The sequence below is a fragment of the Agrobacterium sp. 22-214-1 genome (assembly GCF_053522465.1).
On sequence record NZ_JBNWCK010000003.1, the window covers coordinates 1 to 227,843 of the forward strand.

Genomic DNA, 227,843 nt, shown 5'->3' on the forward strand with positions numbered 1-227,843 from the left:
CGTGATCGCTGCCGTCAGCGACGTCTTGCCATGGTCAACGTGACCGATCGTGCCAATGTTGACGTGCGGCTTATTGCGCTCAAACTTGCTCTTTGCCATGTGAATTGCTTCCTGTGAACGTGAAGTAGTTTCCCCGGCGTACCGGTTTGGTGTCGCCGTTTAAGGCTTTGTAAGCGAATGCGCAAGACTTAATTGTGAAAGCGTCTTCGCGCGCGCCCTAAGCGTGCCTTGAGGCCCGTATATGGCATCTGATTTGCGACATTCAAACCCTCGCGAGGGCGAAGCGGGCATCCGCTCAATGGCCCCCTCCTCCGGAATGGCCAATCACTAAATAAGATATTTCTATCACAACTTCTTTACCTGCACCGGCATGATGGCTTAAGGACATTTCATCGCCGGGGGGAGACGGGCGACTGGAATCCGGCGCAGGCGCGCCATCCCAAGCCATATCTCGATCCGTCGCTTCCCTCGCGACCTCTCTATCCGTTTCAGGACCATCCCATGGAAATCTTCACAGCCGCCGGTTTCACGGCATTCTTACAGGTCATCGCAATCGACCTCGTGCTGGCGGGCGACAACGCCATCGTCATCGGCCTTGCCGCCGCCGGTCTGCCCGCTCACCTTCGCCGCAAGGCGATCCTGGTCGGCATCATCGCCGCCACGGTTCTGCGCATCGGCTTTGCCGCCGTCACCGTGCAGCTTCTCGCCATTGTCGGCCTGCAATTGTTCGGCGGCCTGCTGCTCGCCTGGGTGTGCTGGAAGATGTGGACGGAACTGCGTGAGGCCGCAGGCTCCATCGAAGACGAGGTGACGGATGAAGAGGCCGACCTGACCAAGGGGCACAAGACCTTCTTCCAGGCCGCGACCCAGATCGTCATCGCCGATGTTTCCATGTCGCTGGATAACGTCCTTGCCGTCGCCGGCGCCGCACAGGAACATGTGACGGTGCTGATCATCGGCCTCGTCGTTTCGATTGCGCTCATGGGTCTTGCCGCCAACTTCGTCGCCAAGCTGCTGCACCGCTATCGCTGGATTTCCTATCTCGGCCTGATGGTCATCATCTATGTCGCCCTCAACATGCTGTATCACGGCACGCTCGAGGTCCTGCCCTATCTCCAGCCCTATCTGAGCTGAAACGACCAGCAGAAACGCTTCTCCAGAAGGCCCGGAACACCAGTTTCCGGGCCTTTTTTCTTGGCCTGTACCATCAGGCCGCCTCACCCTCTTTGCCGTCGCAGGACAGGAAGAATCAATCGCCGCGCTTGCTGCAACATCGGGAGAAGACAGGGAAATCGTGAATTTTCGCCGATGGATTCTGACAATTGAGGTCAGCCACGGGCAAGCCTAGGGAGCTAGTCAATAAGTCATAATAATAAAAAGAAAGGTAAAGCTGCCAATGGCTTATGACTGGAGCGGCGGTCGTACCCGCCGCCTTCGCAGGGTGAGGCTCGGTGTTGTCGCCAGCTCTCTTATCCTGCTGGCGCTTCTTGCGTCGCTCGTTCTTGGCTGAACGCGCCGCGCGCGCACTCCCACGCTGACCGGCGGCATGGCAAGGTTTTCAAAAAACCGCCCTGCCGCCGCTCCTTTGAGGCAAAGCGCCCGACGATCAGGATTTCTTCGCCTCCACGCAATGAACCGGCTTTTTCATCTCCGGATCCGCCATCAAATCGTAAAGATCCGCCTCCTCGCCCTTCGACCACCAGACATAAATACCGCCCTGATATTTGGCGCCTGACCCGGAAATGACATTTGCGGCAACGGTGACACCATCCTTCAGCCCCAGCCGCACGAGGCTGATCTCACCGGCATTGAAATAGACGGCCTCCACCTTGTCGGCGGCGCATTGATAGACGGTCTCCACCTTTTCGACCGTCGTGTCTTTCGGGAGCGGAATCACCAGCTCTTCAGCCAGGGCGCTGGTAGCAACCGACATGGAGAAAGCTGCAAGGCATGTCGCGGCAACGGATTTTTTCATGATGACCCTTTCCTGATTTCACCGAACCATAAGGTCACGCCAGCAAAGCCGAAATGGGGCGGCCGCCTCTCACCATATCAAATTTTCGGGAATATCGGCCTTGCAGCCATCTGACGGTTTTATCGTCGCACAGGCCTTGCGGCACTTTCATTCAGACCGGCAAGCTGTGATAAAACCTATCGAAAAAGCCAATAAACAACACCAAGGATCACCGTCCACATCAGCAGCGATATGGCCAGCACGGTGAGATAGTTTCGAAATCGTCTGGTCATCCGCCCACATTGCCGGCGAGCCGTCATCGGACAGCCGCAGCCGTTGAATTGCTGGATGCGGATCGAGCCGCAGGGTCAAGTCTTTCTATCAAGAGACTGAATCGCAAGCCATTCGCAGATTTTACCCGCCCGAAAACGGGGTTGCCCCATACCGCGCGTTTCCATCCACCAATGAACGGACTCATCCGCGATCAAATCCTGATCGCGGACAAGAAGCGATATCCGCATCTGCCAGCGAATGGCGGCAAGGGGAAAAGAGGCCAGGGGCAAACGATCACGGCCGAATCGGTTCACGCGTTATCCGAACCATGTCGGATAACGCGCCAGTGCCGGAGGTAATCCGCCCCCCGCCTGTCTCAGCTCTTCAGGGCCGTGTTGCACAGGCTCCAGTAGCCGCCGCCCTTCTGGATCCATTTCAGATCGCCGAGCGTGCCGTCATTCTTGTTCTTGTGATAGGAGTCGACACAGGTTTTCAGGCGAGCCTTTGCGGGCGTCTCGCTTGAATATTTCTTATCGACAGCACTCGGGAAAGCGACGCCCTTCGGGGCCTTTGTCGTCGCTTTTGCGGGTTCTTTTTCGGTGGTGGCCGCGACCTGCTTGTCGTCGGCCGCATCCTCGGCTGCCGCCTCGCTGCCGCAGAACTTGGCGCGATAGTCGTTCCACTTGACGTCCTTGGCCGACCCGTCGGCTTTCGCCGCCTGATATTTCACGCTGCACTCCTTCATGGTGAGTGCGGCTGCGGGGGAGACAAACGCCGCCGATGCCAGCAGCGCAAAGGATGAGAGAATGACAACCCTGTTAAACATTGAAGACTCCCGTTTGCATGATTGCCGGCCGACTATCTGACCGGATTTTCCGCTTGTCAACGAGCAGTGCGAAAGGACGGGAAGCGAAGCAGGCGGGAATGGAACTTGCTTGCCGGACACACCGTCTTCCCGGTGAAGGCAGCATCGCACCGTCATCATGAAAGCCGCCGCAGGACCGGGAGCACCCCGATATTGCCGCTTCAACCGCCTCCTGCGCCCAGCCCGGAGAATCACGTGTTCGTGTGGCGTCAACCCTTCACCGGAACGAATTTCCTAAGTTTTCGTTAGCATACCGAACGAATAACGAGGATTTATCGATGTTGAGGATGCCGAAGACCATCTCCGCGCTCGCTCTTGGCGTCGCGATATCTGCCGCTGCTGTCGTGCCCGCCCATGCGTTGAGCCTCATACAGCCGGCCTACGAAATACAGGCGCAGGCGCAGAATTCAGATCAGCGAGGCTACCCCGCGTCTGCCTTTGCGGCAGGGAAAGGCGAAGAGGCCACGCCCAACGGCTACGCCCTGTCTCAAGCCGAGATCAACCATATAAAATGGTGTGCAGCGCGTTACACATCCTACCACCCCACCGACAACAGCTATATGGCCCCTGCCGGCACGCGGACGCAGTGCCGCTCACCCTATTGATTCGGTGAGGCCCGGGGGAGCATCTCCAGCCCGGGCCGTTGCCGACAAGATAAAATTTACCTTAAATTCTACTGATCTGAACCTTTTGCCCGGCCAGCCGTTTGAACGCGTGCCAACGGGGAAAACGCGATGTTTTGGAATCTGGAAAAGCTTGAACAGGAGCGACTTGATCTGATCGAGGTCATCACGGCCCTGCGTCGCGTGGAGCGCCTGTCGAAAACGGACCGCACCTCGATCTTTGAGGAAATAACGGCGCATATGGGAAGGCTGAGCGAACTGGACGCGGAAAAACTGCGAATCCAGTCGGCGCTGGAGCCATCCTGAAGACGCGTTCTGCATGGTGTGACCCCCACAGACGCAGTCAGACCTCATAACAAAGAACTCAGGAAGAACGCCCTTCCTACAGGTGGAAAAATGCCAGAAGACGGCCGCATGTTTCCGCCGAGGCAAAAGGCGGCAAAACAGCGCTAAAGAAACTTAATTGATGATATTGGGGAGAAGCTGGAGCGGGTAGCGGGAATCGAACCCGCGTATTCAGCTTGGAAGGCTGCTGCTCTACCATTGAGCTATACCCGCGGTGGTGATTTCGATCCGTGCAGAATGGTGGAGGGAGTTGGATTTGAACCAACGTAGGCGTAGCCAACGGATTTACAGTCCGTCCCCTTTAACCACTCGGGCATCCCTCCAGCTTTCTGCTAGGATCGAGCGACCAAGCTCTTCAGATTTCGCTGCGGCGAAGCGCCGTTGCGTCGTCTGTGGCGCGTATATGACGGCCTCGTTCGTTTCTGTCAACACGCCCTTTCACGAATTTTCGGGAAAAAATTCAAACCTCTTTACGGCCCTGTGGATTATCGCGGGGGCTGGTGCGCGCCTCCCGGCGGAGATATAAGGCGCCATGAGCAAAGACGATCCCAAGAACAAATCCACCCGCGACACGCACTATGCCAACCTGCGCCGCGCCGTGCGCGACGCCAAGCGCGAGCGTGGCGAAATTCCGACCCCGCAGCAGCCGAAGCGCAAGAACCGCGGCGCAGACGACTGGAAGCCGCCGCAGCTTGCGCCCGATCAGGTGCATCTTTACGGCCTGCATACCGTGCGTGCGGCACTCGCCAATCCCGAACGGCAGATCGTCAGGCTCTCCGTCACCCAGAACGCCTTTGCGCGGCTGGATATCGGTGAGGCGGATGCCCAGCCCTTCCCCGTCGAGATGGTTTCGCCGCAGGATATCGACAGGGTCCTCGGCCCCGAGGCCATCCACCAGGGCGTGATGCTGGAAACCCGGCCGCTGCCGGTCAAGCGTCTCGGGGCGCTGAAGGACAGCCCGCTCATCCTCGTGCTCGATCAGGTCACCGATCCGCACAATGTCGGCGCCATCATGCGCTCGGCGGTCGCCTTCAACGCCGGCGCCGTCATCACCACCATGCGCCACAGCCCGACCGAGTCAGGCGTACTGGCGAAATCGGCTTCCGGTGCGCTGGAACTCATTCCCTATATCCAGATCACCAATCTGGCCGATGCGCTGGGCGAGCTGCACAAGCTCGGCTTCTTCTCCGTCGGTCTGGATTCGGAAGGCCCCGCCCCCATCGAACAGACCTTCAGCGGTGAAAAAATCGCGCTGGTGCTGGGCGCCGAAGGCAAGGGCCTGCGCCAGAAAACGCGCGAAACCGTCTCGGCGCTCGCCCGTCTCGATATGCCGGGCGAGATCAAATCGCTCAACGTTTCGAATGCGGCAGCCATCGCCCTTTATGCAACGCAGCAATTTCTGGGCAAAGCGTCGTCCTGACGCCTTGCCTTCCTTGCGAAATGACAAAGCGCAACGCATGCTGCGCCTTTGTCATTCGCACGGAGCAAATCTCAACATGACCAACCCGACCATCAAACCGACCGGCGAGCTGACGCTGAGAACGCTCGCCATGCCGGCCGACGCCAATCCGGCCGGCGATATTTTCGGCGGCTGGGTCATGTCGCAGATGGACTTGGCGAGCGGTATCCGTGCAGCGGAGCGTTCCCGCTGTCGCGTCGTCACCGCGGCGGTCAAGGAAATGGCCTTCGAGTTGCCGGTGAAGATCGGCGACACGCTGTCCATCTATACCGACATCGCCCGCGTTGGCCGCACCTCCATCACCCTGACGGTGGAAGCCTGGGCGCAGCGGTCGCGTTATGACAAGCTGGAAAAAGTCACCGCCGGAACCTTCATCATGGTGGCGATGGACGAAACTGGACAACCCACGCCCATTCCGGCAGCGGAATAAGCGCGCTGCGGCGCTGGGCTCCAGCGCCGCTCTCCATCTAAGCGGCATATATAACAAGCAGCATCGGCATCCCACGCCTTGCCCGGGATCGTTATTGCCCTTCCCAGCCCGTCATTGTGTCGCGGTGACATTTCGCTGCAAATATGACATTCCGATTGCATGGGATTCATTCGCAGGATCATGCAGGACAGAAGTTCGGCTGGCGCCATCGCCATGCTGGCGGTTCTGCTTTTCCTTTTGCAGGGTCTCGCCAACGGCCTGACCAGCGGCAATATGGCGATGGCCGCGCTGGCGGCGGATGAGATCATCTGTTCCAGCCATATGCCGGAAGGCGGCTCCGGCAAACAGAACCCGGCCGGCAAGATCGCCGGTGACTGTTGCGGCACGCTCTGCCGTCTGGCTTCGGCAACGGCCGCCGCTCTTCCGGTTATCCCCATCGAGCGCACGGACAATATTCTCCCCACGGTCGAAGTCGCCTTCCTGAACGTCGACGCGGTATTGCCGCCATCGCCGCCCAATCTGGAATCGCGCCCACGCGCACCTCCCTCCGCTCCGCAACGCTAGAACACTCTCCGGCCTGCCGGAAAATCAATTCTCTCGCGGAGACATTCATGTCCGTTACGACCTCTTTCGAGGGCGAGCGTGCGCCTGCGCATTCCTCGTCCGCAAATCTTTACCGCGCCGTATGGCGCTGGCATTTCTATGCCGGTCTGCTCGTCCTGCCCTTCATGATATCGCTCGCCGTCACCGGTGCGCTTTATCTCTTCCGGGACGAGTTCGACAATCTCATCCATTCAGACCTGAAGCGGATCGAAGTGGTGCAAAATGCGCCGAAAGCGCTGCCTTCCGAGATCGTGAGTGCAGCACTTGCGGCCTTTCCCGGCACAGCCATCAAATATACCACCCCCGCCGGTCCGGGCGCATCGACGGAAATCACCGTCAATACGGCGGATGGAAAGCGGGCCGTCTACGTCAATCCCTACACTGCGGAGGTTGCGGGCTCCCTGCCGGATCGCGGTACCGTCATGTGGACGATCCGTTATCTCCACAGCCTGAAATATTTCGGCACCTATGCCCGCTATCTGATCGAGATCGCCGCCGGCTGGTCCATCCTTCTTGTCGCCACCGGCATCTATCTCTGGTGGCCGCGAAAGCAGACCGGCGGTGTCGTGACCGTGCGCGGCACGCCGAAAAAGCGGGTGTTCTGGCGCGATACCCATGCCGTTACCGGCATTTTCGTCGGTTTTTTCATCGTTTTCCTTGCCGTCACCGGCATGCCCTGGTCGGGCGTGTGGGGCGCCAAGGTCAATGAATGGGCGAATGGCAGCAACTTCGGATATCCGGCGGGCATTCGCACCGATGTACCGATGTCGGGCGAGCATCTCGATCACGTGGCGAAAACAAGCTGGTCGCTGGAGCAGGCGAAAATCCCGAAATCCACCCATTCCGCCGAAGGCCAGCCAATCGGGATCGACGAGGCGATAGCACGTTTCGACGCGCTCGGTCTTGCCGCCGGTTACGCTGTCGCCCTGCCGGGAAAACCAACGGGCGTCTATAGCGGCTCCGTCTATCCCGACGATCTGGCGCAGCAACGTGTCGTCCATCTCGATCAATATAGCGGCAAACCGCTGATCGATATGAGCTACGCCGATTACGGCCCGCTCGGCAAGGCGCTTGAATGGGGCATCAATGTGCATCTGGGCCAGCAATATGGCCTCGCCAACCAGATCGTGCTTCTGGCGGCCTGTATCGGCATTGTGCTGCTTGCCGTATCCGCCGGCATCATGTGGTGGAAACGCCGCCCCAAGGGTTCGCTCGGCGTGCCGCCTTTGCCGCAGGAAAAACGCGCCCTGTACGGTCTGCTCGCCATACTCGCCATCGGCGGCATCATTTTCCCGCTGGTGGGCGCGAGCCTGCTGGCCATGCTGGCGCTGGATCTGATCGTACAGTCGCGCCAGAAACGACGCGCGATCTGAAAATGAAAACAGCCGGGCGAAAATCCCGGCTGTTCCCCCGTTATCGGCAATGCGACGGCGACGGCCCTCAGAACATCGTATTGGTGTTCGCCGCCTTTTCCGGCACCTCCTGGATCACGTCCCAGTGCTCGGTGATCTTGCCGTCGGTGACCCGGAAGATATCGACGATGGCCCTGCCGCGATCACCTTCATTTTCCGTCGAATGGATGTGCAGATAGACCAGATCGCCATCCGTGGCGCTGCGAACGATCCGCGCTTTCGACTGCGGATTCTCCTTGAAGAAGCCGGTAAAATAATTGACGAACGGCGCCTTGCCGTCCGGCACCATCGGGTTGTGCTGCTTGTAGCTGTCGACGAGGACGGTGGCGCCCTTCGCCACATCATGCTTGTTGAAGACCGTATCGTAAAACTCGATCACCAGTTTGCGGTTGGCTTCTTCCTGCGCGAAGTCCCGTGCTGCGGTTTGCGCCAGAACGGGTGCCGCCATCAAGGCGGGCACGAGGGCGAAAGCGGCGATGGCGAGACGGCGTGTTACGAAATTCATGGGTGATACCTCTCAATAACCGACGGTGAAACGCTGGCGGGAATGCTGCGGCTTCTCGATTTCATCGACAAGCGCGATGGCATAATCTTCGAAGGAAATGCGGCTGCCCTCATCGTTGCTGAGGAGATTATCCTTGCCGATGCGGAATTTGCCCGTTCTTTCGCCCGGCACGAACTCGGCGGACGGCGACAGGAAGGTCCAGTCGAGCTGTTTTTCCTGTTTCAGAATATCCAGAAACTCCGCACCCTTGGTCGCTTCGGCCTTGTAGGCGGCCGGGAAATCCGGCAGGTCGACCACACGCTGGCCCGGCGCGATTTCAAGGCTGCCGGCGCCGCCGACGACGAGATAGCGCTGAACACCGGAGGCGCGCACGGCCTCGATCAGCGTTGCCGGATCGCTGGCGGTGAAATGCACAGAACTGATCACGGCATCGTGACCCTTCAGCAGTTCCGAAAGCCCTGCCTGATCGAAAACATCGCCCTTCTTTGCCACCACATTCGGCAGGCTGGCGATCTTTTCGGGATTGCGGGCGATTGCCGTCACCTGATGTCCCCGGTCGGAAAGTTCCTTCAGAATACGGGACCCGGCATTGCCGGAAGCGCCGATGAGCGCGATTTTAGCCATGGCTTCTTTCCTCTTGTCACTATCGTTACCGGTCTAGATTATAGACCGCGAGGAAGAGCTATGGTATCGCAGCCATAGCCGCAAGAAGTCAGCGGCGGCTGATCTGGTCACATGGCGATGACCTGCAGGGTAAAAGGGCAAGGGGTAAGGACATGGCGGATACGCAGACGAAAGAGGTTTTTGCCTTCGACCAGCCCTGCCCCATCCGCGATGTGCTGGACCGTATCGGCGATCAATGGAGCCTTTTGGTTCTGGAAGCCCTGCAGGGCGGCGTGCTGCGCTTCAACGAGTTGAACCGCAGGATCGACGATATTTCCAAGCAGATGTTGTCCCGCACCCTGAAGCGGCTGGAAGAAGATGGCTTCATCCGCCGCACGCTTTATGCCGAGGTGCCGCCGCGCGTGGAATATGAGCTGACCAATCTCGGCCGCTCGTTTCTGGTGCCGATGCAATTGCTGGTGCAATGGGCTGACGAGAACCACGTTCGCATCTGCAAGGCCCGCCTGCAATATTCCGAAAACGACAGTCGCGGCTGACCGGAAGCAGGTCACTTCTAGCCCAGCCGGTAAACCTTGCAGACCAGCCCCGCCGGCTGGCGATAGGTCGTAAATCCCATGGCGTCGTAATAGCTTTGTCCGAGCATGTTGTCCGCGCCGATGCTGGCATCGATATTTTTAAGGCCACGCGCCTCCGCCGCCCTGTGCGTTGCCGCGAAGAGGGCGGATCCCACACCTCTTCGCGCCGCCTGCGGGCTGACGTGGGTGCCAATGATGCCCCAGCCTTCCGCCACGCCATAGGGATTGTCCGTCCGCGCATAACGTAGCGACTGGAAGCCCAGGATACGCCCGTCGTCGTCCTCGGCGACCGAGCATTCGATACGGTCGGCATGCTGGATGTAATTCTCCAGCACCGCCGTAATGTCCGTCGGCGCTTTTCGGAGGCCGGCCGAGAATATCTCGTTCTGAACCGCCGCCATTCCGGTTGCATCGTCAACTGTCGCAGGCCGTATTTTCATCGATACATCACCTCATATCCGTTGCGACTGGTTCCGGGCCGGCAAGCGCCGGGTATTTATTCCTTTTCAGGAGCGGAAAATGAAGGACGCACCGAAAGCGATCAGCGCGAAACCGATCACGTGATTGATGGTGATGCTTTCCTTCAGCCAGAAGATCGAAAACAGCGCGAAGACCGCGAGCGTGATGACTTCCTGAATGGTCTTGAGCTGCGCGGTCGAATAGACCTCCGAACCGATGCGGTTCGCGGGAACGGCAAGTACATATTCGAAGAAGGCGATGCCCCAGCTGGCGACAATCGCCAGGAAGAGCGCGCTGCCCTTGTGCTTGAGGTGGCCGTACCAGGCGAAGGTCATGAAAACATTGGAGGCGATGAGCATCAGGACAGGCCAGATATGGGCAGGGCTGATTGAGAACGGCATGATGGGTCCTGGAAAAAAGGGAGGGATGTCATGAAATGCGGCAGGAGAAGGCAGTCAGAAGGGAACCCTCATTCCACCCGTATGGATTTGCTCTAGCGCATCCGCCCGAAAACCGGAATCGATTTTCTACGGATTTGAACAAAGCTGTCTTCAGCCGCTACGCAACGCATCCGGCCGAATTTTGTTCCGCACGCTTCGTTTCCTTTTTGTACTCATTTTTTCACCACATCCCCTTCCCTTTATGCGTGACTCCCTCCATATTTCGCCCATGGCCAGATCACCGAAAAACTCCACCTCCTCGCCCTCGGGCTTCGAGGAAGCTCCGCAATCGTCCTTCGAAGGCGCGCCGCTCAGCGGCAGCGTCGCCGATTGGGTGAAGCAGCTCGAGGCGGAAGCGGAGGCGTCCTCCGTGGAAACCCAGCGCGAAATCGCCTCGAAGGCCGGCAAGCACCGCAAGAAGATCGAGATCGAAGCGCGCAAGGAGGCCCAGAAAGCCCCCCCGAAGACGGCCAAGAACACCACGGCCTCCAAGACCGCGCGCGGCGTTTCCATCGGCGCATCGAGCGATCCGAAAACCCGCGCCGCCGCCGGTCTCAATCCGGTCGCCGGCATGGACGTATCGCTGGAGGATGCCGCCAACCTCGCGCCGGGCGCCGTCACCGCCACGGTGGATGCGCTGTCGAAACTGATCGAGAGCGGCAATCCGCTGTTCAAGGACGGCAAGCTGTGGACGCCGCACCGCCCGGCCCGCCCGCCGAAATCGGAAGGCGGCGTCGTCATCCGCATGGCCTCGGACTACCAGCCCGCCGGCGACCAGCCGACGGCCATCAACGACCTCGTGGAAGGCATCAATTCCGGCGAACGCAGCCAGGTGCTGCTCGGCGTCACCGGCTCGGGCAAGACCTTCACCATGGCCAAGGTGATCGAGGCAACGCAGCGCCCGGCCGTCATCCTCGCCCCCAACAAGACGCTGGCCGCGCAGCTCTATTCGGAGTTCAAGAACTTCTTCCCCGATAATGCGGTGGAATATTTCGTCTCCTACTACGATTATTATCAGCCGGAAGCCTATGTGCCGCGCTCCGACACCTTCATCGAGAAGGAATCCTCGATCAACGAACAGATCGACCGGATGCGCCACTCCGCCACCCGCTCGTTGCTGGAGCGCGACGACTGCATCATCGTCGCTTCAGTGTCGTGCATCTACGGTATCGGTTCGGTCGAGACCTATACGGCCATGACCTTCCAGATGCAGGTCGGCGACCGGCTGGACCAGCGCCAGCTTCTCGCCGACCTCGTGGCCCAGCAATACAAACGCCGCGACATGGATTTCCAGCGCGGCTCGTTCCGCGTGCGCGGCGATACCATCGAAATCTTCCCGGCCCACCTTGAGGATGCCGCCTGGCGCATCTCGATGTTCGGCGACGAGATCGATTCCATCACCGAATTCGATCCACTGACGGGCCAGAAGACCGGCGACCTGCAATCGGTCAAGATTTACGCCAACTCGCACTATGTCACCCCGCGCCCGACGCTGAACGGCGCGATCAAGTCGATCAAGGAAGAGTTGAAGGTCCGTCTCGCCGAACTTGAGAAAGCAGGACGCCTGCTGGAAGCCCAGCGACTGGAACAGCGTACCCGCTACGATATCGAGATGCTGGAAGCGACCGGCTCCTGCGCCGGTATCGAAAACTATTCGCGTTATCTCACCGGCCGCAATCCCGGCGAACCGCCGCCGACCCTGTTCGAATATATTCCTGATAATGCCCTGCTGTTCATCGACGAAAGCCACGTCTCCGTCAGCCAGATCGGCGGCATGTATCGCGGCGACTTCAGGCGCAAGGCAACGCTGGCCGAATATGGCTTCCGCCTGCCTTCCTGCATGGACAACCGGCCGCTGCGCTTCGAGGAATGGGATGCGATGCGCCCGCTCACCGTGGCGGTTTCGGCCACCCCCGGTTCCTGGGAGATGGAACAGTCCGGCGGCGTCTTCGCCGAACAGGTCATCCGCCCGACCGGTCTCATCGATCCGCCGGTGGAAGTACGTTCCGCCCGCAGCCAGGTGGACGACGTTCTCGGCGAAATCCGCGAGACCGCCGCCAAGGGTTACCGCACGCTCTGCACCGTGCTGACCAAGCGCATGGCCGAGGACCTCACCGAATATCTGCATGAACAGGGCGTCCGCGTCCGTTACATGCACTCTGACATCGACACGCTGGAGCGCATCGAGATCATCCGCGACCTGCGCCTCGGCGCTTTCGACGTGCTTGTCGGTATCAACCTGCTGCGCGAGGGCCTCGATATTCCCGAATGCGGTTTCGTCGCCATCCTCGATGCCGACAAGGAAGGCTTCCTGCGTTCGGAAACCTCGCTGATCCAGACCATCGGCCGCGCCGCCCGTAACGTCGACGGCAAGGTCATCCTCTATGCCGATAACATCACCGGCTCGATGAAGAGGGCCATGGAGGAAACCTCCCGCCGTCGCGAAAAGCAGATGGCCTATAATGCCGAACACGGCATCACGCCGGAATCGGTCAAGGCGAAGATTTCCGACATTCTTGATTCTGTTTATGAGCGCGATCACGTAAGGGCCGATATTTCTGGCGTTTCCGGCAAGGGCTTCGCCGATGGCGGCCACCTCGTCGGCAACAATCTGCAGGCCCATCTCAACGCGCTGGAAAAATCCATGCGCGACGCCGCCGCCGATCTCGACTTCGAAAAGGCCGCCCGCCTGCGCGACGAAATCAAACGCCTCAAGGCCGCCGAACTGGCGACCATGGACGACCCGATGGCCAAGGAGGAGGCCCGCGCCATCGAAGGCGGCGGAAAAAACAACAGACGCAGCCACTTGTCGATCTCCCCGCCGGAGGGTGAGACATCCGGCAGGACAGAGGCAGGTGCCGCAGCGAACGAAAGCGGCAAATCCCTCTTCGCCAAACCCTCGCTGGATGAAATGGGTCCCGGCTCGGATGCGGGAAAACCGCTGTTCCGCAGGAACACACTGGACGAGATGACGGTGGGCAGGACCGAAAAACCCGTGCGCGGCGCGGTGCCCGACAAGCCCGAGACCGAGCCCGGCAAACGGTTCTCACCGTTGCTGGAGGGCCAGCCGGAGCGCGCCACGGACGATCCACGACCGCTGGTGCGCGGCAAGATCGGCGCGGGTTCCTATGAGGATGCCGGCGAGCAGAAGCGCAAGAGCCGAACCAAGGGCAAGACGGGCCGGCCGGGGCGCTGACGCCCGCGTCCGCGGTATTCGACGCCAGGCATGTCTATTGCGAAAAACATGACCGGAGCACCCGCGCGCTCCAGCAACGGCGATCAGCTTTCGCACTGCCTGATCCGCGCTGCGATCTGGCCCGCCAAACGCGACGTATGAAGAAGCAATAAAATGCTACTCTTTAGGCAAAGAAGTCTTGCATTGCGTCAGCAACTCATTGAATCGCTAGCTCTAGTCTTGACCTAAAACTTTCAATTAGACGCTCTGCGTCATATTCAACGCCACCGCCGCCCGGATCAGCGCCGCCAGCGCCTCCTCATCCACGATATCCCCCTCGTGAAAATCAATCGCCCGCCGCATATTGCCCTCAAGGCTCGAATTGAACAGCCCCGCCGGGTCCTCCAGCGAGGCGCCCTTCGCAAATGTCATCTTCACCGCGCTTTTGTAGGTTTCGCCGGTGCAGAGGATACCCGCATGCGACCAGACCGGCACGCCGCGCCATTTCACCTCTTCCACCACCTCCGGATCGGCCTTCCTGATCACCGCGCGAATATGCGCGAGCGTCTCGCCGCGCCAGTCGCCGAGCTCCGCGATCTTGCGGTCGATGAAGTCCGATGGTGCGGTCTCCTCCGCATCTTTCGTCATCGTGTTTTTCGCCATGGCATCCTCCCGATTTCGACGCACGCCTGTTTCCTTTTCAGCATAGATGAAATTTTCCTGCCCTCCCATGAGGAACCAAATCCGCCTCCCGTCGTTTCCTCCCCGAACGCAACGTTCAGCATACAAAGGGAAGAAACATCATGAAAATCAAGGTCATCGCTCTCGCTGCGGCAGCAGCGCTCTCCTCTTCCGTGGCTTTTGCCCAGACGGCCACCACGGCTCCTGCTGCCGGCGCGGACGCCACTTTGTCCGGCCCCGGCATTACCATGGGAACGAAGGCCAGCAGCCCGCTGAAGTTCGTTAATGTCCAGAACACCGACCTCACCGCCTCCCAGCTCGATGGCATGGACATCTATAACGCCAAGAACGAAAACATCGGTGAAATCGAAGATGTCGTCATCGGCGACGGCAAGTCGGTGATCGGCCTTGTGGCCAGCGTCGGCGGCTTCCTCGGCATCGATAAGAGCTATGTGGTGCTCGACCCGGCTTCCGTCGCGGTCCACAACGACAACGGCACCCCGAAGGCCTATGTCGACACCACCAAGGAAGCGCTTCAGAATGCTCCGAAGCTCGATTACGACAAGCTGGACGACTGATTACCCCTGCAGTCCACAAGCTTGTCCCCCCGCGCCCTGTCGCGGGGGTTTTCATGTGTGGCACCCTATCGGAAAACCCGGCACTCGCAGCCGGAGGGCCCTTGCCTGACGGCGCGCCTCTCGCCTATCTTCGGCGCGCAAATCACCAAGGATCGCTGCGTGCCCGCCAATAGCCTCTTTTCCTTTGCCATCAGCACCGCCATCGCGCTCAGCGCCCTGCCGCTGTCAGCGCAGGCGGCCGACTGGAAACCGGCCGAGCAGATAAAAACCTATGCTATCAGCGGCAATACGGGCGGTGCGCTTTATCAATCGATCGGCGAGCGCGGTCCAACCGCCGGCGTGCAGGCCATTGCCCACACCACCTTCAAGCTAACATGGCGGCGGGATTACCGTCCGCAGCCGGATGGCGCCTGCGTACTGGCCACCGCAAGGCCCAATCTCACCATCATCTACACCTGGCCGAAAGCGCCCGCCAATCTGCCGCCCGCAGTCGCCGCCAGCTGGAGGACCTTCATTTCCGGCGTGGAAACCCATGAACGCGTCCATGGTGACCATATTCTCGACATGGTGAAAAAGATCGAAGCCTTCAGCATCGGGCTGAGGGCGGAAAACGATACCAAATGCCAGAAGGTGCGCGCCGTTCTGCAACAGCGTCTGGGTGAGCTTTCCAACGAGCAGCGCCAGCGCGGCCGCGATTTCGACCGGGACGAGCTTTCCCCCGGCGGGCGGGTGCATCAGCTCATCCTCGCCCTCGTCAACGGCCCCTGAACAGCCGCCTATTCCGCCGCCTCGCCTTTCAGCAAGGGCTCGGCCAGCGTCACGCTTTCCAGCTCGTAGGAATAACCTTCGAGCATCGTATAGGCCTGTTCGATTGCCTCGATCTGGGCTTCGGCATTACGGATGGCTTCGGCGATGGACTGGCTGCGGGCGCGCAGCATCGAACTCAGCACATCGGTTTCCGGCTTGCGACCGAGACGGTCCATATGTTTGCGAACCCGCGTGCGGTGCCGTTCCAGCTCGAGAATATGGAAACGGCTTTTCAGAATATCGTCGGTCAGCTTGCGGCGCATGGCGGCCACGGGGTCGAAACTGCCGGGTTCGCGTTCGTCCAGAATGAATTCATTCACCAGCGTTTCCAGCATCAGCAGGCCCTTGAGGTCCTTGGCGTCGGCAAGCTGCGGATCGTAGCCCGTATCGTCGAATACCTTGCGGCGCACCGGATCCTTCAGCAGCTCATAGGCCGTCTGCAGGCGCGCGAATTGCTCGGCATCGCCGCCGCTATCGGGATGCGCGGCCTTGGCCACCTTGCGGTAGGCCGACTTGATCGCCGCCTCGTCGGCATCGCGCTCCACGCCAAGCAAAACATAGGGATCAATCACAAAAACACCTTCAAACGCAAACTGTTACCCGCATGCCCAACACCGCTCCCGTCTGGCACGCGGGCGGATCATAGGCCAATTCCGCCCGGCGCGGCACCCCGCCCCGGCGGTTAAACCGGCAAAGCCCACACAAAGCCTCGCGGCGCGCCGCATCGTAACGGGCGGAAAAGCCCTTGATGCCGAAATTTGTCGGACCCAAGGCGACTATAATGACAGGCGGGACAAAATTGTGGAAAGCGGCGGCAAAACATGCCGCACGGTTTCGCACCTGCCGCAGCCGGCGGGAAAACACCGCAGGAAGAAGCGTAACCGGCGCGTTTTCAGGGGGTTATGGTGGAAAGACGCCAACGGGTGTAAGCTTGGCCTTTGGATTAGAAGGGAGGATGATCCGATGCCGCAAACGATTACCCAGACCGTCACGGACTATGTCCATGCCATGGCCTATGCGGATGAGAGCCTGATGCGTGACGTTTTCGACCCGCGCGCCAGCATCGTCGGAACCTTCGAAGGCGAAATCGAATGGCTGTCCCTGGAGGACTTTGTCGACCAGATGCGTAAAAGCGAACGCGGCCTCCCCGATCACGATCCCGCTTTTGAAATCATGGGCATCGACAAGGAAGGCGACAGCGCTTCGGTGAAGCTGACGACCCGTTTCGACGGTATGGATTTTTACGAATATCTGTCCCTGCTGGAACGCGACGGCAACTGGTCCATCGTGCACAAGCTCTATCACATAAAGCCGTAGGCGATCATCGAAACCGCCACCCCGCATTGTGCGCTTGCGCGTTCCACTCGCAGCCACGGCTCGCGATCCGGTTATTTTGCCGCTGAAAGAACTAGAACAGGTCGCTGTAGATCGCCGTTATCCAGAGCGCGTTAAAGAAGAGCCAGACAACACCGAGCCACATGATTTTGCGGCTGTTATCGGTTCTCATCGCCACAATCGCAATAAGCAGACCGCCGACTATCCTTGCCAGATACCATGGCCCGAGCTGTTCGAAGTGTTCCCTGCCCTTGATGTAGGTGTCCACCAGATCGAAGACAAACGAGGCCGCAAACAGGGCAAAGAACGCATGTCGCCTGCGCACGAAAAAACTTTCCCGTTCAGACAATTCCTGAATATGATCGGGATAAAGCAGCGTCGACATCAAAAAGAACAGCGACGTGTAGACCAGAACGAAAATGTAAATCCAGAAATTCCAGTTGTGGATCAGCCGCAGGGCAAACTCCCACCACCAGAAATGGACAGCTCCAAGAAGCAGGACAATCGACCAGACGATCTGCGCGTGCATGCGGTCGGTCTTCTGCGGCTCCTGCAGCCTTCTGGAAAGACCGGACAACACTCTGGTAATGGCCAGGCCGAGGATGAGGCTTACCAATATCCGCAAATGACCATATGCATCCATTGAAAACGCCCGCTGTTGCTCAACTTATCTGCCGAACAATATGCTTAAACCTTGGGGCTTTACAACTCTGGCGGATGCCCCGCCCTTCCCGATCTCGCCTTCTAGTGGGCTGAACCGGCTTCCCGATGCGAAAGTCTCCCCGGCTGGCAGGCCGAGGCCGGTCACTCCAGTTTCATCAGGGCTCAACCAACGGCAGCGGCAGACGCAAAGCGTCACCCGGTGCATTCAACCGAATAGATTTCAAGATTAAGCGATTGATTTTACTGGTGCCCCCGGCAGGGTTCGAACCCGCGACCCCCTGATTACAAATCAGGTGCTCTACCAACTGAGCTACAAGGGCAAGCCAGTGCCTTGCCAACTATCAGATTCTGACTTGGTGTAAAGCAAAAACTAACGCTGTGGCATCGACAGACCGCTTTTCCACACCGTGGCCGGCTGGGCTGTCCGCATGATCGCAATTGTAGCAAAAGGCCCGGAAAATAAGCGAAGTATTTACGCAGCGCCACTAGAATGGCGATGAAACATAACCATTCCAGTGAGAACAACGCATCATATGCGCGCGAGCATACAGAAAATCCAGCTGACAGGCACGATCATCATCGCCGTAAGCTCCATCCTGCTGGCAACCCTTGCCGCGCTGCCCAGCGTCTATAATTATCTGCGTTATCGCACCAATGCCGCGCAGCTCACCCGCTTTGAAACCGCTCTCCAGTCCGCATGGCTGGTGTCGGCCGAGCGAGGCCCCGCCAATAACCTGATGGGCGCATCCGTGCAGGATGCAGGGCTGACCGAAGGGCTTGCCGCCGCGCGCAAGGCAACGGACGACAAGCTGTCAGAGCTGGAGAAATCCTTCGCCAACGATATCAGAACACAGCCTGAACTGGCGAAGTCGCTTGCTGAAACCCGCCAGAAGCTCGAGCAATCGCGAGAGCTGGTCGATCAGGTTGCCGCGCTCCCTCCTGAGGCGCGTAACCACGGCGCGATGTCCAACGCGATTTCATCGATGTTCAAGGCGGCGGACAGCGTCAATCTGCTGCGCGGCAGGGCTGCACGCGCCATCATCAAGGTGACGCCCGACGTGGCGATCGACATCGCCATGACCGGCACGGCGGGCGTGATGCGCGACCGTATCGGCCGCCTCGGTTCCTATGTGATCATGAGTCTCAAGGCGAACAGGCAGGAAAAGCTCGGTTATCGCGCCAAGTTCGATACCGAGATGCAGAGCCTCCTGTCGCTGAAAGCATCGCTGACCAATTATACCGCCGCCTATCTCTCGACGCCGCGACTGGACGGCGCATTGCGCGATCTTGAAACCCAATATTTCGGTCAGGCCTTGCGTTACGCGCAGAACACGATCGTGATGGCGGTGCCATCCGCCCAGCCAAGCGCACTTGAATTCTCCAGAAACTATATTGCCGGCATGCGGTCGTCCGACACCCTGCGCGACCTTATTCTGTCCGAAACGCGCGCGCGGATCGAAAAGAAAAAGCAGGAGGCCCTGATCTATGGCGGAACCTCGCTCTTTCTCGCCGGCATCGCGGTTCTGGTGCTGTTGCGGCTGACATCCGTTTACAAAACCGCGCTGTTCCGGCCCATGCAATCCGTCCAGGCGCAGATCGCCGCCATCGCCGGCGGTGATCTTTCCGAGGGTAATCATGAGGACAGGGTTGCTCCGGAAGTGAAGAAGATGTTCGAGGAACTGGATTTCCTGCGCGAACAGCTGCGCCAGAAGGGCGAAATGGAAAACCAGCAGCGTGCGCTGGCCGAACAGCTGCGCACCCTTTCCGAAACCGATGCACTGACGGGCGTCTTCAACCGCCGCGCACTCGAAAAGGCTGTTCGCTCCATATTGACGGGCGAGGAGCAATGTCAGTCGCTCGGCGTGATGATTGTCGATATCGACCATTTCAAATCGATCAACGACCGTTACGGCCATGCCATGGGTGACATTGCGCTTCAGAAGACCGCGGGCCTGTTGCGCAGCGCATTGCGCAAGGACGACATTCTTGCCCGATATGGCGGTGAGGAATTCGTCGTCGTGCTGCAGGATGTCAGCCACGCCACGGCGACGGCCACGGCCGACCGCCTTCGCCGCCTGATCGAAGCCCAGACCATCGACGAGCAAAGCAGCCTGTCGCTGACGGCAAGTTTCGGCGTGGTCTGGCAGGAAGCGCGTGCAATCAACAGCTGGGACGAGTTGATCGCCATCGCCGACGACCGGCTTTACGAAGCCAAGCGTGCGGGCCGCAACCGGGTCTGGGCAACCTATTTCCCAAAGGTCGCGAACGGCTAGGAACATCGTCGGCGGCGGACTTCGCCTCGACTAGATCAAATCCAGCGTCATGACCACGGGGCAATGATCGGAAGCCTTGGGGCGATCCCAGCCGGTGCGGGGATAACGTTCGACCACCTGCCCCGGCGGGAATATCGTCCGGAAAGGCTGTCCATTGCGAATGATTTCGGGAACATGCGTGGCGTTCGTCTCCGCCAGACGCGGGGACAGCCAGATATAGTCGAGCTGGCACAGATGCTGCTCCTGCGGCCCGCGTGAGTGGTAAAGCGTCCAGCGATCCATGACGTCACGGCGCATCATCGGATTGACCACGAAACCATCGGCCGAAAGGATATCGAGCGCGCTGCGCTCCTCCTCGACCGGCGTGAAGCTGTAGCCGCTGCGCCTGTCGCCGGAAATCGCGACACGCTCCTGATAATCGTTCAGATCGCCGCAGATCGCGAAATTCTTGTTGCGGGTATTGCCCACACCCCAGCGGTTTTCAATGATACGGCGCACGGCCATGGCCTCCGCCTCGCGGATCGGCATGGTGGCGATGCGAGCGTCGACCGCATCACGGGCATTGGTCATGGATTTGAAATGCGTGACATAAAGCGTCAGCGGCTTGCCGCCGATCCTCAGATCGATTTCCAGGCAATCCCGTTTGAAAATCTTGTCGTCTATCTGGTTTGTGGCGGCAAGCGCGGGATTGAAGAGATCGAGATTGCGATAGGTCAGCGCCGCATGGCTCTTTATGTCGACCACCTCGATCCTGTCGCCGTCCCGCGTCTCCTCACGCATGACGACGGCGACATCGATGCCGCGGCTGTCATTGCCTTCGACCAGATATTTCTGCAGATAGCCATTGCCGACCATGCGATAGAGATAGCCATATTCGAAGGCCTGCAGCGCGGCCATGTTGTCCACTTCCTGCAGGCAGAGAATATCGGCATCCGCATCGGCGATGGCGAGTGCCGAAAGCTGGCGCGTGTCGTCGGTTGAAGAGACCATCCGCGCGCTTTCCAGCGCCTGATAGGTCGCCTCATCGCGAATGTCGAAAAGCTGGATCGCCCTGTCGCGCCGCGTCTGGTTGCGAAAGCCGGTGAAATCGAAACGGGTGAGGAGATTTTCGATATTGAAGGTGGCAAGCCGAAGCGACATGAATCAATCCTATTGCTACAGGGGAAGCTTAGCTGGTGTCGCGCCGCCTCGCCAGTAGCGAGGGCCACGTCCTTTACCCTCCCTCATTCCTGTGCTTGTCACAGGAATCCAGTCAGCCCAAGTCCTTGGGCTAAAAGGATTCTTTTCGCCGCGCAGACGCGCGTCGGCTGGATCCCTGTGACAAGCACAGGGATGAGGGAAGTACACTTATCGCACTAAAGCCGCCACGCCGCGCGGATGGCCACTGGCAGACGGTCCCCGACTGCAACCGCTTCCCGCGAATACGCCCTCAGCGCCTGCCCGTCCGGCATGTCGAGACGCAGGGCATAACGCTCGCCCTCGTAAAGAACCGACGTCACAGTGCAGGTAATACCCTCTGCATCCCGCACCACATCCTGCGGCCGCACGAGAATATCCGCCTGCGGCAATTGCCTGCCGCTCTCCATCGCTGCCCGAAGCACCGACCAGTCGAGATCGCGCGAAGTCCCTTCCGGCACCGGCAATGTCACGATCGCCCCCTGCCCCACCAGCGAGCCGACCAGCCTGCCTTCGGGCCGCGCATAAAGCGCCGCCGGTGGCGCGACCTGCAACAGCTTGCCCTGCGACATGACGGCAACATCGGTTGCCAGCGCCATGGCTTCCGCCTGATCGTGGGTGACATAGATCATCGTCGCGCCGGAGCGGATGTGGAATTCGCGGAATGTCTCCTCCATCTCCTGCCTGAGATGCCGGTCGAGATTGGCGAGCGGCTCATCGAGCAGCACCACGTCAGGCTCGGTAACGAGGCAGCGGGCAAGCGCCACCCGCTGCCGCTGGCCACCGGACAATTCAGCGGGGCGGCGATCGGCGAAGCTCTCGAGGCGGACGGCGGCCAGCGCCTGGCGCACCTTCTCGCGATATTTCTCGCCCGAAATGCCGCGCACCTTCAAGGGATAACCGGTATTGTCGGCAACCGACATATGCGGCCACAGCGCATAGGACTGGAACACCATCGCCATGTTGCGCCGCTCCGGCGGCACCATGCTGCCGGCATCGGCCAGCACCCGCTCGCCGAGCAGGATGGAACCGTCGGTCGGCTGTTCGAAACCGGCGATCATGCGCAGCACCGTCGTCTTACCGCAGCCGGAAGGCCCGAGCAGAGCGAGAAAACCGCCATCGCGCACGGTGAGCGACACATCGTCCACGGCTGGTTTCGAACCGGCACCGAAACTCTTCGACAGGCGGTTGAGGATCAGTTTCGCCAAGGGACCACTCCTTTCGGCAGATAGCGCCCCAGAATTTCCAGCAGAGCCATGAGGGAAATCACCATGATGACGACAAGCACCGAAAGTGCCGAGGCAAGATCGAAGCTGCCGCTGTCATCGAGATTGTAGATGAGCACACCGAGTGTCTGTGTGCCGGCGGACCACAGCAGCGCCGAGACCGTCAGCTCGTTGCAGGCGATGAGGAAAACAAGAATGACCGATGCCCCCGCCGCAGGCCCGACCAGCGGCAGGATGATATCCTTCAGCCGCCGCCAGAAACCGGCGCCGGAGAGCCTTGCTGCCTCTTCCAGCGACGGATCGAATTGCAGGAAGGCGCTGACCATGGGTTTCAGGCTGACGGCGAAGAAGGAGGAGAAATAGGCGAGCAGAATGATCCAGATCGTGCCGTAAAGCGTGATGCCGACAAGCGGAATGGGAGCCGCGAAAAGCAGCACGAAGGAGACGGAAATCACCACCCCCGGCAGCGCATAGGGAATATCGACCAGCGCCGAGAGCAGGAACATGAAGCGGCTCTTGCCGCGCACCAGGAAATAGGCCGTCAGCACCGTCACCGCCAGCAGGCAAAGCGAGGTGGCGGTCGCCAGAAACAACGAGTTGCGGAAGGCGGTACGCGTCACGCTCTGGCGGTAAAGCAATTCCTCATAGGCATGCAGCGTCGCTGTCTTGAGGCTGAGCGGCACGCCATAGGCAGGCGCAAGCGAGCTTGCCACCAGCGCCGTCAGCGGAGCCACCAGCATGAAGAACAGCACGAGCCACAGGGCAAGCTCCGCCGCCACCCGCCACAGCCCAAGCTGGAAGGTCGCCGCCTTGCCGGAAAGGCCGATGATGCGATAATCCCTGCCCTTCATCGCCCGTTCCTGAAGCGCAAGCCCGGCGACCGAGATGATGGCGATCATGGTGGAGAGAATGGCGATATCGCCGAAGGTGCTGGTGCCGAAACTGGCAAAACGGCTGTAGATGAGCGTCGGCAGGGTAAAGATCGAGGCGGGGATGCCGAGGATCGCCGGAATGCCGAAATTGCCGACACTGGACACGAAGGAAATTGCCGCCCCGGCGATCAGTCCCGGCGTCGACAGCGACAGGATGATATCGAACAGCACCCGGCGCGGCGAAGCGCCGGAGAGTTTGGCGGCCTCGATGCCGTCCTGCGGCAAGGCCAGCAGACCGGCCCGCAGCGACAGATAGACGAGCGGCGCATGCTGCACGCCGAGTAGCAGCGCAATGCCCGCAATCGAATAAAGCGGCTGCGGCGATCCCATCGCCGGCGCAAGGCCGATGGCCTTCAACAGCGTGCTCGAGGGACCGGTCATGCCGATCCACGACAGCGCCGTCACCTGCGGCGGGATCATCATCGGCAGCATGAACAGGAAGCTCAGGATCGACTTGCCGCGGACGTCGCAAAGCGTCAGCGTAAGTGCGAAAGCGCCGCCGATGCCGAGCGAAATCAGCATGCCGAAAAACGATGTGGAGAGCGTGTTCAGCGCCGCATCCCAAAGGGCCGGATCGGCGAGAAGCCGCCATATGTCACCGTTAAGTGACGAGATGAGACCGGTATAGGCGAGCCGCCCGAGCGGCAGGGCGCTGAGCGCAAAAACAACGCTGACCACAAAAGGAAACAGCCAGCGCGGCTGGCTGTTTCCGTAGGCATTGGAACGGGACATGCCGCTATATCAGCCCTTGGAGCCGAAGATGTCGGAGAAAGTCTTCAGGTCCTGTTCGGAATTCTTCAGCGCATCGGCAGCGTTGAGCGGCAGAACCTTGATCTTGTCGCGGGCCGGGAAACCTTCCGGCATGCCGGCATCGGCACGAACCGGGATGTAACCGAGCTTGACGAAGCCCTGCTGGCCTTTTTCGGACAGCACGTAATCGACGAACTTCTTCGCCGCTTCCTCGTGCTTGGTGCCTTTGATAATCGCAACCGGCTCAGTGACGGCCGAAACGCCCTCTTCCGGGAAGACGAACTCGACCGGTGCACCCTTGGCCTTTTCGCGGATCGGCATGTAGTCGACGACCACGCCATAGGCCTTTTCGCCCGAAGCGACAGACTTCAGAACCGCGCCGTTGCCACCGCCGGCAATGGCTTCATTGGCCTTCAGCTGCTTGTAATAATCCCAGCCGAGGCCGTTTGCGGCGGCAAGCGTCTGCGCATGGATCAGCGCCGCACCCGAGGTCAGCGGGCTTGGCATGGTGACGAGACCCTTGGCTTCCGCCTTGGCCAGATCCTTCCAGCTCGTCGGCTTCATCGCGGCGGCTGTGTTGTACATGATGCCGGTGGTGATGAGCTTGGTGGAATAATAGAAGCCGTCCACATCATAAAGCGAGGCGTCGATATTCTTGGCTTCCGCGGACTTGTGGGCGAGAAGCTGGCCAGCCTGCTTCATGCGCTCCAGCGTCACGGTGTCGGCGATCAGCAGCACGTCGGCAACCGGATTGCCGGCATTGATCTCGGCCATCAGCTTGGCCATGATCTTCGGCGTTCCGTCACGCACCCATTCAACCTCGAGACCGGGATTGGCGGCCTTGAAACCATCAACGGTCGCCTGCGCGTCCTCGTTGGGCTGGCTGGTGTAAAGCACCAGATCGGCGGCATTGGCGGCGGTGGCGATGAAGCCGAGCGACACGATGGCGGTGAAAGCGGAGAGCAGCGTTTTCATGGGTCCAGTCCCTGTTGTTTGGTGGGACCGCTAAAACATGATTGCATAACATGTATGTGACAGGCAGGATTTTTGGGGTGGGATCTTTTGGGGCCATCGCGGTTAGGAGTAACAATGCCCCTTGGCGCTTGCGGCTCACCCCCTCTGCCCTGCCGGACATCTCCCCCTCAAGGGGGGAGATCGGCAAGAGGCGCTGACACCACTTCATTTTCAACTGTTGCGATAGGCGATACCTTAACCGCGGGTCGATCTCCCCCCTTGAGGGGGAGATGTCCGGCAGGACAGAGGTGGGTGAAGCCACAACCTCCGTCACTGCCGAGAACCGCCGCCCTCAAATCGCCGGCAGCGCCTCGCCCGTTTCCGCCTGCGCCGTCGCGATCAACCGGCCAAGCCGCTTCATGCCCTCCTCGATCATCGCCTCGTTGGCGCAGGAGAAGCTGATGCGCAACGTATTCGTGCCGGAGCCATCCGCGAAGAAAGCGCGACCAGGAACGAAGGCGACCTTTTCCGTGGCGATAGATTTCGCCAGCAGAGCCGCACCGTCCATACCCTCAGGCAACGTCACCCAGATGAACATGCCGCCTTCCGGCTTCGTCCAGCGCGTGCCCTTCGGCATGTATCTATCGAGCGCGGCCAGCATCGCGTCGCGGCGGGCGCTGTAAGCGGCCTTGATCTTGGCGACCTGCTTGTCGAAGCCGCGCGAGGCGACACGTTCGATGGCGATCTGGTTGATGGTGGAGGAATGCAGGTCGGCGGCCTGCTTCATCAGCACCAGCTTGCGGATGACCGGCGCAGAGGCAACGATGTAACCGACACGAAGGCCGGGTGCGAGCGTCTTCGAAAAGCTGCCGCAATAGATGGTGCGGGTGTTCTCGATGCCGCCCGAGCGGGCGATGTCGAGCGCCATGATCGGCGGAACAGCCTCGCCATCGTAACGCAGCGACTGGTAAGCGGCGTCTTCGATGACGGCGATATCCAGCTCATCGGCCAGCGCCAGAACCTTTTCGCGGCCGGCCAAATCGACGGTTTCGCCGGTCGGATTGGAGAAATCGGCCGAAAGATAAGCGAACTTCACTGCACCGCCGAGCTTGGCGGCATTCTCACGGTAGGTCTCGGGCGTGCGGTTGCCGCCGGGGTTCAACTGGTCGTAATTCGGCTCATAGGCGTTGAAGGCGGAAAGTGCGCCGAGATAGGTCGGCCACGTCACCAGCGCCGTATCCTTCGGCGACAGGAACAGCTTGCCGAGATAATCGAGACCCTGCTGCGAACCGGAAACGATGAAGACATTGTCGGCGGTGCAGTCGATGCCGATCTCTGCCATTTCGCCCGCCAGCCATTCGCGCAGAGGCTTGTAACCTTCGCTCACCGAATATTGCAGCGCCGAGTTGACCTGCGAACCCGAAAAAATTTCCGCATAAGCCTGCTGGAACTCCTCTGCGGGAAAAAGAGCCGGGTCCGGAATACCGCCGGCAAAGGAGATGATATCGGGCTGCTCGAGCAGCTTCAGCAACTCACGGATTTCGGACGCTTTCATGCGCGAAGAGCGCGTGGCGAAAATTTGTTCCCAATTGAGCATGGGTACGTTTCCTCTTGTGTCGTTTTTATGCGTGCATCTTTACAGAAATGTCGATACGTCAGCAATACTGACTTATCAGTTTTTCGAATTATTTCTGCCTCCCTGCACCTTGCCCGCAACCGACCTGCCTTGAGGCCCGATTTTGCGGACAAAGCCAAATACACCCTTGCGCAAAGCTTCACAATCACACCTTTGCGATTGACGCAGCATGGTTTTCCGGCTGGATTGCGCGCGCGCCGCAACACGGCGAAAGCATCACGGGAGTTTGACGACATGCTGAAAAATATCGACCCGGCGCTGAATGCCGATGTCCTGCACGCGCTGCGCGCCATGGGGCATGGCGATACGCTGGTGATCTCCGACACCAACTTCCCTTCCGATTCGGTTGCCCGCCACACGACTGTCGGCAAGGTGCTGCATATCGACAACGTCTCCGCAGCCCGCGCCATGAAGGCGATCCTCTCCGTTCTGCCGCTCGACACGCCGCTGCAGCCTTCCGTCGGCCGCATGGAAGTGATGGGCGCGCCGGATCAACTGGAGCCTGTACAGGTGGAAGTGCAGAAGGAAATCGACGCGGCGGAAGGAAAATCCGCTCCCATGTATGGCATTGAGCGCTTCGCCTTCTACGAACAGGCAAAAAAAGCCTATTGCGTCATCACCACGGGCGAAACCCGGTTTTATGGCTGCTTCCTTCTGACGAAGGGTGTCATTCCGCCGGCGAAGTAAGGCCAAAAAAACGGGAGAATTGCACCGGCCGCCCACCTTCATGACAATTTCAAGTTGTTGTGGCAAAAACTTCCACTAGGCTTGAAAAAACCAACCGGAGGTGTGCGGATCATGACCCAATATGTCCTGGCGTTCTGGAATGTCGAAAACCTGTTTGCGCCGGAGGGTTATCCGGCGCGAGAACCGTGGATTGCCGAGCGGCTGAAGAACGATCTGAAAGGCTGGACCGAGGACCTGTTCAAAACCAAGGTCAAACAGCTCGGCCTGATCATAAGCCAGATCGGCGGCGCGGGACCGGATCTGCTCGGTGTCTGCGAAGTCGAGAACCGTTTCGTTCTGGAGACGCTGGCGGAGCATCTGAACGACCTCATGCCCGCACGTTCTTATCGTGTCGTGCACGCCGACTCCAGCAAGGACCAGCGCGGCATCGATACCGCCTTCATCTATGACAGCAAAAAGCTGCTGATCAACGAAAACGAGATTTTCAGCCATTTCGTGATGCGCCGCACCGGCACGCGCGACATTACCCAATGCACCTTCATCACCAAAGGCGGCCGCCAGCTTATCGCGCTCTCCAATCACTGGCCGTCACGCTCTGGCGGCGCGGTGGAAAGCGCCGGTTTTCGCATGACCGCCGGTGAGACGCTGGGCTACTGGCACCAGCGCATCAGGGAAGAAAAAGGCAACGACATCGCCGTCATCGCCTTCGGTGACTTCAATGACGATCCTTCCGATGCATCGCTGCGCTACCACGCCAATTCCACCCGCGAGCGCGACGATGTCGAAAACTCGCAATCGGCCATGTTCTACAATCTAACCTGGAATTACCTGCGCCAGCCGGTGGTCGATTCCGTCGGCACTGCAAGAACGATCTACGGCACGCTCTATTTCAACGGAGACGCCAATATCTTCGATCAGATCCTCGTTTCCCGATCGCTTCTGACCGGTAGCAGCGGCTTCAAGGTGCACGAGGAAACCGCGAAAATCGAAGCGATTGCCGCCATGGTCAGCCATAGCAAGAACGAGGGACCGATCCGCTTCGGTCTTTCGAAAGGCGATGCGGTCAAAAACGTCAATCTCGGTGGCTTTTCCGATCACTTCCCCGTTTCGGTGGTTGTCGAGGAAGACGACACCATCGTTTGACAGCACATCGAAAACAAAAAGGCCGGAGCTTTCGCTCCGGCCTCCATATTTTCCCAACAAGCAATGAAGCTTAGTTGACGGCCTTGTCGACCAGCTTGTTCTTGCCGATCCAGGGCATCATGCCGCGCAGCTTGGCGCCGACTTCTTCGATCTGGTGGGCGTCGTTGTTGCGACGGATACCCTTGAAGCGGGCAGCGCCGGCCTTCCATTCCTGCATCCACTCGGAGGTGAACTTGCCGGTCTGGATGTCGTGCAGAACGCGCTTCATTTCAGCCTTGGTGTCGGCGGTGATGATGCGCGGACCGGTGACGTATTCGCCCCACTCAGCCGTGTTGGAGATCGAGTAGTTCATGTTGGCGATGCCGCCTTCATAAATCAGGTCGACGATCAGCTTTACTTCGTGCAGGCACTCGAAATAGGCCATTTCCGGTGCGTAACCGGCTTCGACCAGGGTTTCGAAACCGGCGCGGATGAGCTCGACGAGACCGCCGCACAGAACGACCTGTTCGCCGAAGAGGTCGGTTTCGCACTCTTCCTTGAAGTTGGTTTCGATGATACCCGAACGGCCGCCGCCAACGCCGCAGGCGTAGGAGAGAGCGAGTTCAAGCGCGTTGCCCGAAGCGTTCTGGTGAACGGCAACGAGGCAGGGAACGCCGCCGCCCTTCTGGTATTCGCCGCGAACCGTGTGGCCGGGGCCCTTCGGTGCGATCATGACGACGTCGAGCGATGCCTTCGGCTCGATGAGGCCGAAGTGAACGTTGAGGCCGTGTGCGAAAGCGATTGCTGCGCCATCACGGATGTTGCCGGCGATGTCGGCCTTGTAGATGTCGGCCTGGAGTTCGTCCGGCGTCGCCATCATCAGAAGGTCGCCCCACTTGGCGGCTTCGGCAACGGTCATGACCTTGAAGCCGTCGGCTTCGGCCTTCTTGACGGTCGGCGAACCGGCCTTCAGGGCGATGACGACGTTCTTGGCGCCGGAATCCTTGAGGTTCAGCGCATGGGCGCGGCCCTGGGAGCCGTAACCAACGATGACGACATTCTTGGACTTGATGAGATTGAGATCGGCATCACGATCATAATAAACGCGCATTTTATGGTCCTTCCCTAATGCTTGTCTCTCAGTTGTCTGAACCGGAATCTCAGGCGGGTTTGCCGCTGAGTTCCGAATGTACCTTTTCCGTGCCGTAGAGGGTCAGAAAGGCGACGACCGCCTTCTTCGCCCTGGCGGAAAAATCCTTGTCCGGCGCCTCGCCCAAAAGCATGCGCACATGCAGATCCGAAACGATAAGGCCGTAAAAACTGCGATATGCCTCCTCGGCATCATCGAAACGCAGATAGCCGGAACGGCGACCCGCCTCGATCAGTCCGCGAGCGCGGCGGTCGATCTGGCGACGGCCGCGTTCCAGCAGCAGATCACCGAGCTTCGAACCGTCACGGCTCGCCTGCCCTATCGCCAGACGGTTAAGCGCCAGTGACACGTCACCCGCCAGCACATCCAGCAGATCATGCGCGAAAACCTCGAGGTGATCGGCAAGCTGCGGTGCGGAAACGCGGTCGCCCGCCTTCTCGAAGGTGCGGACCTTGCTTTGCTGAAAGGTGATCATCGCCGCCAGCAGGCCGTCCCGGTCGCCGAACCACTTGTAGAGGCTTTCCTTGGAACAGTTGGCCGCACGCGCCAGACCGGATGTGGTAAGCGCTTTCTCGCCGCCCTCGACCAATAGACGCAATGCCTGATCCAGAACGGCGTTCTGGCGCGGCGAAAATTCCTGCGCTGTGATCGGGTCGGAAGCCAAGTCTTTTCCACTCCAGGGGCTCGATTAATGTACCGTACGGTACGGTTCGAGCGCCATTTAAGCGGAGGCAGCGTTGGGGTCAAGCGGATTCTTCGGGGGAGGACGAGAATTGACGCGGTGCGGTGCAGCGTGAATGCCGGCTTGGGGAGCTTTATCAGGAGGTTTTGTGTTGGCGGCGGATTGATGGTGGGTGGGGCTTACCCCCCCTCTGCCCTGCCGGGCATCTCCCCCTCAAGGGGGGGAGATCGGCAGGAAGCTCTACCGCCGCTTCATTCGCAAACGTTGAGATGGGCGAGACCCAACCACGAGTCGATCTCCCCCCTTGAGGGGGAGATGCCCGGCAGGGCAGAGGGGGGTAAAGCCACACCCGCCACGATCCACCAACCGACGCACAACCTTCCCAACTACCCAGCCGCGCTGATCTCCCGCGATGCATCAATATCCCGCGACGGAGATAATCCGTAGAAACGGCTATATTCGCGGCTGAACTGCGACGGGCTCTGATAACCGACGCGATGGCCGGCGGTGCCCGCATCCAGCCGCTCCAGCAGCATCAACCGCCGCGCCTCATGCAGCCGCAGTTGTTTCTGGTACTGAACCGGCGTCATGGCCGTGATCGTCTTGAAATGATGATGGAAGGACGAGACGCTCATGCCGATATGATCGGCGAGATCCTCGATACGCAGCTGGCGTGCGAAATTCTCGCGCAGCCAGGCAATGGCGCGGGCGATGCGGTTGCCATGGCTGCCGGCCGCGATGATGTTCATCAGCTGCCCGCCGGCCGGTCCGGTCAGGATACGGTAGAGGATTTCCTGTTCGATCAGCGGCGCCATGGCCGCGATGTCCGCCGGACGGTCGAGCAGGCGCAACAGGCGGATAGCCGCATCGAGAAGTTCCGGCGTGGCCGTATTGACGACGATGCCGCGCTGCGCATTCGCCTGCTCGGCAGGCGGATCGATGGGCACGCGGCGCATGAGATCGAGCAGCTTTTCGCTGTCGATGGCAAGCGCGATGCAGAAATGCGGCACCTCCCTGCTCGCCTCCACCACCCGCCATGCAACCGGCAGGTCAAGCGAGGTCAGGAGATAATCCCCTGCGCCATAATTGATGGTGTCCGTCCCCAATTGAACGCTTTTCGAGCCCTGGATAACCATGGCGAGACAGGGGCGATAGCTGCCGTGGCAAGGCGCACTCGGCGTCGTGCGCCTGCTGATGCCGAGGGAGTCGATTGCCGTCTGCACCTCGCCGTCCTGGGTAGCATGCCGCGCGGCAATGGAGGCGATCTCCTGATAGACATTGAACGGCAAGGACATAGGGGAAATCCCTTAACTGAAGGAAGAGATGCGTCGGATGCCTTTTATCTAGAAAGCCGCGCGGCCCGCGCAAAGAGTGTGCCACCATATTTTTGCAGGATCGTGCAAAAAGCTCGGAGGATCGCTCTAACGCCGCCTCGCACTTCCATCGCATATTCCGTCGTCCCCAACCCCTCGATAAGGATATTCAGATGGCTATTGCTAGAGGTTACGCTGCGACCGATGCGTCGAAGCCGCTTACCCCGTTCACCTTCGAACGCCGCGAGCCGAACGATGACGACGTCGTCATCGATATCAAATATGCCGGCATCTGCCACTCGGACATCCACACCGTCCGCAACGAATGGAAGAACGCCGTCTACCCGATCGTTCCCGGCCATGAAATCGCCGGCGTCGTGAAAGCCGTCGGCTCCAAGGTCACGAAGTTCAAGGTCGGCGACCATGTCGGCGTCGGCTGCTTCGTCGATTCCTGCGTCGGCTGCGCCACCCGCGATCTGGACAACGAGCACTACATGCCCGGCCTCGTCCAGACCTATAACGACGTCGATCCCTTCACGAAGACCGCGACCCATGGCGGTTACTCCGACTCGATCGTCGTCAAGGAAGGTTATGTCCTGTCGATCCCGGACAACCTGCCGCTCGACGCTTCCGCACCGCTTCTCTGCGCCGGTATCACGCTCTATTCGCCGCTGCGCCGCTGGAACGCCGGTCCCGGCCAGAAGGTCGCGATTGTCGGCATGGGCGGCCTCGGTCATATGGGCGTCAAGCTCGGTGCCGCCATGGGCGCGGATATCACCGTTCTCTCGCAGACGCTGTCGAAGAAGGAAGACGGCCTGAAGCTCGGTGCGAAGGACTATTACGCCACCAGCGACGCCTCGACCTTCGAGAGGCTGGCCGGCACCTTCGACCTGATCATCTGCACGGCCGGCGTCGCCATCGACTGGAACGCCTATCTCGGCCTCCTGAAGCCCAAGGGCAGCATGGTCGTCGTCGGTGCGCCGGAACATGCAATCCCGGTGCACGCCTTCTCGCTCATCATCGGCGCGAAAAGCCTGTCCGGCTCGATGATCGGTTCGATCAAGGAAACCCAGGACATGCTGGATTTCTGCGGCGAGCACAACATCGTCTCGGAAATCGAGACGATCAACATTCAGGATGTCAACGAAGCCTATGAGCGCGTGCTGAAGAGCGATGTGCGGTATCGCTTCGTCATCGATATGGCGTCGCTCGACGCTTGAGCCTTGGATTGGGCACACACGCCACATCCACACGCCGTCACCCCGGACCAGATCCGGGGTCCAGCCAGCCCAAGTCCTTGGGCTGAAAAAACTCTTCTCGCCGCGCAGATGCGCGTCGACTGGATGCCGGATCGGGTCCGGCATGACGAAGGAGTAGTTTGGCGCAGCTGTCATAACACAAGGGCGGGAAGCCATGCTTCCCGCCCTTTTCCTTTGCCCGCCCGGCCTTCAGGCCTCGTCCTTCAGCGTCTCTTTCTGGGTAATCAGCCGCGCGCTGTGCTGGCCGCTCAGGTAAATCCACAGCCAGCTCCACGCCACGGCAAGTCGCGACCGGGTTCCGATCAGGAAGTAGATATGGGCAAGCCCCCATATCCACCACGCCAGCACGCCCTTGAGCTTGAACCTGCCGAAATCGATTACCGCCGCGCGTTTGCCGATGGTCGCCAGATTGCCCTGATGGCTGTAGCGGAAGGGCGATGGTGACGGCTGGCCGGCCAGTCGCGCCTTGATGACTTTCGCGACATAGGCGCCCTGCTGCTTTGCCGCGGGTGCGATGCCCGGCACCGGCTTGCCGTTTTCCTGATTGACGGCGGCCGTATCGCCGATGACGAAGATATTCGGATCGTCTTCCAGATGAAGATGCGGCCCGACAACGGCACGTCCCGCCCGGTCGGCGGCGGCGTTGAGCCATTTCGCGGCGGGCGACGCCTGCACGCCGGCGGCCCAGACAACGGTGCGGCAGGGGTAATAGGTCTCGCCCACCGTCACGCCCTCATCGCTGCACGCCGTCACCGGCGTGCCGAGCAGAACCTCGACGCCAAGTTTTTCGAGCGCTTCCTTCGCATAGGCCGAAAGGTCTTCCGTGAAGACCGGTAGAACGCGAGGGCCGGCCTCGACGAGCAGCACCCGGGTCTTTCTGGTATCCACATTACGGAATTCCGCCGGCAGCGCTTTGTGGGCCAGTTCGGCAATCATGCCCGCCATTTCCACGCCCGTCGGGCCTGCGCCGATGATGACGAAGGTCAGCAGCGCCTGCCGTTCCTCTTCGCTGGTGGCGAGTTCGGCCCGCTCGAAAGCCAGAAGCAGGCGGCGGCGGATTGTCGTTGCATCTTCGAGCGTCTTGAGGCCGGGGGCGGAGCGCTCCCACTCGTCGCGGCCGAAATAGGCGTGGCGGGCGCCGGTTGCCAGCACCAGCGTATCGAAACCGATCACCTGACCCGAACTTAAATGCACGGTCCGCGCCGCCCGGTCTATGCCGGTCACCTCCGCAAGCAGGGTCGTGACCTCCTTGCGGTCGCGGTAGAGATGGCGGATCGGCCAGGCGATCTCGGATGTCGCCAGAGCCGTCGTCGCAACCTGATAAAGCAATGGCTGAAACAGGTGGTGATTGCGACGATCTATCAATGTGATGCGGACAGGGGCCCCCTCCAGCCCGTGTACCAGTTGCAAACCGCCGAAGCCTCCACCCACGACGACAACATGATGTTCTTGCATATGTCTCTGCCTTCAAAAGCTCGCGCACGGAGCATGCGCAGCCAAAGCATAGGCGAAAAAATTGACTTTGGTTATGAAATAGGCTGACCGCAGGCGTGACAAAAACGCCGGACTGTTTCAGCCATGCCATATTCCAGCGCATCCGCCGTCAGCCCGTGACCGATGGAAACCTCAGCCAGATAAGGGATACGTTTCATCAGCCTGGGCAGGTTTGCGACGGTGAGGTCATGGCCGCCATTGACGGCAAGCCCGAGCGCTCTGGCATGATCCGCCGTCTGCCCGAGCTTTTCGAGAAGCGCATCGCCCTTTTGCGGATCGTCAAAACAGCCGCCATAGGGGCCGGTGTAAAGTTCGATGCGCGCCGCACCCGTCTCGGCGGCCAGTTCCACCGGCTCGCGCTCGCCATCGCCATCGGCAAAAAGCGAGACGCGCATGCCGCCGGCTTTCAGGCGTCCCACCACGTCTTTCAGGAAAACGCCGTGTTTGCGGAAATCCCAGCCGTGGTCGGAGGTTGCCTGCGACGGGTCGTCGGGCACCAGCGTCACCTGCTCCGGTTGGGTCTTTTCGCAAAGAACGAGGAAATCCTCGGTCGGATAACCTTCGATGTTGAATTCCGCGCCGGGAAAACTGTCGTCGATCAGGGCGCGCAGCACCGGCAGATCGGAAAAGCGGATATGGCGCTGATCCGGCCGCGGGTGTACAGTCAGCCCGCTTGCCCCCGCCGCCAGTGCAATATGCCCGAAATGCGCGACATCCGGCCATGGAAGATCGCGGCGGTTGCGTAACATGGCAATTGCGTTCAGATTGACAGAAAGTTTTGCGGGCATGGCATCGGGGCTCCGGTTCGGAATTGACATCCTGTTTCACGCAGGTTGAGGCCAATCGCAAGAAGGCCGGCGAATTTTTTATTATTGCGGGAACGAAAACAGGCAATACACGTTACGGTTCTGATGTAGCGTTTGGCATGAGGTCTTGATCGGAAAACATGTCCGTCTTGGGGGAACAAGCAACGGACACCTTTAAAAAGGCAGGCACACTGTCAAAGAGCGCGAAGGGGGAGACAATGCAGGATGGCCGTATGCCGTTCGAAAGTCACGGCGACGAGGACAAACCCAATCTAAGGATCAGCAGCTTTCTACCGGATATAAGCCTGCCCTCCTCCCTGCCCGCAGAACCCGTGCCCATCGCCGACATGGCCAATATCTTCGGGGTGACCCATCGGACACTGCATTTTTACGAGGAAAAGGCGCTGCTGACCTCGAAGCGCATCGGCCAGATGCGGGTCTATACCCATCGCAATGTCCAGCGCATGGCCGTCATCAACGTCTGCCGCGAAGTGGGCATTTCCGTCGCCGCCATTACCGAGATCATGGAGAAATTCGTCCGTTCGCTCTCGCAGGACGAGGCGGACGACATATTCCACGCCGCGCTGCGGCAGCGGAAGCGGGAATTGACGGCCGAGCTTTCCACCCTTCAGCGCCAGGCCCAGCAGATCGAGGAATTACTGGTCACCGACACGGATGCGGACGGCATGGATGGCGCGGAACGGGCCCCGGCAAAGGACATCGCCCTCACCGACACCGAACGAAAATGTCTGGAACTGATGGCGGAGGGTTACGCCCCGGTGAGGCTCGCCCGCGCCCTTGGTCTTTCGGGCAGCGATCTCAATGTTCTCGAGGCGAAGATCATCGGCAAGTTCAATGCCAGCAACCGCTTTCAGGCGGTCGCCAAGGCGGTTCTGCTCGGCGTCATCCGTGCATAGTCACGATCAACGAACGATGGTCAGTGTCTCTGCCGCACGGGTAATGGCGGTGTAAAGCCACCTCTCGCGCGAGTCCCGGAAAGCATAGCTCTCGTCGAAGAGAACCACGTTGTTCCATTGCGAACCCTGCGCCTTGTGCACGGTCAGCGCATAGCCGAAATCGAACTCGTCATAACGCTTGCGCGTGGACCACGGAATTTCCGTCTCCACATCCTCGAAAGCCGCCTTCAGCAATTTGATCTTGGCAGCACCACGATCCATATCGTCGTCTTCGGGCCGGATCATCAGGTTGATGCCGGGCTTCACCGTCTCGCGCGATGAACTCATCACCTGCCAGAGCGAGCCGTTCAGCAGGCCCTTGGCCGGATCGTTCCGGAGGCAGACCAGCTTGTCACCGGATTGCGGGTAATCGGCGGTAAAGCCCTTCAGCTCGCGAAGCCGCTGATTATAGCGGCGGCGGGTACGGTTGGTGCCGACGAGTACCTGATCGGCATCGAGCACCAGCGACTGCGTCACCTCGGATTTGGAAATCACCTGCGCGGTCCCGTAATCGCCGCGCATGATCTCCCGGCCTTCCCGCACATCCATGGCGAGATGGATGATGGGATTGTCCTTGGCCTGCCGATGAATTTCCGACAGCAGATAGTCCGGCTCCTGCTCGGTGAAGAAGCCGCCGCCAGAAACCGGCGGCAACTGCCCCGGATCGCCGAGCACGAGGATGGGCGTGCCGAAGCTCATCAGGTCCCTGCCAAGCTGCTCATCCACCATCGAACATTCATCGATGATGATCAGCGCCGCCTTGGCGAGCGGGCTCTGGCGGTTGATGGAGAACATCGGCGCAATCGAGGTCTTGCCGGTTTCCTCGTCTTCAACGGTTTCCTCGCCACGCGGGCGGTAGATCAGCGAATGGATGGTGCGGGCATTGGTCGCCCCGCGCGAACGCAGCACCTGCGCCGCCTTGCCGGTGAAGGCCGCAAACAGCACCTCGCCATCGACATTTTCCGCAAAATGTTTGGCAAGCGTCGTCTTGCCCGTTCCGGCATAACCGAACAGCCGGAAAACCGGGGTGCGGCCTTCTTTCAGCCAGCGGGAAACCGCCTTGAGCGCTTCGTCCTGTTGCGGTGAAAATAACATGCGCCCTCATCGCAGGATTCGAGCCTGATGCGCAACAGAAAAAGAACGAAAGATGAATCGCGGGATGAGAATGACGGCTTCAATGCGCCGCCTGCTTCTCGACAAGTTGCGCCAGTTGCTCCGCAACCGTGTTCCAGCCGTCGAAGAAACCCATCTCCGCATGCCTATCGCGGTCGGCAAGGTTGTTGTGCATGGCATAAGCGACATATTCCATGCCATCAGGGTGATCGCGAAATGTCATCACGGCGGTGAGGAACGGCTGGGCGGAGGGGCGAAAACCTGCGGTCAGCGCATCGGTGAAGATGAGACGCTCCTCATGATCCACCGCTAGGAAACAGCCGCTGACATGCTGGCCGAATTCCTTGCCGTCTTCGCTGTAGCGCGTCTCGAAAGCGCCGCCGGGGTGAAGCTCCATTCTGTCCACCCGGCATTGGCCCGGATGCGGCACCCACCATTGTTCGAGGCTGGCCTTGTCGGTCCATGCATTCCAGACCAGCCGGCGTGGCGCCCTTATGACGCGTGAAATCTTCAGGTCGAGATCGGGATTGAAAGTCTCGGTCATTGGTCATTTTCCCTTTTGCTGGACATCCTGTCCTGTTGCGCCATGACGAATTGTTCGAGCCGGTCGGTGCGGCCTTCCCAGATGGCGCGCTGTTGCGAAAGCCAGCCATCGAGCATGCAAAACCTTTGTTTCTCCAGCACGCAGAAGCGGACCCGCCCCTCCTTGCGCGTCACGATCAGCCCCGCCTCCTCTAGCTGACGGATATGTTTCATGAAGGACGGCAACGCCATATCGAAGGGTTCGGCCAGCATGCCGATGCTCGCCTCCCCGCCGCCCAGCCGCAGGATAACGGCCCTGCGGGTCGGATCGGCAAGAGACTGGAAGATGTCGTCGAGCGCGTCAGAATAGTTTTCCATAAGGCTAACTATCATGGCAAAACACTTAGCTCAATGGATAAGTTTAAAAATATCGCGAAACGGGGAATAAATCGGCGGGCGGCGGTGTCTCTTGATGTGCTGGCGGCTTGAGCCCGCCCGAACCAAGGAGGATATGTCCATGAAGATCCGCTTTATCGTTCCCGCCCTCGTTCTGGCTTTTGCCGGCACGGCCTATGCCGCACCTGCGGTCGAAACGGTCAAGACCGACAAAGGCAATGTGCTTGCCGGCGAAAAAGGCATGACGCTCTACACTTTCAAGAATGACAAGAAGGGCGTATCCAATTGTTACGACAAATGCGCGGTAAACTGGCCGCCGTTTTTCGCGGCCGCCAGTGACAAGGCCGATGGTGCTTACTCGCTCGTGAAGCGCAAGGACGGCAAGATGCAGTGGGCAAAGGACGGCATGCCGCTTTATTACTGGGTCAAGGATACCAAAAAGGGCGATGCCACCGGCGACGGTATGAACGGTGTATGGGATGCCGCAAAACCCTGATGGCATGACGGGAAAAATGCGGGGGAGCCACTCCCCCGCGGCCGGCAGCTTCGAGACGGAGATGCTGGCGCTGATACCCATGCTGCGCCGTTATTCCCGCAGCCTTTCCCGCTCCGACGCCGATGGCGAGGACCTCTTGCAGGACTGCGTGGAAAAGGCGCTGGCCAACAAAAGGCAATGGCGCGGAACGGGTTTGAAAACATGGGCTTACACGATAATGACGAATCTTTATCGCAACCGCCACCGCGCCGAGAAACGTCACCCGTCGGAAAGCCTCGACGGCCATGAGAGCATCGCTGGCGCGGAAACGCTCTCCGACACGCTGGAGAACGACCGGCTGCATGGCGCGCTTGCGCTTCTCTCGCCGGATATGCGCGCCGTGCTGATGCTGGTGACCGTTGAAGGCTACAGCTATCAGGAGGCGGCAGAGACCCTGGCGATCCCGCTTGGCACCGTCATGTCGAGACTGTCCCGTGCCCGCGAAACCCTTCGCCAGCACCTGGCGGCGGATAATATCATTCCCCTGCGGAGACCAAGATGAAACGGCTCGACGCCATAACCGAAGACGATCTGCACGCCTATGTCGACGGACTTCTTTCCGACGATGATCGCGCGGCTGTCGAGGCCTGGCTGGCGGAAAGGCCGAAAGAGCAGACCCGTGTGGAGCAGTGGAGAAAACAGGCAGACATTCTGCGCAATGCCTTCGCCTCCTATGCCGCCGCACATCCGCATGACGCATCGCTGCTCAGCCCGCAAAAGACGGACCGCGCATGGCGGGCAAAACCGGTTCTGCTGCAAATAGCGGCCGCCCTTTTGATCTTCGTGGCGGGTGCTGCGGCGGGCAGGCTTCTACCACCGTCTTTTTCCACACCGCAGGACGTGACGCTGGCATCGCTGACGACGGATATTCCGGCGCAGGCGAAATCCGCCTATCTCATCTATGCAAGCGAGGTGCGCCATCCCGTCGAAGTCGGCGCCGGCGAACAGCAGCATCTTGCGACATGGCTCGGCAAGCGGCTCGGTTACCCCTTCGCCATCCCCGATCTCTCGAAGATCGGATACGACCTCGTCGGCGGGCGTCTTATTCCCGTCAGCGGCAAGCCGGGCGCGATGCTGATGTATCAGGACAAGACCGGCCGGCGGGTGACGGTGCTGATCGGCCACAACGAGGAAAATCGCACCACCAGCTTCCGTATGGCCAGCGCAGACGGCATCGAGACCTTCTACTGGATCGACAATGAGTTGGGTTACGCCGTGTCCGCCGAACTGACGCGCGACGAGGTGCAGGCGATCGCCGAGGAATGTTACCGGCAGTTTCCGACGTGAAGACCGTTATTTCAGCATCGGCCAGAGGCTGATGACGAGAAGGACGGCCATGGTGATATTGAACCATTTGAGCCGGACCGGCACAGCCAGCCATTCCCGCAAGGCAGAGCCGAAACCCGCCCAGGTGGAAACGCTGGGAAGATTGACCGCGGCGAAGGCCACGCCAACGAGAAGCACGGTGAGGAAATATTGCCGCTCATCCGTATAGGTCGCCATTGCCGTCACCGCCATCACCCACGCCTTGGGATTGACCCACTGAAAGGCGGCCGCGGCAAGGAAACTCATCGGCTCCGATGCGGCCGAACCTTCGCTCAGGCTGCGGGAGGTGCCGATCTTCCACGCGATCCAGACGAGATAGAGCCCGCCTGCGAATTTCAGCCCGGTGTAAAGCACGGGCACCGAATGCAACAACGCGCCGAGACCGAAGCCGACCCCGATCAGCAGCGACAGGAACCCCGCCCCGATGCCCAGCATATGCGGGATGGTGCGGCGGAATCCGAAATTCACGCCGGAGGCAAAAAGCATCATATTGTTCGGGCCGGGTGTGATGGATGTGGTGAAGGCAAACAGCACCAGCGCGACAAGAGTTTCGACAGTCATGAATTCTCCTTGAGCCGAAATCCTATCCGTCGAGCCAACATCAGGCCACCCCGCCGGATCGATGGCCGTGGTCAATTTTTTTGATGGATCGATCCTCTTCATGCCGGCTTTGAGAAGTTGGAACAAAGTTCTATTGTCCGATCACCAACCGCTGGAGCGAACCCATGTATGACGATATTCCTTCCGTCACCCTGCCCTCCGGAAAAGAGGTTCCGGCCCTTGGCCTCGGCACCTGGAACATGGGGGAGACGAGATCATCCGCGCCGCAGGAGGTCGAAAGCATCCGCAAGGCAATCGATCTCGGCATGACGCTGATCGACACGGCGGAAATGTATGCGGACGGCAGATCGGAAGAGGTGGTCGGCGCGGCCATCGCCGGCCGTCGACAGGACGTGTTTCTGGTCAGCAAGGTCTACCCCTGGAACGCCAGCGAAAGAGGCACGGCGGAGGCCTGCGAACGCAGCCTTGCAAGGCTCGGCACCGACCATATCGACCTCTATCTGCTGCACTGGCGCGGCGAGCACCCGCTTGCAGAAACCGTGGCGGCTTTCGAAAGGCTGAAGAGAGACGGCAAGATCGGCGACTGGGGCGTCTCCAATTTCGACACCGACGACATGGAGGAGCTTTTCGCGGTTGCCGGCGGCAAGAACTGCGCGGCCAATCAGGTGCTCTACAATCTGTCCCGGCGTGGGCCGGAGTTTTCGCTGCTGCCCTGGTGCCAGGAGCGCGGCGTGCCGCTGATGGCCTATTCCCCCATCGAGCAGGGCCGCATCTTGAAGAACCACGAACTCATCCGCATCGCCAAGGCCTATCAGGCGACACCGGCGCAACTGGCTCTGGCCTTTCTTCTGGAAAGAGACGGCGTCATCGCCATCCCGAAATCCGCGAGCGTTTCCCGTGTCGAGGAAAATCGCGGCGCGACCGATCTTGAAATAACCGAGGAAGACTGGGCGGCGCTGGATGCCGTCTTCCCGCCGCCCATGCGCAAGACCTCGCTGGAAATGCTGTGAGGTAACAGAGGGTTACGAAACACTTCGGAATCAATCGCTCAAGCGGTTGAATCGGAATGTGAACGCCACGCCGAAAAGCAGGCCTGTTGTTCGGGGATGCGTCATCAATCCCGGACCAGACGAAACGGCGCGACAAGCCGCGCCGTCAGACCATGAGAACGCACCGCGCTTCATTACGGTATGCGCTGCTCGTATTCCTCTTTCAGCCCCAGCCAGGTATCCCAGAAGGGTCCCGGTTCCTCTTCCTGAAGCCGGGCAGCGAGAATGTCGAGGTGCACGTGCCAGCCGGCGCTGACATTGAGCTTGGTCGTGCGATCCGCAAGCCGGCGATGGACCAGCGTCAGAAGCACGTCCTTGCCCAGAGCCTGAAGCTCGATGGACACCTCCGCGCCCTCGCCCCAACTGAAGACAAGGCGGTGCGGCGGAACGACGGTGATGATGCGGGACGCCATTCTGTGCTCTTCGGAAAAGCCTTCCGGGCGACGGCCCGGCGGATCGGAAAGCTCATCGTTACGCCAGACGAGTTCGAACGGCGCATCGGGCGCAAGCCGCATTTCGCCGGAAGCCAGCCAGCGACGGCGAAGCTCGCTTTGTGTCAGATAGGCCCATACCCGCTCGATCGGCCCCGGCAGCAGCCGTTCGATCTTCAGGGTCGTCGGTTCGACAAGACGGCCATAGGCGTCAGGCATTGCAATATCAGCCATTGTCATTTCCTCCATCTGCAGGGATTTTTCCCTGATCATCCTCCCTGAGCATCTGCTCAAGAATATCGAGGCGGCTGCCCCAGAACTGTCGGTAGAAATCGAGCCATTCATGCGCCTCTGCCAAGGGTTCCGGCGCAAGGCGGCAGACATGGATGCGCCCCCTCACCTCGCGGCGGATAAGCCCCGCATTTTCCAGCGCCTTGATATGTTTCGAGGCGGCGGCGAGCGATATGTCGAACGGCCGGGCCAACTGGCTCACCGTTCGCTCACCAAGGGAAAGATCGCGTAGCATCGTGCGCCGCGTGGCGTCGCCAAGGGCATGAAAGACGGTATCGAGATGTGAAGCGGATAATTCAACCATGTTGTTGAATATAGACTGCCGACCCAAAAAGTCAACCATATGGTTGAATATCTGCCGATCCGGGCGAAGCCATAAAAAAACCCGCGGCGAACCGCGGGCTTATATTCCAACATATGCTCCGGATATGGAGGTTACATCCCCTGCGGGCCGCGATTCATCGCCGCGATACCGGTGCGGCAAATCTCGATCAGGCCGAGCGGCTTGATGATCGCCACGAACTGGTCGATCTTCGACGACTTGCCGGTGATCTCGAAGATGAAATGCTCCACCGTCGCATCCACCACCTTGGCCTGAAACGCATCGGCAAGGCGCAGCGTCTCAGCACGGTCCTCGCCGGAACCGGCGACCTTGATGAGCGCCACTTCGCGCTCGATAGGCCGCTCCTGCCCCAGTTCGCGGGCGCGAACGGTGAGATCGAGAACCCGGTGCACCGGCACGATGCGCTCAAGCTGCGCCTTGATCTGCTCCAGCACGATGGGCGTGCCGCGCGTGACGATGGTGATACGCGACAGATGCGCCTCATGTTCCGTTTCCGAAACCGTCAGGCTTTCGATGTTGTAGCCGCGGCCGGAAAACAGGCCGATGACCCGGGCGAGAACGCCCGGCTCGTTGCTGACGAGAACCGACAGCGTGTGATTTTCAACGGCAGCCGTTTCCTTCTGGATGAAATAGGCGGAACCGGTGGGTTGTAGGTGTGCGTTCATGTCCTTTTCCTCTCCCGGCTCAGACTAGCTGACGGCCCTTGGCGTCAATGGCGTTGGCAACAGCTTCATCCGTCGCCTCATCCGGCAACAGCATCTCGTTATGGGCTTTACCAGACGGGATCATCGGGAAGCAATTGGCAAGATTGGCGACGCGGCAATCGAAAATGACCGGCTTCTTGACCGCGATCATTTCTGCAATCTTGTCGTCCAGTTCCTTCGGATCGTCGCAATACATGCCGACCGCGCCATAGGCTTCCGCCAGCTTGACGAAATCGGGCATGGCTTCCGTATAGGAGTTGGACAGGCGGTTGCCATGCAGCAGCTGCTGCCATTGGCGCACCATGCCCATATACTGGTTGTTGAGGATGAAGATCTTCACCGGCAGACCGTACTGGATGGCGCAGGACATTTCCTGAATGCACATCTGGATCGAGGCATCGCCGGCAATATCGATGACCAGCGCGTCCGGATGCGCGACCTGAACGCCGATGGCCGCCGGCAGGCCGTAACCCATGGTGCCGAGACCGCCCGAGGTCATCCAGTGGTTCGGCTCCTCGAAGCCGAAGAACTGCGCCGCCCACATCTGATGCTGGCCGACTTCAGTGGTGATATAGGTGTCGCGGCCCTTCGACGCCTCATAAAGCCGCTGCAAGGCATATTGCGGCATGATGACGTCGTTGGAATTCTTGTAGGCGAAGGAATTGCGGGCGCGCCAGCGCTCGATCTGCGCCCACCAGTCGGCCGTCTGCGCCTTCTCAACCTTCTTCGGCAGAGCGCGCCACAGACGAACCATATCTTCCAGAACATGGCTGACATCGCCGATGATCGGCACGTCGACGCGAACCGTCTTGTTGATCGAGGACGGGTCGATATCGATATGGATCTTCTTGGAATTCGGCGAAAACGCATTGATGCGGCCGGTAATTCGGTCGTCGAAACGCGCGCCGACGCAGACCAGAACGTCGCAATCATGCATCGTCATATTGGCTTCGTAGGAACCGTGCATGCCAAGCATGCCGAGCCAGTTCTTGCCGGAAGCCGGATAGGCGCCGAGACCCATCAGCGTCGAGGTGATCGGGAAGCCGGTCAGCTCGACCAGTTCGCGCAGCAGCCGGGTTGCCTCCGGGCCGGAATTGATGACGCCGCCGCCGGTATAGAAAACCGGCTTCTTCGCCTTCGACATCAGGTCGATGGCGGCATGAATGGCGTTCAGATCGCCCTGAACCTTCGGCTTGTAGCTCTCGTGCTGGGTGGCAGCGGAGGGCGGCGTGTAAGTGCCGGTGGCGAACTGGATGTCCTTCGGAATATCGACGACGACAGGACCGGGACGACCCGTCTGCGCGATACGGAAGGCTTCATGGATGATGCCCGCCAGCTCGTTGACGTCCTTGACCAGCCAGTTGTGCTTGGTGCAGGGGCGCGTGATACCGACGGTATCGCATTCCTGGAACGCGTCGGAACCGATGAGCGTGGTGGGAACCTGACCGGACAGGCAGACGAGCGGAATGGAATCCATCAGCGCATCCTGCAGCGGAGTGACCGCATTCGTCGCGCCGGGGCCGGAGGTGACGAGCATGACGCCGACCTTGCCGGTGGAACGGGCATAACCTTCGGCGGCATGGCCAGCGCCCTGCTCGTGGCGCACGAGGATATGCTGGATGTCTTCCTGCTGGAAAATCTCGTCATAGATCGGAAGCACGGCACCGCCCGGATAACCGAAGATGTGCTCGACGCCATTGTCCTTCAGCGCCTGCAGAACGATCTCCGCACCTGTCATGCGATTGCTGTTTTCCGTATTGTCCTTATCCGTCATTGCCTGTTTCCATCCCGCTTTGGCTTTGGATATCGAGGAGCCCGAGGGCCTGTTTGAAGACATAAAAAAAGGCCCCTAGAGGAGCCTCGTTCAGCGCATGGGTGCTTTCGCCGGATGGTTACACCATCCTGCCCATGCGCCGTCCCACCACGATAAGTACGTTAAGATTTTTCATGGGCCGGAGTGTTAGCCACAAAAGCGCCAGCCGTCAACGCATATTGCAGGAAAAAATCGCCGCCGCCTTCTTTTATTACCCGAAAGGCTGCTTGCGCGAAATTTTCGAACGCAGCCGGTACACATGTTGTTAAGCATAATCTTTTAATATCGAGAACGCAGATACTGCCCGAACCACCGCGATCATCCGCATGTACCGGGAAAAAATGTGAGTAACGACACGTTTCATAGTGCGTCCCGCATGGACGAAAACGAACGGCGATCCGGCCAGCAGCCGGCGAACCGCATGCTGGGCCGCGTCATCGCCTGTAACGGTGCGCATGCCACCATCGCCGCCGAAACGGAACCCGGCACCACCGATGTCTCGCAGCTCTGGTCCGTCGGACGCCTGATCTCCATCGAAATGGGTACGAGCCGTGTGGCGGCGCTGGTTTTTTCCATGCGAACCGGCGAGGACTACTGGGCGGCGGACAGGCCGAACAGGCTGCTGATCGAGGTTGAACTGGTTGGCGAAGTCTATCGCACCGAGGACGGCAGCGAGCGCTTTTCCACCGGCATTTCCCGTTACCCCTATCTGGGTGCAGTGGCGCATCGCATCCGCACCAGCGATCTTGCCAAGATTTACGACAGCGGCAAGCGCGACGCCTGCACGATCGGCAGGCTGACGCAGGACGATACGATCAACGCCACCATCAGCATTCCCCAGATGCTCGCCAAACATTTCGCCGTCGTCGGCTCGACGGGTGTGGGCAAGACCACCGCCGTCTCGCTGCTTCTGAACAAAGCGATCGAGACCGACCCGAAGCTGCGTGTCCTCATTCTCGATCCGCATAATGAATTCGCGGCCGCCTTTCCCGATCATTCGGTCGTCATCGACACCGATACGCTGGATCTTCCCTTCTGGCTGATGCGCCTTGAGGAATTTGCGGAAGTGATTTTCCGCGGCCGCAAGCCCGTGCCGGAAGAAATGGATGTCCTTCGCGACCTCGTTCCGGAAGCGAAAAAGGCATTTCGCGGCACCGAGGGTTCCGCCGTGCGCCGCACCTCCGACAAGAGCGCGATCACGCCGGATACGCCGGTGCCCTATCGCATGGCCGATCTTCTCGCCCTCATCGACGAGCGTATCGGCCGGCTGGAAGGGCGTGGCGAAAAACCCGCGCTGCGCTCGCTGAAAGGCCGCATCCTCTCGGCCATCAACGACACGCGCTACAATTTCATGTTCTCCAGCAATACGATCAGCGACACCATTCTGGAGACGGTCGCGCATATTTTCCGCATTCCCGGGGAAGGCAAGCCGATTTCGGTGTTCCAGCTTTCCGGCATCCCCTCCGAAGTGGTGAATTCGGTGGTCTCCGTCCTCTGCCGCATGTCCTTCGAACTGGCGGTGCTGGCGCGCGGCTCGCTGCATATGCTTGTCGTCTGCGAGGAAGCGCATCGTTATGTGCCCGCCGATCCAGAGCGCGGCTTTTTCCCCACCCGGCAATCCATTGCCCAGATCGCCAAGGAAGGCCGCAAATACGGCATTTCGCTCGGCGTCATCAGCCAGCGGCCAAGCGAGCTGGACCAGACCATCCTGTCGCAATGCTCGACCGTTTTTGCCATGCGGCTGTCGAACGAGATCGACCAGAAGATCATTCTCTCCGCCGTACCGAACGCATCGACCTCGACCACCAGCTTTCTGTCTTCCATCGGCAATGGCGAGGCCATCGCCTTCGGCGAGGCCGTCAATGTACCGATGCGCATGCGTTTCGACCGCGTGGCCACGGCAAAATTGCCGAAAGCAAGCGGCACCATCAGCCATACGAACCATGAAACCCCTGACACGGTCGATCTGAACAATATCGTCACCCGCATGCGCGCCACGGCCAAGCCTGTTATCACCGGCTTCCAGCAAAGCGTCGAAGCAGCCTTTTCCGATCTGCCGGAGCCGGCAGCCGCACCACGGGAGACGGACGACATCGACCGCTGGAAGCGGGAACTGGGAACGGCCGCACCGGAGGGATACGAGCCCTACCGCCCGGACATGCTGCCGGGCCGCACGCTCTCCCCATCGCCAAATCCGGCAGCAACCGATGCCGCCTCCGGCGCCGTCAACGAATTGCGCAAGGCGAGTTTCCAGATGCAGGCACAGAATGGCCCACCGCCCGGCGATGCACGTCCTTCGCTCCGCGAAAGCCTGCTGAAGAAGCCGCTCGGCAGTCTCTACCGGAAAGACTGATGGGCGCTCACGGCTGGATACGTGTCCAGTCGTCCCCCATCTGGTTGCGGAACCAGGTCATCTGCCGTTTGGCATATTGACGGGTCGCGGCCGCCGATTTTTCGATCACCTCCGCCTCGCCGATCCGCCCGGCCAGCATATCGGCAATCTGGGCAACGCCGATCGCCTTCATTGCGGTGGCATCGGATGCGAGGTTGAGCGCGAGAAGCGCCTGCACCTCCTTCACCGCCCCGCTATCCATCATCATCTCGAAACGCCGGTTGATGCGGTTATGCAGCACCGGCCTTTCCGGCAGGACGACGAATTTTTGCGCCCGGCCGGGATCGACGATCATCGGGCCGCTGGCGCGCTGAAAATCCCGGATCGACTTTCCGGTCGCCTTGAGCACCTCCAGCGCCCGGACGATACGCTGGCCGTCTCCCGGCTGCAGCATATCCGCCATGGCCGGATCGTGCAGTGCGAGTTCGGCATGGAGCGCAGCCGCCCCCTCCCCGATCAGCCGGGCACGCAGCCCATCGCGGATGTCATCGGGAATGACGGGTATGTCGGAAAGCCCACCCGTCAACGCCTTGAAATAAAGCCCCGTACCGCCGACGATGACGGGCAAACGCCCCTGCCCGCGCAAATCCGCAAGCAGGGCGGAAATCTCCCGCAGCCATTCGCCGGTTGAATAGAGGCTGCTCGCCGGCACATGGCCGTAGAGAAGATGCGGCACGCCCTCCATCTCGTCTTCGGACGGCCGCGCGGTCAGCACCCGCAGCGTGTCGTAAACCTGCATGCTGTCGGCATTGATGACGACGCCGTCCCGCTCCCGCGCCAGACGAAGCGCAAGCGCGGACTTGCCGCTTGCCGTCGGGCCGGTTATCAGGATCGCATCAAAATTCTCATCAAGGTTTTTCATCATGGCTCTCGTTGCCACGCTTATCGCCAATCCGTCAAATCCTGTTCTGACACCGGCCCTCGGCGAGGCGGCCGCAAAGGCCGTCAACGCATCGGGCCTTTATTGGCTGGCCGATGGCATCGCCTGCGATATTGCCCTGCCTTCCGGCACCGCAGCCGAACAGGCTCGCAGTGCCATTGCAGCCGAGCTTGTCGGAAAACCGATCGATATCGTCATCCAGGAACAGGATCAGCGCCGCAAGAAACTGCTGATCGCCGATATGGATTCGACCATGATCGGCCAGGAATGCATTGACGAGCTGGCCGCCGAAGTCGGACTGAAGGAAAAAGTTTCCGCTATTACCGCCCGCGCCATGAATGGCGAGATCGCCTTCGAACCCGCACTGAGGGAACGTGTGGCGCTGCTGAAGGGTCTGCCTGTCTCGGTTATCGACGATGTCATCGAAAAGCGCATCACGCTTACCCCCGGCGGCAGGGAGCTGATCGCCACCATGAAGGCCAAGGGCTATTACACCGCCCTCGTTTCCGGCGGCTTCACCGTCTTCACCGGCCGCGTCGCCGCCATGCTGGGTTTCAATGAGAACCGCGCCAATCTGCTCGGCGAAGCCAATGGCGAGCTTGACGGCACCGTTGCCGAACCGATCCTCGGCAAACAGGCCAAGGTGGATGCGCTGAACGATATTGCCGCAAGGCTCGGCATCTCGCCGGAAGAGGCGATGGCGGTCGGCGATGGCGCCAACGATCTGGGCATGCTGCATCTGGCCGGTGCAGGCGTTGCCCTGCACGCCAAGCCGGCCGTGGCCGCCGAGGCGCAGATGCGCATCGACCATGGCGACCTGACCGCGCTTCTTTACATTCAGGGCTATCGCAAGACGGATTTTGTCACTCCATGATCATCCGAGAGGCGCCACGACTCATTCTGCGCGAGTGGAAGGAGAGCGACCGTGACCTGTTCCGCGAAATCAACGCCGACGAAAAGGTCATGGAGTTTTTCCCCTTCCGCCGCAGCCATGCGGAAGCGGACGCCGTGCTGGAAACCATCAACGGAATGATCCGCGGCAGCGGTTACGGCTTCTACGCAATGGAATTGCGCGAGACCGGCGAAGTCATGGGCTTCTGCGGTATCTCCCCCGTCATGAACCTCGATCCGCCCTTCCCGGTCGGCACCATGGAGATCGGCTGGCGGCTCGCCACCCGATTCTGGGGGCACGGCTATGTCACGGAAGCGGCGCAGTCGCTGCTCGTCATGGCCTTCGATGAAAAGGAAACGCCCGAAATCGTCTCCTTCGCCGTGCACGACAACCATCGTTCGACGGCGGTGATGGAACGCATCGGCCTGAAGCGCGATCCTTCCCGCGACTTCGACCATCCGCGCGTGCCGGAAGACACACATCCGCATCTGCGGCCGCACGTCACCTATGCGCTGACGCTGGAGGAATGGCGGGCGCGATAAGACACCTGCCCGCCAGTTCCCAAGGTCATTTCACCGCGGCATTGCCGCCATCGGCGAACAGAGCGGCACCGGCGACGAAGCTCGCCATGGGGCTCGCGAGGAAAAGCGCTACCCGCGCAATTTCCGGCGGCTCAGCGATACGTTTCATCGCATGCAGGCCGGCGGCCCATTCCTTTTGCGCGTCGTCTCCTGCGGCAGGTGTATCGACCCCGCCGGGCAGCAACGCATTGGCGCGAATGCCCTTCACGGCATAATCGGCGGTGATGCCTTTCACCAGCCCCATCAACCCCGCCTTGGCCGCGCCATAAGCCGCCATGCCCGGTATGCCTGCACTGGTGCCGACAAAGCTCGAGGTAAAGACGATGGAGCCGCCACCCCGCATCAACATCGGCGGTATTTGGTAACGCGCGCCCAGAAAGGCGGAGGTGAGATTGACGTTGAGCGCATGATCCCATTCCGCAGGCGAAATCTCCGCCAGCGGCTTCATGGCTCCCACCGCACCGGCATTGTTGACGGCGATATCGAGGCCACCGAAGACACTTATAGCCTCATCCGCTAACCGGGAATGGGTTTCGGCAACACCGGCATCGCCGGCAACCGTGTGAACACGACCGCCGGCCTCACGAATGTCTGCGGCAACCTCATGCAGGGCCTTTTCGCCGCGCGCATTGATGACAACGGCCGCACCTTCGGCGGCAAACAGCATCGCCGTCGCCCGGCCGATGCCGGATGACGCGCCGGTGATGATGGCAACCTTGTTTTCAAGTAATTTCATATCCTTGGCCTCCGTTCGATGGAGACCAAGAATTAGAGAGCGGCCGGGATCACAACCACCCGATTCCTGCCTGACCGGGCGGAAAGCGCCTTATTCCAGCGGCAGTGCCACGACGCGCAAATTACCCTGCGCATCGGCCACCATCATATGCGCATTCTTGCGGCCTTCGGATTTAAGGCCGTTGACGCGCACCAGCACGTCGCCCGGAACCTCCATGAAATCCTGCCCGACCTCGACGATGATATCGCCGGCCTTCATGCCCTTCTGCTCGGCGGGCGAACCCGGATCGATGCTCGCCACCAGCACGCCTTCAACGCTTTCGGCAATGCCCTTTTCGGTGCGCAACTCATTGCTCAGCACCACGAGATTCATGCCGAGCACGCTCTGCGGCGCCTCGCGCACTTCCGGCGTCTGGTCCTGCGCCTGATCGTCGGCGCCGCCATCATCTTCCGGTGCAACCACACCGCTATCGCCGTCTTCACTCTGCTGATCTTCGACCGAGGCCTTTTCATCGGTCGTATCCTGCAATTGCCCGAGCTTGACCTTGACGGTTTCCTCCTTGCCGTCACGCAGGATCACCACATCGACCTCCTTGCCGACCGGGCTTTCCGCCACGATCCGCAAGAGGTCGCGCATTTCATGAATATCCTTGCCGTCGAATTTCAGCACGACATCGCCGGCCTGGATCGGGCCGTTCTCCACCGGTCCGCCCTTGGCGACGCCGGAGATCAGCGCACCCTTGGCGCTGTCCATGCCGAGGCTTGCCGCCACATCGTCGGTGACCGGCTGGACACGAACGCCGAGCCAGCCGCGGCGCGTCTCCCCGAACTCGATGAGCTGCTGGACGATATTCTGGGCAAGCTCCGTCGGCACGGCGAAACCGATGCCGATCGAACCGCCGCTCGGGGAAATGATCGCGGTATTGATGCCGATAACCTCACCCTTCATGTTGAAGAGCGGACCGCCGGAATTGCCCTTGTTGATGGCCGCATCCGTCTGGATGAAATTGTCATAGGGACCGGCATTGATGTTGCGGCCCCGCGCGGAAATGACACCCACCGTCAGCGAGCCGCCAAGCCCGAATGGGTTGCCGATGGCCATCACCCAGTCGCCGATGCGCATGCTGCGAGAATCGCCGAACTTGACGGCCTTCAGCGGCGTTTTCGGCTCCACCTTCAAGACGGAAAGGTCGGTTTTGGTATCGGTGCCGACCAGCGTCGCCTTGAGCTTCGAGCCGTTCGGGAAAATCACCTCGATGGCGTCAGCGCCCTCGATGACATGGTTGTTGGTGACAACGTAGCCGGCCGGATCGATGACGAAACCCGAGCCCAGAGAACTCACCTTTTCGCCACCTTCGGGCTTCTGGCTGTCGAAATAATCCTTGAAGAATTCCTGAAAGGGCGAGCCCTCCGGCAGGCGCGGCGGAACCGGGCCCTTGCCCTCGGTCTTGACGTTCTGCGACGTGGAAATATTCACCACCGCATCGAGAAGCGGCTCGGCGAGATCGGCCACCGATTCCGGCCCATGGCTCTGCGCTCTCGCAGCAACCGGTGCCGTCAGGCTACCTGCCACAAGCGCGATGCCCGCGACTGCGGCGATGCTGCTGCGAAAAGGCGAAAGAAGGGTCACGGCCATAAGCGTCCTCGCGTTTCAAATAGTCTTGCCCTGCATATATCGGCAAAGCATAAGGCGGAATGATGAAGTGTAAAAATACCTTTTCGTGAACAGGCGGGGGACGCCTTGCCCTTAGCCACAGCATTGGCACGAAAACGGACCAAAAAGAAAGGGCCGGTAAAACCGGCCCCTCCAAAATCATCTTTTCCGCTATCAGTTCGCCGGCGCTGGCGCAGGGGCAGCCGGAGCGGCAGGAGCCGCACCGTCGATATTGTTGAAATAACGGAAGAAGGTCGAGTCCGGGGACAGAACCAGCGTCGTGCCGTTGCCGTTCAGCGCATTGGCATAAGCGGACATGGAGCGATAGAACTCGAAGAAGTTCGGATCGCGCTGGAAAGCCTCACCGAACACCCTGTTGCGTTCGGCATCGCCTTCACCGCGCAGCACTTCGGACTGACGGCGCGCATCGGATTCGAACTCGACAACCTGACGGTCGGCGATGGCGCGGCGGCGCTGCGCCTCTTCGTTGCCGCGGGCGCGGATCAGTTCGGCCTCGGCCAGACGTTCCGACTTCATGCGCTCGAAGGTCTGCTGCGAGACTTCCTGCGTCAGGTCGGTACGGCGGATGCGGACATCGACGATGCTGATGCCGAGCGATTCCGCATCGGGACGCAGATCGTCACGCACTTCCTGCATCATCGATGCACGGGCGTCCGAGAGCGCCGATTCGAAGCCGCGCAGACCGTAGACCCGGCGCAGCGATGCGTCGAGACGGGTACGCAGGCGCGATTCCGCCGACATCTGGTCACCCGAGACAGTCTGCCGGAAGCGGCGCGCATCCGTGATGCGATAGACCACGAAGGCATCGACCTCGTAGAACTTGCCGCCGGAAACCTGAACACGAATATTGTCGTGATCGAAGCGCAGCGCCCGGTTCTCGATATATTGCACCCGGTCGGCATCCATGAAGGCGAAGGGCAGCTTGAAATAGAGGCCCGGCGCGGTTTTCACATCCTGGATTTCACCGAAGCGGACGACGATGGCCTGCTGGCGCTCGTTGACGACGAAGATCGACGAGTAACCGAGGAAAAGCACGACGGCGAGGCCGACGAGAATGGCAGAAAGACGGTTACCCATATCAGTTGCCTCCCTGCTGTGCTGCGCCCGGATTGTTGCGCATGATCTCGTTCAGAGGCAGATAAGGCACCACGCCCTGTTTCTCATCGATGATGATCTTGTTGGAACCCTTCAGGACCTGCTCCATCGTTTCCAGGAACATGCGCTGGCGGGTCACGTCCGGCGCGGTGCGATACTGGTCATAGATGGAGACGAAGCGCTGCGCCTCACCCTGCGCCTCGTTGACGACGCGCGACTTGTACGCGTTCGCTTCTTCGAGGATCTGCGCGGCCTGACCGCGAGCCGCGCCGAGCTTCTGGTTGGCGTACTGGTTGGCTTCCTGAACGAAGCGGTCTTCGTCCTGTTCGGCACGCTGCACTTCGTCGAAGGCATCGGCCACTTCGCGCGGCGGCGCCGCATCTTCGATGGCCACGGCATTGATGGAAATGCCCGCGCCATAACCGTCCATGGTGGACTGGATGATGGTGCGCACATCCGCCGCAATCGCCTGACGGTTATCGCGGAAAATGTCCTGTGCCGGACGACGGCCGACGACTTCGCGCATGGCGCTTTCGGAAACCTGCTGCAGGGTTTCGGCCGGGCTGTCGACGTTGAAGAGATAGGATTTCGGATCCGAAACCGTATAGAGCACCGAGAACTGCACGTTGACGATGTTCTGGTCGCCCGTCAGCATCACGCCGCTCGACGAAGACGACGAGGCGCGCGAACCGATATTCTGCTGCTGCTCGGTAACCTTGACGATTTCAACCGTCTCGATCGGCCACAGATGGAAATGCAGACCGGGCATCGAGATTTCGTCCTTCGGACGTCCGAAACGCAGCTCCACGCCGCGCTCGTCCGGCTGAACGGTATAGATGGACTGGATGCCGAGGAAAACCAGCACGACGAGAACCGCGATGGCAACCGCGCCGCCGTTGAAGCCGCCGGGCAGCACATTCTTGAAACGGTCCTGGCTGCGCCGGATGATCTCTTCGAGATCGGGGGGGCCGCCATTGCCGCCGCCACCACCGCGAGGCCGGTTAGGCCCCTGCCCCCATGGGCCGCCACCGCCGCCCTGGTTGTTTCCTCCACCGCCGCCGCCCCAAGGGCCGCCGCCGCCATTCTGATTGCTCCAGGGCATCAATACCTCTTTATAAAAGCCTCTCCCGGTTCCGTTCGAAAGCGATTGCTCGCGTGCGGCGGGAATATCGACCCGTTATAGGAAGGAGAAGCGTCCGTTTCAACGCAGAGGTGGTAACTAAATACCCAATCAGGGTAAATAGTTCACTTTGACGCGGCTCTTCGCACATAAGTGGTAAACAGAACCGGATAATTGTCCTTTTCCCCTGCGGGAGCGGGGATTTCCTCGGTTTTCTCAAAAACGGCAGGATCGATTTCCGGAAAAAAAGTGTCGCCATCGAGCTTTACCGCGACATGGGTGACGGAAAGTTGATCGGCGAAGGGCATGGCCTGACGGTAAATCTCACCGCCACCGGCCACGAAGACCTCATCCACACCCAGCTCCGCAGCCTTGCTTTTGGCAAGCTTCAAAGCCTCCTCCAGCGAGGAGACGACATCCACGCCTTGCGGCCGGTAATCGGCATTGCGGCTGACGATGATATGCGGGCGGCCCGGCAAGGGACGCTCGCCGACGGATAAAAATGTCTTGCGGCCCATGATGAGCGGCTTGCCCATCGTCATCGCCTTGAAGCGCTTGAGGTCGGTGGAAAGCTTCCACGGCATGTCGAGATCGCGGCCGATGACGCCGTTTTCGGACACCGCAACGATGATGGTGACGCGCGGCTCGCTCATACCGCGATCGGCGCCTTGATGCTTGAATCGGCCTCGTAGTTTTCCAGCGTAAAGTCTTCGAACTTAAAGCTGAAAAGATCCTTCACATCCGGGTTGAGGCGCATCGTCGGCAGGGCCTTGGGCGTACGCGTCATCTGCAGCTTCGCCTGCTCGAAATGATTTGCATAGATATGCGCATCGCCGAGCGTATGGACAAAGTCGCCCGGCTTCAGGCCGGTGACCTGCGCCACCATCAGCGTCAGAAGCGCATAGGAGGCGATGTTGAACGGCACGCCGAGGAAAATGTCGGCCGAGCGCTGATAGAGCTGGCAGGAGAGCTTTCCATCGGAAACATAGAACTGGAACAGGCAATGGCAGGGCGGCAGCGCCATTTCGTCAACCAGCGCCGGGTTCCAGGCCGAAACGATGTGACGGCGGGAGTTCGGATTGGTTTTCAGGCCCTCGATCAAAAGCGCGATCTGATCGACATGGCGACCGTCCGGTGCCGGCCACGAGCGCCACTGCGCACCATAGACCGGACCGAGATCGCCGTTCTCGTCGGCCCACTCATCCCAGATGGAAACGCCGTTTTCCTTGAGATAGGCGATATTGGTATCGCCCTTCAGGAACCACAGGAGTTCGTGAATGATGGAGCGCAGATGCAGCTTCTTGGTGGTGAGAACCGGAAAGCCTTCGGAAAGGTCGAAACGCATCTGGTAACCGAACACCGAGCGCGTACCCGTGCCGGTGCGGTCTCCGCGGTCGGAGCCGGTTTCCATCACATGCCGGAGAAGATCGAGATATTGTTTCATGCGTTCTGCCGCCGATTCCCTGATATCAGGGGAATATAATAGCACAGGGCGGCAGAACCAATCACCGGGGAAACGCTTATCCCCGCCTTTCAGGAAAAATCAGAGAGATTGCAGTTTCCCGAGTTCCTTGGCGACCAGATAATAAAAGGTCACGCGCGATTTGGAGCGGTCCGCCGCCATGGCCTTGGCAACGGCATCGATTGCCTGATCGGCCGTACCGTCGGTCACGCCGAGCTTCTTGCCGCACCAGCTCGCCTTCACACGTGCAAGCTCTTCCGGATCGGAAGCGGACACCAGCGAGGAATCCCGGTTGCGCAGGGCGATGCCGAGATGCTTGACGATCTTGCCGACCACGGCTTCGTCGGCTGCTGCGTCGTATTTCTTCACATCTGCGAGATAGTCAGTCATGTCCACTCCTTCGTGTGTCCCCGGCCCGGTGTTGCTTCTGGTGACCGGTTGCATGGACAATGGGACAGCAATCCCTCGTCGTCAAGAATTGTCTAAAGTGCGGGCCGCAATCACGAAACCTTTTCATGGAATTGTCATCACCCCCCTTTTCTCAGGCGGTCGAAACGCCTATATGAGCCTTGCCGGGGCAACCCGGCTATGGCGATAAACGGTCGGTGTAATAAACCTATTGGACCCGGGGGCGGTACCCGGCGCCTCCACCAAAAACCGGCGGACTTTCATGAAACGAAGGCCGGCTTTTGATGGGGGCGAAATAGGATCGACAAGGGCGTAAAGATCGAACTTTTGCTCGGCATGATACCGCCGTTATCGGGTCACAAGTGTAGTTGCAAACGACAACAACGCTAAGGAATATGCTCTCGCTGCCTAATGGCGGTGCGGGAATTCCGCTCTAAAGTCCTCACGGTTAGCCCCGTGAGGCGGGGTTCGGAGGTACCTGGCAACAGAAACCTCCACCTTCTCCATTTTGCCTGAATTGGTTATATGATAGCTGACTCGCAATCGGCATCGGCTTTTCCGTTGCTGCCGTTCAGGACATTGCGTATACTTGGCCGACGCGTGAGCGTCAGGATCGGAAATGATCCCGGCTCAAGGATTACGCGAAGATTCAAAGTGTTACAGCGTCCTTGGCGCGCAAGCCGCGCCGTGCATGAAAAGACGTTCGAATAAGGGAAAGACAGGACCGCATGGGGCAGGATCATATCCGTTACGACATTCTCGCACAGGATGCCCTTCGCGGCGTTATTCGTAAGGTTTTGGGTGAAGTGGCCGCAACCGGCCGTCTGCCCGGCGACCACCACTTCTTCATCACCTTCCTGACCGGCGCGCCGGGCGTGCGGATTTCCCAGCACCTGAAGGCGAAATATGCCGAACAGATGACGATCGTTATCCAGCATCAGTTCTGGGACCTGAAAGTAACCGAAACCGGCTTCGAAATCGGCCTGTCCTTCTCGGATACGCCGGAAAAGCTGGTTATTCCCTATAACGCCATTCGCGGTTTCTACGATCCTTCCGTCAATTTCGAGCTCGAATTCGACGTGCCTCTGGCCGAAGAAGAAGAATTGGAAGAAGCCGAAATCACCGCTTATCCCGTTTCCCACGAGGCAAAGCCGGCTACTGCTTCCGAAACGCCCAAATCCAGCGAGGAAAAGAAGGAAGGCTCGGTCGTTTCGCTGGATGCCTTCCGCAAGAAGCAATAACGGCTTTTACGCCGAGCTTACGAAACCCGAGGAGACATATCCCCATGGCGGCCGATATCGTCAATCTGCGTCAGTTTCGCAAACAGAAAGCCCGTAGCGAAAAAGAAAAGCAGGCGGAGCAGAACCGCCTGTCCTTCGGCCGCACCAAGACCGAAAAAAATCTTACCTCGGCCCTGAACGAAAAGGCCGAAAAGGCGCTCGATCAGGGGCGGCTCGAAAAAAACGATGACGGGACCGGCAAAGACTGACAGGCCGGCCGGCCGTCGCAGATTTCGGGACTATCGGAAAAGAATCGCAAAACAGGGACTTGCCGGGGAGACATGATTCAGACCTCCAACCGGTTTCACCGGAGACCGATCTGATGATCCGCAAGCACTCCGCGACGTTGCACGGCCACCGCACCAGCATTTCACTCGAGGATGCCTTCTGGGACGAGCTGAAAACCATTGCGGAAAGACGCAAGATCAGTTTCGCGGCCCTGCTTGCCGAAATAGACGACAACCGCTCCGCCGACAGCAATCTGTCCTCGTCGCTGCGGGTTTATGTGCTGAACTGGCTGAAAACCCGCTGAGGTTTTCCGGCGTGAGTAAAGATACGCAATCGATCACGACCTGTGGATGCCTCTATCCGGATTTGTCCCCCCGGACTACAAAAATTACTGCCAAAAACTCGTAACGCCGTGAAAGCATTCATTAAACATTGGCGGCCTAGTCTGCGCTGCAAGGCATTTCCCGTATTGCGTAGCCTTGCTTTCAAATACTGTTTCCAGACCTTTCCCATCCACCACGAAGCGTTCCCGGGTTTCCGCCGTCAGGGAACGAGTTTACCGTGAGATTCTCGACTCATGCTCGAGGATGATGCAACGTTCCGGGACAGGTTTCCCACTTTCGCAATATGAAGGCCGATCAGCCCTCCCCTGCCCGCAAGCTTACGGCGTGGCGGGAGCATTTTCCGGCGCCAGTTGCCGGATGGCATTTTCCGTCGGAGGCACCACCAGAACCGGCGCGGATTGCCGCTCGGGCGTCGGCTGTTGCCCCTGTTCCTGCTGTTGTTGTTGCTGTTGTTGCAACCGCTCCTGCTGTTCCTTTTCCTGGCGCAGACGTTCTTCGGCTGCCGCCTTCAGACGCGCCTCTTCTTCGGCCTTGGCCTTGGCTTCCGCCTCCGCCCGTTCCTTCTCGGCCTGCCGCTCGGCCGCCTGCGAGCGATAAAGCGCCACTTCGCGGCGCAGACGCTGCTTTTCGAGAACGCTGGCCTGCATGGCCTCCACCCGGCGACGCTCCTTTTCGAAAGCCCGGAGCGACAGGTAATTGCTGAGCGCCGAAACGTCGGTCGTCAAAGCCGGCGCGGCAAGCGGGCCGTTATAATTCAGGCGCACCGAAGGCTCGGCCCCCGCAACCGTTTCGGTGCCGGGATTGAGCAGGAGATCGAGGTCGCCGTTCACCGTCGAAGCCGCAAGATCGACCGTTGCATCGGCCGTCAGCGTTACCGGATCGATCCCCGCGCGCAAATTCTTGAAATGAAGCGCGCCGCCATTCAGCGAGAACGGCAAGGCCACATCGCCTAGACCGATTTCACCCTGCCACAGGCTCTGGTCCACCAGCGGCCGCACCTTGGGCGCGTCGATCGGTTGCTGCAAACCGTCCGCCGCCTGCAGGATCGGCGGCAGGGTGCCCGGATTGAGCCCCTTCAGCACCAGCCCACCGACCCGGATTTCACCCGAGCCGCCTGCCGATTTCAGCATTTCACCGACGCTTTTGCCGGTCGATTCGGCCGTCAGGTCGATGGCGACCCGGCCTGCCGCGACCGGCCCGTTGGCATTCGCCCACAGGATCGGCTCGGGATTGGCGTCGGTGACCGCAATCTTGGTGCGGAAAATGCCCGCCCCCTCGCCCGTGGACATGGCGAGCCGTCCCGTCAGCTTGCCGCCCATGAAGGTGCCGGCAACATCGTCGAGCGAGAGGCTGCCAGCATCATGCGTGACCTTGGCCGAAACACCCGTGACCGTGCCGAAGGGGCCGGCCTCGAAGCTCTCCGCTTTCAAGGCAAGCGAAGCCTTGAGCTGCGGGAACGCGGCCATGGCCAGCGGCTTGGCGTTGAGCGCCCCGGTTTCCGGATCGATCACCGGCCCATAGATCGCGTCACCCAGCCAGGCGAGATCGGCCGTTCTGACCGCAAGATCGCCGGTGACGGGATAGGGCGCGGCGCGCTGGAAGGTCAGATTGCCCGAGAACGGATTTCCGCCCGCCTGCCCGCCTATCGAGGAAAGCGCGATCTTCTGCCCATCCACCGCCACTTTCGCGTTGGCCTTCAACGCCATGCCGCCGCCAAGCTGCGGCAGACCGACGGCGTTCATGATGAGATAGGGCTCGATGTCGGCGCTTTCGAGCGCCACGTCGGCGCTGCCCTCACCGAAATTGGCCGACGAAACGGCAAAGGAACCGTTCATCGAAAAATGCGTGCGCTCCGTCGAGAAGCGTAGTTCCGTCTGGGCGGGCGAGCCGAGCGTGCCGTTGAGCTTGATGGACAAAAGCCCCTCGCCATCCGCATCGAAGGGCAGCGGATCGAGCCCCGCCTGCCCGAACAGGATGGCCGTCGACTGGTTTTTCAGAACCGCTTCCAGCGACATGGCGGTATCATCGGTGATCGACAGGAAATCCGGCATCTTGGCCACGGCCGACAGCCGGCTGCCATTGACAGTGCCGGAAACGGCGACATTGGCGCCGCCATTTTCGCTATTGACCGAAACATCCATGGAGAGATCGGAATTGGCGTACCACGGCGCACTCGCCGCCAGACGGCTGAGGAATGGGTGGTTCGGCAATTTCTGCTGCAGCATGGTGAAGAACGGCTGCATATCCGCCGCATGCAGGTTCACCGTGCCCTTGCCCGCATATTTCAGCAGCGAACCCTGCAGCTCACCCCTTGCCCTGACCTCCGCACCGGCGATGTCTCCGGCCGTCATGTTTTCCAGCGAGAGAACGCCCCCCGCCATGGTGAAGGCGGTCTCGACATGATTGGCGGTCACACCGGCCATGTTGAACCGGTCGGCCTTGAATTTTGCGGTAATGCGGTGGTCGAGGACGGAACTGCCGACCTGATCGCCAAGCGCCAGACTGCCGAGCGCCTTCAGCGCATCGAGATCGATTTCGTTACCGGCAAGATCGATGGAAAGATTGGAGGTCTTGCCGTCGGAGCGCCGCTCCAGCTCACCCTTCAGCGACGCATCGCCGACTGCAAGCTCCAGATTGTCGAAACGCTGGTTGAGCGTCGTCAACGAGACATCGGCGGAAAAACCGGCGGCATTGAGCTGGCGGATCGCCGGATCGACGGAACCGGAAAGCCAGTTCGCCAGACCCGAGGGCTGATTGGAAGCGAGAAGCAGATTGCCGTTGAAGGCAGGGCCGCCGAGAAGCGTCAACGACCCCTTAGCTTCGAGCTGCGTCCGGCCCGGCAGGGTCGCCACGGCATTCACCACCTGCCAGCCGCTGCCTTCAGGGCGCACATCCAGCCTGATGTCGCGAATGGTCGTATCATCGGAAACGAGCGCCGGAAGGCTGATGCTGGCCTTGCCCGGCACCGGCGGCACCGGAATGCGGGCCACCATGGCCGCAAAGGCCTCGATACGCTGGCGAACCGAGGCGGTGGGCTGGCGCGAGGTCTTGCCCGCCTGCACGACGGGCGGCGCAAAGCGGGCGACATCGATCTGCTGGCCATCGGCCGTCAGCAGGAATTCCGGCTTGGCGCCGGTATCGAGCGTCGCTTCCCCGGTCACGACATAGGGATTTTCACTGCCGCCGAGTTCCATGCGGTAGCTCGGGATACGCACGCTTTCATTGGTGAGTTCAAAGCTGCCGCGAGTGCGCGGCGAGGAAAACAGCGATTGTCCTGCCTGCTGCTTCTGCTTTTCGTCTTCGCGGAAACTGAAGGAGAAAGAACCGCTATAGGCCGGCTTTCCCGCCGTTGCGGCAATCGCACCATCGAGATCGACCTCGACCGGATGTTCGTCCGGCACCAGCCGCACCCTCAGCCCCATGCGGCCGGCGGCATAATCCGGCTCGCTGCTGGAGAGCGAGAAGGAGCCCGGATGCCCGTCGACGGCGGCGCGTCCCTCCGCCTTCCACGGCCCGGCCAGCGAATTGGCGGACATGTCGGCATTGAGACCGGTCACGACACGGTTGCGGCCGGATTGCTCGTCGATGAATTCGATCTGCCCGCCTTCGATCTGCACGCTTTCCAGAACCACGGTGCGGGCGGGAATTTCCGCGCGGCTGCCGCGCATCCAGTCCAGCGTGCCGTCCTTCAGCAGCCTTATCTTGGCCTTGGGTTCCTCGATGCGCATGTCGAAGATACGCGCCTCGCCGGAGAGGAAAGGCGCAAGCTCGGCATCCATGGAAAAACGGGCGACCTGAATGAGCGGCGATCCATCCGCATCCGTTCCGGCACGCACATCATGCAATGTTACCGAAGGGAAAGGCAGGATACGGGCTTCGACGCGGCCATGCACCACCACCTTCTTACCGAGAATACGGCTTGCCTGATCCTCGAAATCGCGGCGGAAATCCGTCCAGTCGACGAAATAGGGAATAAGCAGCGCCGAAAACAGCACCACGGCCAGCAGTCCGCCCAGAAAAACCAGAATACGTCCGAGCACTGACCTGCATCTCCCTTCGCGAACGCTGCAAACCTATTCTTTTCTGCCTTAACGGCAAGCAGCCTTTTGTACCAATCAAATATGAGAATGATCAGACAAGACGGAACAACTTGCCCGGATTGAAGATGTTATCGGGATCGAGCGACGTTTTGATGGCGCGCATCAGATCCAGTGCATTGCCCGCCTCTTCAGCGAGGAAACTCATCTTGCCCTGGCCGATGCCGTGTTCACCGGTGCAGGTGCCGTCCATGGCGATGGCGCGGCGGTTGAGACGGGCGACGAAGGCTTCGGTTTTCGCCACGCTTTCCGCGTCCTTGCCATCGAACAGAATAAGGACGTGGAAGTTCCCGTCGCCCGCATGGCCGACGATGGGTGCCAGAAATCCATTTTCCTGAATATCCCGCTGCGTTTCCACCACGCAATCCGCGAGCCGCGAAATCGGCACGCAGACATCGGTGGAAAGCCCGTCGAGATGCGGCGCGAGCGCGCGGGAAGCCCAGTAGGCATCGTGCCGCGCCTTCCAGAGCTTGTTGCGCTCGGCCGCGTCGCTCGTCCAGCGGAAATCCACGCCACCGCATTCGGCGGCGATCTCCGCAAATTGCTGCGATTGCAGCGCCGCCGTTTCTTCGGTGCCGTGGAACTCCACGAAGAGCGTCGGCTTCTCCGCGTAGTTCAGGCCGGAATAGGCGTTGCAGGCCCGCACCTGCACCTCGTCCAGCAATTCGATGCGGGCGACCGGAACCCCCATCTGGATCGTCATGATGACGGCATCGCAGGCCGCCTTGACGCTGTCAAAAGTGCAGACCCCGCCGGCGATTTTTTCCGGAATACCCTGAAGCCGCAAGGTCACGGAAGTGATGACACCGAGCGTGCCTTCAGCACCGACGAAAAGCCGCGTCAGATCGTAACCGGCGGACGACTTGCGGGCACGGCGGGCGGTGCGGATTTCCTCGCCATTGGCGACGACGGCGGTGACGGCCAGCACATTGTCTTTCATCGTGCCGTAACGCACGGCATTGGTGCCGGAGGCCCGCGTCGAGGCCATGCCGCCGATGGAGGCATTGGCGCCGGGATCGATGGGGAAGAACAGGCCGGTATCGCGCAGATAGACATTGAGGTCCTCGCGCGTCACGCCCGGCTCCACCGTCACGTCAAGATCTTCGGCATTCACCTCAATGATGCGATTCATCCGGCTGAAATCGATGCAGATTCCGCCGTTCGGCGCATTCACCTGCCCTTCCAGCGAAGACCCCGTTCCGAAAGGAATGACCGGCACCTTATATTGCGCGCAGACCTTTACCACCGCCTTCACATCGTCCGCACTCTCGGCAAAAACGACGCCGTCAGGGGCCTGTAGCGTCAGGTAGGTGGTGGTGTGGCCGTGCTGCTCGCGAAACGCCTGTCCGGTCTGGAGCCTGTCGCCGAGCTGCTGCTTCAGCACCGCGAGTGCAGACGCGATGCCCTCTTCGTTCCGCTTTCCCGCCACCACATCTTTCAGCGCCATCGTCCGTCTCCACCGCAACATCTGCCCGTAAAGGATTCGATCCGTTACGAAATTCCGTCAGGTGGTATGGGATAAGGTTAACGCTTTGTCCAGCATCGCGATTGCGCCAAACACTGTTTGGCGGCAACCGTTTTTCACTCTGCCGCCAGCAGCGGCTTGTCCTCCTCCAGCGCCTTGCGGCGGGCGGCAAGTTCAAGCTCGCGGTGAAGACGGATTTCCTCATCCGCCTGCGGTTTGGCGAAGCGGGCAATCAGCAGGTAGGAGACCGGCGTGATGTAAAGCGTCACCAGCGTCGCAAAACCTAGGCCGCCGACGATAACCCAGCCGAGCGCGATGCGCGCTTCCGCGCCGGCACCCTGCGCCAGCACCAGCGGAACACCGCCGAGAATGGTCGCAATCATCGTCATCATGACAGGACGCAGGCGAATGCTCGTCGCCTTTTCAATGGCTTCCCGCACGGTTGCGCCCTGATCGCGCAGATGATTGGCGAATTCGACGATGAGAATACCGTTTTTCGCCATCACCCCGACGAGCAGCACGAGCCCGATCTGGCTATAGACGTTGAGGCTTGAACCGGTAACGAGCAGCGCGATGACCGCGCAGGCAAGGCCGAGCGGCACCGTCGTCATGATGATGACCGAACTCAGCACGCTTTCGAACTGCGCAGCAAGCACGAGGAAGATGATGGCGATGGCAAAACCGAAGGTCAGCAACATGCCGCTCGAATTTTCCTCCAGCGTCGCGGCCTCGCCGAGCGGCAGCAGACGAGCGCCGGCCGGCATGACGGATTGCGAAAGCTCATTTACCTTTTGCAGCGCCTCGCCCAGCGAAACGCCGTCCTTCAGATTGGCAGTAAAGCCGACGGAGGGAAGCTGCTGCTCGCGGTTGAGCTGCGGCGCAACCGCATTTTCCTTCAGCGTGGCGATGACCGACATCGGCACGATCTTGCCGTCGCCCGTCTTCAGGAAGACGTTTTCCAGATCTGTCGGATCGTTGATCGGCCGGGTGGAAGACAAAAGCCGTACGGGAATCGCATCGCCATCCACGAAGACGTCGACAATCGAGCGCCCTTCCAGCAGCGACTGCATGGCGCGCGACAGGCCGGTGATATCGATGCCGAGATCCGACGCACGCTCGCGGTCGATGGAGACGGAAATCTGCGCCTGATTGGGTTCGTTGTCGAAACGCGGCGTATCGAACAGGCCGCTTTCCTCCATGGAAAGCAGCAATTTCTGCGTCGCCTCGGTCAGCGCCGCATAGTTGCTGCCAACCATCGCCATCTGCAGGCCGTTGCCGGCACCGCGAATTCTGAGGCTGTTCGGCTGCATTGCATTGCCGCGCAGCGCCGGCACCCTGTTGGCGGCGGAAGTGACATCGGCGGCAATCTGGTTCTGCGTGCGTTCACGATCTGCCCAGGGCGCCAGCGTCAGCACCATGAAACCGGTATTGGACGAGCCGTTCATGCCGGTGATGGAGTAAATATTGCGGATTTCACCGCTGTCGCGCAGCGGCTGCAAGTTTTCTTCAATCCGCTGCAATTGGTCGCGGGTATATTCGAGGCTGACGCCCTGCGGCGCGGTGACTCGCATCATGATCGAGGCGCGGTCCTCGCGCGGCGTCAACTCGTTCTGGATCATGCCGAAGGCGATCCACGACAGGCCGGAAAAGATCAGCGCCACGACGATAACGATCAGCGGATTGTTGAGGCAGGCGGAAAGCGTCGTTTTGTAGGTGGAGGCAAAGACATTACCGAACCATGCGAGCGGCCCCGTCGGCTCCTTCAGCCCCTCCTTCAACATACGCGAGGCGAGCATCGGGCAGAGCGTCAGCGCCACGATGGAGGACAAGCCCACCGCGAAGGCCAGCACGAAACCGAATTCGCGGAACAGGCCGCCAAGCTGGCCCGGCAGGAAGGAGAGCGGAATGAACACGGCGGCAAGCGTCGCCGTCGTCGCGATGACCGCGAAGAAAACTTCCTGCGTGCCGAGAACGGCGGCGGCGCGCGGCCCCATGCCTTCCGCCCGGCGGCGCACGATATTTTCCAGCACCACGATGGCGTCATCGACCACGAGACCGGTCGCCAGAACAATGGCAAGCAGCGTCAGAATATTGACCGAGAAGCCGACCATATAGATGGCGACAATGGTGCCGATCAACGCCACCGGCATGGTGATTGCCGGAATGAGGGTGGCGCGCCAGTCGCGCAGGAAGAGATAGAGCACGACGACGACGATGATCGCCGAGAGACCGAGCGCCAGCTCGACCTCGTGCAGCGCGCCTTCGATGAAGACGGCATCGTCACTGGTTACGACGATGCGCGTACCTTCGGGCAGATTGGCCGACATGGCGTCGACGGCCGCCTTCACGCCGGTCGAGATACTGAGCGTGTTCGACTGCGCCTGACGGATGACACCGAGACCGACGCCCTGCACGCCATTGGAGCGCAGCGAGGTGGATTCATCATCCGCCCCCAGCATGACGGTCGCCACATCCCGCAGGCGGATATTGTTCTTGATGAGAAGATTGGAGAAATCCTCAGGCTTCGTCAGGCTGGCGGTGGCGCGCACGACGATGTCCTGCGTCGTGCTTTTCAGCGACCCCGCCGGCACGTCGAGGGCTGCGCTGGCAAGCGCGTTTGAAACATCGGTCACCGTCAAACCGCGGCTGGCGAGCGCCGCCTGATTGAGATCGACCCGAAAAACCTTTTCCTGATCACCGTAAAGCTCCACATCGGCCACGCCGTCGACGGCGGCCAGACGGTCGATGATCTCGTCATCCACCAACTTGGTCAGGTCTTCCATGCTGAGCGTGGAGGAAGTGACGGCAAGGCGCATGATCGGCTGGCTGTCGGAATCCGCCTTGATGATCTGCGGCTCGTCGGCATCGTCCGGCAACTGGTTGGTAACGCGGCCGATGGCGTCGCGCACATCGTTGGCGGCAACCGCCAGATCGACATTGTCGCCGAATTCCAGCGTCACGCGGCTGGTGCCGAACTGCGAGTTGGACGAGATGGATTTGACGCCGCTGACCCGCGCCACCGCACCTTCGATGGTCTGCGTCACTTCCTGATCGATGGTTTCGGGTGCGGCCCCCTCATAGGTGGTCCTGACGCTGATCGTCGGCCGGTCGACATCAGGCAGTTCACGCACTTCAACGCCCACCAGCGCCGCAAGGCCGGCAACGACCAGAAGCGTATTGAGAACCGCCGCCAGAATCGGCCGGCGGACGAACAATGCCGTAAAGGCGAGCTTGGAATCCTGCCCGGAGGGTGGCTGCGTCGTCATTGGCTGGCAACCTCTTCAGGCTTCGGCTGATTGCCAACGCGGACCGCGCCGCCTTCCCTGACACGCTGAAGGCCCTCGATCACGACAGGTTCGCCATCCGCCAGCTCCGCCTTGACGAGAACGGCATCGGGATTGCGCTGCACGATCTGCACCCGCACTTTGTTCGATTTATTGTCGGCCACACGCCAGACGTAAGAGCCTTCCGCATCCCACTGCACGGCCAGCGGATCGACCGAGGCATAGGTCTCCCCGGCAAAACGCATGGTCACGCCGAAGGACATGCCCGCCCTCAACTCGTCCTTCTCATTGCCGAACTTCGCCCGGATGCGGATCGTGCGGCTCGCCTCATCGACGCGGTTGTCGACGGCCTCGATCTCGCCCTTGAAGGTCTCACCCGGCCGGGAAATGGACGTCGCCTCCACCGGCATGCCGACCTTGATCGCGGTTGCGAACCGCTCGGGAGCCCAGAAATTGACGAGAATTTCCGAACGGTCATCGATGCTGACGATGGTTGACTGCGTGGTGACGTTATCGCCGATATTCGCGGCGACGATACCCGCCACACCCTCTATCGGCGCAACGATGTCGCGGCGCTTGAGATTGAGTTCGGCGGTGCTCAGCGCAAGCTTGGCGGCTTCCTCGGCAATCTGCGCATCCAGCACATCGAGGCGGGAAACGGATTTCAGGTTCTTGTAGGAATTGGATTTTTCAACGGCGCTGCGCAGCGCCACCTGCGCCTTGTCGCGCTCGATCACCTGCTCTTCATCGTCGAGCCGCGCCAGCACCTGGCCCTTCACGACACGTGCGCCGGACGACGTGCGAATTTCGGAAAGCGTGCCGGAAGCCTGCGGCATGACGACAACCGACTGGATCGCCTCGCCATTACCGATGGCGTTCAGCCGGTCATTAACCGTGCCTTTCTTCACCGGGGCCGTCACCACCAGTGTGGCGTTGCCGTTGCGGCGCGCACCGCCGGCATTCTGGCCTGTGGACGCACCGGCTGCCGGGCCGCCGGATGCGGCGACTTCAATCGCCCCGGCAGGCGTTTTGCCAAGCCCTATCGCGGCGAGCACATTGCGGGCTTCGGGCGAATAGAAGCCCCAGAGACAGAGCCCGGCTCCCACCACGGCAACACTGACACCCACCTGTTTCCAGACCCGCATATATTTCTCCGGTTGATCCGCGCAGCACGACATGTTCCCAAAAACGACACGTTCCGGGACAGATGCAGTATTCCTGCTTGGCCAAGGCAAGGCAACGCACAAATCCGTTCCTTACGTAATTGTAATTTGGGCGCAAATGCCGCCCAGCGCAGTAAATCCGCAATCCATCTGTGCATTCCTGTCGCAAATATCCGCCATTGGGCTAATCTGCCCCCGAGACGTCATAACCGGAGGAAGCGATGAGCACCGTGACGAAGACCGAAAACCCGGAAACCGATCCGCGCGTCAAGGCGGTGTTCGATGATATCCGCGCCACCCGCAAATCGGATTTCATCAACAATATGTGGCTCTACCTCGCCTTCGATGCCGATCTGCTTGAAAAGACATGGAGTGAGGTGAAGGCGGTGATGGCGACACCTTCCGCGCTCGATCCCGTGGTGAAGGAAATGCTCTATATCGCCGTTTCCGTCACCAATGGCTGCTCCTATTGCGCCCATTCCCACACGGCAGCCGCCAAAGCCAAAGGCATGACCACCGAACAACATGCCGATTTGCTGCGCGTCATCGCGCTTGCCGCCAAGACCAACCAGCTTGCGGTGGCGCTGCAAGTGCCCGTTGACGCCGCTTTCGACGCCGACAGGCAGACATGAAAAGAAAAAATGCCTTTGAATGGGCGTTTTGACGGTTGATACCGGAATAAAAGCAGAACACGGTTCTGGCCTTTATATCCCGAATCACTACATTGGGCCGCATGAGCAACAGTTTTGACGATATGCCGTTCTTCGATGAGGAACCCGCCGCACCGCGCAGGGCAACGAACAATGCCGGTGCGGAAAGCGGCGGCGGGCTTGGCATTGCCGCCCGCGCCATGGCGGCGCGCGATCAGACGCGTGCTGCGCCCGATTATCTTTCCGGCCTCAACCCGGAACAGCGCGATGCCGTGGAAACGCTTGACGGACCCGTTCTCGTCCTTGCCGGCGCCGGCACCGGCAAGACCCGCGTTCTGACGACCCGCATCGCCCATATTCTGGCCACCGGCCGCGCCTATCCAAGCCAGATTCTTGCCGTGACCTTTACCAACAAGGCTGCCCGCGAGATGAAGGAACGTATCGGCGTTCTCGTCGGCGGCGCTGTCGAGGGCATGCCCTGGCTCGGCACCTTCCACTCCATCGGCGTCAAGCTTTTGCGCCGCCATGCGGAACTCGTCGGCCTGAAATCGGACTTCACCATTCTCGATACCGATGATGTCGTGCGACTGATCAAGCAGCTCATTCAGGCCGAAGGTCTGGACGACAAACGCTGGCCGGCAAAGCAGTTCGCCGGCATGATCGACGGCTGGAAAAACAAGGGCCTGACGCCGCCGGATATTCCGGAGGGCGACAGCCGCGCCTTCGCCAACGGCAAGGGCCGCGAACTTTACACCGCCTATCAGAACCGCCTGAAAACGCTGAACGCCTGCGATTTCGGCGACCTTCTGATGCATCCGATCAGCATCTTCCGCCGCCACACAGATATTCTGAAGGAGTATCACCAGAAGTTCCGTTACATTCTGGTGGACGAATATCAGGACACCAATACGGCGCAATATATGTGGCTGAGGCTGCTTGCCCAGCGCGCCAAGGGTGAACCGCAGAATGTCTGTTGCGTCGGCGACGACGACCAGTCGATCTATGGCTGGCGCGGCGCGGAAGTGGACAATATCCTCCGCTTCGACAAGGATTTCCCGGGCGCCAAGGTCATCAAGCTCGAACGAAACTACCGCTCCACCGAGCATATTCTCGGCGCGGCCGGCCATCTGATCGCCCATAATGAGGGCCGTCTCGGCAAGACGCTGTTCACCGAACGCAGCAGCCCGGATGATGAAAAGGTCGTGGTGCATGCTGCCTGGGATTCCGAGGAGGAAGCCCGTGCGGTCGGCGAGGAGATCGAACAGCTCCAGCGCAAGAACCATAATCTGAACGACATGGCGATCCTCGTCCGCGCCTCATTCCAGATGCGCGAGTTCGAAGACCGTTTCGTCACGCTTGGCCTCAATTACCGCGTCATCGGTGGCCCGCGCTTTTATGAGCGCCTCGAAATCCGCGACGCCATGGCCTATTTCCGCCTTGTCTGCCAGCCGGCCGACGATCTCGCCTTTGAGCGGATCGTCAATACGCCGAAGCGCGGTCTTGGCGATACGACGATTCGTAACCTGCACGACTATGCCCGCGCCCGCGATATTCCGATGCTGGCAGCGGCCGCCGACATCATCGAGACCGACGAGCTGAAACCGAAGGCGCGCAAGGCGCTGTTCGATGTGGTGCAGGATTTCCGCCGCTGGCAGGGTCTGCTGGAAAACACCGAGCACACCACGCTTGCCGAGCAGATTCTCGACGAAAGCGGCTATACCGCCATGTGGCAGGCCGACAAGACGGCCGAAGCGCCCGGACGGCTTGAGAACCTCAAGGAACTCATCCGCTCGATGGAGGCCTTCGAGAGCATGCGCGGCTTCCTTGAGCACGTAGCCCTCGTCATGGATGCCGAACAGAACGAAAATCTCGATGCCGTCTCCATCATGACGCTGCACTCCGCCAAGGGCCTGGAATTCGACACCGTCTTCCTGCCCGGCTGGGAAGAAGGCCTGTTCCCGCACCAGCGGGCGCTGGACGAAGGTGGGCGCTCCGGTCTGGAGGAAGAACGTCGTCTCGCTTACGTTGGCATCACCCGCGCCAAGAAGCTCTGCCATATCTGGTTCGTGTCGAACCGGCGCATTCACGGGCTGTGGCAATCCACCCTGCCCTCGCGTTTCCTCGATGAATTGCCGCCCGCCCATGTGGATGTCGCGGCATCCGACAGCAGTTACGGCGGTTATGGCGGACGCGGCGGCTACGGCCAGTCGCGTTTCGACAAGGCCGATCCTTTCACCAACAACTATTCCACCCCCGGCTGGAAGCGCGCGCAGCAGAACCGCAGCGACGCCACCCGTGACAATTGGGGCAGCCGCTCCGGCCATGCGGTGGAACGCATCGGTTATGGCGAAAGCGGCCCGCGCACCCGCACGATCGACGGCGAACTGGTGGCGAAATCCGTTGCCGACACGCCATCGAAATTTTTTGTCGGCGACCGCGTCTTCCACCTCAAATTCGGCAATGGCAACATTTCCGCCATCGAAGGAAACAAGCTGACGATCGACTTCGACCGCGCCGGCCAGAAGCGTGTGCTGGACGGATTTGTGGAAAAGGTCTGATTCGACAACCATGAGTGCCCGAAGGCTGCTTTTTCCATAGCCCGCGTCATGCCGTTGCAATAAAGGAGTTGCAATGGGGAAGTGGAACTGGCGAGGACAGCTTTGCATATATTACCGAAAAGCCAGCGCAGGCTCGCCGTTTTCCTGATCAATATGGACAGCGCCACCAAACGCCTCGCGGATATGACCGCGCGCCTCGACGCCATGGGGCTCAAGGCGGAGCGTGTCCCCGGCGTCAATGGCAGGGAACTGAATTACCCCATCCCGGAATTCAGCGAGATTTCCTACATGCTCATGCATGGCCGCCGTACCTCGCCGCCGGAAATCGGCTGCTATCTCAGCCATGTCGCCTGCGCCAATAAATTCATGGCGGGCGATGCCGATATCGCGCTCATCCTTGAGGATGACGTGATCTTCGACGATGATTTTCTCAACGCCATCGACGAGGCGGTGCTGAACGGCGGCCACTGGGATTTGCTGCGGCTCACGACCGTCAGCAATGGCCGCAAATTCCCGTTCCGCCAGCTTTCCAACGGTCGCTCACTCGCCATTGCCATCACGCGGGAAAAAGGGTCGGGGGCCTATCTCGTCAACCGCCGCGCCGGAAAATGGATATCGAAGCTGATCCCCATGCGGCTCGCTTATGACATCGCATTCGATCTCGAATATCTCGCAGGGCTGAAGGCGGCCTTCCTCTACCCGCTCTGCGCCACGCAGGATGCGGATGGGGAAAGCCAGATCCAGAACAATCTGCGCATCTACCGCCTGCCGCGCTGGCGCTATTTCACCGTTCTGCCCTATCGCGCCTATCTGGAAACCAGCCGGTTCCTGCTGCGCGGCATTCGCTTCGCCGTCGCCAAAGTGTGCGTTGCGATGGAGCGCGGCAAGGGCAAGACCGCCCAGGCCGGTCATTGATCGATCCGTCTTACACTTCGCCGGGCGTGAAGCCGACGAGATAGACCGCCGCGACCAAGGCTGCGAGAATGAAAATAGAAATGACGAAAATCGCCATCCGGTTCAATGGTTTGCGCGTCGTTTTCTTCATGGTGGAATAATGCGTGGCCGCATCGCTTGTTCCGCAACGCACAGGATAATGTCGTCTAAAACCGTGAGCCGGCGCAATTCGATTCCGCTTCAGGCACATATGGGCTAAAGCTCGTCTCCATCTTCAGCTTTCCGGCCCGCCATGACAGACACGACGCATCCACGCCTCAACCCGCTGCATCTTGCCGCCGCCTTCGCCAGTGGCTGCCTTTTGACATTGATGGTGCATTTCAACGGTCAGCTTGCCCATTACGGCAATGCGCTGTTTTCCTCCTGGACGGCGCATGGCACCGGCACGGTGGCGGCGCTGATCTATCTCGCCATCATGCGTCCGAAGAAAGATGAAGGCGCGGCAGAAAAACCGAAAGCGCCGCTCTGGGCCTATTGCGGCGGGGTCGTAGGTGCGGCCATCGTCATCCTTACCTCCACCGCCGTCAATTCGCCGCTGGCGCTTTCCGGCACCATTGCGCTCGGACTTGGCGGACAGGTCATCTTCAGCCTCCTCGCGGATCTTTTCGGCCTCTTCGGCCTGCCCAGAAGAAAGCCGGACCTGCGGGACATGGCGGCTGTGGCGCTGATCCTGTGCGGTAGTGCGCTCATCATCCTTGTCGGGAGAACGGCATGATTGTCTGGATCGCCATGGCCTTTACCGGCGGCGTCTTCGTGGCGCTGAGCCGCCAGATCAACGGCCGCCTCAGCCTGTCCAACTCGCCGCTCATCGCATCGTTCTGGAACCACATTGTCGGTTTTGCCGTGCTGACGGTCATCGGCCTCACCGTCGGCGGCCTCATTCCGCCGGGCGCGGCCGATGCGCCTTGGCTTGCCTTTATCGGCGGGCCGATCGGCGTCGTCTTCATCGCTTCGGGAAGCTGGCTCATTCCGCGCATCGGTGCGGTCAATACCGCCCTTCTGGTCATCAGCGGGCAGATGGTCTCAGGCGTGGTTCTCGATCTTTTCGGCGATCATCCGCCGAAACTCTGGGCGAGCGCACTCGGCATCCTGCTCATCTTCGCCGGCATGGTGCTCACACAGCGGCGCGGTCGCTAGAGCATTTCCAGTAAAAATGCGCAGCGGTTTTACATCAGGAAAATGCGGAAAGCTCAGGAATCGCTGCCGCGCGAAAACATGCCGAGCAGGGTCTTGCTGCCGCTTTTACCGCCGCTGCTCGCAAGTGTCGGCCGGTTGCCGTTCAACTTCGGCACCACCACCATGCGCTTGACTTCGCCGCGCTTGAAGGCCGCAAGGAAGCGCGGGTAATCGCGGAACACCACGCAGCCATTCGATTCGCCGCGTTTCGCCAGCATGTAGGTATGCGCCAGAAGACCGTCGCGACCATGCGGGTTGACGCCGTTTTCCGGCGTCAGGCGAATGGCCTCGACGCCGTGGAACCGCGCCTCGCGCATCGTCAGACGATAGCTGGAAGGCGGCGTCGAACCGCGCATTCTCACATGCACGTAATCGGGGTTGTCGCGCATCTTGCCGATGCCGGAATGCGCTTCGAGTTTCTCGCCATTCGGCATGTGCACCACGCCGGAGGAAATATCGTAGATCGCCGTGCCATTACCGCGATCCGGCCATGGAACCGCATCCATCTTGCTCGGCTCGCGCATCGGATTGTCAGGCTTTGCAAAGGCGAGCATGGCGCCGGTGCTCTGCTTCGGCGGCGCAGGGGCGCGAAGGGGAACCGGCGCATCGAAAGCCGGCGCCGAAGCGACGGCCGGAACATGTTCCTCGGTCTTGGACGATGTCGCGGGACGCGGTGACGGCTCAACCGTCTGAGCCGTTGCAACCTCGGGGCGGAAGCTCGGCAGCGGCACATCATCGGGCTGCAGGCTGCTTGCCTCTTCCTCGATCCGCGGCCGCGCCAGCGCCACTTCAAATGCCGGGTGCTGCGGAACGGCGCTCTGATAGGCAACCTCGGAGGTGCGACCCAGCGCCGAATCGACGATCGCCGACGGCTTGAGCGCGGCAAGCTGCTTCACCGTCGCCTGCCCTTTTGCGTTGGCAGCCGCGCCGAAGCGCTCGCCGAATTCCTTTGCACCGATCTCGGGCATGATGCCAGCGAGGCGAACCGCCTTCTGCTGGCCATGGCTGTGGTCGCTCAGACGGGAAAACTTGCGGACGTGAATATCCCGCGCGGCCGCGTGGGCAATTGCCGTCTCAGTGGAAGCGAATCGCGTCACCAGCGTCTTTTCAAACTGCCCGACACCATGCGAAGCGGCGGCCATGCCGTGCAGCAAGGCAAAGGCGGCGAAGGCGAAAAGGCCGGCAAAGGCGCCGCCGCCGAGAAGGGCGGACATTCGGCCGAACGCAAAGGATTTGCCTCTCTTGACGGAAGACGAACCGGCAAGACCGGCGCCATTATAGGCCGCAGCAGAAAACGCCATGATACTCGTTACTCGAACCGTTCACGCACACCCGGCCGACGCCGGAGGGATTTTGGGACATCCGAAGGGCGGGCAAACACCACGCCGGTTTCGGAACTGACTGGTTCGAAGCATGACGAATTATGGTAACCAAAGTGTTTACGAGTCCCTGCAAAAATAATTCGTTAAGGTCTGCGCATTGTAAGGCGAAGGCAAAACAATGACTTGCGCCGAGACTGCGTGCATCCGCACTGCATCCTCCCGGGAAATACCCCTTAAAGGGTCGTCATCGGCCTAAAAAATTTCCGTCGCCGCATTGTCAGGTAAATTCCGACTTGGCCGGAAATTTGCTGCAAATGCGGCAGGACTGCGACAGGGCAAGCCCCTGCCCGAAACATCCGTGCCTGCCGGATAGGTCGAAAGGGGCTTGATCCGTTAAAGCCGGCTTGGCATCCTGCCCTAAAAAGGGAGGCACATCATGAAGGCGCTGCTGCTCATCGATATCCAGAACGGTTTTTGCCCTGGCGGCAATCTGGCCGTTGCCGATGGCGACAGGGTCGTGCCCATCGCCAATGCCCTGATCGACAATGGCGGCTACGATCTCATCGTCGCCTCGCAGGACTGGCACCCGGAAAATCACGGCAGCTTCGCCTCGCAGCATCCCGGCAAGAAGCCCTTCGACATGGGCGAACTCTCCGGCAAACCGCAGATGATGTGGCCGGACCATTGCGTGCAGGGCACGCCGGATGCGGAATTCCATCCCGACCTCAAGACGGACGCCTTCGACTATATTCAGCAGAAGGGCGAGAATCCCGCCGTCGACAGCTATTCCGCCTTTCGCGACAATGATCAGGGGGCGACGACGGGACTGGCCGACTATCTGAGCCGTCAGGGTGTCACGCAACTCGACGTCTGCGGCCTTGCCACCGATTATTGCGTCAGTTTTTCGGTGATCGATGCCCTCGACATGCTGCCCGGTGTGAATGTCCGTTTCATCGAAGATGCCAGCCGCGGCATCGATCCGCAGGGCATCAAGGCCGCGATTTCGACGATGCGGGAAAAAGGCGCGGCCATTCTCAAAAGCCGCGACATTTTGCGGGACTAGTTTAGCGCGGCTTCGGCTTCTCCAGCACGTCGATATCGCCTGCTGCATCCTCAAGGCGTCTCAGGATCGCGGCATGCGCATCCCTGAGCCCCTCATTATAAAAAACATGCCCCAGCTCCTCGGCCAGAAAATCCACGAAGATTTCCGCCTGCAAATGGCCGATCTCGGCTTCGGTCTCCCGGGCAAGATAATCCCGGATACGTGCGGCCAGGGCGGCCTTTTCCTGCTTTTCCAGCATCGATCTTCCATCGTCTGACTATTGAGGGATACGGGAGGAAGGCGGTGAAACCGTCCGTCCGGCACCGGCCTTATGGGGCGTTACCGTAACGGAAGCTTCAAGGGAATCAATCGATCCATTCATGCAATTCGTTTGCCAGCCGGGCGGGACGGCGATAGAGCGGCGGGCAAGGAGTTTCCAGAAATGTTCAATGCAGATTTTCGCGAGGGATTGAAGAGCGGTTTCCCGATCGCCCTCTCCGCCGCCCCCTTCGGTGCGCTGTTCGGCGCGGTCGCAGTCGATAACGGGCTCAGCGTCACCGAAGCCACGATCATGAGCGGCACCGTCTATGCGGGCGCGAGCCAGCTCGTGGGTATCGAATTGTTCGGCCAGAAGGTTGCCCCCTGGCTGATCGTTCTTTCCGTCTTCGCCGTCAATTTCCGCCACATCCTCTATTCAGCCGCCATTGCCCGGATGATCTCGAACTGGTCTTTCCTGCAAAAGGCCGCGGGCTTCTTCGTGCTGGTCGATCCGCAATTCGCCGAATCGGTCAGAAAATACGAAAATACCGGCACGGTCGGCTTTTCCTGGTACATGGGCTTTGCAGCGCCGGTCTATGTGCTGTGGCTGGCCATGACCATTCTCGGCGCGTCGCTCGGCAATATGGTCGGCGATCCCAAAGCCATCGGTCTCGATGTGCTGCTGCCGATCTATTTCATGGGCATGGTCTTGAGCTTCCGCCAGCGGGAGAATTTCTACCCTGTCATGCTGGCAAGCGCGGTGGGCGCAACGGTTGCCTATCACATCGTCGGTTCGCCATGGCATGTGAGCCTCGGCGCCGTCACCGGAATTCTCGTCGCGGTCCTCTATCCGCCGAAACCGAACGGCGCGGCGAATTCTGAAAGCGGGGTGGAAACGCCATGAGCGACATGCTGCATGCCGATACGCTGATCCTGATCGCGCTCGCCGCCATCGCCACCTATCTCACCCGCATCGGCGGTTATGTGCTGATGACGCGGATGAAATCCATCCCGCCGCGCATGGAGGCGGGACTGAACGCCGTTCCCGTAGCGGTTTTGACCACGCTCGTCGCACCCGCCTTTTTCGAAGGCGGATACGAGGTGAAGATCGGCATGGCGGCAGCGCTTCTGGTCTGCCTGCGCTTTCCCGGCCTGACGATGCTGGCCGTCGGCTGGGCCATCGTCATCGCCATCAGGCATTTCGGGCTGCTCTAAGCGACCCGCTCCAATGGCTTCGTGGCGGCAACGAGCCACGCCTTAACCTCCCCGTCGGTGATCAAGGGAGAAAGCTTCTCCAGAACCCCGGCGTGATACGCGTTCAGCCAGTCCAGTTCTTCATCGGTCAGGAGAGCGGCGACGACCAGCCTGCGGTCGATGGGGCACCAGGTCAGCGTCTCGAAGGAGAACATCGGCTGGTCGCCGCCGGCCACCTCCTCCGCCTCGCATACATAGATGAGGTTCTCGATGCGGATGCCGAAAGCGCCGGGCCGGTAATAACCCGGCTCGTTGGACAGGATCATGCCGGGCAGAAGCTCCTGCGTCGAAAGCCGCGAAATACGCTGCGGCCCCTCATGCACCGAAAGATAGGAGCCGACGCCGTGGCCGGTGCCATGGGCATAATCCGCTCCCGCCTTCCAGAGCGCGATGCGCGCCAGCGGATCGAGATCGCAACCGCGCGTTCCCTTCGGAAACCTTGCGGTGCTGATGCCGATCATGCCCTTCAGCACCAGTGTGAAGAAACGCTTCTGCTCTTCCGGCACCGTGCCGATTGCAACGGTACGGGTGATATCCGTGGTGCCATTGACATATTGCGCGCCGGAATCGACGAGGAACATCTCGCCGTCCGCAAGTGTGCGGTCGGTATCGGTGGTGACGCGGTAATGGATGATGGCGGCATGTTCGCCGGCGCCTGAAATCGTATCGAAAGACACGTCCTTGAGCGGGTTTTGCAGCCCCTGCCCCACCTTGACCCGAACGGCCTCCAGCGCCTTGACGGCGGCGATTTCGGTGACGCTGCCCGGCTGCTGGCGGTCCAGCCAGCAGAGATATTCGACCATGGCCGCGCCATCCTGCACATGGGCGGCTGCCGAGCCGGCCAGTTCCGCCTTGTTCTTGCGCGCGCGCGGCAGGCGGACAGGATCGGCCTCCTCGATAAGCGAGCCGCCCGCCGCCGTGATTGCGCCGGTCAGCGCCACAGGGGTCAGATCCGCATCCACCATGACGCGGCCCTTGGCGCTGGCAATGGCATGCAGACGGTCAGCGATCTTCGACGGCGGCAATTGTGTCGCGAGCTGCGCCAGATAGGCCTCGGTCTCGATGCCGGTCTTGCGTTTGTCGAGAAAAATATCCGCCCTGCCATCGGCATAGATAATGGCGCGGGCGAGCGGGTGCGGCGTATGCGGCACGTCATTGCCGCGAACATTGAAAATCCAGGCGATGGAGGATGGATCGGTAACCAGCAGGGCATCCGCGCCCTTTGCCGAGACCGTCTCCGCCAGCGAGGCGATCTTTTCCTTCGCCAGCTTGCCGGTAAAGGCCTCGGGCTGGATAACGACGGGCTCCAGCGGCTCGGAGGGACGGTCCTGCCACAGGGCATCGAGCGGGTTCTTTTCCAGGAGAACGACCGAACCGCCCTTGCCGGCAAGCACCTTTTCCAGCCGCTTCAACTCCGCGCCGGTGTGCAGCCACGGATCGATGCCGAGCCGGAAACCCTGTGGAGCATGTTCGGCCAGCCAGACGGAGGGCGGCGCGCCAACCAGATCGCCGCCGCTGAAGACCGATTGATCGACCTGCGACTTGAGCTGCGTCGTATAACGGCCATCGACAAAAACCACCGCCTCCGTGCGCGTTACCAGCGCAATGCCGGCGGAACCGGTAAAGCCGGTCAGCCAGGACAGGCGTTCGGCGCATTCCGGCACATATTCCCCCTGATATTCATCGGCGCGCGGCACCATAAAACCGTCGATACCAAGGGCATCGAAACCGGCGCGCAGCGCCTCGACACGGGCCTTGCCGAATTGCGGCGCGGATTTGTTTTCGAAGGTCTGGAACATGGGCGTCTTTCGGGAACTGTCATGAGAAAAGCTGCAAGGTTGCGCCGTCAAATCATTGGCGCGCAACGACAATGCCACGCGGACAAAGCCGGTTTCAAGCCATATATGACAGACCGGATTGCGGCGATAAATTGTGCAGCTTTTGCGAAATAAGTAATACTCAAGGCAAAGTGACATGCATTAAATGCATATCTACCCTGAGATATCCCCTCTAACTAAACAAAAACACATCGCTTATCTTCAGATCAACACAGCGAGAGAGACACTCTCCTGGCAAACAAGGATTTGAAGCAATGGCAAAATCTTTCCTCCGCACCGCCTTCGATCGCGTCGTTGAAGCACGCGAGCGTCAGGTCAGCCGCCATGTCAACGCCGCCCTTCTGAACCTCGACGACAAGTCGCTCGAAGCGCTCGGCATGAACCGCGCCGATCTTCGTCGCAAGGCAAAGTCCAGCTACGTATTCTGATGACGTCCGGCGCGGCGATCCTCCCTCCACCGCGCCGAACAGGAATACGTCGACTCGCTTGAGCAAGCTCCTCCCATGCTCGCGGGTTCCCAGGCGGCGCGAAAGCGCCGCCTTTTCTTTTGCCCGAAAGGGATGTTGCCGCTGGTTCAGTCTTTACGCAGATGCAGCGTGACCCAGCCATTGCGCCAGATGGTGCGGATATGGGAAAGCCGGGCGCCATTATAGGCGGAAAGCACCTTCCAGCGCTGTGATGCAAGAATGCCGGACAGGATGACGGTGCCGCCGGGCGCCAGATGCGTGACGAGCTGCGGCGCCATCTTGATGAGCGGCCGAGCCAGAATATTGGCGATGATGAGATCGAACGGGCCGTGCTTGCGGAAGGCGTCCGAGTGGAAGCCCGGCGCGGTCTCCAGCGCCATCCCGGAGACGATGCCGTTCAGCCGCACATTCTCCTTCGCCACCTTCACGGCGATAGGGTCGATATCCGTCGCCAGCACGGGAATGGGGCGCATCTTGCGCACCGCTATTGCCAGAACACCGCTGCCGGTGCCAAGATCGAGCGCGTTGCGCACTGTGCGCGCCTGCAGAACCTCCTCGATCATCTCAAGGCATCCGGCCGTCGTGCCGTGATGGCCGGTGCCGAAAGCCTGTCCCGCCTCGATCTCGATTGCCAGATCGTTCGCCCGCACCTTGTCCCGATCATGCGCCCCATGAACGATGAAACGCCCTGCCCGGACCGGCTTCAGCCCCTCGAGCGACTTTGCGATCCAGTCGACATCCGGAACGGTCTCCTTCTCGATGACGAGATCGGGAAAGGCCGGAGCAAGCAGGGCGCTGACACGCTCGCGGAACTCTTCCTCCTGTTCGGCCATAAGGTAGATGGAGGCTTCCCAGATATCACGCTTCTCATCCACCTCGGTCGTGGCAATCGCAACATCCTCCTCGCCGAAATAGTCCGACATGAGATCGAGGATTTCACCCGCCTGGATTTCGGTCGTGGTGACGTAAAGTCGGATTTCGCTCACGGCGGGCTGCTTTCTCTGGATGAGGTTATTGTTCTTGCCTTTGCCACAAAACCTCGGCCAGTCCAATAAGCCCCGCGCAATTATGCCGCCTCTATCAGCCCTTCAGAAGATTCTGAAGCTTTTGCTCGGCGACTTCCGGGTTTTCACCATAAGCAATGGTGCCGGAAAAACGGCCATTGGCATCGAGCAGGATGACGGACGCCGTGTGATCCATGGTGTAGTCACCATTCGGATCCTTCTCGTCCACCGGCACCTTCTTGGCATAGATGCGGTAGCCCTTCAGCGTCTCGGCGATCTTGTCGGCCGGGCCGGTGATGCCGGTGATGCGCTTCGAGACGTTGGAGACATATTGCTGCATGATTTCAGGCGTATCGCGCTCGGGATCGACGGAGACGAAATAGGCCTGCAGCTTGTCGCCGGCCGGGTCCACCTTTTCCATCCAGCCATTCAGCTCGAAAAGGGTCGTCGGGCAGACTTCCGGGCAATGGGTGAAACCGAAGAACAGCGCTGTCGGCTTGCCCTGAAAGGCCTTTTCGGTGATCGGCTGGCCGTTTTGCGCCGTGAGTTGGAAGGGCACGCCATAGGCCGTCTCCACCATTTCATTACGCGTCTTCGTCATTTCGATCGTTAACCAGCTGACAACGCCGGCGAGAACGAGCACGACGGCCCACAATACGATGCGAATATTTCTCATTGTCCAATCCTACCCCGAAAGCCGGCGGCATATCGCAGGCCCTGGCAGAGAGATAACGAAAGGCGACGGGGACGGCAAATCAACTGGACGTATTTACGGGAACCGCGCTGATTTGTCACAAATCCGCAGCCGGAAAACGCGTCACAGGCACCAGGCGATGCCGCTCTGTACCGTGGACAGGAAAATATCCGTGCCGTGCCGCACCCAGCCGTCAAAGGCAAGAAGCACGATGGCAAGCGAGGCCACAGCGGCAAGACTAGCCAGAATAAACTTCAGCGGATGGGAAACGAGCGCGTTCATATGCCCATCATAACCTGTTTGTGTGAGCGCGAAAACCGCCAAAATACTGGGTTTTGCCGGCGAGACCGGCGCAAATGTTAGGGAAAGTTTAAAATCTTGCTGTGCATTATGCCATAGCGGTTTTTAAGCCTCGACATGATGTCTCCCGGTCCATTCTCCGGCCACCGCATAAAGCTCAATCCTGCGTGGGCCTGTTAGAGAGCCATCAGAGGAAACCTGCCGTCATGTCCAACGCCATCAAGCAATCCGGCGCATATCTCGAAATCGTTTCCTTCCATCTGGGCGATCAGGAATTCTGCATCGACATCATGGCGATCCGCGAAATCCGCGGTTGGGCGCCGGTTACCCCGATGCCGCACACTCCGCCTTATGTTCTCGGCCTCATCAACCTGCGCGGCGCCGTCATTCCCGTCATCGACATGGCCGGCCGCCTCGGCATGAAGATGACCGAGCCGTCCGAACGCTCCGCCATCATCGTTACCGATATCGGCGGCAAGCTGGTCGGCCTTCTGGTGGAACAGGTCTCCGACATGATGACCATCCGCTCCGAAGACCTGCAGCCCGCACCCGATATCATTCCGGAAGAACAGCGCAGCTTCTGCCGCGGCATCGTGGCGCTGGAAAAGAGCATGGTCTGCTTCCTCAACCTCGACACCGTGATTGCGGACGAGCTGGCACGCGAAGCAGCCTGATCCAGGCATCTATAACGCAATTGAGAGGGGCAGGCCTTACGGCTTGCCCTTTTGCCATGTGACCTGCTGGTTATAAAGCGGCACCGTGGAGATCGCCATCTTGGCCGAACCGTCGGTCAGCTCCCGCGCATGCACCAGATAGATCAGCGTGTCATTGGCCTTGTCATAAACGCGGCTGACGACGAGCTTCTTCCAGACCAGCGACATGCCCTGCCGGAACACTTCTTCCCCGCCCTTGGAGAGATCGATATCGCCGATCTCCACCGGCCCCGTCTGGCTGCAGGAAATGGCGTTGTTGGAAGGGTCTTCGAACCAGTTGCCGTTCTTCAGCCGGTCGATGACGCCGCGCTCGAAATAGGTCACATGGCAGGTCACGCCCTTGATCTTCGGATCGGCGATCGCCTCGATGACGATATCGTTGCCGATCCAGTCGACGCCGACCTCGCCCACCACCTGCGAATGCGCCGCTGTCACCGGAAGCAACGCCAGAAAGCCCGCAAACAAACCCGACAGAGTTTTCATCCTCATCGCATCTTCTCCGTTACGCTGCTTCAAACATAGGTGGAAGCCACCGTTACGCAACCCGGGAGACGGCGCGTTTTTTCATGCTGCAGGGCTGGTAACCGGTGGAGGTGAGACGCCCCGCGACCATGCCGATCTTTTCCGGCAACTCGCGAATATGGGCGACACGCAAAGCCTTGGCCGCCGCAATCGAAGCGGCCGCGCAGACGACGGCGTCTTCGGCGGCATTGTGATGCACGAAACGCAGCTGCAGGTGATGGGCGATGACATTCAGCTTGTGCGACGCCAGATTGGGCCAGACATGCCGGGCGATCTTGACGCTGCACAGATAGGAAAGATCGGGATAGGACTGCCGGTATTTATCGAAAGACGCCCGCATGACGCTGAAATCGAAGGCGGCATTATGGGCGATCATGGTGGCGCCGTGGAAGTCGTCGATGAACTCCTCCATCACATCAGGAAATTCCGGTGCATCTTCGACATCGGCCGGGCGGATGCCATGCACCGCGATGTTAAAGGGCGAAAACCGCATGTCCTTCGGCCGGATCAGCCGTTCCTCGACGCGAACGATCTCGCCGCCCTCTATCCATGCAAGCCCGACGGAGCAGGCGCTGCCCCGTTCCTCATTGGCGGTTTCGAAATCGATGGCGATGGTTTTCAAAAGTGATTCCCGTTGTTTCATTCCGGCATAGACTGGATTGACGTCAAAGAGAACCGGCCTCGGCAGAGCCCGCTTCCGAAAGCATCCAGTCGATGAGTGTCACCAGATCGGGATTATCAAGCATACGCCGCGGATAAACGAGAAAATAGGCGAGCGTGCTGGCCATGTCCTTGCCGAAGGGCGCAATCAATGCGCCTTCCGCAAGCTCGCGGGAAACCAGCGAACGCCGGGTCAGCGCAATGCCGTGCCCGGCCTTGGCCGCATCCAGCGCGCCGTTGCTGTCGATGAAGACGGTGCCGCCGGAGGCATCCACGTCCGATGCTCCCGCCGCCTCCAGCCAGCGCCGCCATTCATTGCGGTTTTCATCGTGCAGAAGCGGAATGGATTTCAGGTCCCCCGCCTCCTGAAGCGGCCCATATTTTTCCAGAAGCTGAGGCGAACAGACCGGCAGGGTGCTGTCATCGATGAAACGGATACTCTCCAGCCCTTCATAACGACCAAAACCATGCCGCACCGCCAGATCGACATCATCCCTCGAAAAATCCACCAGCCGGTTCGTCACGCTGATGCGGACATCCACCTGCGGGTGTTGCTGCTGGAAGGCAGGCAATCGCGGCATCAGCCATTGCACGGCGAAGGTCGGCGTGCAGCTCAACGTCAGAACCGTGATCTCGGAGCGCGCCGTCAGTTCCGCCGTCGCCTCCCGCATCATCCGGAAGGCGGCGCGAAGCGCGCCGTAATAACGCTCCCCTTCGCGCGTCAGCTGGATGCTGCGCGGCTTGCGGAAAAACAATTGCACACCAAGGCGCGCCTCCAGTTCCCGGATTTGCAGGCTGACGGCACCGGGCGTGACATTCAACTCATTGGAAGCAAGCGTGACGCTGCGATACCGTGCTGCGGCCTCGAAGGCCTGCAACCCTTTCAGAGACGGAAGTTCGGCTGCCATGGTTTAGCTCATCTCAATTATCGAACGAGAAACAATCGTTTGAAAACATCATAAAACATGGAGTAAATAGACGCAACAAGACCTGAAACGCAGTGAAAACCACCCATCTCCAGTTTGAGCAAAACTCAACCGATATCGGGTGGATGGCGGCGAGCCCGCCTGCGATCATGTCGATACTCATGCTTTTGGGAGATGACGATGGCAATACAGAAACAGATGGATGCCGGTGAATGGGCGATGCTTGTCGCGCTTTCGCTTCTGTGGGGCGGATCGTTCTTTTTCATCGGTGTCGCAGTCAAGGAACTGCCGCCCGTCACCATCGTCACGCTGCGCGTCAGCCTGGCGGCAATCGCGCTTCTCATCGTCTGCCGCATCATGGGCCTTCGCCTGCCGCGTGAATGGGCGGTGTGGCGCGCCTTTTTCGGCATGGGCCTGCTCAACAACATCATCCCCTTCTGCCTGATCGTCTGGGGCCAGACCCATATTGCCAGCGGACTAGCCTCGATCCTCAATGCCACCACGCCCCTCTTCACCGTCATCGTCGCCCATTTTCTCACCGCCGACGAGAAGATGACCGGCAACAAGCTCACCGGCGTGCTGATCGGCTTTGCCGGCGTGGCGACCATGATCGGCCCGGCCGCATTCACCGGCTCATCCGGCCTCTGGGGCCAGATCGCCATTCTCGGCGCGGCCATCTCCTATTCCTTCGCGGGCATATTCGGCCGCCGTTTCAAGGCCATGGGCGTGCCGCCGCTGATGACCGCCACCGGCCAGATCTCCTCTTCGACACTGATGCTCATCCCGGCCGCCCTTCTTATCGATAAACCATGGACGCTCGCCATGCCGGGCCTCGGAACCTGGGGCGCCCTTGTCGGCATCGCCCTCTTGTCGACAGCGCTCGCCTATCTCATCTTCTTCCGCATCCTCGCCAGCGCCGGCGCCACCAACCTCGCCCTCGTCACCTTCCTCATTCCCGTCAGCGCCATCCTGCTCGGTTCGCTGCTCCTCGGAGAGCAACTGGAGATGAAACACTTCGCCGGGATGGCGATGATCGCCGCCGGTCTTGCGGCGATCGACGGCAGGCTGCCGGCAAAACTCAGAAGCCTGCTGCGCAACGCACCCGCTTGACAGGGCCATGCGGCAAAAGCATTCTGCGCGCATGATCGCAACGAAACAGAACACCACCCGTCGCCATACCATCACCGGCCACCCGGCAGGCAGAGGTATGTCGTCGCGTTAAGCGACCATTTCCACCCTGCCACCAGAGCAGGGTTCGCAAACCTGCTCCCATACGCCCAAGGAGACAGGCATGCAGAACATGAAATTTGCCGATAATGAAGATTCGCAATTCAGCTTGAACGAAGTCGTCCTGCGTGCGGCGCGTCTGGACGATGCCGAAGCCCTGACCGAAATGTTCAACCTGCCCGGCGTCCGTCACGGCACGCTCCGACAGCCGTTTCAGTCCGTTGAAAAAACGCGAAAATCGATGGAAAACCGCGGCCCGAACGATATCGCCATCGTTGGCGAATGGCGTGGAAAGATCGTTGCCAATGCAGGACTGTTTCGCAGGGCGGGAAGGCAGTCCCACATCGCCGATCTGGTGATCAGTGTTCACGACGATTTTGCGGGCAAGGGCGTCGGATCATATATCCTCGCGGCGTTGATCGACACGGCCGACAATTGGCACGATATACGCCGCATCGAGCTGAACGTCTTCACCGATAATCTCCCGGCAATCCGGCTTTACGAGAAATTCGGTTTCGAACGCGAGGGCACTCTGCGCAACGACGCCTATCGTGACGGAAAATACGTCGATGCCCACGTGATAGCGCGTCTTCGATAGTTCCGGTCAGTTGTCCAGGTGATCCGCAAACACTTCCCGAATGGTCCGGCGCGACCATTCGGCCATTTTGTCGTTACGTCCGCGCTCCGCATCCAGCACGATTAAAGCCTTCCACAGCGCCCAGCCGCGCCCGCGCTGCCATGTCGCCTCATCCAGATCCAGCGCCTGGCGAAAAACGGCGCGGCTTTCCACATCGAGCACATTCCAGGCGAGGATGAGATCGGAAGACGGATCGCCGACGCCGGAACTGCCGAAATCGATGACGGCCGAAAGCCGGCCGTCCTTCACCAGCAGATTGCCCTCGGCAATGTCTCCATGCACCCACACCCCCTGCTTCCGCCAATGGCTTGAAAGCGCAAGTTGCCATATCTCCATGGCCAGCGCCTGATGCACCTCATCGGCAAGCCGCGCCGCCGAAGCCTTCGCCTCCCCGTCATAGACCGAAAGCGAGCCGCCGCGATGGAAATTATGTGCGCCTGCGGGTGGGCCGTCCGAAGCATCCACCCCGTGCAATGCCCTTAAGAACGCGGCAACATCGATGGCGATGGTTGAAAGATCAACGCGATCCAGATCCCGGGCGAGCGGTTCGCCCTCAAGCCAGCGATAGACGGACCAGCGGAACGGAAAACCCTGTCCCGGCTGCCCGAGCGCCAATGGCGCAGGAATCGGAAAAGGCAGGAGCGGCGCAAGCGCCGGCAGCCACCGATGCTCCTTCTCCACCTGCGCAACATACCGGGCGGCACTTGGCATGCGGATCAGCATCTCATCGCCAAGACGAAAGCTGCGATTGTCCCAGCCGCTCAGTTCCACCGGTCGGATATTTAACGCCGCCCATTGCGGAAACTGGCTGCCTACCAGCGCACGGACCTGCTCTGTGCTGACGTCAATGCGGTCATCCATGCTGTGCTCTCCGTTTCAGGCGCAAAGCTCTAGCGGCAGAGAACAACATTGCCATGACGGTGTATCAGCCGCCGATCAAGGCCAGCCACTCGTCCTCGTCCATGGTCTGCACACCCAGTTCCGTCGCCTTGGCAAGCTTGGAGCCGGCTCCTGGCCCCGCCACCAGAATATCGGTCTTTTTGGAAACCGAGCCGGCCACTTTCGCGCCGAGGCTTTCGGCGCGCGCCTTGGCCTCGTCTCGGGTAAATTTCTCCAGTGAGCCGGTAAATACCACCGTCTTACCCGCCACCGGACTGCCATCGGTCGAGGGCTTTTCGGCCTCCTTCGGGCGAAGCTCCCGTATCAGCCGGTCGATGACATCGAGATTGCGCGGCTCCTTGTAGAATTCGATGATGGCGCGGGCCACCACCTCGCCGATGCCGTCGATGCTGTTGAGTTCGGCCCAGGCATCGCTCGCCGGGTCGGCTGCCGCCTTCATGCTCTCTTCGAAATGGTCGTAAGTGCCATAGGAGCGCGCCAGAAGCTTCGCCGTGGTCTCACCCACATGGCGGATGCCGAGCGCGAAGATCAACCGGTGCAGATCGATCTCGCGGCGGGCATCGATGGCGTCGAACAGCTTTCTGACGCTGACCTTGCCGAAGCCGTCGATATTCTCAAGCTTGGTCAGCTGCGAGGCCTCCTGCCGCGCCTTCAGGGTGAAAATCTCGGGCGCAGTCTTGATCGAGAGCGCCGGATCGTCGCTTTCGAAGAAGAAATCGATCTGCTTCGTGCCGAGCCCCTCGATGTCGAAGGCATTGCGCGAAACGAAATGTTTGAGATGTTCAACCGCCTGCGCGCGGCAAACGAACCCGCCCGTGCAGCGCGTGACCGAATCGAGCTTGCCGGTCTTCTCATTACGCTCCCGCACCGCATGGCTGCCGCAGACCGGACATTTTTCCGGGAACGCATATTTCACCGCATCAGTCGGGCGCTTTTCCAGAAGCACGTCCAGCACCTGCGGAATGACATCGCCGGCGCGCTGCACGATGACCGTATCGCCGATACGGATATCGTGGTCCTCCGGGCGGATGCGCTCGCCGCTATTGCCGATGCCTTCGATATAATCGGCATTGTGCAGCGTCGCATTGGTGACGACGACACCGCCAACGGTGATCGGGGTAAGACGCGCCACCGGCGTCAGGGCACCGGTGCGCCCCACCTGGATTTCGATATTTTCGACGGTGGTAAACGCCTGCTCGGCCGGAAATTTATGGGCGGTGGCCCAGCGCGGGCTGCGCGAGCGGAAGCCCAGCCGTTCCTGCAGATCGAGCCGGTCGACCTTATAGACCACGCCATCGATATCGTAATCGAGATCGGGCCGTGCTACGCCGATTTCATTATAGTGCTCAAGCAATTGCTCGGCGGAGGTGAATCGCTTCATCAGCGGATTGACCGGAAATCCCCACTCCCGGAATTTTTCGACGATGCCATATTGCGTATCGGCAATCCGCGCCGGCTGGCCGCCATTCGAAACCTCGCCCAGCGCGTAGGCGAAGAACCGCAGTTTGCGTTTCGCCGTCACATTGGCGTCGAGCTGGCGCAGGGAACCGGATGCCGTGTTGCGCGGGTTCACATAGGTCTGCTTGCCTTCGGCCTCCATCTGGGCGTTGAGCGCCAGAAAATCGCTCTTGGCCATATAGACCTCGCCGCGCACCTCCACCACATCGGGCGCATCGGCGGGCAGCTCGTTCGGAATTTCGTTGATGGTCCTGATATTGGCGGTGACATTCTCGCCCGTCGTGCCGTCTCCGCGCGTCGCCGCCGTCTTCAGCCTGCGGTTCTCATAGCGGATCGACATGGAAAGCCCGTCGATCTTCGGCTCGGCGGTGAAGGCGATGGAATCGTCCGGCAGATGCCCGAGGAAGCGATAGACGGAACTCACGAAATCCCGCAAATCCTCTTCCGAAAACGTATTGTCGAGCGACAGCATCGGCCGCGCATGCACGATGGGCGCAAAGGTCGGAAGCGGTGCGAAGCCGACTTTTTTCGACGGGCTGTCGGCCCGCACCAGCGCCGGGAAAGCCGCTTCGATGGCATCGTTGCGCCGCTTCAGCGCGTCATAGTCCGCGTCCGAAATCTCAGGCGCGTCCTTGCCGTGGTAAAGCGCATCGTGGCGGGCAAGCTCGGCCGCCAGAAACGCAAGCTCGGAAGAGGCTTCAAGCTCGGTGAGGTTTTCGACGGATTTCTGGTCTTTCGACATGACGGCCTCTTTTCGGAATTACCGAACGCTTTTAGCCGAAATAACAAACATTAAAAACAGTTTTGCCGTTGGACTCACAAGCCGAATCCGCTCGCGCAACGCTATCGGCAGCCGTCAGTCCTTGGCCGCCAGCAGGCGAGCCGCCGCAGCCCTCGCCTCGTCCGTCACCGACGCGCCGGCGAGCATGCGGGCAATTTCTTCGGTGCGGTGCTTCGGCTCCATGGTGGCCACGCGCGTGGCGATACGCTCGCTGCCGTCGCCGGATGGGCCCTTGGAGATGAGAAGATGGGTCGCCGCCCGTGCCGCCACCTGCGGCGCATGGGTAACGGACAGAACCTGCACGGTTTTGGACAGGCGGCGCAGCCGCTGGCCGATGGCATCCGCCACCGCGCCGCCGACACCCGTATCGATTTCGTCGAACACCAGCGTCGGTGCCGAACCGCGATCCGCCAGCGCCACTTTCAGCGCCAGCAGGAAGCGGGACAATTCACCACCCGAGGCCACTTTCATGATCGGGCCGGGACGTGTGCCCGGATTGGTCTGGACGTGGAATTCCACCGTGTCGATGCCGTCGGCCGTCGCCTGTTCGGCATCGGAGGTCACCTCGACGGTAAACCGCGCCCGCTCCAGCTTCAGCGCCGGCAGTTCTGCCATCACCGCGTTAGAAAGCGCATCCGCCGCATGGCGGCGTTTGTCGGAAAGCGATTGCGCGGCACGGTCGAAATCGGCCTTCACCACGCCGAGATTGGCCTCGAGCTTGCCGAGCTTTTCTTCGCCGGCATCGAGATCGGCGAGATCGGCCACCATTTTTTCGGCGAGAGCCGGCAGATCGGGCACGGCAACGTTATATTTGCGCCCGGCAGCACGCAGCGCAAACAGCCGCTCCTCCACCCGCTCCAGCTCACGCGGATCGAATTCGGTGCGGCGCAGCGCCGCCTCCACTTCCATCTGCGCATTGGAAAGGCTGTCGAGCGCAGCATCCAGCAATTGCACCGTGTCTTCCAGCAAGCCGGGAGCCTCGTGGCTCTTGCGCTCCAGACGCCGCATCATCGAGGCGATGACAGGCACGGGCGACGCATTGCCGTTCAGAAATTCGCTTGCCTCGGCGATATCGCCGGCAATGCGTTCGGATTTCTGCATCACCGCCCGGCGCTCGGCCAGCTCATCCTCTTCACCGTCGCGCGGCGAGAGCGTCTCCAGTTCCTCGACGGAGGAGCGAAGGTAATCCGCCTCGCGGGCCGCCGCTTCCACCTTGGCGCGGTGCGTCTTCAGCGCACGCTCGGCATCCTTCCAGGTGCGGTAGAGGCCCTGAACGGCGCGAGCCTCATCGCTCAGCCCGGCAAAGGCATCCAGCAGCGTGCGGTGTGCATCGGTATCGACAAGCGCGCGATCATCATGCTGACCATGGATTTCGACCAGCAATTGCCCGAGCTGGCGCATCATCTGCACGCTGATGGCCTGATCGTTGATATAGGCCTTGGTGCGACCGTCAGAGGATTGCACCCGGCGGAAAATCAGGTCGCCATCGTCGTCGAGACCGTTTTCACGCAGGAGAAGCCGTGTCGGGTGATTGTTCGGGACCTCGAAGGTGGCGGTCACCTGCCCCTTCTCTTCCCCGTGCCGCACAAGGCCGCCATCGCCGCGGCCGCCAAGCGCCAGCGAAAGACTATCGAGAAGAATGGATTTGCCCGCACCCGTTTCGCCCGTCAACACGGAAAGGCCCGCCTCGAAACCGAGGTCGAGCCTTTCGATGAGAACGATATCGCGAATCGAGAGCTGGACCAGCATGGCCTATGCCCCGTCTCAGGCGCCGATGAGCTTCTTGCCGGCGCGCGAAATCCAGGACCCCTTGTTTTCCCGCGGCTCCAGCCCGCTGCCCTTCAGCAGCTTGTAGGAATCCGAATACCATTGGCTGTCAGGATAGTTGTTGCCGAGAACGGCGGCCGCGGTTTGCGCTTCGTCCACCAGGCCCATCGCATAATAGGCTTCCGTCAGACGCGCCAGCGCTTCCTCGATCTGGTTGGTGTTCTGGTACTGCTCGACGACGATGCGGAAACGCGAAACGGCAGCGAGATATTCCTTGCGCTCAAGATAATAACGACCGACCTGCATTTCGCGGCCGGCGAGCTGGTCGCGGGCGAAACGGATTTTGGCCTGTGCATCGGCGACATATTCCGAATCGGGATAGTCGTTGACGACCTTGTTCATCGCCTCAACGGTGCGCTGTGCGGCGCGCTGGTCCTGCGTGACGTCGGAAATCTGCTTCGAATAGGCAAGACCGATCATGTACTGAACGTAAGCGGCATCCTTGGAGCGCGGATATTGGCGAAGGAACCGGCTGCCATTGGTAATGGCCACATCGTTCTTGTTGGTGCGCGTGGCAATGAAGGTCTGCATCACCAGCGCCTTCTGGCCCCATTCGGTGAAGGGATACTGCTTGTCGATCGCCTCGAACTTGCGTGAGGCTTCCGTCATGTTACCGGCGTTCATGTTGGCAAGCCCCTGCTTGTACAGAACATCCGGCGGATCGGTCTCGACGCCGAGCTTGGTGATGTCGATATCCGGATCGGACTGGCAGGCCGTGACGGCGACACTCGCGCCGACCAACATCAACGAGACGGCGATCCCCCGCATCGTACCCTTCATTGCACCAGACCCTACATGCTTCATTCGACAGTTCCCACTTCCCGCGCAAATACATAAGCATCGGCTTTGCACTGGCGTTCTAGCCATAAAAGCATCCGCAGGGCAACGCAATGATGACGCATTAACGCATTTTTATGGCATCGACCCGTGCAATCGCATGAATATCAGGCGATATTATGCAACTTCTTGTTCTCATCGCGAAAAAGCCGCCCCAAAGGGAGCGGCTTTTTCTGTCAATTGATAGCCTGCGAAGGAATTCACGCAGACCAGGGTGCGAATTCCGGCATGTTGACCGCAACGAATTCGCGGGCGCGCACCATCTGGTTGCGAGCGGCCGGCGCTTCGACGATCTCATAGGCGGTGCGGTCGCTCAAAAGCGCCTTCAGCGCATTCGCATTGACCTTGTGGCCGCCGCGATAGGAGCGGTAGCAACCGATGAACTGCGCGCCGGCAAGCGCCAGGTCGCCCACGGCGTCCAGCGTCTTGTGACGGACGAATTCGTCCTTGGCGTAACGCAGGCCTTCCATGTTGATGACGCTGTTGTCGTCGGAGATGACGACCGAGTTCTCGAGCGAGGAGCCAAGCGCATAACCGGCGGCCCACAGGCGCTCCACATCCCGCATGAAGCCGAAGGTGCGGGCGCGCGACAGTTCGTTCTTGAAGCTCTCCGCCGTCAGGTCGCCCTTCCAGGACTGCTTGCCGATCAGCGGCGTATCGAAATCGATGTCGACCTCGAAGCGCGTACCGTCATAGGGACGGAACTCCGCCCAGGAGGCGCCCGAATCGATGCGCACCGGCTTGGTGACGCGAATATAACGGCGCTTCACGCCGAGGCTCTTGATGCCGACCGATTCGATCGCTTCGATGAAAGGTGCGGAGCTGCCATCCATGATCGGCGCTTCCGGACCGTCGACTTCAACGATGAGGTTATCGAGGCCCATGGCGTAGATGGCAGCCATGACGTGCTCGATCGTCGCAACCGACTGGGAAAGCGAACGGCCGAGCACGGTGCACAGGTCGGTATTGCCGACATTGGCCGAAACCGCCTTCAACTCGGTAACGCTGCCATTGTCATGAAGGCGATGGAAGACGATGCCCGTTCCGGCTTCTGCGGGCTGGAAGGTCATCGAAACCGGATTGCCGGAATGCACGCCAATGCCTTTGAGCTGAACAGCATTTGCGATAGTTGTCTGAAATCCGAGCAGTCCGATAGTCATGCGAATATGCCTTGTTTTGCAAACCGCGCCGCTTGAGCGCCGTTCAAGTTTTCGAGCCAGTCTGGCAACCGGCCAAGTCCGTGTTTTCCTTTACCCAGCCTCATACATACGCACATGTAGGTGCCACGACAAATCACTGTTCGTTTCGGATTGTTACACGCGTAAACCTTTGAAAAAACGAATTAATTTAGTGTTAATAACGTAAAATAAACAAAACGCCCGGATCGTGAAACCCGGGCGTTCGAAGAGGCGGATGGAATCGCCCTTAGTTGGACTGGCGGCGCAGGAAGGCCGGGATTTCCAGCTGGTCGTCGTCGTGATGGCTGGCCGAAGAAGGCGTTGCGCGGCCGTGGTCGTCAAGCTGGCCACGACGCGGTGCGTAGAGGCTGGCTTCCGGCGAAAGCGGGGCGCGGCGCTGCTGCGGCGCCATGCTCGGCGCATCCATCATGTCGGACGGAACTTCTTCTTCTTCGCGGCGGCCAAGCGAGTTGGTGATGCGCTTCAGAAGACCCATCGGGCCACGCTCTTCCTGGGCGGCAGGAGCGGCATGGGTGCGATGTTCCATCTCGGCCTTCACGACCGGCGGGAAGTCTTCGACCTTCGGCATGCGTACCGGCTCGGGCTGGCGGGCAACCGGTGCGGGTTCCTGATAAACAGGAGCCTGCGGCTGCTGCATGCGCGGCGCCGGAGCGGCAACCTGTTCCGGAGCATGGTAGACGGGCGCCGGAGCGACCGGTGCCGGAGCAGCCTGCTGAACCGGCTGGGCCGGACGGAGAGCCGCCGGCGCTTCAGCCGGAGAAGATGCGAACAGCTTGCTCTGCGGACGGAAATCCTGAGCCGGCTGCTGGTGTGCGGCGAAACCGAGTTCGCGTTCCATTTCGGCTTCCGCCGAACGGATGGTCTGGGCGATCGGGTCTACGGCCTTCTGTGCCTGCGATACTGCTGGAGCAGGCTGAACTGCGGCCGGAGCGGAAGCAACGGCCGCGGAAGGACGGATAAGCGGCTTGGCAACGGCTGCTGCGGCACGCATATCGGCAACGTTCTGCTCGCCGATGCCAGCAACGCGGTCGATGCCGGTTGCGACGACGGAGACGCGGATGAGACCTTCCAGAGCTTCGTCGAAGGTTGCGCCGAGGATGATGTTGGCATCCGGATCGACTTCTTCGCGAATGCGGGTGGCCGCTTCGTCGACTTCGAACAGGGTAAGGTCGCGACCGCCGGTGATGGAGATCAGCAGGCCCTGTGCGCCCTTCATCGAGGTTTCGTCGAGCAGCGGGTTGGCGATTGCCGCTTCCGCAGCCTGCATCGCACGGCCCGGACCGGAAGCCTCGCCCGTGCCCATCATCGCGCGGCCCATTTCGCGCATGACCGAGCGAACGTCGGCGAAGTCGAGGTTGATGAGACCTTCCTTCACCATCAGGTCGGTGATGCAGGCAACGCCGGAGTAGAGAACCTGGTCAGCCATGGCGAAGGCGTCGGCAAAGGTCGTCTTGTCGTTGGCAATACGGAAGAGGTTCTGGTTCGGAATGACGATCAGCGTATCGACGGACTTCTGCAGTTCCTCGATGCCCTGTTCGGCAAGACGCATGCGGCGGCCGCCTTCGAAGTGGAAAGGCTTGGTGACGACGCCGACCGTCAGGATACCCTTGTTGCGGGCAGCCTGTGCAACGACTGGGGCAGCTCCGGTGCCGGTGCCGCCGCCCATGCCGGCGGTGACGAAGCACATGTGGGTGCCGTTCAGGTGATCGATGATCTCGTCGATGCATTCTTCAGCGGCCGCGCGGCCGACTTCCGGCTGGGAACCGGCGCCGAGGCCTTCGGTGACGTTGACGCCGAGCTGGATGACCCGGTCTGCCTTCGTCATGGTCAGCGCCTGCGCATCCGTGTTGGCGACGACGAAGTCGACGCCCTGGAGGCCGGCCGTGATCATGTTGTTGACAGCGTTACCACCACCACCGCCGACACCGAAAACAGTGATGCGTGGCTTCAGCTCGGTGATATCAGGCTTTTGCAGCTGTATCGTCATTTTAGCATTCCTTCTTTCTCTGGCCGCATCGCCCCGCTGGCCGATTCTTGAAAACTCAACTCTGAAACCTCCGGCTTACGCCACGAGGCCACTCAAAAACTCTCTTTCAGCCATTGCCCCACCCGGGCTATCCGGCCGCTACCCGTACCAAACGGCGAGAACATTCCGCCTTGCGCCGCATGAATTTCTATGTCCGCCACCTGCGGATAGATCATCAGTCCGCAGGCGGTTGAAAATGCCGGTCCCTTCGCCGCGACCGGAAGACCGGCAACACCCATGGGGCGGCCGATACGAACGTTGCGGGCGAGAATGCGCCGTGCCGTTTCCGGCAGCCCCGTCAGCTGGCTTGCGCCGCCGGTCAGGACCACGCGCTTGCCGACAATGGGGCTGAAGCCGGACTTCTGGATACGATCACGGATCAATTCCAGCGTCTCTTCGATACGCGCCCGCACGATGCGGGTTACAAGGGCTCTTGAAACTTGCGATGGTTGATCGCGATCGTCTTCGCCAATCGGCGGGATCGAAATCATGTCGCGCTCATCCGCGCCATTCAGCAAAGCCGAACCATGCACCACCTTCAGTCTCTCCGCATCTTCGATTCGTGTCGAGAGGCCACGTGCAAGATCTGTCGTAACGTGATGGCCGCCAAGGCCGATCGCGTCGGTGTGGATGAGCCGCCCTTCGGCGAAAACCGAGATCGTCGTGGTGCCGCCGCCCATGTCGATGGCCGCACAGCCGAGTTCGACTTCATCGTCCACCAGCGCTGCAAGACCGCTGGCATAGGGCGTCGCCACCATGCCTTCGACCGAAAGATGGGCGCGGTTGACGCAAAGCTCGAGGTTCTTCAGCGCCGTGCGCTCCACGGTCACCACATGCATGTCGACGCCAAGGAGGTCGCCATACATGGAGAGCGGATCACGAATGCCGCGCTCACCATCCAGCGAATAACCTGTCGGCAGCGAATGCAGGATCGCCCGGTCCTGACGCATGGACTGCTGGCTTGCCGCCACCAGAACCTTGCGCAGGTCGCTTGCTTCCACTTCCTGGCCGCCGAGATCGATGCTCGCGGTATAGATATCGCTCGCCAGCCGTCCGGCGGAAACATTGACGATCAGGCTGTCGACGGTAAGGCCCGCCATGCGCTCGGCCGCATCGACAGACAGACGGATCACGCCTTCCAGCGCGTCAAGATCGGCGATCACGCCTGACTTCACGCCACGCGAGCGCTGGTGGCCAATGCCGATGATTTCCACCTTGTGGGTGCGGCCCGGAAGGATTTCACTTTCCTGACGCGGCGTCAGACGGCCGATCATGCACACGACCTTGGTCGAGCCGATGTCCAGCACCGAAACGATATGGCTGCGCTTGGAGGAAAGCGGCTTCAGCCGAGGCAGACCGAAATGGGAAGAACCGAATAAGCTCATGTGTTCTTCTCCGCCTTCTTGAGAGCCTTGGTGCGCGCATCGACAGCGGCCTGGCGGCGTTCCGTGGCGCCCTCGGTCAGCTGGATCGTGGTGCGGTCCGCGAGCCTCAGATCAACCGCTGCGACATCGCGCGACAGAACCTTTTCCTCGAGATCGAGCCGCGCCAGCAATTGCAGCGCCTGCGGCAGGTTTTCTTCCGGCAGCTTGACCACGATGCCGTTATCGAGATGCAAGTCCCAGCGACGGCCGGCAATGCGGACATAGGCGCGGACACGGTTGCGGATTTCCGGCCAGTCGGCCAGCTGCTCGACGAAACCGGCGGCACCCGTTTCCGCGTCGCGGCCGACGAAGAGCGGCAGGGCGGCGAACTTATTGTCCCGCAGCGGCGCAATCACGCTGCCGCTTTTTTCGATCAGCGACAGTTCCGTTCCATGCTGCCAGATACCGAAGGCCTGACGCTCCTTTAGCCGGACTTCCACGGTCTTGGGGTACACCTTGCGGATATCGACATCTTCCACCCAGGGAAGCTGCACCAGCTTGCGGCGCGCCGCATCGATATCGAGCGCGATCAGCGAGGTGCTGCCATCGAGGCCGAGAAGCTGGAACACTTCGATTTCGGAGGTTTGCAGATTGCCGGAGACCTTCACGTCCTCGACCGCAAAGCCTGCGGCCGATGTCGTGGTCTGGGTAACGATATTGGTGTGCCCGCCGAGCGACATGCCGTAAAGCCCGGTCACCGCGTAAAAGGCGACGGCCGAAATCGTACCGGTATGGGCAGGAATGTGAATGCGTCCGGTCGCAAGGCTGACACCGAAACGCACGAAGCGACGCAGAGGACGCGGCAATACCATGCGGTCGTCGGCGCTGGCCGCCGCCGCGAATTGTTCGCGCTTTTTTGCCGTCGACTTTTTGCCGATCACCGCAAACACGAAGCGTCCTCCACCATCCAGCTGACAAGGTTACCAAAGGAGCGGCCAGCATGAGCCGCCATTTCCGGCACCAGGGAGGTCGGCGTCATGCCCGGCTGCGTATTCACTTCAAGCCAGATAACTTCGCCATCTTCTGAGAAACGGTCGTCGTAACGAAAGTCTGAACGGCTTACGCCACGGCATCCGATCGCCCGATGCGCCATAACCGCCAGTGTTTGAATTTTTTGGTAAATTTTCGGTGAAATTTCTGCGGGAATGACATGTTTCGAGCCACCAGCCGCATATTTCGCATCATAATCATAGAAATTGTGACCGAGCGGCACCACTTCGGTGACGCCCAGCGCCTCGCCGTCGAGTACACCGCAGGTCAGTTCGCGGCCGTGAATATAGCGCTCGACCATCACCTGATCGCCGTAGCGCCATTCCGACGAGGTGAGGATCTGCGGCGGATGCGACTGGTCTTCCTTGACGATCACGACACCGAAGCTCGAACCTTCACGCACCGGCTTCACGACATAAGGGGGTGCGAGCGGATGCTCGCTGGTGAAATCGAAGCGGTTCATGACGCGCTCGGCAGCCACCGGAATGCCGGCAGCAGCGGCAACCTTCTTGGCCTGCGCCTTGTCCATGGCGAGCGCGGAAGCGAGCACGCCGGAATGCGTATAGGGAATGGCGAGATATTCGAGGATGCCCTGAATGGTGCCGTCTTCGCCAAAGGGACCGTGCAGCGCGTTGAAGGCGACATCCGGGCGTAGCTCGGCTAGCACGGCGGCGACATCGCGCCCCACATCGACCCGGGTGACCTTGTAGCCCTCGTCTTCCAGAGCCTGCGCGCAAGCGTTGCCCGACGACAGGCTGACCGGCCGCTCCGACGAAAATCCACCCAAAAGAACAGCTACGTGCTTGCCGCTCATCGATACCTCTGACACCAACTCTCCGTTACGAACCACGCTCCGAACCGACCGAATTTGACGAACGGTGATTCTGGCACATGACCCTTGGGATCAGTTAAACGCCATTAAGGTTAATGAATCGTTTACTTTCGTTAACCGCCGCGTCCAACGTGCCGAGTTTCGTTAAAGAATCAGCACCGATCCGGATTCCCTCCTTGGAATCAGAGAGTTGCATGGATTGCAACATGCAGGTTTTCAATGATCGGAAATAAAACCGTGCTCGTGCGTCTGCTGGCCCGCGATAAAGGCAAGGCCGAAACGTTAACAGACGGGATTATTCCCCAGGGAAAATTATCTGGCGTTTCAGCGTTTTAAAACCGCGGCCTGAATCAGTCTCTCAATCGCCAAAGCATCCCCGAGAGGCATAACCACACGTGTCGCACTGATGGATCACATTATCTGCATTATTTCTTTTTTAGCATTCCATAAGAACAAAAATTGCGTTAACGCAGTCGTCGCCTCCCAAGGCATGACATTGCAATCATCCAAAATGGAACCAATACCATGACCGACGCGATATCTCCGGTATCGCCGACCGCTGACACTTCGAACGTTGTAAAGACAAATTCGCCTGCACGAGTTCTCACTGCCAGCCTGGTCGGCACGACCATCGAGTTTTTCGATTTCTATGTTTACGCCACGGCCGCAGTGCTCGTGTTCCCCACTTTGTTCTTCCCGAACAATGACCCGATGACGGCGCTTCTGGCGTCCTTCGCCACCTTCTCCATCGCCTTTTTCGCCCGCCCGCTGGGCGCTGTGGTCTTCGGCCACTATGGCGACCGCGTCGGCCGCAAGACTACCCTTGTCGCCGCCCTGCTCACGATGGGCGTCTCGACGGTCGTGATCGGCCTCCTGCCCTCCTATGAGACCGCCGGCGTTCTGGCCCCGCTGCTGCTCGCGCTTTGCCGCTTCGGTCAGGGTTTCGGCCTCGGTGGCGAATGGGGCGGCGCCGTCCTGCTCGCCACGGAAAACGCACCTCCGGGCAAGCGCAGCTGGTACGGCATGTTCCCGCAGCTCGGCGCACCCGTTGGCCTGTTCCTTTCGTCCGGCGTCTTCTGGATCCTGCTGCACTTCATGTCTCAGGAAGCGCTTTTGAGCTGGGGCTGGCGCATTCCCTTCGTCGCGTCGATCATCCTGATCGCGGTCGGCATGTGGGTTCGCCTGTCGATCACCGAAACGCCCGACTTCCAGAAGGCAATCGAAAAGGAAGAGCGTGTGGCCGTGCCGGTCGCGGAACTGTTCCGCAACCACAAGCGCAGCCTCGTGCTCGGCACCTTCGTGGCGCTGGCCACCTTCGTGCTCTTCTACATCGGCACCGCCTATCTTCTGTCCTACAACGTCAAGGTCCTGAAAATCCCGTTCCTCGACGCGCTGGAAGTGCAGATCCTCGGCTCCATCGTTTTCGGCATCTTCATTCCGATCGCCGGCAAGCTCGCCGAAAAATTCGGTCGCCGTGAAATCCTGATCCTGACGACGGTGCTGATTGGCCTGTTCTCCTTCCTGCTGCCCGGCCTGATGTCCGGTGGCGAAGGCTCGATCTTCGTCTTCGCGGCTCTTGCCATGATGCTGATGGGCATGACCTACGGCCTGATCGGAACGGCGCTCGCCGCCCCCTTCCCGACCCGCGTGCGCTACACCGGCTCGTCCATCACCTTCAACATGGCCGGCATTTTCGGCGCATCGCTGGCGCCTTACATCGCCACATGGCTGCAGGTGAACTACGGCATGGGTTATGTCGGTTATTATCTCTGCGTATCGGCGCTCATCACGCTCGCCTGCATCCTTCTGTCCCGCAAGGACGAAGTCTGAGCCACGCAGGGTTCAAAACACAAAAAGGTCCGCGGAACTTGAGGTTTCGCGGGCCTTTTCATATCTGCGCCCGACAGCGCAACAGCGCATCTCTTCCCGGCTTTGTTGGAAATACGCTAGGCGACGGATTGGCGGATGTCGCGCTGGCCTGACACGCAGATGCGGTTACGCCCCGTTCCCTTTGCCTGATAGAGCGCCAGATCGGCATTGTGCAGGACTTTTTCGAAGACTTCGGCATCCTTCCGGACGGCCACGCCAATCGATATAGTGACACCGATCCGCATCTCCTGATAATCGACCGGCACCGCCTCGATACTCGCACGCAGCCTTTCGCAAACGTCCAGGAACGATTGCAGCCCGGTTTCCTGCACGACAACGAATTCCTCGCCACCCATTCTGGCAACGCTGGCAGAAGCAGCGAAGGCAGCGCGTATCCGCTGTGCGACACTGGAAATCACCGCATCGCCTGCCAGATGGCTGAACCTGTCGTTCACGGACTTGAAATGATCGATATCGAGGAAGGCGACGCAATAATGCGGGCCGAGATCGATACACCCGGCATAGAGCCCAAGGCGATTGCTAAGGCCCGTCAAGGCGTCCGTATGGCTCAGATACAGAAATCGCTCATGCGATTGCGCCAGAAGCTTCACTTCCCTGGCATTCAACCAGCAAACCAGCAGCGTTATCGTAAACGAGATTGCGGCGGACAGGGTGATGCCAAGGATAAGCCCGTTGACGAGATCCGTTACCAGCCCGAACTCCGCCAGCAGAAGCAGACCGAAGAAACAGATAAGAACAGCTATAACCGTGACGACACAGGCGACCCGGATCGCAAACTCCAGCGGTTCAAGCCGCCGGCGGCGCTCCGACGTCGCAATCGAAAAACTCATCATCTCGATCAGTTTTTTCCAGAGACCCAATACCATCCCCAGCAGCGCCCAATCATCTAACGTCGTCGAAAACTCTAATATAAATCGTCTAAAATATTGGAGAGGGCCGACACCCTCTCCACTTTCCTGTTGCTATAGAGCATAACCATTGATCGACCGTTACGATAAACGTCAACGGCCGCATCAACGCAAGGTTTTGTCGCCAACCATACCGGCCTGCACCGGATTTCAGCTTCCGAGGAAAGGCTCCACCTCACGGCCCGGCATGAAAAGGCCAAGCCGCTTGATTTCCCATTCCAGCCGGATGCCCGACTTCTCGAACACCCGCTTGCGGATGGTCTCACCCAGATATTCAAGATCGTAACCGGTCGCATGGCCGGTATTGATCATGAAATTGCAGTGCAGCGACGACATCTGCGCCCCGCCGATGACCAGACCGCGACCACCCGCCTCATCGATCAGCTCCCAGGCGGAATGACCTTCGGGATTCTTGAAGGTGGAACCGCCCGTCTGCTCACGGATCGGCTGCACGGTTTCGCGGTGGTGGCGCACGGCATCCATATCGGCACGGATTTTCGCCTTGTCTTCGGGATAACCCTCAAACAGCGCGCCGGTAAAGATCAGACCTGCATCAGCGCCGGAATGGCGATAGCTGTAGCCCATATCGGCATTGGAAAGCACATGCTGGTTGCCCTGACGGTCGACCGCATAGACCTCCACGACACGCTCGCGCGTTTCGCCGCCATTGGCGCCCGCATTCATGCGCAGCGCACCGCCGATGGAGCCGGGAATGCCGTAATAGAAATGGAAACCGCCGATGCCATTATCCATGGCCATAGCGGCAATATGCTTGTCCGGGCAGATCGCGCCCGCCTTGATGCGGTTTTCGCCGGCAAGCTCCACCTGGCCGAAGCCCTTGGCCGACAGACGGACGACAACGCCCGGAATGCCGCCATCGCGCACCAGAAGGTTCGAGCCGACGCCAACCACGGTCAATGGCACGTCTTCCGGCAGAATTTTCAGAAAGGCAATCAGATCGTCGGTATCGTGCGGCTGGAACATGACTTCCGCAAGACCGCCGGCTCTGAACCACGTCACGCGGTCCATGGGCGCATCCGGTGTCAGACGTCCCCGCAATTCATTTACCCCGTCGCCGAGCCTCCCCAGCAATTTAACCCCATCGACCTGTCTCATTCAGACTTTCCTGATATGCTCTTCAATTCCGAAGGCAGTACTGCTGCCCATTGCGTGATATTTCCAGCCCCCAAGAGAACCACGAAATCACCCGGATTCGCAATGCCTGCAACCACTGAGGCGAGATCTTCCCGTTTCTCGAGAAAACGGGCGTCCCGGTGGCCGGCGGCCTTGATGGCCGAAACCAGCGCTTCCGAGCTTGCGCCCTCGATCGGATCTTCGCCCGCGGCATAGACCGGAGCAAGGATAATCGTGTCGGCATCGTTAAAACAATGCGCGAAATCGTCGAACAGGCTGGAAAGGCGGCTATAGCGGTGCGGCTGGTGCACGGCGACGATGCGGCCCTTGCAGGCCTCCCGCGCCGCCTTCAGCACGGCCTTGATCTCCACCGGATGGTGACCGTAATCGTCGAAAACCTGCACCCCGTTGGCTTCGCCCGTCAGCGTGAAGCGCCGCTTGACGCCGCCGAAGGAGGCAAGGCCCTTTTTGATGTCGGCTTCCGAAATACCGAGACGATTGGCAACCGCAATCGCCGCCGTCGCATTCGACACATTGTGGCGGCCGGGCATCGGCAGGACGAGGTCCTTGAAGGAAAATATCTTGCCGGTGCGGCGACGGCGGATTTCAACGTCGAACACCGAGCGCGTGCCGTCGATGCGTACATTCGAAAAACGCACGTCGGCCTGCGGGTTCTCGCCATAGGTGATGACCTTGCGGTCCTCGATGCGGCCGACCAGCGCCTGCACTTCCGGGTGATCGAGGCACATGACGCCGAAACCGTAGAAAGGCACGTTCTCGACGAACTGACGGAAGGCAGCACGCACGGCATCGAAATTGCCGTAATGGTCCAGATGCTCCGGATCGATATTGGTGATGACGGCCACATCGGCTGGCAGCTTCAGGAAGGTGCCGTCGGACTCGTCGGCCTCCACCACCATCCATTCGCCCTCGCCCATGCGGGCGTTGGTGCCGTAAGCATTGATGATGCCGCCATTGATGACGGTCGGGTCGAGATTGCCGGCTTCCAGCAGGGTCGCGACCATGGAGGTGGTCGTGGTCTTGCCGTGGGTGCCGCCAATGGCGATGGCATTACGGAAACGCATCAGCTCGGCCAGCATTTCGGCCCGGCGAACGATCGGCAGGTGCTTTTCACGCGCCGCGATGAGTTCGGGATTGTTCTTCTTGATGGCGGTGGAAACGACCACGACCTCGGCATCGCCGATATTATCCGCCGTATGACCGACGAAAACCTCGATGCCCTTGTCGCGCAGGCGCTGCACATTGGCGCTGTCGGCCTGATCCGACCCCTGAACGCGGTGGCCGAGATTGTGAAGCACTTCGGCGATGCCGCTCATGCCGATCCCGCCTATGCCGATGAAATGCACAAGGCCTATGGCTTTCGGCATCTTCATGCCCCAACTCCTTCATTCTTTTTCTTGAATTCCTGTACGGACCGGCCGGAAGCAATCGCCTCCACCAGATCGGCCAGCACATCCGCCGCATGCGGTTTGCCCGTCGCCTTTGCCGCCGCTGCCGTTGCCGAAAGACGGTCCGGCTCCGAAAGCGCTGAGGACAGCAGGCCGGAAAGCTTCTGCGGCGACAGTTCCGCCTGCTTGATGACGCTTGCCCCGCCAGCCGCCGAAAGCGCTGCCGCATTGGCGGCCTGATCGTGATCGAGCGCATGCGGATAGGGAACGAGGATCGACGGGCGGCCGATCACCGAAAGCTCCGATACGGTCGAAGCGCCCGAGCGGCTGATGACCAGATCTGCCTCGCCGATACGCGACGCCATATCGCCGAAGAAGGGCGAAACATCCGCTTTCACGCCGAGCTTCTGATAGGAGGCGATCACGCTGTCCTTGTCTTCCGGCCGCGCCTGCTGGGTGACGACGATGCGCTTGCGCTGCTCATCCTTCAGCAGGCAGATCGCCGCAGGCACCGCGCTCGAGAAGAACTGCGCACCCTGGCTGCCGCCGAAAACGACGAGCTGGAATGCCTCACCCGTCTGCGAGGGCGTATAGGGTATCTCCGACGCCGCCAGCACCGCCGGGCGTACGGGATTGCCGGTCGCCACCGTCTTGTCGGAATATTGACCGTTGGCGGGCGGCAGGAAGCCGCCGGCAATCGCTTTCACGCGGGCAGCCAGCGCCTTGTTGGCGCGGCCCATCACCGCATTCTGCTCATGAATGATGGAGGGAACGCCAAGCCCGGTCGATGCCAGGAGCGGCGGCACGGTGGGATAACCGCCGAAACCGACAACTGCGACAGGCTTCAGCTTCGCCACCAGCCGGCGCGCGGCCCGCAGGCCAACCCAGAGCTTCCAGAGCGAACGCGCCACGGAAATCGGGTTTTTCGAGCCGATGGTGGCGGACGGCACCACATGGATTTCATCCGCCGGGAACTTGCCCGCATAACGCTCGGCGCGGCTGTCGGTGACGAGGTGCACCTGATAACCGCGCGCTTTCAGCGTATGCGCGAGCGCCTCGGCTGGAAAGACATGACCGCCGGTTCCCCCGGCGGCAAGAAGAACAATACCCTTGCTCATGATCGTTTACTCCGCGGGAACGCCGGAACCGACGCGGAAGAAACTCCGCTCCTGCGCGCGCTTTTCGGGTCTGTGGCGTGTCAACGCCAGAAGGAAGCCGGCGGTCACGCAGATCGCCATCATCGACGAACCGCCATAGGAAATCAGCGGCAGCGTCATGCCCTTGGCGGGCATCAACTCCAGATTGACGCCGATATTGATCATCGACTGCATGCCGATCTGCAGCACAAGGCCGGCCACGGCAAAGCGGCAGAAATCGTCCTTTTCCTTGAAGGCGTGCGAGAGGCCGCGCAGCACGATGAAGGCGAAGATCGCCACCAGGAACATGCAGAAGACGATGCCGAATTCTTCCGCCGCCACCGAGAAGATGAAGTCGGTATGGCTGTCGGGAATGATGCGCTTGACGATGCCTTCGCCCGGTCCGCGCCCGAACCAGTCGCCGCGAATGATAGCCTCACGCGCCGTGTCCACCTGGAACGTATCGCCTTCGCCGGTCCAGAAACGGTCGATACGACCGGCCACGTGCGGCAGCATCAGATAAGCGGAGATGATGCCGCCGACGCCGACGCCGCCGAGCATGATGATCCAGAACCACGGCACGCCGGCCATGAAGAACATGCCGCCCCAGACCACGGAGGTCAGGATCGTCTGGCCGAAGTCGGGCTGGGCGATCAGGAGCGCCGCGACGATGCCGAAGGTGATGATGGCGAAGAGATTGCCCGGAATTTCAGGATGGCGCGCCCGTTCGGCAAACAGCCAGGCGCAGACGATGACGAAGGCCGGCTTCATGAATTCCGATGGCTGGATCGAGAAGGTGCCGATGGAAATCCAGCGCCGCGCACCCTTGACCTCGATGCCGAAGAACAGCGCGAAGATCATCATCAGCAGCGAAGCGATGAGCATGATGACCGCCACGCGCCGCACCTGACGCGGCGACAGGAAGGACAGGCCGACCATGATCGCCAGTGACGGCACCATGAACATCGCCTGACGCTCGACGAAGAAGAAACTGTTGAGGCCGATGCGCTCGGCAACCGCAGGCGAGGCCGCAAAGGACAGCATCAGACCGATGCCCATCAGCGCGATGAACGCCGCCAGAAAGAAACGGTCGATGGTCCAGAACCACTCCGCGACCGGACCACGATCAACTCGGCTTACCATGGCCTTCAGCCCCCTTTTCCAGAGTCAACCAGCATCGTCATGCCATCGAGCGCAGCAACCTGCGCGACGAACGAATCGCCTCTAATCTCAAAGTTCTTATACTGATCGAAGCTTGCGCAAGCCGGGGATAACATCACGATATTGCCGGCCGTCGCATCTTTTTCCGCATCCGCCGCCGCATGTTGCACGGCCTTGTCCAGCGTGCCGGATATTTCATAAGGCACAGCTTCGCCAAGCGTCGCCGCAAATTCCGCAGCCGCCTCGCCGATCAGATAAGCCTTGGCGATGCGCGGGAAAAGCGGCGAAAGGCTGGTGATGCCGCCTGCCTTGGGCAGACCGCCGGCGATCCAGTAGATACGGTCGAAACTTGAAAGCGCGGGTGCCGCAGCATCGGCATTGGTCGCCTTGCTGTCATTAACGAAGGTGACATTGCCACGTCGGCCAACCGGCTGCATACGGTGCTTGAGGCCGGGAAAAGACTTCAGGCCTGCGCGAACTTCCTCTTCGGAAACCCCGACCGCAAGGCAGGCGGCGATTGCCGCCGCAGCATTCTGCGCATTGTGGCTGCCGCGCAGGGTCTGGATACCGTCGAGATCGGTGAGCAGCGAAGAAGTGCCGCCATGTGCACGGAAAATGCGGCTGCCTTCGGCATAGAGACCTTCGGAAACGACATTGCGCTTGGAAATGCGCTCGACCTTTACCCCGGCGCGTTCGATACGGTCGGCGATCAGCGTCGAATGGCTGTCATCCACACCAACGATGGCCGTTTGACCTCCGGCGACCAGCCGCTCCTTGACGTCGGCATAATGCTGCATCGTGCCGTGCCGGTCGAGATGATCGGGCGTCAGATTGAGCAGAATGCCGGCGGTCGGATTGATCGTCGGTGCGAGATCGATCTGGTAGGACGAGCATTCGACAACGTAGAAGCGCTGCGCCTTCGGCGGATCGAGGCTTAGTACCGCCGTACCGATATTGCCGCCGAGCTGCGTATCGCGGCCGGACGCCTTGAGAATATGCGCGATCAGCGCCGTCGTTGTCGACTTACCGTTGGTGCCGGTAATCGCGATGAAAGGGCAATCCGGCGCGTGCGCACGGCGCTCGCGGATGAAAAGCTCGATATCGCCGATGATCTCGACGCCTGCAGCCTTCGCAAGGTCGACCGACCAATGCGGTTTCGGATGCGTCAGCGGCACGCCGGGCGCCAGAACGAAGGAAGAGAAGCTCGGCCAGTCAATCGTCCGAAGATCCGCCGTCTTGATGCCTTCGGCCTCAGCCTTCGCGACACTGTCGGGATTGTCGTCGAAAGCAACGACATCCGCCCCGCCGGCAACCAGTGCGCGGGCCGTGACGAGACCCGAACCGCCAAGCCCGAAAAGCGCGACCTTCTTACCTTTGAACGACGTGACCGGGATCATCGCTCACCTCAGCTTCAGGGTGGCAAGGCCAAGCAGCGCGAGACCCACGGAGATGATCCAGAAACGGATAACCACCTGGCTTTCCGTCCAGCCCTTTTTCTCGAAATGGTGATGGATCGGCGCCATCAGGAAGACGCGCCTGCCGGTGCGCTTGAACCAGAAGACCTGGATGATGACCGACAGCGTTTCCATGACGAACAGACCGCCGACGATGACCATGACGATCTCGTGCTTGGTGGCAACCGCGATAGAGCCGATCAGGCCGCCGAGCGCCAGCGAACCCGTATCGCCCATGAAGATGGCGGCGGGCGGCGCGTTGAACCAGAGGAAGCCGAGGCCCGCGCCGATGACGGCGCCGACGATGACGGCGAGTTCACCCGTGCCGGGCACGAAGTTGATCTGCAGGTAATTGGCGAAAACCGCGTTGCCGGCGAGATAGGCGATCACGCCAAAGGTGGCGGCCGCGATCATGACCGGCACGATGGCGAGACCGTCGAGACCATCCGTCAGGTTCACGGCATTGCCCGCGCCGACGATGACGAAAGCACCGAACAGCACGAAGAAATAACCGAGATTGATCACGAATTCCTTGAAGAAGGGAAACGCGATGGAGCTGCCGAGCGTGCCGCCATGCGGGGCGGAAGCGAGCGCCATCTTCATCATGAAGAACACGGCAATCGCCGCAATCAGGAATTCGATGCCGAGACGGGCCTTGCCGGAAAAGCCCTTGTCGCTCTGCTTCGTCACTTTCAGATAATCGTCGTAGAAGCCGATGGCACCGAAACCGAGCGTCACCATCAAAACGGCGACGACATAGACATTCGAAAGATCGCCCCAGAGCAGCGAACCGCCGAGAATGCCGGCAAGGATCATCAGCCCGCCCATGGTTGGCGTGCCGGCCTTCTTGAAATGCGTCTGCGGCCCATCCGCGCGGATCGGCTGGCCCTTGCCCTGGCGCACGCGCAGCGAATTGATGATCGCCGGTCCGAACAGGAAGACGATCAACGCAGAGGTGAACATCGCGGCACCCGCCCGGAAGGTGATGTACCGGAACAGGTTGAAGATTTGAATTTTATCCGACAGTTCGACGAGCCAGATCAGCATAATTGCCCTTTCAAAAGGCTATTTCAGACTTGGCGTTCCGTCTCGGGGAATGCCGGATACTTGTCAAGCAGGGCGGCGACAATCTTGCCGAAACCGAGGCCAAGTGACGATTTTACCATCAGCGCGTCTCCCGGTTGCACCCATTGCAGGGCGAAATCGGTCAGTTCCGCCGTCGTCGGGAACCAGATCACGGTCACGCTGTCCGGCAGTGCATCGCGCAATGCGGCCATCGCCTCCCCCGCCAGCCAGACATGTTCGATACCGGCCGCGAGCAGTGGGCCCGCCAACTCTTCATGCAACTGCGCGGAAAACTCACCCATCTCCAGCATGTCGCCGAGAACGGCGACGCGCCGACCGTGACCCTGCGTTTCCGTTTCCGCCAGCACGGCAATCGCGGCGCGCATGGAGGCCGGATTGGCATTGTAGCTTTCATCGATCAGCAGGAAGGTGCCGCCATTGATTGCCAGCTGATGGCGCTGGCCGCGCCCCTTTACCGCCTCGAGCGTTCCCAGCGCCTCGAAGGCGCGGTCGAGATTGGCGCCGGTGACGGCAACGGCGCCCAGCACGGCCATGGCGTTATCAGCAATGTGCCGGCCGGGAATATTGATGTGCAATTCGCTGGTTTCGCCGTTCAGGATCGCCCAGATCGTCGAGCCCGTCGTCGTGCTCTCGAAATCCGCGAGGCGGAAATCCGCCTTGGCATGCTGCCCGAAGGTGAGGATATGCTCGATACCCTGTTCCTGCGCCGCTTCTTCAAGCTGTTCGAACTGGGCGTTATCGCGGTTGAGAATGACGGAACCGCCCTCCTCCAGACCCTCGAAAATCTCCGCCTTGGCGCTAGCGATCTCTTCGATGTTCTTGAAATTGCCGAGATGGGCCGGCGCGATGGTCGTGATGATCGCCACATGCGGACGCACCATCTTCACCAGCGGCCGGATTTCGCCGGAATGGTTCATGCCGATTTCGAACACGCCGAATTCCGTGTCCGCCGGCATGCGCGCCAAGGTCAGCGGCACACCCCAATGGTTGTTGAAGGAAGCCACCGCCGCATGCACCCGGCCCGAAGGGGCGAGCGCCTGCCGCAGCATTTCCTTGGTCGTCGTCTTGCCGACCGAACCGGTCACCGCAATGATGCGCGCCGACGTTCTTTCACGCGCCGCGATGGCGAGCTTGCCGAGTGCGGCAAGCACGTCTTCCACCACGATCATCGGCACGGTCAGGCGGCCGAGCGCCGGCAGCTTGGCCTCGGCAACGACCAGAAGTCCCGCCCCGTTTGCAACGGCGAAGCTGGTGTAATCATGACCGTCCACCCGGTCGCCCTTGATGGCGAAGAACGCTTCGCCCGGCTTGACCGTCCGGCTGTCGATGGAAATGCCGGTGATTCCGGTCGGCAGGTTGCCCACGGGGCGTCCTGCCGTGATGGCGATCATGTCGGCGACTGTCCATAACCAGCTCAAATCTTCGATCCTTCCAGCCCTGCCAGTGCAGCGCGCACCTGTTCATGATCGGAAAACGGCAGCGTTACCGAACCGACGATCTGCCCCTCTTCATGCCCCTTGCCCGCGACGATCAGCGTATCGCCATGCGAAAGCAGCGACACCGCATGGCGGATAGCCTCCGCCCTGTCGCCGATTTCCAATGCGCCGGGTGCCGCCGCCATGACTTCGGAACGGATCGTTGCAGCATCTTCCGAACGCGGATTGTCGTCGGTGACGATGACGATGTCGGAAAGCCGCGTCGCAACCTCGCCCATGATCGGGCGCTTGCCCTTGTCGCGGTCGCCGCCGCAGCCGAAGACGGTGATGATGCGGCCCGAGGTGAAGGGCCGGACCGAGGTGAGCACATTTTCCAGCGCATCCGGCTTGTGGGCGTAATCCACATAGGCAAGCGCACCGTTCTTCGTCTGGCCAACGAGTTCCAGACGGCCGGCGGCGCCGATCAGCTTTTCGAGCGCCTTCAGCGCGGTTGCAGCGGGAACGCCGGTGGACATGGCAAGACCGGCTGCGACGAGAGCGTTCGCAACCTGAAAATCGCCCGCCAATGGGATGTCGACTTCATAAATCTCGCCGTCATGATGCACTTCGATCATCTGCTTGTGACGGAAGTGCTCCACCCGCTTCAGGGCCAGATATTCGCCCTTGCGACCGACCGTGCGCACATCGAGACCGGCTTCGCGCGCCGCGCGGATCGCCTGTTGCGACCATGGATCGTCGGCGAAGATCACGGCGGGAGCGCCCTTTTCCATCAGCGTATCGAAGAGCCGCATCTTCGCGGCCATATAGTCCTCGACGGTCGGATGATAATCCATGTGGTCGCGGCCGAGATTGGTGAAACCGGCGGCTGCCAGCCTCACTCCATCGAGACGGCGCTGGTCGAGACCATGGCTGGACGCCTCCATCGCCGCATGCGTCACGCCTTCGGCGGCAAGTTCGGCCAGAAGCGCATGCAGCGTCACCGGATCGGGCGTGGTGAGCGCGCCGTAATCCTCGCGGCCGGGTGCAATCACACCTGTCGTGCCGATCTGCGCTGCGGCATGGCCGGCGAAAGCCCAGATCTGCCGCACGAAGGATGCAACGGACGTCTTTCCCGCAGTGCCGGTGACGGCGACCATGGTTTCCGGCTGTTTTCCGTAAAAACGGGAAGCGGCAAGGGAGAGATAAAGGCGTGGATCGGTGACCGAAAGCACCGGCACATCGGCATCCAGCGCGTGTCCGGAAACGACAGCGACCGCGCCCTTGGCAACCGCGTCCTTCACATAGGCGGCGCCATCCGCCCTGGTGCCCGCAACCGCCACGAACAGGCTGCCGGGCGCAGCCTTGCGGCTGTCTGCGGTGATCCCCCCGATTTCGATCGCCCCGATCTCAGACAGGAGCAATTCTTTCAATTCCGGAAACGCATTTCCGGATATATCTCGCAAATTCATCGACTGTGTCCGTCTTGTCCCCCCGGCGCGAATCGCCGGAACATCATAAGCTAACAATCAATAAGACACGAGCAAGGCCGAGCCATCCTTGCCGAACTTCGGCTTCACGCCCAGCACGGCCGCCGTACGGGTGATGATATCGCGCACCATCGGCGCTGCGGATGTGCCGGCGAGTGCCGCACCATTGCCCTTGTCCGTCTTCGGCTCGTCGATGAAGGACAGCACGACATATTGCGGATCGTCCATTGGAAAGGCCGAGAGGAAGGCGTTGAAGTTCTTGTCGTGCACGTAACGTCCGTTGACGACCTTGTCGGCCGTACCGGTCTTGCCGCCGACGTTGAAACCATCGACGCGCGCGTTGCGGCCCGAACCGTTGACCCCGTTCCATTCGAACAGGAAACGCATGTCCTTGCTGGCGCCCGGCTTCAGAACCTGCTTGGCCACCTGATCGGCCTGTTCGCGGGTACGCGGCAGGAAAGTCGGCTCGATCAGTTTGCCGCCATTGACGAGTGCAGCGCCGGCAACCGCCGTCTGCAACGGTGTCGTGGAAACGCCGTGGCCGAAGGAAATGGTAATCGAGTTGATCTTCTTCCATTCGCGCGGCTGCGACGGCAGAGCCACTTCCGGCAGTTCGGTCTGCATGCGGGTCAAAAGGCCAAGCCGGGTGAGGAATTCCTTGTGGCCTTCCGTTCCCACCGTGTCGGCAATCTTGGCCGTACCGATGTTGGAGGAATACTGGAAGATTTCCGGCACCGAAAGCATCCGGCCCTTGCCGTGGAAGTCCTTGATGGTGAAACCGCCGATGCGGATCGGATAACGCGCATCGAAGGTATCGCCGAGACGAACGCGGCCCGAATCGAGACCCATGGCAATCGTGAAGGATTTGAATGTAGACCCCATTTCGAACGTGCCGTTCGACATGCGGTTGAGCCAGCCTTCCTTGGCGCCTTCGGCCGGGTTGTTCGGATCGTAATCCGGCACGGAAGCCATGGCGAGGACTTCGCCGGTATGCACGTCCAGAACCACCGCGCCGGCGCCGATCGCCTGGAACTTGGTGATGGCCGAGGTCACGACTTCGCGGACAATGGACTGCACGCGCAAATCGATGGAAAGCTTCACCGGCTCCAGCGGCTGGTCGCTGGTCATGCCGAGCGCGGTCAGATCGGCAAGGCCCTGGCTGTCGACGTAACGTTCCATGCCGGCAACGCCGCGATTGTCGATATTGACGTGACCGACGACATGCGCAGCGGTCGGCCCGCCGGGATAAAAGCGGCGCTTTTCCGGGCGGAAGCCGACGCCTGGAATGCCGAGCGCCAGAATCTGGCTCTGCTGCTTCGGCGTCAGCTGGCGGCGCAGCCACTGGAAGCGCGAATTGGAGGAAAGCTTCTGATAGGTGCTGCGCTGGTCGAGATCCGGCAGAACCGTCCGCAGCTTCTCGATAGCCTCATCGATATCGACGATGCGGTGCGGTTCGGCGAAAAGCGAGACGGTGCGAATATCGGTGGCCAGAACCTCGCCATTGCGGTCGAGAAGATCGGGGCGCGACGCCATCAAGCGGTCGGCGGGTGCGATGCTCGACACCGTTTCCTGCTCCGCCATGCCATACTGCACGAGACGCCCGCCAACGACGGCGTAAAAGGCCACGAAACCGAAAATGATCAGGCCGACGCGGCTTTTCGCCTGGGCGGCGCGCTTCTTGCGCGCGCCTTCAAAGGCCGCATGATCGGTGTAGACGCCGGTGGTGCTGGCGGAAAAATGAGCCTTGCTCTTCAAAACCATGACGCGGGAGAGAAAAGACATCAGCGGTTCACCGATCCTGTTATCGTGTCATCCATGTCGTCGGTTTCATCGCCCGCGACGGCGGAGACGGCCGGAGCCGCTGTGGGACGGGAAACACGCGCCCGGGGTGTCGGAACCGGAGTGCCGTTGACGGCAATCTGGCCCGCTGGCGGTGATTTCTTTTTGGTGGCCGCACCAAGCGTCGCACCCGGCTTGGAACCGTTGACAGCAGCGGCAATGACATCCTCGACGCTCATGCCTTCCGGCTCGGGCGGCTGCGGCAGTTGCGAGCGCAGCATCGGCAGCTCGCGCGGCTGCGCCAGTTGCGTCGGCAGCGTCGGCGAAAGACCAAGCTCGTCCTGATAGGCATTCACGAGCCGGTGCAAACGGTTCGGCTGCGTCAAGAGCGCCCAGTCGGCCCTCAAAAGATCGATCGTATCCTTCTCAAGCTTGATCTCGGCCTCCAGCTTGCGGACCTCCTCAAGCTTCAGATCGGCCTTGTGCTTGATCGAATAGGTCACGACGGCCGCGGCGACCATCACACCCATCAAGATGACATCGAAAGTGCGCAGCATATCAGCCTCCCATCTTTTCAAGGCTGGCGAGATCGGGAAGCTCGAAGATCGAATAATCCGCCGCGCGCGCCGGTGCGGTCGTGCGCAGACCGGCCCGCAGTTTGGCGGATCGGGCACGCGGATTGAGTTCCGCCTCCGCGTCGCTGGCGGCGATCATCGGCTTGCCGATATTGTCGAAAATGGCGGGCTTGTCCTCCACCATCGGCAGGTGCCGGGAACCGGCAGCCTTGCCCGAACGGTCGGAGAAGAATTTCTTGACGATACGGTCTTCCAGCGAATGGAAGGTGACGACGACCAGTCGGCCACCGGGCTTCAAAACCTGCTCGGCGGCAAAAAGCGCCTGTGCAAGCTCGCCCAGCTCGTCATTGACGAAAACGCGCAGCGCCTGAAACACCCGCGTTGCGGGATGAATCTTGTCTTTGGCCTTACGCGGCGTGACGATCTCGATGAGGCCCGCCAGATCGCGGGTGGTGCGGAACGGCTCTTCCGCCCTCTTCTTCTCTATGGCGCGGGCGATGCGGCCCGGCTGCTTTTCTTCACCGAGAAAACCGAAGATACGGATCAGATCGCTGACCTTCGCACGATTGACGACATCGGCCGCCGAAACGCCGGAACCCGACATGCGCATATCGAGGGGGCCGTTTTTCTGGAAGGAAAAACCGCGCTCGGCCTCGTCGATCTGCATGGAGGAAACGCCGATATCCAGAACGACGCCATCGAGCCCGCCTTGCGGGGCATGCTTTGCGAGATCGGAGAATTGCGACTGGATGAGGCTCAACCGGCCGCCATTGGCGGCAACCATCGCCTGACCGCCGGCGATAGCGGTCGGATCGCGGTCGAGCGCGATGACGTCAGCGCCCTGATCGAGAATGGCCTGGGTGTAGCCGCCGGCGCCGAACGTGCCGTCGAGAATGATCTTGCCGGATGATGGCTCCAGCGCGGCAATGACTTCGCGAAGCAGGACCGGGATGTGACGCTGAGGTCCGCCATCGGCATCAGAAGATCGTCCGCCAGAATTCGCCGCCATTCCGTGTCCCCGTCCTAGGCGGGGCGAGCAGCCGAAAAACCGCGCCCCGCTCTTGCTTCCGTCTGCGCCGCCAAAAACGCATTCGGTTGCCAAAGCTGAAAATGATCCGCCCGTCCGACGAAGGTGACTTCGGTGGATATGCCGGTGAATTCCCGCACGAAATCCGTCACCATCAATCGACCTTCCTGGTCGAGCTTCATGAAAACGCCGCCGCCGTGAACCAGCAGCGACATCGCGTTCGCCTCGGGCGAGAAGGCATCCATCGACGCAATCTGCCGCTCGTAGCGCTCCAGCAAATCCGGACCGCCGACACTGATGGCCGGAAAGGCGAAATCCTGAAGACAATAAAGCTCCTGAATGCCGCGCCTGACCAGCACCGAACGAAACGGAGACGGAACCGAAACGCGCCCCTTGGCGTCGATCCTGTTCGTCACGTTCGATAAAAAGCGGTCCATTACTCAACTCGCCAAAACCGCATTCCGCAAAGCGAACCATCCACTTCACAGACGACACCGGTACGCACGACACATCGCCAAGCGCCAGGGCGACGTGCCCTGCAGCAGCCCCTCGCAGGCTCCTCACTCGTTTCAGCGATTGTGGGTCAAAAACACGACCCAATGTGGTGTGCATTTGGGATATCATGGGACACTATGGGCGTCAATGGGAGAAGCCGGCACGATACCGACTTCGCATCGGAAATTCATAAGCCGTTAAGTTTAACGAATGGTTTACTTTGCGCGCGGCGATGCGCTTTCGCTGCGCGGAAATTCGCCGCAAAACAACCATTTCTCTTTTATGAAGCAACGGGATAACCAAATCCCACATGAGACCCGCAATTCAGGGTCGGAAAGGAAAATTCGCCAGTTGGCCTGTAAGCCGGGTTCTGTATGGCCCCGGTTTGACCCGGAACGTGGCAGCCATTCATCTGGGACGGCATTTGCATGCCGCCTCGCGCAACCCACCCGGATGACGGGCCTGGAAACCGGCTGTGAACGGGCTTTCGCCCGCCCCGTGTCATCCCTATTCGGTCTTGCTCCCGGTGGGGTTTACCTTGCCGCCGCTGTTACCAGAAGCGCGGTGGGCTCTTACCCCACCCTTTCACCCTTACCATGCGATGCATGGCGGTTTGCTCTCTGTGGCACTTTCCCTGGGGTCACCCCCGCCGGACGTTATCCGGCACCGTATTTCCGTGGAGCCCGGACTTTCCTCACCTTACCGTCTTTCGACATTGGTAAAGCGCGGCTGCCCGGCCAACTGGCATGGGCTGCATAACCATGTTCCGAGGCGAAAGCCACCGAAAAGCGCAGGCAAGGATCAAAGAAATGCCGGTTTGAAATCCGTCGCAAAGGCGCTGTCGGCGATCTTTCCATCCCGCAACAGCAGAGCACCGAGCCGTCCGATCTCATCGGAACTCTTGGCCGCCGTACCGTTGCCGCCGGTCAGAACCGCAATCTTCGGCGAGGCGGTGAAGCCGATGGCCGGATAACCGCTTTGCGTTTTGGAGACGACACAGGCGGCCATCGAGACACGCGAGAGATCGATGGAAGGCACCAGCGATCCGACGATTTCGGAGAGATGATCACGCACGCTTTCGCGTCCGCCGGAGCGGAACCATTCCCGGATTTCCGGGTCGCTGCCGAGCCTCTTGTCGTCAGGATCGCCGCCGATCTTCAGATAGAATTTGCCATCCGGATAGCGCACCGGCGGCAGAAGATAGATATGTTTCGTCGTGTCGCGCGGCTCATAGATCAGCGACGGCATGTCCGTATATTGATCCAGATCGCCCTCATCTACCTCGAAGAAAGCGACGGTGCGTGCATAGACATCGAGGGCCACCGGCTGCGGCAGCAGATCTTTCGTGATCGAGAAGCCGCCGGCCGCCACCAGCACCCGGTCTGCGGTATAAACCGCGCCCGAGGCCGTCTCCACCCGTGCGCGACCATCCTCTTCCCGAGTCGAGACGACGATATCGTCGATAAGCGTCACGCCTGCCTTTTCAGCGAGAACAGCCTGCGCCTTCACCAGCCCACGCGGATTGACGTATCCGGCATTGTTTCTCTCGAATACCCCCTCGCAAGCCGGCTCGAAGGAGAAATAGGGAAAGCGGCTTTCGAGGCCTTCCCCGTCCAGCAGTTCCGTGGACACGCCGAGCCGCGCCGCCGCCTTGCGGACATCGTCGACAAAAGGATTATCGCCGCCCCGTTCGGGCCCCACCATCAGGCAGCCAACCGGCGCATAAAATTCAACGCCGCTTCTTGCGGCAATATCGGCGTAACGCGCTATCGAGCGGTTGGCGAGCAGCGCCCACTCGGCATCGCCGTCGATGGTGCGGGTAATCCGCGCCTCGTCATAGTGACTGGCGAAGACACCCCGATGCGATTTGATGTCGGCAGGTTCGCCGGGGCCGATCAGCGCGACGCCATCCACCGTTTCGGCCAGATGGCGGGCGGCGGCCGCACCCATCATGCCGCGACCCACGACGATGTATCTGAAATGTCCCGACATGCCGCCCTCTTCATCCGCTCATTTCCGTCGCAACCTTGTAGCTGCTTCGTCCCTGAATGTCAGACGAAAACCGGCGACATTTCGGCGGCGAATTCATCCTCGGTCAACTGGCCGTTCAAAAGCAGCATGGCGCCCAGCCGGCCGATTTCGTCCGAAGACTTGGCGGAGACGAAATTGCCGCCGGTCAGAACCGCGATATTGGAGGATTGCGTATAGCCGATATAGGGATAGCCGCTGCGGGTAATGGAGGCGACACAGGAGCCTGAGGTGACCGGGCAGCCCGCAAGCTCCGGCATCAAGGAGAGCGCCCGCTTTTTCAGAAACTCCACCTCACCCGGCGTGCCGTCCGAATGGAACCAGTCAACCGCGTCAGTGAGCGTTTCAAGCCTGCCCTTTTCGCTCTCGCCGCCGATCTTCAGATAGACCTTGCCATCGGGATAACGCACCGGCGGCAGGATATAGACGATGTCGTCCTCGGTTTCCGCCAGTACGATGGTGGAGGGCATCGCACCGAACAGCGTCTGCCGCGCCTCATCCAGCTCAAAAAAGACGATGGTGCGGCCCGTGGCCGCCATATCGACCGGAGAAGGCAGAAGCTCGGCCATGTTGGTGAAACCCCCGGCCGCTACGATAACCTTTTCAGCCGTATGAACCGCCCCTTCCCGAGTCGAAACCTCGACGCCATGGGAAGTATCGCGAATATGCGCCGCCGTCTGGCGCACAAGCCGCGCGCCCTGTGCGACGGCAATCGTGCATTGCGCCTTCACCAAGGCGCGCGGATTGACGTGGCCGGCATATTGCGCCTCGAAATAACCGCTGTGATCGGCCGGCAGGGAGAACATCGGAAACCGGCCAGCCAGCGCATCAGTGCCGAGTGTCTCGACACCGAGACCGAGACGGTCGGCCGAGGCAAGCGCGCGCGAGACATAGTCCCCCGCAAGCCCCTTGCCGTTTCCGGTAAACAGGCAGCCCGCTTCCGTGAAAAAGCGGATGCCGCTTTTGGCCTCGATCTCCGCATAACGGCGGATGGAGCGCTGCGCGAGTTCCGCCCAGACCGGATCGCCATCAAAACCGCGGGTAATGCGCGCTTCGTCGTAATGGCTCGAAAACACACCCTGATGGGTCTTGCGATCGGCGGGTTCATCCGGGCCGATCAGCGCCACGCCATCCGTTTGCACTGAGAGATGCCGCGCCGCAGCCGCTCCCATCATTCCGGCCCCGACGACGATATACTTGAAATCCGGCATGTCATGCTCCGTATCAGATTTGCTTCTGACTACAGCATGCCGGGCCGAACCGGAATCGCTTTTCGCAATTCCGCAGACGATCGATGACGGCCTCAGCCGGCCAGCAGCGCCTGCACCTTGCCGCAATAGCGCTTGGATACCGGGTTCATCCGGGTGGCGCCATGGCCTGCATTGTAACGCAGGATCGTGCTGCACACCTGGCCGCCGCCAAGCTGATGCGCCGTCGCCAGATATTGCATGCCCCAGCGAATATTGGTCTCGGGATCGTAGAGCGCCTTGGTGGTGCCGCGATAACCCATCATCCGCGCCGTTGCCGGCTTGATCTGCATCAGCCCGACCTCGCCTGCGCTGCCGCGGGCCTTCGGATTGAACTTGCTTTCCACCGAAACCACGGCATGCGCCAGATTGGTGGGAACGCCGTAACGCTTGGCATATTTGACGATCAGATCGGAATAATCGTTCCTGAGCGAGGAAGGCAGGCTCTTTTCGGGGATGGGATAACCGGGCTTGCGGAAGAAGGTCTCCAGCGTCACGGTTTTGGTCTTGACGTCCTCGTCTTTGGCAAAAGCAATCCCCGCCTGCGAAGCGAGCATAACAACGCCCGCCACGACAGCAACAACAACCCTGTTCATATGTAGAAAAAGTCTCCAGATCGGATGACAGAAACAATGAAGCGACACAAATAATCTGCGCCCGGAAAGTCGATCACGACCTTCCGCTGTCCGGTCTCCTTGATTGATATTGACGGCAGGTTCCCCTGAAGAACGACACCGCATGCAGTGACGTTCTTAAACTTCCTCAATGCGGATTAACTGTGGCACGGTAAAAAAAGCGACTTGAAAGGCAAGAAAACCGGGAACGATTTTCCTGAATCCGCGTTCAGGCGGCCGAAAATCTCGGCAGGCTGGCGATCAGCCGATGCAGCGTGTCGATGGTGGAGAAATCCGCGATGCCATCCACCAGAGCGGGACGGAAATGCCGCTGGAAGGCAGCCACGGCGCCTTCGGTTTTCTCGCAATAAGCGCCTGTAATTTCAACGCCGTAACCATAGATGGACAGCATCGACTGCAGCGCTTCGACCGGCTGGCCATGGTCGCCGCGCTGGAAAAAACGCCCGCCACGGATCGGCGCAGGCTCCACCCAATGGCCGACACCGTGCTGCGACAGGATGTCCCACGGGAATTTTTCACCCGGATCGACCTTGCGGATCGGCGCGACATCCGAGTGCGCCAGCACCCTTTCAGGGGCGATAGACCAGCGCTGGCCGCAATCGCGACACAATTCGATGACGGCTTCCACCTGTTTTTCCGGAAATTCCGGCAGGCCGCCGGGATGGCCCTGATTGGCGATCTCGATGCCGATGGAGCGGGAATTGATGTCTTGATCCCCCGCCCAGATGCTTTTGCCCGCGTGCCATGCACGGCGGGTTTCCGGCACGAGCTGAATGACACGCCCGTCTTCGAAGACGAAATAATGGCTGGAAACCTGACTTTCCGGATTGCAGAGCCACGACAGCGCGCCGTCGGCCGTCGTCATGCCGGTATAATGCAGCAGGATAATATCGGGGCTGGCCACACCCAGCCTTTCGCCATGGTTAGGCGAAGGCGCAACGGCTGCGCCCCCGAAATCCGGGGTAAAATCCGGCAGACATTCACTCATGCGACGCGGCGTTCTTTCTCGATGGCCGCATAGGCGGCGTTGAGAGCCGCCATACGCTCATTCGCGGCCGCATGCAATTCCATGGGAACGCCGCGTGCAATGAGCTTGTCGGGATGGTGTTCGGCAACCAGCGAACGATAACGCCGGCGAATATCGGAAAAATCGTCGGAAGGCGAAACGCCGAGCACGCGATAGGGGTCGCGCCCGTCCATATGGACATGCCGCGCCATGATCGTTTCGAAGTGATCTTCGGTGATACGGAAGATTTCCGCGATCCGGCCGAGGAAGGCCAGTTCCCGCTCATGGATCAGCCCATCGGCCTTGGCGATGTGGAACAGGCCGTCGATGACGCTTTCCAGCATCTCGCAATTGGCATGTCCGGAACCGCACAGACCGGCAAGCCGCTCGGCATAGGCCTCGTAACCGGCAACATCCTGACGGGCGAGATTATAAAGACGGGCGACGTTCTTGGCTTCTTCTTCCGGAAAATCGAAGATTTGCCGGAAGGCGCGCACTTCGGCATCGTTGACGACACCGTCGGCCTTCGCCATCTTGGCGGAGAGCGCGATGATGGCCACGGAAAAGGAAACCTTGCGGCGTGTCTCCGGATCGCCCTCGAAAAGGGTGCGGATGGCTTCCACCACGCGCCCGAGCGCACCGCCTGCCGCGTCGCCGATTGCGCCGAGCAGCCGTTCCCACAGGGATGAAATTTGCAGACAGGCGAAATCGAACATCATGCGACAAGCATGACGGGATATTGCCGCGAATGCAATATGTCCAGCGGGCCGGCGGCATTAACTTTTATTCATCTTTGCGACAGTTTTGCTTCAGGAACAAGAGAGCCGCAGACGATGGGGCCATGGTTTTCCACAGACGACGGGGAGCCGGCCACCGGCTATGCCGATTGAAACGATTATATTCCGCCACTTTGCTCAAGCCGCTGAAAAACCGCGAGAAATCGGCGTTTTTCTTTATAAATTCACTTTACACCTACACGCGGCTGTCGCATCCATTTGCCAGACATGTCTTTGGGTATATGTGAAAAGGAGAGCCATGATGGCCAAACAGAAAGTCGCAATGCTGACCGCGGGTGGCCTTGCGCCCTGTCTCTCTTCGGCCGTGGGCGGCCTGATCGAGCGCTATAGCGACATTGCGCCTGATATCGACATCGTGGCCTATCGCTCCGGTTATCAGGGCGTGCTTCTGGGTGACCGTATCGAGATCACCAGGGATATGCGGGAGAAGGCGCATCTGCTGCACCGTTACGGCGGCTCGCCGATCGGCAACAGCCGCGTCAAGCTCACCAATGCAGCCGATTGCGCCAAGCGCGGTCTGGTCAAGGAAGGCGACAATCCGCTTCGCGTCGCGGCTGACCGGCTGGCGGCTGACGGCATCACCATTCTCCACACTATCGGCGGTGACGACACCAACACGACGGCTGCCGACCTTGCCGCCTATCTCGGCGCCAACGGCTACAATCTCACCGTTGTCGGCCTGCCGAAGACGGTGGATAACGACGTTGTGCCGATCAAGCAGTCGCTCGGCGCCTGGACGGCCGCCGAAGTCGGCGCCTCCTTCTTCGACAATGTCAGCAACGAGCAGAGCGCTGCACCGAAAACCTTCGTCATCCACGAAGTCATGGGCCGCCATTGCGGCTGGCTGACCGCCGCCACCGCCCGCGCCTATATCCAGAAGACCAGCGGCAATGAATATGTCGAAGGCCTGATGATGAACACGCAGATGAAGAACATCGACGGCATCTACCTGCCGGAAATGGCCTTCGACATCGAGGCGGAGGCCGAGCGACTGAAGGAAATCATGGACAGGAACGGCTATGTCACGCTGTTTGTTTCCGAAGGTGCGGGCCTCGATTCCATCGTCGCCGAACGCGAAGCCTCCGGCGAGGCCGTCAAGCGCGACGCTTTCGGCCATGTGAAGATCGACACCATCAATGTCGGCGGCTGGTTCCAGAAGCAGTTCGCCAGCCTCATCGGTGCGGAACGCTCCATGGTGCAGAAATCGGGCTATTTCGCCCGCTCCGCCGCCGCCAATGGCGACGACCTGCGCCTCATTCAGGGCATGGTCGATCTCGCCGTCGAAAGCGCGCTCAACAAGGTCTCCGGCGTCACCGGCCATGACGAAGACCAGAATGGCAAATTGCGGACCATCGAGTTTCCGCGTATCAAGGGCGGAAAGCATTTCGACCTCTCTGCAAAATGGTTTACCGAAGTGATGGAACACGTCGGTCAGCCGTTCACAGCGGCCTGATTTTACGATAGGCTAAAATAATACGGCGACAGGGAGGGCAAGGAGGAAGAGAATGTCTGGACAGGCCTGGCTGATTTTTTGTGCAGCATGTGCCGTTGTGTTCGCACTCCCCTCTCCCCTTGTATTCTCTGTCGCCTCCTATGCCGCCATTCGGGGCAAAAAGACGGTCTTTGCCTCCGTCAGCGGCGGCGCGCTCGGCATCGTCACGGCCATGACGATTTCCGCCATTCCGGTGGCCGGTCTCGCCTGGCTGCCGCAATCCTTCGTGGAAATCGTGCAATGGGCCGGCATCGGCTGGCTGATGCTGTTCCTCCTGTGGACCTTCGCCACGCCTGCCGCACAGGCGGCCAATGCCGATAATGACAACCTGCCGGGTAAATCCTGGAGCGGCATTTTCCGCGATTGTTACGCCATTGCCGCCCTGCGCCCGCGCTACTTCGCTTTCTTTCTGGCGTTGCTGCCGCAATTCGTGTCCACATCCGGCAATGCAATTGAAACGCTTGCCATGGCGCAGGCCGCCATCCTGCTTCTGGCGCTGGTGATTCTGACCGCGCAGGCGCTGTTTGCCGGGCCTACTCTGGCGATGGTGCGCCGCATGTCGGGCGATAAAAAAATCCGGCCGAAATACCGCACCCACTTCATTTCCGGCCGCGCCGTCAGCGCCGGATACAGGCGCATCGCGGCCTGAAAAACCGCCCGAAAGCCGGCGAGAAACGTCCCGGCTTGCCGCTATCCTTACAATAGGTTAATGAAGGCGCGACGGGACACTGCCTGCTTCGCTCGACGCGGGGGTATCGAAAGACAGGCATAACGAAGGCGGCAACATGCGAAATTCGGGAAAATTCCGCGGAAGAAGTGCACTTCTTCTGTCTTCCACCGTGGGTCTGGCACTGGCATTGAGCGCATGCACCAGCGTCGAATATACCGCCAAGGAAGGGCCGAACGGCCCGAAGATCGCAACAGTCAATCCCGCAACCACTCCTGCGCAAACATCGGCGCAGCCGGCAACGGCCGAATCAGCAGTGGGCGCGACCCCGGCAGCAGCAACAACGGTGCAGACCGCCGAAACCGCAACCTCTTCCCAGCCTGCAGCACTTCCCACCGCCGTCGCCGTCAAGGGCGGACGCGTGGCGCTACCGCCAGCTTCTGAAATTGCTGCAGCCGCAGCCATCGCCGCCCAGATGCAACCGCAGCAGAACGAAGTCGCCCAAGCGAGTGTGACGACATCTGCGCCGACCACGGCCACGGCACTGGCACCGACAAGCGCCACTCCGGCGGCCGCAGCCATCGAAACGGCTGACGTGGCGGCCAAGCCGGCTGCCCATAATGCCGCCGCCGATCTGCCGCAGGTGGTTGCCGTCAAGGGCAGCTTCCCGCCTGCACCGCCGCCGCCCGGCTCGCCCTCCATCGGCACCGAACTGACGGCGGAACGCAAAGTCATTCCGCTGCCGAAGCCGGACAGCACGGTTCTGGCCTATGCCGCCGGCCCCACCAATGCCGCGCTGGCCGCCATTCGCCAGAACGAATCGATGACGGCGCCGCTCAATTCCGCGCCGGTCGGACGCGAAAAGCTGAGCGGCCTTATTACCAAATACGCCACCATGTATGATGTGCCGGAAGATCTGGTTCACCGCGTCGTGCAGCGCGAGAGCCGATATAATCCCGGCGCCTATAGCAGCGGCAATTTCGGCCTGATGCAGATCCGGCACGCCACGGCCCGCTCCATGGGCTTCGATGGCCCCGCCTCCGGCCTTTTCGATGCCGAAACCAACCTCAAATACGCCGTCAAATATCTGCGCGGCGCATGGGTTGTGGCCGGCAACGACCGCGACAACGCCGTCCGGCTTTATGCGCGCGGTTATTATTACGACGCCAAGCGCAAGGGCATGCTGCACGTTCTGCGCAAGTGATTGCCTCCGGCTCCGTTATGCGAATGCAACCGCGCGGCTTTTCTCAAGCCGCCGGGTGTTTTCATTTCGTCATCCTGATTGGGCGGCGCGGGCTGGTTTTCCACCGACACCCCTATTCCCCGGCTTTGCCCACAGCCCCTGTCATCAAATTGTAGTGTCACGGCTGTAGACGCCTCTCAATCGACTGAGAGGTGAACATATGACGAGTGCGGCACCCAAGACCGGCTTCAGCAAGAACACGAAACTGAAGTCCGCATTGCTCCAGCACAAGGCACTCTCCAAAAGCGGTCTGTCCGAGCGCTTCTTCGGCGTCCTCTTTTCCGGCCTCGTCTATCCGCAGATATGGGAAGACCCGGAAATCGACATGGAAGCGATGGAGCTTGGCGAAGGTCATCGCATCGTCACCATCGGCTCGGGCGGCTGCAACATGCTGGCCTATCTCTCCCGCAATCCGGCCAGCATCGATGTCGTGGACCTCAACCCGCACCACATCGCGCTGAACAAGCTGAAGCTCGCCGCCTTCCGCCATCTGCCCGCCCATCAGGACGTGGTGCGCCACTTCGGCCGCGCCAATACGCGCAGCAACAGCCACGGTTACGACCGCTTCATCGCCGAGCATCTCGACGCCACGACCAAGGCTTACTGGTCGAAGCGCACCCTTTCCGGCCGCCGCCGCATCTCTGTCTTCGACAGGAATATCTATCGCACCGGCCTGCTCGGCCGCTTCATCGGCGCCGGCCATCTCATGGCCCGGCTGCACGGCGTGAAGCTCACCGAAATGGCCAAAACCCGCACGCTGGACGAACAGCGCCAGTTTTTCGACAGCAAGGTGGCGCCGCTGTTCGACAAGCCGGTGGTGCGCTGGCTGACGAAGCGCAAAAGCTCGCTGTTCGGCCTCGGCATTCCGCCCCGGCAATATGACGAGCTGGCCAGCCTTTCCGCCAATGGCACGGTCGCATCCGTGCTCAAGGAGCGGCTGGAAAAGCTCGCCTGCAACTTCCCGCTCAGCGACAATTATTTCGCCTGGCAGGCCTTTGCGCGCCGTTATCCCGAACCGCATGAGGGCGCGCTGCCCGCCTATCTCAAGCCGGAATATTACGAGATGATCCGCAACAACACGGCCCGCGTCGCGGTTCACCACGCCACCTATACCGAGCTTCTCTCCAGAAAGCCGGCAAGCGCCGTCGACCGTTATATCCTCCTCGATGCGCAGGACTGGATGACGGACACGCAGCTCAACGAATTGTGGTCGCAGATCAGCCGCACCGCCGCGCCCAGTGCGCGCGTCATCTTCCGCACCGCGGCCGAAAAGAGCGTCATCGAAGGCCGGCTTTCGCCCGATATCCGCAACCAGTGGGTCTATCTCGAAGAGCGCTCCAACGAGCTCAACGCCATGGACCGCTCGGCCATCTACGGCGGCTTCCATATCTATCAGAGGGCTATGGCATGAAAACCATCGGCGAGAATGTGGGCCTTGCAGATAGCGCGCATGCGAGCCTGATGGACCGCATGTATCGCCACCAGCGGCATATCTACGATATCACCCGCAAATATTACCTTCTCGGCCGTGACCGGACGATTTCCGGCCTCGATGTGCCGAAAGGCGGCACGCTGTTGGAAGTCGGCTGCGGCACCGGCCGCAACCTGCTGCTGGCCAGCCGCAAGTTTCCGCAGGCAAGACTGTTCGGCCTCGACATTTCCGCCGAAATGCTGCTGACCGCAGCCGAGAATTTCGCCGGCAAGGCGGAACGCCCCATTCTGCGCGTGGCCGATGCCACCGCTTTTCGCGCCTCCGAATTCGGCCAGCCCGACGGCTTCGACCGCGTCATGATCCCCTATGCCCTGTCGATGATACCGGACTGGGAAAAGGCGATCGAACAGGCGCTCACGGCGCTGAAACCCGGCGGTTCGCTGCATATCGTCGATTTCGGCCAGCAGGAACAATTGCCGAAGTGGTTCCGCACCCTTCTGCAAGCCTGGCTCACCCGTTTCCACGTCACGCCCCGCGCCAATCTCCGCTATGTTCTGGCCAATATGGCCGGCCGTTTTGACGGTAATCTCGAATTCGAGGAAATCGCCCGGGGTTATGCCTGGCGGGCTGTCATCACGCTTCCGGTTGCCGAAGCGCAGCAGCCGAAAATCCACCGCATCCTGGCCGACGCCTGATTCCCGACGGATTGCGAAACCCGCCTGCGCGCCTGTGGCGTTGCCTTCAAGGCTCCGCCCGGCGAGATTTCAGCAGTAAAAATCGCAAATCGCTTCAAATCCAGCAGCTTGCGAGATGCAAAAAGCACCTTGCCCCTTGCCATAACCGCTTCTTTACCATGTTATGCGTAAATCGGGAGATACGGCGCGCCGTTTTGCGGCCGCGGGATGGGCAACACTTTCATCAGGGTTTCAATGCGGCTGCGTTTATCGGCACTATTGTCGGCTTTGCTGTTAATCGGCGGCTGCACCTCCACCAGCTATGACCTGCTGGAAACCGCATCCGTTTCCAGGCCGAAATTTTCCGATACCGATCCGCAGGATTTCGGCACGAACAACCCGCACCGCCATGAGGTGCACGGCATCGACGTGTCCAAATGGAATGGCGATGTCGACTGGCCGACCGTGCGCAAATCAGGCGTGTCCTTCGTCTTCATCAAGGCGACGGAGGGATCGGACCGCATCGATCCGAAATTCGGCGACCATTGGCGCAGCGCGGCGGCGGCAGATGTTCTGCACGCGCCCTACCACTTCTATTATTTCTGTTCGACAGCAGACGCCCAGGCCGACTGGTTCATTCGCAACGTGCCGAAGGAGGCCGTCACCCTCCCGCCGGTTCTCGACGTGGAATGGAACCCGGCCTCGCCCACCTGCAAGACGCGCCCGGCGCCCGGCATCGTTCGCGCCGAGATGCAGCGTTTCCTCGACCGCATCGAAGCCCACTATGGCAAGCGTCCGATCATCTATACCTCGGTCGACTTCCACCGCGACAATCTCGTCGGCCAGTTCAAGGATTACCATTTCTGGGTCCGCTCCGTCGCCGCCCATCCGGCCAAGATCTACGAAGATCGCAAATGGGCCTTCTGGCAATATACTGCAACCGGCGTCGTGCCCGGCGTGAACGGTCCGACCGACATCAATGTCTTTGCCGGCACGGAGAAAAACTGGCGGAAATGGATTGCTTCCGCCAAATAACACGGCCAAGAAGCAACACTTTTGAAAAATCGGCGTTGTTCTGCAGCGTCAGATCATTCGGTCCGTTTTTTTGTCGCAAACATATGGGTAAAGCGGGCTAACAACCTATCGAGGAAATTCCCATGCCCACGTTCCGGTCGCGCAGCATCGTTTTTGCCGCCGCTTTGTCGCTTCTTTCCACCGGCTCCGCCCTCGCCACACCGCCAGTGGCCGCGCCCGATGATCCCAAGCAGGTTGCCTGCGGCGGCGATCTCGGTGCATTCCTCGAAGGCGTGAAAGCCGATGCGCTTGCCAAGGGCATTCCGGCCGACGCGATCCAGAAGGCGCTTGCCGGCGCGCAGATCGACCCGAAGGTGCTTTCGCGTGACCGTGCACAGGGCGTCTTCCGCCAGACCTTCCTGGAATTCTCCCAGCGCACCGTCAGCCAGGCCCGTCTGGATATCGGCCGCAGGAAACTTCAGGAACTCTCCTCCACCTTCGCCCGCGCCGAAAACGAATTCGGTGTTCCGGCCGGCGTCATCGCCGCCTTCTGGGCCATGGAGACGGATTTCGGCGCCGTTCAGGGCGATTTCAACACCCGCAACGCGCTGGTGACCCTCTCGCATGATTGCCGCCGCCCGGAACTCTTCCGCCCGCAACTGCTGGCGCTGATCGAAATGGTCCAGCACGGCGATCTCGATCCCGCCGCCAATACCGGCGCATGGGCCGGTGAAATCGGTCAGGTGCAGATGCTGCCCAAGGACATCATCGCCTTCGGCGTCGACGGCGATGGCGACGGCCACATCAACGTCAAGAGCAGCGCCCCGGATGCGATCCTGACGGCTGCGAAGTTCATCCAGCATCTCGGTTTCAAGAAGGGCGAACCCTGGATTCAGGAAGTCTCGCTGCCGGAAAACCTGCCCTGGGAAAAATCCGGCCTCGGCGGCCCGTTGACCGCCGGTGACTGGTTCGCGCTGGGCGTGACCCCGCGCGACGGCAACAGAAACTTCGCCACCCTGCCCGCTGCCCTCATCATGCCGCAGGGACGCAAGGGACCGACCTTCATCACCTATCCGAACTTCAACATCTATCTGGAATGGAACCAGTCGTTCATCTACACGACCTCGGCCGCCTATTTCGCCACCCGCCTCATGGGCTCTCCCGTCTACAACAAGGGCAACCCGGAGCCCGGTTTCGACGATGCGACCATGAAGGAGCTTCAGACCAAGCTCGAAGCGCGCGGACACAATGTCGGCAAGGTGGATGGCATTCTCGGTTCCGGCACCCGCGTCGCCATCCAGAAGGAGCAGCAGCGTCTCGGACTGCCCGCCGATGGCTGGCCTTCGACCGCACTTCTGCAGGCGCTTTAAGCAATCTTAACGGCGCCTTCCGGCCCTTAATCTGTCGGACGGAATCAAGGCATAAAGTGTTAATCTCGACCTGATGACTGGGGATAACACCCCGGTCATTTACTTTTTTTAAACATATGAAGCACTGCGTGATAAGAAAATAATCTTTTATTTTCAAATAATTACAGAAATTTCCTTTTTATGCCGTCTGGAGACGTGCTGCACTGCATCACAAAAACCGCTTTTCAACTGCCACAAAACGGTCATATTATCGAACCTGTCAACAAGAGGAGGCACCCATGGGACTTACAAAATCTCTCAATGCCTTGGCAGTCGGTTTGGCGTTTTTGTTCGTAGCGATGATGCTTTTCATCTGACGAGACGTGAAGACCAAACGCAGATAAGAACCGTAGATGACACGAGTTTAAAAAGCGCAGGCCCTGAGGGACCTGCGCTTTTTTCATGTCGGTAATCCGCTGTGGTAAAATCAGGCGGCGCTGCGGCGCAAACGCTCCAGACCGAGATTTTCAAGCACCGCGTCAACCAGCGGCGCGCGGTTCATGGTGTAGAGATGGAACTCATTGACGCCACGCCGCTGCAGATCGGCGATCTGCTCGGCGGCAACCTCCGCGGCCACGCGGGCGCGACCTTCCAGATCGTCGTCATAACCTTCGAAACGCTCATCCAGAAAACCGGGAATGCTGGTGCCGCAGCGGCCAGCGAAGCGCTTGAGCTGGGTGAGGTTCTGGATCGGCATAATGCCCGGAACCACCGGAATGGTGATGCCCGCCGCCGTAACCATCTCCATATAGCGCTCGAACACGTCATTATCGAAGAAGAACTGCGTCAGTGCCCGCGTCGCGCCATTATCCGCCTTGCGCTTCAGCATATCGATATCGACCGCTTCGCTTGCGCTTTCCGGGTGCTTTTCCGGATAGGCCGAAACGGAAATCTCGAAATCGGCAATTTCACGCAACCCCTTCACCAGAGCGGCGGCGTTCTCATACCCTTCCGGATGCGGCTTGTAGGCCGTGCCGATGCCCGTGGAGGGATCGCCGCGCAGCGCCACGAAATGACGAACGCCGGCATTACGAAACTCTTCGATGACCTGATGCACGTCCTCACGGCTGGCATCCACGCAGGTCAGATGCGCAGCGGTCGCCAGATGGCTGTCGCCGATCATGCGGCGCACCGCATCCAGCGTCGGCGCCTTGGTGGATCCACCGGCGCCATAGGTGACGGACACGAAATCCGGGTTCCATTTCTTCAGCTCGGCAACCGTTTCCCAGAGCTGGGTTTCCATCTCGGGATTCTTGGGCGGGAAAAACTCGAAAGACAACCGGATATCGCCATCACGGCGCGCGGTTTCCGACCTCAACATATCATGCCCTCCCGGCAGCAAGTAAAACGGCCTCTTGCACCACATCGTCTGCCATCAGCAGCCGCTGGTCACGGGCAACCCAAATCGTAACATCCAGAGCTTCGTCGGACGCTTTTTCAGAATGAAGATCGACGGCACGCTCCAGAGAAAGTCCGGCCTTCTTCAGCCACTCTTCCATCAGCGGATGCGAGAAACCGAGCCGCACATGCGCATGCTCGTCGCGCAGATATTCGAAGGAATGCGGCGCAAGATCGATAACGATCAGCCGCCCGCCGGGGCGCAGCATGCGCGCGGCCTCGGACAGCGCAATCTCCGGCTGGTCGAGAAAATGCAGAACCTGATGGATGACGATCAGATCGAAATCCTGGCCTTCCAGCGGCAGGTTGAGAATATCGCCATGGCGCACGGATGCATTGACCACGCCCGCCTTGTCGAGATTGGCACGCGCCACCGAGAGCATGTCACGGCTGGCATCCACACCGATCGCGCGGCGATAGATACCGCTCAGCAGCTGCAGGATGCGGCCGGTGCCCGTGCCGAGGTCAAGCAGCGAATCGACCGGCGTGGTGCCCACCAGCTTCAGGAGCGCGCCTTCCACGGCCTCGTCGCTGACATGCAGGCGGCGCAGCTCGTCCCAGGCGGAAGCGTTGCGGCTGAAATAATCCTGCGCCCGCTCCGCCCGCACCCGCTTGACGGTGGCAAGCCGCTCGCTGTCGCGCTGGAGAACGGCGTCGGAGGGCGATGCGGCGCCAAGCAGCTGCCGGACGACGCCCGCAGGCTCACCATCCTGCCGCAAGCGGAAATAGGCCCAGGCGCCTTCCTGATAACGCTCGATCAGCCCCTCTTCCGTCAAAAGCTTGAGGTGACGGGAGATGCGCGGCTGCGACTGGCCGAGAATTTCGGTAAGATCGGTAACCGTCAGATCGCCGGCCGAAAGCAGCGCCAGCAAACGGAAGCGCGTCGGCTCACCCGCCGCCTTCAGAAGATCCACCAATTTGTCCAGACCGAACGCCACTCTGCCGCGCCTCGCAAGCTAATCAAGATATAAAGATATCTTTATGTCGATGTGGCGTCCGATGCAAGCGCAAAGTGTCGTGAGACACGATCATGTCCGCTTATTACACGGAAAAAGGCCCGCTTTGCGGCGGGCCTTTCTGAAGGGATCCGGAAAGGGATCAGCGTGTCAGGCGCTTGTAGCTCACGCGGCCGGGCTTGATGCTTTCCGGGCCGAGGCGGCGAACCTTGTCCTTTTCATAGTCTTCGAAGTTGCCTTCGAACCATTCCACATGGCTGTCACCCTCGAAAGCGAGGATGTGGGTGGCCAGGCGGTCGAGGAACATGCGGTCGTGGCTGATGATAACGGCGCAACCGGCGAAGGCTTCCAGCGCTTCTTCAAGTGCTGCCAGCGTTTCCGTATCAAGGTCGTTGGTCGGTTCGTCGAGCAGCAGAACGTTGCCGCCGGCCTTCAGCATCTTGGCAAGGTGAACGCGGTTACGCTGACCGCCGGAGAGATTGCCGACCTTCTGCTGCTGATCGCCGCCCTTGAAGTTGAAAGCGCCGCAATAGGCGCGCGAATTCACTTCGAACTTGCCGAGCTTGATGATGTCGTTGCCGCCGGAGATTTCCTCCCAGACGGTCTTGTCACCCGCCAGCGTATCGCGGCTCTGGTCGACATAACCGAGCTGCACCGTCTCACCGACAGTCACAGAACCGCTATCCGGCTTTTCCTGACCGGTGATCATCTTGAACAGCGTGGACTTACCCGCACCGTTCGGACCGATGACGCCGACGATGCCGCCGGGCGGCAGCTTGAAGGACAGGTTTTCGATCAGCACGCGGTCGCCGAAGGACTTCGTCAGGTTGTCGGCTTCAATGACGACGCGACCGAGACGCTCTGCAACCGGAATGACGATCTGCGCATCGCCGGGACGGCGGTTTTCCGCTGCTTCCACCAGCTCGTCATAGGCCTTGATACGTGCCTTGGATTTCGTCTGGCGTGCCTTGGGGCTGGAGGCGATCCACTCGCTTTCGCGGCTGATGGCCTTCTGGCGTGAGGCATCTTCGCGGGCTTCCTGCTGCATGCGCTTGGCTTTCGCCTGCAGGTAAGCGGAGTAGTTGCCTTCGTAAGGAATGCCGCGGCCACGGTCGAGCTCGAGAATCCAGCCCGTGACATTGTCGAGGAAGTAGCGGTCGTGGGTGATCATCATCACGGCGCCGGGATAATCGCGCAGGTGCTTTTCGAGCCAAGCGATGGTTTCAGCATCCAGATGGTTGGTCGGTTCGTCGAGCAGCAGCAGGTCCGGCTGCGACAGCAGCAGACGGCAGAGCGCCACACGGCGGCGTTCACCACCCGAAAGACCGGTTACGGCCGAGTCGCCGGGCGGGCAACGCAGCGCGTCCATGGCCATCTCGACCTGATTTTCGAGGTCCCAGAGATTCTGGCTGTCAATGATGTCCTGGAGCTTTGCGCCCTCATCCGCCGTTTCGTCGGAATAGTTCATCATCAATTCGTTGTAGCGGTCGACGATGGCCGTCTTGCTCGCCACGCCTTCCATGACGTTTTCCATCACGGTCTTGTTTTCGTCGAGCTTCGGCTCCTGCTCGAGATAACCGAGCGTCGCACCTTCGGCCAGCCAGGCCTCGCCGGTATATTCCTTGTCGAGGCCGGCCATGATTTTCAGAACAGTCGACTTACCGGCGCCGTTCGGGCCGAGGATACCGATCTTGGCGTCGGGGTAGAAGGAGAGATGAACGTTCTCCAGAACCTTCTTCGCACCGTAGGCCTTGTTCAGCCCGGCCATGTGATAGATGAATTGACGTGCCATTGTAGCGAATGCTCCACATCGGATTTTTAAGAGTACGTATCGGGAAATTTGCCGCTATGTAGGGTAAATAGGACCTTGGGGCAACCTCTGGCACGATTATGACCCCATGATTATGACAAGGGATGTTATGGCAGGGACAGGCGCGATCATGAATGAAACGACCGACGACTTGGCCTTCAGCCGTATTCAGAGGCTGGAGGCCCCCTCCGGCGCTTCCATCGCCTTTCGCCACCAGCCCTCCGCTCTTACCCCGGCGCGCGGCGTGCTGATGATCTGCCACGGGCTGGTTGACCACGCGGGCCGTTATCGCCGGCTCGCGGATGTGATGTCGAAGCAGGGTTTCGAAGTCTATGCCCACGACCATCGCGGCCATGGTCGCACGAGAGCGGCGGACGCGCCTCTCGGCCGTTTTGGCTGGAAGGACGGTGCGGAAAAGGTCGTTGCCGATGTCATGGCGATGCGCCGGATGGTCGGCGAAAGGCATCCCGGCCTGCCGGTAATCCTGTTCGGCCATTCCATGGGCGGCCTCGTGGCGCTGAACACCGCCGTCAGCCATCCGGATGCCTTCGACGGCCTCTCCATCTGGAATTCCAACCTCAATCCCGGCCTCATGGGCCGTGTCGCACAGGTTCTTCTGCGGCTGGAAAAAATGTTGAAAGGCTCGGATGTGCCGAGCGCCATTCTGCCGAAGGCAACCTTCCGCGTGTGGAATGCCCGAATGCCGGAAAGGCGCACCCATGCCGACTGGCTGAGCCACGACAGGGCGGCGGTGGACGCCTATGTGGAAGACCCGCTCTGCCAGTTCGAAGCGAGCGTTTCCCTGTGGCAGGATGTCTTCGAACTCTCCTATCGCGCACCGAAACTCATCGAGCGCCTGCCCAAGAATTTGCCGCTTCTCCTCGTCAGCGGCGATCAGGACAAAGCCACCAATGACGGCAAGGAGATCGTCTGGCTGGCGGAACGTTTCCGCGAGGCAGGCTTCAGCCATGTCGAGCACACGATCTACAAGGGCATGCGGCACGAGACCTTGAACGAAATCGGCTGGCAGCCCGTCGCGGCGGATTTCGCCGCCTGGTGCGGCCGCGTCGTCGGCGATTGAGGGGCCTTTGCCGAAACGGAATAAGTCCATGAGATAAAATCACATGCGACGCGGCAAGCAGCGGTCTATAAACCGGCAGACACAAAATACCGGGGGACCGATGACCGACATGCCGAACAGGAAACCGCCGCTATCAGGCATTCGCGTCATCGAGCTGGCGCGTGTTCTGGCCGGTCCCTGGGCTGGGCAGATGCTGGCCGACATGGGTGCCGACGTCATCAAGGTGGAAAACCCCGAGGGCGGCGACGATACCCGCGCATGGGGACCGCCTTTCGTCGAAAGCGATGATGGAGAAAACCTCTCCGCCGCCTATTATCACGCCACCAATCGCGGCAAACGCTCCATCGTCGCCGATCTGAAGACACCGGAAGGCTGCGAGCTGGTGCGCCGGCTGGTGCGCACCGCCGATGTCGTCATCGAGAATTTCAAGCGCGGCGGGCTTGCCAAATATGGCCTCGACTACGAGAGCCTGAGAGTGCTCAATCCGAAACTGATCTATTGCTCCATCACCGGCTTCGGCCAGACCGGGCCTTATGCCGATCTCGCCGGATACGATTATATAGTGCAGGGCATGTCCGGCTTCATGTCGATAACAGGTGAAGCGGACGGCCAGCCGATGAAGGCGGGCGTGGCGGTTGCGGATATCTTCACCGGCATCTATTCCGTGTCAGCCATTCAGGCGGCCCTGATCCACGCCATCCGCACCGGCGAGGGCCAGCATATCGACATGGCGCTTCTCGATGTGCAATCGGCCGTGCTTGCCAACCAGAACATGAATTACCTGATTTCCGGCAAGCCGCCCGTGCGGCTCGGCAACGCCCATCCGAATATTTCCCCCTATGAGGTGGTGCCGACGGCCGATGGCTTCCTGATCCTTGCGGTCGGCAATGACGGCCAGTTCCGCCGCCTCTGCACCATTCTCGGCATCGGCGCGATTGCCGACGACGAACGTTACGCGACGAACAAGGCCCGCGTGGCCCACAAAGCGGAAGTCCGGCAGATCGTTTCCACCGAAACGCTGAAATGGCAGAAGCGCGATCTTCTGACCGCCTGCGAAAAGAACGCCGTTCCGGCCGGACCGATCAATTCCATCGAGGAAATGTTCGCCGACCCGCAGGTGAAGGCGCGGGGCCTTCGCGTCGATCTGGAGGCGGAAGACGGCACCGCCATCCCCGGTGTCCGCACACCCATTATCATGTCGCAAACGCCGCTGCGCTATGAACGCCCGAGCCCCAAGCTCGGCGAACATCAGGCGCAGGTGCTGGCCGAACTGGAAAATATCGAAAGGACCACGACGCCATGAAGAGAACAGGCGGACAGTTGATCGTCGAAGCGCTGAAGGCCAATGGCGTCTCCCGCGTTTCCTGCGTTCCGGGCGAAAGCTATCTCGCCGTGCTGGATGCGCTTTATGAAAGCGGCATCGAAACCGTGGTCTGCCGCCAGGAAGGCGGCGCCGCCATGATGGCCGACACCTGGGGCCGGCTGACCGGCGAACCCGGCATCTGCATGGTAACCCGCGGACCGGGCGCAACCAACGCTTCGGCCGGCCTGCACATCGCAAGGCAGGATTCCATTCCGATGATCCTCTTCATCGGTCAGGTGCAGCGCGAAGCGCGTGAGCGCGAGGCGTTTCAGGAAGTGGAATACCGCCGCGCCTTCACCGAATTCGCCAAATGGGTGGGTGAGATCGACGATGCGCGCCGCATCCCCGAATTCGTCACCCGCGCCTTTGCCGTCGCCACCTCCGGCCGCCCCGGCCCGGTGGTGCTGACACTACCCGAAGACATGCTGGTGGAAGAGGTCGAAGCGCCCGAAGCAAAGCCCTATACTCCGGTCGAAGCGCATCCCGGCCCGTCACAGATCGCCGCTTTCGCAAAAATGCTGGGCGAAGCGAAGCGCCCGGTCTTCATCATCGGCGGCACACGCTGGTCCGAGGAAAGCGTCGCAGGCTTCAAGGCATTTGCGGAAAACAACAAGCTGCCCGTCGGCTGTTCCTTCCGCCGCCAGATGCTGTTCGATCACCTGAGCCCCTCCTATGCGGGCGATGTCGGCATCGGCATCAACCCGGCGCTGGCCAAGGAGATCAAGGAGGCAGATCTCGTGGTGCTGCTCGGCGGCCGCCTCTCCGAAATGCCCTCTTCCGGCTATACGCTGCTCGACATCCCCTACCCGTCGCAGAAACTCGTCCATATCTATCCGGAAGCCGAAGAGCTTGGCCGCGTTTACCGTCCCGATCTGGCAATCTGCGCCGCACCGGACGATTTTATCGCCGCCCTCTCCTCCATCACAATCTCCGGCAGTGCCGCATGGGCCGATCGCACCGCCGCCATGCATGCGGCCTATCTCACCTGGTCCACCCCACCGAAAACCGGCCCCGGCGCGGTGCAGATGGGTCCGATCATGGACTGGATCGAGGCCAATGTGCCCGAGGACGCGATCCTCACCAATGGCGCCGGCAACTATGCCACCTGGGTCCATCGCTTCCACCGTTTCCGTCGCTACAATACACAATCGGCCCCGACATCAGGCTCGATGGGTTACGGCCTGCCGGCGGCCGTCGCGGCCAAGCATCTGTTCCCCGAGCGTGAGGTGATCTGCTTTGCCGGCGACGGCTGTTTCATGATGCACGGACAGGAATTCATCACCGCCGTGCGTTACGGCCTGCCGATCATCACGGTACTGGTCAATAACGGCACCTACGGCACGATCCGCATGCATCAGGAGCGGGAATATCCCGGCCGTGTCAGCGGCACCGATCTTGTCAATCCGGATTTCAACGCCTTTGCCAAAGCCTATGGCGGCCACGGCGAAACGGTGGAAAGAACGCAAGACTTCGCCGCCGCCTTCGAACGGGCGCGGGCCAGCGGCAAGCCGGCCATTATCGAGGTGAAGCTGGATGCCGAAGCGATCACGCCGACGCGTACCCTGACACAGATCAGGACAAAAAGCTGACATGACGCATGGACACGGCTCCGGCATGGTGTAAATCCTGACGCTAGCAAGACGTCATCCTCGGGCCTGTCCCGAGGATCCAATCACGTATCGTAAAGTTCATCGGTTGCAGTTGCTCGGGACAGGCCCGAGCATGACGAAGGAGGGGTCTCACACTTCTTCCAGCAGCCCTTTGGATCAGGAAACGACATGCCGGATGCAGCCTCTCCCGTCATCACCCCGCGCGGCGCAAAAATCGAGCCCTCGGCCGGTGCGCCTTTCGAGGCCGTGCGCGTGGCCCGGGATGTCTTGCACACTTCCCGCACGGCAGCGCTTGCGACCCTCGATCCCGTCAGCGGATATCCCTATACCACCGCCACCAATATCGGCATCGAACCGGACGGCACGCCGTTCTTCTTCGCGGCGGGGTTGACGCTACATGCCCGCAACATGGAGGCGGACGCGCGCATCTCGCTGACACTCGCCCCCTTCGGCAAGGGAGATGCGCTGACGCTGCCGCGGCTGACTCTGGTGGGCAAGGCGGAACAAATCGGCCCGGATGAAGTGCCGCTCGCCATCGCGCGCTACATTGCCCGCTACCCCAAAGCGAAACTTTATCTCTCCCTTCCCGATACGCGGCTTTACCGGTTGCGGACAGAAGGTGTGCAGATCAATGGCGGCCCGGCCCGCAATGCCAGCAACATCACCCCGGCCGATCTGCTCACCGATCTGTCAGGCGCAGACGAACTGATGGCGGCCGCGGAAAGCGAAGCGATCCGCCTCAATGCCATCAAGGGCGAAGCATCCCGGCTCGCCGTTCTCGCCGGCGCAAAGACTGGCCGCTGGACGATCACCTCCATCGACCCGGATGGCATCGATCTCGCATCGGCCAGCGATCTGGCACGGCTGTGGTTTGCGGAGCGGGTGACGACGTTGAAGCAATTTGAGAAGGCGCTTGCCTAGCTTTTGAAGTGAAGTTTCCAAGCGATTCACAAACCTGGGACAATCCCCTCTCCTCCGTCATACTCGGGCCTGTCCCAAGGATGACGAAACGAACGTTTCGAATTTTCTCATCAAAAAAGGCCGGGCCGCTTTCCGCGACCCGGCCTTTTCTTAAAAACTCAGACGGATGCTCAGAGGGCAGCGGTCACGATGAACTCGACCTTGTAGTCCGGCGTCGCCAATGGTGCGCCGCTGGTGGCGCGGGCCGGCGGGTTTGCCGGGTCGATCCAGCCTTCCCAGACGGCGTTCATTTCGCCGAAGGTGGACATGTCGGAGAGGTAGATGATGGTCTGCAGGATCTTCGACTTGTCCGAACCCGCAGCGGCCAGCAGGCGATCGACTTCAGCGAGAGCGGACTTGCTCTGTTCCGTAACGCTCGTGCCTTCGCCAACCTGGCCGGCCAGATAAACGGTGTTGCCGTGAACGACGGCGCCGCTCATGCGCTTGCCCGGCTCGATACGCTTGATGGTCATGGAAAACTCCTGTTGATTGGCATTTAAAATAGAAAGATGCGCGGAAAATCAGCCGCGCAGGTGATGGGTCTTTTCGTAGATCGCCGTCGAGCGCGCACCGGAACGGCAATAGCCGAGCATCGGGCGCTGCAATTCGTCCAGCGCATCCACCATGCCGGCAACGGCATCCGCATCGACGCCGTAACGGCCGACCGGCACATGCATGATGGTGAGGCCAAGCTGTTCGGCACGCTCGGCAATATCGGCGAAAAGCGGCTGGCCGTCTTCTTCGCCGTCAGGGCGGTGGCAGACGATCGACTTGAAGCCGAGCGCCTTGATCTCGTCGAGATCGGCGACGCTGATCTGTCCCGTTACCGAATATTCGTCGTCTATGCGCCTGATATCCATCTTATGCCTCCGCTGAAACCGGCGTCCGCGCCGCTGGCTGTCATCCTTGAAATCCGCATCCGATGTAAGCGGTCAAAACCCCTGCGTCAATGACGGGGCATCTTCATTCGGTACGGCTCAGAGGATGGAAAAGCGCAGGCCGAAGGAACGGCTTTCGCCCGGCTGGAGAATATTGAACTCGCCGGCCGCCTCAAGCTCGCTCCGCCCCACCCAGCGATGCGAAACCGGCTCGATGCCGAGCACATTGGCGGGCGCCTGCTGGTTGCGCCACATCTGCAGATAGGGCAGCGTTTCCGTGCGAAAACGCACGGTCAGCGTCTTCCCGCCGATGGCCGCAATCGGTCCGAGCGCGAGCGAAGCCCACTCGTCATCACCGGCGGGAACGCAGAAAACGGTGCCCGGCTCTTCGCCGAAACGCCAGCCGTGGCCGCCACCATCCAACATCGCGCCTTCAAGCCGCACGGCGTCGTCGAAGAGGCGCGCGCCGACATTCATATGATACATCAGGAACACCGGGATGGGCCGCTCGGACGTGTTGACGATCTTATCATCGAGGCTGACCTCGCCGCTTTCCCCGTCGATACGCCATGTCCGTTCGAGAAGGGCCGTGCCGCCATCGGCAAGCTTCACGGGAACCTCGACGCGCGCCAATGCATTGGACTCGTGAACATCGAACGCAATGACCGTCGCGGGATGCGAGGAAAAGGACCCATGCAGCGGATATCGACGTCCCTCACCGTCGCCATCGATCGGTTCGGGATGGCGGATATGGTCGGGGCCGCAGGTGAACAGAAAGCCTTCCAGAGAGTGGTCGATGCGCGCATCGCCATCGTCGGGAATGGCGCGGCCGGGCGCGATGTCGATGCCATCGACAACGCAGGCGCCGATATCGAAAACGGAGGTTTCATCGAGGAAAATGCGCGGCGATCTGCCAGCCTGAAACGAACGCAAGATAACCTCCCTGTGACCCTAAAAACGCATGCTTCACGGAAACGCTACTAACCGTGACGGAAATTAAGATTGCATTAACCGCGAATTCACCTTTTTCACAATAGGGTCAAGATTGCGGTGTGTTTATCGGTGAACAAGCAAGGGATAGCAGAATCGTGAAACAGTTTCTTAACGCAGCTCTGGGTCTGACAGTCGCGCTGGCGGCAGCTATCGCCCCGCTACAGGCTGGCGCGCAGCAGCGTTATGGCGATCAGCGGACAATGCTGGTGACCCCTGATGGTCGTGTGCTCGACTTCATGCCGGAGCGCGGCGATATCGTCATCAGCCGCGATTCCATGGGACGCACGGTGTTTTACGACCAGTACGGCAATCTCCTCGCCACCGAAATGCCCTCCGGCTACCAGCAGCGGCAACAGGCACGCCAGCGCGACACCACCTATTATCCGCCCGCCCCCGGCGGCCAGTATCGTGAACCGCAACGCGACTACGGCTATCAGGACAATGGCAGCGTGCGCGATTACCGCGAATATCGCGGCGATGGTTCCGACGAAAATTTCTATACCGGCTCCGTTCCCGCACCCGGTGCGGTGGAAAGCGGCCCGCTCGGCCAGCCGATGCCGGGCGAAAGCACCACGGCCGCCGTTCCGCAGCCGGACCACCTGATCGAGCGCCATACGCCGGTAACAACGCCGGTCAATCGCTCGCGCCAGGAAATCGTCGCGCTCCAGACATTCCTCGACCGTGAAGGCATCTCGCCCGGCGTGATCGACGGCAAGATGGGCGACAACGTCAACAAGGCGATTGCCGCCTGGCAGGACATGACCGGCGAAAAGCTCGACCCCAACAATTCCGATGACATTCTGGAGCGTCTGCGCGCTTCCGGCGGCATGCCGATCGTCGATTACACCATTACCGCCGCCGACGCCGCCGGCCCCTATGTCGCCTCCATCCCGGACGACTATGCCGAGAAGTCGCAGCTGCCTGCCCTCTCCTTCACCTCGACTTCGGAAGCGCTCGCCGAACGCTTCCACATGGATGAGAACTATCTGAAGGAACTGAACCCCGGCATCGATTTTTCCGTTCCCGGCACCATCATCAAGGTCGTCAATCCGGGCGAGACGAAAAAGGGACAGGTGGCCCGCATCGTCGCGCATAAGGGCATCAAGCAGGTCTTCGCCTATGGTCAGGACGGCAATCTGATCGCCGCCTATCCCGCCACCATCGGTTCCACGGATACGCCCTCGCCAAGCGGCACGCACACGGTGGAGCGCATCGCGCTCAATCCCGGCTACACCTATAATCCGAAGATCAACTTCAAGCAGGGCCAGAACGACAAGATCCTGCAGATTCCCCCGGGTCCGAACGGCCCGGTCGGCACGGTCTGGATTGCCCTGTCGAAGCCGACCTATGGCATTCACGGCACGCCGGAACCCTCGAAGATCGGCAAGACCAACAGCCACGGCTGTATTCGCCTGACCAACTGGGATGCGACCGAACTGGCAAAAATGGTCCGCCCCGGCGTGGTGGTCGAATTCGCGGAATAGGATCGACCGAAAGAAAAAAGAAAAAGCCCGGCGGTTTGGTTCGCCGGGCTTTTTTTCATTTAATGGCGTTTCAGTCCCGTTTTTCCGTGAGGAAATAAAGCAGGGCTGCCACCGGCAAGGCGAAGCCGATCCACGAGGCGGCTTGCCATTCGCCGACGGCATAGGCCCAGCCGCCGACGGCGGAACCGATTGCACCGCCCATGAAGAATGTCGCCATATAGATGCCGTTCAGGCGGCTGCGGAATTCCGCTCCGAGCGTGAAGATGGCACGCTGGCCAAGCACCAGATTGGTGGTGACGCCGAAATCCAGAACGATGGCGGCGACGACCAGAATGGCGAGCGCCAGATGCGAGCCTTCGGGCGCAAGATGCGTGACGGCGAAGGAGAGCGCCACAGCCACCAGGGCAAAGAAGGTGGCCGCACGCGTCCAGCCACGATCCGCCATCCGCCCGGCAATCGGCGCAGCCACGGTGCCCGCCGCACCGGCCAGCGCGAAAAGCGCGATCTCACCCTGGCTCAGATTGAAATGCGGCCCGCTCAGATAAAGCGGCGTGGTGGTCCAGAACAGGCTGAAGGCCGCAAACAGGAAGGCGTGATAGATCGCCCGCCGCCGCAGGATCGGCGTGTGCAGCGCCAGCCGGCCCATCGAGGCCATCAATGCGCCGTAGCTCAGCCGGGCATCGGGCATACGGGCAGGCAGAAGCCGGAAAAGCACCACGGCAAGAAGCGCCATGACGGCCGCCGAGGTCAGAAACACACCGCGCCAGGACACCACTTCCGACAGAAGGCTGGAAACCGGCCGCGCCAGCATGATGCCGGCCATCAGCCCGCTCATGACATTGCCGACCACCCGCCCGCGAATGGCGTGCGGCGCCATATGGGCGGCATAGGGAACGATGACCTGCACCGCCACGGAACTGACGCCGACCAGAAAGGCCGCAATCAGAAACGGGGCCGCATGCGGCGCGAATGCCGCCGCCACAAGGGAAAGCACCGCCATCGCAACGGCGCTGACCACCAGCTTGCGGTTTTCAACGAGATCGCCGAGCGGCACGACAAACAGCAGACCGATACCATAACCGATCTGGGTCAGGGTCACGATCAGCCCCGTCGCACCGGCAGAAAGACCAAGCTCCGCCCCGATGATGCCGGCCAGCGGCTGGCCATAATAAAGATTGGCGGCAATCAGTCCGCAGGCTGTCGCCAAGAGGAACGTCAAAGCCGGGGAAATGGATGTTGCCTCGACATCATCCCCTTCAATTACACGCGTCGTCATCATTTTCTCCAATATGGAAACAATCGTTTCCTAAATAGTCACAAAATCAATCGGCAAGCTTCATGGCGATATCCACCACGGCCACCATGTCTTTAAGGCTGCGCCCCGTCTTTCCCACCACGCGCATGCCGTACATCATGCACAGCATCGCCCGGGCGAGATCGTCAGGATCGGCCTTCGAACGCACGGAACCATCCTTCTTCCCTTCGGCAACGAGGCGGGCGACAATTCGCTCCCTCGCCTTCACGGCCCGCTCGACCACGATTGCAATATCGTCATCCAGCGCCGCCAGATCGGCAGCAGCACCAACCACCAGACATCCATCGGAACCGACACCGCCATGCGACCGTTCCGCATAGAACATCAGGCCTGCCCTAACGCGCTCATAACCGGTATCGAAACCGGCCACCGCCGCTTCGAAACGCTCGGTCTGCACGATCCTGTAGCGTTCCATCGTGGCGATGAAGATGGCCTTCTTGTCCTTGAAAGCCTTGTAAAGACTGCCCTGCGCCAGTTCCATCGCATCGGTGAGATCACCGACGGAGGTGGCGTGATAACCGCGTCGCGAAAAAACGCGGATCGCCCCATCGAGCGCACGGTCGACGTCAAACTCGCGCGGCCTGCCGCGATGGCGCTGTTCCGGTGAATTGGTGTGGTTGATATTGCTCATGGTCGGAATATAGGAAACGATCATTTCCAAATCAAGCGAATAATTTTATCCTCTGTACGAACTAGCGCGATGAAGCCGGGCGCCTGGCTATTTCCCGATACAACGCCTCGGGAGAAACGCCTATTTCAGCAGCGAGGCTCTTCCATTGCCCCTTGGGCGGAAGCAGACCTTCATTGACGGTGATCCAGGCATCGAGCCGCGCGCCAACCGAGCGCAGCGCCAATATTTCCGCCCGCGTCCTGACCTTTTTTAGCTCGCCGGAGATATGATTTATCCATTCGAGTGCGAATGCAGGTTCGCGTTCCAGCAATTGCCGCAGCGTGCCGATAGGCACAAACAAGGCACGTCCGGCTGTCATGGCGATGGCGTCGCAGTGATATTTCTCCGAAAACACCGAGGCTTCGGCAAGAACCGTCATCGGCCCTGCCCGTTGCAACACGGCACTATGTCCATCCTCCTGAAACCGCATCAGATGGATATAGCCCTCGACCACCAGCGCCAGCACATGAATGGAATCGCCTTGATGAAAAAGGTATTCGCCTTTTTCAAAGGATCTGGACACGGACGCCTTCGGGCGAAGCTGGTCAAAAATCGAACTCGACATGATTTCTATCATGTCCGGCAAACGGGCCGGCTGACAAGCTCAGGGGATCGCAACAATCCGAGTAGCCCCATGAAATCCACGGTTCTTGTCTTCCTCACCGCTCTTCTCCCCCTCTCCGCCGCCGGGGAAGAGCAGCATCTCCACCAATCTCCCTATGCGGGCCAGCAGAGCCGAACCATCAAGAGCCTGTCGGCTGAAGATATTGCCGAACTGGAACAGGGAGGCGGATGGGGCTTTGCGAAAGCCGCCGATCTCAACGGTATGCCGGGTCCCTCACATGTCAGCAAGATGGCGACCGAACTGGCGCTGACGACCGAGCAGGCCGCCGCCGTCCAACAGCTGTTTCAAACCATGCGGAAAGATGCTGCGACAGAAGGCAGGCAAATGATCGCCGGCGAAGCGGCACTGGATGCAGGCTTCCGTAATGGCTCAATCGATGCGGATCAATTGCGAGCGCAACTCGACCGTATTGAAGAAAGCCGCGCCAGACTGAGATACATCCACCTTGCCGCTCATCTCGAAACGGTAAAGCTGCTGACCAAGGAGCAGGTCGCACGTTACAACAGGCTGCGCGGCTATGCGCCTTAACGAGCACGCGGACGGAGCCGGTTCCTGCCCTGGCGGCAGCTCCGGCTCTCAGGCGGCCTTGCGGGTGAAAAGACGCGCGGGTTGCGTGCCGAGCCGCAAAAGACGTTTCGGTAGCAGGCCGACGACTTCAATGGCGAAGGCTTTCGCATTCTCCACCGCCTTGTCGATATTGCTGACCTTGTCCTTGTCGAGACAGAGGAGCGTACCGCCATAGTCGAAAATGTCGCGATAGGCCGCTCTCTCGACAATCGGCGTATTGAGCACCGAGACGTTCTTTTCCGCCAGCAGCATTTTGACGAGCAGCAGGGAGCGCGTCGCCACCATGGCGTTGACCCGTGTCAGTACGATGGAATGGGCGATAGCCTTGCCCATCTTGCGGTTCAGGAATTCGATGTGATCCAGAACCTCGGCAGCGCCGCGCGCATCCATGGCTGAGCCCTGCACCGGGATCAGCACGTGATCGGAAATGCCGAGCGCCACGGTCAGAAGCGGGCTTTTCGCGCCCGGCAGGTCGATGATGAAACAGTCGGTATTGGTTTTATTCTCGCGAATATGGCCTTCAAGCGAAGCCATTGTCACATGCGAAATCACCGAGAGGTTTTCGATCTCGCCGGACAAGTCGTGCCAGCGGGAAATCCACAATTGCGGATCGGCATCCAGAACCGTCACGCGGTGACCGCTGCGGGCGAGCTCGGTTGCCAGAAGCAGCACGGCAGTGGTTTTTCCGGCGCCGCCCTTGGTGTTGGCAAAAGTAATGACAGGCATGATATCCCCGATTGATCAGAGCCATTTCATGCTCATTCACGCACCGAGCCGATCACGGTGCTTTCCATAACCTTAACGAACATGGTTAAGAAAAGACTAAGATCGTTTTTAGGGACAACAAAAAGCCCGCGATAAGTCGCGGGCTTCTGCCATCTGATTGATCACGCCAGCTTTCGGCAGGCCCCCACATCGTCCGCGCGCAGGCGGCCGGCTTTGAGATCTTCGTACTTTGGCAAATTCAGGGAATTGCCCAGGCTTTTCTCAACTGTTGCACGATCAAGCGTGATCATGCGTCCGGCGCTGGTGAAGGATACCATGCCATTCTTTCCGGAATACGCCATGGTCGCGCGCATTTCACAAAAATAGCGGTCGGAGCCCTTGGACAAGTTCCATCCCCGGATTCCCGCCTTGTTGCTCGATAGGGTTCCGACTTTGTAACCCTGACCGGAAAGCTCCTTAAAAGAAGCGGCCTGCGCCGCAAAAGGCAGACTTAAGAACGCCACTGCCAGCAATGGCGAAAATGCTGAAAATCTCATGGTTGCCACAACGATCCTTTAAAAGCAGTCCTCGAACAACTTCTTCGTATTCTCCAGCGTCATCGGCACCGGATTACCACCACAGCTCGGATCCTTGATCGCTTCAGCCGCCAGCTCGTCGATACGATCCGGCTTGATGCCCATGGCGGTCAGGTTTTCCGGCACGCCGAGTTCCCTGCGAAGCTCCAGCACATAGTCATAAAAGCCGTCGAAGCCGCCGGAAATGCCGAGATAGGCGGCCGCGCGGGCAATCTTGTCTTCGATGGCGGGGCGATTGAAGCGCAGCACCGCCGGCATGACGACGGCGTTGGTCATGCCGTGATGGGTGTTGTAGACCGCACCGATCGGGTGAGAGAGCGAGTGAATGGCGCCGAGACCCTTCTGGAAGGCGACCGCCCCCATCGCCGCCGCCGCCATCATATTGGTGCGCGCCTCGATATCCGTACCGTCCCTATAGGCGCGCGGCAGGAATTCCTTGACGAGACGCAGGCCCTCCAGCGCCACACCGGCGCTCATCGGATGGAAGAACGGCGACGAATAGGCCTCGAGGCAATGGGCAAAGGCATCCATGCCCGTGCCCGCCGTGATGACCTTCGGCATGCCAACCGTCAGTTCCGGATCGCAGATGACGACGCCGGGCAAAAGCTTCGGATGGAAGATGATCTTCTTCACATGGGTCTGCGAATTGGTGATGACGCTGGCGCGGCCGACTTCCGAACCGGTGCCCGCCGTCGTGGGCACGGCGACGATGGGGGCGATCTTGGCGGCATCCGCCCGTGTCCACCAGTCGCCGATATCCTCGAAATCCCAGACCGGGCGCGTCTGCCCGGCCATGAAGGCGATGGTCTTGCCGAGATCGAGGCCCGAGCCGCCGCCGAAGGCGACGACGCCGTCATGGCCGCCATCGCGATAGGCTTTCACGCCGGCTTCCATGTTGATCTCGTTGGGATTGGGATCGACCTCGGCAAAGATCGCCCGGCCGAGACCCGCCTCTTCCAGCACATCGAGCGCATGCGCGGTGATCGCCATATTGGCAAGGCCGCGATCCGTAACGAGCAGCGGCTTCTTGATGCCGAGCGTCTTGCAGGCTTCCGCCAGTTCCTTGATCCGGCCACGGCCAAGCTTGACGGCGGTGGGGTAGCTCCAGTTGGCGACGATATTCATTTCGTGACTTTCTTCAGATGGTAGGATTTCGGTCGGGTCAGGTTCTGGAAACCGAGGACGGAGAGCGAGCCGCCACGGCCGGTTTCCTTGACGCCGGTCCAGCAAAGGGCGGGGTCGAGATAATCCGCGCGGTTCATGAACACGGTGCCGGTTTCGATTTCGCGGCCGACGCGCCCGGCGCGGGCGGCATCCTGCGTCCACAGCGAGGCGGTGAGACCATATTTGCTGTCATTCATCAGCGCGATGGCTTCGTCGTCATTCTTCACTTTCATGATGCCGACGGCCGGGCCGAAGGTTTCTTCGGTCATGAACTCCATCGAATGATCGACATTGACGAGCACTTGCGGCGCGACATAAGCGCTCTCGCCGTCATCGGCGGGGAAAAGCTTCGGATCGACCAGCGCCTTGGCGCCCTTGGCAACGGCGTCGGCAATCTGCGCCCGCACCACCTTGGCAAACCGCTTGTTGGCCATCGGCCCGAGCGTCGTTTCCTGCTCCAGCGGGTTACCGAGCTTGTAGTTGGACACCCACGCCACCGATTTCTCGACGAAGGCGTCATAGAGGTTTTCATTGACGTAGATGCGCTCGATGCCGCAGCAGCATTGCCCGGAATTATAGGTGGCGCCATCCATCAGCGTATCGACGGCGGCGTCGAGATCGGCGTCCTCCATCACGTAGCCGGGGTCCTTGCCGCCGAGTTCAAGCCCGAGGCCGGTGAAGGTGCCGGCCGCGGCGCGCTCGATGGCGCGGCCGCCTTCCACCGAACCGGTGAAATTGACAAAATTGAATAGGCCCTCGGAGATCAGCGCCGAGGTCGTGCCATGGTCGAGGAAGACATTGATGAAGACATCGTCAGGTACGCCAGCCTCTACGAAGGCCCGCACCATGCGCTCGCCCACCAGCAGCGTCTGCGCCGCATGTTTGATGACGACCGTATTGCCGGCCATCAAGGCGGGTGCGACGGTGTTGATCGCCGTCATGTAAGGATAATTCCAAGGCGCAATGACGAAGACCACGCCATGCGCCTCGCGCTCGATGCGACGTTCGAAATTGCCGCTTTCCTCGATGACGAGCGGCGCCAGCGCATCGGCGGCGATGGAGGCGACATAGTTGGAGCGTTCGTTGAATCCCTTGAATTCGCCGCCATAACGCACCGGACGGCCCATCATATGCGCCAGTTCGGGCACCACCTCCGCCACCATTTCATTGAGGCGGGCGACACCCTTCAGAACCAGCTGAACGCGGTCCTCAAGCGGACGCCGCGCCCAGTCCTTTTGCGCCTTGCGCGCTTTCGAAACGGCGGCGCGCGCCGCCTCCAGCGACATCGCCTCCCGCTCGGCATAAACCGAGCCATCGATGGGCGAGATATTCTGGATCATGGTCATGATGTTTTCCCGTAATGATTAGGCTCGTTCGAAACCGCGCGCCACTTCCCAGTCGGTCACGCGGCGGTCGTATTCTTCCTGCTCCCATCGTCCGGCATGGACGTAATGATCGATCACATCGTCGCCAAAGGCGTTGCGCAGCATTTTCGATCCGTCCAGAAAGGCAGTGGCGTCACGCAGGGTCTTGGGTATCTCGCGCACATCCTTGCCGCCATAGGCGTCACCGACAAAAGCGGGTTCAAGTTCAAGTTTATTTTCGATGCCGTCAATGCCCGCCGCAAGAAGAGCAGCCATCGCGAGATAGGGATTGAGATCGGAGCCGCCGACGCGGCATTCGATACGGATACCCTTGGTGCCTTCGCCGCAGAGGCGATATCCCGCCGTGCGGTTGTCGAGGCTCCAGATCGCCTTGGTGGGCGCAAAGGTGCCCGCCATGAACCGCTTGTAGGAATTGATATAGGGGGCCAGAAAATACGTGATCTCGCTGGCATGGGCGAGAAGCCCGGCAACATAGTGCCGCATCAGTTCCGACATGCCGTGCTTGGCGTCTTTGTCGAGGAAAGCGGGCGTCTTGCCGTCGACGCTCCACAGCGACTGGTGAATATGCGAGGAGCTGCCGGCGGCGTTGTAGTTCCACTTGGCGAGGAACGTCACCGCCTTGCCCTTGGACCACGCGATTTCCTTGGTGGCGTTCTTGATGATGGCGTGCCTGTCGGCCATGGTCAGCGCATCGGCATAACGCACGTTGATTTCCGCCTGACCTGCGGACGCTTCGCCCTTGGAGTTTTCGACCGGAATGCCGGCGCCCTGCAGGCCTTTGCGCAGCGCCCGCATGACATCCTCTTCCTTGGTCGTCTGGAAGATATGGTAATCCTCATTATAGCCGCTGGCGAGGTTCAGACCCTTGTAGCCGTTGGCGCGCGCCGCATCGAAGGTCTGGTCGAACAGGAAGAATTCCAGTTCGGTCGCCATATAGGCCTTCAGCCCCATGGCCTCCAGCCGCGCCACCTGCTTTTTCAAGAGCGCGCGCGGCGAATGCGGCACTTCTTCATGGGTGTGATGATCGAGCACATCGCACAACACCAGCGCCGTGCCTTCCAGCCACGGCACGCGCCGCAGCGTCGAAAGATCGGGTTTCAGCACATAGTCGCCATAACCCTTTTCCCAGCTGGAGGATTTGTAGCCGGGAACGGTTTCCATCTCCATGTCGGTGGCAAGCACGTAATTGCAGCTATGGGTTTCCTCAAAGGCGCTTTCAACGAAGAACTCCGCCTGGAACCGTTTGCCCATCAGACGCCCCTGCATGTCGACAAGGCAGGCCAGAACCGTGTCGATGCGCCCCTCGGCGACATCCATTTTAAGCGCGTCGAATGTGTAGCTCGTCATTTTGTCCGTTCCCTTTATTGTCGTGGCCGGGCGGCCGGGATGCGGCCGCCCGTTTGTTTGAGCATCAGGCCTTTGCAGCCGCTGCGGCAACCGCAGCCTGCTTGTGCTCCAGCGCGAATTCCTCTTCCGGCGACAGGATGAGGCGGTGGCGTCCGACAAAGGCGAAGTAGGCGATTGCCACGGCGAACCAGACGGCAACCCAGAGCACGCCCTTGGTGAAGTTCGGATCCTGGATCTGGTAAAGCAGCGTGACGATGGCGATGATGACCGTCAGCACCGCGCCCGGAATGCCGAAGGGCGAACGGAACGGCCGCTCGATATGCGGCAGGTTCTTCCTGAGCAGAATGAAGGAAATCGCCTGCATGATGTAGGAGAACATCGCACCGAACACGGCCATGTTCAAAAGCACGCTGCCGATGATGCTGCCGCCCTGTTCCGCACCCAGCGCGAACCAGATGACGAGCATGACCGCCAAGCCGACAATCGCGCCGGTGATGTTGGCAACGTATGGCGTGCGATACTTGGAATGGGTGATCGACAGCACGGTCGGGAAGTAACCCGCACGCGACAGCGAATAGATCTGCCGGCCCTGCGCGTAGAGGATCGTATGGAAGCTGGCGATCAGGCCGGTAAGCGCAACGAGACCGAGCACCACCACGCCGCCATCGCCATAGATCGCCTTGAAACCATCGAGCAGCGGCTCAAGCGAGGAGCTGAGATGGAAGGCGCCGACGCCCGGCAGGGACGGGTTGAGCAGCACGATCATGAAGGCCGAAACCATCAGCGTCACCATGCCGAGGATGATGCCCTTCGGCATGTCACGCTTGGGATCGACCGATTCTTCCGCCGCCAGCGGTAGTTGCTCGATGGCGAGGAACAGCCAGACCGCGAAAGGCAGCGTGGCGAGAACGCCCGAGAACCCGAAGGGGAAGAAGGAACCGCCGCCCTCCGGCAGCTCCACCGCCTTGCCGTCAGGTCCGACACCGATATTGAGCGCGAAACGCGAAAAATCGATGTTGGGAATGGCGCTGATCCAGAAAAACACCAGAACGGCAAGCGAAATCAGCGTGATGACCAGCGTCACCTTGAAGGAAAGCTCAAGCCCGAAGACATTGAGCGCAAGGAATATCGCGTAAAACGCTATCCATACGAAGGGTGAATAGGCGGGATCGAGGCCGAGAATGGAGTTCACATAGGCCGTGATGAAGGTGACGACGACCGCCGGCGTCAACACATATTCAACATTCTCGCAAAGCCCGGTGATGAAGCCGCCCCATGGCCCCATGGCCGTGCGGGCAAAGGAATAGGCCGCACCGGTATGCGGCAATGCCGGGCTCATTTCCGCGATCGAAAATGTCAGCCCGAGATACATGATGGCGATGATGATGCCCGCCACCAGCATGCCGCCCCAGCCGCCGGTGGAAAAGCCGAAATTCCATCCGGAAAAATGCCCGGAAATGACCGCGCCGACGCCGAGCGACCAGAGCGACCACACGCCCGCATAACGGGATAGTCCGCGTTTTTCGAAATAGGATGCATCAGCCTTCTTGTAGCTGACGCCTGACGATGAACTGTCCATGCCCTTCTCTCCTGAATAAGAAAAAAACAAGCCAGTCAGCCGTTATTGGCCGATTGTGCCCCAGTTTTCAGCACCTGCGGAAGGTTTCCGCGTTGTGCCGCACGCACTTGCTGTTCCCTTGCCGCCTCATGCCTTTCCGGCTTTCCTTGAATGTCGGCAGTCTCATCTGGCAGCCGACCCCGGTGTTTTCACCATCGGCCGGCCATAGCTCCCTCACTCATCGATCGATGAGAGCGCCTTCCCCATAAGCTCGTAAAGAAAACCGGCGATTGCCGCCTGCTCTCCTTCATTGGTGATGAGATCGTTGCGGATCTCGATCATGACGTTCAAAAGCCCATCCGGCAGCGCATGCAGCCGCAGCGTATGCGTCACGCCGTCTTCCGGGCCATAGGGATCGTTGCGATTGACCGTGAGCGCGGACCCTTCGGCGCCCGCCAGCATCGCATCCGCGAGGCGGCTGTCGGTATCGTGCAGGATGCCGATCTCAACCTTTCGGAACCGGCCGTGATAGACCGGCGTGAAACTGTGGATGGTCACCACCACCACGTTACGGCCATCCGCCTGCCGCGCGGCGATGATCTCGCTCACCCGGTCATGAAACGGCACATAAAGTGCTGAGGTGCGGGCGAACCGTTCCGCTTCGCTGAGATCGAAATTGCCGGGAATATCGTAAATCTCGCTTTTCACCGGCATGGCGGAAGGCGATTCGGGCGGTCGGTTGCAATCATAGACGAGACGCGAAAACCGCTGATAAACGAGCGTGGCGTCAAGCTTTTCCGAAAGCAGCCGGGCAACGGCCAGAGCGCCCGGATCCCAGGCCGCATGGCTCGAAAGCACCTCCGGCGAAAGACCCAGTGTGCCGAATTTCTGCGGAATGGTGGCGGAGGCATGTTCGCAGACGAGAAGGACGTCGCCCTTCGCCGCAGCATTCTCGATGCCGACGGCCTGCCCTTCCGCTTCTGTGAAAAACCGTGACCGCACCGTCATGCACGAACCCCGCCCGGAAACCCCGTCGCTCCGTCAACGCCGAAAAGAATTCTTCACATTATTGCGAGTGTCAAATGGAATTTTGAAATTTTCTCTTCATTTTCCCATTGACTCAATAGCTGGCACAGATGTTTATTTTAGCCATGCACCGGCAGAAGACCGGAAGGGGAAAAATTTGCGCAGCACGACGGCGACCGTGTCGGATGTCATTCATGCCCATTACGACGCACTGACCCGTTCGGAAAAACGGCTGGCGGAGAGCCTGCTCGGCAACTACCCCGTCTCCGGCCTCGGCAGCATCACCACCATTGCGGAAAATGCCGGCGTTTCGACGCCGACGGTGGCGCGCATGGTGCAGAAGCTCGGCTACAAGGGCTACCCGGAATTTCAGGCGCATCTGCACCAGGAACTGGAAGCGACGATCTCCGGCCCCATCGCCAAACATGACCGCTGGGCAACCAATGCGCCCGGCTTGCACATCCTCAACCGCTTTGCCGATGCCATCACCGGCAATCTGCGCGATACGCTGAGCGATCTCGACACCGCCGTCTTCGACAATGCCGCAGCGCTGCTTTCCGACCGCAAGCGCAGCATCTATTTCGTCGGCGGACGCATCACCGGCGCGATTGCCGAATATTTCTTCACCCATATGCAGGTGATCCGGCCGAAGACGACGCTGATGTCGTCGAATTCCAGCGCCTGGCCGCAATATATGTTGAACATGAGCGCCGGCGACATACTGGTTATCTTCGACATCCGCCGTTACGAGCACGACATGACGACGCTGGCCGAAGTGGCCAAGGCAAACGGCGTGCAGATCATTCTCTTCACCGATCAATGGACATCGCCGGTGGCGCGCCATGCGCTGCACACTTTCCGCGTCAGGATCGAAGCTCCCTCGGCATGGGACTCCTCGGTCGTCACGCTGTTCGTGGTCGAAGCGTTGATCGAAGCGGTGCAGAACGGCACCTGGGATGAGACCAGGGAACGCATGAATGCACTGGAAGGCCTGTTCGAACAGACGCGGCTGTTCCGCAGGCCGGACAGGACATGAAACTACATAGCCGGGCAACTTGCTTGACGCGGATGCCGCACGCTGATTGGATACCTGTCATCGCTACCAGCACGATAAAACAGGATAAGAAACCAAGCTGGGGAACATATCTGGCCACCACGGATCATGAGGGGAATCTCCCGCAATTGCAGGCAAAAAGCCGGGTGATGGCGGAAAACGGGCGTAAAGTGACGGAATCCGGATAAATAAATTGCAATCCAGCCGTCACATTAGCTTCATCGAGAATCCGTATCAGCGTCCGCAATATGAGAACACGAAGAGGAGAAAAAAGTGATCTCTCACTGCCGCCGACTGCTCGCTACGACCACTGCACTGGTCATCGCCTCCACCGCAATTGCCGCCGCTGAACCGAGCGCCGAGCTGATCGCCGCCGCCAAGAAGGAAGGCATGCTGACCACCGTCGCGCTGCCGCACGACTGGTGCGGTTACGGCGACGTGATTGCCGCCTTCAAGGCGAAATATCCGGAAATCACCGTCAACGAACTGAACCCCGACGCCGGCTCCGCCGACGAAGTCGAAGCGGTAAAGGCCAACAAGGACAATAAGGGCCCGCAGGCGCCTGACGTCGTCGACGTCGGTCTCGCCTTCGGCCCGCAGATGAAGGCCGAAGGCCTGCTGCAGCCCTACAAGGTTTCCACCTGGTCCGAGATTCCTGACAACGTCAAGGATGCCGACGGTTACTGGTACGGCGACTATTACGGCGTCATGTCGATGTTCGTGAACAAGGACCTCGTCAAGAACACGCCGAAGGACTGGGCCGACCTGCTGAAGCCGGAATATTCCGGTCAGGTAGCGCTCGCCGGTGACCCGCGCGCCTCCAACCAGGCTATCCTCGGCGTTCTCGCCGCCGGTCTTGCCACGGGCGCGAAGTCCGGCAAGGAAGCCGGTGAGGCCGGCCTGAAATATTTCGCCGATCTCAACAAGGCCGGCAACTTCCTGCCGGTTATCGGCAAGGCCGGCACGCTGGCACAGGGCGCAACCCCGATCATCGTCGCCTGGGACTATAACGCCCTTTCCTGGAAGAAGACGCTGAACGACAACCCGCCGACAGAAGTTGTCGTCCCTGAGAAGGGCGTTCTGGCCGGCGTCTACGTTCAGGGCATTTCCGCTTACGCGCCGCATCCGAACGCTGCCAAGCTGTGGATGGAGCACCTCTACTCCGACGACGGTCAGCTCGGCTGGCTGAAGGGCTATTGCCACCCGATCCGCTTCAACGCCATGGTCAAGGCCGGCAAGGTTCCGCAGGAACTGATCGACAGCCTGCCGCCGGCAGCAGCCTATGAAAAGGCAATCTTCCCGACACTCGAGGAAGTCGATGCCAACAAGGCTGCCGTCACCGGTGGCTGGGACAGCGTTGTCGGCGCAAACGTGAAGTAAACTGTTGAAAATGCACCCCGGCCGATCAAAAGCCGGGGTGCTTCTTTTATGATGTAGACCTTTATATACAGACCGTTTGAAAACGGCGTTTGGGGACAAGGATGCCATCAACCAACACCGGCGGACCATCCGACGCGGGCAGGAAACTGCCGCTGCACTGGATTGGTGTCGTACCTTTTGCCGTTTTTGTTCTGCTGTTTCTGATTATGCCGACGATGAAGATCGTCATCGGCGCATTCCAGCACGCCGATGGCAGCTTCACGCTGGAAAATATCGCCGGGCTTTTCACCTCTTCCATTCTCGCGGCCTACTGGATTTCGATCAAGATCAGCCTCGCCTCGGCAGCTCTCGGCTGCCTGATCGGCTTTGCCGTCGCCGCCGCCGTGGTGCTGGGCGGATTGCCGCAGCGCATTCGCGGGCCGCTTCTGACCTTTTCCGGCGTCGCTTCGCAATTCGCCGGCGTGCCGCTCGCCTTCGCCTTCATCGCCACGCTTGGCCCGGTCGGCCTTCTCACCGTCTTCCTGAAGACGCAGATCGGCATCGATCTGAGGCTGCTCGGCTTCAACATCCTGTCCTTCTGGGGCCTGACCGTCACCTATCTGTTCTTCCAGATACCGCTGATGATCCTCATCATCACGCCGGCGCTGGACGGGCTGAAGCGCGAATGGCGCGAGGCGGCGGAAATCCTTGGCGCAACCGGCCTGCAATATTGGCGCATGGTGGCCTTCCCCATCCTGCTGCCGTCGCTGCTCGGCACCATGTCGCTGCTGTTTGCCAATGCCTTCGGCGCAGTGGCGACCGCAATTGCGCTGACCGGCTCCTCGCTCAACATCGTGCCGATCCTGCTTTTTGCGCAGATTCGCGGCGACGTTCTCGGTAATCCGCATCTCGGTTACGCGCTTGCCTTCGGCATGATCGTCGTCACCGGCCTTGCCAATGCACTTTACATCTGGCTGCGCGCCCGCAGCGAAAGGTGGCTGAAATGAAGCGTTTCTTCGCCTGGGGTGCGCTGGTCTTCGGCCTGCTCTATTTCGCCCTGCCGCTGATCGGCATGACCAACTTCTCGCTGAAAATGCGGCGCGGAGAATATTCCTTCGACGCCTATGGCAAGGTGCTCACCGACCCGCGCTTTCAGGAAACCTTCAGCTATTCGGTGGTGATGGCGCTGTTCACCATCGTCTTCGGGGTTCTGCTGGTGGTGCCGACCGCCTATTGGGTGCGCCTGAAACTGCCGGGCCTGCGCCCCTATATCGAATTCATCACGCTTTTGCCGCTGGTCATCCCGGCCATCGTCATCGTCTTCGGTTATATCCGACTTTACAACACCTCGAGCTGGCTGCCACTGACCGGCACGAGCTTCGGCACCAACCTGCTTTTGATGTTCGGTTATGCCACACTGGCCTTGCCCTATATGTACCGCGCCGTCGATACCGGCCTCCGAACCATCGATGTCGCAACACTGACAGAAGCGGCGCAGAGCCTCGGCGCGGGCTGGACGACCATCCTTTCGCGCATCATCCTGCCCAATGTTCTGGTCGCCGTGCTGTCAGGTGCGTTTTTGACCTTCGCCATCGTCATCGGTGAATTCACCATGGCGGCCCTTTTGAACCGCCCGGCCTTCGGCCCCTACATGCAGCTGCTCGGCGCCAACCGCGCCTATGAACCGGCCGCACTTGCCGTGATTTCCTTCGGCATCACCTGGGGTTGCCTGGGTCTGATCCAACTCGTTTCACGCTACCAGAAGGGCGCGCCTCCCAAGGCCTGAGGACAATATTTTCATGAGCTTTTTGACACTTAGCAACATCAAGAAATCCTTCGGCTCCGTGCAGGTCGTGCATGATTTCAACATGGCCATCGAAAAGGGCGAGTTCGTCTCTTTCCTTGGGCCGTCGGGCTGCGGCAAGACCACCGTGCTGCGCATGATCGCCGGCTTTGAAATCCCCACCGGCGGATCGATCGTCATCAACGGCAAGGACCAGACGGCGCTCAGGCCGAACCAGCGCAATATCGGCATGGTGTTTCAGGCCTATGCGCTGTTCCCCAACATGAATGTCTATGAAAACGTCGCCTTCGGCCTGAAAGTCGCCGGCAAGCCGAAAGCCGAGATCGACGCCCGCGTGAAGGAAATGCTCCAGCTCATCCATCTGGAGCATCTGGCGGACCGTTACCCCTACCAGATGTCGGGCGGCCAGCAGCAGCGCGTGGCGCTCGCCCGCGCGCTCGCACCGAAGCCGGAAGTGCTTCTGCTGGACGAGCCGCTCTCCGCGCTTGATGCCAAGATCCGCGTGTCGCTGCGTGAGGAAATCCGCCAGATTCAGCAGAAACTCGGCATCACCACCATTTTCGTGACCCACGATCAGGAAGAGGCCCTGTCGATTTCCGACCGCATCGTCGTCATGAATGGCGGCCGCGCCGACCAGATCGGCTCCCCCTTCGATATCTACAACAAGCCCGCGACCCGCTTCGTCGCCTCCTTCGTCGGCACGCTGAACCTGATCGACGCCACCGTGGTCGATTCCTCATCCAACACCATCCGTGTCGGAGAGCAGCAGATCACCCTGCACAAGCCGGTCGATGCGGCGAACGGCGAAAAAATCACCCTTGCCCTGCGACCGGAAGCAGGCTCGCTCGGCGGCGATGCGAAAGGCGATGTCGCCATTTCCGGCCTCGTCACCTCCAGCCAGTTCCTCGGCTCCGTCATCCGCACCCGCCTCGATCTCGGCGGCTCGACCCTGTCTTTCGACATGTTCAACGATCCCGGCACAGCACCGCCCGCCGTCGGTGAGCAGGTGACGCTGAAATTCGCTGCCGGCGACCTGATGGTCATCAAGGACTGAAGCGCTTTTCCAGACGCAAAACCGCTTCGCCCATTTGCCGGACATGGTAGAGCAGGTATGACTTCGAACCTGCATACCAACCATGTGAGGCCATGATGCGCGCGCTTTTTTACGAACTGTTCGGCGAAACCCCGGTTGTTGCGTCCCTGCCCGACCCGGAACCGACCGATGGCGGCGTGGTCATCGAGGTAAAGGCGACCGGCCTCTGCCGCAGCGACTGGCACGGCTGGATGGGGCATGACCCGGATATCCGCCTGCCGCACGTTCCCGGCCACGAATTCGCAGGCGTGGTCGCCGCCGTCGGCAAAAACGTCACCCACTTCAAGACCGGCGACCGCGTCACCGTGCCCTTTGTCTCCGGCTGCGGTCATTGCCATGAATGCCGCTCCGGCAACCAGCAGGTCTGCGAGGCGCAGTTCCAGCCCGGCTTCACCCATTGGGGCTCCTTCGCCGAATATGTCACCATCGATTATGCCGATCAGAACCTCGTGCATCTGCCTGAGACGATGAGCTACGCCACCGCTGCCGGCCTCGGCTGCCGTTTCGCCACCTCCTTCCGGGCCGTGACCGATCAGGGACGCCTGAAGGGCGGCGAATGGCTGGCGGTCCACGGCTGCGGCGGCGTCGGCCTCTCCGCCATCATGATCGGCGCTGGCCTCGGCGCGCAGGTCGTCGCCATCGACATTGCCGAAGACAAGCTCGAACTTGCGCGGCAGCTCGGCGCGACCGCCACCATCAACAGCCGCGCGGTTGCCGATGTTGCCGAGGCGGTTCGCGAGGTAACGGGTGGCGGCGCGCATGTCTCGATCGATGCGCTCGGTCACCCGCAGACCTGCTGCAACTCCATCAGCAACCTTCGCCGGCGCGGCCGCCATGTGCAGGTTGGGCTGATGCTGGCAGACCACGCCATGCCCGCCATTCCCATGGCCCGTGTGATCGCACATGAACTGGAGATTTACGGCAGCCACGGCATGCAGGCCTGGCGTTACCAGGACATGCTGGCGATGATCGAAAGCGGCAAGCTTGCGCCCGAAAAACTGATCGGCCGTCACATTTCCTTGACCGAGGCCGCAACCGCCCTGCCCGCCATGGACAGTTTCAAGGAAAGCGGCATCAGCATCATCGACCGGTTCGAATGATCGACGGTCGCAGCCATTAATCTTCGCCTCAGGCGTTCCTGCGTCCGAAAGACCGGGCCGGGCCGCCTGTCCGGGGAGATGCCTGCACCGTCGATGGTGCCGGGCTGCGCGCGGTATGATCCGTCTGGCTGTCGCTCCACTGGCGTTTCACCAATTGCTTCTTGCGAACCTCCAGCGGATCGAAAACCTCGTCCGCCGAGCCATTGTCAGCAGCAGCAGCGGCAGGCGTCGTCAAGGATCGCGCGAGCCACCGGATGAGATGCAGCCCCTTGTGGATGAACACAAAAAAACCGACCACCAGCACGGCGATGAAAACCACAAAGCCCCAGCGACTGCTCTCCTCCTTCCAGGCCGCCCGTTCCATGCGGTGTTTGGTCGTCGGATCGAAACCAAGCGTCGCCTTCAGCCTCGCAATATCCGCATCGCTGAGCTTGGTATAACGGTCGCCTTGATAAAGAACATAGCCGCTGCCATTGTCGCTGTTCAGATAACCGAGATCGAGCGCCTTTCCCTCGCGAAGGAAAGCTGCGGTGTTCGGCAGATCGTAGACGAGATCGATCGTCTCCCCGCCGCCAAATCCGGGAATGGCAAAGACTCGAACCTTCCGCGCCTCCGCCTCACCCGCGAATATCGCGGAAAACAGAGCAGCGGCAGAAAATAGCGCAATATAATTCATTCATTCCCCACAACAGCAACGAGAATGAACGACGATTGACATGACTGCATTAATGTGAAGTTTATACTCAAAATAATCTTTTAATTACATGATGACCAACCGGATAAACAGTAATTTAAATGACTATACAATCAATAATTCTGAATTATTATTTTATAATGCACTAAATTATTACAAAGATCAGCGCTGAAGATTTGATACTGCCATAAGCCCACGCCATTGGCGCAGACCACGCACCGCGTTAAACTCGAAGCACAATCACACACCTCAATGCCGAGCCCGGACGATGCGCCAGGGCGCAGCGCCTCCGAACAGGATGGATTTACTGGCAAGGACCGCGACATGCTGTTTCTCGACAGCGTAACCATGAAGGAAAGCCCGGACGGAAGAGACGACTATCCCTTCTCCGTTCCGGCGCTGCGCCATCTGGAACGCCTCGAATTCAAGACGCCGATCACCTTTTTTGCCGGCAATAACGGCTCCGGCAAATCGACGCTGCTGGAAGGGCTGGCGGCGGGAATGACGGCCTATGCCATCGGCAATCATGGTCAGGTTGCCGGCGACCTCTACCTTCAGCATGCCGAGACCGTGGCGAAGTCCTTCTATTTCGCCCGCAAGAAATATCCGAAAATCCGCATGTTCATGCGCGCGGAAGACGTGCTTGGTTATATCCGCCGGCAGAACGAGGACGCGCTGGACGATTTTCGCTGGGAGCGGGAAAAGGCGCTCAAGAAGGGCGAAGACTTTCCGGAAGAAACCCCGGATACGTTTCGCAGGATCGTCAGGAACAATGTCATCGACCGGCGTTCGCATGGCGAAGGATTTCTCGATATCATGCAACAGCGGCTGCATGGCGCCGGCCTCTATTTTCTCGACGAACCGGAAAGCCCGCTTTCGCCGCAAAAGCAGCTCGAACTGGCGGCCCTTATCCGTGACGCCGCCGATGGCGGCGGGCAATTGATCATCGCCACCCATTCGCCGGTGCTTTTGGCCATTCCCGAAGCCACGATCTATCATTTCGACGCGGACGGCATCACCGAGCGCCTTTATGACGAGCTGGAAAACATCAGCTTCCTGCGCCGCTTTCTTGATCGTCCCTCGAAATACCTGAGCGATTGAGCGTCGATAAGGCTTGAAATCGCGCCGCGCTTGCCGCATGCCCGTAAGTACTACGTAATTTAGAAAAGAAGCAGGCTCATGTCTCCCACCACCACACCGGCGGCAGCCCGGCCCCTCAACAGCCAGGATTTCAGGACACTCGGACTTTCGGCCCTGGGCGGCGCGCTCGAATTTTACGACTTCATCATTTTCGTGTTTTTCGCCACCGTCATCGGCCATCTGTTCTTTCCACCGGAGATGCCCGACTGGCTGGTGATGATCCAGACCTTCGGCATCTTTGCCGCCGGTTATCTGGTGCGGCCACTGGGCGGCATCGTGCTGGCGCATTATGGCGACCGTTACGGCCGCAAACGGGTTTTCGCCTTCTCCATCCTGCTGATGGCGCTCTCGACCCTCGGCATGGCGCTGATGCCGACCTATGCGACCATCGGCGTGGCCGCCCCCATCCTGCTCATCATCCTGCGCATGCTGCAGGGCGCGGCCATCGGTGGTGAAGTACCGGGCGCATGGACCTTCGTTGCCGAACATGTGCCCTTCCGGCGCGTCGGCCTCGCCTGCGGCTTCCTGACATCAGGCCTCTCTTTCGGCATCATGCTCGGGTCACTGATAGCCTTTGCCATCAACTCGCTTTTCACACCGGAAGACGTGGCCGGTTACGCCTGGCGCATTCCCTTCCTGCTCGGCGGCATTTTCGGCCTCATCGCGGTTTATCTGCGTCGCTGGCTGGAAGAAACGCCGATCTTCATGGAAATGAAAAAGTCGAAGTCACTGACGGACAAGCTGCCGCTTGGCCTCGTGCTGAAGCACCATATGCGCGGCGTGATCATCTCTGCCCTGCTGACTTGGGTCCTGTCGGCGGCCATCGTCGTCACCACGCTGATGACGGCCACCTTCCTGCAGAAGCTTTACGGTTACACCCCGACGCAGGCACTGGCCGGCACCAGCTTCGGCACGCTGTTCCTGATCTTCGGCGTCATCATCGCCGGCGCCCTGATCGACCGCGTCGGCTCTGGCATCTTCTTCATGGGTGCCAGCATCTTCTTCGGCATCGCTACCTTCACCTTCTACAGCTATGCCGGCACATCGCTTCAGACCATGTTCGTGCTTTATGGTGTCATGGGCCTGTCAGTGGGTATGGCAGGTGCGGTGCCCTATGTCATGGTCCGCGCCTTCCCGGCGTCGGTCCGTTTCTCCGGCCTCTCCTTCGCCTATAACGTCTCCTATGCCGTCTTCGGCGGGCTGACGCCGATTGGCGTGACCACGGCGCTTGCCGTCAATCCCATGGCGCATGCCTGGTATCTGGTCTTCATCGCCGTCCTCGCCTTCGCCATTGGCCTCTATCTCTATCTGCGCGGCAGCGAGGTGGAAAGCCATGTCGGCATCGAGGAACTGGCGGCGTTACGGTCTTAAACACCGAGTAAATGCAAAAAGCGCGGGCAAGACCCGCGCTTTTTTATTGAATGGCAGCACACCGGAACATCAGGCCGCGCTGTCGATTTCCTCAGCACCATTCGTCGGCACGTAGTTGAGGACAGGACCGAGCCAGCGCTCCACCTCTTCCACCGGCATATCCTTGCGGCGCGCATAATCGAGAACCTGATCGCGCTCCACTTTGGCGACACCAAAATAATAGCTCTCGGGATGGCCGATATAGATGCCCGAGACGGAGGAGCCCGGCCACATGGCATAACTTTCCGTCAGCTCCACACCCGCCGCATTGGTGGCATCCAACAGGGCAAACAGCGTCTTCTTTTCGGTATGATCCGGCTGGGCCGGATAACCAGGTGCCGGGCGAATACCGGCATAGGCCTCGCCGATCAGCTCCTCGCCAGCAAAAGCCTCGTCCGGTGCATAACCCCAGAACTCCTTGCGCACCCGCTCATGCATGCGCTCGGCAAAGGCTTCCGCGAAACGGTCGGCCAGCGCCTTGACGAGGATGGACGAATAATCGTCATTGGCCCGCTCGAAACGCTCGGCAATCGCCACTTCCTCGATACCAGCCGTTACCACGAAGCCGCCGACATAATCGGCAACGCCGCTATCAACAGGCGCAACGAAATCGGAGAGCGCCACGTTGGGACGTCCATCACGCTTCGAAAGCTGCTGGCGCAGCGTGAAGAAAGTCGCCAGTTCTTCTTTACGGCTTTCATCCGTGAACAGCCTGATATCGTCGCCCACAGCATTTGCCGGCCAGAAGCCGATCACTGCGCGGGGCCGGAACCAGTTCTCGTCTATGATCTTCTTCAGCATCGCCTGCGCATCGCTATAGAGCTGACGCGCCGCCTCGCCCTGCTTCTCGTCATCGAGAATAGCCGGGAAACGACCCTTCAATTCCCAGGTCTGGAAGAACGGCGTCCAGTCGATATAGCGAGAAAGCTCCTCAAGGTCGTAGGTCTCGAACACTTTGGTGCCGAAGAACTGCGGCTTGACGGCGCTATAGGTCGACCAGTCAATCTTGTGCGCATTCTCGCGGGCGCGAGTAAGCGGCAGGCGCTGCTTTTCACGCTCGTTGCGGGCGTGCGCTTCCGCCACCTTGGCATATTCGCTGCGAATACCGTCGATATAAGCGGGCTTCTGCTCGGCGGAGAGAAGCGCCGACACGACGCCTACCGCGCGTGAGGCGTCGGTGACATAGATCGCCTGGCCCGCCTCATAACGCGGATGGATTTTCACCGCCGTATGCACACGGCTCGTCGTTGCGCCGCCGATCAAGAGCGGGATATCGAAACCCTGCCGTTCCATTTCGGCGGCCACATGCACCATCTCGTCTAGCGACGGGGTAATGAGCCCGGAAAGGCCGATCACATCCACCTTTTCGGCAATCGCCGTTTCGAGAATTTTCGTCGTCGGCACCATGACGCCGAGATCGATGATCTCGTAATTGTTACAGGCGAGAACGACGCCAACGATATTCTTGCCGATATCGTGCACATCGCCCTTCACGGTCGCCATCAGTACCTTGCCGGCAGCGCTGCGCTCGGAGCCGCCGTTCAGGCGCTTTTCCTCTTCCATGTAAGGCAAAAGCACGGCAACGGCCTGTTTCATCACGCGGGCGGATTTCACCACCTGCGGCAGGAACATCTTGCCCGAGCCGAAGAGATCGCCGACAACGTTCATACCGGCCATCAGCGGCCCTTCGATGACGTGCAACGGGCGCTCCGCCTTCTGGCGCGCCTCTTCCGTATCGGCCTCTATATAGTCGGTAATGCCGTTGACCAGCGCATGTTCCAGCCGCTTCTCAACCGGCAGTTCGCGCCAGGAAAGGTCCTGCACCTTCGTATCCTTTGCACCCGTGCCACGGAAACGCTCCGCCACTTCAAGCAAACGCTCGGTCGCGTCGTCGCGGCGGTTCAGCACCACGTCCTCGCAGGCCTCACGCAGTTCCGGATCGATATTGTCGTAAACCGCAAGCTGCCCGGCATTGACGATGCCCATATCCATGCCGACCTGAATGGCGTGATAGAGGAACACGGCATGCATCGCCTCACGCACCGGCTCATTGCCGCGGAAGGAGAAGGACAGGTTGGACACGCCGCCGGAAATATGCGTCAGCGGCATGGTTTCGCGGATGGTCTTAGTGGCCTGAATGAAATCCACGCCGTAATTATTGTGCTCCTCGATACCAGTCGCAACGGCAAAGACGTTGGGGTCGAAAATGATGTCTTCCGGCGACAGGCCTGCCTTCTCGGTCAAGAGCTTGTAGGCGCGCGAGCAGATCTCGACCTTGCGCTCGTAAGTATCCGCCTGCCCGACCTCATCGAAGGCCATGACCACGACCGCCGCCCCGTAATTATGGACGAGCCGCGCCTGCTGTAGAAACTTCTCCTCGCCTTCCTTCAGCGAAATCGAATTGACGATCGATTTGCCCTGAACGCATTTCAGGCCGGCCTCGATGATCTCGAACTTGGATGAGTCGATCATCACGGGCACGCGGGCGATATCCGGCTCGGCGGCGATGAGGTTCAGGAACTCCACCATCGCCTTTTCGGAATCGATCAGACCCTCATCCATGTTGATGTCGATGATCTGCGCACCGTTTTCCACCTGGTCGCGGGCGACAGCCAGCGCCGCCGTATAATCACCGGCGGTGATGAGCTTGCGGAAACGGGCCGAGCCGGTGACGTTAGTGCGTTCGCCGACATTGACGAAGGGAATGTCCTTGGTCAGCACGAAAGGCTCAAGGCCCGAAAGCGACATGAAGGGCTTGTGCTCGGGAATTTCGCGCGGCTTGTAGCCTTTGACAGCCTCCGCAATCGCCCGGATATGCTCCGGCGTCGAACCGCAGCAGCCGCCGACGATGTTGACGAGACCGTCGCGAACGAAGCCCTCGACCTGACGCGCCATCATCTCAGGTGTTTCGTCGTACTGACCGAATTCATTCGGCAGGCCGGCATTCGGATAGGCGCAGACGAAGGTATCGGCCACATCCGAAAGCTCCTGCAGATGCGGACGCATGGCGTCGGCACCCAGCGCGCAGTTCAGGCCGATGGTGAAGGGATTGGCGTGGCGCACCGAATTCCAGAACGCCGAAGGTGTCTGGCCGGAAAGCGTGCGGCCGGAAAGGTCGGTAATCGTGCCCGAGATCATCACCGGCAGGCGGATGCCCTTGGCCTCGAAACGCTCCTCGCAGGCGAAGATCGCCGCCTTGGCGTTCAGCGTATCGAAAATCGTCTCGATCAGGATGATATCGGCCCCGCCATCGATCAGGCCATCAATCTGCTCGCCATAGGCGATACGCAGATCGTCGAAGCTGACGGCGCGATAACCGGGATTGTTGACGTCAGGCGAAATGGAGGCAGTGCGGTTGGTCGGGCCGATGGCGCCCGCCACGAAACGGCGGCGGCCATCTTCCCGCTCGGCGCGCTGGGCGGCGCGGCGGACAATCGCGGCACCCTCGCGGTTGAGGTCGTAGACGGCGTTTTCCATCTCGTAATCGGCCTGCGCGATACGTGTCGAAGAAAACGTGTTGGTTTCGAGAATATCCGCACCCGCCATGGCGTAGCGGTAATGGATGTCTTCGATGGCATCCGGCTGGGTCAGGATCAGAAGGTCGTTATTGCCCTTCTGGTGACAGGCACAGCCGATAAAACGATCGCCACGAAAATGGTCTTCGTCAAAACCCAGACCCTGGATCTGCGTGCCCATGGCGCCATCGAGAATGAGGATGCGTTCGCTGGCGGCATCGCGCAACGCCTTGAAAATTTCCGCGCCGTCGCGCTTTGCCCCTTCAGGGCCAAACAGGTCGTCAAACACGGGCATACTCCTCATTTCGATTTGCAAGATCGCAAGCCGTCAAGTCACATAAAGATATGTTTATGTCAATATATCTTCAAGGGACAGGCATGGCTTTGCGCAGTTGCAGCACGTTACGAAATATCGCTGACAGATGACAGGTTTATACAGCAAGGATATAAGCCGAAGCAGCAAACCGCATGGAGGACGAGAATGCCCGAGGACGATCACAACAGCCGCAACTGGAACACCCTGCCCTGGCATCGCCAATGGCTGGTAAAACAGGCCGAGGGACTTTTCGATTTCTTCCAGTATCGTGCCCTCAACCCTGCCGGCGGCTTCTTCGATCTCGATGCCAAAGGCGCGCCGTTGCAGCCAAACGATCCCGTGCGCGGCATTCACGCATCCGCTCGCATGGTCCATTGCTTCTCCATCGGCCACCTGCTCGGGCGTCCGGGCTGCGGCGATATCGTCGACCACGGCATGACCTATCTCTGGAACAGGCACCGCGATGGCGAGCATGGCGGTTATTTCTGGCAGGTGAACGATGCCGGCCCTGTGGACGCCACCAAGCAGGGTTATGGCCATGCCTTCGTGCTTCTGGCCGCTTCTTCCGCCAAGACCGTCGGCCACCCGCTGGCTGACCGGATGCTGGCCGATATTACCGAGGTTCTGGAAACCCGTTTCTGGGAAGAAAAACACGGCGCTATCGCCGAGGAATTCCATCGCGACTGGTCGCCCATCGAGAATTACCGCGGTCAGAACTCCAACATGCACCTGACCGAAGCGCTGATGGCCGCCTATGAGGTTACCGGCGACAATAGCTACCTCAGCAAGGCGGAGCGCATCGCCGATCTCGTCATTCGCCGCCGCGCCGGCGAGCTGGACTTCCGCGTGCCGGAGCATTTCGACGAGAACTGGACGCTCGACAAGGAGTATCGCGGCAACGAAATGTTCCGCCCCTCCGGCTCCACCCCCGGCCACTGGCTGGAATGGGCGCGCCTCATCCTGCAATTATGGGTGCTGGGGGAGCGCCGCCATGACTGGATGCCGGTGGCCGCGAAATCGCTGTTCGTGCAATCCATGGCGCTCGGCTGGGACCGGGAAAAGGGCGGCTTCTTTTATACGCTCGACTGGAACGACAATCCCGACAAGCGGTCAAAGCTGTGGTGGCCCATGTCCGAGGCGGCGGGCGCTGCCCACTTCCTTAACGAGAACCTGCCGGCGGACAACTTCTATGAAGACAGCTATCGCCGCATCTGGAGCACCATCGCCAACAATTTCATCGACCATGCCAATGGCGGCTGGCATGAGGAGCTGACGGAAGATCTGGTTCCCGCCCACACGCTGTTCCCCGGCAAGGGCGATATCTACCACGCGCTTCAGGCCTGCCTCATCCCGCTTTTCCCGGCGACGGGAAGCCTGACGAAGGTGATCAGGGAAAGCGACGGGGATTATTGAGGCGCGTTGCGCAACCGTCCGTCATGCCGGCCTTGAGCCGGCATCCAGCCACGGCGCGTCTGCGCTGTGAAAGAGTCTTTCGCGATCAATGACTTGATCGTACTGGACCCCGGATCAAGTCGGGGGTGACGATGTATGGCAACGTCTCAAAACCCGATGGTTTCCTCGAAATCGTCCCAGGACTGGTACATTTCATAACGCCCGATACCGGGGATCGGCACATGCCCGTAATAGGGCGAAAGCTGAAATTCTGCGGCGGCCTCGCTCTTGCCGGCCACGGCGGCCACATAGATGGCGGAGGCGAGCCCGGTGCGGTTCGCGCCATGTTCGCAATGGATGAGGATCGGTTTTTCCGCATTGCGCAGCACGGCCGCCAGCGTTTCCGAATCTTCCACCGAGACCTTTTCGCTTGAACTCAGCGGATAATCGACAAGCCGGATGCCGTTGTTCTTGGCCGCAAGGCTTTCGGCATCGTACCAGCCTTCACGCTTTTCATCGCGCAGGTTGATGATCGTCTTGATGCCGTAAGCCTTGGCATAGGCCGCGATGTCCTTGCCGCTCGGCTGCGCCGAACGATAAAGCTCTCCGGGAATGACTTCGTGAAAATTTCCGGTGAGCTGGCCGATGCCCATATGCGCACCCGCCAGAACCGGCAGGGCGACAAGACCGATGGCGGTTATTTTCAGAAACTTCAGAACAATACGCAACACATCAACCCGCGACATTCATCGAATGGAGGGGGAAATGGCATCGCAAATGGACGAAAACAAGTCAGCGACTGGCCCAGCCGGTTCCGTTGCGGACGATGGGAATTCACCCATCCGCCCGAAACCGTTGTGATGCAGGGATTTTCCGGCCGCCGCTCACCGGCACGAAAATTTTCAAAATGCCGTGATAATCGGCCGTCGCACGAACCGCTCAGTCGAATTCCGCAGAAATGACAGTGACACGCCATTCCAGCCGTTGCGGCTCCACCCTTTCATTGTTGCGCATCCGGAACGCCCGGCAGGCCGAGAAAGTCTCCCCGGCCTCGATCCGTCTTTCGCTCACCTGATAGGGATCAAAGGAAACGGAGGCACGGAAGGCCGGTTCGAACCCTTCGAGCGTATAGGTCAGCCGCTGTACGGCGACATTATTGTCGTTGCGGAAACTGACGCGGATCGGCAGTGCCGCATCCGGGCAGGCCGCATCGAATCCGGCGCTGGCGACGATATGGTCGAGCCGCTGGTTGCCGCGCCACCAGTCATAAATCACAAAGGCGGCGGTGGCCGTCCAGATCAGCAACAGGCAGATGACGACGGATTTGAGATGCCGCGGAAATGCAATGAGGGTGAGAAGAAGAATGGCGCTGAGAACGGCTCCGACAATCACGTCGCCACTCCTCCGCTAAAATAAAGCCTCATGCGATCTCATCCTCCCATGCCCTTTCCGCCCGCAACGCCCCCTCACCGGGAAGTCGCAACGGTGTAGTCTCAACCGCAGCTTATGCCGCCGGCGATGCGGCGAAAAGCATCGGCACCGCCATAGTCTACCACAACTCTATGGTCGCGCCCTGCGCTGTCAAGACAACCAAGCGTGACGTCGGCCGGGCGCCCTGCCGGACTTTTGACGAAACGACGAAGGGAACCAAACACGGCCAAAGACGTTCGCCGCATCAGAACAGCATGGCGGGGCGATAAAAAGCCGCGATCCGGGGCAAGACGGCCAGCAAAGCCGGGAGGACACGAGCGCCTCTTGGAACCGCCGAACCCCGACCCATATTAAAAGCAGCTAATCTATGCTATGGATGTCAGTCAGCTCAGGGAGAAAAACGATGAAAACGCTGATCGTAACGTCACTCCTGGCCCTGTCGGCCAGCACCGCAATGGCCGCGGATGCCGTCTACGAAACGCCCGCACCTCCGGTCGCGCAGGAAACCCTGCCCGTCTTCACCTGGTCTGGCCCCTATCTTGGTATTCAAGGCGGCGCGGGCTGGGCGAATGGCGATTTTTCGGCGGGCGGCCCGGTCGCCTCGGATAATTTCGACGGCGGCATTCTGGGCGCCTTCGTGGGTTACAATTACCAGTTCGACAATAATCTGGTCCTCGGCATCGAAGGCGATGTCGATTATAACTGGAACGACAATGACTATGCGGGCACCGAAATCGGCACCGACTGGCAGGGCTCCGTTCGCGGCCGCGTCGGTTATGCCTTCGACCATGCCCTGCTCTATGCCACCGCCGGCTGGACCGCGACACGCGGCTTCATCGAAACGCCCGGCGCGGGCAAGGACAGCACCACCTTCAACGGCTACACCGTTGGCGCGGGTCTGGACTATGCCTTCACCGACAATGTGTTCGGCAGGCTGGAATATCGCTACAACGACTATAGCGACAAGGACATCTTCGGCATCAACACCGATGTCGACCAGCACACTGTGAAGGTCGGTCTCGGCGTGAAGTTCTGATCGCGACCAATCGATTTCGACAAAAAGCCCGGCCATCCGCCGGGCTTTTCCGTTACTGAAAGCCTGAACCGGCTTAAATTCTTACATTCTGAAATCAGAAAAATATGAACTGTGCAGAAATGGAATATTCACAGGCCGTTCACCCGTCCCGTGCCATGATCCGGGCATAATGAGCCTCTATCTCCCGAAGCAGGCTTATGGAGTAGCCCCGATGAAAAAGATAATTCTTTCCACTATTGCCGCGCTGATCGCCACCGGCAGCATTTTTGCATCCTATGGCACCGCTGCCGCGCAGGACTATCCTTACCGCCCGCGCTATGACCGTGGCTACGACCGCGGCGGCCCACCCCCGCCGCCCTATCGCGAACACCGCCGCCACAATGACGGCGCAGCGATTGCCGGCGGCCTTGCCGCAGGCGTCATCGGCGGCCTGATCGGCGGCGCCATCGCCAACAGCAATAACGGCCCGCGCTACTACGAACCGCCACCGCCGCCCCGCCCGCGCTGCTGGTTCGAAGACCGCCGCGTTCCCAATTCCTATGACGGCGGCTGGCATACGGAAAGTATGCGGGTTTGTAACTGACATTAAAGCTTTCTCGATCCGGCTTGCCACATCGGCAGGCCGGACCGGCTCCGGCGCATTCATTCCGCAGCCGGAATTTGCCATCGGCATAGCAGATCACGCCTCAGACGTGACAGAAGCGCGCTCGCGACGAGTCGCGAAACATCCCAAGCAATTGATCTTGAAGAAAATGGTGGGCCCGGAGAGACTCGAACTCCCAACCAAGCGGTTATGAGCCGCCGGCTCTAACCATTGAGCTACAGGCCCTTATCGGAACGAGGTGAACCGAAACACCGGCTTCGCAATGGTTCGAATCCGGTGGGTCACGCTCTAACGTAATTTTTTGAGCCCGACAAGCCATTGATGCTTTCTCAAAGCAGTGCCGCCGTATTAGCTACACAATCTAAGGCAATACCCTTCAAAGGGACTCAATCAACGAGGAAACACCATGAAGACAAAAACGGCCCGCCTTTTCGCACTCACCGCAATGACCGCAGCAGCCATGATGCCGCTCGCCGCCCAGGTGTCTGCGCAGGAGGCTACCCCGCGCGAAGCCACCATCAGTGTTTCCGGCGAAGGCCAGTCGGCCATTGCCCCCGACATGGCGATCCTGTCCTTCAGCGTCGTCAAGCAGGCGGAGACCGCGGCTGCGGCGCTGACCGAAAACTCCAAGGCGCTTGCCGATGTTCTTAAGGCGCTGAAAGAGGCCGCCATCGAGGACCGCGACCTGCAGACCAGCAATTTTTCGGTGCAGCCGCTCTACAAGCATTATGAACCCAAGGATGGTGTCTATGTCGCGCCCGAGATCACCGGCTATCAGGTGTCCAACGGCCTGACCGTGCGGGTGCGCGACCTGAAGAAGCTCGGCACGATCCTCGATACCTCCGTCAAGCTCGGCATCAACCAGGGCGGCGACATCACCTTCACCAATGACAAGCCCGAAGCGACGGTGACCGAGGCCCGCAAGCTGGCCGTTGCCGATGCGCTGGCCAAGGCGAAGACGCTGACGGAAGCGGCAGGCGTAAAGCTTGGCCGTGTCATTCAGATCAGCGAAAACTCGCAGCGCCCGATGCCGATACCGGCGGGCATGATGCGCGCTTCGATGGCGAAGGAAGCCGACAGCGTTCCGATCGCTTCGGGTGAGAACAGCTACAGCGTGGTGGTCAACGTCACCTTCGCTCTCGAGCAATAAGATCGACGGCGGGCGGCGCTTCGGCGCCGCTCCTTGCGTTCAGCCACTCACATAACCCGAAATAAAATGCCCCTCGCCTGCCTTTCCGGACAAGCGAGGGGCATTTTTGATCCATCTACCGTACGGGGATATCGGCAGATCGATAAGGATCGCTGCTGTTAGCGGCGGATGACGGGGCAGCCGCGCTCATTGGCGAAAACGACGCGGTCGCGGCCGTAACGGTTGAAGCCTGCCACAACGACACGGCGCGGCGATACATCAACCACGCGGGCGCGGCGAAGGCCCATGCGGCTCGCTTTTTCTTCCGCCAGCCAGGGCGAGCAGCCACGGCGCGGGCGATCCGGACGCCCCCAGCCGGGGCGATGGCCATAGCCATCCTGAACCTGAACTCTGAACTGAACATCCGAGCCTGCGGAAGCCGCCGGCGCAGTAAAGGAAATTCCACCGAGGGCGATGAGGGCAGCCAGGCCGGCTTTTGCGAAGGTGCTGAACATGAACTCACTCCGTTGTTTCTTTGCCGACAGGGGAACATCCCCCGGCGATTGACGAGACCCTAGACTCGCCCGCCTGAATATCAGCAGAACCGAATGTTCAGCAGGCGTTCAGGGAGGTTAACGCGGAACGCCTCGATCCGGATCCGGATATCACGGCGAGATATGCAGCACGATTTCGCGCCGATGCGGCTCATCGCGGTGTTCGAAAAGATAAAGGCCCTGCCAGGTGCCGAGCACGAGCCTGCCGTCGCTGATCGGCACGCCGATGGAAACCGTGGTGAGCGCCGATTTGATATGGGCGGGCATATCGTCGGGGCCTTCGAGCGTGTGGATGATCCAGCGCATGGAAGGATCGTCCGAAGGCGGCACGAGACGGGAGAAAAACACCGTGAGATCGCGCCGCACATCGGGATCGGCATTTTCCTGGATAAGCAGCGAGCAGGATGTGTGCCGGACGAAGATCGTCAGCAGGCCTTCTTCCAAGCCGGCGTGGCTGACGAATGCCTTGGCCTCGGATGTGAATTCATAAAGACCCTGCCCCCGGGTGGCGACGATGATTTTTCTCTGCGGCACATTTTTTCCTTCAACGGGCTGGAACAAAATCGGCGCTGCCAACGTTTCAGCATGTCAAATTGTATCCGATGACGTAATGGATACGATAGTCGCGTGACGACGGCCTATAAGAGCAGAACGGAAAACCGGCGTCACAGTTGCAAAAAACGGGGAAGGGTCGGCACTATCAGAATGAATTATTCAAGCTTACCCGTTCCTCGACGAACACAATATTCCCCGTACAAGACAGGCACAGGGTGCGAAAGACTGATTCATGGCCCCGAGTGACTATCATGTCGACCTGACCAATTGCGACCGCGAACCCATCCACATCCCAGGCTATATTCAACCGCATGGCTGCCTCATCGCCTGCGACAACGCCATGCGCATGGTGCTGCGGCATTCTGAAAACTGCCGCGAACTGCTGGGCGTCCAAGGCGATATCAATGGCAGGACCGCCGAGGAGGTGCTCGGCAAAAAACTCGTCCACGATCTTCGCAATGCGCTCACCGTCACCGGCAGAACCACGCGTCCCGCCATGCTGCCCGCCATGGAAATGAGCGACGGCCGCAGCTTCGATATTGCCCTGCATCGCTACAAATCCACCACGATCATCGAATTCGAGCCCTCGCGCAGCGAAACGCAGCCGCTGGGCACCGCGCGCAAGATGGTGGACCGTATCCGCGAGGCGGACAGCATCGAAAGCCTGATCTCCAGAACGACTCGGCTGATAAAAGCGACGCTCGGTTACGACCGGGTGATGATCTATCGTTTCGAGGAAGACGGCGCCGGCAAGGTCGTGTCGGAAGCGAAGCAGCCGGAACTGGAAAGCTTTCTCGGTCAATATTTCCCCGCCAGCGACATACCCCAGCAGGCCCGCGCGCTCTATCTCAAAAACACGTTGCGCATCATCTCCGATGCCAGCGGCGCCCGGGTTTCCGTCCTGCCGGCGCTCGATGCATCGGGCGAACCTCTCGATATGTCCTTTGCCCATCTGCGCAGCGTCTCGCCCATCCATTGCGAATATCTTCGCAACATGGGGGTCGGCGCTTCCATGTCCATTTCGGTAATTGTCGACGGCGCGCTGTGGGGCCTGATCGCCTGTCATCACTATTCCCCGCGCGTGCTGACCATGCCGGTCCGGATCGCCGCGGAAATGTTCGGAGAGTTTTTCTCCATGCACCTGCAGGTCCTGAAACAGAAGCGCAGGCTCGATACCGTCAACCATGCCCATGCCGCGCTCGACCGCTTCCTTCGGCTTGCCGCCCATCACGCCAACATCGAAGAATTGCTGATCGACAGCTTTCAGGATTTTGCCGATCTGATGCCGTGTGATGGTGTTGGCCTGTGGGTGGGAAACAACTGGCACGGCCAGGGTGCAACGCCGCCGCATGACGCCATTCCAAGGCTGGCGCGCTTTGTTGCCTCGGCTTCAGAAGGCAGGGTCTGGGCGACCCATGCGCTGTCGCAAGCAATACCGGAAGCGGAAATCTACGCCGGCACCGCAGCCGGAATGCTCGCCATTCCACTCTCGCAGGTGAAGAACGACTATCTTCTGTTTTTCCGCAAAGAAATCGTGCAGAACCTGAACTGGGCAGGCAATCCGGAAAAATCCTATGAAACCGGTCCGATGGGGGATCGTCTCACGCCGCGCAAAAGCTTTGCAATCTGGAAAGAGACGGTCCGCCTGCAGGCGCAGCCCTGGTCGGAAGATGACCGGGAAATCGCGGAAGCGGCGAGGATTGCGCTGGTTGAGGTCGCATTCCATCACAGCGAGCTGATGGCGGGCGAAAGGGAACGCGCGGAAGTGCGCCAGCGCATGCTGAACGAGGAGCTCAACCACCGCGTGAAGAATGTTCTGGCCATCATCAAATCGCTGGTCGGCAATCCCTCGCAGGAGGGCAAGACCCTGCAGGAATATGTGACCGCGCTGAAGGGCCGCATTCAGGCATTGTCCTTTGCCCATGACCAGATCATTCGCGGTGAAGGCGGCGGCGCGCTTCGCGATCTTCTGGATGCCGAACTGTCGCCGCACCGCTCGCCGGAAACCGTTGTGAAACTGACCGGCCCTCAGGTGACGCTCGATTCGCGCGCTTTCTCCGTCATGGCTCTTGTTCTGCATGAGCTGGCGACGAACGCCGCCAAATACGGCGCGCTTTCGCAAAATGGCGGGCAATTGCATGTGCGCTGGACCATCGACGAGAACCGCGATTGCGAGATTGAGTGGCGCGAAATCCTGCCCACCAAACTGCCCCCGCCGTCGCGCGCGGGCTTCGGCACGGCGCTCATCAGCCGCAGCATCCCATACGATCTCGGCGGACGCAGCACGATACGCTATTTGCCCGATGGGCTGGAGGCGGAAATTTTCCTGCCCTCCCGTCACGTCTCGTCGGCCACGGCAGTCGCCGACATGCAAACCGAGGATGAAACCGCGCCGCAGCCCAGACGCTATAACCGGGAGGAGCCGTTGAAAGTATTACTCGTCGAAGACCAGATGCTGATCGCCATGGATGTCGAGAACATGCTGGAAGACAACGGCATCAAGGCAATCGAAACGGCAACCTCGTCGGCAATGGCCATTGAAAAGCTGAAGACCTATGTGCCGGATGTCGCCATTCTCGACATCAATCTCGGCTCCGATACATCGATCCCCGTCGCCCGGGAACTCCACCGCCGCGGCGTCCCCTTCCTCTTCGCCACCGGTTATGCGGATGGCAGCATGGTGCCGGATGAATTCGGCAATGTGCCGGTGATCAGGAAGCCCTATGATGAGGATGCGCTGATGGCAGGGATTGGGCTGCTGGTGGGGGATGCGGAGCGGGTTTAGGAAACTTATGTGAACGAAGCTTCCTGATTGGGAAAACCCGCCCTCACTGAAATCTCGTAAAGCCCCGCTTTTTCGCGTCTTCCGGGCTGACCTCATTTCCGATTTTAAACCGGAATTCCGTCACCGTGTAATTTTCCAGATCGACTTCGCACTGGAACGAGACGTCATGCCAGCCATTGCCCGTGTTGAACGCGCCGCCGGAAGCATCGATCGAATTACCGGAAATCCTGCCGCCCGTGTCCGAATAGGGGATCATGCCCCTGGCGGCAAATCCCGCGCCCTGAATCTGGGCCAGGGCTTCGGTGCTGCAAAGCTGAACGACGCGGCGACGCGGTGGCAGATCGCCAAACATCTGGCGTCTCTGGGCCGGTGACAGCATGGCCGAAGACAGGAGGTTTTTGGCCGCCGGAAGTTTCGCGGGTTTCTTTTCCGTCACTTCCGCCGGCTTTTCCTCAACAGGCTTGGCCTGCGGCACAGGCGGCTGATCGGGCTGCGCTTCTTCCTTCACGGGTGAAACCGCGATCTCCCCCTGTGCGGCGGAAGCCTGAAGATCGCTGTTGGCGGCAGGAGCTGCGGGCTTTTCCTCAGCCGTTTTTTCAGGCTGGCTTGCAGGCTCCGCGGAAGGCTCGGTCTTTTCCGCTTCCTCCGTCTTGCCCGGCTTGTCCTCGGGGTCCGCCTGCGTTTCCTCGGGCCTCATGGCGATAGCCGGTAACGTCGCCTGCGGCGGCGGCAAAGGTTTCGCCTCTTCCGCCGGAGGAGCGGGCGGCGGTGGGGGTTGCGGCTTTTCCTCTTTCGCCTTCTCTTCACCCGGCGGCGGGGCCTCTTCCGCCTTTTTCTCCTCGGGCGGCGGCACCAGATCGACGCTGATGCTTTCCGGCTCCTGCGGCTCGGCTATCCGCTCCGGCAGCTCGAAAAAGAAAAGCGCGACGACGGCAAGATGCAGCAGCACGGAGACGGGCACAGCCCATCCTCTCCTCCGCCATCTGCTTGCAGAAATCTGTTGCATCTCATCGAACCAAATCGAACCCGGGCTTATCCAGCAAAAGCGGAATGCCTGTTTTCACACATAAGGCTTGTCGCAGAGTTCGCCAGTGCGGGAAACAAAAAACCCGGCCAGCGCGGACTGACCGGGTTCAATTTTAAAGGAAACAAAGAGCTTAGCTGTCGAGGAAGCTGCGCAGCTTTCTGGAGCGGCTCGGATGCTTCAGCTTGCGCAGCGCCTTCGCCTCGATCTGGCGGATACGTTCGCGCGTGACCGAGAACTGCTGGCCGACTTCTTCCAGCGTATGGTCCGTGTTCATGCCGATGCCGAAACGCATGCGCAGAACACGCTCTTCACGCGGCGTCAGCGACGCCAGAACGCGGGTTGTCGTCTCGCGCAGGTTCGCCTGAATGGCGGCGTCGATAGGCAGCAGCGCGTTCTTGTCCTCGATGAAGTCGCCGAGATGCGAGTCCTCTTCGTCGCCCACGGGGGTTTCGAGCGAAATCGGCTCCTTGGCGATCTTCAGAACCTTGCGCACCTTCTCAAGCGGCATGGCCAGCTTTTCGGCCAGTTCTTCCGGGGTCGGCTCGCGGCCGATCTCGTGCAGCATCTGGCGCGAGGTGCGAACGATCTTGTTGATCGTTTCGATCATGTGCACCGGAATACGGATCGTGCGGGCCTGGTCGGCAATCGAACGGGTGATCGCCTGCCTGATCCACCAGGTCGCATAGGTCGAGAACTTGTAACCGCGACGATATTCGAACTTGTCGACCGCCTTCATCAGGCCGATATTGCCTTCCTGAATGAGATCGAGGAACTGAAGACCACGGTTGGTGTATTTCTTCGCAATCGAGATCACCAGACGCAGGTTGGCCTCGACCATCTCCTTCTTGGCGATACGCGCTTCGCGCTCGCCCTTCTGCACCATGGAAACGATGCGGCGGAATTCGGCGATGGAAATGCCGGTTTCCGTGGAGAGGTTCTGGATTTCCTGACGGATTTCCCGGATCGTGTTGCTTTCCTCGCGAGCGAATTCCTTCCAGCCGCGAGCGGCCAGATTGGCAATCGACTTCATCCAGTTCGGATCGAGTTCCGCACCGTGATACTGCTCAAGGAAGCTGTCGCGCTTGACGCCATAGGATTCGGCAAGGCGCAGCAGACGGCCTTCGTTCTGCATCAGGCGCTTGGAAATGTCGTAGAGCTGCTCGACAAGGCTGTCGATACGGTTCTGGTTCAGCGACAGCGACTTGACGGCCGTGATCAGCTGATCCTTCAGTTCCTTGTAACGGCGTTCCTGACCGGAAGACAGGGTGCCGGTGCAGGCAAGACGCGCCTCAACCTGCTGATCCTGAAGCTTGCGCAGCTTCTTGTAGGTGTCAGCGATGGTGTCGAGCGTTTCCATGACCTGCGGGCGCAGTTCGGCTTCCATCGCGGCAAGCGAAAGATTGGACTCGTCGTCGTCCTCTTCTTCCTCTTCCGGCGGAAGGCCATCGCCGCCAACATCCGTCACATCCTCGTCGCCGGTCGGCGCGCGAAGCTTGCGGGTCTTTTCCTTCTCTTCGGCAGCCTTGCGGTCCGCCTCGATCTTCTCCGGGCTCTGGAACTGGGGAGCCGCCTTGGCTTCCGGGCCGGAATAGGTGGTTTCGAGATCGATGATCTCGCGCAGCAGCGTCGTGCCTTCGTTGAGTTCGTCGCGCCAGATGATCAGCGCCTGGAACGTCAACGGGCTTTCGCACAGGCCCGAAATCATCGTTTCGCGGCCGGCCTCGATGCGCTTGGCGATGGCGATTTCGCCTTCGCGCGACAGAAGCTCGACGGAACCCATTTCGCGCAGATACATGCGCACGGGGTCATCGGTACGGTCGGTCGGTTCTTTCTTCTTTGCGGTCGCAAGCGCGGTCCCGCCGGAGGGGGCCAGTTCGCCGCCTTCGGACTCTTCGCCGTCGGAATCGCTGTCGTCGTCGCTCGCGGTTGCTTCCTCGGCATCCTCGTCCTCGATGACATTGATGCCCATATCGGACAGCATCGCCATCGTGTCTTCGATCTGCTCGGAAGTCACCTCTTCGGACGGCAGGACGGAATTCAGTTCGTCCATCGTCACATAGCCGCGCTTCTTGGCGGCCTTGATCATTTTCTTGACCGCGTCATCCGAAAGGTCGAGAAGCGGGCCGTCCGTCGCACCGTCGCGTTCGTTTTCTGCTTCTTCGTTTTCTTTGACTTTGGTTGCCATCTATCTCGTCGCTTTCCCTGACGCTAACACCTGTTCCGCCGCATCGCCGTCCGCCCCTTGAGCATCCAGCGGTTTGCCGCGAATCACTGTCAGACACCTAACGGAGTGATCTTTAATTGCCGATTAACCACGGCAGCCTCAGGCAGAATGCAAAGACAGTGCACCCGGAAATGCTTGCTCATGCAATTTCTATCCGCCAAGGCTCATTCCACCTTACTTTTCCTGAAATGGTGATTCCCGCTATTTCCCGCCCCGTCAAGCCTTTGAGGGCGAGACAGCCAAGGAAATTCTTAAAAAGAGCCGCATTTTGCGGGTTATCACCAGACTATCCCCTATTTAGGACGCCTGCCGCAAAAGGCAACCCCAAACACCTTTCAATTCTGCCGACCGCCCTCAGCCATGGCCGACGGCCGGCCCCTTCACCCGGCCGGACATGACCCCGAAACCATCGATGATCGCCTCCTGATTTTCCATACGGCCGATTTCCAGCTGCACTTCGGCCAGCGCCCGCACCAGCAATGTACCGCGTTCGTCATCCGTCGCCTCGGCGATTTCCCGCTCCAGTTCCTTTTTCTGCCAGAGCAGGGATTTCGTCCTCTTATGCAGGGAAAGCGCCTGCACATAACCCTCGCGCGCATCCTCCATCGCCGCCTGCTCCGTTGCCGTCCACAGGCGGGCATTGCGAACCTGCTGATCCATGGCCTTCAAAAGCACCTCGAAACCCTGCTGCGACAGGCGCTCGATCAGCCCGGCCCGCGAAATCTCCGCCGCACTTTCCGCCGCATAGGTCAGCACCGTCGACCACAGGCGCTGCAGATCGCGGTTCTCGTAGTCGATGGCGGCAATCTCGTCATATTCCTCGAGCAGCAATTCGGGATGGTTGACGATGGTGATGGCAAGAACGCTTTCCCGGAGCGAAGGCTTTGTCTGATAGCCCCTGACGAGACCGGATTGCGCCAGCCGGTCGGAAATGCTGCTGGCCGGCGCAGCCATCGCCCCGCCCCGCCCCGGCGCATTGCGCTGGAAGCCGCGTCCCGCCGGCTGCGCGCCGTTGCGGCGGAAATTGCCGTTCTGAGCCCCGTTTTGCTGAAAACGCGGCTGGAAAAAGCCGTTCAGCCTGTCGCGCATATCCTGCTGGTAAAAACGGCGCACCGTCTCGTCGCCGATAACGGCCACAATCTGCCGCAACCGGCTTTCAAGCTGCGCGCGTTTTTCCGGCGTATCGAAAGTGACGCCGGAGGTCTCGCGGCTCCAGATCATCGCGGCCAGCGGCTTGGCCTCTGAAAGTACCCGGTCAAAAGGCGCGCGCCCCTCAAGCCGCACGAGATCGTCCGGATCCTTGCCATCGGGCAGAAGCGCGAAGCTGACGGAACGATCCGGCTTGATATGCGGCAGGGCAAGATCGGCCGCACGGTTGGCGGCGCGAATGCCGGCGCCATCGCCATCGAAGCAGAGAACCGGCTGCGGCGACATTTTCCAGAGGAGATCGAGCTGGCTTTCGGTCAGCGCCGTGCCGAGCGGCGCGACGGCATTTTCCACACCCGCCTGATAGAGCGCGATAACATCCATATAACCTTCGACGGCGATGACCGAACCGCCGGCCGCCTGCGAGGCGCGCCGGGCGCGGGCGAAATTGTAGAGAACATTGCCCTTGTGAAACAGCTCGGTCTCGTTGGAGTTCAGATATTTCGCCACCGCATCCGCGGCCATCGCGCGGCCGCCGAAAGCGATCACCTTTTCCCGCGACGACAGGATCGGAAACATGATGCGGTCTCGGAAGCGGTCGTAGGAGACCGGCACATTCTCATGCACCACCAGCCCGCAGGCCTCCATCTGTTCCTTCGTCACGCCTTTGCTCGCCAGATGCTCTTTCAGCGCATTGCGGCTATCGGGCGCATAACCCAGCCGGAAAGTCTCGATGGTGCGCCCGGTCAACCCGCGATCGCGCAGGTAAGCCCGCGCCCGCGCACCGAGCGCGGTCTGCAACTGGTCCTGAAAGAACAGCGTCGCCATTTCCATGACGTCCTGAAGCGAGGTGCGCTCGCGCTCGCGCTTTTCCGCCTGCGGATCGGGCTGCGGCATGGAAATGCCGGCCATATCGGCAATCTGCTGCACGGCCTCCGGAAAACTCAGGCCCTCAAGCTCGGTCAGAAAGCGGAAGTGATCGCCGGAAACGCCGCAACCGAAGCAATGATACCGCCCCTTGCGGTCCTCACAATGGAAGCTCGGGCTTTTCTCGCCATGGAACGGGCAGCAGGCCCAATAATCCCCGCGCGACGTGTTGGTCTTCTTCTTGTCCCAGGACACACGTCGGCCGATCACATCGGAGATGTGCACGCGGTCGCGTATCTCATCGAGGAAAGAGTTGGAAAAGCGCATGGGTTACCTATTCGAGGCCAGTCTTTCATATAAGCGCGGAAAGAGGCCAGCACAAAACTTAAAGAACAGGAATACCCGATATTCACAGGCCACGACGGCAAAATCACATCGCCATTGCGCCCGCTTCGGGCAAATTTATGGCACCGCAGCATCACCAAAAATTATGTTTTTGTAATTTGAGCCGGCCACAGCGGCGATATAAAAACATAAACGAAGGCAGCAATTGACCTCCGTATAATCTGCCGACGCCCGCAGGCACGTCCCCCGAAAAATGCCTGTGAAGGACCGCATTTTGATCCGCCGGAATGCGTTTTCGTCGACAGAAAAAAGGCAGGGCAGCCCACATCTGCCCTGCCTTTACTTTTTAAGGATGCCCGAACTTACTTCAGCAAATCCTTGACGACGCCGGAAGCCTTGGCGAAGTCGATCTGGCCGGGATAACGCTCCTTCAGCGCATTCATGCACTTGCCCATGTCGCGCAGGCCGGAGGCGCCGGTCTCTGTGATGACGGCCTGGCAGAGTTCGCGCACCTTCTCGGCCGGGATTTCTTCCGGCATGAATTCCTTGATGATGACGATTTCCTCGCGCTCCTGAGCGGCAAGCTCGGGGCGGCCGGCGCCTTCATAGATATTGGCGGATTCTTCCCGCTGCTTCACCATCTTGGTCAGGATCTGCATGATGTCCTCATCGCTGACGGGGTCCTTGCCCACGCCGCGATTGGCGATATCGCGATCCTTGATGGCGGTCTGGATGAGGCGCACGGTCGAGGTGCGGCGTGCATCACGAGCCTTCAATGCGTCCTTCAAAGCGTTTGCGAACGTGTCGCGCATCATTTTTCTTCTCCTTGGGAAAGCGCTTTCCGCAGCTTCTCGATACGGAAACTTTCCACCTCATTTTGCGAAACGACATAAACGAGCAGACACGCTCAAGCAAATCAAATGCATAAGACCTTGAAAATACGGTGGTTTAATTCCACGTAAATCTTGGCCCTGCGGTTGACCGCTTGGGCTGCTTTCGTTATTTTCCGGCACCTGCACGAGATTTTAACGAAGGGTCGGAACGCGAGCTTTATCGCGCGCCCCTTTATGTCACGAAGCCTGCGACAAAAATGGCCCCTTACCCCCTGCCTTTCAAGAGGCGGGGTGCGAAGCGGCAGAAACGGAACGAGATGACCGAGACAGCGCCCTGGACTACCCGCAAACCGACCGCAATGCTTGTTCTTGCCGATGGCACGGTGATTGAAGGAACGGGCATCGGCGCGACCGGCAAGGTTCAGGCCGAAGTCTGCTTCAACACGGCGCTGACGGGTTACGAGGAAATCCTGACCGATCCTTCCTATCTCGGCCAGATCGTCACCTTCACCTTCCCGCATATCGGCAATGTCGGCACCAATGAGGAAGACATCGAAGACCTGACCCCCGCCGCCCGCCGCGGCGCCGTCGGTGTCATCTTCAAGGCCGATATCACCGATCCGTCGAACTTCCGCGCCGCCAAGCATCTCGATGCCTGGCTGAAGGCCCGCGGCGTCATCGGCCTTTGCGGCATCGACACCCGTGCGCTCACCGCATGGATCCGCGAAAACGGCGCGCCGAACGCGGTCATCGCCCATGACCCGAACGGCGTCTTCGACATCGAAGCGCTGAAGGCGGAGGCCAAGGCCTGGAGCGGCCTCGTCGGTCTCGATCTCGCCATCGAAGCCACCTCCGGCCAGTCCTCCACCTGGACGGAAACGCCGTGGGTCTGGAACAAGGGTTATGGCACGCTCGGCGAAGCCGATGCCAAGTATCACGTCGTCTGCGTCGATTTCGGCGTCAAGCGCAACATCCTGCGCCTCTTTGCCGGTCTGGATTGCAAGGTCACGGTCGTTCCGGCCCAGACGTCGGCCGAAGACATTCTGGCGCTGAAGCCGGATGGCGTGTTCCTCTCCAACGGTCCGGGAGACCCGGCCGCGACGGGCGAATATGCCGTGCCGGTCATCCAGAACCTCATCAAGAGCGAGCTGCCGATCTTCGGCATCTGCCTCGGCCACCAGATGCTCGGTCTCGCCGTCGGTGCAAAGACCGAAAAGATGCACCAGGGCCACCACGGCGCCAACCATCCGGTCAAGGACTTCACCACCGGCAAGGTTGAAATCGTCTCCATGAACCACGGCTTTGCAGTCGACACCAAGTCGCTGCCCGAAGGCGTCGAAGAGACCCATATCTCGCTGTTCGATGGCACCAATTGCGGCCTGCGCATCGTCGGCAAGCCGGTCTTCTCGGTCCAGCACCACCCGGAAGCATCACCCGGCCCGCAGGACAGCCACTATCTCTTCCGCCGCTTCGTCAACCTGCTGCGCGAAAGACAAGGTGAGGCAGCGCTCGCCGAGCGCTGATACCGCGTAAAATCAGGAAAGATTATGCGGCCCGCTTTTCAGCGGGCCGTTTGCATTTCACGCTTCACCAGAAGGACGAAGCGGACGGTGAGCAGAACGGCCGCCGTCGAAAGGCCGATCACGAAACCGAACCAGACGCCGCGCCCGCCAAAGCCGAGCGGAAAGGCCATGGTCCAGGCAAGCGCCAGCCCGATCGGCCAATAGGAAATCAGCGCCAGCATCGCCGGAATACGTGCATCCTTCAATCCGCGCAGCAGGCCCGCCGTCACGGCCTGAATGCCGTCGACCAGCTGGAAGATGCCGGCGATCACCACCAGGCTGCTGGCATAGGCAAGCACTTCCGCCGCCTCGGGCAATTTCGCATCCAGGAACCATTTCGCCAGAAATTCCGGTACGGCCGCAAACAGGATGCCGCCGCAAATGGCAATGCCGCAGGCAATCGCATAGACCATGATGGAGGCGCGGATGAGGTTCTTGAAGTCTCCCTGACCGCGGGCGATGCCCACGCGCACGGTCGCTGCCTGCGACAGGCCGAGCGGAATCATGAAGGCGATGGAGGCGAGCTGCAGGGCGATGCCGTGCGCCGCAAGCTGCACGGTGCCGATCTGCCCCATGAGGATCGAAGCGGCGGCGAACAGCGTCACTTCGGCAAGGATGGTGATGCTGATCGGCAGGCCGAGGCGCAGCACTTCGAAGAGCGCATGCCAGTCCGGCCGCCAGAAACGCACGAACAGCTCATATTTCCTGGTTTCCTCCCGCGTCTGCACATAGGCGACGATGAAGATGAAGCTGAAGGCATTGACGATGACGGCAACGACGGCAGCACCGTTCATGCCCATGGCGGGCAATCCGAAATGGCCGAACACCAGCGCGTAGGCAAGCACACCGTTCATCACCAGCATGATGATGGTAACATAAAGAATGATGCCGGCGCGCCCGATGGCGCTGACGAGACCGCGCAGGACATAAAACAGCAGCGCCGGCAAAAGGCCGAACTTGGCGATGGCGAGATAATGGCCGGTCAGCGCCGCCACATTGGGGTTCTGCCCGAGAGATATGAGAATGCGCTCGGCGTTGAAGAAGATCGGCAGGGCGAGCAGCCAATAGGCGATCGCCACCCACATGCCCATGCGCAGCGAGCGACGGGCCGCCGTCGCATCCCCCTGCCCGTAGGCCTGCGCCACCATCGGCACCACGGCCACGGAAAAGCCCGAGCCGAAAATGAAGACGACGAAGAAGAACTGCCCGGCCAGCACCATGGCCGCCAGCTTTTCAGCACCAAGCTGTCCGACGATGACCATATCCGTTGTATGGATGCCAAGCTGCGCGAGCTGCGCACCGATGAGCGGAATTCCCAGCGCAAGCGTAGCCTGAAAATGCGAAAACCACGACCCCGATCCGGACGGAACGGTTTCTGCAACAACCGACGAAGACATTGTAATTCACCTGAACTTTGGCCGTTGCCCGCGAATTGCGCAACGGCAGCATGGTGATGAATAAAATATTCCCTTCCTGCACGCAACCTTTGCGGATGAGTGACCAAAATTTACGCAAACGAACGGCGCCGCTCCGGCCTCGGCGCAAATGACATGACATAAGACAAATTTAGCTGAATTTTACCATTCCGCTTTATTTATTAGAACATCGCGTAATTCTTTTAAATCAAAAGCTGCATGATGCAGAATATTCCCGCCTTTCTGGCATGTCTTTCCCACCATTTCGCAAGATGAGCCGAACGGTACATCCTGTTCCAAGGACGTGTAGCTTGCCCAAAAAAACCAACCTCATGACACGCATCCTCTTTGCGGCGTCTTCGCTTGTCGTCGCCGCCTTTGCCGGTTTTTCCTTCTACATCGACAGCCTTCAGCACCGCGTCACGACGGAAGCGGTAGCGGAAAACATCGATTCTTCCGGCAAGCAGGCCGCGCAAAGCATCGCCAACTGGCTGAACGGCCGCATCATGCTGACGGAAACAGTGGCAAAGACGCTTGCCAAGCTCCCGGATGAAGAGGCGAAGCTGCGGTTTCTGGAAAACGACGTTCTGACCGCGCAGTTCATGTCGACCTATTTCGGCAATGCCGAAACGGGAAGCTTCACCACCTTCCCCAAAACACCGCTGCCGGAAGGATATGACCCGCGCAAGCGCCCATGGTATCTGGACGCGGTCAAGGCCGGCAAGACGGTTCTGACCGAACCCTATAACGACGCCTCGACCGGCGGGCTCATCATCACCGCCGCCATTCCCGTCTCCATCGATGGCAAGCTGGCCGGCGTGACGGGCAGCGACTTCTCGCTCAATTCGCTGGTCAACATGATCAAGTCGGTGGATGCCGGCACGGACGGATATGCGTTCCTCGTCAGCAAGGACGGCAAGATCCTTATTCACCCCGATCCGAAATTCGTCGACAAGCCGCTGGCCGATCTCTTCAAGGTCAATACGCCGGCGATTTCCTCGGCGATTTCGCAGACCGAAATCGACGGTAAGGGCAAGATCACCAGCTTCATTCCGGTCGCCGGCCTGCCCTCGGTCGACTGGTATCTCGGCTTTGTCGTTGATTCCGATGTTGCCTATGGCGCCATTGGCCAGTTCCGCCTGGCGGCGACCATCGCCACAGTTCTCGCCGCCGCGATCATGATCGGGCTTCTTGCAACCGTGCTTTCCCGCTTCATCGTTCGCCCGGTGACGCAGATGACGTCAGCCATGGAAGGCCTCGCATCCGGCAATCTCGAGGTCGCGATTCCCGGTCAGGAGCGCACCGACCAGATCGGCTCCATGGCCGCAGCCGTCGCCGTGTTCCGGTCGAACGCCATGGAACGCCTGCGCCTCGAAGGCGATGCCGAAGAAAACCGCACGCTTTCCGAACGGGAGCGCAGCGAGCGCGAAAGACTGGCGGCAAAGGACGCCGCCGACATCCAGTTCGCGGTCGATTCGCTCGCCCGTGGACTGGCGCATCTTTCCGATGGCGACCTCAATTACCGCATCGACACGCCCTTCGTGACCCGCATCGACCGTCTGCGCGATGATTTCAACAATTCCGTTGCCAAGCTGAACGCCGCGCTCAGCACCGTCGGCCAGAACGCCCGCGCCATCGACGCCGGGGCTGGCGAAATCCGTCAGTCCGCCGACGATCTGGCGCGACGCACCGAGCAGCAGGCAGCCTCCGTGGAAGAGACCGCGGCGGCGCTTGAGGAAATCACAACCACCGTCAAGGATTCCGCCCGCCGTGCGGAAGAAGTGGGCCGTCTGGTCGACCGCGCCCGCAACAATGCCGAACGGTCCGGCGTCATCGTCGAAGATGCGGTTCGCGCCATGGAAGGCATCGAAAAATCGTCGTCCGAGATCAGTAACATCATCGGCGTGATCGACGAGATCGCCTTCCAGACCAATCTTCTGGCGCTGAATGCAGGCGTGGAAGCCGCCCGCGCCGGTGAGGCTGGCAAGGGTTTTGCCGTCGTCGCACAGGAAGTGCGCGAGCTTGCCCAGCGCTCCGCCAATGCGGCGAAAGAGATCAAGACGCTGATCAACGCTTCGACATCGCAGGTGCAGTCCGGCGTCGATCTCGTCGGCAATGCCGGCAAGGCGCTGGAAACCATCGTCCGCGAAGTACAGGAGATCAATCGCCACATCGACGCCATCGTGACGTCGTCGCGCGAACAGTCCACCGGCCTTCAGGAAATCAACACCGCCATCAACACCATCGATCAGGGCACGCAGCAGAACGCCGCCATGGTCGAGGAACAGACGGCCGCAAGCCACGGGCTCGCCTCGGAAGCGGCGGCGCTCAACGAGTTGCTCGCGCAGTTCCAGCTCGCCACGGCCAGCCGGCGGCAGGCGGAATATGGGCGGGCGGCTTGAGGGGGAAAAGACCATGGCCAGCGCTATCGTCACCAGATCGCTGCCAGCCGCTACGTACTCTCGACGTCATCCTCGGGCTTGTCCCGAGGATCCAACCACGTCGCGTTAAATCCGATCGGTTGCAGATGCTCGGGACAAGCCCGAGCATGACGGAAGCGAGGTCTTGCGCCTTTCTCACCACTCTGATGGCCGGAGCGATCCGGCCATTCTCATGTCCATTCGCAGCAATCGAAAAAAGCCTGTTCCCGCCACCGTCCCGATCCGCTAGATCTTGATCGATCACGATCATGCGGAGGGATCTATGCTGGAACTGATTTGGCGCGGCATTGCCATGGGCATTGGCGGCACCGTGTTTATGGATATATGGGCAATCGTGCTGCACCGGTTCTTCGGCCAGTCCGCGCCAAACTGGGCGCCGGTCGGCCGCTGGTTCTGGTACGTGCCGAAAGGTACGATATTTCACGACAGTATCGCCACGGCTGAACCCTATGAACACGAACTGGCGCTCGGCTGGATTTCGCATTACGCCGTCGGCATTGTTTATGGCGTCATTCTCGCGCTGGTGGTTCCGGCCGCGTGGTTTGCCAATCCTTCGTTCATTGAGCCGTGGATCGTCGGCATCATAACGGTCGGCGCGGGCTGGTTCCTGTTGCAGCCGGGGCTCGGCATCGGCTGGGCGGCGTCGAAGACCCCCAACCCGAACAAGGTCCGCTTTCTCAACCTCGTGGCCCATACGGTTTTCGCCCTGGGCATGTATGCCGTGGCGCTTTTGATGCGCTAAATGAAAAGGGGGCTGAAAAGCCCCCGCTCCTGTCCGGTTCTCAGATATTCGCCGAGAACGTATCGCAATCTTCGACACGGCCGCTCTGGAAACCGCGCTTGAACCATTCCGCGCGCTGTGCCGAGGTGCCGTGGTTGAAACTGTCAGGCACCACATAGCCCTGGGTCTGCTTCTGCAGCGTATCGTCGCCGATCTGGTGGGCGGCGTTCAGCGCCTCCTCGAGGTCACCGGTTTCGAGAATGCCCTTCTGCTCGGTGAACTTGCCCCAGATGCCGGCATAGCAATCCGCCTGAAGCTCGACGCGCACCGACATCTTGTTGGCATCCACCTGGCTCATCGACTGGCGGCGGCGGTTGAACTCCTGCAGAACGCCGGTCAGGTTCTGGATGTGGTGGCCCACCTCATGCGCAATCACATAAGCCTGCGCGAAATCACCGGCCGCGCCGAAACGCTGGTCGAGTTCCTTGAAGAAGCTGGTGTCGAGATAGACCTTGCGGTCGCCCGGGCAATAGAACGGGCCGCTGGCGGCGGAAGCATAACCGCAGGCGGAAGACACCTGACCGGAGAACAGAACCAGCGTCGGCTTCTGATAGGTCTCGCCGGCCGACTGGAAAATGCCGCTCCACGTATCTTCCGTCTCGGCCAGTACGGTGCGCACGAAAGCCGTCGTCTCGTCCGACGACTGGCCCTGCGGACGCGTGCCAGCCTGCTGGCCGCCGGATTGCTGCGTGGTGCCGCCGCCATCCAGTGAAATATCGCCGCCAGAAAGCAGCGTCAGCGGGTTGATGCCAAGCACCCAGCTTATCAGCAGAATGACCAGAATGCCGCCGATACCGATACCTCCGCCGCGCCGCCCGATAGGCACACGCATTCCGCCACGGGAAAAAGGATCGCTACCGCCTGGCCCCGACCCCGCCGACATGCCACGCCGGTCCTCGATATTGTCCGACTGGCGGCGTCCTCTCCATTCCATGCTATTCTCCCGGCGGATATCGCCTTAACAAGCTGCCTTATAACGGCACTATAATACATCTTGTTCCGGAAGGAAGCAGAGGTGGCAAACGGAGAGCCTCATGCGGCTCTGCGTCTTTGTTTCAGCACTGTCAGAAACAGGAAGACAAACAGGAAAGCGCCGGCGGAAAAGGCCACAAATCCGGCTCTGCCATCACCAAAAGCAACCTCATGCATGATGCGGCCGGGAACGAAGGTGAAACCTCCGGCAATCACGATGCCGCCGAGATAAACGCTCTGCATGATCCGCATATGGCGTCTGATATCGCCGCGGCACGCGAAATAGATCGATTGAAGACAGCCATATATCGTGAAGGCGGAAAGCAGGTGGATCGGGCTGAAACCGTAAAACATCCTCAATTCATGGATGAAGAACGTCGAAACGGACGTCGTGACCATCAGCATCACCCATATCTTGCCGAACAGCCGGTGGATGGCGGTTCCCTTGGGACGCAGGAAAATGAAAGCGCCGAGAATGGCGGCGGGTATGACGGTGGCGACATGGAACTGCACGGCAAGCGGTGCGTCTAACAATGGCTGGAGTGACATGGGTGCTGTTTCGGCTCGGTTGAAATCACCGGCAATTTCGGCAAAACATGCGCTCAGGAAAAACGGATTGACGCCAACCGCAGGAAAACTTCGTGGATCACCCGTATCTGCAATCCACGCTTCGTGAAATGCACGCCATCCTGCAATCGCGCAGGCTGTGGCTGACGTTTCTCGCCGTGCTGGCGATCTTCATCGTGACCGGACCTTTCGGAACGAGCGAAACCATGAGCTTCGCCGACCGGCTGCTCTACTGGACAATCATACAGGCCGGCGCCTGGATATTCGCCATATCCTTTTCCATCATCGCCAACAACATCCTTGCCGGCAGCATCGAAAATATGCTGACGCGCATGATGATCGGCTCGCTGACGGCCGCCCTGCCGATCGGGCTACTGCTTACCATCACGAACCGGGTCTTTTCAGGCAAGGAAATGGGTTTCGGCCCCTTTTTGCAAAGCAGCCTGTCGTCTCTGCCTCTCTGCGCCATCTTCTGCCTGCTAAGTTATCTCACCGCCTCCCAGTCGTTCGAAACAGCGGCCAATGCCGCTACGGACACGGGCGAAGATACCAGACGCGAGGTAAAGGGCGTCGTACCGCTGCTGGAGCGGCTACCGCCGCAAAAGCGCGGAAAATTGCTGCGGCTGTCGGTGCAGGACCACTATACTGAAATCGTCACCACGCGCGGGCATCAGCTCGTTCTGCTGCGTTTTTCCGATGCACTGAAAGAAATAGGCCAGACGAAAGGATTGCAGGTGCACCGGTCGCACTGGATTGCCGATGCCGACTTTGTCTCCCTGCGCAAACAGGCCGGCCGTCTGCATGTCATGACCAGAGACGGCAGTGAAATCCCCGTCAGCCGCTCCTATAGTGCAGCGGTCCAGGCCCGTTTTACCGCACACGCCCCTGCCGGTTAAGAGTTTCTGTCGATTCCGGAATTTATGGGGTTCCGTTCTCAAAAACATTTGCCTATAAGCCGCTTCTAGCCTGAAAACATTTGAATTGCGCCCCCCGGCCGGTGATCCTTCACCCTGGCCGGTGTTTTGCGCAACCGAAAAGCGGAACGAGAGAGCCATGCCGAAGCGCCAAGATATCAAGTCCATCCTCATCATCGGCGCGGGACCGATCGTTATCGGTCAGGCATGTGAATTCGACTATTCCGGCACCCAGGCCTGCAAGGCGCTGAAGGAAGAGGGGTACCGGGTCATCCTGGTCAACTCCAACCCGGCCACCATCATGACCGATCCGGGCCTTGCCGACGCCACTTACGTCGAGCCGATCACCCCGGAAGTCGTCGCGAAGATCATCGCCAAGGAGCGCCCGGATGCGCTTCTGCCGACCATGGGCGGTCAGACCGCGCTCAACACCGCGCTCTCTCTCAAGCGCATGGGCGTTCTCGACCGTTACAATGTGGAAATGATCGGCGCAAAGCCGGAAGCCATCGACATGGCCGAAGACCGCGCCCTCTTCCGCGAAGCCATGGCCCGCATCGGCCTTGAAACCCCGCGTTCCATGCTGGCCAACGCCACCGAAATCAAGGATGCCGACCGCAAGAAGCACGAGGCAGCGCGCACCGAGCTGAAGGGCAAGCTTTCCGGTCCCGATCTCGACAAGGCGCTGGACGATCTGGAAAACCAGTGGAACCTCGGCGAAACCGACCGCAAGCAGCGCTACATGGCGCATGCCATGGCGATTGCCGCTCAGGCCATCGATCATGTCGGCCTGCCCGCCATCATCCGCCCGTCCTTCACGCTTGGCGGCACCGGCGGCGGCATTGCCTATAACCGCTCTGAATTCTTCGACATCGTCTCCGGCGGCCTCGACGCCTCGCCGACGACGGAAGTTCTGGTCGAAGAATCGGTTCTCGGCTGGAAGGAATATGAGATGGAAGTCGTCCGCGACAAGGCGGACAATTGCATCATCATCTGCTCCATCGAAAACATCGATCCGATGGGCGTCCACACCGGCGACTCGATCACCGTCGCGCCGGCGCTGACCTTGACCGACAAGGAATACCAGATCATGCGCAACGCCTCGATTGCGGTGCTGCGCGAGATCGGCGTCGAAACCGGCGGCTCGAACGTGCAGTTCGCCGTCAACCCGAAGGACGGACGCCTCGTCGTCATCGAAATGAACCCGCGCGTCTCGCGCTCCTCCGCTCTCGCCTCCAAGGCAACCGGCTTCCCCATCGCCAAGATCGCCGCCAAGCTCGCCATCGGCTACACGCTGGATGAGCTTGAGAACGACATCACCGGCGGCGCGACGCCCGCTTCGTTCGAACCTTCCATCGACTACGTCGTCACCAAGATCCCGCGTTTCGCCTTCGAGAAATTCCCCGGCGCTTCGCCGATCCTCACCACCGCCATGAAGTCGGTCGGCGAAGTCATGGCCATCGGCCGCACCTTCGCGGAATCGCTGCAGAAGGCGCTGCGCGGCATGGAAACCGGCCTCACCGGTCTCGATGAAATCGAAATCCCCGGCTATGAGGAAGGCGAAGGCTCCAAGAACGCCATCCGCGCCGCCATCGGCACGCCGACGCCGGACCGCCTGCGCATGGTCGCCCAGGCGCTGCGCATGGGCATGAGCGAAGAGGAAGTCCACGAGAACTCGAAGATCGATCCGTGGTTCATCGCCCAGTTCAAGGCCATCGTCGACATGGAAGCCCGCATCCGCGAGCACGGCCTGCCGCAGGATGCCGAAAACCTGCGCATGCTGAAGGCCATGGGCTTCTCCGACGCCCGCCTCGCCAGCCTGACGTCCAAGCGCCCGAAGGAAGTGGCCGAACTGCGCAACAGCCTCAATGTTCGTCCGGTCTTCAAGCGCATCGACACCTGCGCTGCCGAATTCGCGTCGCCCACCGCTTACATGTATTCGACCTATGAAATTCCCTTCGTCGGCGCAGCCCGCTCCGAAGCGCAGGTTTCCGACCGCAGGAAGGTCGTCATCCTCGGCGGTGGCCCGAACCGTATCGGCCAGGGCATCGAGTTCGATTATTGCTGCTGCCACGCCGCCTTCGCGCTGAAGGATGCCGGCTTCGAAGCCATCATGATCAACTGCAATCCGGAAACGGTTTCCACCGACTACGACACCTCCGACCGCCTCTATTTCGAGCCGCTGACGGCCGAAGACGTGATCGAGATCATGCGAGCCGAACAGGAAAAGGGCGAGCTCGTCGGCGTCATCGTGCAGTTCGGCGGCCAGACCCCGCTGAAGCTCGCCGAAGCGCTGGAAAAGAACGGTATCCCGATCCTCGGCACTGCGCCTGACATGATCGACCTTGCCGAAGACCGCGACCGTTTCCAGAAGCTGCTGATGAAGCTCGATCTCGCCCAGCCGAACAACGGCATCGCCTATTCGGTCGAGCAGGCCCGCCTCGTAGCCTCGGAAATCGGCTTCCCGCTGGTGGTGCGCCCGTCCTACGTTCTGGGTGGCCGCGCCATGCAGATCATCCATTCGGAAGGCCAGCTCCAGACCTATCTGCTCGACACGGTTCCGGGCCTCGTACCCGAGGACATCAAGCAGCGTTACCCGAACGACAAGACCGGCCAGATCAACACCCTGCTCGGCAAGAACCCGCTGCTGTTCGACAGCTACCTGACCAATGCCGTGGAAGTGGACGTCGATGCGCTGTGCGACGGCGAAAGCGTCTTCGTGTCAGGCATCATGGAGCACATCGAAGAAGCCGGCATCCATTCGGGCGACTCGGCCTGCTCGCTGCCGGTCCGTTCGCTGTCGAAGGAAATCGTCGACGAGCTGGAACGCCAGACGACGGCGCTTGCCAAGGCGCTCAATGTCGGCGGCCTCATGAACGTGCAATATGCCATCAAGGATGGCACGATCTACGTTCTCGAGGTCAATCCGCGCGCCTCGCGCACCGTGCCTTTCGTGGCGAAGACCATCGGCGCGCCGATCGCCAAGATCGCCGCCCGCGTCATGGCCGGCGAGAAGCTCGATCCGGCGATTGCCGCTTACGGCGAAAAGCCCGATCCGCGCAACCTGAAGCACATTGCCGTCAAGGAAGCCGTCTTCCCCTTCGCCCGCTTCCCCGGCGTTGACATTCTGCTCGGACCGGAAATGCGCTCGACCGGCGAAGTCATCGGCCTCGATACCGATTTCGCGCTGGCATTCGCCAAGAGCCAGCTCGGCGCCGGCGTCGACCTGCCCCGCTCCGGTGCGGTCTTCGTCTCGGTGCGTGACGAGGACAAGGAAGGCGTTCTGCCTGCCATCCGCATTCTCGTGGAAAGCGGTTTCAAGGTGCTGGCCACCGGCGGCACCCAGCGTTTCCTCGCCGAAAAGGGCATCAACGCCGAAAAGATCAACAAGGTGCAGGAAGGCCGTCCGCATATCGAAGACGCCATCCGCAACCGTCAGGTCCAGCTCGTCATCAACACCACCGACAGCAACAAGGCGATTTCTGACTCGAAGTCGCTGCGCCGCGCGACACTGATGCAGAAGGTGCCTTACTACACGACGATGGCCGGCGCGGAAGCGGCAGCGCTTGCCATCAAGGCGCTGAAGGCCGGTAATCTGGAAGTGAAGCCGCTGCAGAGCTACTTCCAGTAAGCTGCGGGAACCGCAGGTTCCAGCGTTGAATGAAAACAAGACGCCGCGGGTCACCATGCCCGCGGCGTTTTGCATTGCGTAATCCTGCTGCAATTCATTGCCGGTATCAAAACATCAGGTTCGAACGAGGCCCATGATGTCCCTATTCCGCAATGACGGATCGCCCGCAGCCATTCGCCGCGCCGTTGCCAAAGCTCCGGTCAAACGCTCCATAAAGATACTGAGGCGCCCCACCATCGGGTCCCGGCGATGGGAACACCTGGCCCCGACAGGCCAAAGCACCGCCTTGAGGGACTGACCGTGGCTGGACGTCCACCGGGACCGGAGCGGGTGGCTTTTCCGCTGCGGATCGAACCCGCAATATTGAACATGATCCGGCACACCGCGAGCGGCGAATTGCGCAGCGTCAATGCCCAGATCGAGGTTCTTCTGAAAGAGGCCCTGTCCCGCCGCGCCACGGCGGATGAAGCAGACAAGCCGCCCTTTTAAACCGAAGGGCAACAACGCGCTACACGACACAAAGATGCGGTGCGGCCCTGCGGAAAGATCGACGGCCCGCAGCCCTGCCCTATGCCGCCTGCGCCTCCCGAACGCAATTGCGCCCTTCCATCTTCGCGCGGTAAAGTGCGCGATCAGCCATTTCCGCAAGCGTCTGGAGATCGCAGCGCATCTCGCCAGTGGCGGCAACGCCGATGCTGATGGTGACGCCGACACGCAGGCCGCCGCAATCGACCTCGGTTACCGCAATCGCATCGCGAATGCGCTCGCCGATCATGCAAGCCTTGCGAACGCCGGCGCCCGGCAGGTAGATGATGAATTCCTCTCCGCCGTAACGCGCCAGCACGTCCCCGCCGCGGATGCTGCCGCCGATGCGCTTCGCCACTTCCTGCAGCACACTATCGCCGACGGCGTGGCCGAAACGGTCGTTGATCGACTTGAAGTGATCGATATCCAGCAGCATGGCCGCATCGGCGGGATCGGGCGTCGCAGGCATGGTCTGGAAGAAGAAACGCCGGTTCTTGACGCCCGTCAGCGGGTCGGTATTCGCAAGAACCAGCAGTTTGCGTTCCGACCGCTCGGCCACGAGCATCATCACGAACAGGGCAATGGCGAAGTTCAGCATGATGATGAAGAAAAACGCATTGACCAGATTGATGGTGGCAAAATCGGGGAAAAGCACGCTTTTCACCACCGATAGCGAAATGAGACCGGAGACACCGGTGATGCCACCCAGCGCCAGGCGGGACAGCAGCGGCTCTCTGCGCCATCTGGCAAAAAGCACCGATGCCCCGGCGAGATAGGCAAGCGATGCGCAGCCATTGAAGAGCGCCGCGCGATACGCATTATTGTCCGCCACCTGCTGCGCGACAACCATCGCCAGCACGGAGATGAGGCAGACAATGGATACGGTCCGTCGGTCGACGGAACGCCCATCGCTCAACGCCTTCAAGCCGAGCCAGATCATCGCGTAACCCACAATACCGAAAACGACACTGCCGAGCCGCCACAGGGCCGGCGACAATATTCCCCATTCGCCGTAACCGGCAAGCGTGGAGCCAATCGCCATCGAGGCGAAACCCGCCGCAAGGGGGACGGGACCGCGCAAGCCGCGATTGGTCATTTTCAGATAGATAAAACTCAAAAGCCCAACGATGTAAGAACACTTTTGCATCAGTATGACTGTCGCAAGGTCGAGTTCACCCAACATGATTTGTCCATACGGTAAATAAATTCGGAGAGCTTAATTATAGTAGTAAGTATAAAATTTCAATCAAAATAACAGATAAATAATCAGTAAATGATACTACTGCAAGTTATGCCTCAAATATTGAATAAATCCCCAACGCGCAAATGGAAATTTATTCGAATATTCTAATAAAACTTATATCCTCCTTGAACCGCATCGTTTCCGCCTCTTTCACCTGCGCATCGGCAAGGCGCAGGAGGTAGGACGGATGCACGGTGACAAAAAGCGTTCGGCCTTCCTCCATCGGCAGAGGACGGCTCCGAATCTCCGAGAGCTTTTCCTTACCGCCGGTCAGCGCATAAAGCGCCGTTGCGCCCATGGCAACGATCAGTTTCGGCCGAATAAGCGCGATTTCCTGATTGAGCCACCAGCGGCATTGTTCCACTTCGCCCGCATTCGGCCGTTGATGAATGCGTCGTTTGCCGCGCGTTTCGTATTTGAAGTGTTTGACGGCATTGGTGACATAAAGCTTTTTGCGCTCGATACCGACATCGGCAAGAGTCCGGTCGAAAAGCTGGCCGGCCGGACCGACAAAAGGCTTTCCCGAGAGATCCTCGTGATCGCCCGGCTGTTCGCCAACGATCATGATTTCCGCATCCTCCGGCCCCGAACCGAAAACCGTTTGCGTGGCGCTGCAATGCAGGGAGCAGCGGGTGCAATGGCCAGCTTCCCGCGCCAGCGATGCGAGCGTGCCATCCGGCACGGAATGCGTCGTCTCCCGGGCAGCGGCCGCAGCCTGCAGGCGATGGTGAAAGGGCTGCGGCTGGCTTGCCGCCCTGGCGGCCATCTCCAGCACCCGCGCCTCAGCACCGAGAACGAGACCCGGAATCAGATCGGCTTCCGGCAGGTTCTTCCAGTATTTCTTCGGCATCTCCGCCGTCATGGCTTTGATCTTGAGGCGCGCCGGATTGAATATATTGGCATAATAGGTCCGCCAGAGTTCATCCGTCTCGTCCGTCAGATCAGGCTTCGCCGCCGCCTCCCGTGAGGTTTGCAGCTCGCTTCCGTCCCATCGGGCGGACCCTTTCGGCGTGGCGATCAGCCAGTCCATGTCGGTAAACCGTCGCTGGAAAAACGCTGCCGTTCGCTCGACGATGAAATGATCCGGCTCGAACCAGGCCACAAACCGCCGTCGCCCGCCCTGCCCCTGCGGCAAGGGCAATTCCTTGAAACGGACGAAGGCCGTCATCTTGTGACAATCCCGGCGCACCGATTTCTCGAGCAAGCGGGCCTCTGCAACATCCGGATCGGACTTGAACTGCAACAGGGCGCGATCCCGCTTCAGCCGCCACAATAACCGGTAAAGCAACGCAAACCGGCCGGGATCGCCATGGCAGATGACGGCCTGCGCCAGCGCCACGAACGAGGCAGGAACGGAAACCTGCCCATTGCCGGCATCGACGGTCGGCAATGGCTCACCGGCGAAATCCAGCAGCCCTGCCCCGTCATCCCGCAACCGCCAGTCAATCGTCTCCGGCGGAATATCGGCGGCAAGGGCCGCACGCGCGGCATCGCGCCACTCGCCGAAGTCGCCCCGCCCTTCGAGAACCGGGCCATACATCACAACAGCGACAATTGTTCGGGCTGCGGCGCAAACATCGCCCGCAAATCCGGCCGCTCGGTCAGCTTGCCCGGCGTCCAGCCCTCGGCGACGATGAAAGCCTTCACCTTTTTCAGGGAAACACCAAAACGGGCAATATCCTCCAGCCGCAGCCGCCGGAACCGCCGTGACGATAGAACCGAGGCCACCGTCTTGGTGCCGAAACCGGGCACACGCAGCAGCATTTCCCGATCCGCCGCATTGACGTCCACCGGGAAACGGTCGCGCTGTTTCAGCGCCCAGGCGAGTTTCGGGTCGATATCGAGATCGAGCATGCCGTCACCCCCGATTGCCGTTATCTCGCTGATATCGAAGCCATAAAAGCGATACAGCCAGTCGGCCTGATAAAGCCGGTGTTCCCGCATCAGCGGCGGCTTGATGAGCGGCAGGTTTTTCGACGAATCGGGAATGGGGCTGAAGGCCGAATAATAGACGCGTCGCAAACCGTAGCTGCCATAAAGCCGGGCGCTGGTGGAGAGAATGGTGCTATCGTCAGCGCCATCCGCCCCCACGATCATCTGCGTACTTTGGCCGGCCGGCGCAAAGCGCCTGGTCTTGCGTGTCCGGACGGTCGGCTCCCCGGCCTCCTCGATCTTCAGGCGGATATCGGCCATGGAGCGGCGAATATTGACGGGCTGCTTTTCCGGCGCGAAACGGCCAATGCCGCTATCGGTCGGCAATTCGATATTGATCGAGAGACGATCCGCGTAAAGCCCTGCCTCCTCGATGAGCCTGGGCGATGCTTCGGGAATGGATTTCAGGTGGATATACCCACGAAAACCATGGGTAACCCGCAACTCCCGCGCCACGCGCACCATCTCCTCCATCGTATGATCGGAGGAGCGGATGATGCCGGAGGACAGGAACAGCCCCTCGATATAGTTGCGCCGGTAAAACTCCAGCGTCAGCCAAACCACTTCTTCCGGCGTGAACCGCGCCCGCTCGACATTGCTGGAGGAGCGGTTGATGCAATAGGCGCAATCATAGATGCAGAAATTGGTGAGCAGGATTTTCAAAAGCGAAATGCAGCGCCCGTCCGGCGCATAGGCATGGCAGATGCCCGACCCTTCCGTGGAGCCCAGACCGCCCGATGCTGCGGAGTTGCGTTTTGTCGTGCCGCTGGATGCGCAGGAGGCGTCGTATTTCGCTGCGTCGGAGAGAATGGCCAGCCGTTGCCTGATCGACTTCTTCATGGAAATGTTCACTATATGTTCCATAGGCAAATGTCAATGACATAAGGTAAGGCATTGATTACGTGACGAAATATGTACGCCTCAAATTTGCTGGCATTTCGCTGTCGTCTTCTGATATAGTCGGCTCAGTTATGATTTTGGCATGGTTCCGGAGTTCCCCTCCGGAACCTGTTTCTTTTTGTGTCTGCAAGTAAAGCGACAGGACTGCGAAGGATAAAAAAATGGTAGAAAAAGTACCGATGACTCAGGGTGGATTCGTCAAGCTGCAGGAGGAGCTGCGCTGGCGCCAGCAGGAGGAACGCCCCCGTATCATCGAGGCGATTGCGGAAGCGCGCGCCCATGGCGACCTTTCGGAAAACGCCGAGTACCATGCTGCCAAGGAAGCACAGAGCCACAATGAAGGCCGCATCACCGAACTCGAAGACCTGACCGCGCGCGCGGAAGTCATCGATCTCTCCAAGATGTCGGGCTCGAAGATCAAGTTCGGCGCCACCGTCAAGCTGGTGGACGAGGATAGCGACGAGGAAAAGACCTATCAGATCGTCGGCGACCAGGAAGCCGATGTGAAGGCCGGCCGCATCTCCATCTCCTCGCCCATCGCCCGCGCGCTCATCGGCAAGGAAGTCGGCGACAGCATCGAAGTCAACGCGCCTGGCGGCGCCAAGGGCTACGAGATTCTCGCGGTTCAGTGGGGCTGATGCCCGCACATGCAATGCGCCCCATGCGGGCGCATTGCTTTTCTTGACGTCTTCAACCCCCCGAATTAGCCGCAAAGACGGAAGCCCATCTTGTCCCACGTCAGTCTGAAAGATGTGCAGGTGCTTGCGCCGAATTTCAAACGCAGGCTCTCCGGCGTCACCTCCACCATCGTTCAGCTCATTCCGGTGCAGAACCGGCTGGGACAGAAGGTGGCCGTCATCGGCCCCGGCCTGCCGCCGCATCTGCCGCATGTGCGCTTCCGCGATCTGTGGCGGCTCTGGCAAAACGGCCCGCGGGGCGGCCCGCGCATCTGGCATGCCCGCCGCAACCTTGAAATGTTGCCGGGTCTTTTCATGCGTGACGTGCTGCGCATGGAGGTGAAGCTACTGTTCACCTCGGCCGCACAGAGGCGACATTCCGCCTATACACGTTTTCTGATCTCGAAGATGGACGCCGTGGTCGCGACCAGCACCCGCTCCGGCTCGTTTCTGGAAGTACCCCATCGCGTTGTCATGCATGGCGTCGATACCGACCTGTTCCATCCGGCAACCGGCCCGGAAGACACAATCGCGGCAACCGGCCTGCCGGGACAATATCTCATCGGCTGCTTTGGACGGGTGCGCCACCAGAAGGGCACCGATCTCTTCGTGCGGGCCATGATCGAGCTTTTGCCCGCCCATCCGCAATGGACAGCCATTGTTTCCGGCCGGGTAACGGCGGAACACAAGGCTTTTGCCGAGACACTCGAGGCCGATGTCAAGGCTGCCGGCCTTTCGGACCGCATCGTGTTTCAGGGTGAGGTGGATGACATCAAGCCGTGGTACCGGCGGTTGACGCTCTATGTCGCCCCATCCCGCAACGAAGGTTTCGGCTTGACGCCGCTCGAGGCCATGGCATCGGAAACGGCCGTCGTCACCAGCACCGCCGGCGCCTATGAGGAAATGATCGTCAAGGGCGAGACCGGCGCAGTCGTCGAGGCGGGTGACTATGCATCGCTCAGGGATGCGATAAGGACCTATCTTGCCGATCCGGCTCTGGCCGAGAGCCATGCAAAGGTCGGACTTTCGCATGTACGCAGCACATTTCCGCTTGAGAAAGAGGCCACGAGTCTCGGCGAAGTCTATGAAGCTTTGCGGCGCGGGTAACGCGTCTTAAGGTCACCGCAAAGCCTGCCGCTCAGATTTCCACGAGACCGACGCGCTTGACCTGACGGATCGTCAGCATGGTGCGCACCGTATCGACATTTTCGTCCGCCGTCAGAACCTCGATGACGAAATCCTGAAATTCCGTCAGGTTCTTCGCCACGCAATGCAGCAGGAAATCGCTTTCGCCTGACACCATCCAGGCCTGCCGCACCAGCGACCAGCCGGCGGTTGCCGCCGCAAAAGCCTTCAAATTGCTGTCCGACTGGCGCTTGAGACCAACCATGCAGAAGGCGACGAGATCGAAACCGAGCTTCGGCGCGTTCAACATGGCGTGATAACCTTCGATCACGCCCGCCTCTTCCAGCTTGCGGACGCGCCGGAGGCAGGGCGGCGCGGAAATACCGACCCTTTCGGCCAGTTCCACATTGGTCATGCGGCCGTCGCGCTGCAATTCGCGCAGGATTTTCAGATCGATGGCATCGAGTTCGACGCTGGTCACGGAGGAGTACCTCGTTAAGCTGTGGAACTTCCTTGTACTATTCGGCGCGGGATTCGCAACATTATGCCACCGCCCGGTCACAAAATTGCGCGCGCATCCACAACTGCCTTGTTGGTAACGCAAGGCTGCCCTTGAATAAAGACACTAGACAACCTTAAATACCGGGCAACGAAGGGGTTGCGGCCTGTCCGCCGTCATGCGGCTCCAGGGCCCGGTGCCGAAAGGCGCTGCCAGGGAAAGGCCCCGTTATTGAAAGGAACGCTTCCATGTCTGCCCGCCACACGAAGGTATTGATCATCGGCTCCGGTCCCGCCGGTTATACCGCGGCGATCTACGCGGCCCGCGCAATGCTGAAACCCGTGCTGATCGCCGGCATGGAACAGGGCGGCCAGTTGATGATCACCACCGATGTCGAGAACTATCCGGGCTTTGCCGATCCGATCCAGGGTCCGTGGCTGATGGACCAGATGCTGAAGCAGGCGACGCATGTGGGCGCGGAAATCGTCAGCGACCTCGTCACCGAAGTTGAAACCAATGTACGGCCTTTCGTGGTGAAGACCGATTCCGGTCAGGTCTGGACCGCCGACACGCTGATCATCGCCACCGGCGCCAAGGCCAAGTGGCTCGGCATTGAGAGCGAGCAGCATTTCCAGGGCTTCGGCGTTTCCGCCTGCGCCACCTGCGACGGTTTCTTCTATCGCAACAAGGATGTGATCGTGGTCGGCGGCGGCAACTCCGCCGTGGAAGAAGCGCTTTACCTCGCCCATATCGCCAAATCGGTCACCGTCGTGCACCGCCGCGACAGTTTCCGCTCGGAAAAAATCCTGCAGGAACGGCTGTTCGCCAAGGAAAACGTCAAGATTCTCTGGAACACGGAGATCGCCGAAATTACTGGTGCACCCGCAAAGCCGCCAATGCCGCCTTCCGTCTCCGGCGTGAAGCTGCGTGATACCAAGACCGGCACGATCAGCGAATTCCCCATCGACGGCGTCTTTGTCGCCATCGGCCATGCGCCGGCAGTCGAGCTGTTCAAGGGCAAGGTGAAGCTGAAAGACAACGGCTACATGTGGACCGCCCCCGATTCTACGGCGACCGACGTGGAAGGCATCTTCGCAGCCGGCGACGTCACCGACGACATCTACCGTCAGGCGATCACCGCCGCCGGCATGGGCTGCATGGCCGCGCTGGAAGCGGAACGTTATCTCACCGCGCATCAACCGCTTGCTGTCGCAGCGGAATAACCGAAAGGCAGGGTAGGCATGGCAATGCCATTGGACTGGGATAAACTGCGCATTTTTCATGCCGCAGCCGAAGCAGGGTCTTTCACCCATGCTGCCGACAAGCTGCATTTGTCCCAGTCGGCCATCAGCCGTCAGGTCAGCGCGCTGGAGCAGGATGTCGGCGTCAAGCTGTTCCATCGCCACGCTCGCGGTCTCATCCTCACCGAACAGGGCGAGTTGCTGTACCGCACCGCCCATGACGTGCTGCTGAAGCTCGAAACCGTCAAGATGCAGCTCACCGAAACGACGGAGAAGCCGAGCGGCAAGCTGCGCGTGACGACCACCGTCGGTCTCGGCCAGGGCTGGCTGACGGACAAGGTGCAGGAATTCCTGCAGCTCTATCCGGAAATGTCGATCCAGCTCATCCTCGACAATGAGGAGCTGGACGTGAACATGCGTCACGCCGATTGCGCCATCCGCCTGCGCCAGCCGCAGCAGTCGGACCTCATTCAGCGCAAGCTGTTCACGGTGCACATGCACGTCTATGCCGCGCCGTCCTACATCAATCGCCATGGCGAGCCGCAGTCGATTGAGGATCTCGACAATCACCGCATCATTTCCTTCGGCGAACCGGCGCCCAACTATCTGCTGGACGTCAACTGGCTGGAAAATGCGGGACGCTCTTCCGACAATACGCGCACGCCGCATCTGCAGATCAACAGCCAGACCTCGATCAAGCGCGCCTGCCTGCTGGGAATCGGCATCGCCTGCTTGCCGGATTATATCGTCGGCCGCGATCCGGGCCTTATCCAGCTATCGCTCGCCGCAGATATTCCGTCCTTCGATACCTATTTCTGCTATCCCGATGAGATGAAAAACGCTGCAAAGTTGAAAGCCTTCCGCGACTTCATCGTTGCAAAGGCGCGGAACTGGAACTTCTGACGTTAAAATAATCGGCGCTCGGTTATAGCCATTAAATTTCAAGAGCTTAACTGACATGCTACCTGAGCGGCGTACCTGCGCCGCCCGGGAGCATTGCACATAAAATATACCGGAAATATCGAGGGCTGCGTGGCGCGCATGCCTGACCTGCACAAAAAAGAGTTGTTTCGTGCACAAAAAAGCACCATATCGCTCTCAGCTGATGCACACGGTGGCTTTTCCTCCCAGTTCCACCGCATCAGCTGTTCCCCTCTGGAGGTTTTTGACCTTCACACTTAAAGGGCCCTGGATCCATCCGGCGGCCCTCTTTTTTTACCCGCAAGAATTTTCTCCGAATTGGCGAAATATCGCATGATGCAACCTTGTTTTGCATTATTCCCACACCCATATTTTAGTCAGCTGTCACGCTCGCCCAAGGCACGCGACAGCTGTTCCCCTCTGGAGGTTTTGACCTTCAAACTTATCAGGCCGCGGAGATATCCAGCGGCCTTCTTTTTTGGAAATGCCTGCCCGCCCCCTCGATCCTCACAGAGACGTGACTTGTATATCGATGATGACCGATATAAATATCGGGCATGTCAGATATTGAAGAAGCACCGATGAACCCGGAGGAAATCCTCAAAGCCCTTTCGCACCCCGCAAGGCTGAAATTCCTGGAATGGCTGAAGTCTCCGGAAAGTCACTTCTGCCAGGAGCATCCCCTCAGCATGGGTGTATGCGCCAACCAGTTTCAGATCAGCGGCCTGTCGCAATCCACCGTCTCGTCGCATCTGGCGGTGTTGCAGGCAGCCGGCCTGATAAGGTCGAAAAAGGTCGGGCAATGGGTGTTTTTCGAACGCAACGAGGAAACCATCGACGCCTTCCGCAATTATCTGCAAGCCAATCTCTGAGCCTCCCAAGCTTTGAGCCTCGGGGTGTCGGACCGGAAACCGCAAGACGGTTTTCATTCCGGCACCCAGACAGAAAGACAGCGCGTCCCCCGCGCAATTTCGCCAACCGACCAGAAAGTGAAGTCGCATGACCAGTCTTTTCGAACCGGCACAGGCCGGCGATATCGCACTCGCCAACCGTATCGTCATGGCTCCCCTCACCCGCAACCGTTCGCCGGGCGCCATTCCCAACAATCTCAACGCCACCTATTACGAGCAGCGCGCCACGGCCGGGCTGATCGTCACCGAGGGCACGCCGATTTCCCAGCAGGGTCAGGGTTACGCTGACGTTCCCGGTCTCTACAAGCGGGAAGCAATCGCGGGCTGGAAACAGGTTACCGACGGCGTGCATTCGGCCGGTGGCAAGATTGTCGCACAGATCTGGCATGTGGGCCGCATTTCCCACACCTCGCTGCAGCCGCATGGCGGCCAGCCGGTCGCGCCTTCCGCCATTCCGGCCAAGTCTAAGACCTATATCATCAATGATGACGGCACCGGCGCCTTTGCCGAAACCTCCGAGCCCCGCGCGCTCACCATCGACGATATCGGCCTCATCCTCGAGGATTACCGCAGCGGCGCCCGCGCGGCGCTGGAGGCCGGTTTCGACGGCGTCGAAATCCATGCCGCCAATGGCTACCTGATCGAGCAGTTCCTGAAATCCAGCACCAACCAGCGCACGGATGATTATGGCGGCTCTATCGAAAACCGCGCCCGCTTCCTGCTCGAAGTTGTCGATGCGGTGGCGGAAGAGATCGGCGCAGGCCGCACCGGCATTCGCCTCTCGCCCGTCACGCCCGCCAACGACATTTTCGAGGCCCATCCGCAGCCGCTTTATAATTACGTGGCGGAACAGCTGGGCAAGCGCAATCTCGCCTTCACCCATGTCGTCGAAGGCGCAACCGGCGGCCCGCGCGATTTCAAGCAGGGCGACAAGCCTTTCGATTATGCTGCCTTCAAGGCCGCCTATCGCAATGCCGGCGGCAAGGGCCTTTGGATCGCCAATAATGGCTACGACCGTGAGAGCGCCATCGAGGCGGTTGAAAGCGGTAAAGTCGACGCCGTGGCCTTCGGCAAGGCCTTCATCGCCAATCCGGATCTGGTCCGCCGCCTGAAAAACGACGCGCCGCTCAACGAACCGAACCAGCCGACCTTCTATGGCGGCGGAGCGGAAGGTTACACCGACTATCCGGCGCTTGCCTGATAAAGGATAAAGCAAAGACGCCGCACTGCCCGAAAGCAGTGCGGCGTTTTCTTTCAGCGCAGGCTTCGCGCCTGCCGCGCGGCAAAATCGGAAAACGCGCCCATGACGAAGGCGTTGGGCACATGCAGCGCCTGGAGAAAGCCATTGCCCGTTTCCCGGCCGATGCTCATCAGAGCCACCTGAAGACAGTAAAGACCAAGCAGGACCAGCGTGCGGCCAAGGTTCGGCCGCAGATCGTCATATAGGGAAGCGAGAACCGCCAGCGACAGGATCGGAACGGCGATGAGAAAGCCGAGCCCCTTGTGCAGCGAAAGCAGCGATCCATCGTAATAGATCGACAGCCCGGCCAGCAGCACCTGCGCGAAGATCAGCACCGGCACGCTTGCCGAAATCACGGCAAACACGCGACGCCGGGCCGACATCCCATTCGCAACCGTGACCATCACACCCTGCCCCCGGCATCGGCCGGATGCGGAAGGCTCGACGGCTGCGGCCTCTGTTCAAGGCAGCCGAGGCTCGCCAGTGTCGTCGCTACCGCAATGTCGATCGGTGTTCTGGGTTCCGTTCCGAGAAAATCCGTCAGCCTGCGATTGCTCATCCGGATCGGCATTTGCCAGAGATATTGCATTTCCAGCACTTCACGGAACAGGGGAACGAAGGGAGCGGCCAATTTGATGCCCGACCAGGATAGCTGCCGCCTCTTGACCGGATAACCGACAACCCGCTCGATGGCTTCAACCAGTTGCAGCCCGTCGAAATCCCAGAAACCTTCCATGTGATAGACGGCGAAAGCCGGAAGCTCGCCTGCGCGGTCCAACAGTCGGCCAATGGTCTCGGCGACATCCGGCAGATAGGCCCATTGATGCCCGGCATGGGGCGCGGCGGGATTCCGGACACTCCGGACCGGCTTTCCGGGCTTCACCAGCATTTGCGAAAACCAGTTGTTTCTCGCGTCAGGCCCAAAGAAATCCCCGGCGCGGACGATCAGCACCGGCACGCCGCGCATGGACGCCATTTTCAGCCGCCGCTCCATCTCCACACGCAATGCGCCCTTACGGGTAAAAGGCTTTTGCGGACTGTCTTCCGTCAGAAGCGGAAAGGCGTCCGGCCCGAAATTATAGACGCTGCCCGGAAAGACGATCCGCGCCCCGCAGGCCTCGGCGGCGGCAATGCTATTGTCGAGCATCGGCAGCACCTGGCTTTCCCAGTTGCGATATCCGGGAGGATTGACCGCATGGACGATGAGGCTCGCGCCTTTTGCCGCATCCATCACATCCTGCCGGTTCATGGCGTCCCCGGTCACACGTTCGACGCCATCCGTAGCGCCCGTTGACGTCCGCTGGCGCGTCATCGCCCTCACCCGCCATCCCCGTTGCTGCAGCATTCTGGAGACCTGACTGCCGACACCGCCATTCACCCCCAAAATCAGGGCCAGAGGCCGTTTATTCTGCGCTGTATTTGCGTTGTTTTCATATATCATCGCCGTACTCCTTGATGTGGGCTGGAGTATCGCCCCGTTCCGCGATATACGAAATTATCGAAATGAGTGGAGCAGCTATACAAAATCTTATGACCAGAAACCGTGACATCAGCTGGGATTTCTATCGCACCTTCCTCAGCGTGCTGAGCGACGGCTCGCTTTCCGCCGCCGCGCGCGAGCTTGGCATCACCCAGCCGACGGCGGGACGTCACATCGGCGCGCTGGAAGAGGCCGTCGGCTTTCCGCTGTTCATCCGCTCACCGCACGGGTTGATGCCGACGGAAGCAGCCCTTGCGCTCCGCCCCTACGCGGAAAATCTCGCGGCAACGACCGCCGCCCTCATGCGCGCGGCCTCCGGCGAAGTCGGCAAGATCGAAGGCACGGTGCGCATCAGCGCAAGTGATATCATCGGCGTGGAAATGCTGCCGCCGATCATCACGGCCATGCAGGAGGTTCATCCACGGCTTGAGATCGAGCTTTCGCTCTCCGATACGCTGGAAGACCTTTTAAGGCGCGAGGCGGATATCGCCATTCGCATGACCGAACCGCAGCAGGATGCGATCGTGATGCGTTATATCGGCAATTTCCGTCTGGGATTTCATGCGACGCGCGATTATCTGGCAAGAGCCGGCACCCCGAAGAGCATGGAAGATCTGAACCACCACCGGATGGTCGGTTTCGACCGCAAGACGCCTTTCATTCGGGCGGCCATCCAGCGGATGCGCTCGCTCGATCCAGACATACCCGATATTGAGGAAATTTCCTTTGAAATCCGCGCCGACAGCAATCTCGCCCAGCTTGCCATGATCCGCGCCAGCGCAGGCATCGGCGTCTGTCAGATCGGTCTGGCGCGCAAGGACCCCCGACTCGTTCAGGTTCTTCCGAAAATCGACATCCCGCTCCACACCTGGGTCGCGATGCATGAAAATCTCAAGACCTCGCCGCGATGTCGTGCCGTGTTCAGCGCCCTCGTCGAAGGCCTCAAGGGTCATCTTAAAGAAACCGATCCGGGCGCCCCGCCGAAACGGCGCTAATGCCGATCCCGCATCGATGCCACGCGGGCCGGCATCCGCAATTGCCTGAAAGAGACCGGCGGAATACGCAAAGTGATCCCGGCTTTGCTGGAAATCCACGGATCGCCGATCAAAACGGTCTGGCCTGCTGCGTCGTCTTGTCGACCACCTCGGCTTCCGGCCGGTCGCCGCCCTGGCTGTATTCTTCATGCCAGTGGCCGCTCTCATCCTGATAGCTGATTTCCTCGTCATCGCCCCCCACCTGCTGTTCGGCGGCAACGATGCGCGCAGCTTCGACGGCATCCGCATAAGAAGGGAATGTTTCGGAATAGGCGCCGTTCATGCGGTAGGCGAAGCCTCCGTCATGTTCGACAATTTCATATACCACTTTGGTCATGCATGGTCCTCCTGTCTCGGTAGGCGACATGGCAACCACAACCGCGTTTCAAGCATTGCACCCGATGGGACACCGCGGCATGAGCAGCATGTCCTGCAACACCACTATCCTACCAAAAGCATTCAAGCGCAAATCCTGCTTGATCTGGGGGACGATACGTCACAGCCTGAGCCGATCAGGGGGAAGGGAAATCGATGGCGGGTTCTATTCTGAAACAGGAGCGCATGCTGCTGCTGGCAATACCGGCGGCAATCGTCGCCTATCTGGCCGAACATGCAATATTCGAAGCCGGAAAAACGGCGGCGCTCATCGCCGCGGTCGCGCTGATCGGGCTAATCGTTCTCGTCTCGATGCGGGTTGCCCATCACGCCGAAATCCTCGCCACCAAGGTCGGCGACCCTTACGGCACCATGATCCTGACGTTGTCGGCCGTCGCGGTTGAAGTGCTTATCCTCGCCATCATCATGAGCGAATCCAGTTCGCCCACTCTGGTGCGGGATACGATCTATTCCGCCGTGATGATCGACATCAACGGCATTCTCGGTCTCGCGGCGCTGCTCGGCGGTCTTCGCCACGGCGAGCAGCCCTATAATGACGATTCCGGCAAGACCTATGGCGTGATGATCCTCACCGCCATGGGTATTTCGATGATCGTGCCGGAATTCATCCCCAATGAAAGCTGGCATGTCTACTCCGCCTTCACCATCGTCGCGATGATCGCGCTTTACGCCCTGTTCCTCAAAATGCAGGTCGGCCCGCACAGCTATTTCTTCAGCTATGCCTATCCCCGCAAGGCGCATCCGGCCGGACAGGCATCGGACGGCCATGCGGAAGAGGAGGACGAAGGCAGCGTATCGCTCTCCATCGGCCTCATCATCGCCGGCGTGGTGCTGATCGGTGTGCTGGCGGAATTCATGTCGGCCTTCTTAAGCGAAAGCCTCGAGGGCACCAGCGCGCCGCCGGCGCTGATGGCGGTGGTGGTGGCGACGATCTCGGCATCGCCGGAAATCCTCACCGCGCTCCGCTCCGCCTTGCGCAACCGCATGCAGGCCGTGGTCAATATCGCCATGGGCGCATCGCTGTCGACGGTCATCCTCACCGTGCCCGTCATGGAGGGTATCGCGCTTTATACCGGCCAGCCTTTCATCATGGCGATGACGCCGGTTCAGACCGTCATGGTCTTCATTACCCTCATCGCCGCCGCCATCAATCTCAATGACGGTGAGACCAACGCGATCGAAGGAATGACGCATTTCATTCTCTTCGCCACCTTCATCATGCTGCTGTTTCTGGGGCTTTGACCAAAACGAAAAAAGCCCGGCATCGCTGGCCACGACACAACGTCATCCTTGGGCTTGTCCCAAGGATCTAATCACGCCCAAATAAATCTCGACGTTGCAGATGCTCGGGACAGGCCCGAGCATGACGGCGGAAAGCTTACGGCACTTTGAAAACAAAAAAGCCCGGCATCGCTGCCGGGCTTCTTCATTTGAGATCGCAACCGATCAGCGGCAATCGGCGCAGAAGCGCTGGATGCGCTTGCAGGCCTCTTCCAGCAGCGCTTCCGACGTGGCGTAGGAGATGCGGAAGTTCGGGCCGAGGCCGAAAGCCGATCCCTGCACGACGGCGACGCCTTCGGCTTCCAGAAGCTCGGAAACGAAATCCGTATCCGTCTCGATGACCTTGCCCGACGGCGCGGTCTTGCCGATCAGGCCGGCGCAGGACGGATAAACGTAGAATGCGCCTTCCGGAGCCGGGCAGCTGATGCCCTTCGCCTGGTTGAGCATGGAGACGACGAGATCGCGGCGGCCTTCGAAGATTTTCTTGTTGGCCGGAATGAAATCCTGCGTGCCGTTCAAGGCTTCGACAGCGGCCCATTGCGCAATCGAGCTTGCGCCCGAGGTCTGCTGGCCCTGGATCATGTCCATGGCCTTGATCAGCGGCAGCGGGCCGGCAGCGTAACCGATACGCCAGCCGGTCATGGCATAGGCCTTGGAGACGCCGTTCATCGTCAGCGTGCGGTCATAGAGCGAAGGCTCGACCTCGACCGGCGTGACGAATTTGAAATCGCCATAGGTCAGGTGCTCATACATGTCGTCCGTCAGCACCCAGACATGCGGATGCTTGACCAGCACATCGGTCAGCGCCTTCAGCTCGTCATGCGAATAGGCGGCGCCCGAGGGGTTGGACGGCGAGTTGAACACGAACCACTTGGTCTTCGGCGTGATCGCCTTTTCCAGCGCTTCCGGCTTCAGCTTGAAATTGTCTTCCAGCGTGGCGTCGACGAAAACCGGCGTACCGCCGCAGATCGCCACCATTTCCGGATAGCTGACCCAGTAGGGCGCCGGAATGACGACCTCATCGCCGGGGTTCAGGGTGGCCATGAAGGCGTTGAAGAGGATCTGCTTGCCGCCCGTGCCGACAATCGTCTGCTCCGGCTTGTAGTCCAGACCGTTTTCACGCTTGAACTTGTCGGCAATGGCCTTGCGCAGTTCCGGAATACCCGAAACCGGCGTGTATTTCGTTTCGCCGCGCTTGATGGCGTCGATGGCCGCTTCCTTGATATTTTCGGGCGTATCGAAATCCGGCTCGCCGGCGCCAAGGCTGATCACATCGCGGCCCTTCGCTTTCAGCTCACGGGCTTTCTGGGTAACGGCGATGGTGGCGGATGGCTTTACGCGGGAGAGAATGTCGGCAAGGAAGGCCATTTTTAATCGGTCCTATTGGGGTTGACATCGGCAGAGGTTGGAAAACTTGTCATCTGCGGCATTTTCTATGTCGAAAGACAGGCCTTCTTTCAAGGTCAAAAGCCGGCTTATGTGCTGCATCGCAGAATTTAAACCTTCCTTAACCCGGAAGTAACGCTTGATACGCTACATTCGCGAGCCTAGAGGTCGTGTCTCTATAGCTGGTTGAAAAATGGCGCTCAAAAGCATCTTTTCCAGTCTTGTCCGCGAGGTCGATGGCACATGGTCCACGGCCTATAGCACCTTCAACCTGAAATCGGCCCTGCAGCCCATTTTCCGCCGCACGGCGAGCGGTATTCTCGACATCGATTCCTTCGAGGGTCTGGTGCGTCCCCATCGCAATGGCGAGCCGGTGACGCCGGGCGAATTTTTCTCGCTGGTCGCGCCGGAAGATATCGAAAATATCGACAGCATCCTGCGCACGATCCACATTCTCAACACCGGCAGGCTCAACCGGTCCCGCGCCCGCATCTTCGTCAACTTCCATCCGGGCCTGTTCCAGACCCCGGCCAAGATGCGCCAGGAAGTGGAGCGCATGCGTCTTGCCGCCCACGAAGCCGGCATGACGGCGGATCGCATCGTCTGCGAAATCTCCGAGAAAAAAGCCTCCGACACGCAGATGGTCGCCGACTTCGCCTACCACATGCACGATATCGGCTTTCGCGTGGCGCTCGATGACTACGGCGCCGGCGATTCCGACATCGACCGGGTGAAGCTCATCAAGCCGGACTATGTGAAATTCGAAGCCGGCTGGGTACGCGATTTCATGCAGAATTCGGCGGGTGCTGCCCTTCTGCGCGTCATCGTCAGCCAGTTTCGCGCCGATGGCATAGAGCCGGTCTTCGAAGGGCTGGAGGCCGCGTGGCAGGTCGATCTGTGCGAAGAACTCGGCGTCCTGTTGATGCAGGGCTACGTGCTGGCAAAGCCCGAACTTGCCCCGACCAGTTTCGACACACGTTTCCCGGAACTCGGCAATGAATATTTCGCCCGGTCAAGGGCGGAAAGAGGCCCTGCGCCACCGGCATTTTTCCGGGAAGAACGCCCCGCCGATCCGCACCCGCTGCGCCAGACCCGAACCTTCGGAAAACGCGGTCTCTGACGCCAAACCCGCCCGAACGGCTCTCCTGACCGGCTTTGCCACAATATTGCCGCAATAAATGCCGCGGAACGCCAGAATTCGGTCTCCAAGCCGTCCATTTCGAAGCCTCTTTTATCCTTTAAGAACAGGGACAAGAGGCGACAGCCATGTTTACCAACGATCGGACTTCCGTTGAAAGGTTAAGGGCGCAGAGAACGCTGTTTTCCCTCTGGATGGCCGTTGCGGCTTTTCTTGTCATCGTCACCATGGCCGCCGGCATCGCAACCTCGGCCAATGCGGCTGCCCAGGCAATCGATACGCTGCATACTTCCGCCATTCCGCAGGTGGCAGCGACGACGAAAGCGAGCCCCCACATCCTGCTCATCGTCCTTTCGGCCGCGGCTTTCATCGGCCTCGGCATTGGCGGCCTGACGCTCACCCGGCGCAGCCTGAAGGACGAGGCCCGCCGCTACAAATAAGCGGCCCTTCCCTCGACTTGCGGCATCGGCAGGTTGCTGCTAAAGCACCCGGAAACAGTCATCCGCATTGCGGATCGATATTTCAAAAATCCCCGAATTACCACGGCCGCGACTGAATGATCTTCCGGCCCTGTCGTGCTGGTGCCAACTAATGACGCGTATTCAGGCCAATATGCTGCTTCTGCTCGCCGCAGCAATCTGGGGAGGCGGCTTCGTTGCGCAATCCTCCGCCATGGCCTCTATCGGCCCGTTCTGGTTCGTCGGCCTGCGTTTCGCCATCGCCGCCATCGCCGTGCTGCCCTTCGCGCTCATGGAAACACGGTCGCTGAAATCGCCGCCGCGCCGGCGCGAAATCGGCAGCTTCATCCTCGTGGGTCTCGCCCTGTTCGGCGGCGCCACCACCCAGCAGGTTGGGCTCCTGACCACGACCGTCACCAATTCCAGCTTCCTGACCGGGCTTTACGTCATCTTCGTACCCGTGATCGCCGTCGTGCTTTACCGCCGTCATCCCCATTGGATCGTCTGGCCATGCGCGCTGATGATGCTGGGCGGCATATTCCTGCTCTCCGGCGGCGCATTCGAGGCGCTGACCACGGGCGATATTCTCAGCATCATCTGCGCGTTCTTCTGGGCGATCCAAATCACGCTGGCCGGGCGCTTCGTTTCCGAAAGCGGAAGGCCGCTGGCGCTTTCCTGCACCCAGTTCGCCGTTTGCTCCCTTCTTAGTTGCATGATCGGCGTCGTGTTCGAACCGATCAGCATGGCCTCCATCGAGGCATCGCTGGCGGAAATCCTCTATGTCGGCCTCGTCTCCTCCGGCCTCGCCTTCGTGCTGCAGGTCATCGGCCAGCGTTACACCACCGCCCCGCAGGCCGCGATATTCCTGTCCTCGGAAGCGCTTTTCGGCGCTTTGCTGGCTTCGGTGTTCCTGAAGGAAACCATTTCAAGCGCCGGCTATATCGGCTGCCTGATCATATTCGTCGCGATCCTCATCGTGGAACTGGTGCCGGAACTGACGCGCAAACGGCAAAAATCCATGGCTGGAGCGGCCTGACGCAAAAAGAACTTATTTTTCTCTTTCCGCCATAAATTCAAATAGGGCATTCAAATTTTGCCGTGAAATCCTTCGGCAAACGGCAATTATTTCATCAACTGTCACTTCTGCGGAAAAAATATGCGATTGCACGATGTTATTCTACCGCAGGTTTTTTATCTGACAAAAAGCCCGTGAAAACTTTTGCTTGCCAATTTTCGATAAACGCATCACTCTACCGCGGTTCGGGCAATTTGCGAGCATGGGAAGGCCTATAATTTTGCGCACTGGGGACGCTATAAACCTCGGGCGGTGGGACGAAAAACGTTGGATGAGAACGCCATTACTTCCCGCTGCGAAGGTCCATTTTCTCAATAGTCAAAAACTGCCTGCCAACGCCCACGCGGGGCAAAACTGTAATGCTGCCTGTAGCTGAACGCGGGCAGAGCGAAAAGGACCTGATGCATGGCCGAAACTGGCACCGTAAAATTCTTCAATACAGACAAAGGCTTCGGCTTCATCAAGCCAGACAATGGTGGCGCTGATATCTTTGTTCACATCTCTGCCGTACAGGCTTCTGGCCTGTCCGGACTTTCAGAAAATCAGAAAGTGAGCTTCGACACGGAACCGGATCGTCGCGGCAAGGGGCCGAAGGCAGTCAATCTGCAGATTGCTGGCTGACCCTAAAACGGCTTTCTTTTCTAGTTGAAGCCCGGCAGGAATGCCGGGTTTTTTTGTGCGATGCTGCAGGCCTTAGAGCATTTCCAGGAAAAGTGGAATCCGGTTTTCCGTCTGGAAATGCGAAAAAACTATAATGGGCCGGCGCTCAGAGCCCCTTGAGATAGGGGTTGGTGAGCCGTTCCTCGCCCAGCCGTCCACCCGGACCATGGCCGCAGATGAAACCGACATCGTCACCCAGCGGCAAAAGCTTGTCGCGAATGGACGCCATCAATTGCTCATGGTTTCCGCCCGGCAGGTCCGTGCGCCCCACCGATCCCGAAAACAGCACGTCGCCGACATGGGCGAAGTTCTGGTCGCGGTTGTAATATATGACGTGGCCGGGCGCATGGCCCGGGCAATGATAGACTTCGAAGACATGATCCCCGAAGGATACCCTGTCGCCGTCCTTCAGCCATTTATCGGGCGCGACGTTCCGAAGACCGCTAATCCCGTATTTTTCGGCCTGCGCCTCAACTCTTTCGAGCAAGGGACGGTCGTCCTCATGCGGCCCGATGACCGGCAGCGACAGCTTTTCACGCAGTTCATCGGCACCGCCGGCATGATCGAGATGCCCGTGCGTCAGCCAGATTTCCTTCAGCGTGATACCATTTTCAGACACGACCTGGAGAATGACGTCCACATCCCCACCGGGATCGACGACGACGCCCTCCTTGGTGTCCTGATCGAACAGGATGGTGCAATTCTGCTCGAAGGGCGTGACCGGAATAATGCCCGCCTGCAATTTTCCCATATCCTGTGTCTCCTGTCTGAAAGCTCCCGCCTCCTATAGCCCGCGACCGGGTGTGGCACAATGGCGGCGGAAAAGACGCCGGCTTCCGGCGGCTTAAGCAGTCTAAAAATCGAATTAGAAACAGTGAGATAGCACTAAATCTTCGGCTAATGGCGGGAATTGCCGGCAAAAAATGTGGAACGCCCCGATGGTTGCGACGTTCTAGCTCCAGTCTTGAAAGGAGTGAGACACATGGACAAGACGCTTAAAATGCTCATGGCTGGCGGCGCCTTCGCCTTGATGGCCGGTTTCGCGAACGCCGCCATGGTCGCCACCACCGCATCGGATATTTCCGTTCGCTCAGGCCCCGGTGAAGACTATCCCGAAGTGGGACTGGCCACCCGCGGCAGCAATGCGGTTCTGGATGGCTGCATGGAAGGCAGCAGCTGGTGCCGGATCGAAGTCAACGGCCTGCGCGGCTGGGCCCATGCCGATTATCTGAATGTCATGTATGAGGGCTCGCCGGTCATTCTCGAACAGCGCCGCTCGGAACTCAGCGTGCCGGTCGTGACCTATGAAAAGACCTCGAGCGTACAGGCCGAACCCAATCCCGGCGATCCGAACCTCGGCCGCGTCGGCGAGGTGGACCCGCCGCAATCGGTGATGACCTATATTGACGAACATCCCGCAGACACCGTCACCTATGATGGCGACATAGCCGTCGGTAGTGTGTTGCCGTCGGATACACGTCTCGTTGAAATTCCGGACTATCAATATCGTTATGTCCGGGTGAACGATGTGCCGGTTCTGGTCGAACCTTCGACGCGACGGATCGTCTACGTCTATCAGTAAACGCACGACCGGACATCAAGAGACGGATGAAGAGCGCGGAGTTTCCGCGCTCTTTTCTATTTCCGGTAAAGGCCACTCAGGATTCCAGTTGCACCCGCACCCGCGCCATATTATCCACCGCAACAGAAAATGATCGCGGCATTCTCCCGAGCGGACGCATTTTCGGCTATGTTTACAGAATATTGGCGCATCGACGCCTGTCAGCCTATGATCAGACAGCCGCAGAATATGAAGGAACCGCAGTGCCACCGCAATCGCTCAAAACCGCAGCCGTCAGGCAGACACCGGCACTCCCGAAGGTTGACGACGGCAAGATCGACTTCGACACGATCGAGGCGCTGTTTTTCGCCTATCGCGATTTTGTCTCCGATCCCGATGTCATTCTGTCGAAACTGGAATATGGGCGGGCGCATCACCGGGTGGTCTATTTCGTCAGCCGGCAGCCGGGCATGACGGTGGCGGATCTGCTCGATACGCTGCAGATTACCAAGCAGAGTCTTGCCCGTGTGCTGAAGCAATTGATCGACGACGGTTACATCCGCCAGATGGCGGGCCCGGAAGACCGCCGCCAGCGCAGGCTTTACCCCACGCTCACGGGTCGCGAACTGGCGCTGGCGCTGAGCGAGCCGCAATCGCGCCGCATCGACCGCGCGTTGGAAGGTCTCGGGCCGGACGCCCGCGCCTGCGTGCGCAAGTTCCTGGCGCAGATGCGCAGCCCGACGACGACCACCACCGTGGAGGACGAGTGACGATGGCGACAGCACCCACAAAACGTCCACCGGCGGATGACGATGCGGCCCACCTCCTGATCGTCGACGACGATGCCCGCATTCGCGATCTCCTGCAGCGCTTTCTGGGCGACAAGGGCTATCGCATCTCCGTGGCTGCCGATGCGGCCGAAGCCCGGCGCAAAATGGTGGGCATCCGTTTCGATCTGCTCATCCTCGACGTGATGATGCCGGGCGAAAACGGGCTTTCGCTGACCCGCTCGCTGAACGAGGACAAATCCGTGCCGGTCATCCTTCTGACCGCCCGCTCGGAAGCGGATTCGCGCATCGCCGGGCTGGAAGCGGGTGCGGACGATTATCTCGCCAAACCCTTCGACCCGCGCGAGCTCGTCCTTCGCATCAACAATATCCTGCGGCGCAATACCTCGCCCGATACGCCCAAGATCGAACAGATCATGTTCGGCCCCTACAGCTTCTCTATCCCCAAAAAGGAATTGCGGCGCGGCCCCGAAACGATCCGCCTGACGGATCGCGAACAGGAGATCATGCTGCTTTTTGCGCTGCGTGCCGGCGATACCATTCCCCGCCATGAGTTGGTGGAAGCGGAATCGGAAGTGGGCGAAAGAACCATCGACGTGCAGATCAACCGTCTTCGCCGAAAGATCGAGGACGACCCTGCCAATCCTGTCTATCTGCAAACGGTGCGCGGCATCGGTTACCGCCTGAGCGTGGACTGACGAGCACCCAACGAAGGGCGAACGCACGGCCATGGCGAGCCTCGATTTTCTCAGCACGGTCAGAAACAGCGGCGCGGCCAAGGCCTGGCGCATGTCCGGCAGATGGCTGCGCCACTGGCTGCCGACCGGCCTCTACACCCGCTCGCTGCTCATCATCATCCTGCCGATGATCCTGCTTCAGGCCGTGGTCGCGGCCGTCTTCATGGAACGCCACTGGCAGCTCGTGACGGAACGCCTCTCCTCCGCCGTGACGCGCGATATCGCCGCGATCATCGAGCTGCTGCAGACGGACCCGGAGGAAGACGACTATCAGCGCGTCATCCGCATCGCCCGCGACAAGCTGGATCTCAGCGTCTATATCGAACCGAAGACAGACCTGCCGGCCCCAAGACCGGAGCCGCTGTTTTCGATCCTCGACAGGATTCTGGCGGATCAGTTAACGCAGCAGATCGGCCGACCGTTCTGGATCGATACCTATGGCAACGGCTCGCTGGTGGAAATCCGCATCCAGCTCGAAGACAAGACCCTGCGCGTCTTCACCCGCCGCAGTTCGGCCTATGCATCCAACACGCATATCTTCCTTGTCTGGATGGTCGGGGCATCGCTGGTGCTGATCGCCATCTCCATCCTCTTCCTGCGCGGGCAGATCAAACCCATCGAAGCGCTCGCCAAGGCGGCAGAAAACTTCGGCAAGGGCCAGAAGATCAGCGGCTATTCCCCGCGCGGTGCGGACGAGGTGCGGCGCGCCGGCCTCGCCTTCATTCTGATGCGCGAGCGTATCGAGCGGCAGATGGAGCAGCGCACCGCCATGCTGAACGGCGTCAGCCACGACCTGCGCACCATCCTCACCCGCTTCAAACTGCAACTGGCGCTCGCGGGCGACAATCCCGACCTCGAGGGGCTCGACAAGGATGTCGAGGACATGCAGTCGATGCTGGAAGCCTATCTGACCTTTGCCCGTACCGATGTCGAAGAGGATGTCGGCACGCTGGAGCTTCCAGCCCTTCTTGAAAAAATCGGCCATGATTTCGAGCTGCACGGCAAGAAATTCAGCTACGAGCTTTATAATATCGAGCGGATCATCGCGCGGCCGAATGCGCTGTCCCGGCTCGTCGCCAATCTGGCCGAAAATGCACGGCGCTACGCCGGCAATCTCCACATCGATATCCGCAAGGCGCCGCGTTCCATCATCATGACATTCGACGATGACGGGCCGGGCATTCCGGAGAATTCACGCGAGGATGTGTTCAAGCCGTTCTTCCGGCTGGACGAGGCGCGCAACCTCAATGCTTCGGGCACCGGCCTTGGCCTTTCCATCGTCCGCGATATCGCCCGCAGCCACGGCGGCGATGTGACGCTCGATGAAAGCCCGATGGGTGGATTGCGGGTAATCGTCAAAATTCCGGCTTAGAGTTTTTTCGCTTTTCCTCGAATCGCGAAAACACTCTAACTCCTTGTTTCGGCGCATTTCCGGACGGAAAACCGGGCTCCACTTTTCCTGGAAATGCTCTAGAGCACCGGGTCGAAAAGTGTGACCCGGACTTGCCGTTTCCGTCACTCCGGCACTGAGCCGTCGTGTTCCATCAGCACATTTTCTCGCCGTTCGGCACCGGGCGCTCGACGGCGGCAAGCACGATATCGCCATTGGCATCGGCAAAACCGAGCGTCAGGACCTCAGACCGGAAAGGGCCGATCTGGCGCGGCGGAAAATTCACCACGCCCAGAACCCGCCGGCCGACAAGGCTATCCAGCGTATAATGCACCGTGATCTGCGCCGAGGATTTCTTGACGCCGATCTCCGGCCCGAAATCGATCTTCACCTTGAAGGCAGGCTTACGCGCCTCGGGAAAAGGCTCGGCTTCGATGATGGTGCCGACGCGGATATCGACCTTCTCGAAATCGGCATAGGAAATTTCACCGCTCATGGCCCACCCCTTTCAGCCCGCCAGTTCTTCGGCGCGCGTTTTTGCGGCAGCGACCGCCCTGTCGAACAGGGGCTGCATGCCGTCTTCGGCCATCAAAACGGAGAGCGCCGCAGCCGTGGTGCCGCCCGGCGAGGTCACATTCTGGCGCAGGCGCGCCGCCTCGTCGGAGGACTGATGCAGCAGTTCGCCGGCGCCGGCCACGGTTTCGCGCGCCAGACGCATGGCCACATCCGCAGGCAGACCGGCCTTGCGGCCGGCTTCGGCCATGCATTCCACCAGATAGAAGACATAGGCCGGGCCGCTTCCCGAAACCGCGGTCACCGCGTCGATATCGCTTTCGGCATCCACCCATTCGACCGGGCCGCTGACTTTCAGCAGCCCGTCCACCACCGTTTTAAGCTCCGGCGTCACCAGCTCGTTGGCATAGGCACCCGTGACGCCACGGCCGACCATGGCCGGTGTGTTGGGCATGGCCCGCACGGCGGCAACCTTGCCGAAATGCGAAACGAACGTGCCGATGGTGGTGCCCGCCGCAATCGAAACGACGACCGTATCCGGGCCCAGCAGGGGTTTCAGTGAGGGCAGCACGGCTTCCATCATCTGCGGCTTCACCGCCACGAAAAGAATACCGGCCTTCACGCCCTCGGGCACGCTTTCGCTATGGGCGGCTCCAGCTTCCGCAATCGTCGTCCGCATGGCGTCGGAAGGGCGCGGATCGATGACGATGACCTGCGATCCCGGCACGCCCTTTTTCAGCCAGCCTGAAAGCAGAGCGCCGCCCATATTGCCGGCGCCCACCAGGACGAGCGGCCCGGAAGCCTTATATACCATCTTACGCTTCTCCGACGGTCTCGAACATGACCGCTTCGATTGCACTTTTCGCATCCAGACCCGACCAGACGACGAACTGGAATGCCTGATAATATTGTTCGCAGGCCTCCAGCGCGCTGGAAAGCAGCACTTCCACCTGCTGGTTGTTCGGTTCGGCGCCGCCCGCCAGAAGCAGGGACTGGCGAAAGATCACCACATCCTCCTGCCGCCACAGATCGAAATGCCCCATCAGCACCTGACCGTTGACCTGAGAGAGCAGACGAATGACTTCGTTGACGCGCTGGTCCGGCACCTTGATGTCGAAGGCGCAGGCAAGATGCAGTGCCTCGAACTCTTCCATCCATGAAAAGGAGACGTGATAATCGGCCCAGTGACCGGCGACAGTCATGGCGATCTCATCTTCGCCCGAACGTTCGAACGACCAGTCGTTCGAGGCGGCGACGATCTCGATCATGTCCACGGGATTGGACTGACGCTCAATTTCAAATTCTATCAGACTCATGCGGCACCTTCTCAGCCGGTAGGAATGTCCTGTTTTGAACGCCGGGCACAAAACGCACATACAAACCGGGATAAACATTTGAGACGATTGCCCGACACCACCAGAATTACGCATTCACCCTGTCTGGAGCTTACCAGGTCTTTTCGAATCATCATTTAAAATCAGTGTATAATGGCCGAGTCCTACTGCCACCCCTTCCCCGCCATTTTTGCTTTTTGAACAGTGGATATCTCCTCCCCCATCACCTCAGGCGAGATACATAAGCGACTCTGCCGATTGCGTTTTTTGGAAGTGTCCACAGGCCCCAAAAAATTCGCGCAGGAGGGACGTTTTTAACAACCGGGAGTCATTTCGGGCGGAATGGGCCGAAAACAAAAAGTCCCGGAATCGCAAGCGATCCGGGACCCATCGGAAAAAGCGTTAAAAAATCAGTCTTTGGCGGCGGAAAGCTTCGCTTCCAGAGCCTCGATGCGGGCGCGCAGCGCGTCGTTTTCATCACGCGCCTGAATGGCCATTTCGCGAACGGCATCGAATTCCTCGCGCCGGACGACGTCCAGACTGTTCAGCCAGCGATCCGCCTGGGCGTGAAAAGCGGCTTCGGCTTCCTTGCGCACACCCTGCGCCGCGCCGGCCGCATCGGTCATCAGCTTGGCGAATTCATCCAGAAAACGGTTGGTGCCTGTCGTGCTCATGGCGCTCATCCTTCGTCGGTTCAGGGGCATCGTCTTGCCCGCTGTTGCTAGCCTTCAGGTAGGCACTCCATCGCCGCCTTGCAAGCGAAATCGAAAAATCACAAGAGCTTGCATGGCCTTTGCTATCTTAAGCCGCAGCTTGAAGAATCACCTTGACCGCCGCCATCGCAATCGCCATTTTCCTTGGCGTCAGGGAGACCGGTGAGCATCATCGCCCGGCCCCTTGAGGCAATGGCTCGTTCCGTTGTCCGCCCCGCAACGATGACGGAATATACGGATTGTTAGCCGCTCCCACCCAACTCGCCATCATGCCCTTCCCCAATATCGATCCGGTAGCGCTGTCCCTTGGCCCGCTCTCGATCCACTGGTACGGCATCGCTTATGTCGCGGGCATCATGCTCGGCTGGTTTTATGCCCGTCGCCTCGCCCGCACGGATCGCCTGTGGCCGAACGAGACGTCGCCGATCTCGGCACAGCATCTTGACGATTTCATCCTCTGGGCAGCCGGCGGCATCGTGCTCGGCGGGCGCATCGGCTACATCCTCTTTTACGATCTCGCCGCGGTCGCCGCCAATCCCATCAGGGCAATTGAGATATGGAACGGCGGCATGTCGTTCCATGGCGGCCTGATCGGCACCACCATCGCCATGATCCTTTTCGCCCGCAAGAACGGCATTCCGGTCTGGAGCATGTTCGACGTCGTCGCGGCCGTAGCACCCATCGGCCTGCTGTTCGGGCGCATCGCCAATTTCATCAATGGCGAATTGTGGGGACGCATCGCCGACGTGCCATGGGCGGTCGTCTTCCCGACCGGCGGCCCCTTCGCGCGGCACCCGAGCCAGCTTTATGAAGCGGGTCTCGAAGGCCTCGTGCTCGTCATCGTTCTGGCAATCGCCATCTATGCCTTCAGGGCGCTGAAGACGCCCGGCGTCGTCACCGGCATCTTCGTCTGCGGTTACGCGCTGTCGCGCATCTTCGTGGAATTCTTCCGCGAGCCGGACGCACAGATCGGTTATCTCGCCGGCAACTGGCTGACCATGGGCATGGTACTCTCCACGCCCATGTTCGCTCTCGGCCTCTGGGCGGTTCTGCGGGCGCGCAGCGCGGCAAAAAGCGCCTGAACGGTATGACCCGCCATGACGACACCGCTCGCGCAACGCATCAAATCACTTATCCGGCTCAACGGTCCGCTTAGCGTTACCGACTTCTTCTCGCTCTGCCTCGCCGATCCGGAGCACGGTTACTACAGGAGCCGCGAGCCCTTCGGCCGTTCGGGCGATTTCATCACCGCACCTGAAGTCAGCCAGCTTTTCGGCGAAATGCTCGGCGTTTTCGTGGTCCACGCCTGGCAGAGGCACGGCGCCCCCATGGAAACGCAACTGGTGGAAATCGGCCCCGGCCGCGGCACCATGATGTCGGACATGCTGCGCGTCATCCGCCGCATCGCACCGCCGCTTTACGAGACGATGCGGGTGCATCTGGTGGAAACCAGCCCCCGCCTTTCCGCCATCCAGAAGGAAACGCTGGCTGCACATGCGGGCAGACTGACCTGGCATGACAGTTTCGACGACGTGCCGGAAGGTTTCCTGCTCCTCGTCGCCAACGAGCTTTTCGACGCCATTCCGATCCGGCAATTCATAAAGACGCCGCAGGGTTTTCGCGAACGGGTCGTCAGCCTCGACGCCAATGACGAACTTGTGTTCTCGACCGGGCTTGCCGGCATAGATCCGGCTTTGCTGCCGCCGCAGCCGGAACGGCAGCCGATTGGCACCATATTCGAGATTTCGCCTGCCCGCGAAGCCGTGATGACCGCGATCTGCCAGCGCCTCTCCGTCCATGGCGGCACGGCGCTCGCCATCGATTACGGCCATCTGGTCGCCGGTTATGGCGATACGTTGCAGGCCATGCGCAACCATGCCTTCGATCCGGCGCTTGCGCATCCCGGCGAAGCCGATCTCACTAGCCATGTCGATTTCGAAAGCCTCGTAAAAACGGCCAAAGCAACCGGCGTACACGTCAACGGCACCCTGAGACAGGGCGACTTTCTCTATGGCCTCGGTCTCAAGGAACGCGCCGCCGCGCTTGCCGCCAAGGCCACGCCGGACCAGACGCTGGAAATCGCCGAAGCGGTCAACCGCCTCGCCGGCGAAGGCGCCGGCAAGATGGGGGAACTTTTCAAGGTCATCGCCGTTTCAAGTCCCGCGCTTCATCTCCTGCCGTTTCGCGCGGTGGATTGACAGCGCAATCACCTCTGGGCCAACATCGCCGCGACACACGAAGCAGGCACACTGCATCACACACGCCGCGCAACGCCGCGGCAACCGGAAACATCTCGCTTAACCGCACCTCACTGGCCAACAGCGATATTCTCCAAGGAACTCCCGCACCATGCAGAACGCAACGCTGCCGCTCCCCATCCAGAGTCCCCTGCTCGCCGATTACAGCAAAAACCGTATCCGCCACGGTTTTTTCACCCGGCAGGGCGGGGTGTCGGAAGGGCTTTATCAGGGCCTCAATGTCGGCCTCGGCTCGCATGACGAACCGGAACGGGTGCAGGAAAACCGTCGGCGCGTAACGCAATGGTTCGGCCTGTCGGCGGAGCGCCTCGCCACCGTGCACCAGATCCATTCCCCCGATGTGCTCGTGGTCGATGAAACCTATGACGGCAGCCGCCCGCAGGCCGACGCCATGGTAACCGCGACACCGGGTTTCGTGCTTGGCGTGCTGAGCGCCGATTGCGGCCCGATCCTGTTTGCCGATGCGGAAGCCGGCGTCGTGGGTGCGGCCCATGCCGGCTGGAAAGGCGCGCTGTTCGGCGTGCTCGAAAACACCATCGAGACCATGACGACGCTCGGCGCCAGCCGGGAGCGCATCGCCGCCTCGCTCGGCCCTTCGATCAGTCAGAACAATTATGAGGTCGGTCCGGAATATGTGGCGCGTTTCACCGATATCGATTCGGCCTATGCGGATTATTTCGCCGGGACGGAAAGGCAAGGTCACGCATTGTTCGACCTCAAGCAATTCACCATCGACCGGCTGACGAAAGCCGGTGTGAAGGCGGAAAATCTCGGCCTCTGCACCTATCCCGACGAACATCGCTTTTATTCCTACCGCCGCACCACCCACCGCGCCGAACCCGATTATGGCCGGCAGATTTCCGCAATCGCAATTCTGGAGGACTGACATGGCCCTGCATTTCGAGCTTTCGGAATTCGATGCCCGCCGCGAGCGGCTGCTCGCGAAAATGGCCGAGGAGAAGCTGGACGCCCTTCTGCTTTTCGCGCAGGAAAGCATGTATTGGCTGACCGGCTATGACACGTTCGGCTACTGCTTCTTCCAGACGCTGGTGGTCAAATCGGACGGCTCCATGACGCTTCTGACCCGCTCCGCAGATCTGCGCCAGGCCCGCAATACCTCCATCATCGAGAATATCCTGATCTGGGTCGACCGGCCCAATGCCGACCCGACGCTCGATCTCAAGAACCTGCTGAGCGATCTCGACCTGCTGGGTGCAAAGATCGGCGTCGAATACGACACCCACGGCATGACCGGCCGCGTCGCCCGCCTGCTGGACAATCAGCTCGCCAGCTTCTGCCAGATGAGCGACGCTTCCTATCTGGTCAGTACCCTGCGGCTCGTCAAAAGCCCGGCCGAGATCGCCTATGCGCGCAAGGCGGGCCAATTGGCCGATGCGGCGCTGGACGCGGCGTTGCCGCTCATCAGGCCCGGCGCGGACGAGGCCGCGATCCTCGCGGCGATGCAGGAAGCGGTTCTGGCCGGCGGCGGCGATTACCCCGCCAATGAATTCATCGTCGGTTCCGGCGCGGATGCGCTGCTGTGCCGTTACAAGGCCGGCCGCCGCAGGCTCGACGCCAAGGATCAGCTGACGCTGGAATGGGCCGGTGTCAGCGCCCACTACCATGCCGCCATGATGCGCACGGTGGTGATCGGCGAACAGGATTTCCGCCAGAAGGAGCTTTACAGCGCCTGCCTGCAAAACCTCACCGCCATCGAAGAGGTGCTGCGGCCGGGCAAGACCTTCGGCGATGTCTTCGACGTCCATGCCCGCGTGATGGATGAACGCGGCTTGACCCGCCACCGGCTGAACTCCTGCGGTTATTCGCTGGGCGCGCGCTTCTCGCCGTCCTGGATGGAGCATCAGATGTTCCACGCCGGCAATCCGCAGGAGATCACCGCCGACATGACGCTCTTCGTGCATATGATCGTGATGGATTCCGATTCCGGCACGGCCATGACGCTCGGCCAGACATATCTGACCACGGAGGGCGCGCCGGAGCCGCTCTCGCGCCACAACCTCGATCTTCTCACAGCTTAAATCGCCGCCGGGTTTGACAGAGCGGGAAAACCGCCCTTACATTGCGCCACCTTGGGCAAGAAGGAGCGGAACATGAGAGGGAAAATCGCATGAGCCGGACGGGGTTCACCCCCCTTTTTCCGGCCATCATTGTTCCAGCGATGATGCTGGCCCTGTCAGGCTGCAACACGACGGAAGCGCTGACACCGCAGGTGGATGTCGGCCACAATGCCTCGCAATCGACACCCGTGACCCAGGGCGATCTCGACCAGATGGCCGCCGCCGCCGACCGCGCGCCCACGGGCGCTCCGGCAACCGCAACATCCGTTCCCGCCTATGCACCGCAAAACTCGTTGCAAGCGCAGGCACAGGCGCTGTCAAACGGCAGCCAGTACGGCGAGCCGCTTCGCCAGAACCAGACCGCAGCCCAGCCACCCGTCGCCGCTCAACCTGCACCCGCACAGCAGACGGCATCGCTTGCGCCCGCCTCTTCCGCAAACTCCATCCGCTTCCTGCCGATCATCGGAGCGCCGGTTCAGGCGGTGACGCCGCTGTCGCGCCAGCTCGGGGCCGAAGCGCGGGCGAAGGGGCTGACCATCCGGGCCTCCAACGACAATTCGGCCGAAAACATCCTGAAGGGATATTTCTCCGCCTTTGCCGATGGCGCCAAGGTCAATGTCGTCTACGTCTGGGACATTCTGGACGCCAATGGCGTGCGGCTTCACCGCCTGCAGGGGCAGGAAACGGTGGCGGCAAAAGGCAGCGATCCATGGGCCGCCGTGACCGACAGGGTCATGCAGGATATCGCTGCAAAAACGCTCAACGACTATTCGTCATGGAAGCAGTCTCAACAGGGATGAGGTGAAAACGGCGGGAGAAGTCACAGAGATTTCACGAAAATCATTGCGAAAGCGCGGAGTCCTCTTGCAATCGGAAGCAACAGCGCTATTAAGGCGCGCATGGCAACAAGGCGTATCCGGCAAAGGCTTTTCAGCCGGATGTTCCTCCCCTTGAACGACGCTTGGTTACGGTGGATTGAGCCCCGTGATGCAAGGCGATGGCATGGAAACAGGCGGCCGCAATGAAGGTTTTCGCAGGCAATTCGAACCGGCACCTTGCCGAAGCGATCTGCAAGTATCTTAACGTTCCTCTCGGAAATGCCACTGTAAAGCGGTTTGCTGACCAGGAAATATTCGTAGAAATCAGCGAGAACGTGCGCGGCGAAGACGTTTTCATCGTCCAGTCCACCTCCTTCCCGGCAAATGATCATCTGATGGAACTGCTCATCATGATCGACGCCATGCGCCGCTCCTCGGCAAAGCGCATTACCGCGGTGCTGCCCTATTTCGGTTACGCCCGCCAGGACCGCAAGGCCGGCCCCCGCACCCCGATTTCCGCCAAGCTCGTCGCCAATCTGATCACCGAAGCCGGCGCCGACCGCGTTCTCACCCTCGATCTCCATGCCGGCCAGATTCAGGGCTTCTTCGATATTCCCACCGACAATCTCTTCGCAGCGCCCATTCTGGCCCGCGACGTGAAGGACCATTACGACACCAACAATGTCATGGTCGTTTCGCCCGATGTCGGCGGCGTGGTTCGCGCCCGTGCACTCGCCAAGCGTCTCGACTGTCTTCTGGCCATCGTCGACAAGCGCCGTGACCGCCCGGGCGAATCCGAAGTCATGAACGTCATCGGCGATGTCTCCGGCAAGGACTGCATCCTCATCGACGACATCGTCGATT

Annotated in this window: 212 protein-coding genes, 4 tRNA genes and 2 other RNA genes (1 of these 218 running past the window's edge); 95 read left to right on the plus strand and 123 right to left on the minus strand. The window is 60.2% G+C overall.

The genetic code is table 11. The features are described 5' to 3' along the window. On the minus strand, positions 1-99 hold a 99-nt coding region (locus ACQZ5G_RS12980), incomplete at its 3' end, for a GTP-binding protein (protein WP_141681087.1). Between the two features lie 402 nt (positions 100-501). Here ACQZ5G_RS12980 and ACQZ5G_RS12985 point away from each other — a divergent pair. Further along, a complete protein-coding gene (locus tag ACQZ5G_RS12985) occupies positions 502-1,134 on the plus strand; it encodes a TerC family protein (protein ID WP_003522456.1) in 633 nt (210 codons plus the stop codon). Between the two features lie 472 nt (positions 1,135-1,606). On the opposite strand, the gene ACQZ5G_RS12990 is transcribed toward ACQZ5G_RS12985, so the two are convergent. Both ACQZ5G_RS12990 and ACQZ5G_RS12995 read right to left on the minus strand, forming a co-directional pair. Next, a complete protein-coding gene (locus ACQZ5G_RS12990; protein WP_448736643.1) occupies positions 1,607-1,975 on the minus strand; it encodes an MliC family protein in 369 nt (122 codons plus the stop codon). Positions 1,976-2,603: 628 nt separating this feature from the next. After that, the gene (locus ACQZ5G_RS12995) at positions 2,604-3,053 is read right to left on the minus strand and encodes a hypothetical protein (protein WP_035263391.1); all 450 of its coding nucleotides are present in this window, start codon (positions 3,051-3,053) and stop codon (positions 2,604-2,606) included. 317 nt (positions 3,054-3,370) lie between these two features. Between ACQZ5G_RS12995 and ACQZ5G_RS13000 the strand changes: the two genes are divergently transcribed. Both ACQZ5G_RS13000 and ACQZ5G_RS13005 read left to right on the plus strand, forming a co-directional pair. Next, positions 3,371-3,697 carry a BA14K family protein gene (locus ACQZ5G_RS13000; RefSeq protein ID WP_448736642.1) on the plus strand — a complete coding sequence of 109 codons (327 nt, stop codon included), beginning with the start codon at positions 3,371-3,373 and terminating at the stop codon, positions 3,695-3,697. Between the two features lie 129 nt (positions 3,698-3,826). Continuing rightward, a complete protein-coding gene (locus ACQZ5G_RS13005; RefSeq protein WP_035263387.1) occupies positions 3,827-4,021 on the plus strand; it encodes a hypothetical protein in 195 nt (64 codons plus the stop codon). A 178-nt stretch (positions 4,022-4,199) separates the two neighbouring features. On the opposite strand, the gene ACQZ5G_RS13010 is transcribed toward ACQZ5G_RS13005, so the two are convergent. Continuing rightward, positions 4,200-4,273, minus strand: a tRNA-Gly gene (locus ACQZ5G_RS13010). A gap of 25 nt (positions 4,274-4,298) precedes the next feature. Then, positions 4,299-4,383: transfer RNA gene (locus ACQZ5G_RS13015), tRNA-Tyr, on the minus strand. 209 nt (positions 4,384-4,592) lie between these two features. Between ACQZ5G_RS13015 and ACQZ5G_RS13020 the strand changes: the two genes are divergently transcribed. From ACQZ5G_RS13020 to ACQZ5G_RS13035, 4 genes are all read left to right on the plus strand, one after another. Continuing rightward, a complete protein-coding gene (locus ACQZ5G_RS13020) occupies positions 4,593-5,480 on the plus strand; it encodes a TrmH family RNA methyltransferase (RefSeq protein ID WP_080816616.1) in 888 nt (295 codons plus the stop codon). 76 nt (positions 5,481-5,556) lie between these two features. Then, a complete protein-coding gene (locus ACQZ5G_RS13025) occupies positions 5,557-5,949 on the plus strand; it encodes an acyl-CoA thioesterase (protein WP_112293594.1) in 393 nt (130 codons plus the stop codon). Between the two features lie 159 nt (positions 5,950-6,108). Beyond that, positions 6,109-6,513, plus strand: a complete 405-nt coding sequence (locus ACQZ5G_RS13030) for a DUF2946 family protein (protein WP_448736641.1) — start codon at positions 6,109-6,111, stop codon at positions 6,511-6,513. A 47-nt stretch (positions 6,514-6,560) separates the two neighbouring features. Beyond that, complete coding sequence (locus ACQZ5G_RS13035; protein WP_448736640.1) at positions 6,561-7,925, plus strand: PepSY-associated TM helix domain-containing protein; 1,365 nt, start codon at positions 6,561-6,563, stop codon at positions 7,923-7,925. A gap of 67 nt (positions 7,926-7,992) precedes the next feature. Here ACQZ5G_RS13035 and ACQZ5G_RS13040 read toward each other — a convergent pair whose 3' ends face one another. Both ACQZ5G_RS13040 and ACQZ5G_RS13045 read right to left on the minus strand, forming a co-directional pair. Next, on the minus strand, positions 7,993-8,469 hold the full coding sequence (locus tag ACQZ5G_RS13040) for a nuclear transport factor 2 family protein (RefSeq protein ID WP_448736639.1): 477 nt from the start codon (positions 8,467-8,469) through the stop codon (positions 7,993-7,995). A 12-nt stretch (positions 8,470-8,481) separates the two neighbouring features. Further along, complete coding sequence (locus ACQZ5G_RS13045) at positions 8,482-9,093, minus strand: NAD(P)-dependent oxidoreductase (RefSeq protein ID WP_080816605.1); 612 nt, start codon at positions 9,091-9,093, stop codon at positions 8,482-8,484. A 152-nt stretch (positions 9,094-9,245) separates the two neighbouring features. Between ACQZ5G_RS13045 and ACQZ5G_RS13050 the strand changes: the two genes are divergently transcribed. Beyond that, a complete protein-coding gene (locus ACQZ5G_RS13050) occupies positions 9,246-9,629 on the plus strand; it encodes a winged helix-turn-helix transcriptional regulator (RefSeq protein WP_059759567.1) in 384 nt (127 codons plus the stop codon). A gap of 17 nt (positions 9,630-9,646) precedes the next feature. Here the strand turns inward: ACQZ5G_RS13050 and ACQZ5G_RS13055 are convergent, their stop codons facing one another. Together ACQZ5G_RS13055 and ACQZ5G_RS13060 are read right to left on the minus strand one after the other, a co-directional pair. Next, a complete protein-coding gene (locus ACQZ5G_RS13055) occupies positions 9,647-10,069 on the minus strand; it encodes a GNAT family N-acetyltransferase (protein ID WP_448737058.1) in 423 nt (140 codons plus the stop codon). Between the two features lie 105 nt (positions 10,070-10,174). Beyond that, the gene (locus ACQZ5G_RS13060; RefSeq protein ID WP_003507620.1) at positions 10,175-10,528 is read right to left on the minus strand and encodes a DMT family protein; all 354 of its coding nucleotides are present in this window, start codon (positions 10,526-10,528) and stop codon (positions 10,175-10,177) included. A gap of 268 nt (positions 10,529-10,796) precedes the next feature. Between ACQZ5G_RS13060 and uvrB the strand changes: the two genes are divergently transcribed. Then, on the plus strand, positions 10,797-13,763 hold the full coding sequence (uvrB, locus tag ACQZ5G_RS13065) for an excinuclease ABC subunit UvrB (RefSeq protein WP_448736638.1): 2,967 nt from the start codon (positions 10,797-10,799) through the stop codon (positions 13,761-13,763). Positions 13,764-14,000: 237 nt separating this feature from the next. Here uvrB and ACQZ5G_RS13070 read toward each other — a convergent pair whose 3' ends face one another. Continuing rightward, positions 14,001-14,405, minus strand: a complete 405-nt coding sequence (locus ACQZ5G_RS13070) for a DUF1801 domain-containing protein (protein ID WP_448736637.1) — start codon at positions 14,403-14,405, stop codon at positions 14,001-14,003. Positions 14,406-14,545: 140 nt separating this feature from the next. Between ACQZ5G_RS13070 and ACQZ5G_RS13075 the strand changes: the two genes are divergently transcribed. Together ACQZ5G_RS13075 and ACQZ5G_RS13080 are read left to right on the plus strand one after the other, a co-directional pair. Then, positions 14,546-15,001: a PRC-barrel domain-containing protein gene (locus tag ACQZ5G_RS13075; protein WP_448736636.1), complete on the plus strand. Its 456-nt coding sequence runs from the start codon at positions 14,546-14,548 to the stop codon at positions 14,999-15,001. 159 nt (positions 15,002-15,160) lie between these two features. Further along, positions 15,161-15,769: a DUF922 domain-containing Zn-dependent protease gene (locus ACQZ5G_RS13080; protein ID WP_448736635.1), complete on the plus strand. Its 609-nt coding sequence runs from the start codon at positions 15,161-15,163 to the stop codon at positions 15,767-15,769. Positions 15,770-15,777: 8 nt separating this feature from the next. Here ACQZ5G_RS13080 and ACQZ5G_RS13085 read toward each other — a convergent pair whose 3' ends face one another. Further along, positions 15,778-16,380 carry a J domain-containing protein gene (locus ACQZ5G_RS13085; protein WP_003522436.1) on the minus strand — a complete coding sequence of 201 codons (603 nt, stop codon included), beginning with the start codon at positions 16,378-16,380 and terminating at the stop codon, positions 15,778-15,780. A gap of 391 nt (positions 16,381-16,771) precedes the next feature. On the opposite strand from ACQZ5G_RS13085, the gene ACQZ5G_RS13090 reads away from it, so the two are divergent. Then, on the plus strand, positions 16,772-17,125 hold the full coding sequence (locus ACQZ5G_RS13090) for a nuclear transport factor 2 family protein (RefSeq protein ID WP_003522435.1): 354 nt from the start codon (positions 16,772-16,774) through the stop codon (positions 17,123-17,125). A gap of 91 nt (positions 17,126-17,216) precedes the next feature. Here ACQZ5G_RS13090 and ACQZ5G_RS13095 read toward each other — a convergent pair whose 3' ends face one another. Then, positions 17,217-17,786, minus strand: a complete 570-nt coding sequence (locus ACQZ5G_RS13095) for a hypothetical protein (protein ID WP_448736634.1) — start codon at positions 17,784-17,786, stop codon at positions 17,217-17,219. A 264-nt stretch (positions 17,787-18,050) separates the two neighbouring features. Next, a tRNA-Thr gene (locus tag ACQZ5G_RS13100) sits at positions 18,051-18,126 on the minus strand. A gap of 213 nt (positions 18,127-18,339) precedes the next feature. Here ACQZ5G_RS13100 and ACQZ5G_RS13105 point away from each other — a divergent pair. Continuing rightward, positions 18,340-20,079, plus strand: a complete 1,740-nt coding sequence (locus tag ACQZ5G_RS13105; protein WP_448736633.1) for a GGDEF domain-containing protein — start codon at positions 18,340-18,342, stop codon at positions 20,077-20,079. 30 nt (positions 20,080-20,109) lie between these two features. Here ACQZ5G_RS13105 and ACQZ5G_RS13110 read toward each other — a convergent pair whose 3' ends face one another. From ACQZ5G_RS13110 to ACQZ5G_RS13130, 5 genes are all read right to left on the minus strand, one after another. Continuing rightward, positions 20,110-21,219, minus strand: a complete 1,110-nt coding sequence (locus ACQZ5G_RS13110) for an endonuclease/exonuclease/phosphatase family protein (RefSeq protein WP_448736632.1) — start codon at positions 21,217-21,219, stop codon at positions 20,110-20,112. Between the two features lie 215 nt (positions 21,220-21,434). After that, complete coding sequence (locus tag ACQZ5G_RS13115; protein WP_448736631.1) at positions 21,435-22,463, minus strand: ABC transporter ATP-binding protein; 1,029 nt, start codon at positions 22,461-22,463, stop codon at positions 21,435-21,437. Continuing rightward, positions 22,451-24,145: an ABC transporter permease gene (locus ACQZ5G_RS13120; RefSeq protein WP_448736630.1), complete on the minus strand. Its 1,695-nt coding sequence runs from the start codon at positions 24,143-24,145 to the stop codon at positions 22,451-22,453. Before ACQZ5G_RS13120 ends, ACQZ5G_RS13115 begins: the two co-directional genes overlap by 13 nt. 9 nt (positions 24,146-24,154) lie before the next feature. Continuing rightward, positions 24,155-25,138, minus strand: coding sequence for an ABC transporter substrate-binding protein (locus ACQZ5G_RS13125; protein ID WP_448736629.1), 984 nt, complete (start codon positions 25,136-25,138; stop codon positions 24,155-24,157). 331 nt (positions 25,139-25,469) lie between these two features. Then, the gene (locus tag ACQZ5G_RS13130) at positions 25,470-26,714 is read right to left on the minus strand and encodes an aminotransferase-like domain-containing protein (protein ID WP_035223971.1); all 1,245 of its coding nucleotides are present in this window, start codon (positions 26,712-26,714) and stop codon (positions 25,470-25,472) included. A 273-nt stretch (positions 26,715-26,987) separates the two neighbouring features. Between ACQZ5G_RS13130 and ACQZ5G_RS13135 the strand changes: the two genes are divergently transcribed. Together ACQZ5G_RS13135 and ACQZ5G_RS13140 are read left to right on the plus strand one after the other, a co-directional pair. Beyond that, entirely contained in the window at positions 26,988-27,440 is a 453-nt protein-coding gene (locus ACQZ5G_RS13135) for an RbsD/FucU family protein (protein ID WP_003522400.1), read from the plus strand. 111 nt (positions 27,441-27,551) lie between these two features. Beyond that, entirely contained in the window at positions 27,552-28,583 is a 1,032-nt protein-coding gene (locus ACQZ5G_RS13140) for an endonuclease/exonuclease/phosphatase family protein (RefSeq protein WP_003522399.1), read from the plus strand. A 70-nt stretch (positions 28,584-28,653) separates the two neighbouring features. Here ACQZ5G_RS13140 and ilvC read toward each other — a convergent pair whose 3' ends face one another. From ilvC to ACQZ5G_RS13155, 3 genes are all read right to left on the minus strand, one after another. Then, positions 28,654-29,673, minus strand: a complete 1,020-nt coding sequence (gene ilvC / locus ACQZ5G_RS13145; RefSeq protein WP_035260000.1) for a ketol-acid reductoisomerase — start codon at positions 29,671-29,673, stop codon at positions 28,654-28,656. 49 nt (positions 29,674-29,722) lie between these two features. Then, a complete protein-coding gene (locus ACQZ5G_RS13150) occupies positions 29,723-30,376 on the minus strand; it encodes a TetR/AcrR family transcriptional regulator (RefSeq protein ID WP_003507581.1) in 654 nt (217 codons plus the stop codon). Positions 30,377-30,780: 404 nt separating this feature from the next. Then, positions 30,781-31,689, minus strand: a complete 909-nt coding sequence (locus ACQZ5G_RS13155; protein ID WP_003522396.1) for an AraC family transcriptional regulator — start codon at positions 31,687-31,689, stop codon at positions 30,781-30,783. Between the two features lie 191 nt (positions 31,690-31,880). Between ACQZ5G_RS13155 and ACQZ5G_RS13160 the strand changes: the two genes are divergently transcribed. Further along, positions 31,881-32,927: an NAD(P)-dependent alcohol dehydrogenase gene (locus ACQZ5G_RS13160; protein ID WP_448736628.1), complete on the plus strand. Its 1,047-nt coding sequence runs from the start codon at positions 31,881-31,883 to the stop codon at positions 32,925-32,927. 228 nt (positions 32,928-33,155) lie between these two features. Here ACQZ5G_RS13160 and ACQZ5G_RS13165 read toward each other — a convergent pair whose 3' ends face one another. Together ACQZ5G_RS13165 and ACQZ5G_RS13170 are read right to left on the minus strand one after the other, a co-directional pair. Then, a complete protein-coding gene (locus ACQZ5G_RS13165) occupies positions 33,156-34,421 on the minus strand; it encodes an NAD(P)/FAD-dependent oxidoreductase (RefSeq protein WP_448736627.1) in 1,266 nt (421 codons plus the stop codon). A gap of 71 nt (positions 34,422-34,492) precedes the next feature. Further along, positions 34,493-35,248 (minus strand): pyridoxine 5'-phosphate synthase, encoded by a 756-nt coding sequence (locus ACQZ5G_RS13170; protein ID WP_448736626.1) that lies wholly within the window; start codon positions 35,246-35,248, stop codon positions 34,493-34,495. Positions 35,249-35,484: 236 nt separating this feature from the next. On the opposite strand from ACQZ5G_RS13170, the gene ACQZ5G_RS13175 reads away from it, so the two are divergent. Next, the gene (locus ACQZ5G_RS13175; RefSeq protein WP_003522391.1) at positions 35,485-36,183 is read left to right on the plus strand and encodes a MerR family transcriptional regulator; all 699 of its coding nucleotides are present in this window, start codon (positions 35,485-35,487) and stop codon (positions 36,181-36,183) included. Between the two features lie 6 nt (positions 36,184-36,189). Here the strand turns inward: ACQZ5G_RS13175 and ACQZ5G_RS13180 are convergent, their stop codons facing one another. The 3 genes from ACQZ5G_RS13180 to ACQZ5G_RS13190 form a co-directional block, all read right to left on the minus strand. Beyond that, positions 36,190-37,317, minus strand: a complete 1,128-nt coding sequence (locus ACQZ5G_RS13180; RefSeq protein ID WP_003522390.1) for an ATP-dependent DNA helicase — start codon at positions 37,315-37,317, stop codon at positions 36,190-36,192. Positions 37,318-37,396: 79 nt separating this feature from the next. Beyond that, entirely contained in the window at positions 37,397-37,879 is a 483-nt protein-coding gene (locus tag ACQZ5G_RS13185) for an SRPBCC family protein (RefSeq protein ID WP_448736625.1), read from the minus strand. Further along, positions 37,876-38,235: an ArsR/SmtB family transcription factor gene (locus tag ACQZ5G_RS13190; RefSeq protein WP_448736624.1), complete on the minus strand. Its 360-nt coding sequence runs from the start codon at positions 38,233-38,235 to the stop codon at positions 37,876-37,878. The genes ACQZ5G_RS13185 and ACQZ5G_RS13190 overlap by 4 nt, the downstream gene beginning before the upstream one ends. Before the next feature lie 133 nt (positions 38,236-38,368). On the opposite strand from ACQZ5G_RS13190, the gene ACQZ5G_RS13195 reads away from it, so the two are divergent. From ACQZ5G_RS13195 to ACQZ5G_RS13205, 3 genes are read left to right on the plus strand one after another with little or no spacing between them, the layout of a single operon-like run. After that, positions 38,369-38,749, plus strand: coding sequence for a COG4315 family predicted lipoprotein (locus ACQZ5G_RS13195; RefSeq protein WP_448736623.1), 381 nt, complete (start codon positions 38,369-38,371; stop codon positions 38,747-38,749). After that, on the plus strand, positions 38,733-39,290 hold the full coding sequence (locus ACQZ5G_RS13200) for an RNA polymerase sigma factor (protein ID WP_448736622.1): 558 nt from the start codon (positions 38,733-38,735) through the stop codon (positions 39,288-39,290). Before ACQZ5G_RS13195 ends, ACQZ5G_RS13200 begins: the two co-directional genes overlap by 17 nt. Beyond that, positions 39,287-40,075, plus strand: a complete 789-nt coding sequence (locus tag ACQZ5G_RS13205) for an anti-sigma factor family protein (RefSeq protein ID WP_448736621.1) — start codon at positions 39,287-39,289, stop codon at positions 40,073-40,075. The genes ACQZ5G_RS13200 and ACQZ5G_RS13205 overlap by 4 nt, the downstream gene beginning before the upstream one ends. A gap of 6 nt (positions 40,076-40,081) precedes the next feature. Here the strand turns inward: ACQZ5G_RS13205 and ACQZ5G_RS13210 are convergent, their stop codons facing one another. After that, positions 40,082-40,675: a LysE family translocator gene (locus tag ACQZ5G_RS13210; protein ID WP_080818672.1), complete on the minus strand. Its 594-nt coding sequence runs from the start codon at positions 40,673-40,675 to the stop codon at positions 40,082-40,084. Positions 40,676-40,839: 164 nt separating this feature from the next. On the opposite strand from ACQZ5G_RS13210, the gene ACQZ5G_RS13215 reads away from it, so the two are divergent. Next, a complete protein-coding gene (locus ACQZ5G_RS13215; protein WP_448736620.1) occupies positions 40,840-41,685 on the plus strand; it encodes an aldo/keto reductase in 846 nt (281 codons plus the stop codon). Positions 41,686-41,858: 173 nt separating this feature from the next. Here ACQZ5G_RS13215 and ACQZ5G_RS13220 read toward each other — a convergent pair whose 3' ends face one another. The 4 genes from ACQZ5G_RS13220 to ACQZ5G_RS13235 form a co-directional block, all read right to left on the minus strand. Continuing rightward, on the minus strand, positions 41,859-42,389 hold the full coding sequence (locus tag ACQZ5G_RS13220; protein ID WP_448736619.1) for an SRPBCC family protein: 531 nt from the start codon (positions 42,387-42,389) through the stop codon (positions 41,859-41,861). After that, on the minus strand, positions 42,382-42,750 hold the full coding sequence (locus ACQZ5G_RS13225; RefSeq protein ID WP_031233868.1) for an ArsR/SmtB family transcription factor: 369 nt from the start codon (positions 42,748-42,750) through the stop codon (positions 42,382-42,384). The genes ACQZ5G_RS13220 and ACQZ5G_RS13225 overlap by 8 nt, the downstream gene beginning before the upstream one ends. Positions 42,751-42,881: 131 nt before the next feature. After that, positions 42,882-43,454 (minus strand): acetolactate synthase small subunit, encoded by a 573-nt coding sequence (gene ilvN, locus ACQZ5G_RS13230; protein ID WP_003522378.1) that lies wholly within the window; start codon positions 43,452-43,454, stop codon positions 42,882-42,884. Positions 43,455-43,473: 19 nt separating this feature from the next. Then, the gene (locus tag ACQZ5G_RS13235; protein WP_035239227.1) at positions 43,474-45,267 is read right to left on the minus strand and encodes an acetolactate synthase 3 large subunit; all 1,794 of its coding nucleotides are present in this window, start codon (positions 45,265-45,267) and stop codon (positions 43,474-43,476) included. A 382-nt stretch (positions 45,268-45,649) separates the two neighbouring features. Here ACQZ5G_RS13235 and ACQZ5G_RS13240 point away from each other — a divergent pair, with 382 nt between their 5' ends. After that, the gene (locus tag ACQZ5G_RS13240) at positions 45,650-47,659 is read left to right on the plus strand and encodes an ATP-binding protein (RefSeq protein WP_448736618.1); all 2,010 of its coding nucleotides are present in this window, start codon (positions 45,650-45,652) and stop codon (positions 47,657-47,659) included. A 7-nt stretch (positions 47,660-47,666) separates the two neighbouring features. Here ACQZ5G_RS13240 and miaA read toward each other — a convergent pair whose 3' ends face one another. Further along, positions 47,667-48,563, minus strand: a complete 897-nt coding sequence (gene miaA, locus ACQZ5G_RS13245) for a tRNA (adenosine(37)-N6)-dimethylallyltransferase MiaA (RefSeq protein ID WP_448736617.1) — start codon at positions 48,561-48,563, stop codon at positions 47,667-47,669. Between miaA and serB the strand changes: the two genes are divergently transcribed. Both serB and ACQZ5G_RS13255 read left to right on the plus strand, forming a co-directional pair. Then, entirely contained in the window at positions 48,562-49,452 is an 891-nt protein-coding gene (gene serB / locus ACQZ5G_RS13250) for a phosphoserine phosphatase SerB (protein ID WP_448736616.1), read from the plus strand. The genes miaA and serB overlap by 2 nt on opposite strands. Then, positions 49,449-50,012: a GNAT family N-acetyltransferase gene (locus ACQZ5G_RS13255; RefSeq protein ID WP_448736615.1), complete on the plus strand. Its 564-nt coding sequence runs from the start codon at positions 49,449-49,451 to the stop codon at positions 50,010-50,012. Before serB ends, ACQZ5G_RS13255 begins: the two co-directional genes overlap by 4 nt. A 25-nt stretch (positions 50,013-50,037) precedes the next feature. Here the strand turns inward: ACQZ5G_RS13255 and ACQZ5G_RS13260 are convergent, their stop codons facing one another. From ACQZ5G_RS13260 to ACQZ5G_RS13290, 7 genes are all read right to left on the minus strand, one after another. Further along, positions 50,038-50,787 (minus strand): SDR family oxidoreductase, encoded by a 750-nt coding sequence (locus ACQZ5G_RS13260; RefSeq protein WP_448736614.1) that lies wholly within the window; start codon positions 50,785-50,787, stop codon positions 50,038-50,040. Between the two features lie 90 nt (positions 50,788-50,877). After that, on the minus strand, positions 50,878-52,422 hold the full coding sequence (locus ACQZ5G_RS13265) for a Do family serine endopeptidase (protein WP_448736613.1): 1,545 nt from the start codon (positions 52,420-52,422) through the stop codon (positions 50,878-50,880). Positions 52,423-52,614: 192 nt separating this feature from the next. Beyond that, the gene (hflC, locus tag ACQZ5G_RS13270) at positions 52,615-53,538 is read right to left on the minus strand and encodes a protease modulator HflC (RefSeq protein ID WP_003522369.1); all 924 of its coding nucleotides are present in this window, start codon (positions 53,536-53,538) and stop codon (positions 52,615-52,617) included. A gap of 1 nt (position 53,539) precedes the next feature. Then, positions 53,540-54,658 (minus strand): FtsH protease activity modulator HflK, encoded by a 1,119-nt coding sequence (gene hflK, locus ACQZ5G_RS13275; protein WP_448736612.1) that lies wholly within the window; start codon positions 54,656-54,658, stop codon positions 53,540-53,542. A gap of 143 nt (positions 54,659-54,801) precedes the next feature. Further along, on the minus strand, positions 54,802-55,329 hold the full coding sequence (locus ACQZ5G_RS13280) for a dihydrofolate reductase (protein ID WP_448736611.1): 528 nt from the start codon (positions 55,327-55,329) through the stop codon (positions 54,802-54,804). Then, complete coding sequence (locus ACQZ5G_RS13285) at positions 55,326-56,120, minus strand: thymidylate synthase (RefSeq protein WP_080851482.1); 795 nt, start codon at positions 56,118-56,120, stop codon at positions 55,326-55,328. Before ACQZ5G_RS13285 ends, ACQZ5G_RS13280 begins: the two co-directional genes overlap by 4 nt. 99 nt (positions 56,121-56,219) lie before the next feature. Continuing rightward, positions 56,220-56,528, minus strand: a complete 309-nt coding sequence (locus ACQZ5G_RS13290; RefSeq protein WP_003522365.1) for a DUF2853 family protein — start codon at positions 56,526-56,528, stop codon at positions 56,220-56,222. A gap of 142 nt (positions 56,529-56,670) precedes the next feature. On the opposite strand from ACQZ5G_RS13290, the gene ssrA reads away from it, so the two are divergent. The 4 genes from ssrA to ACQZ5G_RS13310 all read left to right on the plus strand — a co-directional run bounded on the left by ssrA (position 56,671) and on the right by ACQZ5G_RS13310 (position 58,358). Further along, positions 56,671-57,045, plus strand: a transfer-messenger RNA (tmRNA) gene (gene ssrA, locus ACQZ5G_RS13295). Positions 57,046-57,274: 229 nt separating this feature from the next. After that, positions 57,275-57,787, plus strand: a complete 513-nt coding sequence (locus tag ACQZ5G_RS13300) for an SspB family protein (RefSeq protein ID WP_003522364.1) — start codon at positions 57,275-57,277, stop codon at positions 57,785-57,787. A 44-nt stretch (positions 57,788-57,831) separates the two neighbouring features. Further along, entirely contained in the window at positions 57,832-58,035 is a 204-nt protein-coding gene (locus ACQZ5G_RS13305) for a DUF4169 family protein (RefSeq protein ID WP_003522363.1), read from the plus strand. A 113-nt stretch (positions 58,036-58,148) separates the two neighbouring features. Next, positions 58,149-58,358, plus strand: coding sequence for a ribbon-helix-helix domain-containing protein (locus ACQZ5G_RS13310; protein ID WP_003522362.1), 210 nt, complete (start codon positions 58,149-58,151; stop codon positions 58,356-58,358). Positions 58,359-58,715: 357 nt separating this feature from the next. On the opposite strand, the gene ACQZ5G_RS13315 is transcribed toward ACQZ5G_RS13310, so the two are convergent. The 4 genes from ACQZ5G_RS13315 to ACQZ5G_RS13330 all read right to left on the minus strand — a co-directional run bounded on the left by ACQZ5G_RS13315 (position 58,716) and on the right by ACQZ5G_RS13330 (position 68,389). Continuing rightward, positions 58,716-62,438, minus strand: coding sequence for an AsmA family protein (locus tag ACQZ5G_RS13315; RefSeq protein ID WP_003522361.1), 3,723 nt, complete (start codon positions 62,436-62,438; stop codon positions 58,716-58,718). Between the two features lie 91 nt (positions 62,439-62,529). Beyond that, on the minus strand, positions 62,530-63,942 hold the full coding sequence (locus ACQZ5G_RS13320) for an FAD-binding oxidoreductase (RefSeq protein ID WP_003522360.1): 1,413 nt from the start codon (positions 63,940-63,942) through the stop codon (positions 62,530-62,532). A gap of 134 nt (positions 63,943-64,076) precedes the next feature. Continuing rightward, complete coding sequence (locus tag ACQZ5G_RS13325) at positions 64,077-67,226, minus strand: efflux RND transporter permease subunit (protein WP_003522359.1); 3,150 nt, start codon at positions 67,224-67,226, stop codon at positions 64,077-64,079. After that, a complete protein-coding gene (locus ACQZ5G_RS13330) occupies positions 67,223-68,389 on the minus strand; it encodes an efflux RND transporter periplasmic adaptor subunit (RefSeq protein WP_448736610.1) in 1,167 nt (388 codons plus the stop codon). The genes ACQZ5G_RS13325 and ACQZ5G_RS13330 overlap by 4 nt, the downstream gene beginning before the upstream one ends. 239 nt (positions 68,390-68,628) lie before the next feature. Between ACQZ5G_RS13330 and ACQZ5G_RS13335 the strand changes: the two genes are divergently transcribed. The 5 genes from ACQZ5G_RS13335 (at position 68,629) to ACQZ5G_RS13355 (ending at position 73,706) form a co-directional block, all read left to right on the plus strand. Next, entirely contained in the window at positions 68,629-69,039 is a 411-nt protein-coding gene (locus ACQZ5G_RS13335; protein WP_020812057.1) for a carboxymuconolactone decarboxylase family protein, read from the plus strand. A gap of 101 nt (positions 69,040-69,140) precedes the next feature. Then, on the plus strand, positions 69,141-71,615 hold the full coding sequence (locus tag ACQZ5G_RS13340) for an ATP-dependent helicase (RefSeq protein ID WP_448736609.1): 2,475 nt from the start codon (positions 69,141-69,143) through the stop codon (positions 71,613-71,615). Between the two features lie 102 nt (positions 71,616-71,717). Continuing rightward, positions 71,718-72,530, plus strand: coding sequence for a glycosyltransferase family 25 protein (locus ACQZ5G_RS13345; protein WP_448736608.1), 813 nt, complete (start codon positions 71,718-71,720; stop codon positions 72,528-72,530). 271 nt (positions 72,531-72,801) lie between these two features. Further along, a complete protein-coding gene (locus ACQZ5G_RS13350; protein ID WP_448736607.1) occupies positions 72,802-73,284 on the plus strand; it encodes a DMT family transporter in 483 nt (160 codons plus the stop codon). After that, positions 73,281-73,706 (plus strand): DMT family transporter, encoded by a 426-nt coding sequence (locus tag ACQZ5G_RS13355; RefSeq protein ID WP_448736606.1) that lies wholly within the window; start codon positions 73,281-73,283, stop codon positions 73,704-73,706. Before ACQZ5G_RS13350 ends, ACQZ5G_RS13355 begins: the two co-directional genes overlap by 4 nt. Before the next feature lie 53 nt (positions 73,707-73,759). On the opposite strand, the gene ACQZ5G_RS13360 is transcribed toward ACQZ5G_RS13355, so the two are convergent. Beyond that, positions 73,760-75,046, minus strand: coding sequence for a tlde1 domain-containing protein (locus tag ACQZ5G_RS13360; protein ID WP_448736605.1), 1,287 nt, complete (start codon positions 75,044-75,046; stop codon positions 73,760-73,762). A 457-nt stretch (positions 75,047-75,503) separates the two neighbouring features. Here ACQZ5G_RS13360 and pncA point away from each other — a divergent pair, with 457 nt between their 5' ends. Next, positions 75,504-76,130, plus strand: coding sequence for a bifunctional nicotinamidase/pyrazinamidase (pncA, locus tag ACQZ5G_RS13365; RefSeq protein WP_448732776.1), 627 nt, complete (start codon positions 75,504-75,506; stop codon positions 76,128-76,130). 1 nt (position 76,131) lies between these two features. On the opposite strand, the gene ACQZ5G_RS13370 is transcribed toward pncA, so the two are convergent. Further along, positions 76,132-76,368: a DUF2164 domain-containing protein gene (locus ACQZ5G_RS13370; RefSeq protein WP_003522348.1), complete on the minus strand. Its 237-nt coding sequence runs from the start codon at positions 76,366-76,368 to the stop codon at positions 76,132-76,134. A 183-nt stretch (positions 76,369-76,551) separates the two neighbouring features. Here ACQZ5G_RS13370 and ACQZ5G_RS13375 point away from each other — a divergent pair, with 183 nt between their 5' ends. Both ACQZ5G_RS13375 and ACQZ5G_RS13380 read left to right on the plus strand, forming a co-directional pair. After that, positions 76,552-77,271 (plus strand): AzlC family ABC transporter permease, encoded by a 720-nt coding sequence (locus tag ACQZ5G_RS13375; protein WP_448736604.1) that lies wholly within the window; start codon positions 76,552-76,554, stop codon positions 77,269-77,271. Continuing rightward, positions 77,268-77,582 carry an AzlD family protein gene (locus ACQZ5G_RS13380; RefSeq protein ID WP_448736603.1) on the plus strand — a complete coding sequence of 105 codons (315 nt, stop codon included), beginning with the start codon at positions 77,268-77,270 and terminating at the stop codon, positions 77,580-77,582. The genes ACQZ5G_RS13375 and ACQZ5G_RS13380 overlap by 4 nt, the downstream gene beginning before the upstream one ends. Here ACQZ5G_RS13380 and ACQZ5G_RS13385 read toward each other — a convergent pair. Next, complete coding sequence (locus ACQZ5G_RS13385; RefSeq protein WP_448736602.1) at positions 77,579-79,420, minus strand: aminopeptidase P family protein; 1,842 nt, start codon at positions 79,418-79,420, stop codon at positions 77,579-77,581. The two genes, ACQZ5G_RS13380 and ACQZ5G_RS13385, sit on opposite strands and share 4 nt — an antisense overlap. A gap of 293 nt (positions 79,421-79,713) precedes the next feature. On the opposite strand from ACQZ5G_RS13385, the gene ACQZ5G_RS13390 reads away from it, so the two are divergent. Continuing rightward, positions 79,714-79,887 (plus strand): hypothetical protein, encoded by a 174-nt coding sequence (locus tag ACQZ5G_RS13390; RefSeq protein WP_003522343.1) that lies wholly within the window; start codon positions 79,714-79,716, stop codon positions 79,885-79,887. A 146-nt stretch (positions 79,888-80,033) separates the two neighbouring features. Here the strand turns inward: ACQZ5G_RS13390 and ACQZ5G_RS13395 are convergent, their stop codons facing one another. The 3 genes from ACQZ5G_RS13395 to ACQZ5G_RS13405 all read right to left on the minus strand — a co-directional run bounded on the left by ACQZ5G_RS13395 (position 80,034) and on the right by ACQZ5G_RS13405 (position 81,906). After that, a complete protein-coding gene (locus tag ACQZ5G_RS13395; protein ID WP_448736601.1) occupies positions 80,034-80,912 on the minus strand; it encodes a 50S ribosomal protein L11 methyltransferase in 879 nt (292 codons plus the stop codon). A gap of 94 nt (positions 80,913-81,006) precedes the next feature. Next, the gene (gene sco / locus ACQZ5G_RS13400; RefSeq protein ID WP_003522341.1) at positions 81,007-81,606 is read right to left on the minus strand and encodes a cytochrome oxidase assembly protein Sco; all 600 of its coding nucleotides are present in this window, start codon (positions 81,604-81,606) and stop codon (positions 81,007-81,009) included. A 141-nt stretch (positions 81,607-81,747) separates the two neighbouring features. Further along, complete coding sequence (locus ACQZ5G_RS13405; RefSeq protein ID WP_233283355.1) at positions 81,748-81,906, minus strand: hypothetical protein; 159 nt, start codon at positions 81,904-81,906, stop codon at positions 81,748-81,750. Between the two features lie 224 nt (positions 81,907-82,130). Between ACQZ5G_RS13405 and ACQZ5G_RS13410 the strand changes: the two genes are divergently transcribed. After that, entirely contained in the window at positions 82,131-82,598 is a 468-nt protein-coding gene (locus ACQZ5G_RS13410; RefSeq protein WP_003522339.1) for a chemotaxis protein CheW, read from the plus strand. Positions 82,599-82,634: 36 nt separating this feature from the next. Here ACQZ5G_RS13410 and ACQZ5G_RS13415 read toward each other — a convergent pair whose 3' ends face one another. From ACQZ5G_RS13415 to gcvA, 3 genes are read right to left on the minus strand one after another with little or no spacing between them, the layout of a single operon-like run. Beyond that, positions 82,635-83,126 (minus strand): CreA family protein, encoded by a 492-nt coding sequence (locus ACQZ5G_RS13415; protein WP_269340696.1) that lies wholly within the window; start codon positions 83,124-83,126, stop codon positions 82,635-82,637. A 46-nt stretch (positions 83,127-83,172) separates the two neighbouring features. Continuing rightward, entirely contained in the window at positions 83,173-83,781 is a 609-nt protein-coding gene (locus tag ACQZ5G_RS13420) for a 3'-5' exonuclease (RefSeq protein ID WP_279656270.1), read from the minus strand. Between the two features lie 43 nt (positions 83,782-83,824). Beyond that, positions 83,825-84,727 (minus strand): transcriptional regulator GcvA, encoded by a 903-nt coding sequence (gcvA, locus tag ACQZ5G_RS13425; RefSeq protein WP_448736600.1) that lies wholly within the window; start codon positions 84,725-84,727, stop codon positions 83,825-83,827. Between the two features lie 198 nt (positions 84,728-84,925). Between gcvA and ACQZ5G_RS13430 the strand changes: the two genes are divergently transcribed. Both ACQZ5G_RS13430 and ACQZ5G_RS13435 read left to right on the plus strand, forming a co-directional pair. Next, positions 84,926-85,855 (plus strand): DMT family transporter, encoded by a 930-nt coding sequence (locus tag ACQZ5G_RS13430; protein ID WP_031233882.1) that lies wholly within the window; start codon positions 84,926-84,928, stop codon positions 85,853-85,855. Between the two features lie 181 nt (positions 85,856-86,036). Further along, on the plus strand, positions 86,037-86,570 hold the full coding sequence (locus ACQZ5G_RS13435; protein ID WP_448736599.1) for a GNAT family N-acetyltransferase: 534 nt from the start codon (positions 86,037-86,039) through the stop codon (positions 86,568-86,570). A gap of 6 nt (positions 86,571-86,576) precedes the next feature. Here the strand turns inward: ACQZ5G_RS13435 and ACQZ5G_RS13440 are convergent, their stop codons facing one another. The 9 genes from ACQZ5G_RS13440 to ACQZ5G_RS13480 all read right to left on the minus strand — a co-directional run bounded on the left by ACQZ5G_RS13440 (position 86,577) and on the right by ACQZ5G_RS13480 (position 98,865). Beyond that, the gene (locus ACQZ5G_RS13440; RefSeq protein ID WP_448736598.1) at positions 86,577-87,470 is read right to left on the minus strand and encodes an aminoglycoside phosphotransferase family protein; all 894 of its coding nucleotides are present in this window, start codon (positions 87,468-87,470) and stop codon (positions 86,577-86,579) included. Between the two features lie 64 nt (positions 87,471-87,534). Continuing rightward, positions 87,535-89,709: an NAD-dependent DNA ligase LigA gene (gene ligA, locus ACQZ5G_RS13445; RefSeq protein ID WP_448736597.1), complete on the minus strand. Its 2,175-nt coding sequence runs from the start codon at positions 89,707-89,709 to the stop codon at positions 87,535-87,537. Positions 89,710-89,823: 114 nt separating this feature from the next. Continuing rightward, entirely contained in the window at positions 89,824-91,497 is a 1,674-nt protein-coding gene (gene recN / locus ACQZ5G_RS13450; protein ID WP_020810274.1) for a DNA repair protein RecN, read from the minus strand. Between the two features lie 15 nt (positions 91,498-91,512). Continuing rightward, the gene (locus ACQZ5G_RS13455; RefSeq protein ID WP_003522209.1) at positions 91,513-92,379 is read right to left on the minus strand and encodes an outer membrane protein assembly factor BamD; all 867 of its coding nucleotides are present in this window, start codon (positions 92,377-92,379) and stop codon (positions 91,513-91,515) included. 233 nt (positions 92,380-92,612) lie between these two features. After that, positions 92,613-93,572, minus strand: a complete 960-nt coding sequence (gene lpxC, locus ACQZ5G_RS13460; RefSeq protein WP_003522208.1) for a UDP-3-O-acyl-N-acetylglucosamine deacetylase — start codon at positions 93,570-93,572, stop codon at positions 92,613-92,615. 265 nt (positions 93,573-93,837) lie between these two features. Continuing rightward, a complete protein-coding gene (ftsZ, locus tag ACQZ5G_RS13465; RefSeq protein WP_448736596.1) occupies positions 93,838-95,598 on the minus strand; it encodes a cell division protein FtsZ in 1,761 nt (586 codons plus the stop codon). 92 nt (positions 95,599-95,690) lie between these two features. After that, a complete protein-coding gene (gene ftsA / locus ACQZ5G_RS13470) occupies positions 95,691-97,022 on the minus strand; it encodes a cell division protein FtsA (protein ID WP_003522206.1) in 1,332 nt (443 codons plus the stop codon). Further along, on the minus strand, positions 97,019-97,951 hold the full coding sequence (locus ACQZ5G_RS13475; RefSeq protein ID WP_003522205.1) for a cell division protein FtsQ/DivIB: 933 nt from the start codon (positions 97,949-97,951) through the stop codon (positions 97,019-97,021). Before ACQZ5G_RS13475 ends, ftsA begins: the two co-directional genes overlap by 4 nt. Then, complete coding sequence (locus ACQZ5G_RS13480; RefSeq protein ID WP_003522204.1) at positions 97,939-98,865, minus strand: D-alanine--D-alanine ligase; 927 nt, start codon at positions 98,863-98,865, stop codon at positions 97,939-97,941. Before ACQZ5G_RS13480 ends, ACQZ5G_RS13475 begins: the two co-directional genes overlap by 13 nt. Positions 98,866-99,408: 543 nt before the next feature. On the opposite strand from ACQZ5G_RS13480, the gene ACQZ5G_RS13485 reads away from it, so the two are divergent. Next, the gene (locus tag ACQZ5G_RS13485) at positions 99,409-100,713 is read left to right on the plus strand and encodes an MFS transporter (RefSeq protein WP_003522203.1); all 1,305 of its coding nucleotides are present in this window, start codon (positions 99,409-99,411) and stop codon (positions 100,711-100,713) included. Between the two features lie 116 nt (positions 100,714-100,829). Here ACQZ5G_RS13485 and ACQZ5G_RS13490 read toward each other — a convergent pair whose 3' ends face one another. The 19 genes from ACQZ5G_RS13490 to ACQZ5G_RS13580 all read right to left on the minus strand — a co-directional run bounded on the left by ACQZ5G_RS13490 (position 100,830) and on the right by ACQZ5G_RS13580 (position 121,474). After that, complete coding sequence (locus ACQZ5G_RS13490) at positions 100,830-101,639, minus strand: GGDEF domain-containing protein (RefSeq protein WP_031233977.1); 810 nt, start codon at positions 101,637-101,639, stop codon at positions 100,830-100,832. 192 nt (positions 101,640-101,831) lie between these two features. Then, the gene (gene murB / locus ACQZ5G_RS13495; protein WP_020810676.1) at positions 101,832-102,797 is read right to left on the minus strand and encodes a UDP-N-acetylmuramate dehydrogenase; all 966 of its coding nucleotides are present in this window, start codon (positions 102,795-102,797) and stop codon (positions 101,832-101,834) included. Continuing rightward, positions 102,794-104,209 (minus strand): UDP-N-acetylmuramate--L-alanine ligase, encoded by a 1,416-nt coding sequence (gene murC, locus ACQZ5G_RS13500; protein ID WP_174057068.1) that lies wholly within the window; start codon positions 104,207-104,209, stop codon positions 102,794-102,796. The genes murB and murC overlap by 4 nt, the downstream gene beginning before the upstream one ends. Next, on the minus strand, positions 104,206-105,342 hold the full coding sequence (murG, locus tag ACQZ5G_RS13505; protein WP_448736595.1) for an undecaprenyldiphospho-muramoylpentapeptide beta-N-acetylglucosaminyltransferase: 1,137 nt from the start codon (positions 105,340-105,342) through the stop codon (positions 104,206-104,208). The genes murC and murG overlap by 4 nt, the downstream gene beginning before the upstream one ends. A gap of 6 nt (positions 105,343-105,348) precedes the next feature. Then, positions 105,349-106,503: a putative lipid II flippase FtsW gene (ftsW, locus tag ACQZ5G_RS13510; RefSeq protein WP_003522198.1), complete on the minus strand. Its 1,155-nt coding sequence runs from the start codon at positions 106,501-106,503 to the stop codon at positions 105,349-105,351. A 5-nt stretch (positions 106,504-106,508) separates the two neighbouring features. Further along, positions 106,509-107,918: a UDP-N-acetylmuramoyl-L-alanine--D-glutamate ligase gene (gene murD, locus ACQZ5G_RS13515; protein ID WP_448736594.1), complete on the minus strand. Its 1,410-nt coding sequence runs from the start codon at positions 107,916-107,918 to the stop codon at positions 106,509-106,511. Positions 107,919-107,921: 3 nt separating this feature from the next. Then, a complete protein-coding gene (gene mraY / locus ACQZ5G_RS13520) occupies positions 107,922-109,022 on the minus strand; it encodes a phospho-N-acetylmuramoyl-pentapeptide-transferase (RefSeq protein WP_003522196.1) in 1,101 nt (366 codons plus the stop codon). Positions 109,023-109,045: 23 nt separating this feature from the next. After that, on the minus strand, positions 109,046-110,479 hold the full coding sequence (locus ACQZ5G_RS13525; protein ID WP_448736593.1) for a UDP-N-acetylmuramoylalanyl-D-glutamyl-2,6-diaminopimelate--D-alanyl-D-alanine ligase: 1,434 nt from the start codon (positions 110,477-110,479) through the stop codon (positions 109,046-109,048). Next, the gene (locus ACQZ5G_RS13530; RefSeq protein ID WP_448736592.1) at positions 110,476-111,945 is read right to left on the minus strand and encodes a UDP-N-acetylmuramoyl-L-alanyl-D-glutamate--2,6-diaminopimelate ligase; all 1,470 of its coding nucleotides are present in this window, start codon (positions 111,943-111,945) and stop codon (positions 110,476-110,478) included. The genes ACQZ5G_RS13525 and ACQZ5G_RS13530 overlap by 4 nt, the downstream gene beginning before the upstream one ends. Before the next feature lie 57 nt (positions 111,946-112,002). Further along, positions 112,003-113,745 (minus strand): peptidoglycan D,D-transpeptidase FtsI family protein, encoded by a 1,743-nt coding sequence (locus ACQZ5G_RS13535; RefSeq protein ID WP_003522193.1) that lies wholly within the window; start codon positions 113,743-113,745, stop codon positions 112,003-112,005. Then, positions 113,745-114,299, minus strand: coding sequence for a cell division protein FtsL (gene ftsL / locus ACQZ5G_RS13540; RefSeq protein ID WP_020811527.1), 555 nt, complete (start codon positions 114,297-114,299; stop codon positions 113,745-113,747). Before ftsL ends, ACQZ5G_RS13535 begins: the two co-directional genes overlap by 1 nt. A 1-nt stretch (position 114,300) precedes the next feature. Then, a complete protein-coding gene (rsmH, locus tag ACQZ5G_RS13545; RefSeq protein WP_448736591.1) occupies positions 114,301-115,326 on the minus strand; it encodes a 16S rRNA (cytosine(1402)-N(4))-methyltransferase RsmH in 1,026 nt (341 codons plus the stop codon). A 14-nt stretch (positions 115,327-115,340) separates the two neighbouring features. Beyond that, complete coding sequence (mraZ, locus tag ACQZ5G_RS13550; RefSeq protein WP_448736590.1) at positions 115,341-115,781, minus strand: division/cell wall cluster transcriptional repressor MraZ; 441 nt, start codon at positions 115,779-115,781, stop codon at positions 115,341-115,343. 401 nt (positions 115,782-116,182) lie between these two features. Then, an RNA gene (gene rnpB / locus ACQZ5G_RS13555) (RNase P RNA component class A) lies at positions 116,183-116,584 on the minus strand. 56 nt (positions 116,585-116,640) lie between these two features. Then, positions 116,641-117,831 carry an NAD(P)/FAD-dependent oxidoreductase gene (locus ACQZ5G_RS13560; RefSeq protein ID WP_448736589.1) on the minus strand — a complete coding sequence of 397 codons (1,191 nt, stop codon included), beginning with the start codon at positions 117,829-117,831 and terminating at the stop codon, positions 116,641-116,643. 59 nt (positions 117,832-117,890) lie between these two features. Then, positions 117,891-119,078: an FAD-dependent oxidoreductase gene (locus ACQZ5G_RS13565; RefSeq protein ID WP_448736588.1), complete on the minus strand. Its 1,188-nt coding sequence runs from the start codon at positions 119,076-119,078 to the stop codon at positions 117,891-117,893. 92 nt (positions 119,079-119,170) lie between these two features. Then, positions 119,171-119,710: a lytic transglycosylase domain-containing protein gene (locus tag ACQZ5G_RS13570; RefSeq protein ID WP_003522187.1), complete on the minus strand. Its 540-nt coding sequence runs from the start codon at positions 119,708-119,710 to the stop codon at positions 119,171-119,173. A 247-nt stretch (positions 119,711-119,957) separates the two neighbouring features. Beyond that, complete coding sequence (locus tag ACQZ5G_RS13575; RefSeq protein ID WP_448736587.1) at positions 119,958-120,737, minus strand: N-acetylmuramoyl-L-alanine amidase; 780 nt, start codon at positions 120,735-120,737, stop codon at positions 119,958-119,960. Next, on the minus strand, positions 120,734-121,474 hold the full coding sequence (locus ACQZ5G_RS13580) for a J domain-containing protein (protein WP_003522185.1): 741 nt from the start codon (positions 121,472-121,474) through the stop codon (positions 120,734-120,736). The genes ACQZ5G_RS13575 and ACQZ5G_RS13580 overlap by 4 nt, the downstream gene beginning before the upstream one ends. 319 nt (positions 121,475-121,793) lie before the next feature. Between ACQZ5G_RS13580 and ACQZ5G_RS13585 the strand changes: the two genes are divergently transcribed. The 7 genes from ACQZ5G_RS13585 (at position 121,794) to ACQZ5G_RS13615 (ending at position 129,444) form a co-directional block, all read left to right on the plus strand. After that, positions 121,794-123,005 carry a pyrophosphate--fructose-6-phosphate 1-phosphotransferase gene (locus tag ACQZ5G_RS13585; protein ID WP_448736586.1) on the plus strand — a complete coding sequence of 404 codons (1,212 nt, stop codon included), beginning with the start codon at positions 121,794-121,796 and terminating at the stop codon, positions 123,003-123,005. A gap of 52 nt (positions 123,006-123,057) precedes the next feature. Next, complete coding sequence (locus ACQZ5G_RS13590; protein ID WP_080816455.1) at positions 123,058-123,693, plus strand: LysE family translocator; 636 nt, start codon at positions 123,058-123,060, stop codon at positions 123,691-123,693. A 136-nt stretch (positions 123,694-123,829) separates the two neighbouring features. Beyond that, positions 123,830-124,915 (plus strand): transglycosylase SLT domain-containing protein, encoded by a 1,086-nt coding sequence (locus ACQZ5G_RS13595; protein ID WP_448736585.1) that lies wholly within the window; start codon positions 123,830-123,832, stop codon positions 124,913-124,915. Positions 124,916-125,114: 199 nt separating this feature from the next. Then, positions 125,115-126,365 (plus strand): DUF3419 family protein, encoded by a 1,251-nt coding sequence (locus ACQZ5G_RS13600; RefSeq protein WP_448736584.1) that lies wholly within the window; start codon positions 125,115-125,117, stop codon positions 126,363-126,365. Further along, positions 126,362-127,081 (plus strand): class I SAM-dependent methyltransferase, encoded by a 720-nt coding sequence (locus ACQZ5G_RS13605; protein WP_162935840.1) that lies wholly within the window; start codon positions 126,362-126,364, stop codon positions 127,079-127,081. Before ACQZ5G_RS13600 ends, ACQZ5G_RS13605 begins: the two co-directional genes overlap by 4 nt. Before the next feature lie 234 nt (positions 127,082-127,315). After that, positions 127,316-128,095 carry a glycoside hydrolase family 25 protein gene (locus tag ACQZ5G_RS13610; protein WP_035239183.1) on the plus strand — a complete coding sequence of 260 codons (780 nt, stop codon included), beginning with the start codon at positions 127,316-127,318 and terminating at the stop codon, positions 128,093-128,095. Between the two features lie 122 nt (positions 128,096-128,217). After that, a complete protein-coding gene (locus tag ACQZ5G_RS13615; RefSeq protein ID WP_448736583.1) occupies positions 128,218-129,444 on the plus strand; it encodes a lytic murein transglycosylase in 1,227 nt (408 codons plus the stop codon). 466 nt (positions 129,445-129,910) lie between these two features. Here ACQZ5G_RS13615 and metF read toward each other — a convergent pair whose 3' ends face one another. The 3 genes from metF to ettA all read right to left on the minus strand — a co-directional run bounded on the left by metF (position 129,911) and on the right by ettA (position 133,629). Then, positions 129,911-130,804, minus strand: coding sequence for a methylenetetrahydrofolate reductase [NAD(P)H] (gene metF, locus ACQZ5G_RS13620; RefSeq protein WP_448736582.1), 894 nt, complete (start codon positions 130,802-130,804; stop codon positions 129,911-129,913). 1 nt (position 130,805) lies between these two features. Beyond that, on the minus strand, positions 130,806-131,819 hold the full coding sequence (locus tag ACQZ5G_RS13625; RefSeq protein ID WP_003522176.1) for an ArsR/SmtB family transcription factor: 1,014 nt from the start codon (positions 131,817-131,819) through the stop codon (positions 130,806-130,808). Between the two features lie 160 nt (positions 131,820-131,979). Then, on the minus strand, positions 131,980-133,629 hold the full coding sequence (ettA, locus tag ACQZ5G_RS13630) for an energy-dependent translational throttle protein EttA (protein WP_080816446.1): 1,650 nt from the start codon (positions 133,627-133,629) through the stop codon (positions 131,980-131,982). Positions 133,630-133,777: 148 nt separating this feature from the next. Between ettA and ACQZ5G_RS13635 the strand changes: the two genes are divergently transcribed. From ACQZ5G_RS13635 to ACQZ5G_RS13650, 4 genes are all read left to right on the plus strand, one after another. Next, entirely contained in the window at positions 133,778-134,728 is a 951-nt protein-coding gene (locus ACQZ5G_RS13635) for an alpha/beta hydrolase (protein WP_448736581.1), read from the plus strand. Positions 134,729-134,828: 100 nt separating this feature from the next. Further along, positions 134,829-136,031 (plus strand): succinate--glutarate CoA-transferase, encoded by a 1,203-nt coding sequence (gene caiB / locus ACQZ5G_RS13640; RefSeq protein ID WP_448736580.1) that lies wholly within the window; start codon positions 134,829-134,831, stop codon positions 136,029-136,031. Next, positions 136,028-137,680 (plus strand): thiamine pyrophosphate-binding protein, encoded by a 1,653-nt coding sequence (locus ACQZ5G_RS13645; protein WP_448736579.1) that lies wholly within the window; start codon positions 136,028-136,030, stop codon positions 137,678-137,680. The genes caiB and ACQZ5G_RS13645 overlap by 4 nt, the downstream gene beginning before the upstream one ends. A gap of 189 nt (positions 137,681-137,869) precedes the next feature. Beyond that, positions 137,870-138,622 carry a HugZ family pyridoxamine 5'-phosphate oxidase gene (locus ACQZ5G_RS13650; RefSeq protein WP_448736578.1) on the plus strand — a complete coding sequence of 251 codons (753 nt, stop codon included), beginning with the start codon at positions 137,870-137,872 and terminating at the stop codon, positions 138,620-138,622. A gap of 170 nt (positions 138,623-138,792) precedes the next feature. Here the strand turns inward: ACQZ5G_RS13650 and ACQZ5G_RS13655 are convergent, their stop codons facing one another. From ACQZ5G_RS13655 to ACQZ5G_RS13665, 3 genes are all read right to left on the minus strand, one after another. Then, positions 138,793-139,134, minus strand: a complete 342-nt coding sequence (locus ACQZ5G_RS13655) for a RidA family protein (RefSeq protein WP_003494829.1) — start codon at positions 139,132-139,134, stop codon at positions 138,793-138,795. Positions 139,135-139,182: 48 nt separating this feature from the next. Then, positions 139,183-139,521, minus strand: coding sequence for a protein tyrosine phosphatase family protein (locus tag ACQZ5G_RS13660; RefSeq protein ID WP_003522797.1), 339 nt, complete (start codon positions 139,519-139,521; stop codon positions 139,183-139,185). Between the two features lie 117 nt (positions 139,522-139,638). Continuing rightward, positions 139,639-140,472, minus strand: coding sequence for an aldose 1-epimerase family protein (locus ACQZ5G_RS13665; RefSeq protein ID WP_448736577.1), 834 nt, complete (start codon positions 140,470-140,472; stop codon positions 139,639-139,641). 155 nt (positions 140,473-140,627) lie between these two features. On the opposite strand from ACQZ5G_RS13665, the gene ACQZ5G_RS13670 reads away from it, so the two are divergent. Then, the gene (locus ACQZ5G_RS13670) at positions 140,628-142,016 is read left to right on the plus strand and encodes a L,D-transpeptidase family protein (RefSeq protein ID WP_448736576.1); all 1,389 of its coding nucleotides are present in this window, start codon (positions 140,628-140,630) and stop codon (positions 142,014-142,016) included. 70 nt (positions 142,017-142,086) lie between these two features. Here the strand turns inward: ACQZ5G_RS13670 and ACQZ5G_RS13675 are convergent, their stop codons facing one another. The 3 genes from ACQZ5G_RS13675 to ACQZ5G_RS13685 are packed head-to-tail and all read right to left on the minus strand — an operon-like array spanning position 142,087 to position 144,578. Then, on the minus strand, positions 142,087-143,292 hold the full coding sequence (locus tag ACQZ5G_RS13675; RefSeq protein WP_020813639.1) for an MFS transporter: 1,206 nt from the start codon (positions 143,290-143,292) through the stop codon (positions 142,087-142,089). Between the two features lie 46 nt (positions 143,293-143,338). Next, entirely contained in the window at positions 143,339-143,986 is a 648-nt protein-coding gene (locus tag ACQZ5G_RS13680; protein ID WP_448736575.1) for a TetR/AcrR family transcriptional regulator, read from the minus strand. Between the two features lie 37 nt (positions 143,987-144,023). Beyond that, complete coding sequence (locus ACQZ5G_RS13685) at positions 144,024-144,578, minus strand: Crp/Fnr family transcriptional regulator (RefSeq protein WP_448736574.1); 555 nt, start codon at positions 144,576-144,578, stop codon at positions 144,024-144,026. Between the two features lie 57 nt (positions 144,579-144,635). Between ACQZ5G_RS13685 and ACQZ5G_RS13690 the strand changes: the two genes are divergently transcribed. Further along, on the plus strand, positions 144,636-145,154 hold the full coding sequence (locus tag ACQZ5G_RS13690; RefSeq protein ID WP_003522803.1) for a Spy/CpxP family protein refolding chaperone: 519 nt from the start codon (positions 144,636-144,638) through the stop codon (positions 145,152-145,154). Between the two features lie 48 nt (positions 145,155-145,202). Here the strand turns inward: ACQZ5G_RS13690 and ACQZ5G_RS13695 are convergent, their stop codons facing one another. The 7 genes from ACQZ5G_RS13695 to ACQZ5G_RS13725 form a co-directional block, all read right to left on the minus strand. Further along, a complete protein-coding gene (locus ACQZ5G_RS13695) occupies positions 145,203-145,919 on the minus strand; it encodes an AAA family ATPase (RefSeq protein WP_448736573.1) in 717 nt (238 codons plus the stop codon). A gap of 161 nt (positions 145,920-146,080) precedes the next feature. Continuing rightward, positions 146,081-146,455 (minus strand): hypothetical protein, encoded by a 375-nt coding sequence (locus tag ACQZ5G_RS13700; protein WP_035239423.1) that lies wholly within the window; start codon positions 146,453-146,455, stop codon positions 146,081-146,083. An 18-nt stretch (positions 146,456-146,473) separates the two neighbouring features. Continuing rightward, a complete protein-coding gene (locus ACQZ5G_RS13705; RefSeq protein WP_003522806.1) occupies positions 146,474-147,619 on the minus strand; it encodes an iron-containing alcohol dehydrogenase in 1,146 nt (381 codons plus the stop codon). Then, positions 147,616-149,004, minus strand: coding sequence for an aldehyde dehydrogenase family protein (locus tag ACQZ5G_RS13710; RefSeq protein WP_448736572.1), 1,389 nt, complete (start codon positions 149,002-149,004; stop codon positions 147,616-147,618). The genes ACQZ5G_RS13705 and ACQZ5G_RS13710 overlap by 4 nt, the downstream gene beginning before the upstream one ends. 18 nt (positions 149,005-149,022) lie before the next feature. Then, on the minus strand, positions 149,023-150,390 hold the full coding sequence (locus tag ACQZ5G_RS13715; protein WP_425672901.1) for a glutamine synthetase family protein: 1,368 nt from the start codon (positions 150,388-150,390) through the stop codon (positions 149,023-149,025). Positions 150,391-150,454: 64 nt separating this feature from the next. Further along, positions 150,455-151,969, minus strand: coding sequence for an amino acid permease (locus ACQZ5G_RS13720; protein WP_003522809.1), 1,515 nt, complete (start codon positions 151,967-151,969; stop codon positions 150,455-150,457). 213 nt (positions 151,970-152,182) lie between these two features. Next, positions 152,183-152,956, minus strand: a complete 774-nt coding sequence (locus ACQZ5G_RS13725; RefSeq protein ID WP_003522810.1) for an N-formylglutamate amidohydrolase — start codon at positions 152,954-152,956, stop codon at positions 152,183-152,185. A gap of 175 nt (positions 152,957-153,131) precedes the next feature. On the opposite strand from ACQZ5G_RS13725, the gene ACQZ5G_RS13730 reads away from it, so the two are divergent. From ACQZ5G_RS13730 to ACQZ5G_RS13755, 6 genes are all read left to right on the plus strand, one after another. Beyond that, positions 153,132-154,010, plus strand: coding sequence for a MurR/RpiR family transcriptional regulator (locus tag ACQZ5G_RS13730; protein ID WP_003522811.1), 879 nt, complete (start codon positions 153,132-153,134; stop codon positions 154,008-154,010). A gap of 291 nt (positions 154,011-154,301) precedes the next feature. Beyond that, the gene (locus ACQZ5G_RS13735; RefSeq protein WP_269829096.1) at positions 154,302-155,408 is read left to right on the plus strand and encodes an ABC transporter substrate-binding protein; all 1,107 of its coding nucleotides are present in this window, start codon (positions 154,302-154,304) and stop codon (positions 155,406-155,408) included. Positions 155,409-155,509: 101 nt separating this feature from the next. Beyond that, positions 155,510-156,394 (plus strand): ABC transporter permease, encoded by an 885-nt coding sequence (locus ACQZ5G_RS13740; protein ID WP_059756575.1) that lies wholly within the window; start codon positions 155,510-155,512, stop codon positions 156,392-156,394. After that, the gene (locus ACQZ5G_RS13745) at positions 156,391-157,173 is read left to right on the plus strand and encodes an ABC transporter permease (RefSeq protein WP_080851329.1); all 783 of its coding nucleotides are present in this window, start codon (positions 156,391-156,393) and stop codon (positions 157,171-157,173) included. The genes ACQZ5G_RS13740 and ACQZ5G_RS13745 overlap by 4 nt, the downstream gene beginning before the upstream one ends. A 13-nt stretch (positions 157,174-157,186) precedes the next feature. Next, positions 157,187-158,245, plus strand: coding sequence for an ABC transporter ATP-binding protein (locus ACQZ5G_RS13750; RefSeq protein ID WP_059756572.1), 1,059 nt, complete (start codon positions 157,187-157,189; stop codon positions 158,243-158,245). Positions 158,246-158,340: 95 nt separating this feature from the next. Continuing rightward, complete coding sequence (locus ACQZ5G_RS13755) at positions 158,341-159,384, plus strand: zinc-dependent alcohol dehydrogenase family protein (RefSeq protein ID WP_448737057.1); 1,044 nt, start codon at positions 158,341-158,343, stop codon at positions 159,382-159,384. Between the two features lie 28 nt (positions 159,385-159,412). On the opposite strand, the gene ACQZ5G_RS13760 is transcribed toward ACQZ5G_RS13755, so the two are convergent. Next, positions 159,413-160,060 (minus strand): hypothetical protein, encoded by a 648-nt coding sequence (locus ACQZ5G_RS13760; protein WP_448736571.1) that lies wholly within the window; start codon positions 160,058-160,060, stop codon positions 159,413-159,415. Positions 160,061-160,402: 342 nt separating this feature from the next. On the opposite strand from ACQZ5G_RS13760, the gene ACQZ5G_RS13765 reads away from it, so the two are divergent. Then, entirely contained in the window at positions 160,403-161,179 is a 777-nt protein-coding gene (locus tag ACQZ5G_RS13765) for an AAA family ATPase (RefSeq protein ID WP_448737056.1), read from the plus strand. 78 nt (positions 161,180-161,257) lie between these two features. Continuing rightward, positions 161,258-162,589: an MFS transporter gene (locus ACQZ5G_RS13770; RefSeq protein WP_448736570.1), complete on the plus strand. Its 1,332-nt coding sequence runs from the start codon at positions 161,258-161,260 to the stop codon at positions 162,587-162,589. Between the two features lie 69 nt (positions 162,590-162,658). Here ACQZ5G_RS13770 and metH read toward each other — a convergent pair whose 3' ends face one another. Continuing rightward, a complete protein-coding gene (gene metH, locus ACQZ5G_RS13775) occupies positions 162,659-166,432 on the minus strand; it encodes a methionine synthase (RefSeq protein WP_448736569.1) in 3,774 nt (1,257 codons plus the stop codon). 192 nt (positions 166,433-166,624) lie between these two features. Here metH and ACQZ5G_RS13780 point away from each other — a divergent pair, with 192 nt between their 5' ends. After that, on the plus strand, positions 166,625-167,872 hold the full coding sequence (locus tag ACQZ5G_RS13780; protein ID WP_448736568.1) for an AGE family epimerase/isomerase: 1,248 nt from the start codon (positions 166,625-166,627) through the stop codon (positions 167,870-167,872). A 146-nt stretch (positions 167,873-168,018) separates the two neighbouring features. On the opposite strand, the gene ACQZ5G_RS13785 is transcribed toward ACQZ5G_RS13780, so the two are convergent. Beyond that, entirely contained in the window at positions 168,019-168,579 is a 561-nt protein-coding gene (locus tag ACQZ5G_RS13785) for a dual specificity protein phosphatase family protein (protein ID WP_003522823.1), read from the minus strand. Between the two features lie 211 nt (positions 168,580-168,790). Further along, positions 168,791-169,243 (minus strand): hypothetical protein, encoded by a 453-nt coding sequence (locus ACQZ5G_RS13790; protein ID WP_003522824.1) that lies wholly within the window; start codon positions 169,241-169,243, stop codon positions 168,791-168,793. 442 nt (positions 169,244-169,685) lie between these two features. Here ACQZ5G_RS13790 and ACQZ5G_RS13795 point away from each other — a divergent pair, with 442 nt between their 5' ends. Both ACQZ5G_RS13795 and ACQZ5G_RS13800 read left to right on the plus strand, forming a co-directional pair. Continuing rightward, positions 169,686-170,318, plus strand: coding sequence for an outer membrane protein (locus tag ACQZ5G_RS13795; protein WP_003522825.1), 633 nt, complete (start codon positions 169,686-169,688; stop codon positions 170,316-170,318). 211 nt (positions 170,319-170,529) lie between these two features. Then, positions 170,530-170,901 carry a hypothetical protein gene (locus ACQZ5G_RS13800; protein ID WP_003522826.1) on the plus strand — a complete coding sequence of 124 codons (372 nt, stop codon included), beginning with the start codon at positions 170,530-170,532 and terminating at the stop codon, positions 170,899-170,901. Positions 170,902-171,071: 170 nt separating this feature from the next. On the opposite strand, the gene ACQZ5G_RS13805 is transcribed toward ACQZ5G_RS13800, so the two are convergent. Beyond that, positions 171,072-171,147 (minus strand) — tRNA-Ile (locus tag ACQZ5G_RS13805). 181 nt (positions 171,148-171,328) lie between these two features. On the opposite strand from ACQZ5G_RS13805, the gene ACQZ5G_RS13810 reads away from it, so the two are divergent. After that, complete coding sequence (locus ACQZ5G_RS13810; protein ID WP_196379172.1) at positions 171,329-172,072, plus strand: SIMPL domain-containing protein; 744 nt, start codon at positions 171,329-171,331, stop codon at positions 172,070-172,072. Positions 172,073-172,230: 158 nt separating this feature from the next. Here ACQZ5G_RS13810 and ACQZ5G_RS13815 read toward each other — a convergent pair whose 3' ends face one another. Continuing rightward, on the minus strand, positions 172,231-172,566 hold the full coding sequence (locus tag ACQZ5G_RS13815; protein WP_065655756.1) for a hypothetical protein: 336 nt from the start codon (positions 172,564-172,566) through the stop codon (positions 172,231-172,233). 150 nt (positions 172,567-172,716) lie between these two features. Then, entirely contained in the window at positions 172,717-173,139 is a 423-nt protein-coding gene (locus tag ACQZ5G_RS13820) for a secondary thiamine-phosphate synthase enzyme YjbQ (RefSeq protein ID WP_448736567.1), read from the minus strand. Positions 173,140-173,392: 253 nt separating this feature from the next. Here ACQZ5G_RS13820 and ACQZ5G_RS13825 point away from each other — a divergent pair, with 253 nt between their 5' ends. Then, complete coding sequence (locus ACQZ5G_RS13825; protein WP_448736566.1) at positions 173,393-175,945, plus strand: HWE histidine kinase domain-containing protein; 2,553 nt, start codon at positions 173,393-173,395, stop codon at positions 175,943-175,945. 43 nt (positions 175,946-175,988) lie between these two features. Here the strand turns inward: ACQZ5G_RS13825 and ACQZ5G_RS13830 are convergent, their stop codons facing one another. The 4 genes from ACQZ5G_RS13830 to ACQZ5G_RS13845 form a co-directional block, all read right to left on the minus strand. Further along, on the minus strand, positions 175,989-176,906 hold the full coding sequence (locus ACQZ5G_RS13830) for a DUF930 domain-containing protein (RefSeq protein WP_003522831.1): 918 nt from the start codon (positions 176,904-176,906) through the stop codon (positions 175,989-175,991). Positions 176,907-177,102: 196 nt separating this feature from the next. Beyond that, on the minus strand, positions 177,103-179,157 hold the full coding sequence (gene rpoD / locus ACQZ5G_RS13835; protein ID WP_003494761.1) for an RNA polymerase sigma factor RpoD: 2,055 nt from the start codon (positions 179,155-179,157) through the stop codon (positions 177,103-177,105). Positions 179,158-179,550: 393 nt separating this feature from the next. Further along, entirely contained in the window at positions 179,551-181,536 is a 1,986-nt protein-coding gene (gene dnaG, locus ACQZ5G_RS13840; RefSeq protein ID WP_448736565.1) for a DNA primase, read from the minus strand. 380 nt (positions 181,537-181,916) lie between these two features. Next, complete coding sequence (locus ACQZ5G_RS13845; protein ID WP_003522833.1) at positions 181,917-182,369, minus strand: GatB/YqeY domain-containing protein; 453 nt, start codon at positions 182,367-182,369, stop codon at positions 181,917-181,919. Between the two features lie 335 nt (positions 182,370-182,704). On the opposite strand from ACQZ5G_RS13845, the gene carA reads away from it, so the two are divergent. Then, positions 182,705-183,910, plus strand: a complete 1,206-nt coding sequence (carA, locus tag ACQZ5G_RS13850; protein ID WP_003522834.1) for a glutamine-hydrolyzing carbamoyl-phosphate synthase small subunit — start codon at positions 182,705-182,707, stop codon at positions 183,908-183,910. Positions 183,911-183,948: 38 nt separating this feature from the next. Here the strand turns inward: carA and ACQZ5G_RS13855 are convergent, their stop codons facing one another. After that, on the minus strand, positions 183,949-185,346 hold the full coding sequence (locus tag ACQZ5G_RS13855; RefSeq protein ID WP_020809198.1) for an MATE family efflux transporter: 1,398 nt from the start codon (positions 185,344-185,346) through the stop codon (positions 183,949-183,951). Between the two features lie 329 nt (positions 185,347-185,675). Here ACQZ5G_RS13855 and mcpU point away from each other — a divergent pair, with 329 nt between their 5' ends. Continuing rightward, positions 185,676-187,766 (plus strand): methyl-accepting chemotaxis protein McpU, encoded by a 2,091-nt coding sequence (gene mcpU, locus ACQZ5G_RS13860; RefSeq protein WP_448736564.1) that lies wholly within the window; start codon positions 185,676-185,678, stop codon positions 187,764-187,766. Positions 187,767-188,067: 301 nt separating this feature from the next. Then, positions 188,068-188,547, plus strand: coding sequence for a DUF2938 domain-containing protein (locus ACQZ5G_RS13865; RefSeq protein ID WP_448736563.1), 480 nt, complete (start codon positions 188,068-188,070; stop codon positions 188,545-188,547). Between the two features lie 40 nt (positions 188,548-188,587). On the opposite strand, the gene ypfJ is transcribed toward ACQZ5G_RS13865, so the two are convergent. Next, on the minus strand, positions 188,588-189,520 hold the full coding sequence (gene ypfJ / locus ACQZ5G_RS13870; protein ID WP_448736562.1) for a KPN_02809 family neutral zinc metallopeptidase: 933 nt from the start codon (positions 189,518-189,520) through the stop codon (positions 188,588-188,590). A 98-nt stretch (positions 189,521-189,618) separates the two neighbouring features. Then, entirely contained in the window at positions 189,619-190,107 is a 489-nt protein-coding gene (locus tag ACQZ5G_RS13875) for a DUF2306 domain-containing protein (RefSeq protein WP_448736561.1), read from the minus strand. A gap of 92 nt (positions 190,108-190,199) precedes the next feature. On the opposite strand from ACQZ5G_RS13875, the gene ACQZ5G_RS13880 reads away from it, so the two are divergent. The 3 genes from ACQZ5G_RS13880 (at position 190,200) to ACQZ5G_RS13890 (ending at position 195,156) form a co-directional block, all read left to right on the plus strand. Next, the gene (locus tag ACQZ5G_RS13880; protein ID WP_448736560.1) at positions 190,200-191,021 is read left to right on the plus strand and encodes a LytTR family DNA-binding domain-containing protein; all 822 of its coding nucleotides are present in this window, start codon (positions 190,200-190,202) and stop codon (positions 191,019-191,021) included. Between the two features lie 157 nt (positions 191,022-191,178). Then, positions 191,179-194,667 (plus strand): carbamoyl-phosphate synthase large subunit, encoded by a 3,489-nt coding sequence (gene carB, locus ACQZ5G_RS13885; RefSeq protein WP_448736559.1) that lies wholly within the window; start codon positions 191,179-191,181, stop codon positions 194,665-194,667. Positions 194,668-194,967: 300 nt separating this feature from the next. Further along, positions 194,968-195,156, plus strand: coding sequence for a type II toxin-antitoxin system antitoxin (locus ACQZ5G_RS13890; RefSeq protein ID WP_031233516.1), 189 nt, complete (start codon positions 194,968-194,970; stop codon positions 195,154-195,156). 79 nt (positions 195,157-195,235) lie between these two features. Here ACQZ5G_RS13890 and ACQZ5G_RS13895 read toward each other — a convergent pair whose 3' ends face one another. The 3 genes from ACQZ5G_RS13895 to ACQZ5G_RS13905 form a co-directional block, all read right to left on the minus strand. Then, the gene (locus tag ACQZ5G_RS13895; RefSeq protein ID WP_448736558.1) at positions 195,236-196,375 is read right to left on the minus strand and encodes a GGDEF domain-containing protein; all 1,140 of its coding nucleotides are present in this window, start codon (positions 196,373-196,375) and stop codon (positions 195,236-195,238) included. A 151-nt stretch (positions 196,376-196,526) separates the two neighbouring features. After that, positions 196,527-197,975: a UdgX family uracil-DNA binding protein gene (locus ACQZ5G_RS13900; RefSeq protein ID WP_448736557.1), complete on the minus strand. Its 1,449-nt coding sequence runs from the start codon at positions 197,973-197,975 to the stop codon at positions 196,527-196,529. After that, positions 197,975-199,207 (minus strand): putative DNA modification/repair radical SAM protein, encoded by a 1,233-nt coding sequence (locus ACQZ5G_RS13905; protein WP_448737055.1) that lies wholly within the window; start codon positions 199,205-199,207, stop codon positions 197,975-197,977. Before ACQZ5G_RS13905 ends, ACQZ5G_RS13900 begins: the two co-directional genes overlap by 1 nt. Positions 199,208-199,428: 221 nt before the next feature. On the opposite strand from ACQZ5G_RS13905, the gene greA reads away from it, so the two are divergent. Together greA and ACQZ5G_RS13915 are read left to right on the plus strand one after the other, a co-directional pair. Beyond that, a complete protein-coding gene (gene greA / locus ACQZ5G_RS13910; RefSeq protein WP_003522847.1) occupies positions 199,429-199,905 on the plus strand; it encodes a transcription elongation factor GreA in 477 nt (158 codons plus the stop codon). Positions 199,906-199,995: 90 nt separating this feature from the next. Continuing rightward, a complete protein-coding gene (locus tag ACQZ5G_RS13915; RefSeq protein ID WP_448736556.1) occupies positions 199,996-201,051 on the plus strand; it encodes a glycosyltransferase family 4 protein in 1,056 nt (351 codons plus the stop codon). Between the two features lie 31 nt (positions 201,052-201,082). Here the strand turns inward: ACQZ5G_RS13915 and ACQZ5G_RS13920 are convergent, their stop codons facing one another. Further along, complete coding sequence (locus ACQZ5G_RS13920; protein WP_020811379.1) at positions 201,083-201,550, minus strand: Lrp/AsnC family transcriptional regulator; 468 nt, start codon at positions 201,548-201,550, stop codon at positions 201,083-201,085. A 266-nt stretch (positions 201,551-201,816) separates the two neighbouring features. Between ACQZ5G_RS13920 and trxB the strand changes: the two genes are divergently transcribed. From trxB to ACQZ5G_RS13940, 4 genes are all read left to right on the plus strand, one after another. After that, the gene (trxB, locus tag ACQZ5G_RS13925) at positions 201,817-202,791 is read left to right on the plus strand and encodes a thioredoxin-disulfide reductase (RefSeq protein ID WP_003522850.1); all 975 of its coding nucleotides are present in this window, start codon (positions 201,817-201,819) and stop codon (positions 202,789-202,791) included. 24 nt (positions 202,792-202,815) lie between these two features. Then, positions 202,816-203,712 carry a LysR family transcriptional regulator VtlR gene (locus ACQZ5G_RS13930; protein ID WP_020011327.1) on the plus strand — a complete coding sequence of 299 codons (897 nt, stop codon included), beginning with the start codon at positions 202,816-202,818 and terminating at the stop codon, positions 203,710-203,712. A 599-nt stretch (positions 203,713-204,311) separates the two neighbouring features. Continuing rightward, positions 204,312-204,602 carry an ArsR/SmtB family transcription factor gene (locus ACQZ5G_RS13935; protein ID WP_003522852.1) on the plus strand — a complete coding sequence of 97 codons (291 nt, stop codon included), beginning with the start codon at positions 204,312-204,314 and terminating at the stop codon, positions 204,600-204,602. A gap of 127 nt (positions 204,603-204,729) precedes the next feature. Continuing rightward, positions 204,730-205,842, plus strand: a complete 1,113-nt coding sequence (locus ACQZ5G_RS13940; protein WP_448736555.1) for an alkene reductase — start codon at positions 204,730-204,732, stop codon at positions 205,840-205,842. Between the two features lie 53 nt (positions 205,843-205,895). On the opposite strand, the gene ACQZ5G_RS13945 is transcribed toward ACQZ5G_RS13940, so the two are convergent. After that, positions 205,896-206,285: a DUF6220 domain-containing protein gene (locus ACQZ5G_RS13945; protein ID WP_448736554.1), complete on the minus strand. Its 390-nt coding sequence runs from the start codon at positions 206,283-206,285 to the stop codon at positions 205,896-205,898. Then, on the minus strand, positions 206,285-207,322 hold the full coding sequence (locus tag ACQZ5G_RS13950; protein WP_448736553.1) for an NAD-dependent epimerase/dehydratase family protein: 1,038 nt from the start codon (positions 207,320-207,322) through the stop codon (positions 206,285-206,287). The genes ACQZ5G_RS13945 and ACQZ5G_RS13950 overlap by 1 nt, the downstream gene beginning before the upstream one ends. Before the next feature lie 89 nt (positions 207,323-207,411). Between ACQZ5G_RS13950 and ACQZ5G_RS13955 the strand changes: the two genes are divergently transcribed. Beyond that, entirely contained in the window at positions 207,412-208,356 is a 945-nt protein-coding gene (locus ACQZ5G_RS13955; protein WP_003522856.1) for a LysR family transcriptional regulator, read from the plus strand. Between the two features lie 109 nt (positions 208,357-208,465). On the opposite strand, the gene ACQZ5G_RS13960 is transcribed toward ACQZ5G_RS13955, so the two are convergent. Continuing rightward, the gene (locus ACQZ5G_RS13960) at positions 208,466-208,732 is read right to left on the minus strand and encodes a DUF2188 domain-containing protein (protein ID WP_003522857.1); all 267 of its coding nucleotides are present in this window, start codon (positions 208,730-208,732) and stop codon (positions 208,466-208,468) included. A 194-nt stretch (positions 208,733-208,926) separates the two neighbouring features. On the opposite strand from ACQZ5G_RS13960, the gene ACQZ5G_RS13965 reads away from it, so the two are divergent. After that, positions 208,927-210,033, plus strand: coding sequence for a calcium:cation antiporter (locus ACQZ5G_RS13965; RefSeq protein WP_059757467.1), 1,107 nt, complete (start codon positions 208,927-208,929; stop codon positions 210,031-210,033). Between the two features lie 204 nt (positions 210,034-210,237). Here the strand turns inward: ACQZ5G_RS13965 and ACQZ5G_RS13970 are convergent, their stop codons facing one another. Continuing rightward, complete coding sequence (locus tag ACQZ5G_RS13970) at positions 210,238-211,440, minus strand: pyridoxal phosphate-dependent aminotransferase (RefSeq protein ID WP_035263659.1); 1,203 nt, start codon at positions 211,438-211,440, stop codon at positions 210,238-210,240. Positions 211,441-211,651: 211 nt separating this feature from the next. Here ACQZ5G_RS13970 and ACQZ5G_RS13975 point away from each other — a divergent pair, with 211 nt between their 5' ends. The 4 genes from ACQZ5G_RS13975 to ACQZ5G_RS13990 all read left to right on the plus strand — a co-directional run bounded on the left by ACQZ5G_RS13975 (position 211,652) and on the right by ACQZ5G_RS13990 (position 214,750). After that, on the plus strand, positions 211,652-212,578 hold the full coding sequence (locus tag ACQZ5G_RS13975; RefSeq protein WP_448736552.1) for an EAL domain-containing protein: 927 nt from the start codon (positions 211,652-211,654) through the stop codon (positions 212,576-212,578). 146 nt (positions 212,579-212,724) lie between these two features. Further along, the gene (locus ACQZ5G_RS13980) at positions 212,725-213,036 is read left to right on the plus strand and encodes a hypothetical protein (protein ID WP_448736551.1); all 312 of its coding nucleotides are present in this window, start codon (positions 212,725-212,727) and stop codon (positions 213,034-213,036) included. A 151-nt stretch (positions 213,037-213,187) separates the two neighbouring features. Further along, a complete protein-coding gene (locus tag ACQZ5G_RS13985; protein WP_035263654.1) occupies positions 213,188-214,090 on the plus strand; it encodes a DMT family transporter in 903 nt (300 codons plus the stop codon). 444 nt (positions 214,091-214,534) lie between these two features. Continuing rightward, positions 214,535-214,750, plus strand: coding sequence for a cold-shock protein (locus ACQZ5G_RS13990; protein ID WP_003494703.1), 216 nt, complete (start codon positions 214,535-214,537; stop codon positions 214,748-214,750). Between the two features lie 145 nt (positions 214,751-214,895). Here the strand turns inward: ACQZ5G_RS13990 and ACQZ5G_RS13995 are convergent, their stop codons facing one another. Next, a complete protein-coding gene (locus tag ACQZ5G_RS13995) occupies positions 214,896-215,540 on the minus strand; it encodes an MBL fold metallo-hydrolase (protein WP_003522863.1) in 645 nt (214 codons plus the stop codon). Between the two features lie 231 nt (positions 215,541-215,771). Between ACQZ5G_RS13995 and ACQZ5G_RS14000 the strand changes: the two genes are divergently transcribed. From ACQZ5G_RS14000 to ACQZ5G_RS14015, 4 genes are all read left to right on the plus strand, one after another. Then, complete coding sequence (locus ACQZ5G_RS14000) at positions 215,772-216,371, plus strand: DUF1236 domain-containing protein (protein WP_003522864.1); 600 nt, start codon at positions 215,772-215,774, stop codon at positions 216,369-216,371. A 242-nt stretch (positions 216,372-216,613) separates the two neighbouring features. Further along, positions 216,614-217,120, plus strand: coding sequence for a MarR family transcriptional regulator (locus ACQZ5G_RS14005; protein ID WP_035239445.1), 507 nt, complete (start codon positions 216,614-216,616; stop codon positions 217,118-217,120). A 2-nt stretch (positions 217,121-217,122) separates the two neighbouring features. Then, positions 217,123-217,836, plus strand: coding sequence for a response regulator (locus ACQZ5G_RS14010; RefSeq protein WP_003522866.1), 714 nt, complete (start codon positions 217,123-217,125; stop codon positions 217,834-217,836). Positions 217,837-217,867: 31 nt separating this feature from the next. Then, a complete protein-coding gene (locus tag ACQZ5G_RS14015) occupies positions 217,868-219,247 on the plus strand; it encodes an ATP-binding protein (protein ID WP_003522867.1) in 1,380 nt (459 codons plus the stop codon). 172 nt (positions 219,248-219,419) lie between these two features. Here ACQZ5G_RS14015 and ACQZ5G_RS14020 read toward each other — a convergent pair whose 3' ends face one another. The 4 genes from ACQZ5G_RS14020 to ACQZ5G_RS14035 form a co-directional block, all read right to left on the minus strand. After that, positions 219,420-219,761 (minus strand): tRNA-binding protein, encoded by a 342-nt coding sequence (locus tag ACQZ5G_RS14020; RefSeq protein WP_448736550.1) that lies wholly within the window; start codon positions 219,759-219,761, stop codon positions 219,420-219,422. Between the two features lie 12 nt (positions 219,762-219,773). Next, positions 219,774-220,592, minus strand: coding sequence for a pyrroline-5-carboxylate reductase (gene proC / locus ACQZ5G_RS14025; RefSeq protein ID WP_448736549.1), 819 nt, complete (start codon positions 220,590-220,592; stop codon positions 219,774-219,776). Between the two features lies 1 nt (position 220,593). Continuing rightward, positions 220,594-221,094, minus strand: coding sequence for a type III secretion system chaperone family protein (locus tag ACQZ5G_RS14030; RefSeq protein WP_003522870.1), 501 nt, complete (start codon positions 221,092-221,094; stop codon positions 220,594-220,596). 428 nt (positions 221,095-221,522) lie between these two features. Then, positions 221,523-221,786 (minus strand): accessory factor UbiK family protein, encoded by a 264-nt coding sequence (locus tag ACQZ5G_RS14035; protein ID WP_003522871.1) that lies wholly within the window; start codon positions 221,784-221,786, stop codon positions 221,523-221,525. A gap of 308 nt (positions 221,787-222,094) precedes the next feature. Here ACQZ5G_RS14035 and lgt point away from each other — a divergent pair, with 308 nt between their 5' ends. The 6 genes from lgt to ACQZ5G_RS14065 all read left to right on the plus strand — a co-directional run. Then, the gene (gene lgt, locus ACQZ5G_RS14040; RefSeq protein ID WP_162936768.1) at positions 222,095-222,907 is read left to right on the plus strand and encodes a prolipoprotein diacylglyceryl transferase; all 813 of its coding nucleotides are present in this window, start codon (positions 222,095-222,097) and stop codon (positions 222,905-222,907) included. A 15-nt stretch (positions 222,908-222,922) separates the two neighbouring features. Next, entirely contained in the window at positions 222,923-224,023 is a 1,101-nt protein-coding gene (locus ACQZ5G_RS14045; protein ID WP_448736548.1) for a class I SAM-dependent methyltransferase, read from the plus strand. A 151-nt stretch (positions 224,024-224,174) separates the two neighbouring features. Then, on the plus strand, positions 224,175-224,969 hold the full coding sequence (pgeF, locus tag ACQZ5G_RS14050; protein ID WP_448736547.1) for a peptidoglycan editing factor PgeF: 795 nt from the start codon (positions 224,175-224,177) through the stop codon (positions 224,967-224,969). 1 nt (position 224,970) lies between these two features. Then, a complete protein-coding gene (locus ACQZ5G_RS14055) occupies positions 224,971-226,122 on the plus strand; it encodes a M24 family metallopeptidase (protein ID WP_425647015.1) in 1,152 nt (383 codons plus the stop codon). 89 nt (positions 226,123-226,211) lie between these two features. Continuing rightward, entirely contained in the window at positions 226,212-226,961 is a 750-nt protein-coding gene (locus ACQZ5G_RS14060; protein ID WP_448736546.1) for a hypothetical protein, read from the plus strand. A 221-nt stretch (positions 226,962-227,182) separates the two neighbouring features. Beyond that, positions 227,183-227,843, plus strand: the 5' portion of a protein-coding gene (locus ACQZ5G_RS14065; protein ID WP_003522877.1) for a ribose-phosphate pyrophosphokinase. 272 nt of this gene lie beyond the right edge of the window; the window shows 661 of its 933 coding nt (coding positions 1-661); the start codon lies at positions 227,183-227,185; its stop codon lies beyond the right edge, outside the window.

Excerpts from the sequence above, each read along its gene's own strand:
- ftsA (WP_003522206.1), bottom strand. The coding sequence starts at position 97,022 with ATGAGCTTATTCGGTTCTTCCCATTTCGGTCTGCCTCGGCTGAAGCCG.
- ACQZ5G_RS13325 (WP_003522359.1), bottom strand. The coding sequence starts at position 67,226 with ATGACGACGCAGCCACCCTCCGGGCAGGATTCCAAGCTCGCCTTTACG.
- rsmH (WP_448736591.1), bottom strand. The coding sequence starts at position 115,326 with ATGGCGGCGAATTCTGGCGGACGATCTTCTGATGCCGATGGCGGACCT.
- ACQZ5G_RS13030 (WP_448736641.1), top strand. The coding sequence starts at position 6,109 with ATGGGATTCATTCGCAGGATCATGCAGGACAGAAGTTCGGCTGGCGCC.
- ACQZ5G_RS13800 (WP_003522826.1), top strand. The coding sequence starts at position 170,530 with ATGAAAAAGATAATTCTTTCCACTATTGCCGCGCTGATCGCCACCGGC.
- ftsL (WP_020811527.1), bottom strand. The coding sequence starts at position 114,299 with ATGCTGCGCACTTTCGATGTCATCTTGATGGGTGTGATGGTCGCCGCG.
- ACQZ5G_RS13635 (WP_448736581.1), top strand. The coding sequence starts at position 133,778 with ATGAATGAAACGACCGACGACTTGGCCTTCAGCCGTATTCAGAGGCTG.
- ACQZ5G_RS13205 (WP_448736621.1), top strand. The coding sequence starts at position 39,287 with ATGAAACGGCTCGACGCCATAACCGAAGACGATCTGCACGCCTATGTC.
- ACQZ5G_RS13285 (WP_080851482.1), bottom strand. The coding sequence starts at position 56,120 with ATGAAACAATATCTCGATCTTCTCCGGCATGTGATGGAAACCGGCTCC.
- sco (WP_003522341.1), bottom strand. The coding sequence starts at position 81,606 with ATGAGAAATATTCGCATCGTATTGTGGGCCGTCGTGCTCGTTCTCGCC.
- ACQZ5G_RS14045 (WP_448736548.1), top strand. The coding sequence starts at position 222,923 with ATGACGACACCGCTCGCGCAACGCATCAAATCACTTATCCGGCTCAAC.
- ACQZ5G_RS13690 (WP_003522803.1), top strand. The coding sequence starts at position 144,636 with ATGAAATCCACGGTTCTTGTCTTCCTCACCGCTCTTCTCCCCCTCTCC.
- ACQZ5G_RS14060 (WP_448736546.1), top strand. The coding sequence starts at position 226,212 with ATGAGCCGGACGGGGTTCACCCCCCTTTTTCCGGCCATCATTGTTCCA.
- ACQZ5G_RS13695 (WP_448736573.1), bottom strand. The coding sequence starts at position 145,919 with ATGCCTGTCATTACTTTTGCCAACACCAAGGGCGGCGCCGGAAAAACC.
- ACQZ5G_RS13590 (WP_080816455.1), top strand. The coding sequence starts at position 123,058 with ATGTCTGGACAGGCCTGGCTGATTTTTTGTGCAGCATGTGCCGTTGTG.
- hflC (WP_003522369.1), bottom strand. The coding sequence starts at position 53,538 with ATGGGTAACCGTCTTTCTGCCATTCTCGTCGGCCTCGCCGTCGTGCTT.
- trxB (WP_003522850.1), top strand. The coding sequence starts at position 201,817 with ATGTCTGCCCGCCACACGAAGGTATTGATCATCGGCTCCGGTCCCGCC.
- ACQZ5G_RS13035 (WP_448736640.1), top strand. The coding sequence starts at position 6,561 with ATGTCCGTTACGACCTCTTTCGAGGGCGAGCGTGCGCCTGCGCATTCC.
- ACQZ5G_RS13225 (WP_031233868.1), bottom strand. The coding sequence starts at position 42,750 with ATGGTTGAATTATCCGCTTCACATCTCGATACCGTCTTTCATGCCCTT.
- ACQZ5G_RS13985 (WP_035263654.1), top strand. The coding sequence starts at position 213,188 with ATGACGCGTATTCAGGCCAATATGCTGCTTCTGCTCGCCGCAGCAATC.
- ACQZ5G_RS13875 (WP_448736561.1), bottom strand. The coding sequence starts at position 190,107 with ATGTCACTCCAGCCATTGTTAGACGCACCGCTTGCCGTGCAGTTCCAT.
- ACQZ5G_RS13165 (WP_448736627.1), bottom strand. The coding sequence starts at position 34,421 with ATGCAAGAACATCATGTTGTCGTCGTGGGTGGAGGCTTCGGCGGTTTG.
- ettA (WP_080816446.1), bottom strand. The coding sequence starts at position 133,629 with ATGGCACGTCAATTCATCTATCACATGGCCGGGCTGAACAAGGCCTAC.
- ACQZ5G_RS13650 (WP_448736578.1), top strand. The coding sequence starts at position 137,870 with ATGCCGGATGCAGCCTCTCCCGTCATCACCCCGCGCGGCGCAAAAATC.
- ACQZ5G_RS13565 (WP_448736588.1), bottom strand. The coding sequence starts at position 119,078 with ATGCCGGATTTCAAGTATATCGTCGTCGGGGCCGGAATGATGGGAGCG.
- ACQZ5G_RS13765 (WP_448737056.1), top strand. The coding sequence starts at position 160,403 with ATGCTGTTTCTCGACAGCGTAACCATGAAGGAAAGCCCGGACGGAAGA.
- ACQZ5G_RS12990 (WP_448736643.1), bottom strand. The coding sequence starts at position 1,975 with ATGAAAAAATCCGTTGCCGCGACATGCCTTGCAGCTTTCTCCATGTCG.
- ACQZ5G_RS13235 (WP_035239227.1), bottom strand. The coding sequence starts at position 45,267 with ATGACGGATAAGGACAATACGGAAAACAGCAATCGCATGACAGGTGCG.
- ACQZ5G_RS13810 (WP_196379172.1), top strand. The coding sequence starts at position 171,329 with ATGAAGACAAAAACGGCCCGCCTTTTCGCACTCACCGCAATGACCGCA.
- ACQZ5G_RS13090 (WP_003522435.1), top strand. The coding sequence starts at position 16,772 with ATGCCGCAAACGATTACCCAGACCGTCACGGACTATGTCCATGCCATG.
- ACQZ5G_RS13865 (WP_448736563.1), top strand. The coding sequence starts at position 188,068 with ATGCTGGAACTGATTTGGCGCGGCATTGCCATGGGCATTGGCGGCACC.
- ACQZ5G_RS13780 (WP_448736568.1), top strand. The coding sequence starts at position 166,625 with ATGCCCGAGGACGATCACAACAGCCGCAACTGGAACACCCTGCCCTGG.
- ACQZ5G_RS13215 (WP_448736620.1), top strand. The coding sequence starts at position 40,840 with ATGTATGACGATATTCCTTCCGTCACCCTGCCCTCCGGAAAAGAGGTT.
- ACQZ5G_RS13055 (WP_448737058.1), bottom strand. The coding sequence starts at position 10,069 with ATGGCGGCGGTTCAGAACGAGATATTCTCGGCCGGCCTCCGAAAAGCG.
- ACQZ5G_RS13135 (WP_003522400.1), top strand. The coding sequence starts at position 26,988 with ATGCTGAAAAATATCGACCCGGCGCTGAATGCCGATGTCCTGCACGCG.
- ACQZ5G_RS13705 (WP_003522806.1), bottom strand. The coding sequence starts at position 147,619 with ATGAATATCGTCGCCAACTGGAGCTACCCCACCGCCGTCAAGCTTGGC.
- metF (WP_448736582.1), bottom strand. The coding sequence starts at position 130,804 with ATGTTGAGGTCGGAAACCGCGCGCCGTGATGGCGATATCCGGTTGTCT.
- murD (WP_448736594.1), bottom strand. The coding sequence starts at position 107,918 with ATGATCCCGGTCACGTCGTTCAAAGGTAAGAAGGTCGCGCTTTTCGGG.
- ACQZ5G_RS13970 (WP_035263659.1), bottom strand. The coding sequence starts at position 211,440 with ATGGCCTTCCTTGCCGACATTCTCTCCCGCGTAAAGCCATCCGCCACC.
- miaA (WP_448736617.1), bottom strand. The coding sequence starts at position 48,563 with ATGATGAAAAACCTTGATGAGAATTTTGATGCGATCCTGATAACCGGC.
- ACQZ5G_RS13680 (WP_448736575.1), bottom strand. The coding sequence starts at position 143,986 with ATGATCGTTTCCTATATTCCGACCATGAGCAATATCAACCACACCAAT.
- ACQZ5G_RS13335 (WP_020812057.1), top strand. The coding sequence starts at position 68,629 with ATGAGCACCGTGACGAAGACCGAAAACCCGGAAACCGATCCGCGCGTC.
- ACQZ5G_RS13200 (WP_448736622.1), top strand. The coding sequence starts at position 38,733 with ATGCCGCAAAACCCTGATGGCATGACGGGAAAAATGCGGGGGAGCCAC.
- ACQZ5G_RS13130 (WP_035223971.1), bottom strand. The coding sequence starts at position 26,714 with ATGCTCAATTGGGAACAAATTTTCGCCACGCGCTCTTCGCGCATGAAA.
- ACQZ5G_RS13320 (WP_003522360.1), bottom strand. The coding sequence starts at position 63,942 with ATGGCGCTGAAAGATGTGGTGGCGGGAAAGCGGAACGAAGAGGGCATC.
- recN (WP_020810274.1), bottom strand. The coding sequence starts at position 91,497 with ATGCTGGTCCAGCTCTCGATTCGCGATATCGTTCTCATCGAAAGGCTC.
- ACQZ5G_RS13260 (WP_448736614.1), bottom strand. The coding sequence starts at position 50,787 with ATGAAATTACTTGAAAACAAGGTTGCCATCATCACCGGCGCGTCATCC.
- ftsZ (WP_448736596.1), bottom strand. The coding sequence starts at position 95,598 with ATGACGATACAGCTGCAAAAGCCTGATATCACCGAGCTGAAGCCACGC.
- murG (WP_448736595.1), bottom strand. The coding sequence starts at position 105,342 with ATGAGCAAGGGTATTGTTCTTCTTGCCGCCGGGGGAACCGGCGGTCAT.
- ACQZ5G_RS13330 (WP_448736610.1), bottom strand. The coding sequence starts at position 68,389 with ATGCGGGTCTGGAAACAGGTGGGTGTCAGTGTTGCCGTGGTGGGAGCC.
- ACQZ5G_RS12995 (WP_035263391.1), bottom strand. The coding sequence starts at position 3,053 with ATGTTTAACAGGGTTGTCATTCTCTCATCCTTTGCGCTGCTGGCATCG.
- ACQZ5G_RS13610 (WP_035239183.1), top strand. The coding sequence starts at position 127,316 with ATGCGGCTGCGTTTATCGGCACTATTGTCGGCTTTGCTGTTAATCGGC.
- ACQZ5G_RS13025 (WP_112293594.1), top strand. The coding sequence starts at position 5,557 with ATGACCAACCCGACCATCAAACCGACCGGCGAGCTGACGCTGAGAACG.
- ACQZ5G_RS13960 (WP_003522857.1), bottom strand. The coding sequence starts at position 208,732 with ATGACCAAAGTGGTATATGAAATTGTCGAACATGACGGAGGCTTCGCC.
- ACQZ5G_RS14000 (WP_003522864.1), top strand. The coding sequence starts at position 215,772 with ATGGACAAGACGCTTAAAATGCTCATGGCTGGCGGCGCCTTCGCCTTG.
- ACQZ5G_RS13975 (WP_448736552.1), top strand. The coding sequence starts at position 211,652 with ATGGCGCTCAAAAGCATCTTTTCCAGTCTTGTCCGCGAGGTCGATGGC.
- ACQZ5G_RS13305 (WP_003522363.1), top strand. The coding sequence starts at position 57,832 with ATGGCGGCCGATATCGTCAATCTGCGTCAGTTTCGCAAACAGAAAGCC.
- ligA (WP_448736597.1), bottom strand. The coding sequence starts at position 89,709 with ATGTCGAAAGACCAGAAATCCGTCGAAAACCTCACCGAGCTTGAAGCC.
- dnaG (WP_448736565.1), bottom strand. The coding sequence starts at position 181,536 with ATGCGCTTTTCCAACTCTTTCCTCGATGAGATACGCGACCGCGTGCAC.
- mraY (WP_003522196.1), bottom strand. The coding sequence starts at position 109,022 with ATGCTGATCTGGCTCGTCGAACTGTCGGATAAAATTCAAATCTTCAAC.
- ACQZ5G_RS13310 (WP_003522362.1), top strand. The coding sequence starts at position 58,149 with ATGATCCGCAAGCACTCCGCGACGTTGCACGGCCACCGCACCAGCATT.
- ACQZ5G_RS13570 (WP_003522187.1), bottom strand. The coding sequence starts at position 119,710 with ATGAACAGGGTTGTTGTTGCTGTCGTGGCGGGCGTTGTTATGCTCGCT.
- ACQZ5G_RS13535 (WP_003522193.1), bottom strand. The coding sequence starts at position 113,745 with ATGTCTTTTCTCTCCCGCGTCATGGTTTTGAAGAGCAAGGCTCATTTT.
- ACQZ5G_RS13265 (WP_448736613.1), bottom strand. The coding sequence starts at position 52,422 with ATGGCCGTGACCCTTCTTTCGCCTTTTCGCAGCAGCATCGCCGCAGTC.
- ACQZ5G_RS14020 (WP_448736550.1), bottom strand. The coding sequence starts at position 219,761 with ATGAGCGGTGAAATTTCCTATGCCGATTTCGAGAAGGTCGATATCCGC.
- pgeF (WP_448736547.1), top strand. The coding sequence starts at position 224,175 with ATGCAGAACGCAACGCTGCCGCTCCCCATCCAGAGTCCCCTGCTCGCC.
- ACQZ5G_RS13655 (WP_003494829.1), bottom strand. The coding sequence starts at position 139,134 with ATGACCATCAAGCGTATCGAGCCGGGCAAGCGCATGAGCGGCGCCGTC.
- ACQZ5G_RS13175 (WP_003522391.1), top strand. The coding sequence starts at position 35,485 with ATGCAGGATGGCCGTATGCCGTTCGAAAGTCACGGCGACGAGGACAAA.
- ACQZ5G_RS13060 (WP_003507620.1), bottom strand. The coding sequence starts at position 10,528 with ATGCCGTTCTCAATCAGCCCTGCCCATATCTGGCCTGTCCTGATGCTC.
- ACQZ5G_RS13750 (WP_059756572.1), top strand. The coding sequence starts at position 157,187 with ATGAGCTTTTTGACACTTAGCAACATCAAGAAATCCTTCGGCTCCGTG.
- ACQZ5G_RS13595 (WP_448736585.1), top strand. The coding sequence starts at position 123,830 with ATGCGAAATTCGGGAAAATTCCGCGGAAGAAGTGCACTTCTTCTGTCT.
- ACQZ5G_RS13440 (WP_448736598.1), bottom strand. The coding sequence starts at position 87,470 with ATGGATGACCGCATTGACGTCAGCACAGAGCAGGTCCGTGCGCTGGTA.
- ACQZ5G_RS13685 (WP_448736574.1), bottom strand. The coding sequence starts at position 144,578 with ATGATAGAAATCATGTCGAGTTCGATTTTTGACCAGCTTCGCCCGAAG.
- ACQZ5G_RS13950 (WP_448736553.1), bottom strand. The coding sequence starts at position 207,322 with ATGATATATGAAAACAACGCAAATACAGCGCAGAATAAACGGCCTCTG.
- ACQZ5G_RS13945 (WP_448736554.1), bottom strand. The coding sequence starts at position 206,285 with ATGGTCACGGTTGCGAATGGGATGTCGGCCCGGCGTCGCGTGTTTGCC.
- ACQZ5G_RS13160 (WP_448736628.1), top strand. The coding sequence starts at position 31,881 with ATGGCTATTGCTAGAGGTTACGCTGCGACCGATGCGTCGAAGCCGCTT.
- ACQZ5G_RS13845 (WP_003522833.1), bottom strand. The coding sequence starts at position 182,369 with ATGATGCGCGACACGTTCGCAAACGCTTTGAAGGACGCATTGAAGGCT.
- ACQZ5G_RS13745 (WP_080851329.1), top strand. The coding sequence starts at position 156,391 with ATGAAGCGTTTCTTCGCCTGGGGTGCGCTGGTCTTCGGCCTGCTCTAT.
- ACQZ5G_RS13755 (WP_448737057.1), top strand. The coding sequence starts at position 158,341 with ATGCGCGCGCTTTTTTACGAACTGTTCGGCGAAACCCCGGTTGTTGCG.
- ACQZ5G_RS13600 (WP_448736584.1), top strand. The coding sequence starts at position 125,115 with ATGACGAGTGCGGCACCCAAGACCGGCTTCAGCAAGAACACGAAACTG.
- ACQZ5G_RS13360 (WP_448736605.1), bottom strand. The coding sequence starts at position 75,046 with ATGGCGTTTTCTGCTGCGGCCTATAATGGCGCCGGTCTTGCCGGTTCG.
- ACQZ5G_RS13615 (WP_448736583.1), top strand. The coding sequence starts at position 128,218 with ATGCCCACGTTCCGGTCGCGCAGCATCGTTTTTGCCGCCGCTTTGTCG.
- ACQZ5G_RS13895 (WP_448736558.1), bottom strand. The coding sequence starts at position 196,375 with ATGTTGGGTGAACTCGACCTTGCGACAGTCATACTGATGCAAAAGTGT.
- ACQZ5G_RS13965 (WP_059757467.1), top strand. The coding sequence starts at position 208,927 with ATGGCGGGTTCTATTCTGAAACAGGAGCGCATGCTGCTGCTGGCAATA.
- ACQZ5G_RS13645 (WP_448736579.1), top strand. The coding sequence starts at position 136,028 with ATGAAGAGAACAGGCGGACAGTTGATCGTCGAAGCGCTGAAGGCCAAT.
- ACQZ5G_RS13170 (WP_448736626.1), bottom strand. The coding sequence starts at position 35,248 with ATGCCCGCAAAACTTTCTGTCAATCTGAACGCAATTGCCATGTTACGC.
- ACQZ5G_RS13490 (WP_031233977.1), bottom strand. The coding sequence starts at position 101,639 with ATGGTATTGGGTCTCTGGAAAAAACTGATCGAGATGATGAGTTTTTCG.
- ACQZ5G_RS13930 (WP_020011327.1), top strand. The coding sequence starts at position 202,816 with ATGCCATTGGACTGGGATAAACTGCGCATTTTTCATGCCGCAGCCGAA.
- ACQZ5G_RS13905 (WP_448737055.1), bottom strand. The coding sequence starts at position 199,207 with ATGAAGAAGTCGATCAGGCAACGGCTGGCCATTCTCTCCGACGCAGCG.
- ACQZ5G_RS13990 (WP_003494703.1), top strand. The coding sequence starts at position 214,535 with ATGGCCGAAACTGGCACCGTAAAATTCTTCAATACAGACAAAGGCTTC.
- ACQZ5G_RS14055 (WP_425647015.1), top strand. The coding sequence starts at position 224,971 with ATGGCCCTGCATTTCGAGCTTTCGGAATTCGATGCCCGCCGCGAGCGG.
- ACQZ5G_RS13280 (WP_448736611.1), bottom strand. The coding sequence starts at position 55,329 with ATGAGCGAGCCGCGCGTCACCATCATCGTTGCGGTGTCCGAAAACGGC.
- proC (WP_448736549.1), bottom strand. The coding sequence starts at position 220,592 with ATGGTATATAAGGCTTCCGGGCCGCTCGTCCTGGTGGGCGCCGGCAAT.
- carB (WP_448736559.1), top strand. The coding sequence starts at position 191,179 with ATGCCGAAGCGCCAAGATATCAAGTCCATCCTCATCATCGGCGCGGGA.
- ACQZ5G_RS13480 (WP_003522204.1), bottom strand. The coding sequence starts at position 98,865 with ATGAGCGGCAAGCACGTAGCTGTTCTTTTGGGTGGATTTTCGTCGGAG.
- ACQZ5G_RS13660 (WP_003522797.1), bottom strand. The coding sequence starts at position 139,521 with ATGGATATCAGGCGCATAGACGACGAATATTCGGTAACGGGACAGATC.
- ACQZ5G_RS13120 (WP_448736630.1), bottom strand. The coding sequence starts at position 24,145 with ATGTCCCGTTCCAATGCCTACGGAAACAGCCAGCCGCGCTGGCTGTTT.
- murC (WP_174057068.1), bottom strand. The coding sequence starts at position 104,209 with ATGAAGATGCCGAAAGCCATAGGCCTTGTGCATTTCATCGGCATAGGC.
- ACQZ5G_RS13220 (WP_448736619.1), bottom strand. The coding sequence starts at position 42,389 with ATGGCTGATATTGCAATGCCTGACGCCTATGGCCGTCTTGTCGAACCG.
- ACQZ5G_RS13140 (WP_003522399.1), top strand. The coding sequence starts at position 27,552 with ATGACCCAATATGTCCTGGCGTTCTGGAATGTCGAAAACCTGTTTGCG.
- ypfJ (WP_448736562.1), bottom strand. The coding sequence starts at position 189,520 with ATGGAATGGAGAGGACGCCGCCAGTCGGACAATATCGAGGACCGGCGT.
- ACQZ5G_RS13075 (WP_448736636.1), top strand. The coding sequence starts at position 14,546 with ATGAAAATCAAGGTCATCGCTCTCGCTGCGGCAGCAGCGCTCTCCTCT.
- ACQZ5G_RS13940 (WP_448736555.1), top strand. The coding sequence starts at position 204,730 with ATGACCAGTCTTTTCGAACCGGCACAGGCCGGCGATATCGCACTCGCC.
- ACQZ5G_RS13125 (WP_448736629.1), bottom strand. The coding sequence starts at position 25,138 with ATGAAAACGCTGCTCTCCGCTTTCACCGCCATCGTGTCGCTCGGCTTC.
- ACQZ5G_RS13410 (WP_003522339.1), top strand. The coding sequence starts at position 82,131 with ATGTCCAACGCCATCAAGCAATCCGGCGCATATCTCGAAATCGTTTCC.
- ACQZ5G_RS13815 (WP_065655756.1), bottom strand. The coding sequence starts at position 172,566 with ATGTTCAGCACCTTCGCAAAAGCCGGCCTGGCTGCCCTCATCGCCCTC.
- ACQZ5G_RS12985 (WP_003522456.1), top strand. The coding sequence starts at position 502 with ATGGAAATCTTCACAGCCGCCGGTTTCACGGCATTCTTACAGGTCATC.
- ACQZ5G_RS14035 (WP_003522871.1), bottom strand. The coding sequence starts at position 221,786 with ATGAGCACGACAGGCACCAACCGTTTTCTGGATGAATTCGCCAAGCTG.
- ACQZ5G_RS13355 (WP_448736606.1), top strand. The coding sequence starts at position 73,281 with ATGATTGTCTGGATCGCCATGGCCTTTACCGGCGGCGTCTTCGTGGCG.
- ACQZ5G_RS13180 (WP_003522390.1), bottom strand. The coding sequence starts at position 37,317 with ATGTTATTTTCACCGCAACAGGACGAAGCGCTCAAGGCGGTTTCCCGC.
- ACQZ5G_RS13155 (WP_003522396.1), bottom strand. The coding sequence starts at position 31,689 with ATGTCCTTGCCGTTCAATGTCTATCAGGAGATCGCCTCCATTGCCGCG.
- lpxC (WP_003522208.1), bottom strand. The coding sequence starts at position 93,572 with ATGACTATCGGACTGCTCGGATTTCAGACAACTATCGCAAATGCTGTT.
- ACQZ5G_RS13900 (WP_448736557.1), bottom strand. The coding sequence starts at position 197,975 with ATGTATGGCCCGGTTCTCGAAGGGCGGGGCGACTTCGGCGAGTGGCGC.
- greA (WP_003522847.1), top strand. The coding sequence starts at position 199,429 with ATGGTAGAAAAAGTACCGATGACTCAGGGTGGATTCGTCAAGCTGCAG.
- ACQZ5G_RS13825 (WP_448736566.1), top strand. The coding sequence starts at position 173,393 with ATGGCCCCGAGTGACTATCATGTCGACCTGACCAATTGCGACCGCGAA.
- ACQZ5G_RS13530 (WP_448736592.1), bottom strand. The coding sequence starts at position 111,945 with ATGAATTTGCGAGATATATCCGGAAATGCGTTTCCGGAATTGAAAGAA.
- ACQZ5G_RS13050 (WP_059759567.1), top strand. The coding sequence starts at position 9,246 with ATGGCGGATACGCAGACGAAAGAGGTTTTTGCCTTCGACCAGCCCTGC.
- ACQZ5G_RS13560 (WP_448736589.1), bottom strand. The coding sequence starts at position 117,831 with ATGTCGGGACATTTCAGATACATCGTCGTGGGTCGCGGCATGATGGGT.
- ACQZ5G_RS14010 (WP_003522866.1), top strand. The coding sequence starts at position 217,123 with ATGGCGACAGCACCCACAAAACGTCCACCGGCGGATGACGATGCGGCC.
- ACQZ5G_RS13710 (WP_448736572.1), bottom strand. The coding sequence starts at position 149,004 with ATGACCATGATCCAGAATATCTCGCCCATCGATGGCTCGGTTTATGCC.
- ACQZ5G_RS13435 (WP_448736599.1), top strand. The coding sequence starts at position 86,037 with ATGCAGAACATGAAATTTGCCGATAATGAAGATTCGCAATTCAGCTTG.
- murB (WP_020810676.1), bottom strand. The coding sequence starts at position 102,797 with ATGAGACAGGTCGATGGGGTTAAATTGCTGGGGAGGCTCGGCGACGGG.
- ACQZ5G_RS13795 (WP_003522825.1), top strand. The coding sequence starts at position 169,686 with ATGAAAACGCTGATCGTAACGTCACTCCTGGCCCTGTCGGCCAGCACC.
- ACQZ5G_RS13995 (WP_003522863.1), bottom strand. The coding sequence starts at position 215,540 with ATGGGAAAATTGCAGGCGGGCATTATTCCGGTCACGCCCTTCGAGCAG.
- ACQZ5G_RS13105 (WP_448736633.1), top strand. The coding sequence starts at position 18,340 with ATGCGCGCGAGCATACAGAAAATCCAGCTGACAGGCACGATCATCATC.
- ACQZ5G_RS13040 (WP_448736639.1), bottom strand. The coding sequence starts at position 8,469 with ATGAATTTCGTAACACGCCGTCTCGCCATCGCCGCTTTCGCCCTCGTG.
- mraZ (WP_448736590.1), bottom strand. The coding sequence starts at position 115,781 with ATGGACCGCTTTTTATCGAACGTGACGAACAGGATCGACGCCAAGGGG.
- ACQZ5G_RS13585 (WP_448736586.1), top strand. The coding sequence starts at position 121,794 with ATGGCCAAACAGAAAGTCGCAATGCTGACCGCGGGTGGCCTTGCGCCC.
- ACQZ5G_RS13020 (WP_080816616.1), top strand. The coding sequence starts at position 4,593 with ATGAGCAAAGACGATCCCAAGAACAAATCCACCCGCGACACGCACTAT.
- ACQZ5G_RS13190 (WP_448736624.1), bottom strand. The coding sequence starts at position 38,235 with ATGGAAAACTATTCTGACGCGCTCGACGACATCTTCCAGTCTCTTGCC.
- ACQZ5G_RS13070 (WP_448736637.1), bottom strand. The coding sequence starts at position 14,405 with ATGGCGAAAAACACGATGACGAAAGATGCGGAGGAGACCGCACCATCG.
- ACQZ5G_RS13855 (WP_020809198.1), bottom strand. The coding sequence starts at position 185,346 with ATGTCTTCGTCGGTTGTTGCAGAAACCGTTCCGTCCGGATCGGGGTCG.
- ftsW (WP_003522198.1), bottom strand. The coding sequence starts at position 106,503 with ATGGTAAGCCGAGTTGATCGTGGTCCGGTCGCGGAGTGGTTCTGGACC.
- ACQZ5G_RS13340 (WP_448736609.1), top strand. The coding sequence starts at position 69,141 with ATGAGCAACAGTTTTGACGATATGCCGTTCTTCGATGAGGAACCCGCC.
- ACQZ5G_RS13390 (WP_003522343.1), top strand. The coding sequence starts at position 79,714 with ATGGCAAAATCTTTCCTCCGCACCGCCTTCGATCGCGTCGTTGAAGCA.
- caiB (WP_448736580.1), top strand. The coding sequence starts at position 134,829 with ATGACCGACATGCCGAACAGGAAACCGCCGCTATCAGGCATTCGCGTC.
- ACQZ5G_RS13405 (WP_233283355.1), bottom strand. The coding sequence starts at position 81,906 with ATGAACGCGCTCGTTTCCCATCCGCTGAAGTTTATTCTGGCTAGTCTT.
- ACQZ5G_RS13000 (WP_448736642.1), top strand. The coding sequence starts at position 3,371 with ATGTTGAGGATGCCGAAGACCATCTCCGCGCTCGCTCTTGGCGTCGCG.
- ilvC (WP_035260000.1), bottom strand. The coding sequence starts at position 29,673 with ATGCGCGTTTATTATGATCGTGATGCCGATCTCAATCTCATCAAGTCC.
- ACQZ5G_RS13720 (WP_003522809.1), bottom strand. The coding sequence starts at position 151,969 with ATGGACAGTTCATCGTCAGGCGTCAGCTACAAGAAGGCTGATGCATCC.
- ACQZ5G_RS13005 (WP_035263387.1), top strand. The coding sequence starts at position 3,827 with ATGTTTTGGAATCTGGAAAAGCTTGAACAGGAGCGACTTGATCTGATC.
- ACQZ5G_RS13485 (WP_003522203.1), top strand. The coding sequence starts at position 99,409 with ATGACCGACGCGATATCTCCGGTATCGCCGACCGCTGACACTTCGAAC.
- ACQZ5G_RS13350 (WP_448736607.1), top strand. The coding sequence starts at position 72,802 with ATGACAGACACGACGCATCCACGCCTCAACCCGCTGCATCTTGCCGCC.
- ACQZ5G_RS13110 (WP_448736632.1), bottom strand. The coding sequence starts at position 21,219 with ATGTCGCTTCGGCTTGCCACCTTCAATATCGAAAATCTCCTCACCCGT.
- ACQZ5G_RS13300 (WP_003522364.1), top strand. The coding sequence starts at position 57,275 with ATGGGGCAGGATCATATCCGTTACGACATTCTCGCACAGGATGCCCTT.
- ACQZ5G_RS13715 (WP_425672901.1), bottom strand. The coding sequence starts at position 150,390 with ATGACGAGCTACACATTCGACGCGCTTAAAATGGATGTCGCCGAGGGG.
- ACQZ5G_RS13700 (WP_035239423.1), bottom strand. The coding sequence starts at position 146,455 with ATGAGATTTTCAGCATTTTCGCCATTGCTGGCAGTGGCGTTCTTAAGT.
- ACQZ5G_RS14030 (WP_003522870.1), bottom strand. The coding sequence starts at position 221,094 with ATGAGTCTGATAGAATTTGAAATTGAGCGTCAGTCCAATCCCGTGGAC.
- ACQZ5G_RS13760 (WP_448736571.1), bottom strand. The coding sequence starts at position 160,060 with ATGAATTATATTGCGCTATTTTCTGCCGCTGCTCTGTTTTCCGCGATA.
- rpoD (WP_003494761.1), bottom strand. The coding sequence starts at position 179,157 with ATGGCAACCAAAGTCAAAGAAAACGAAGAAGCAGAAAACGAACGCGAC.
- ACQZ5G_RS13185 (WP_448736625.1), bottom strand. The coding sequence starts at position 37,879 with ATGACCGAGACTTTCAATCCCGATCTCGACCTGAAGATTTCACGCGTC.
- ACQZ5G_RS13195 (WP_448736623.1), top strand. The coding sequence starts at position 38,369 with ATGTCCATGAAGATCCGCTTTATCGTTCCCGCCCTCGTTCTGGCTTTT.
- carA (WP_003522834.1), top strand. The coding sequence starts at position 182,705 with ATGACCGAGACAGCGCCCTGGACTACCCGCAAACCGACCGCAATGCTT.
- uvrB (WP_448736638.1), top strand. The coding sequence starts at position 10,797 with ATGGCCAGATCACCGAAAAACTCCACCTCCTCGCCCTCGGGCTTCGAG.
- ACQZ5G_RS13740 (WP_059756575.1), top strand. The coding sequence starts at position 155,510 with ATGCCATCAACCAACACCGGCGGACCATCCGACGCGGGCAGGAAACTG.
- ACQZ5G_RS13955 (WP_003522856.1), top strand. The coding sequence starts at position 207,412 with ATGACCAGAAACCGTGACATCAGCTGGGATTTCTATCGCACCTTCCTC.
- serB (WP_448736616.1), top strand. The coding sequence starts at position 48,562 with ATGGCTCTCGTTGCCACGCTTATCGCCAATCCGTCAAATCCTGTTCTG.
- ACQZ5G_RS13380 (WP_448736603.1), top strand. The coding sequence starts at position 77,268 with ATGAGCGACATGCTGCATGCCGATACGCTGATCCTGATCGCGCTCGCC.
- hflK (WP_448736612.1), bottom strand. The coding sequence starts at position 54,658 with ATGCCCTGGAGCAATCAGAATGGCGGCGGCGGCCCTTGGGGCGGCGGC.
- ACQZ5G_RS14015 (WP_003522867.1), top strand. The coding sequence starts at position 217,868 with ATGGCGAGCCTCGATTTTCTCAGCACGGTCAGAAACAGCGGCGCGGCC.
- ACQZ5G_RS13605 (WP_162935840.1), top strand. The coding sequence starts at position 126,362 with ATGAAAACCATCGGCGAGAATGTGGGCCTTGCAGATAGCGCGCATGCG.
- ACQZ5G_RS13580 (WP_003522185.1), bottom strand. The coding sequence starts at position 121,474 with ATGATGTTCGATTTCGCCTGTCTGCAAATTTCATCCCTGTGGGAACGG.
- ilvN (WP_003522378.1), bottom strand. The coding sequence starts at position 43,454 with ATGAACGCACACCTACAACCCACCGGTTCCGCCTATTTCATCCAGAAG.
- ACQZ5G_RS13770 (WP_448736570.1), top strand. The coding sequence starts at position 161,258 with ATGTCTCCCACCACCACACCGGCGGCAGCCCGGCCCCTCAACAGCCAG.
- gcvA (WP_448736600.1), bottom strand. The coding sequence starts at position 84,727 with ATGGCAGCCGAACTTCCGTCTCTGAAAGGGTTGCAGGCCTTCGAGGCC.
- ACQZ5G_RS13045 (WP_080816605.1), bottom strand. The coding sequence starts at position 9,093 with ATGGCTAAAATCGCGCTCATCGGCGCTTCCGGCAATGCCGGGTCCCGT.
- ACQZ5G_RS13385 (WP_448736602.1), bottom strand. The coding sequence starts at position 79,420 with ATGTTCCAGACCTTCGAAAACAAATCCGCGCCGCAATTCGGCAAGGCC.
- ACQZ5G_RS13210 (WP_080818672.1), bottom strand. The coding sequence starts at position 40,675 with ATGACTGTCGAAACTCTTGTCGCGCTGGTGCTGTTTGCCTTCACCACA.
- ACQZ5G_RS13455 (WP_003522209.1), bottom strand. The coding sequence starts at position 92,379 with ATGAAGCATGTAGGGTCTGGTGCAATGAAGGGTACGATGCGGGGGATC.
- ACQZ5G_RS13725 (WP_003522810.1), bottom strand. The coding sequence starts at position 152,956 with ATGACGGTGCGGTCACGGTTTTTCACAGAAGCGGAAGGGCAGGCCGTC.
- ACQZ5G_RS13290 (WP_003522365.1), bottom strand. The coding sequence starts at position 56,528 with ATGACTGACTATCTCGCAGATGTGAAGAAATACGACGCAGCAGCCGAC.
- ACQZ5G_RS13255 (WP_448736615.1), top strand. The coding sequence starts at position 49,449 with ATGATCATCCGAGAGGCGCCACGACTCATTCTGCGCGAGTGGAAGGAG.
- ACQZ5G_RS13430 (WP_031233882.1), top strand. The coding sequence starts at position 84,926 with ATGGCAATACAGAAACAGATGGATGCCGGTGAATGGGCGATGCTTGTC.
- ACQZ5G_RS13675 (WP_020813639.1), bottom strand. The coding sequence starts at position 143,292 with ATGACGACGCGTGTAATTGAAGGGGATGATGTCGAGGCAACATCCATT.
- pncA (WP_448732776.1), top strand. The coding sequence starts at position 75,504 with ATGAAGGCGCTGCTGCTCATCGATATCCAGAACGGTTTTTGCCCTGGC.
- ACQZ5G_RS13095 (WP_448736634.1), bottom strand. The coding sequence starts at position 17,786 with ATGGATGCATATGGTCATTTGCGGATATTGGTAAGCCTCATCCTCGGC.
- ACQZ5G_RS13375 (WP_448736604.1), top strand. The coding sequence starts at position 76,552 with ATGTTCAATGCAGATTTTCGCGAGGGATTGAAGAGCGGTTTCCCGATC.
- ACQZ5G_RS13415 (WP_269340696.1), bottom strand. The coding sequence starts at position 83,126 with ATGAGGATGAAAACTCTGTCGGGTTTGTTTGCGGGCTTTCTGGCGTTG.
- ACQZ5G_RS13575 (WP_448736587.1), bottom strand. The coding sequence starts at position 120,737 with ATGAGTGAATGTCTGCCGGATTTTACCCCGGATTTCGGGGGCGCAGCC.
- ACQZ5G_RS13980 (WP_448736551.1), top strand. The coding sequence starts at position 212,725 with ATGTTTACCAACGATCGGACTTCCGTTGAAAGGTTAAGGGCGCAGAGA.
- lgt (WP_162936768.1), top strand. The coding sequence starts at position 222,095 with ATGCCCTTCCCCAATATCGATCCGGTAGCGCTGTCCCTTGGCCCGCTC.
- ACQZ5G_RS13935 (WP_003522852.1), top strand. The coding sequence starts at position 204,312 with ATGAACCCGGAGGAAATCCTCAAAGCCCTTTCGCACCCCGCAAGGCTG.
- ACQZ5G_RS13370 (WP_003522348.1), bottom strand. The coding sequence starts at position 76,368 with ATGCTGGAAAAGCAGGAAAAGGCCGCCCTGGCCGCACGTATCCGGGAT.